Raw genomic sequence first — 218,269 nt, 5'->3', positions numbered from 1 at the left:
CCTAGCGTCTGGCCGGTGGTTGTGTGGCGACGCTTATTTTAGCAACGGGACGATTTGTGCCAGCATGGCGCTGGCCGGGTCTAAGCCCAGGCAATCGATGACGATACGTTCCGGCATCGAGCGCAGCCAGGTCAGCTGGCGTTTGGCCAGCTGGCGCGTGGCGATGATGCCCGTCTCGCGCAAGGCGGCGCGGTCGATGCGGCCATCGAGGTACTCCCAGGCCTGGCGGTAGCCCACGCAGCGCATGGATGGCAAGCCGGGATGCAGGTCGCCGCGCCGGCGCAACCCTTCCACTTCGTCGAGCAGGGCATCGTTTTTCAGCATGATGTCGAAGCGCGTGGCGATGCGCGCATGCAGCACGGCGCGGTCCGATGGCTCCAACGCAAACGACTGTAATTGAAATGGCAGCACGGTCTTTTCGCGCAGGGCCAGCAGGGCCGACATGGGCTGTCCGGACAGGGCGATGATTTCCAGCGCGCGGCCGATGCGCTGCGCGTCCTGCGGCGCCAGGCGCGCGGCCGTGACGGGGTCTTGCTGCGCCAGACGCGCATGCATGGCGGGCCAGCCGATGGCGGCCGCGTCCTCTTCCAGCTGGGCGCGCAGAACAGGATCGGCACCGGGCAAGTCGTCGAGGCCATCGGCCAGACCCTTGAAGTACAGCATGGTGCCGCCGACCAGCAGTGGCAGCTTGCCGCGCGCCGTGATTTCACTCACCAGACGCAGGGTATCGTTGCGAAACTGCGCCACCGAATAGGCGTCCAGCGGGTCGATGATGTCGATCAAATGATGTGGGACCTGGGCCAGTTCTTCTTTCGACGGCTTGGCCGTGCCGATATCCATGCCCCGGTAGACGAGGGCGGAATCGACGGAAATGATTTCGGACGGGATGGCTTGCGCGATGGCCAGCGCACTGGCCGTTTTGCCGCTGGCCGTGGGGCCCATGATGGCGACGGCCAGGGGGAGGTGTGGGGTGTTTTTCATGGTGCTTTGTGATGTGTTTGCGGTGGGAGCCCCAAGGCAAAGGCTGGGGTCAGTCTCTTCGAGATCGGGATACGTCCCATTGGGCCGCTTCCCCCCGGCGGGTCTGACCCCGGAAGTTTATTGCCCGCGCAGGAATAATTTGTCTAGCGCGTTAATCTCGACCTGCACCCATGTGGGCCGGCCATGGTTGCACTGGTCGGCGCGTTCCGTGCTCTCCATCTGGCGCAAGAGGGCGTTCATTTCCTGTACCGACAAGATCCGGTTGGCGCGCACGGCCGTGTGGCAGGCCAGGGTGCCCAGCAATTCGTTCTGGCGCTCGATCAGCACGCGCGAGCCGCCATATTCGCGCACGTCGCGCAGCACGTCGCGCGCCAGCGTTTGCGCGTCGGCGTTTTTCAGCAGGGTCGGTACGGAACGCACGGCCAGGGTGGTGGGTGACAGGGCGGCGATATCGAAGCCCAGCGCCTTGAGCGTCTCCTGGTTTTCATTCGCCGTCGACACTTCAATGGCATCTGCGTAAAACGTCACGGGGATCAAGAGCGATTGCACCTGCATGTCCTGGCCCGAGACTTGCGCCTGCAGCGCGTTTTTCAGCTGTTCGTACAGAATGCGCTCGTGCGCGGCGTGCATGTCGACCAGCACCAGGCCCTTGGTATTTTGCGCCAGGATGTAGATGCCATGCAGCTGGGCCAGGGCAAAGCCCAGCGGGTATTCTTCGCGCGCCATCGCTTCAGGCGAGGCGATGTAGGGCTCGACCTGCGCGATGGGAGAGCTGGCGGTGCCGCCGCCGAACAGGGTGCCGTAGGCCGCCGTGTCCTGCGCCACGCCTGGCGCATCGGCAAAGAAGGGGCGGGCCGCGCCGGGCGAGGCGGGCGCAAAGGTGTTCGTGAATTGCGTGCCGAACGAGGTCTGTGTCTGCTCGCGACGCCAGATGCCGGGGCCACCCGCACCCGCGCCGTTGTCTCCACCGCTCAGGCTGGAGGCGGCCGGCAGCGGCGCCGGCACGCTGCCGAAGGCTGTCGCCGAGGTCTGCGCCAGCGCGCGTTGCACCGCATGGAAGACAAACTGGTGCACGGAGCGGCTGTCGCGGAAGCGCACTTCGATCTTCGACGGGTGCACGTTGACGTCGACCAGGGCCGGATCGAGGTCGAGCGCCAGCACGTACGAGGGAAAACGGTCGCCATGCAGCACGTCCTGGTAGGCCATGCGCACGGCATGCACCAGCAGCTTGTCGCGCACGAAGCGGCCATTGACATAAAAGAACTGGCCGTCGGCGCGCGCCTTGGACGCCGTCGGCAATCCGGCAAAGCCATGAATGCGCAGGGTGCCGGCCGATTCGTCCAGCGCCAGGCGCGCCTCGGCAAAATCATTGCCGAGGATGTGGGCGCTGCGCTTGGCCAGTTCGCTGATATTCCACTGGTCGATGGTGCGCCCGTTGTGCGACAGCGAGAACGCCACGTCGGGCCGCGCCAGGGCGATGCGGCGCACCACTTCGGCGCAGTGGCCGTACTCCGTCTGTTCCGATTTGAGGAATTTGCGCCGCGCGGGCGTGTTGAAATACAGGTCTTGCACGTCCACCGTGGTGCCGTGCGCACCGGACGACGGCGAGACGCTGCCATTGTGCGAGCCGATGATTTCCCACGCATGGGCAGCGTCCGCCGTGCGCGAGGTCAGGGTGACGGCGGCCACCGAGGCGATGGATGCCAGCGCCTCGCCGCGAAAGCCCAGGGTGCCCACGTTTTCCAGGTCGTGCAGGGAGGCGATTTTCGAAGTGGCGTGGCGCGCCAGGGCCAGCGGCAGCTGTTCCTTGTCGATGCCGCGGCCATTGTCGGTAATCGCGATGCGTTTCACGCCGCCTTCTTCCAGCCGTACCGTGATCTGCGTGGCACCCGAGTCGAGCGCGTTTTCCAGCAATTCCTTGACGACGGCGGATGGCCGCTCGACCACCTCGCCGGCGGCGATTTGCGAAATCAACTGGTCAGGCAAGGCCTGGATCGGGCGGTGGGGCGTGATGGGAGCGTTCATGCTGCGATTATACCGGCGTCAGACCCGTCGGGGGGATACGCCCCAATGGGACGTATCCCGATCTCGAAGAGACTGACCCCAGCCCTTGTTCTTGGGCTCAAGGTTGGCCTACTTCGCCACTTCCCGCACCGGTATCGGCGCATTGCACAGGTCGACGTGGCCGGCCGTGACCTTGCTCCAGGGGCCGCCGCGATGGCGCTGGGCTTCCAGCACGGCCTGGTAGGCGGCGCTGTCGGTGCGCATCACTTCCAGGTTCGCGCGCTGCTCTGGCGGTACGCTGGCGGCCAGGCGGATGGCCTTGATCGTCACGTTTTTCTCGGGGCTGTCATAAAAGCCCATGGGTCCCGCGCCCCGTGGCAGGGTCGACAGCAGCGGCATGCCGGCCACCACGCGTCCGACCACCGTGATGTCGCGGTCCAGGTGGCGCGGCGACTGGCCGATGACGGCGTACAGCTCCGTGCCGCCGCCGCTGTCGCTGGCACTGTCGCGGCCCACACCCACGGTGGCATAGCAATGCGTGAGCCAGGCCGTGCCGGTTTTCGGATCGCGCGCGGACGGGAAGCCGTTCGAATGGCCCACCTGCGGCGCATAGCCATCGACGTCCGGCAGGCGCGTGAAGCTCTTGATGTTTTTCAAGGGCACGGTGAATTCGCCGGGAAGGGTGCGCTGGGCATGCAAAATGGGCTTGGGATTTTTCTCGTTCGGATCGCCCCACTGCGCTACCCAGTTGTCCTGCGCGCGCGTGATGGCCAGGCCGTCGTAATACTGTTCGGCCACCAGGGCCTTGATATTGGCCACGTGCCTGGGAGCGAAGTCGGGCGCCAGCTCGATCACCACGCGGCCGGCGGGAATCTCCAGGTACAGGGTGTTGTCCGGGTCCAGTGGACGCCAGTCGGACGGTTTCGAGGCCTTGATCACGTCGGCGAGCGTCGCCTTGGCGGGCAGTTCGGCGGGCGCCTTGATCTGGACGGGCGCCGCGTGGGCGGACAACTGGGCAAGGCCCAGCACGGCGGCCATGGTCAGGCCGCTCAGTGGATGCAGATACATATTCTCTCCTGGTCGGTGCGGATTGCACCGGTCAGAAAGTGTATACCGGAATGGCAATATTTCGCTCAAAAAACATTGTACGGCCGAACATGGCATGCGCGCAGGAAGACTGGCCTGAGCAAGTTGACGCGGCTATTTCCTTAACCTTTACTTAAATTGCCACTCGCGCAAGGGCGCCACATAATTAATCCTGAAATATCGGCCCGGGGACTGCCGTTGCGCTGGCCGGGTGGTGTATGATTCCGCCGCTACCTTTAGGGAAAAATATATGGATTTTGTGCAATTCCTCGACATGATCGTACATGTCGACAAGACGCTGGGTCTCTTGATCGAGCAGTACGGTACCCTCGTGTATGCAGTGCTGTTTGCCATTATTTTTTGTGAGACAGGCCTCGTGGTGCTGTTCTTCTTCCCTGGGGATACCTTATTGTTTATCGCCGGCGCGTTTTGCGCGACGGGACAGATGCACCTGGGCTTGCTGATTGCCTTGCTGGTGACGGCGGCCGTCACGGGGAACACGCTCAATTACTGGATAGGCGAGGCCATCGGGCAAAGGGTGTTTACCCACGATTACCGCTGGATCAACAAGGATGCCATGCGCCGTACGCATGAGTTCTTTGAAAAGCACGGCGGCAAGACCATCATCCTGGCCCGTTTCGTGCCGGTGGTGCGCACCTTCGCTCCCTTCGTGGCCGGTATTTCCGACATGACGCATGCGCGCTTCCAGATGTATAACGTAACGGGCGCCCTGTTGTGGGTGGTCGGTCTGGTGACGGCAGGCTACTTCTTCGGCAATATCCCGTGGATCCGCGACCACCTGACCTTGATCGTGCTGATCGGTGTCGGCGCCGCCGTCGTGCCGGTGGTACTGGGCGGCATGTGGAAACTCTACAAGCGCATGGTCGGCAAGTCGGCGTAAGGCCGCATGGATCCGGGGCAAGCGCGCTGCGGCACAGCCCGCAGCAGGCCCCGGATCCCGTTTTTCTCTTCGTTGTTTTTGTTTTACTCGCACGCTGATTCAAGTTTTGTTGCTTTCCAGCCGTAAACCAGAAGGTATTCTCACTTTCTGGATTTCCATGCGACATTTGAGCGCCCTGTTAGCTTGCAGCCTTGCCGCGATGGCGTTTACGGCTAGCGCCAAAGATGCCCCCGCTTCGTCGACCGCCGCCGCATCCGCGCCCATATCGGCGTCGGCGCGCGCGGCCGCCATGAAAACCCTGACCGAATCGGTCAAGGGCAAGGAGCTCAAGGGTAAGGAGGTCAAGGCGCCAGTCGTCGTCGCGCCCACGGCGCGCGAGCAGGAAGAAGCGGCCGAAGTCGACCTGTCCGAACGTATCGCGACGCGCCTTGCGGAAATGCGCGCGACCCAGGCGGCCCGCGCCGCCGCCCGCGCCAAGCGCGCCGCCGTGGTGAAAGCGGCGCCACCGCCACCACCTCCCGTGCCGCGCGGCACGCACTGGTCGTACGAGGGCGACAGCGGCCCGGCCAACTGGAGCAAGATCAATGTCGACTGGGCCAAGTGCGGCAATGGCAGCCGCCAGTCGCCGATCGATCTCCGCGATGGCATGAAGGTGGACCTCGAACAGATCAGCTTTGACTACCACCCGTCGTCATTCAATGTGGTCGACAATGGTCACACGGTGCAGGTGGGGGTGAGTGGCGGCAATTACATCACGGTGCAGAACCGCATGTTCGAGCTGCAGCAGTTCCATTTCCACCGCCCGTCCGAAGAGCGCATCAATGGCAAGGCCTTTGAAATGGTGGTGCACCTGGTGCACCGCGACGCGGAAGGCCGGCAAGCCGTGCTGGCGCTGCTGCTGGAGCGCGGCGCGCCGCAAGCGACCATCCAGACGGTGTGGAACAACCTGCCGCTGGAAAAATTCGAGACCATGCAGCCCACCATCCTGCTCGACCCGGCCGAGATGCTGCCGGCGCGGCGCGATTACTACACCTACATGGGATCGATGACGGAGCCGCCTTGCAGCGAAGGCGTGCTGTGGCTGGTGATGAAGCAGCCGGTCCAGGCCTCGCCGGCGCAGATGGCGCTGTTCAGCCGCTTGTACCCCTTGAATGCACGTCCCATCCAACCGGGGAATGGCCGCATCATCAAAGAGTCGAATTAAATAAATGCGAGGCGCTGGCGGCCGGTCCACGCGGCGCCGGCAGCCAGCGTATCGGGCTGGATCAGGGCCGGCTCAATGCAGATAAAGCGCTGGTATTCGTCGTCGGCCAGGTCGGGCAGGGCGGCTGCGTCTTGCGCACCGGGGTTCCACACGACGGCATCCGTAAAGCCCTGCTGCTCCAGGCGCAGGGTGTGGCTGCCAGACTGCAGGCTCAAGGCGCCCGGTAGCTGGTAGTAGATGCGGTCCAACTTGTCTGCAAACTGCAGCAGCTCTTCCGCCTGCAAGGCATCCTGCGGCGTCTCGTCCGAATAGCGCACGCGCTGCAAGCCGCCAACGCGCGCCTCGCTCAATTGATCAATCGCAAAATAGCTGTGCAGGGCGGCCGAAAACGGGAACGCCTGCTCGCCCGTGTTGTGCACGGACAGACTCAGCTCCAGCGATTGGCCTTGCACTGCCACGCGCAGGCGCAGGGTGAAGGCGCAGGGCCAGGTGGCGCTGATCGCCGCCGGCAGATCCGTGTGCTGCAAGGTAAATTCCGCATGGGCGGCGCCATCGGCTTCGCCGGTCGATTCCAGCTGCCAGGTCGCCACGCGCGCAAAGCCGTGGCGCATGCCCGTGCCGCGCGCGCCGAACTGGGGAAAGATCACGGGTACGCCGCCACGGATGGCGCGGCTGCCATCGAGGCTGGATGCACGGCTGCAGAACAGGCGCTCCTGGCCATCGCTGGTCTGCCACGCGACCAGGTGGCCGCCGTACAGGGTGACGGTGGCCTGCGCGCCATCGGCGGCGCGGATGGTCACGGCCGGCAACTGGCCAAAAAAGCTCTTGCTCATGCGGGTGTCCATGTCAGGTCAAACGGCTTTTCGCCAGCGGCGGATTCTTGGCAAAGTAATTCTTGATGCCCGTGACGATGGCGTCGGCCATCTGGTCCTGGTAGCCGTTGTCGGTCAGCTTGGCTTCTTCCTCCGGATTCGAGATGAAAGCCGTCTCGATCAGGATGGAGGGGATGTCGGGTGCTTTGAGTACGGCGAAGCCGGCCTGCTCGACGGAGCCCTTGTGCAGGCGGTTGATGCCGCCGATTTCGCGCAGCACGGCCTTGCCCAGCTTCATGCTGTCATTGATCTGCGCCGTCGTCGACAGGTCGAGCAGCACGCTGGCCAGCTGCTTGTCGTGGTTCTTCACGTTCACGCCGCCGATCAGGTCGGCCTGGTTTTCCTTGTTGGCCAGCCAGCGCGCGGCCGTCGAGGTGGCGCCTTTCTCGGACAGTACGAAGACGGACGAGCCGCGCGCCGTCGGCTGGATGAACGCATCGGCGTGGATGGAGACGAACAGGTCGGCCTGCACCTTGCGCGCTTTTTCCACGCGCATGCCCAGCGGGACGAAGAAATCGGCGTCGCGCGTGAGCATGACGCGCATGTTCGGTTGCAGTTCCAGCTTGGTTTTCAGGCGCTTGGCGATGGCCAGCACCACGTCTTTTTCACGGCTGCCCCGGCTGCCCATGGCGCCAGGGTCTTCGCCGCCGTGGCCGGGGTCGAGCGCGATGGTAATCATGCGCACCACTTTCTGGCCTGGCAGGGGGCGTGCTTCAGGGCGCTGTTCCGGGCGGATATCGGGCACGGGCGGCACGATGGTCGCCACCGGCGGCACGACGGCCACGGGCGGCTTGCCGCTGTCGGGCAGGGGCAGCGCGGGGGGCGGCGTATGCGTGCCGGCCATCGGTGGCTTGGCCGGGTCGCTCGACCAGTCGCCCTTTTCGATCATCTGCGCGATCAGGTCCGGCTCGCGCACGGGATACAGGTCGAAGATCAGGCGGTGGTTGTAAGAGCCGGCCGGCGGCAGGGTAAACAGCTGCGGCGTGACTTCTTCCTTCAGGTCGAACACCAGGCGCACCACGTTGGGCCGGTTCTGGCCCACGCGCACCTGCTTGATGTACGGATCGTTCGACTGGATCTTCGCCACCAGGCCCTTCAAGGTGGGATTGAGCTCCAGTCCTTCGATGTCGACCACCAGCCGTTCCGGGTCCTTGACGATGAAGTGGGTCGCCTTCAGGATGCTGTCGTTTTCCAGGGTGACGCGCGTGTAGTCCTCGGCCGGCCAGACGCGCACGGCGAGAATTTGCGCCGCCATCGCCGACATGGGCGCGAACACGGACAACAGCAGGGTGCCGCCGGCCTTGAGTACCGTGCGCCGGGTGATGGGCGAGGAGATCAAAGGTTCGGGGCGAATTTGAGACGGTGAAGGCATGACAGACCCAATTCAGAAGACGCTTGCAATTCTACATCACGTCCTGACCCCGCAACGTTCAAATAAATATTCAGGTCGGCCGGCGGCAGCACCGGTTCGGCTTTCTCCGGCCATTCGACGATGCAGATATTGCGGCCGTCGAAGTCTTCGCGAAAACCGGCATCGAGAAACTCCTCGGCGCTGCCCATGCGGTAAAGGTCGAAGTGGATGACGTTGACGCTCTGGCCATCGAGCTGCACCGTGTACGGTTCGGACAGCGTATAGGTGGGGCTTTTGACGTGGCCCGCATGGCCGGCCGCGTGCAGTAGCGCGCGTGTGAGGGCGGTCTTGCCGGCACCCAGGTCGCCGTGCAGGTAGATCGCCAGGCCCGGTGCCAGCGCGCGCGCCAGTGCGGCGCCCAGCGCGGCGGTGCCGGCTTCGTCGTGGAGGTGGGCTGTGAAGTGTTCGGTCATTATCTTCTGTATCGCATAAAATGGAGGCTGCTGTCATTGTAACCGCCCGCGCGCCTGCCGTTTTCCGTAAAGTCCCCTATGTCTGCCACCGTCACCGATCTCGCCGTCCTGGCGCGCACCATTAAAGAATGGGGGCGCGAGCTGGGTTTTGCCGAGGTGCGCATTGCCGACGTGGACCTGTCGCACATGGAAGCGCCCTTGCAAGCCTGGCTCGATGCAGGGTACCACGGCGAAATGGACTACATGGCGAGCCATGGCATGAAGCGTGCGCGCCCGGCCGAACTGGTGCCGGGCACGGTGCGCGCCATCAGTGCGCGCATGAATTATCTGCCGCCGGCGCTGGGCCCGGACTGGCGCGCGCACGAGGCGGCGCGTGACGCCGATCCTGCGGCGGCCGTGATCTCCGTGTATGCGCGGGGCCGCGACTATCACAAGGTAATGCGTTCACGCCTGCAGCAGCTGGCCGAGCGCATCAAGGGAGAGATCGGCGACTTCGGCTACCGCGTCTTCAGCGACTCGGCGCCCGTGATGGAAGTCGAGCTGGCGCAAAAGGGAGGGCTGGGCTGGCGCGGCAAGCACACCTTGCTGATCAATCGCCAGGGCGGTTCCTTCTTCTTCCTCGGCGAAATCCTGGTCGACGTGCCGTTGCCGGTGGACCCGCCGGAGACGCCGCGCTGCGGCCAGTGCTCGGCGTGCATCACGGTATGCCCGACGCAAGCCATCCTGGGGCCGTACCAGCTCGACGCGCGCCGTTGCATCTCCTACCTGACCATCGAATTGAAGGGCGCCATTCCCGTCGAGATGCGCCCCCTGATCGGCAACAAGGTGTATGGCTGCGACGATTGCCAGACGGTCTGCCCGTGGAACAAGTTCGCCCAGCGCGCCGTGGTGCCCGATTTCGACGAGCGCCACAGCCTGGGCAGCGCCGGCATGGTGGAATTGTTCGCCTGGACGGAAGAGGAATTCAACCGCCGCATGGAAGGCAGCGCCATCCGCCGCATCGGCCATGAGCGCTGGCTGCGCAACCTGGCCGTCGGCATGGGCAATGCGGCCGCCAAGGCCCGTGGCCAGGACGACATCGTCGCGGCCCTGCTGTCGCGCCGCGACCACCCGTCGGCCATCGTGCGCGAGCACGTCGAGTGGGCGCTGACACTGCACGGTATCGTTTGATTTTCGTTTAAACCTGCTTCAGGCGCAGCGCCGACCACTCACTATCGATGGCGATCATCGCCACGCTGTCGAGCCCCACGGTTTGCGCAAAGTGGCGGATATCGTCGCGGTGGATGTCGCTGCCCGCCTTCGCGCCGCCCTTGCGGTACGCCACCCAGACCGCGCCGCCAGGCGCCAGGCGCGCCTGCGCCACCGGCAGGTACCGGTCCAGTTCCGCGCGGCTGCGCGCAAACAGCACGATCCAGTCGGCGCTTTCTGCTTCCCGTACCAGTCGCTCCGGCGGCAACTGCGCCAGCAGGGCATCGTGCTCGCCGCCGTCATTCAGCACGGCCAGCGCCTGCGCATTTTTCACGAGCATTTTTTCCGCGACGGATTTGTCGGGCATGGCTGGCCTCCTGAGGATGAAAAGTCCAGCATAACAAATTCTTCCTTGACTTATCGATATATCGTTATAAAATAGAGATACCTACTAACGATATATCTTTAAAGAGAAAACATGAGAAACTCACACCACGCAGAACACGGTCATTGCGGCCAACATCACCACCACCATCACGGCGAGCATCGCCACGAACACAACCCTGATCACTTCATGCACGGCCGCGGTCCGCGCGGCTTCGACGAGCGCGGCGACGGCATGGGCCATGGCGGTCCCGGTGGCCGCGGCGGTCGCGGCGAACGGGCCGAGCGCGTCTTCGGCCGTGGCGACCTGCCGCTGATCGTGCTGGCGCTGATCGAAATCAGCCCGCGCCACGGCTATGAAATCATCAAGGCCATCGAAGAGCGTTGCGGCGGCGCGTATGCCCCCAGCCCGGGTGCCGTGTATCCGACATTGACCCTGCTGGAAGAGCAGGATCACGTCACGTCGGGCGAAAGCGCCAGCGGCAAGAAGCTTTACACGATCACGGACCTGGGGCGCGCGTATCTCGACGAGAACCGCGCCCAGGTGGACGGCATCCTGGCCCGCCTCGACATGTTCGCCCGCGTCCAGGCGCGCAAGGCTTTGCCCGAGCGCGTGCACCAGGCCATGCACACCCTCAAGCATGCGCTGCTGCTGAACAAGACCAACTGGAGTGAAGCGGAAGCCGAGCGCGTGTCCGCCGTGCTCGAACAGGCGGCGAACGCCATCGTCGACGGCCACTGAGCCTACTTTACAAGGATAAGCGATGACTACTGCATCACCAGCAGCACCACGCCCGCATGCCATCGAGCGCGTGCGCCACGACTTGAAACTGCGCGCGCTGACCGTCGTGCGCACCGAGCAGCTGACGCCGCACATGCGCCGCATCACGCTGGCCGGCGACGACCTGGAAGGCTTTGTCTCGCCGGCGCACGACGATCACGTCAAACTGTTCTTCCCCGCCCCGGGCGAGACTACCCCCGTGCTTCCTGTTCTGGGCAACGGCGCTAACCCGATCCAGTACGCGCAAGGGACGCGTCCCATCGCCCGCAACTACACGCCGCGCCACTACGACGCAGAACGGCGCGAGCTGGAAATCGACTTTGTGCTGCATGGCGACGGGCCTGCATCACTGTGGGCGGCGCAAGCCGTGCCCGGCCAGACCCTGGGCGTGGGCGGTCCGCGCGGCTCGATGCTGGTGCCGCTCGATTTCGACTGGTATGTGCTGGTGGGCGACCAGACGGCCCTGCCGGCCATCGCCCGCCGCCTGGAGCAGCTGCCGGCCACGGCGCGGGCGATTGCCGTGATCGAGATCGTAGAAGACGGCGAACAGATCGCGTTGAACAGCGCGGCGCAGCTGGACTTGCGCTGGGTGGCGCGCAATGGCCGCAAGGGGCCGCTGCTACTGGAAGCGTTGGCGCAAGTCGCCTGGCCGCAGGATGGCGACGGCTATGTGTGGGTCGCGTGCGAGCATGCACAGGTGCAGGGTTTGCGCGGGCACTTTATCGACGCCGGCGTGCCGAAGCAGCATCTGCATGTGGCAAGTTACTGGAAGCATGGAGTGGAAGAGCACCATGAGCACCATGACGACTGATTAAAGCCGGGGTCAGCCCCCTCATGCGTCGACGTATGATATTACGTCAACGCGTTTGAGGGTCTGACCCCAGATTTCAACTTACTTCAACAACCCCGCCAGCTCCACCGCCGTCTTGACCTGCATCTTGTCGAAGATATGTGCGCGGTGCACTTCCACGGTGCGCATGCTGATGCCCAGTTTGTCGGCCACCACCTTGTTCATCTTGCCCGCCAAAATCAGGTCCAGCACTTCGCGTTCGCGCGTCGACAGGGTGGCCAGGCGCGCATGCACGGCGGCCAGCTCGCCCGCCTGGCGCGAGTTGGCCAGACCCTGCTGCACGCGGTCCATCAGGTCGTTGTCGTTGAACGGCTTTTCAAAGAAATCGAAGGCGCCCCGTTTCAGGCTGTCGACGGCCATCGGCACGTCGCCGTGGCCGGTGAGGAAAATCACGGGCAGGCGCGCCGTCAGGTCGCGCTTGACCAGCTGGTCGAACAGGGCGATGCCGTTCATGTCGGGCATGCGCACGTCAAGCAGCACGCAGTCGCCGGCGGCGTCGAAGCTGCCGTCGAGGCTATCGAGGAATTGCTGGGCGCTGGCGTAGATGCGTGCGTCGATGCTGCGCGAGGCGGCCAGCCAGGACAGCGAGTCGCGTACGACCTCTTCGTCGTCAATGATGTGTAGCATGGTGTCTCCGGCTTGTCGTTGTTGTCGCTTAGTGCGGCGCGCGCGGCGCAGCCGGCACGCTGAATGTAAAGATAGTACCGCCAGCGGGGTTGGCGCTGAAGGTCAGCGCGCCGCCGTGAAATTCGATGGCGGTGCGGCAGATGTTCAGGCCCATGCCCATGCCTTCGGACTTGGTCGAGAAAAACGGCGAGAACAGTCGCTCGGCCACGTCTTGCGCAATGCCGTGGCCATGGTCGATCACGTCCACCGTCACCATGCCTTGCTGCGCATCGTGGCTGGCCCGCAGGCGCATGATACGCCGTCCGGGCGCCGCATCCTGCATGGCCTCGATGGCGTTGCGCGTCAGGTTCAGCAGTACTTGCTCGATCATCACGGGATCGGCGCGCAGCAGCGGCAGGTCGGCAGGGATTTCTTCCTGGATGGTGACATAGTATTTGCGTGCCTGCAGGTCGATCAGCGCACGGATGCCGTCGATCAGCGTGCGGATGGCGATATCCTGGCGCTGCGGTTCGCTCTTGCGCACGAAATCATGCACGCTGCGGATGATCTGGCCGGCCCGCTGCGCTTGTGCGCCGGCCTGCTCCAGCGCCGGCTTCAGCGTGTTCGGATCGACGGGCGCGCCATGCTCGATCGCGCGGCGGATCAGGTTCAGCGCGCCCGTGGTGTAGCTGGAGATGGCCGCCAGCGGCTGGTTCAGTTCATGCGCCAGCATCGATGCCAGCTCGCCCATGGTGGCCAGGCGCGAACTCGTTTGCAGCTTTTCCTGCTGCTGGCGATTCAGTTCTTCGACCCGCTTGCGGTCCGAGATGTCGAGCACGGAGCCCATCCAGCCTGTCTGCTGGCCGTTCTTGTCCACCAGCGGCGCTTCGAAGATCAGCACCGGCACGCGCGTGCCGTCGGGGCGCTGGAAATAGGTTTCAAACTGCGGCGTGGGATTGCCGGCCAGCGCCTTGACGAAGCGCTGCTGGTATTCCTCCAGTGCTTCCGGCACCCAGTAGGGCATGGGCGGCAGGCGTCCCAGGATTTCCTCGGCAGGATAACCGACGATCTGGCAGAACGCGGGATTCACATACGTGACGCGGCCTTCCAGGTCGCGCGCGCGCATGCCTGTCACCAGCGAGTTTTCCATCGCCGTGCGAAACAGCATCTGCTGGCGCAGCGCCCCTTCGGCCACCAGGCGGCGCGAAATGTGCCGCCACAGTGCCAGCAAGCTCCACAGCAAACCCAGCGACAGGGCGATGACGGAGCCGACCAGCAAATTGGGCAGCAGCTTGGGCTGGCTTTTCACGCTGTCGGTAAACAGTATGATGGTGGCGCCGGGCACGTCGAGCGCGCGCTTGTGCGTGTACACGCCGTGGCCGGGACCGGCGGCGGCGCGCCGCGCCAGCACCTTGTCGTCGCGGTCGATCAGCGAAATCTGGTTATCCTGGGCGAACCACCACGGCACCATTTCATCGAGCAGGCTGCTGATCTGGTAGGTTGCCACCAGGCTGCCCACGTAGCGCTGGCCATCGAACAAGGGCTGGTGGTAATCCATCAGCATGGCGCCCGGCGGCGCGTCGGGAAAGCCCGTCTGCTGCGAAGGTTGGGCGTACTGGCCCCGGTGCAGTCGGCGCGCATTGTCGGCCGCCGTCAGCGAGGCCGGCGAAAACGACAGGGCATGCGGCAGGCTGTTGTCGCTGCTGGCCAGCACCTTGCCGCTGGTGTCGAGCCACAGCACGCGCTGCAATTCGCGGCCATTGCGCAACATCTGCTGCAGCCGTTCATGTACTTTTTCCGCCGACAGGGAGCTGCTGGCGATGTCCACGCCCAGGTTGAACAAGCTTTCCTCGTTGCGCGCCAGCTGGAAGCGGATGGTTTGCTCGACCCACAGGGTGTCGGCGATCAGCTGCTCCTGGCGCTCGTTGCTCTCCATCTGGCGCGCCTGCCAGGGCAGCCAGAACAGGATGGAGAGGAACAGCAGCAGCAGGATGACGGGCAGCAGCCAGCGCATCGGGCTCGATAGCTTGAAGCGGCGCGCAAGGGTTGGGGGAGTCGGCATGGCTGGCAGGGTAGCGGCTTATCGGGGGCCGGCTATTGTGGTTAACCACAATAGCCGGGGCGGTTTCTTTGGCACAATATTCAAGTAGACAAATAATAAAGTTTTTTAAAAAAACCACTCAGGAGACAAAAATGCAACTGCCGCAAATGAAAACCCTGTTCGTCGCGCTGTGCGCAGCCATCGGCGCCACCGCCGGCGTCCACGCTTACGCGCAAGCCCCCATCGTCATCAAGTTCAGCCACGTCGTGGCGACCGACACGCCGAAAGGCCAGGCCGCCGAGCGCTTCAAGCAACTGGCTGAAAAAGCCACGAATGGCAAGGTCAAGGTCGAACTGTACCCGAACAGCCAGCTGTACAAAGACAAGGAAGAACTCGAAGCCCTGCAGCTGGGCGCCGTGCAGATGCTGGCGCCATCGCTGGCCAAGTTCGGCCCGCTGGGCGTGAAGGAATTCGAAGCGTTCGACTTGCCTTACATCTTCCCCACCAAGACGGCGCTGTACAACGTCACCGAAGGTGAAATCGGCAAGAGCCTGCTGAAGAAGCTGGAGCCCAAGGGTATCACGGGCCTGGCCTACTGGGACAATGGCTTCAAGGTGATGTCGGCCAACAAGCCGCTGCACAATCCGGCCGACTTCAAGGGCCTGAAAATGCGCATTCAGTCGTCCAAGGTACTCGACGCGCAAATGCGCGCGCTGGGCGCCAATCCGCAGGTGCTGGCCTTCTCGGAAGTGTATCAGGCGCTGCAGACGGGCGTGGTCGACGGCACGGAAAATCCGCCATCGAATATGTACACGCAAAAGATGCATGAAGTGCAAAAGCATGTAACTGTGTCGAACCACGGCTACCTGGGCTATGCCGTCATCGTCAACAAGAAATTCTGGGATGGCTTGCCGCCCGATATCCGCACGCAGCTGGAAAAAGCCATGCGCGAGGCCACCACGTTTGAAAAAGCCATCGCCCAGCGCGACAACGACCAGGCCCTCGACGCCATCAAGAAAGCGGGCAAGACGCAGATCTATACCTTGACGGTGCAGGAACAGGCCGAGTGGCGCCGCGCGCTGGCGCCCGTGCAGAAGGCCATGGAAGCGCGCATCGGCAAGGATCTGATCTCGGCCATCAACAAGGAAAGCGCGAAGTAAGCGTTTGCTGCGCCTCTTGGCGCGGCTGGCAGGGCATCCCCTGTCGTTCCGTATCACCGGCACCTGCGCGTCCTGCGCGGGTGCCTGCGTACCCGCATTCTTTGAAAGTCCACCATGAAATTTCTGGATCACCTGGAAGAGTGGCTGATCGCGTCCCTGATGGGCGCAGCCACCTTCATCATTTTCGTCGCGGTCGTGCACCGCTACCTGGCAGGCTTGCCGATTCCCGGCCTGCAAGACTTCCTGATTCAAATCAATACCAGCTGGGCCCAGGAACTGTGCATCTACATGTTCGTCTGGATGGCCAAGTTCGGCGCCGCCTATGGCGTGCGCACGGGCATCCACGTGGGCGTCGATGTGCTGATCAACCGCATGAACCCGCGCTGGCGCGACCGCTTCATCGTCTTTGGCCTGGCCGCCGGCGCCCTGTTTACGGGCATCGTGGGGACCCTGGGCGCCAGCTTCGTATGGTCGATTGGCCACACTGACCAGACCTCGGCCGACATGGAAGTGCCGATGTGGCTGGTCTACCTGGCCGTGCCGCTGGGTTCCTACCTGATGTGCTTCCGCTTCCTGCAAGTGATGGTGCATTTCATCAAGACGGGCGCCTTGCCGAAACACGACCACTCGCACGTCGAGGGGCTGGAAGAGGAATTGACGGCTGAAGAAAAAGGAGCCAAGGCATGAACGCGCTGATCATTTTTGTACTGCTGCTGGCGCTGATGCTGACCGGCATGCCGATTTCCATTTCGCTGGGCCTGACGGTGCTCACGTTCCTGTTTACCATGACCAGCGTGCCCATCGAATCGGTGGCCCTGAAGATTTTCACGGGTATCGAGAAATTCGAGATCATGGCCATCCCGTTCTTCATCCTGGCGGGTAACTTCCTCACGCATGGCGGGGTGGCGCGGCGCATGATCAACTTCGCCAGCTCCATGGTGGGGCACTGGCATGGCGGCCTGGCGCTGGCTGGCGTGATGGCGTGCGCGCTGTTTGCCGCCGTCTCCGGCTCCAGCCCCGCCACCGTGGTGGCGATCGGCTCCATCATCCTGCCGGCCATGGTCAAGCAGGGCTATCCACGGGGCTTCGGCGCCGGTGTCATCACCACCTCGGGCGCCCTGGGCATCTTGATACCGCCATCGATCGTGATGGTGATGTATTCCGTCAGCACCAACACCTCTGTGGGCAAGCTGTTCATGGCGGGCGTGATTCCCGGCATGATGCTGGCCATGCTGCTGGGCCTGACCACGTGGTTTTTGGCGCGCAAGCACAACTATCCGCGCATGAAGAAGGCCAGCTGGGGCGAACGCTTCGTCACCTTCAAGAAGAGCGCCTGGGGCCTGCTGCTGATCGTCATCGTCATGGGCGGCATCTATTCGGGCGCCTTCACGCCGACGGAAGCGGCCGCCATGGCTGCCGTGTATGCCTTCATCATCGCCGTCTTCGTCTACAAGGACTTGAAGATCAAGCAAGTGGGCAAGGTCTTGCTCGATTCGGCCGCCATGTCGGCGATGCTGTTGTACATCATCACGAATGCCGTGCTGTTCTCGTTCCTGATGACCAGCGAAAACATCCCGCAGGCGATGGCCGAATGGATCACGGGCAAGGGCCTGGGCGTGATCAGCTTCCTGCTGGTCGTCAACGTACTGCTGTTATTGGCTGGTAACGTCATGGAACCGTCGTCCATCGTGCTGATCATGGCACCGATTCTGTTCCCCGTCGCCATGAAGCTGGGTATCGATCCTGTGCACTTCGGCATCCTGATCGTGGTCAACATGGAGGTGGGCATGTGCCATCCGCCCGTGGGTTTGAATCTGTATGTGGCTTCCGGCATCACCAAGATGGGCATTTCCGAGCTGACCGTGGCCGTGATGCCATGGCTGCTGACGATGCTCGCCTTCCTGGGCTTGATTACCTACGTACCACAAATCTCGCTGTGGCTGCCAAATTTAATTTACAATTAAAATAGTTGTCCCCGTCATGGTGCAAAAAAAGTCGATCCGGCCGAATAAATGCGCTATGATGGGCAGCCTTAAGGGGAAATACGTAGTTGCATATACGCTCCGGTAGCAAGGCTGAAATACAGAATTGGTAACAAAGTTGGTGGGGGAGTGGTCTATAAAAACGGTATTGATACCGGGGATATATTGAGGAGACACACGTTTCACAGAAGTTGTTGAGTCATAGCTGTCTGCGGCCACAAGCCGGCACCGGCGGACCCAAACGACCGGGAACGTGAAGCAATATTTGAAGCGCACCGACTGGTGCGCTTTTTTTTCGTGCGCGGGAAACGTCCGCCCACCTGCCTGAAGACGGTGCATAATCGCCAGAGCGCACCATCGTGTGCCTGAGGGTTGTATATTTGCCACACTTGAACTTTGATTAGCAGATGAAAAAACAACAGGGGAGTGAGCTGTTCAGTGCCATCGTGGCCGCGCCATTCGGCGCCATGGGCGTGCGTGCGCAGGACGGCCAGTTGCGCGAACTGGTCTACCTGCCGCCCCACTTCGCCGAAAAGGCGGCGCAGGATGCCGTCTCCGAGCGCGCGTGCGTGCAGCTGGCGCGCTATTTCGTCGACCCCGATGATGTCTTTGACCTGCCGCTGGCCGTGCTGGGCAGCGCCTTCCAGCAACGCGTATGGGCGGCGATCGCGGGCATCCCGCGCGGCCAGGTGCGCACGTATGGCGATGTGGCGCGCCTGATCGGTTCGGCGCCGCGCGCCGTCGGCCAGGCCTGCGGTGCCAACTGGTATCCCGTGCTCATTCCGTGTCACCGCGTCACGGCCGCTGGTGGCCTGGGCGGCTTTGCCCACCAAGACGATGCCAGCGGTTTTCATCTGGGCGTGAAGCGCTGGCTGCTGGCGCATGAAGGCGTGGCGGCTTACTTATGATGAACAGCCTGCTGGCGCTGGACAACGCCACCCTGATCGATGAATTCTGCGACAGCCTGTGGCTGGAAGACGGCCTGTCGAAAAACTCGCTGGACGCCTACCGGCGCGACATGCGCTTGTTTGCGCGCTGGCTGGAAGTGGCGCGGCCCGGGCGCGACAACCTGTACGAGGTGTCCACGGCTGACATTGAAGCGTATTTTGCCGCGCGCCACGACGAGAGCAAGGCGACGTCGTCGAACCGGCGCCTGTCGGTGCTCAAGCGCTTTTACCAGCTGGCCTTGCGGCAGAAGCATATCGCAGCTGACCCGTGCCTGAAGATGGTCTCGGCCAAGCAGCCGGCGCGCTTCGTGCATACCTTGAGCGAAGCGCAGGTGGAAGCGTTGCTGGCGGCACCCGACGTGAGCACGCCGCTGGGCCTGCGCGAGCGCACCATGCTGGAACTCATGTACGCGAGCGGCTTGCGCGTGTCGGAACTGGTGGACTTGAAATCGGTCGAGCTGAGCCTGAACGATGGCGTGCTGCGCATCACGGGCAAGGGCAGCAAGACGCGGCTGGTGCCGTTTGGCGAGCAGGCGCGGCTGTGGATCGAGCGCTACCTGAAGGAGGCGCGCGGCGTCATCCTCGACGGCCAGATGGACGATGCGCTGTTCGTCACGCGGCGCGGCGGTGCCATGACGCGGCAAATGTTCTGGGTCATCATCAAGAAGCATGCGCTGAGCGCCGGCATCACGGCGCCGCTGTCGCCGCATACCCTGCGCCACGCGTTCGCCACCCATTTGCTGAACCATGGCGCGGACTTGCGTGTTGTGCAATTGTTACTGGGGCACTCCGATATCTCCACCACGCAGATTTATACGCATGTGGCCCGTGAACGGCTGAAACTGCTGCATGCGCGGCACCATCCGCGAGGCTAAACATTTGGTGTTTGGTTCAATTACGTCATAATGTGCCTTATGTGCTTATCTGTAACATCTAAAAACTAAAGAGGTAGTAAATGGCCAAGACAAATTTCCAATACGAAAAACGGCAAAAAGAGCTGGAAAAGAAGAAGAAAGCCGAGGAAAAAGCCAGACGCAAGCTGGAAGCGAAAAACAATCCGAAGGCGGCCGACGGCAGAGAGGGTGAAGAGCCGGAAGCGGACGACGCCGATGACGCTACCGACGTGCCAGCCCAGCCGCAGTAATTCCCCGTTCCCGATGACCGGTGCGGCATTGCCGCGCCGGTATCTTCTCGTTCTACTTTCTACCCGCTATAAGCTCGGCCGCTGGCCGATCGCCAGTTGCAGCTGCGTGCTGGCGATGGCTGCATCGGCGCGCGCCTGCACATAGCCCTGGTAAGCGTCATCGGCCGAACGCTGCGCTGCCAGCCATTCCAGCAGCGAGGCATTGCCTTTGACGTAAGACAGGCGCATGCCGTCCACCACCTTTTGCGCATCGACCAGCACGCCGTCACGGTAGCGCGCCAGCCGGTCCTGCGCCGCACGCAGCTGCCGCTGCGCCGTGCGCACTTGCGTTTCCGCTGCCAGTTCCGCCTGGCGCAAGGCCAGCATCGCCTGCGTGACGCCCGCTTCGGCCTGTACCACGTCGCCCTTGTCGCGCCGCGACAGGGGGATGGGGATGGCCAGCGAGAGGGTGAGGGCGCGCGAGCGCGGTGACCCGTCGACGGGATTGCCGCTGCCGTCGATGCCGTCATGGTAGCCGCGCGCGGCGGCAAGGCCCAGCGTGACGGTGGGATCGACGGCGCGGTTGGCGCGCACCAGCGCCGCGCCATCGCGCAGATTGTCCAGGGTGGCGCGGGCGATGCGCACGTCGCTGCGCGCGTCGAGCGCCTGTGGCACCAGCACGCTGGCATCCTTGTTCTCATACGCGGCGAAGTCGCAGGCCAGCTGCGCGTCCGGAAACAGCGCATCAAACTGGCGCCCCAGCGGCGGCGACAGGGCCAACATGGCACTGTCCGCCTCGCTGCGCGCCTGCGCCAGCTCGGCCTGGAACTGGTCGCGTTCCACGCGCGACTGCAGCAGCTCGATGCCGCCCACGTCGCCCGCCATGCGCCGCACGGCGTTCGCGTCCACCACCGTCGACAGGGCCGCCATGGTCTGCTGCTTGCGCGCGGCCACTTCACGTGTGCGGCACGCTTCCGTGAACGCGGCGGCGGCCGTGCCATACAGTTCGCTTTTGAAGCCGGCCACCGTCTCCTCGGCCAGCGCGACATTGCTGTGCGCCGCCTTTAACCGCGCGGCGCGCTTGCCGCCCGTCTCGATGGCCATGCTGATGGCCGGGTTCCATGTGATGGGGCGGTGCGCGACGCTGCGCACCGTCTCGCGCGTGGCGCCCAGGGTAAATTCGGGATCGGGGCGCAGGCCGGCGATGCCGATGCCGGCCTTGGCCGAGGTGATGCTTTCGCGTTGTGCCTGCAGTTCCAGGCTATTTTTTTCCACGGCGGCCAGATAGGTCTCGAAGCTCAAGGGGGCGGCAATGGCGCCTGGCGCGATCAGCCAGGCCGCCAGCAGTACATTAAAACGTGTCATGGTTCACTCCTTTGTCGGTCAGGCGTTTTTGCAGGTGCGCCTCGATCAGGTAATACAGGGCCGGCAGCAGCAGCAGGGTCAGTGCCGTCGCCGTCACCAGCCCGCCCACCACCACGGTGGCCAGCGGGCGCTGCACGTCGCTGCCCAGGCCCGTCGCCAGCATGGCGGGCGTCAGGCCCAGGGCGGCCACGGTGGCCGTCATCAACACGGGGCGCATGCGGTCGCGCGCGCCTTCCAGCACGGCGTCGCGCAAGCTCTTGCCTTCGTCGGCGCGCAAGCGGTTGATCTGCGCCAGCATCAGGACGGCATTCAATACGGCCACGCCGAACAGGGCGATGAAGCCTACCGCGCTCGAGACATTCAAGGTCATGCCGCGCAGGTGCAGCGCGGCCAGGCCACCGAGCATGGCCAGCGGCACTGCCAGCAAGACCAGCGCGGGCTGTCGCAGGTTGCGGAACTGGCCAAACAGCAGCAAGAACATGGCGCCCAGGGTCATCGGCAGGATCAGGGCCAATCGGCTTTGCGCGCGCTGCAGGTTTTCGAACTGGCCGCCCCATTCGACGCTGATGCGCTGGTGCTCGCCTGCCACGGCTTGCGCCACCAGGGGACGCGCTTCGGCCAGGAAGCCGGCCAGATCGCGCCCACGGGCATTCAGGCGCACGATGATGTGGCGCCGTCCCATTTCGCGCACGATCACGCTTTCGCCCGAGGTGGTGCTGATGCTTGCCACCTGCGCCAGCGGAATCCTGGCGCCGTTGGCGGCGGTGAGCATCAGTTTGGCGATGGCATCCGGGTCGGAGCGGGCGGCGGGCGGGAAGCGCACGGCGATGTCGTAGCTTTTCTCGCCCACGTAGACCTGGCCGATGGGCGCGCCGCCGATGCCGGTGGAAATCAGGTCGGCCACGTCGGCTGCATTGATGCCGTAGCGGGCCGCCTTTGCCCTGTCCAGTTCCACTTTCAGGTTGGGCAGCGGCGGCTCCACGTCCACCGCCACGTCGGAGGCGCCCGGGACGCCTTTCAATACCTTGGCCACCTTGCCGGCGATGCGGCGCACTTCGTCGAGGTCGTTGCCGAAGATTTTCACCGTCAGGTCGCTGTGCGCGCCCGACAATTTATCTTGCACGCCATCGATCATCGGTTGCATGAAGGCCACCGTATAGCCGGGCATGCGCGCGAAGCGCTCGTTCATTTTGGCGATCAGCTGCTGCTTGCTCAGGCCCGATTTCCAGCTCTTGTACGGATGCAGGCCCACGCTGGCCTCGATGTGCGACGGCGTCCAGTAATCGGTGCCGTCGTCGTTGCGCCCCGTCTGCGTGACGATGGTCGATACTTCAGGGAACTCCAGCGCGGCGCGGCGCAGTTCACTGGCCATCTCGGATGCCTTGTCCAGGGTGATCCCAGGCGGCATCTGCACCTGCAGCCAAAGCGAACCCTCATCGAGATAGGGCAGGAAGTCGCGCCCGATGCTCCCGCCCAGCAGGGCCAGGCCCGCCAGCGAGGCGGCGCACACCATCGCCACCCAGCGCTTCTTGCCCACCATGCGCTCGAGGAAGCGCCCGTACGCGGCCGCCAGCTTTTCCAGCGCGCGGTGATGGAAGGTGCGGCGCGGCTTGCGCAAGGCCAGCCAGGCCAGGCCTGGAATCAGCACCAGCGCCACCACCAGCGCGCCCACCAGCGCCGCGCCTACCGCATACGCCATCGGAGAAAACAGCTTGTATTCGATGCGCTGGAAGGCGAACAGGGGCAGATAGGCGGCGATGATGACGGCCATGCCGAACATGATGGGACGCGCCACCTGCAGGGTCGCCTCGATGGCGTCCTGCAGGGTGAGGGGGCGTTCCTGTTCGCGTTCGCGGCGGCGCAGCATGTTTTCCAGCACCACCACGGAACCGTCGACGAGGATGCCGAAGTCGATCGCCCCCAGCGACAGCAAATTGGCGGGAATTTTAAAATGGTGCATGAAGATGAAGGCGATCAGCAGGGCCAGCGGAATCGTCAGCGCGACGATGGCGGCCGCGCGCGGGCTTCCCAAAAACAGTAGCAGCACCAGGGCGACCAGCAGCATGCCTTCACCCAGGGTAAACCCGACTGTATGCAGGGTGGCGTCGATCAGCGAACTGCGGTCCAGGTAAGGCACGACCTTGACGTCCTTCGGCAGCAGGTTGTTATTCAAATCGTCCACGGCCGCATGGATGCCGGCCAGCGCCTCGGACGGGTTGAAATCCTTCAGCAGCAGGGTGATGCCTTCGATGGTATCGGGATTGTCATCCTTGCCAAGGATGCCGCGCCGCTCCACGTTGCCGTAGGCGAGCTTGCCCAGATCTTTTACCAGCACGGGCACGCCGTTCTTGCTGCTGACGACAACGTTGCCCATGTCGTCGAGCGAGTGCAGCAAGCCGACGCCGCGCACCACGTACGATTGCTGGCCGCGGTCGATGACGCTGCCGCCGCCACTGATGTTGTTGGCGTTGATGGCGTCCTTGACCTGCGCCAGCGAGAAGCCATAGCTGTCCAGTTTTGCGGGGTCGAGTTCCAGCATGAACTGCGTGGTGAGACCGCCGAAATTGCTGACGTCCGCCACGCCGCGCACCTGCTGCAGGCGCGGGATCACGCTCCAGAACTGCAGCTCGGACAGTTCGCGCAGGGACCGCGTTTTCGATTCCAGGGTGTAGCGGTAGATCTCGCCCGTGGGCGAAGTGTAGGGATCGAGCCCCGGCTTGGCGTCGTATGGCAGGTTCACGCTGGCGAGGCGTTCCTGCAGCCGTTCGCGCGTGAAGTAGCCATCGCTGCCATCCTCGAACACCACCGTGATCAGCGACAGCGCGAACAGGCTGCGCGTGCGCAGTACATGCATGCCCGGTGTGCCCAGCAGGGCGCGCTCCAGCGGTATCGTGATCTGCTGCTCGATTTCCTCGGCGCCCAGGCCCGGCACCTGCGTGACGATTTGCGAGGTGACGTCGGCGATGTCTGGATAGGCTTCGATGGGCAGCTGCTTCCAGCAGTAGACGCCGTAGGCGGCGACAAACAGCAGTACCAGCCAGACGATGCCGCGCCGCTGGCAGCAGGTGGCGATGAAACGGTCAATCATTGAGCAGCACTCCTTCCTTGACGACGATGCGCTCGCCCGCCTTCAGGCCAGCGAGGATTTCCACCTGCCCGCCATGGCTGGTGCCTACTTCCACCGTGCGCGGCGCAAAGCGCAGCGGGCCGCGCTCGACCATCACGCGCGTCGACGGCCCGCTTTGCAGCAAGGCGGACGCGGGCACGAGGAGGGCGCGGCGGCTGGTGCCGGAAAACAGCGCGTGGGCGAACATGCCCGGCTTGAAGGTGCCGGCGCGGTTGTCGATCGCCACGCGCACTTTCACCGTGCGCGTCTCGGGATCGAGCACGGCGCCCACATACGCGACCCTGCCTTCGAAAGCCTTGCCGGGCCAGGCATCGACGGTGATGCGCGCCGTCTGGCCCACGGCCACCTGCGCCAGGTCTCTTTCGGCCACGTTGGCCGACAGCCACACGGTGGACAGGTCGGCCACCGTCATGACGGGTGCGTTGATATCGTTCCAGTAGCCGCCCTGGGCACCGTCCATGGCGATCACGCTGCCGCTAATGGGCGAACGCAGGACGTAGTCGCGGCGCGAACCGCGTGCGCCGGCGCCGTACTGGGCAAGCTTGTCGGCGCTGGCCTGCGCGTCGCTGGCGGCCTGGTCGTAGGTCGCCTGGGCCGATTCGTACTCCTTGCGCGCGGTGATCTCCGCCTCGAACAGGGTTTTCTGGCGTTCCAATTCCTGGCGCGCCTGCTGCAGGGCGGAACGGGCCTTGCTGTCGTCCGCGTAGGCGGCGCTCAGTTCCGCAGAATCGAGCGTGAACAGCGGGTCGCCCGCCTTGACGCTGTCGCCCAGGGCGCGTTGCAGCCGCGTGATGCGGCCGGCCAATGGCGGCGTGATCTTCACCATTTTTTCCGGCATGGCTTCGATGCTGCCCGGCGCATCCGTCTGCGTGGCGATATCCTGTTCCAGCACGGGCGCGATCTGCAGGCGCTGGCGCAGCGGCGACATCTTGTCGACGGCGATGCTGCCATCGTCCAGATGCGTCGCCTGGGTCTGCGGTATGGCCGCTGGCGTCGGTTTGGCGCAGCCGGCGAGGGCCGAGCAGGCGAGAGCGAGCGCGTAGCTGGCGCCCAGGGCGTTGCGGGTGGTCGTGTTCATCCCGTGTTTCCTTGTTATTGATGGTGATGGAGCATGCGTGGATGCCGTGCCCAGACGGGCAGTCAGAAGGGGAGCGCTGGCAGTATCACTACAGCGCCGGGAAAGCATAGCAATGTGCCCCTGAAGAAGCGCCCAAGAATGCCTGAATCATTCTTCAGGTTAGGCGTGTACGCCGTGGAGCGGGGTAAAATGCCAGCATGGAAAACAAGGCGCGACGCGAAAGGCAGGCATGAGAATCCTCCTGGTGGAAGATGACCGCAAGGCGGCGCGCCTGCTGGCGCGGGGCTTGCAGGAAGAAGGCTTTGTGGTCGACGTGGCGCACAGCGCCGAGGAAGGCGAGGACGAAAGCTACGCCGTCGATTACGACGTGATCGTGCTGGACTGGATGTTGCCGGGCAAGCAGGGCATCGATTTTTGCCGCGACTTGCGCATGCGCGGCATCCAGACTCCCGTGCTGATGCTGACCGCGCGCGATGCCACGGCAGACCGGGTGGCGGGCCTGAACACGGGCGCCGACGATTACCTGACCAAACCGTTCGAATTCGAGGAACTGCTGGCGCGCATCCGCGCGCTGCTACGCCGCTCCGACATCAGCCGCCCGCTGGTGCTGGCGCTGGCCGACCTGACGCTCGATCCTGTCAGCCACCAGGCGACGCGGGCAGGCGCGCCGCTGGTGCTCACGCCCAAGGAATATGCGATTCTATTGATCCTGCTGCGCCAGGCAGGCGAAGTGGTCAGCCGCGCGCGCCTGGCCGAGCAGATATGGCAGGCGGACCTGATCGGCATCGACAATCTGATCGATGTCCACGTGCGCAACCTGCGGGGGAAAGTGGATGCAGCGGGCTTGCCGCCCTTGATCCACACGGTGCGCGGACGCGGTTTCCGCCTGGCGGAAAACAGCGGTGGCTAGCTTTCGCAAGCGCCTGCTGCGGGTGCACCTGGCCGTCATCGTCGCCATCGTTGCCTGTACCGCACTGGCCGGCTACTGGGGCTTGTCGCGCGCCGTGCATGGCCAGCTCGACGCGGCCCTGCTGGCGCTGGCCGAGACGGAAATGGCCATGCTGCCGGCCGGGCCGCGCCAGCCCGTGCAGGTGCACGAGGTGGCGTCGGGCCTGGCGCCGCCGTCATTGATGCGGCTCGACCGCCTGGTGCAGATCATCGATGGCGAAGGCCGCGTGCTGGCGCGCAGCCGCAACCTGGAGGCGGCGCAGCTGCCGGCGCCACCGGCCCTGCTGGCGCGCCTGGCGGCTGGCGACACCGTCTTTGAAACCTTGCCCAAGTTTGGCGAGGAGCCGCTGCGCATGGTTTCCATCCCCGTACCCGCATCCGGTTTGCACCTGGCGGTGCAGGTGGCCGGTTCGCTCGACGACGTCAATCACGTGCTGGCCGCGGCCACCGTGCTGTTTGGCGCCATGGCGCTGGCCTTGCTGGCGGCCGTGGGCCTGGCAGGCGAAATGCTGACGCGCCGCGTGCTGGGTGCCATCGACGACTTGGTGCGGCAGGCGCATTCGATCGGCGAAGCCAGCCTGCACCAGCGCCTGCCCCATCCCGGCACGCAAGACGAGATCGGCCGCCTGGTCGATACCCTGAACGCCATGCTGGAGCGCCTGGAGCACGGCTACGATGCGCAGCGCCGCTTCACGGCCGACGCCTCGCATGAACTGCGCTCGCCCCTGTCGCGCCTGCGCACGGAAATCGAAATCACCCTGCGCCGCCCGCGCGAGGCGGCTGAATATGTCGACGCGCTGGCCTCTTGTCTCGATGAAGTGCAGCGCCTGACGACGCTGGTGGAAGAATTGCTGATGCTGACGCGCCTCGATGCTGGCCAGGAGCGCAATGCCGTGGAAACCATCGCACTCAATCCGCTCGTGCGCGCGGCGGCGCAGCGCCTGGAAAAACCGGCAGCGCAGCGCGGCATTCGCATTGTCTTCGATGAAGGTGTGGCCGTGCACGCGCGGGTGGCGGCCGGTCCCGTGGACCTGGTGCTGGCCAATCTGCTGGATAACGCCGTGAAGTTTTCGCCGCCCGACAGCGTCATCACCGTGCATGTATCGCGCGAGGGCGAGCATGCGCTGGTGGGCGTGAGCGACGCGGGAGCGGGCATCGGCGTGGAAGACTTGCCGCATCTGTTCGAGCGTTTTTACCGGGGCGCCCAGGCGCGCGCGGGCGAGGCGCCCGGCTTCGGCCTGGGCCTGGCCCTGTCGCAAGCCATCGTGCACGCGTATGGCGGCAGTATCGAGGCGCAGAACCGCCCCGGTGGCGGCGCGCTGTTCATCATGCGCCTGCCCGCTTCAAGCTGAGGGGGCCACGCCTTCCCAGCGCACCTGCCGCACTTGCGGCCAGGCGCCCGCGCGGTTGACGAAGCGCACCAGCACGGCGCGCTGCACGGCCTGGCACAGCACCGTGGCGATCAGCTGCACCACCTGCCTGGCCTCGTCCCAGCTGCGCAGCATTTGCGACGGCGCCAGGCCCGCGCCTTTCAGTTCGGCCAGCAGCAGGCGCACCACGTGGTCGGCTTGCGCCGCAGGGCAGGTGACGGTCAGGCGGTAGGTGGCCACGACAGGACCGCGCCTGGCAAACCAATGGAAGAATTTTTTCATCATCACACTCCCCGTTCGGCGACAAATTCCGCGTTATTCACCAGCGCCCAGCGCACGGCCGAGACGCTGCCTTCCAGGCTGACCTGGCTGACGATTTGCTCCAGCAATCCCAGGCTGGACAAGGGCGTGAGCAGGTCGGCGCGCACTTCGATGCGCCCGGCCTGCGCCGCGTCTTCGCTGTGCAAGGATTGCAGCATCAGCGCCGGCATGCCGCTGATTAAGCGCAGCATCAGCTTGCGCACCTGCACTTCCTGCTCCGCCTCGCACACGGCCGTGACGCGGTAGATGCTTTCCGTCTCGATGCCCGCTTCGCTGCCGTGGGCGTTGATGCGTTGCGCCAGGTGGCGCAGCACCAGGTTGGCGACCAGCACGAATCCCGTGCCGATGGCCGCTTCCAGGGCAAACCCCAGGCCGCACAGCACGCCGATGGCGGCCGAGCACCACAGGGTGGCGGCCGTGTTCAGGCCGCGCACCGTCATCCCTTCGCGCATGATGACGCCGGCGCCCAGAAAGCCGATGCCCGACACTACCTGCGCGGCGATGCGCAGGTGGCCATCGGGATCGCCTTCGAGTACGGAGACCATCACGAACAGCGAGGCGCCGACGGACACCAGCGCGTTTGTGCGCAAGCCTGCCATGCGCTGGCGCAGCTGGCGTTCGGCGCCGATCATGGCGCCCAGGGTCAATGCTGCGGCAACGCGCAGCGCAAAGTCAAATACCACCATCAGTTTCTCCCGGCTGGGGAGGAACACACGAGTGCAAGGGCGAAGTCAATTCGCCCCGAAAGGGGGCAGCAGACGATAACGGTGGAACGATGAGGAGGGAAGTGGCGGCGAATGTGCATCGCCGCTGGTAAAACCGCACCTTGCCGTGGGCAAGGCGGGCGGAATGCGCGCGTCTTGCCTAAGGCCGATCGCCGATGGTCAATCGACTACTGTCACTGGAACAAGCACCCACGAGTCACTCCATATCATTGATAACGGGGGATAGTCTAGCCAGTGGTGCCGCTTTGGTCAACTGAAGCTCTCTTCAGGAAGCCGCCGCGTCGTCCCCGCCAATGCGGGGACGGTGAAGGCGACCGGTCAATCAGTGGGCGTGCGCTTTGCCGTCGTCGGCGGATTCAGCATGCTCGCCGCCGCTGCCACCGAAAAAGCGCGCGGCGCGCTTGCCCAGGCTGTCGAGGTAGGTGTAGGCGACGGGCACCACCACCAGGGTCAGCAGGGTCGAGGTGATGACGCCGCCGATGACGGCACGGCCCATGGGTGCCTGCGATTCGCCGCCGTCGCCCATGCCGATGGCCATCGGCAGCATGCCGAAGACCATCGCCAGGGTCGTCATCAGGATGGGGCGCAAGCGCACCTGCCCCGCTTCCATCAGCGCCTCAAACTGCCCCAGTCCTTCACGCTGGCGCTGGTTGGTGAAGTCCACCAGCAGAATCGCATTCTTGGTGACTAAGCCCATCAGCATGATGAAGCCGATCACGGAGAAAATGTTCAGGGTGCTGCCCGTAATCAGGAGCGCGGCCAGCACGCCGATCAGGGACAGCGGCAGGGAGACCATGATGGCGATCGGCTGCAAAAAGCTGCCGAACTGCGAAGCGAGCACCAGGTAGATGAAGATCACGGCAATACCCAGCGCCATCATCGCGCCGCCCATGGTCTCAGCCATCTGCTGCGCATTGCCGGCCACGTCGAAGCGCACGCCCGGCGGCAGGTCGATGGACTTGATGGCTTTCTGCACATCGGCGTCGACGTCGCCGGCGGGGCGGCCCTGCACGCCCGCATAGATGGCGACGCGGCGCTGCAAGGCCTGGCGTTTCAGCACCTGCGGGCTGGACGACGGCACGAACTCGACCACCTGGCGCAGCGGAATCATGACGGGCTTGCCGCTGGCGTCAAGCTTGCTCGACGCCAGCGACAGGTCGGCCAGGTCTGCCACCTTTTGCCGGCCCGACTTGGGCAGCTGCACGTTGACGTCGTAGTTTTGCCCGTCGGACGCCAGCCAGTGGCTGACCGTGTCGCCCGCGACGAACGGCCGCAGGGCATTGCCGATCTGCTGCACCGACAAGCCCAGGTCGCTGGCCAGCTCGTTGTTGATCTTCACGGTGGTCGACGGATTGGCGCCTTCCTGGCTGTACTCCATGTCGGCCAGGCCCTTGATGGTGCGCATCTTGTCCATCAGGCGGTGCGCCACTGCATCGAGCTTGCCTTCGTCCGTGCCCAGGATGGCGATGAAGATAGGGCGATTTCCGACCGACAGGGTAATGCCGGCAATCGGCGCCAGGCGTTCGCGGATCAGCTTTTCCAGTTCCTGCTGCGAGCGGCGCTTGTGCGTCTTGATATCTGTCAGCTTCAGGTTCACTTCGGCCGCGTTGCGTCCATCGGGCGTGCCGATATTGGCCACCAGGCTGTCGATCTCGGGAAATTCCTTCAGGGCCGTTTCGATCTGGCGCACCTTGGAATCCGTATATTCAAGGCTGGAGCCGACGGGCGTCTTGAAGCGCAGGTTGACCCAGCCCTGGTCCGTTTCCGGGAACATCTCGCCGCCGATCATCGGCACGAGCATCAGGCTGCCCACGAACAGCGCGACGGCCGTGGCCAGCGTCGTCTTGCGCCAGCGCAGGGCCACTTTCAACACCTTGCCGTACCAGACGTGCAGGCGGTCGATGCCCGTCTCTAACCAGGCCATGAAGCGGCCCAGCCATGGCGCATACTTGAAGCGGTCCTTGACGGGATCGCGCCAGACGGACGACAGCATGGGGTCAAGCGTGAAGCTGACGAACAGCGACACCAGCACGGCGACGGCGACGGTGATGCCGAACTGCAGGAAGAAGCGGCCGATGATGCCGTCCATGAAGGCAACGGGCACGAACACGGCGACGATGGCGAACGTGGTGGCCATCACGGCCAGGCCGATTTCATTGGTGCCGTCGTTGGCCGCCTTGTAGTGATTTTTCCCCATGCCCAGATGACGCACGATGTTTTCGCGCACCACGATGGCGTCATCGATCAACAGGCCGATGCACAAGGACAGCGCCATCAGGGTCAGGAAGTTCAGCGTGAAACCAAACGCTTTCATGGCGATGAAGCTGGCCAGCACGGAGATCGGCAGGGTCAAGCCCGTGATGATGGTCGAGCGCCACGAGTGCAGGAACAGGAAGACGATCACCATGGTCAGCACGGCGCCTTCGATGATGGTGCGCTTGACGTTATTGAGCTGGCTTTGCACGCGCTCCGATTCGTCGTCCAGCACGCGCAGCTTGATATCGGGCGGCAGGGTCTTTTGCAGGTCCGCCGCCACTTTCAGGATGCCGGTACCCACTTCCACTACGTTGGCATCCTGCACCTTGGTGATTTCCATGGTCACGGCTTGCTGGCCGTTCATGCGCGAGATCGACAGCTCTTCCTGCTCGCCGTCGACGACGGTGGCCACCTGGTCGAGGTAGACGGGGCCGATGGCGCGGCGCGCGACGATGATCTTGCCGAATTCGCGCGCATCCTTGATCTTGCCTTCCACGCGCACCAGTTGTTCGGCCGCGCCATGGCTGATGGAGCCGGCCGGCAGGTTGGTATTTGTCGCCTGGATGGCGCGGATGACTTCATCGACGCCGATGCCCTGGGCATTGAGTTCGATCGGCTTCATGCTGATGAGGATCTGGCGCGCGCGCAAGCCGCGCAGCTTGACTTGCCCCACGCCAGCCACGCTCTGGAAGCGTTTGCTGATGATCTGCTCCGTCATGGTCGACAGCGAGCGCAGGTCATGCCCGGTCGAGGTCAGCACGATGGTGGCAATGGGGCGCTCGTTGTCGCCTTCGGCGCGCGCGATGAACGGGTCCTTGGCTTCCTTCGGGAAGCGCGGGCGCACCAGGGCCACCTTGTCGCGCAAGTCCTGCATGGCCTTGTCCATGTTGGTCGACAACTCGAATTCCAGGTAGACGCCGGCGCGTCCTTCCCACGAGTTGGCGCGAATGGTCTTGATGCCGCTGACGGTGTTGACGGCATCCTCGATGGGGCGCGTGATGTCGTTTTCCACCGCTTCGGGCGAGGCGCCCGGGTAGTTCACTTCAATGGCGGCGAACGGGAACTGCACGCTGGGCATGCTTTCCACGCCCAGGCCCCGGTAGGAGAAGATGCCCAGCACCACCAGCGCCACCATGACCATGGTGGCGAAGACAGGGTTTTGAATACTGACTTTGGTCATCCACATGGCTTAATCCTTCCGTGCCAGCACGGCTGCCTGCGCTGCGGGCGCGGTGGCGGGGGCGGCGAAGGTCACGCCGTGGCCCGGCTTGACGCCATCGAGCCTGGCGACGATGACTTTGGCGCCAGGCACCAGGCCCGACCTGACCTCGGCGTAGCCTTCATCCTCGTTGCGCAAGCCCAGGGTGACGGGCTGCGCAACCACCTTGTTGTTCACCAGCGCGTACACCACGGGGCCCTGCTTTTCATTGCGCACGGCCGTCAACGGCACCAGCGGCGCCACAGGCGAGCGCTCGGTGACGATGCTGCCTTTGGCGAACATGCCGCCGCGCAACGCGCCATCGCCATTGTCGACGGCGATGTAGACCAGCATGGCGCGCGAGCCGCTCTCGGTGGTGGGATTGATACGCGTGACCTTGCCGGCGAAATCGCGCGCGCCGAAGCCGTCGACCTTGAAATGCACGTCCTGGCCCAGCTTGATACGCGGAATCTCTGCGCTGGGCACGGGCGCTTCCAGGGTCAGCCGGGCCAGGTTGACGATGGTGTAGACGGGCATGTCTGGCGACACTTTTTCGCCGGCCTGCAGATGGCGCTTGCTGACGATGCCGGCCATCGGCGCGCGGATTGCCGTATCGGCCAGCGCGATGCGGGCGATATCGAGCATGGCGGCGGCGGACTTGACGTTGGCGCGCGCCAGGTCGACCGAGTTTTGCGTGGTGTCGTAAGCTGTCTGCGAAATGTATTTCTGCTTGAGCAGCGCCTGGCTGTTCGCTTCATTCTTGGCCGCCATGGACAGGCGCGCCTGCGCTTCGTCCAGCATGGCTTGCTGCTGCGTCAGGCGGGCGCGCAGGTCGGCCGCATCCAGGCGCACGAGGATTTGACCATTCGCCACTTGCTGGCCTTCCTGCAAGGTCGTTTCCTCGATGACGCCGGAGACCTTGGCCTTGATGGTGGCCTGGGTCACGGGCGCCAGCGAACCGGACAGGGGCAGGCTGATGCTGAGTGCGCGCGCATCGATGGCGGCCACGTCGCCCTGCGCCAGTTCATGCACGGGCGTCTTGGCCTGTTCCTTCTTCTTGCTCGCTTGCAATTCGGCAGCCTTGGCGGCTTGCTGCTTCGATTGCATGACGCTCCATCCGCCGCCGGCCAGCCCCAGTATGACGAGGATCAGCACGGGGGTGCGCCAGCGCCGGCGGCGCGTGGCGGCAAGGGGAGAGGCGGGGGGCAGGGTCTCGTTTTTCATAGGTTTTTTAGTCAGGAGCGGCGCAGGGGCTCGGCGCCAGGTCTCGGTGGGCCGGCCTGTCGCTGGCCGGGGGGAATTCGGGTAGCGCATCACCGTGGCGGCCGCAGGCAGCACGCCTGCCGCTGCGGCCGTTCACGGCGATGCGCATGTTGGCACTTTAGGAAGATTCAAGTCCGGCCGCCATCGTCGTGCGACAGATTGCACAAAATCGGGGCTGGAATGCAAAAAACGGCGACCAAAGACCACTGCCAGCATGCATGCCGCGCACGTCACGATGCTTGCGCATCCTCAAGAAGCCGATTCGCCGGCGCGCAAGAATGGTCGGGATGGTTGCGCCACCGGACAGGCCATTCGCCCGCCGGTTGCCGCGCGGCCGCGTCACGGGGGGGCTGATGTCTGATCGGATTGTCGGAGCCACGCCGTCGCCGGGGCGCCTGCTCGCCGCGGCCGAACCGCAGGCCGGGCCGGCCAGCAAGGCACTGGACTTGCTGTCCATCATTGTTGCTGCCATCGAACAGGCGCCTGGCCTGGCTGTGCGCGGCATCGACCGCGACGGCATTGTGCGCTACTGGAGCACCGGCGCGGCGCGCCTGTATGGCGTGGCGGCCGAGCTGGCGCTGGGCCAGCCGTGGGCCACGGTGGCCGCCAGCCTGGCCGAGGATGTCTCCGGCGAACTGGCGGCCGTGTGGGAGAGCGGCAAGGCGCGCAGCACGCGCCTGTGGAAACTGGACGCCGATGGGGCCGCGCCGCGCTGCATCTGTTCCACCGTGTTCCCTGTCATGCAGTGCGGAAGAGTGCGGCAAGTGGTGTGCATCGATGTCGACATCACGGCCAGCAGCCAGGATGGCACCGCGCAGGGTGCCTTGCTGCAGATGGGCGACAATTTTCGCCAGTTGTACGACAAGTCCGCCGACGCCATCGTACTGCTGCGCGACGAGTACATCGCCGAGGCCAACCCGGCCGCCATCTCCCTGTTTCAATGCGAAGACCGGCCACGGCTGCTGGGACGCCGCCTCAGCGACTTTTCGCCCTTGCATCAGCCCGATGGAGCATTATCATCGTTGCGCGGCACGCAGCTGGCGGCGCAGGCTCATGCCGACGGCAACTGCCGCTATGACTGGCGCTATCAGACGTGCACGGGCCAGCTGTTCTGGAGCGAAGTGCTGCTCACCTCCGTCACGCTCGACCATACCTATCTGTTTTACGCCGTGATCCGCGATATTTCCTCGCGCAAACTGGCCGAGCGGGCCCTGTACCTGTCGGCACAGGTGGTCGAACATGCGCGCGAGGCCATCGTGGTGATGGATCCGCAGCAGCGCGTCGTCAGCATGAATCCTGCGTACAGCGAGATCAGCGGCTACAGTCCTGACGACATGCTGGGCAAGCCCTTGGTCCTGCACGGCGTGGAGCCGGAGGCGCCGGCGTTTTTCGACCACGTGTGGGACGAAGTCGATGCCAACGGTTATTGGCAAGGCGATATCGTGGGTCCGCGCAAGGAGGGCGGGCGCTATCCGGCCTGGCTGTCGCTGACGGCCATCCGCGACTCACAAGGGCAATTGAGCAATTACCTGGCGATACTCAGCGATATCAGCGAGCGCAAGAAAAACGAGGAGCACACGCGCCACCTGGCCGAGCACGATTTTCTCACCGACTTGCCGAACCGGGTGCTGCTGCTGGACCGGCTGTCGCTGGCGCTGGCGGCCGCTCGGCGCAAGCTGAGCATGCTGGCCATCCTGTACCTGGACCTCGACCATTTCAAGCACATCAATGACAGCATGGGCCACCACGTGGGTGACCTGTTGCTCAAGGAAGTGGCGCGGCGCCTGGTGCGCTGCGTGCGCGGCGTCGACACCGTCAGCCGGCATGGCGGCGACGAGTTCGTCGTCATCCTGGCCGAGGTGGGTGGCATCGACCAGGTGGCCCATGTGGCATCGAGCCTGCTGCATGCCGTCACGCAACCCTATCAACTGGGCGAATACGAACTGCATGTGTCGACCTCGATCGGCGTGGCCATCTTTCCCAGCGATGGCGACAGTATCGACACCCTGGTGCACAACGCCGATATCGCCATGTACCACGCCAAGGAAAGAGGGCGCAACAATTTCCAGTTTTTCAATGCCGAGATGAATGCGCACATCGTCGAGCGGGCCAGCCTGGAGCAAGGCTTGCGCGCCGCGCTGGGCCGCGATGAACTCGTGCTGGAGTTCCAGCCCGCGCTCGATATCGCCAGCGGGAAGATTCTCGGCGCAGAGGCCCTGTTGCGCTGGCGCCACCCGCAACTGGGCGTGCTGCCGCCCGAGCGCTTCATCGCCGTGGCCGAGGAGTGCGGCTTGATGGTGTCGATTGGCAACTGGGTGTTGCGCCATGCCTGCCTGCGCGCGCGCGCCTGGCACGATGCGGGCCAGGCCTGGCGCGTGGCCGTGAATCTGTCGCCGGCGCAATGCCTGCATAATAATTTATTGCTCAGCGTGCAAGATGCGCTCGCCGTGTCGGGTTTGCCTGCCGCCTGCCTGGAACTGGAAGTGACGGAAGCGCTGCTGATGAAGGGCGGCGCGCGCCTGGCCGGTGTGCTGGCGCAGCTGCGCGCGCTGGGCGCCAGGCTGGCCATCGACGACTTCGGCACCGGCTATTCGCGCCTGGCCACTCTGCGCCATTACCCGGTGGACAAGCTGAAAATCGACCCCTCGTTCTTGCCCGCTGCGGCGGATGGCGCGGCTGGCGGGTCTGACACGGCCGTCGCCGCCACCATCATCGCCATGGCGCGCGAGCTGCAATTGACGGTGATAGCCGAAGGCGTGGAAACGGCGCAGCAACTGGCCTATCTGCAGGCGCAGGGCTGCCAGCAATACCAGGGGCGCTATGCCAGCGCGCAAGTCGAGGGCAGTGCGCTGGCGACGTTGTTACATTAGTTGTTGCATTAATCAATGTTTCCCAGCAGCTTGATGCGCGCCAGCACCTGGCCATGGTCGGATGCGTGTGGCAGGCCCAGCAGCAAATGGTCGTTCAGGCAGCTCACTTCCTGCACCACGCCGATGGCGCGCGGCGAGGCGGCGTGGAAGTGTTCGGACACGAGAATGTGGTCGATCGTCATGTAGGCGCTGTCATGGATATTCGTGTAGCCCACATGGCGCAACGCATCCTGGCGCCGCTGGATGGCGTTGGCGTCATACAGGCGCGCGCGCATTTCCGGCATATCACCACGCGGTTCGCACGGCGCGCCCGCGCCCATGACGATGGACGTGGTGACGGCATTGGCGATGTCGTTGAAGTCGCCCAGCACGATGCGGGGACGGCCGCTGTGGCCCAGTTCGCTTGCCAGCACGCGCAGGGCCACCGCTTCCGCGCCGCGCCGCTGCAGCGAACGCAGGTTGGCCAGCGCGTGGGCGGCGTCGCTGCCTTCGCCATGGCGGTAGTCGGGCCGGCGCGACTTCAAGTGCACCACCACCACGTCGGTGAGTTGGCCTCCAGGCAAGTGCACCTGCACATGCAGCGGTGCGCGGGCGAAGCGGCAGGCGTTGTCATCGGCGGCATGGCTGTCGGCGGGCACGCTCACGCCGGCCGGGAAATTCGTCCATGCAACACCGGCGCCGGCCAGCGGCAGCCGCGACACCAGCGCCACCGTGGGCAGCATGCGTCCTGCCGCATCCATCGCATCGTAGCCGGCCAGGGTTGCGTCGCGGTAGTGGCGCGTGCGCGACAGCACGTCGCGCAGGGCCGCTTGCGAGAAAATTTCCTGGAAACCGATCACGTCGGCTCCGAGCAGGTCGATCTGCCGCGCTGTCCATTCCGCCTTGGCCTCGTATTGCGCCGGGCTCAACGGTTCGAGGTTGTCATACAATTTCACCCCGGCCGGGGCCAGGTTGCAGACATTGAATGTGGCAAAGCGGATTTCTTCCTGCATAATTAGTACTCCTCACTGAACGATCAGCGTATCACGCATGGCTAAAAAAGAGCATATTTCTGAAACCCAGGCGACGCAGATGCTGCGCAAGCATCAGGTTTCCTTTGAAGAACACCCGTATCCGTACGAGGAGCACGGCGGCACCAGCGTCTCGGCGCGCGAGTTGGGGGTGCCGGAACACGCGGTGATCAAGACCCTGGTGATGCAGGACGAGGCGGCGCGGCCGATGATCGTGCTCATGCATGGTGATTGCAAGGTATCGACCAAGAACCTGGCGCGTGGCATCGGCTGCAAGTCCGTCGAGCCGTGCAAGCCCGAGGTGGCGCAGCGCCATTCCGGCTACATGATCGGCGGCACCTCGCCGTTCGGCACCAAAAAAGCGATGCCCGTGTACGTGGAGCAATCCATCCTGGCGCTCGAACGCATCTATATCAATGGCGGGCGGCGCGGTTTTCTCGTCGCGCTGGCGCCGCAAGTGCTGCTCGATTTACTGAACGCCAAGCCGGTGCAGTGCGCGCTGCAGGATTAAGGAAATCGTCCAAAGCCTGTTGCGGAGCATAGAGCATGGTGTATATTCTGCTGCGCCAGCCTCGACGCTGGTGCAATAAACATAATAAAGGGAAGAAATGAATCCAGTAATCACAACCGTGGCAATGACAGTGGCCGCTTACTTGCTCGGCTCGATATCGTTTGCCGTGGTGATGAGCAAGGTCTACGGCATTGCCGATCCGCGCACCTATGGCTCGAAAAATCCGGGCGCCACCAACGTGCTGCGCAGCGGCAACAAGGGCGCCGCCATCATGACCCTGCTGGGCGATGGCGCCAAGGGCTGGCTGGCCGTGTTCCTGGCTGACCATTTTTCCACTGCGCTGGGCGTGGGCGACACGGCCGTGGCCCTGGTGGCCATCGCCGTTTTCCTCGGCCATTTGTGGCCCGTGCTTTTCCGCTTCGTCGGCGGCAAGGGCGTGGCCACGGCCCTCGGTGTGTTGCTGGGTATCAATCCATGGCTGGGCCTGGCGACCTTGGCCACCTGGCTGATCATCGCCTACGCTTTCCGTTATTCCTCGCTGGCGGCCCTGGTTGCAGCCCTGTTCGCGCCGTTTTACTATGGCTTGCTGTTCGGTGTCGATCCCATCTTGCTGTCCGTGATCGTCATGAGCGTGCTGCTGGCTTATCGCCATAGCCAGAACATCGCGAACTTGCTCTCCGGCAAAGAAAGCAAGATCGGCGGCAAGAAGGACGCGGCCAAGGCATCCGCCATGAAGAAGTAAGCGCTTGATTTCCCGCGGCCCGCACGCATATGCTGTGCTTGCGGCGCCGCGCGGTGCAGCCGCCACCGACTCGCGCAAAGGCTGCCCACCATGAGTTCCACTCCCGTCACACCCACTCCCATCCGTATCGACTTCGTTTCCGACGTTTCCTGCCCCTGGTGCGTGATCGGCCTGAAATCGCTGGAGCAGGCGCTGGACAAACTGCAGGGCACCGTCCAGGCCGACATCCACTTCCAGCCCTTCGAGTTGAATGCCAATATGCCGCCCGAAGGCGAGGATATCGGCGAACACATCGCCCGCAAATACGGTTCCACCCCGGAACAGATGGCGCAATCGCGCGAAGCGATCCGCGCGCGCGGCGAGCAGCTGGGCTTTACCTTTTCCATGGACAAGCGCGGCCGCATCTATAACACTTTCGATGCGCACCGTTTGCTGCACTGGGCCGGAATCGAAGGGCGCCAGAAGGCACTCAAGATGGCCTTGTTCGATGCGTATTTCACGCAGGGCCAGAACCCGTCCTCGCACGAGGTGCTGCTGAAAGTGGCCGGCGAGGTGGGCTTGGACACCGTCAAAGCGGCCGAGGTGCTGGCATCGAACGCCTACGCGGACGAGGTGCGCGCGCAGGAGCAGCTCTACCAGCAGAACGGCATCAACTCGGTGCCCGCCGTCATCATTAACGAGCGCCACCTGATTTCTGGCGGCCAGCCGCCCGAAGTGTTCGAGCAAGCCTTGCGCCAGATCATCGCCGGCGCTTGAGCCCGGCGCCAATGGCGCGCGCCATGGCGGGCATTTTCGGCTACACTCGGCGCAGGAGGATAGTCAAATGCCAACAGCCCGCTGGAATGGCGCCGTCATCGCGCAAGCCACCGACGATCAGGTGCAAATCGTTGAAAACAATGTGTATTTTCCTTTGGCGGCAGTGACGCAGGCCTACCTGCGCCCCAGCAGCCATACGACCATCTGCCCGTGGAAGGGCACGGCCAGCTATCACGACCTCGTCGTCGATGGCCAGACGAATGCCAACGCCGCCTGGTATTACCCCCAGCCCAAGGACGCCGCCAGGCAAATTGCCGGCTACGTCGCCTTCTGGCGCGGCGTGAGCGTCGAGCGCTGACGCTTTTCATCCTCAATAAAAATCAACAGAAAGCAGACGATGGATTTACGCCTCGCCGTGTACCAGCTCGCCTCGGCCAACGCGCTCGATGCCCAACAAACCCGGCAATTGCAGGAAGTGGCCGGCTTCCAGCGCGAACCCGCGCGCCTGGCCTACTGGCTGCCGCGCGGCGTGGCCGTGCTGGGCGCCGCGCTGCTGGGTATGGGACTGATCTGCTGGGTCGCCGCCAACTGGGAAGAGCTGGGCCGCATGGGCCGCTTTGCCCTGCTGCAAGGCGTGTTTGCCGCCGCCTGCGTGGGCGCGTTCGTCATGCCCAAGGCGCGCGTGCCCTTGCTGCTGCTGGCCTTGCTGGGCATCGGCGGCCTGTTCGCGTATTTCGGCCAGACGTACCAGACGGGCGCCGATCCGTGGCAGCTGTTCGCCCTGTGGGCCGTGCTGGCCTTGCCCCTGTGCCTGGTGGCGCGCAGCGACGTGCTGTGGACGCCGTGGATGCTGGTGCTGGCCACGGCCGCCGCCCTGTGGATGCAGGCGCATGCGCACCACAGCTGGCGCATCGATTCAAGCGATCTGTCCATTTTCGTCAGCGGCTGGCTGGTCGTGCTGGCCGCGTGCGTATTTGTCTCGCCCCTGCTGGCGCGCTGGACGGGCGCGGGCAGCTGGGCCTTGCGCCTGGGCCTGATACTCGCCACTATCCTTATCACGGGCACGGCTGTCAGCGCCCTGTTCGGCAGCAATATCGAATCTCCGTACTGGGCCGGGCTGGGCTTGCTGGCCGTCGCCGGCATCCTGCTGTCCACGCGCCGCTACTTTGACGTGTTTGGCCTCAGTGCCGTCTCGCTGGGCCTGAACACCTTGCTGGTGGGCGGCCTGGCGCGCGTGCTGCTCAATGGCGGCAATGGCGATGGCGTCGGCAGGCTGGCCATGCTGGGCTTGTTTGCCGCCGTGCTGCTGGCGCTGACCGTGCAAGGCATACTGTGGCGCACGCGCCAGGAGGTGGCATGAGCAAGATGAACAGTCAGCGGGCCGATGCGCTCGCCACCCTGATCGATGACGCCACGCGCGCTGGCCTGCTGCCGCCCGGCGCTAGCCGGCCGGTGCAGGATGTGCGGCCGTGGCCGCTGGTGCTGATGACGGCCTTCGGCGCATGGCTGGCCGCCATTCCCCTGATGATTGCGCTGGGCGTGGGCCTGGAAGACCTCGTGCGCCACGGTCCTGGCGCGTATGTCGTGGCCGCCATCGTGCTGGTGGTGTCCGTGTTGCTGATCCGCATGCGCGGCGTGGCCTTGTTTGTCGAACAGCTGGCCGTGCCCTGCCTGCTGGTGGGTGGTGGCTTGCTGGGCTACGCCCTGTTCCGTGACTATGCCACGCAGATTGCCTCGCTGCTGATGTGCCTGGCGTGTCTGCTGGTGGCTGCATCCCTGCCGCGCGACTGGCTGCGCGTACTGCTGGGACTGGTCGCCTGCGGCTTGCTGGGGCTGGGCATCGTCGATAGCACGCGCGACTGGATTTTCGAGAACGACCCCACGCAACTGTATCTGGCCTGGATGCTGGCCCTGGCATGCTGGCTTGGCGCGCACTGGCTGCAGAAGCAGGCCTTCAACGATGGCCGCGGCGCACCCATCGCCGCCTTCCTGGAATCGCTGTCGACGGGCTGGGTATTGGCCATCTTGCTGGGACTGGTTTTCTGGTCCGGCATGACCTTCATGCTGGGCGGTGCGCTGGGCGGTGGTGTTGCCGGCGAAGTGGCGCGCGAAGTGACCCGGCACCAGGCCGTTGCCTGGTATGCGCAGGTGTTGAATGGCGTGTCGCTCGTGCTGGCCGTGGCGGCCGCTGCCTGGACGGGATGGCGCTGGCCAGCGCTGTGCCAGTTGCCCGCCATCGGCGTGGCGCTGGTGCTGATCGTGCTGGCGTGGTTCATGCCGGCACTGGGCCCCGTGCTGCTGATCCTTGCGTATTGTTTGACGAGCGGGCGCTCGCGCGTGGCCGTGGCGGCCGCGCTGGCGGCGGCGTGGATACTTGGCAGCTTTTATTACCAGCTGGCGTGGCCACTGGCCAGCAAGGCGGCGCTGCTGGCCATGGCCGGCGCCGTGCTGTGCGCGCTGTCGTGGCTGGCCATGCGCGGCGCCGTTCTGCATCTGGTGGAAAGTAAACCATCGGCCGTGGCTGCCCAAGGCCGCAATGTCCGTCTCGGCGTGCTGGCGGGCTTGCTGCTGGTATTGCTGGTGGCAAATATCGGCATCTGGCAAAAAGAACAGCTGATTGCCAAGGGCGAGGCCATCTTCGTGGCGCTGGAACCCGTCGATCCCCGCTCGCTGATGCAGGGCGACTATATGCGCCTCAACTTCGTCAACCTCGGCGTCCTCAGCACGTTGGCCAGCGTGGACAGGGCGCCTGGCCGGCCACTCGTGGTGGCCACGCGCGATGCACGGGGCGTGGCCGAACTGCTGCGCCCATACACCAAAGAGGCGCTGGCGTCCGGGGAATTCCTGCTCGAACTGACGCCGAAGGATGGCAACTGGGTGCTGGTCAGCGATGCCTGGTTCTTCAAGGAAGGCGAGGCGGCGCGCTGGGAAAAGGCCCGTTACGGCGAGTTCCGCGTGCTGCCCGATGGCCGCGCCTTGCTGGTGGGCATGCGCGGGGAAGATTTACAGGCGCTGTAGACGCTTGATTTGAACAAACCCAATGGCAGAATCCGGGGTCGTACCCTGAGGGTACGACCCCGGCCTTTGCTCTTGGGGTGGCTGCATCCTGTAAAATTGCCCGATGGATAATATTACGCATTCGGTCATCGGCCTCGGGGTCGGCGAACTGGTACACCGCAGCCTGCCGCCCGAGCCGCAAGCCCCCGCCCAGCGCACCCGGCGCGCGCTGTTTCTGTTTACGGCCTGGTTTGCCAGCAACGCGCCCGACCTGGACCTGGTGCTCACCCGGTTGCTGCCGCGCCCGTTCGGCTACATGCTGCACCACCGTGGCCACACGCATACCTTGCTGCTGGCCTTGCCGCAGGCGCTGCTGTTGCTGGCCCTGCTATGGCTGCTGTGGCCCGGCGCGCGCCGCCTGCTGAAGGACAGCGTACCCGCCCGCCTGGGCCTGGCGGCTTGCTTGCTGCTGGGATTTTGCTTGCACATGGGCATGGATTTCCTCAATTCCTATGGCTTGCACCCGTTTTACCCGTTTGACAGCCGCTGGCTGTATGGCGACATGGTCTTCATTGTCGAACCCATGTTCTGGGTGCTGCTGGGCGTGCCCGTGATCATGTCCTTGCACTACGGCATCGTCAAAAGCGTGCTGCTGGCCGCGCTGGCGGCGGCCCTGTGTTTCTTCACCTATAAATCCTACTTGGCACCCGCCTCGCTGGCTGTCTTGCTGGGGCTGGGCGTGGTCCTGGCCGTGTTGCAAGCACGGGCCGGTGAGCGGGGAAGGGGAGCGCTGCTGCTGGCCTTTGCACTGGCCGCCACTTTTATTGGCACGCAGGGCGTGGCCTCGGCCATCGGCCGTACGCGCATCGAGGCGGCCGTGCAGCGGCTCGACCCCGGCACGCGCGTGTGGGATGTGGCCATGACGGCGTTTCCCAGCAATCCCCTGTGCTGGATCTATGTCTCGCTCGACAGCAAGACAGACGTGTACACCTTGCGGCGCGGCACCCTGAGCCTGCTGCCCGAGTCGCTGGCGCCCGCCGCCTGCCCGTCCGGGCTGGCCGAAACGGGTAAGCAAGGACAGCAACTGGCGCCCGGCATTGCCGTGTCCGCGCAGGCGGCGGGCAGCCTGGCCTCCTTGCGCGCCTTGCAGTCGGACAATTGCTTTGTTGACGCCTGGCTCCGCTTTGCCCGCATGCCCAGATTGAACGCGGACAAGCTGACGGATGTGCGTTTCAATCCCGGCATGCTGCCCAATTTTACGACCGTGGAGCTGCAGCAGTTCCGTAGCCGCCCTTGTCCCGCCTACGTGCCGGGCTGGGACCGCCCCCGAGCCGACATGCTGGCGCTGCCGAAATAGAGAACGGATGTGTTGCTCTTAGGCAAAAAATATCGTGTGTGTGCCTGCTTCGCCGTGACCCAGCATGCGACACTACCAATTCAGCAAGAATGATATTTAGTTAGGACTATTTTGGAAGAGCAACACGCCTTACCGTATCTGCGGGAAACCCTGCTGTTTCTCGCCCTGGCGGGGATTTTTATTCCGCTATTGCAACGCCTGAAGGTCAACCAGGTGCTCGGCTTCCTGGCCGTCGGCGCCCTGTTCGGCCCGTTTGGCTTCGGCCTGTGGGCCGGTCAATTCGCTTGGCTGACGTATTTCTCGTTTGTCCGCGCCGAGCAGGTCAGCGGCCTGGCCGAGCTGGGCGTGATGTTTTTGATGTTCATGATCGGCCTGGAACTGTCGACTGAACGGCTGTGGGCGCTGCGGCGCTGGGTGTTCGGCGCGGGCGTGGGGCAGGTGGTTGTCAGCGCCTGTCTGATCGGCAGTGTCGCGTACTATTTTGGCCTGTCGCTGGAAGCGTCCATCGTGCTGGGTCTGGTGCTGTCGCTGTCGTCCACGGCCGTGGTGATGCAGTTGCTGACCGACCAGCGCTCCCTGCAAACGCCTGCCGGCCAGGCGGGCTTTTCCATTTTGATGTTGCAGGATTTGATGGTGGTGCCGCTGTTCATCCTGATCGACGTGTTTGCCAGCGGGCGTAGCGATGATCTGGCGTATCTGCTCAGCTTTGCGGCCGTGAAATCGGCGGGCGCCATCCTGCTGATCTATCTGCTGGGACGCCGCGTAATCCGTCCGCTGTTCCAGTTCTTCGTCAAGAAACGCCAGCCGGACGTGTTCATGGCCCTGACCTTGCTCAGCACCCTGGGCATCGCGGGCCTGACGTATCTGGCAGGCCTGTCGATGGCGCTGGGCGCCTTGCTGGCGGGCTTGCTGCTGGCGGAGACGGAATTCCGCCATGAAGTGGAGGTGACGATCGAGCCCTTCAAGGGATTGTTGATGGGCTTGTTCTTCATGTCGGTGGGCATGCAGATCGACGTGCGCGAAATCCTCAAGTCGCCGATTTTGATTCCCCTGGCCGTGCTGAGCCTGTTTGCGGTGAAAACCCTGGTCATCAGCGTGATTTTCCGCATCGGCGGTTTTCACTGGGGGCGCGCCGTGGAAACGGGCGTGCTGCTGGGGCAGGGCGGCGAATTTGCTTTCATCGTCGTCGCGTATGCGCTGGGCACGAAGTTGATCGGCCCGCAGGTGGCGCAATTCGTCATGCTGGTGGTGGGCCTGAGCCTGTTTGCCACGCCGGCGCTGGCCAAGGCGGCGCGCGCTTTCGGCAACTGGTGGGAAAAGCGCCACCACCATCAGCTGGCCGACCTGTCGCACGGGGCGCTGCCGCCGCAGGGCAGCACCGTCATCATCGCCGGTTTCGGCCGGGTGGGGCAGTTGCTGGCGAAGGTGCTGACGGAGCAGGATATCGCGTATGTGGCGATTGAAAATGATGCGCGGCTGGTGACGACCCTGCATCCGCGCGGCTTTCCCGTGTATTTCGGCGATGCCTCGCGCGCGGAATTGTTGCAAAAAGTGAATGCGGACCGGGCTGCCGCCGTGGTGCTGACCATGGACCATGCGGCCTCCGTACTGCATGCCGTGAAATCGATCCGCCGCGAATATCCGCAGCTGCCCGTGTATGCGCGCGCCCGCGACGAGGCGCATGCGGTGGCTTTGATACAGGCGGGCGCCACCCTGGTCGTGCCCGAAGCGCTGGAATCGGCGCTGCAACTGACGGCCACCGTGCTGCACACGGTGGGCATCTCGGAAGCGCGCACGACGGACATCGTGCAAGCCGAGCGCGACCGGCGTAATGCCGTGCTGCTGGCGAAAAAATTGTCGTAGTGCTGTCGTAGTGAAACCTGTAGCGCAACCGTGCGTGTCGCCGTGCTTTGTCAATTATCTATACAATAATAGTATATGAGCACACTACCCACATGAAAGCCGCGACGAAGAGCGGGGCGGCACCCTTGACGCCGCAGCAGATCGCGGCGCAGGAAACGCAGCAAAAATTTGGCAAGCCCGAACGGGGCTGGCGCGAGCAGGTGTACACCGTCATTTTCGAGGCGGAAACGCGCACGGGCCGCGCCTTCGACCTGCTGCTGATCGCCGCCATCCTGATCAGCGTGACGGTGGTCGTGCTCAGCAGTGTCGCTTCCGTGGCCGAGCGCTATGGCACCTGGCTGACGGCGCTGGAATGGTTTTTCACCATTTTATTTACCATCGAATACCTTGCCCGCCTGGCGTGCCTGCGGCATCCGGTGCGCTATGCCAAGAGTTTTTTCGGCATCATCGACTTGCTGGCCATCGTGCCGACCTACATCGGCTTGCTGCTGCCGGGCGCGCACGTGCTGATCGACGTGCGTATTTTGCGCCTGCTGCGCATGTTCCGTATCCTCAAGCTCACGTCCTATGTGCATGAATACACGGTGCTGGGGCGGGCCTTGCTGGCCAGCCGCCGCAAGATCCTCATTTTCTTGTCTTTTGTCATGATGGTGGTCTTTCTGTTGGGTACTGTGATGTATGTCGTGGAAGGGCCGGATCACGGATACAGCAGCATCCCCACCTCGATATACTGGGCCATCAGCACCATGACCACGGTCGGGTTCGGCGATATCACGCCGCGCACCGATATCGGGCGCACCATCGCTTCCCTGATGATGTTGCTCGGCTGGGGCATCCTGGCAGTGCCTACCGGCATTATCAGCGCCGAAATGACGGTACAGCGCAGTTCCAAGCTGGTGACTACGCGTACCTGTCCCACGTGCCTGAAAGAAGGGCTCGATGACGATGCCAATTTCTGCAAGAACTGCGGTGTCGCATTGCCGCCGCTGGCACGCGATTAGCGCATAGACCATACATAGACCGTATTTACTTTACTTTGTTAAGGCCAACATGATTCCAGTTCGCCTGATCGCGACGGGCAAAGCCGTGCCGTCGCATAGCGTCACTTCCGCAAGCCTGGACCTGAAATTGGGCCATCCGGCTGGCTACACCCTGCGCAAGAGCGGGGTGCTGTCGCGCTTTGTCGCCGCGCCCGATGAGTCGCAAAGCCAGCTGGGCGCCGCCGCCCTGCTCGACGCGCTGAAGAACGCCAGCCTGCGTCCATCCGACATCGATCTGCTGATCTGCGCCTGCGGTGTGCCCGAGCAAGCCTTGCCGAACACGGCCTGCTTCGTTGCCGAACATGCGGGCTTGCCGCCAGGTACGCAAAGCTTCGACGTCAACGCCAGCTGTCTCAGTTTCATGGCCGCTTTCCGCGTGGCCGCGTCCATGCTGGCGGGCGGCGCCTACCGGCGCATCGCCATCGTCTCGTCCGACCTCGCATCGCGCGGGGTCGACTGGAGCGAGCCGGAAGCATCGATGATCTTTGGCGACGGCGCCGCCGCCGTCATCGTCGAGCGGGGCGACGGCAGCGCCGGCATCCGCGCCTACAAGATGGGCACATATCCGGAAGGGCGGCGCTACTGCGAAATCCGTGGCGGCGGCACCGAGCGCAACCCGCGCAACGGCTGCGAGCCGGGCGACTATCTGTTCCGCATGGATGGCAAGGCCGTTTTCCGCCTGGCCGTCAAGGTGATGCCGGATTTCCTCGCGGAATTAATGGCGGAATCGGGCGCCGGGCTGGAACGGGTCGACGTGGTCGTGCCGCACCAGGCCAGCCCGCTGGGCCTCGCGCATGCGGCGCGCATCCTCGACGTTCCCGATGCTAAAATCATCAAGATCTTTGAAACGCATGGCAACCAGGTGGCCGCGTCATTGCCTACCGCCCTGCACGAGGCGGTGATGACAGGGCGGGCCGTGGCCGGACAGCGTTTGCTGATGATGGGCACGGCTGCGGGCCTGACCATCGGCGGAATGATTCTTGATTTGTGAAGGTGGTGTGATGAGGCGGATACTGGTCACGGGAGCAACGGGCGGCTTGGGGCGCAATGCCGTGCGCACCCTGCTGGCGCAGGGCGTGGAAGTGCGCGCCACGGGCCGCAACGCCGCCGTCGGCCGCGAACTGGAACGCATGGGCGCCCAATTCGTCGCGCTTGATCTGGCGCAGGCATCGCCACGCCAGGTCGATGAGCTGGTGCGCGGCATGGACACCGTCTGGCACTGCGCCGCGCTATCCTCGCCATGGGGCCCGGAGCGCGACTTCATCGCCGCCAACGTCACGGCCACGGGCCAGCTGCTGCGCGCGGCCGCCAGCCTGCACGTGGCGCGCTTCGTGCACATTTCCACGCCAGCCATGTATTTTGATTACCGCAACCGCTACGAGGTGCCGGAAACCTTCCGCCCTGATGCCTTCGTCAACGCGTATGCGCGCAGCAAGGCGATGGCGGAAAAGCTGGTGCAAGAGTCGGTCGACCGCCATCGCGGCATGACCTGCGTGATTCTGCGCCCGCGCGCCATCTTCGGCCCGCACGACCAGGTGCTGATCCCGCGCCTGGCACGCGTGCTGCAGGAGCGCGGCGGCAAGCTGCCGCTGCCCAGGGGCGGCGCGGTCACCATCGATGTCACCTATGTCGATAATGTCGTGCATGCGATGTGGCTGGCCACCGTGCACAAGACCATCGCTTCCGGCGCCGCCTTCAACATCACGAATGGCGAGCCGGCGCGCCTGTGCGACATTTTGCGCAGCCTGTTCTGCGAGCATTTGCAGCAGCCGTTCCAGATCGTCAGCGTGCCGTACCGCGTGCTGGCGCTGGCCGCGCGCCTGATGCAGTTCGCTTCGCGTTTTACACGCCGCGAGCCTTCCCTCACGCCGTACAGCGTCGGCGCGCTCAGTTTCGACATGACGCTCGATAATGCCAAGGCGCGCAAGGTGCTCGGTTACCGTCCCATCGTCAGCCTGCAGGAAGGCATCGCCCGCACGGCGCAGTGGATGCGCCAGGAAGCGGCGGCGCACAAGGTGGGCAAGGAGCGCAATGGCTAGCATTACCGCGTTTCGCGTCGGTCACTGCACGCATCCGTCCTGCATGGTCCTGAAAGGCAGCGGGCTGGCCAGCCGCTGCTTCCCCTCGCGCGCCTACCTGATCGAGACGCGCGCGGGCCTGTACCTGTGGGACACCGGTTACGCTGAACACTTCCGCGCCGCCACGTCGAAAGGCGTGTACCGCATGTATGCGTGGGTGACGCCGATTTTCTTCGACGAGAATGAGTCGCTGCAGGGGCAGTTGCGCGCGCATGGCGTGTCGCCCGGCGACATCCACACCTTGCTGCTGTCGCACTTCCACGCCGACCATATCGCCGGCCTGCGCGACTTTCCCGGCGCGCGGCTGATGGCTTCAAAAACGGGCTGGGATGCCGTACGGCGCTTGTCCGGCGTGGCTGCCGTGCGCCAGGCCTTCGTGCCCGAGTTGCTGCCAAACGATATGTCGGATCGATTGAGCTTTGTCGAAAGCGTGCCCGAGACGGCCTTGCCGGCGGCCCTGCTGCCATTTACGCACGGGCGCGACGTCAGCGGCACGGGTGAGATTTACATCGTCGATCTGCCCGGCCATGCCATCGGCCATCTCGGCGCCTTCGTGTTGCAGGAGGGCGGCTGGACCCTGCTGGCGTCGGACGCGGCCTGGGTGCCGGAGAGTTTTCAGCAACTGCGCGGGCCGTCCGAACTGTCGTTCATCATCCAGCACAAGCGCGCGCCGTATTACGAAACCTTGAAGCGCCTGCATCAGTTGCACCAGTCGGGCAATGCGCAGATCCGCATCACGCATGAAGATACGCTCGATTATCGACCTGTGGCGGGCCGCCCGTGAAGCGTATTTTCTGGTTATTGCTGTCGTACTGGCGCACGCGCCGCCTGCGCTTTGCCGACCGCGCGCAGCTGGACGCCTACCAGCAGGAGCAACTGGCGCGCTTCATCGATGTGCTGTGCGCGCGCAGCCGCTACTTTGCGCCATACCGCAGCCTGCCCCTCGCGCAGTGGCCAACGATGAACAAGGCGCTGATGCTCGAACACTTCGATGCCATGAATACCGAGGGGGTGACGTTGGCGCAGGCCATGGCTTCTGCCATGGCGGCCGAGCATAGCCGCGACTTCACGCCCGCCGTGGGCGACATCACCGTAGGCCTGTCGTCGGGCACCTCGTCGCGGCGCGCCGTGTTTACCGTCAGCCCCCGCGAAAAGGCCCAATGGGCGGGCGTGATGCTGGCCAAGGCGCTGCCCGACGGCCTGTTTTCAGGAGAACGGGTCGCGCTGTTCCTGCGCGCGAACAGCAATCTGTACACGGCCGTGCGTTCACCGTGGCTCACCTTTGCCTTCTACGATCTGTTCGAACCGTTCGACAGCCTGTGCGCGCAGCTGGCGCAATATCAACCCTCCGTCATCGTCGCACCCGCGCAGGTGCTGCGCCAGCTGGCCTTGCGCGTCATCGATGGCAGCCTGGCGCTGGCGCCGAAAAAAGTCATCTCGGTGGCCGAAGTGCTGGAAGCGCAGGACCGCGCCCTGATCGTGCAGGCGTTTGGCGCCGTGCATGAAATCTACCAGGCCACCGAGGGTTTTCTTGCCAGTACCTGCGAGCACGGCGTGCTGCACCTGAACGAGGAATACGTACATATCGAGCCGCAATGGCTGGATGGGGAACAGCGGCGTTTCGTGCCCGTGATTACCGACTTTACGCGCATCACGCAGCCCATCGTGCGCTATCGTCTCGATGACATCCTGCTCGCGCGCGCCACGCCATGCCCGTGCGGCCGCGCCACGCGCGCCATCGATGGCATCGAAGGGCGCTGCGACGATATGCTGTTGTTGCCATCCCTACCATCCATGTTGTCCGCGCGCGGCGGCGAGCCCGTCGCCGTGTTTGCCGACGTATTGACGCGGGCCTTCGCGCAAGCCTTGCCGCCGGACGCCGATTACCGCCTGGTGCAGTCGGGCGAAGCTGGCTTGCAACTGCACGCGGCCCTGGACGATGCCGGCCTGGCCGCCCTGCGCGCGCACCTGGTAACGGTGCTGCAGGGCCTCGGCGTGGCCGTCGACGGCCTGGCCTGGACGACGAGCGCCGAATTGCCTCCCTTTGACCCCACCATGAAACGGCGCCGCATCCGGCGCCTTGCAAGCGCATGAACCCTTCTTCCATGACTGTACGCAGCCGCCTGCTGCATTTGCTGGCCGGCTGGGGCAGCGTCGGCCTCGTGTATTTTTCCAGCGATTTGCTGCAAGGGCAGGGGAAACTTTTGCCTGAAACAGCCATCGACCGCGCCATCCCCTACACGGATGCCGCCATCTGGCTGTACCTGTCCTTCTTCATCCTGATCCCGTACGCCTACCTGGTGGCCGATGCGGCGCGCGTGCGCTGGCTGGCGCGCGCCATGGCGCTCTCCGCGCTAGCTTGCGGCGTGGTCTTCCTGCTGTATCCGACCACCCTCGCATATCCGCCCGTGGGTGAAGGCAGCGCCTGGAGCACGCAGGCGCTGCGCATGCTGCAAGCGGCCGATTCCGCGCAAAACTGCCTGCCGTCGCTGCATGGCGCCCTGACCCTGCTGTGCGTGTGGGCCTTGTGCGACAGGCGTCACCTGGTGCGCTCCGCGCTGGCCGTGGTGCTGGGCCTGGCGATCTGCTACGCCATCATCGCGCTGCGCCGGCACGTCAGCATCGACCTGGCCGCCGGCCTGGCCGTGGGCATCGCTGGCGGCATGTTGGCGAAAATGCAGGTATCCTTGACTGCCCGCCGCGCCATTTCCATAAAAACCGCACCATGATGAATCCTTTTGCCCTGTCGTTTTTGATCATGCTGGCCTTTGTGCTGGCCGAACTGCTGATCCTGAAATGGGTGCGCAAGACACCCGTGCCGTGGAAAGACGTGATCTTCAACCTCAATTCCGGCCACATCCTGATGTGGGTATTCCGCGGCGTGGAAGTGGCGGCCTTCGCCCTGTTGCTGCGCCATGTGAACCTGCATATCGTCGACCAGTGGCCCGTGGTCGCGCAATGGGTGTTCGCCTTTTTTGCCTGGGACCTGTGCTTTTACTGGATGCACCGGCTGCACCATAAAATCCCTTTGCTGTGGGCCGTGCACGTGGTGCACCACCAGGGCGAGCATTTCAACCTGTCGCTGGGCGTGCGCAATTCCTGGTATTCATCGCTGACGAATTTCCCCTTCATCGCCATCCTGGCCGTGCTGGGCGTGCAGTTGGAAATCTTCCTCGTCGTCTCGTCCCTGCATTACACGGTGCAGTTCTATAACCACAATGCGCTGGTAAACAAGTCCGGTATCCTCGACAAATTCATGGTCACGCCCTCGCACCACCGCGTACACCACGGCACCGACAAACGCTACATCAACCGCAATTTCGGCGGCACCCTGCTGCTGTGGGACAGGCTGTTCGGCAGCTTCCAGCCCGAACTCGAGGGCGTGGAAATGCGCTATGGCGTGAAGGGCATGACACCCACGCACAACCCCCTGTTGGCCAGCAACGGCAAACTGTTCAAGTGGCTGCGCACGCGCTTCCCCCACTGGCAGTCGCGCGGCACCTTCGAGGTGCCCGAACTGTTCATCGGCAGCGGCGGCGTGATTTTGTTTGGCCTGGTGATCTATTACGTCAACCATGAAGCGGCGCTGGCCGGCGCGCAGCAGGCGATCCTGTTTGCGCTGATCTTCACCGGCACCCTAGCCCTGGGTGGCCTGTCCGATGCGCGCCGCTGGGGCGCCATCGCCTGGGTCGCCATCGCCGTGGCCATGCCGGCCCTGTATCTGGGCTGGTATGGCGCGCGCGATGTGTGGGGCATGGTCTTCCTGGTCGCGCTGCTGGCGCATGGCCTCGACGGTGCGCGCCGCCTGTGGTGGCCGGCCGCAGCGGGGACGCGCGCGTGACGCCTGTGCCTCCTTTGCCGCCGCTGCGCTTCCAGCCCGCGCGCGATTCCGCCTTCCGCCGCGAACTGCGCGCGCGCGCCGATGCCTACCTCGCCAGCGAAGGAAAGCACCGCTTTGGCGACGCGCGCATGCATGCAAAAGCTGTGTTTCTGGCCATGTTGACGGTGGGGCTGTATGTGCTGGCCTTGAACGCCCACAGCACCTGGCCATTTGTCGCCAGCTATGTGGCTTGCCTGGTCACGGCCATGGCGCTGGCCATGAACACCCTGCACGACGCGGCCCATAGCGCCGTCTTCCGCCAGGGACGCCTGAATCGCATCCTGATCCGGCTGGTGGGCTTGCCCGTGGGCGTGGACACGGATTTCTGGACCATCCGCCACGTGCATTTCCACCATACCTATGCCAACGTGGAAGGCTATGACCTCGACACGGAACCGAATCCTTTCCTGCGCCAGACGCCGTACCAACGCTGGTCGCCCCAGTACCGCTATCAATACCTGTACTGGCCCGTGGTGGCTGCCCTGTCGCTGCCTTATTTGAACTGGTATGGCGACTGGCTTGACCGCTTCGGCAAGACGCCCGTGGCCGCGCACAGCCGCTTGCAGGGTTGGCGCGGCTGGCTGTCGTTCCTGGGCTGGAAGCTGGGCCACGTGGCGCTGGTGCTGGCGCTGCCCATGTGGCTGCTGCAGCAGCACGGCATCGGCTGGGATGTGGTGCTGGGCGCGTATTTTGTGGGCCAGATAATCGCCTCGTGCGCACTGGTGGCGCTGATCCTCGGCACGCACTGGGCCGAAGTGGAGTTTTTCCAGCCGGGGCCCGATGGCACCTTGCCGCACGACTGGTACCAGCACACGTTTTACACGGCCTGCGACTGGACGCCGAAACCGCACCACCTGCGCTGGCTCGGCTACTGGCTCGGCGGATTGAATTTGCACCTCACGCATCATTTGTTCCCCACCTGGAACCACCGCCACTACCCGGCGCTGGCGCGCATCCTGGCCGAACTGGCGCCGCGTCACGGCCTCGTGTACCGCGAACTCGGATATGGCCAGCTGCACGCTTCGCAGCAAGCGTTCCTGCGCGCCATGGGCCAGCCGCCCGCACAGTCTTGACGAATCGTGCTTGACTGGGTTTTCGTTCTGTCTTACATTTCTGTAACGACAGAAATAAGAGAACATCATGGAATCAAGAGCGTCTGGCAGAACCGTAGCGAGCGGCAGCGAATTGTGGCCGAGAAGCGCAACTGTGCTTGAGCACAGTGAGCATCGCAGGCTGCAAGGCGCGACGCGGAGCAGGTTATGGTAGGTGTTCTGAGTCCGACCACGCAAAAGTACATCCTCCACTGGGGTGAAATGGGCACGCGCTGGGGCGTCAATCGTACGGTGGCGCAAATTCACGCGCTGCTGTTCCTGGCCAACGAACCGCTGACGGCGGAAGATATCGCGGCCAGCCTGAATGTGGCCCGCTCGAATGTCAGCAACAGCCTGAAGGAATTGCAAAGCTGGGGCCTGGCGCGCATCACGCACGTGATGGGGGATCGGCGCGACCACTTCGTCGCCCTGCAGGATGTGTGGGAAATCTTCAGGGTCATCATGGAAGAGCGCAAGCGGCGCGAGATCGACCCCACCCTGACGGTACTGCGCGAATGCGCGATCGAGGGCGAGTACGATGCGGCGATACCGCCAGAAACGCTGGCGCGCATGGGCGAAGTGCTGGCCTTCCTGGAAATGCTCAGCAGCACCTACAGCGACTATAAAAACCTGCCGCCGGCGACCCTGCAGCGCATGCTGTCCATGGGTGGCAAGGTGGCCAAGTTCCTCAGTCCGGAAGAAAAACCTGGCAAGCGGGGAAAGTCATGAACGGCCCCTCGGAAGGAGAACTGTTCAGGAAGGTGATGGGTGAGCAGTGGCTCACCCTGCACGCGGATATCCGTCGCCGCTTCGAAAAAAATCCCGCGCCGGGCCAGCCCCTGTATTACCGGGGCAAACTCAGTGAACTCACCAGCTCGCGCCTTGGCAAGATGCTGGGCTGGCTGACGCGTCCCTTCATCGGTGGCGCGCTGATTCCATATGACGATCACGACTTCCCCGTGGATATCGAGGTCTATTCGCGTCCTGGCTGCCCCTTCATCTTCAAGCAGCGCACTTACCGCCTGCACGGGCGCGCGCCCATCCGCTTCACGTCCTACATGGCGGAAAGCGCACACGGCGAAGTGCTCGAATACGTGGGCATGGGGCTGGGCATGAAGCTGCTGCTGCATGTCGAGGATGGCAACCTGCACTTCACCAGCGACGGCTATTTTTGGGATATTTTCGGCTGGCGCATGCCACTTCCCGGGGTGCTCACGCCCGGCAAGACCTATCTGTGCCACCGCAACGACACGCCGCAGCAATTCAATATCCGCATCGAGATCCGCCACGCCCTGTTCGGCACCACGTTCACCCAGGTCGGCGTGTTCCGCGAAAGCGCGGCGCCCACCCTTCACAAGGACACACCATGAATACGCATCTGCTGGCCCTGCAACTGATGGCGGCGCAAGGCTGCCTGGGCGCCTTCGACACCATCTACCACCATGAAATCACGGAAGCGCTGCCGCAAAAGGCTTCGGCGCGCCTGGAATTGACTATCCATGCCACCCGCGCGCTGATCTACAGCCTGCTGTTCGTGGGCCTGGCCGCCTGGGAATGGCATGGCGCCTGGGCCTGGGTATTGGTGATCGTGTTTGGCGTGGAAATCGTGCTGACCCTGTGGGACTTCGTCGTGGAAGACAAGACCCGCCTCTTGCCCGCCACGGAGCGGGTCACGCACACGGTGCTGGCGATCAATGCGGGCGCCTTCATCGCGCTGCTGGCGCTCAATAGCAGCGAGTGGGCCAGCTTGCCGACGGCCCTCGTGTGGCAGCCGTATGGCTGGCTAAGCGTCTTCCTGGCCCTGTGCGGCGTGGGCGTGGGCCTGTCTGGCCTGCGCGACGCGTATGCCGTGTGGCAGCTGGGCCGGCGCAAGGTGCAGGAGAAGCAAGAGCAAGAGGAACACCTGCGCTTTGCCGCCGTGCCGCAGTCCGTGCTGGTGACGGGCGCCACGGGTTTCATCGGCCAGCAGTTGGTCAGCGCCCTGCTGGCCGACGGCCATGCGGTGACGGTGCTGACGCGCCAGCCGAAACAGGCCGCGTGGACCTTTGACGGCCAGGTGCGCTGCATTCAGTCGCTGAACGAATTATCGGATGCGCAGCGCATCGACATGGTGGTCAACCTGGCCGGCGCGCGTATCGTCGGGAAGCGCTGGACGGACGCGCGCAAGGCTGCCCTGCGCCGCAGCCGCGTGGCGCTGACGCAGGAACTGGTGGCGTGGATCGCCCGCGCGCAGCACAAGCCGAGGGTGCTGCTGTCCGCGTCGGCCATCGGCTACTACGGCGTGCAGCCGCAGGGCGACGCGACGGAATTGGCTGAAGACAGCGCGCCGCAAGCCATCTTCATGTCGCAGCTGTGCCAGGAGTGGGAAGCGGCCGCGCGCCAGGCGGAGCGCTACGGCGTGCAAGTGGGCTGCATGCGCTTTGGCCTCGTGTTTGGCCACCAGGGTTCGCTGCCGCAGATGCTGCTGCCGATACGCTTCGGCGCGGGCGGCCCGCTGGGCAGCGGCAAGCAATGGATCTCGTGGGTGCATGTGCGCGATGTCATCCGTGGCATCGCCCACCTGGCGCGCCGCAGTGAAGAACAGGCAGTCAGCGGCGCGTATAACTTCTGCGCGCCGGAAGCCATCGCGCAGCGCCGCTTCGCCCAGGTGGCGGGCGCGGTGCTGCACCGCCCCAGCTTCATGCCCACGCCCGCCTTCCTCATGCGCGCCTTGCTGGGCGAGCAGGCCGACTTGCTGGTGGAAGGCCAAAGGGTGGCACCGCGCCGTTTGCTGGCCGACGGCTTTGCCTTCCGTTATCCGCAGCTGGAAGGCGCGCTGCGCAGCCTGTAGTCCGGCGTAGAATGGGGCATTGGATATGCCTTGGAGCACAATCTATGTCCCGCTTCAGCCATACGATAGACAGCCATGTTTACCAGTTCGCCAGCCTGAAAGAGCTGCTGGCGAAGGCCACGCCGCTGCGTTCGGGCGATGTGCTGGCGGGCGTGGCGGCGGCCAGCGCGCGGGAACGGGTGGCGGCGCAGCTGGCGCTGGCGGACGTGCCGCTATCGCTGTTCCTCAATGAGGCGCTGGTGCCGTATGAAGACGATGAAGTCACGCGCCTGATCATCGATAGCCACGAGCGCGCCGCGTTCGCGCCGATTTCCCACCTGTGCGTGGGCGACTTCCGCGACTGGCTGCTCGATGACGCGACGGATACGCAAACGCTGGCTCGGGTGGCCGCCGGCATCACGCCTGAAATGGCGGCGGCCGTCTCGAAACTGATGCGCTTGCAGGACCTGGTGCTGGTGGCCCGCAAGTGCAAGGTCGTCACGTCTTTCCGCAATACGCTGGGCCTGGAAGGGCGCCTGTCCACGCGGCTGCAACCGAACCACCCGACGGACGACGCCACCGGCATCGCTGCCTCCCTCCTCGATGGCCTGTTGCTAGGCAGCGGCGATGCCGTGATCGGCATCAATCCTGCGACCGACAATGTGGCGCAAGTGGTCTCGCTGCTGCACTTGCTCGATGCTGTCATCGACCAGTATCACATCCCCACCCAGTCCTGCGTACTCACGCACATTACCAATACCCTGGAAGCGATACGCCGCGGCGCGCCCGTCGACCTGGTGTTCCAGTCGGTGGCGGGCACGCAGGCGGCCAACCGCAGCTTCGGCATCGACTTGTCGCTACTGGCCGAGGGTCAGGCGGCGGCCCTGTCGCTGGGGCGCGGCACGGTGGGCAACAATGTCATGTATTTCGAGACGGGGCAGGGCAGCGCCCTGTCGGCCGGCGCCCACCACGGCATGGACCAGCAAACGTGCGAGGCGCGCGCGTATGCGGTGGCGCGTGCGTATCAACCGCTGCTGGTCAATTCGGTGGTGGGTTTCATTGGCCCCGAATACCTGTACGACGGCAAGCAGATCATGCGCGCGGGGCTGGAAGACCATTTCTGCGCCAAGCTGCTGGGACTGCCCATGGGCTGCGACGTGTGCTACACCAACCACGCGGAAGCGGACCAGGACGACATGGATGCCTTGCTGACCATGCTGGGCGTGGCCGGCTGCAATTTCATCATGGGCGTGCCGGGCGCGGACGACATCATGCTCGGTTACCAGAGCACCTCGTTCCACGACGCCCTGTATGCACGCCGGGTGCTGGGCCTGCGTCCTGCACCCGAATTTGCGGCCTGGCTGGCGCGCATGCACATCACGGATGAGCAGGGACGCCTGAACGCAGTACCGGCGCCAGTCTTCCAGGCGGCGCTGCTACGCCTGGACACCTAGGGAGGATGCATGGACGGGAACAATGCGTGGCAGGCGCTGCGCGCGCATACGGCGGCGCGCATCGCGCTGGGACGCTGCGGCGTGAGCGTGCCGACCGGTGCGCAGCTGGCGTTCCAGCTGGCCCACGCGCAGGCGCGCGACGCCGTGCACCTGGCGCTCGATGGCGAGGCCCTGGCACACGCCTTGGCCGCGCAGGGGCAAGACTGCGTGCAGCTGCACAGCGCCGCCGCCACGCGCGCCGAGTATCTTCAACGCCCGGACCTGGGGCGCCGGCTCGATGAGGCTTCGCGTGCGCGCCTGGAGGCCGGTGCTACGGGAGTGGACCTGGCGCTGGTGGCGGCCGATGGCCTGTCGGCGCTGGCCGTGCAGCGCCACGCGGCGCCGTTTCTGGCGGCCTTGCGTGAACGGTTGGCGGCAGAAGCGTTGATGCTGTCGCCGCTGCATATCGTGGCGCAGGGGCGGGTGGCCATCGGTGACGAGGTGGGGCAATTGCTGCAAGCGAAGGCCGTGCTGGTGCTGATCGGCGAGCGGCCGGGCCTGAGTTCCCCGGACAGCCTGGGCCTGTACCTGACGTGGGCGCCCAGGGTGGGCTTGCTGGACGAGCGCCGCAACTGCATCTCGAACGTGCGCCCGGAGGGCCTGGCGTATGCGCCGGCCGCGTACCGGCTGCACTACCTGCTGTCGCAGGCATTCAGCCGGCAGCTGTCGGGCGTGGGATTGAAGGATGAAACGGTGGAAGAGGGCGCGGCCCTGGCGGGCGCGCGCAACTTCCTGCTGGAGTGATCAGACTTCGCGGATCTCGTCCAGCGGCCAGCGCGGGCGCACATTGAACGAATAATCGTGCTTGGCGGCCTGCGGGTTTATCTGCAGGCGCATGGCGCCGGCGAAGGCGATCATGGCGCCGTTATCGGTACAGAATTCCAGCTCCGGGTAATACACCTTGAAACGCTTCTTGGCGGCGGCCGCGTTGAGCGAAGCGCGCAGTTGCGTGTTGGCGCCCACGCCACCGGCGATCACCAGGCGTTTCAAACCTGTGTGCTTGAGGGCTGATACGCATTTGGCTGTCAGCACGTCGACGATGGCGTCGACGAAGCCGCGCGCGATATTCGCCTTGTCCTGCTCGCAGATATTGGCGATGACTTTTTCTTCATGGTTTTTCACCACCGTCAGCACGGCCGTTTTCAGGCCGGAAAAGCTGAAGTTGAAATCCTTCGAGTGCAGCATCGGGCGCGGCAGCTTGTAGGCCAGCGGGTCGCCGAATTCGGCCAGGCGCGAAATGGCGGGGCCGCCCGGATAACCGAGGCCCAGCAGCTTGGCCGACTTGTCGAACGCCTCGCCGGCCGCATCGTCGAGCGTTTCGCCCAGCATCGTGTACTGGCCCACGCCATCGACGCGCATCAGTTGCGTGTGGCCGCCCGACACCAGCAGGGCGATGAAGGGGAATTCCGGCGGCTCGGACGCTAGCAGCGGCGACAGCAGATGGCCTTCCAGGTGGTGGATGCCCAGCACCGGCTTGTTGATGGCCAGGCCCAGGCTGCAGGCGACGGAGGAACCCACCAGCAGCGCGCCGGCGAGGCCCGGGCCTTGCGTGTAGGCGATGGCGTCGATTTCGGGCAGGGTGATGCCGGCCTTGGCCAGCGTCTCTTCCAGCAGCGGGATGGCGCGGCGGATATGGTCGCGCGACGCCAGTTCCGGCACCACGCCGCCGTATTGCTCGTGCATGGCTACTTGCGAATAGAGGGCGTGAGACAGCAGGCCGCGTTGCGTGTCGTACAAGGCCAGGCCGGTTTCGTCACAGGAGGATTCGACGCCAAGAACAATCATGAAGGTGCTAAATAGGGAGGAGTAATCCGCCATTGTAAAGGAAAGCCGGGCACTCCACCGTGCGGCCAGCGCACCATTTCGGCGGCAGTGTGCACTTGCGCAGTGCGCCGCGGTGCCATTTTGCCGCGTATTTTGGCCATTTTTACCTGTGCCGACACTGGCACCGCTCTTGCTTAGGCAAGCGTGTGCCTTTTCACGGGAGTTCGCGATGCCAGAACAATGGAAAATGATTTGCCGCCTGAAGGACATGCCGCTGGCGGGCGCGCGCATGGTGCAGCGGGGACTGGCGTGGCAGGACTTGCCGGGCGTGGCGCTGTTCCGCGCGGCTGACGATACGGTGTACGCGCTGCTTGACACGGTGCCCTGCCTGGGCGGTCCGCTGGCGCATGGGGTGCTGATGGAGAAAAACCTGATGGGGCCGAAGAACAGCTGGATCATCGAGCTCGATTCGGGCCGCCTGGTGGCACCCGTGCAGGGCATGGCGCGCCTGTACGCCGTGCGCATCATGGACGGGCGCATCTACCTGGACGTCAATGAACTCACTATCCCGGCCAGCAAGGCCGAGCAGGCGCTGGCCGGGTCGTACGCCGTGTTGCCGCATGTGCAGATGGCATAGGTTATGGGGTCAGACCCTCAATGCCGCTAGCGCAAGGGTCAGCGCCAACGTGGTCGGGGGTCTGACCCCGGCACTTTGCTGCTTACTTGGGACGGTTCAGCAGATGCGCATGCGCATCGCGCAGCATGGTAGCCGTCGTGTCCCAGTCGATGCAGCCGTCGGTGACGGAGCAGCCGTAGGTCAGTTGCGACAGGTCTTGCGGAATCTTCTGGTTGCCGCTGACGATGTTCGATTCGATCATCACGCCCACCAGCGAGTGGTTGCCCTGGCGGATCTGATTGACCACGTCGGCCATCACCAGTGGCTGCAGTTCCGGCTTCTTGTAGCTGTTCGCGTGCGAGCAGTCGACTACCAGGTTGGCCGGCAACTTGGCCTTGGCCAGCGCCTGTTCGGCGATGGCGATCGAGACCGAATCGTAGTTCGGGCGGCCGTCGCCGCCGCGCAACACCACGTGGCCGTACGCATTGCCGCGCGTGCGCACGATGGCGACATTGCCTTCGGCGTTAATGCCCAGGAAGGAGTGCGGGTGCGCCGACGACAGGATCGCGTTCACTGCGATGCTGATGTCGCCATCGGTGCCGTTCTTGAAGCCCACAGGCGTCGACAGGCCCGACGACATTTCGCGGTGCGTCTGCGATTCGGTGGTGCGCGCGCCGATGGCCGTCCAGGCGATCAGGTCGCCCAGGTACTGTGGCGAGATCGGGTCCAGCGCTTCGGTGGCGGTGGGCAAGCCCAGTTCGCACACGTCGAGCAGGAACTGGCGCGCCTTTTCCATGCCTTCGTTGACCTTGAATGAGTCGTCCATGTACGGGTCGTTGATATAACCCTTCCAGCCCGTGGTGGTACGCGGTTTTTCGAAATACACGCGCATCACCAGCAGCATCGTGTCCTTGACTTCCTCTTGCAGCGCTTTCAGGCGGCGCGCGTAATCGAGGCCGGCGACGGGGTCGTGGATGGAGCACGGGCCGACGACGACGAACAGGCGCTGGTCCTTGCGGTCGATGATGTTGCGCAGCGCTTCGCGGCCGCGGCTGACGGTGTCGAAGGCGCTCTCCGACAGGGGCAGCTTGGCGTGCAGTTCGGCCGGCGTGGGCATGGGCGCGAAGGAGGTGACGTTGATATTTTCGATGTCTGGCGTATTCATGATTCTGGCTCGGCTTTCGCTATTGCGTTCTTTAAGAGGCAATAGTGTAGCGGAAATGCGGCCTGGCGGCGGGGATGGGGGCAAAACGGGAATACATGAGTTGTTTTTATGGCAGGGCCGGCACGCTGCCGGCCCCGAGCTCCCGGGCGCTTATTGGTCGCTATTGGCCGCCGGCCAGGTTGGCGCCAAAGCTGTAGCGGGCGATGCGCTGGTAGTTGCCGGCCAGTTCGGGCGGCCGGGGCAGGCCGGGATGGCGTCGCACGTGCTCCAGGATGGCCGTTTCGTGCTGGCGTATCTGCGCGTCCAGGCAGGCTATCTGCTGGCGCAACAGGGCGTACAGCGCCTGCTGGCCGGCCTGCAGATGGGCATTGAGGCGCGCCGACTCCTGCTTGCGCACGCCTTCGATGGCATGCAGGCGGCGCAGCCACAGGCGCAGTTCCACGTAGGCGGGCGAGGGCGGCGTCCAGCGTGCGGGGCGTTTGTGCTCGCAGTAGTTGGCCAGCACCACGGCGCCGTGCGCCGCGTCGTCGGGCAAGCCCTGGCCGCGCAGATAGTCTGTCAGCTGCGCGGGCTGGGCATCGCACACCAGCATGCCCATGTCCGCCAGTGCGCGGGCTGGCGCCTCGCTGTACGGGGCATCGAGGCGCAGGCAGACGCGCAAGCCGATGACGGGCACGTCGTTCCTTTGCAGCCAGCTGCGTAGCCAGCGGTAGCCAGCCACGTCGTTTTCCAGCACCTTGCACAGCACCTCTCCACCCGAGAGCAGCACGGCTTTCAGCAGCAGCTTGCTCGTTTCGATGCCGACGAAGGCAGTTTCCAGTTTGATCGCGTGTTCCATGATGAGTCCTCCCCTGCAAAGATATACGCAGGGGTGGCATGGCTGGATTCAGCGTGGATGCATATTCTTGGATGAAATATTTTTCACCGGGACTGTTGCATTGGCGCCCAAGCCGTCTTCCAGCCCCTCTGCACGGGAAAAAATCCGTGTAAGCTGGCGCCATGACGACTGTATCCATCCCCCATACCGATGTGGCCGGTGAGCCATTCCCCGCTGCACGTTTCATCAAAGAAATAGGACGCGGCAAGAACGGCGCGCGCAGCATGACGCGTGACGACGCCCGTGCCCTGTACCGCGCCATGCTCGAGGGCCGCGTGTCGGACCTGGAACTGGGCGGCATTTTGTTATCCATGCGCATCAAGGGCGAGTCCGTGGATGAGATCGCCGGCTTCCTCGACGCGGCCGAAGCGTCGTTCGCCCCGCTGGTCGCGTCGGCAGGCGAGTTCGCCCCGATCATCATTCCCAGCTACAACGGCGCGCGCAAGATGGCCAATCTGACGGCCTTGCTGGCGCTGCTGCTGGCGCGCGCGGGCGCACCCGTGCTCGTGCATGGCGTCACCAGCGATCCGGGCCGCATCACCACGGCCGAAGTGCTGGCCGCGCTGGGCGTGCCTGCCTCGCCAGACCATGCGCAAGCCGAGGCCGCCATGGCGCGCGGGCAAGTCGCCTTCCTGCCCATAGCATCACTGGCGCCGCGCCTGGCACACATGCTGTCGCTGCGGCGCGTGCTGGGCGTGCGCAATTCCACGCATACCCTGGTGAAAATCATGCAGCCGTTCGCCGGGCCCGCCCTGCGCCTGGTGTCGTACACGCATCCCGAATACCTGGAAATGCTCGGTGAATATTTCCTGACAGCCTCTCCGTCGGTGCGCGGTGACGCTTTCCTGATGCGCGGCACGGAAGGCGAGACGGTGGCCAACGCCAACAAGGCGCAGCAGATCGACTGGTTTCACGGGAGCGAACGCACGGTGCTGGTGGAAAAGCAGTTGCAGGTGGAAGAGTTGCCGCATTTGCCGGCCGAGCGCGATGCGGCCACCACCGCCGCCTGGATCGCTGCCGTGCTGCGCGGCGAGGTGCCAGTGCCGCCGTCGATTGCCGGGCAGGTGGAGCAATGCCTGATGGCATCGCGGCAGATTGCAGCACGGCTGCGCTAGCCGCGTCGCCGCAGTTTACAATGGCGGCTTTGTAATCAGCGGTGAGCGGAATTCTTATGGCAAAACAATTTGATGTGGCAGTGATCGGCGCAGGCGCAGCCGGCATGATGTGTGCGGCTGTTGCCGCCCAGCAGGGCAAGCGCGTGGTGTTGATCGATCACGCGGCCAAGCTGGCCGAAAAGATCCGCATCTCGGGTGGTGGACGGTGCAATTTCACCAATATTAACGCCACCCCACAAAATTTCCTTTCGGAAAACCCGCATTTCTGCAAGAGCGCGCTGTCGCGCTACACGCCGCAGGATTTTCTCGCGCTGGTGAAAAAATACCGGATCGGCTACCACGAAAAGCACAAGGGCCAGCTGTTTTGCAACGAATCGGCCGAGCTGATCATCGACATGCTCAAGGACGAGTGCGCCGCTGGCGGCGTGCATTGGCGCATGCCATGCAAGATCGACAATGTTGTTCAGCAAGCTGACGGCGGCTTCGTGCTGCAGACCGATAGCGGCGACATCGAGACGGCCAGCATTGTCATCGCCACGGGCGGCTTGTCGATCCCGAAGATCGGCGCCACGGATTTTGCCTACCGCATCGCCAGGCAGTTCGACCTGGCGATGGTTGAGCCGCGTCCGGCCCTGGTGCCGCTGACGTTCGATGCGGCCAGCTGGGCGCCATTTGCGGAACTGTCCGGCATCGCGCTGGAGGTGGATGTGGAGACGGGCAGCCTGAAAGGCCGCAAGGCAACAGGCGCGCGTTTCCGCGAAGATTTGCTGTTCACCCACCGCGGCCTGTCGGGCCCGGCGATCCTGCAGATTTCCAGCTACTGGTTGCCGGGCACGCCCATCGTCATCAATCTGTTGCCGGAAGTGGACGTGGCGCAAACCTTGATTGAAGGCAAGGGCACCTTGAAGAAGCAGCTGGGCAATATCGTCGCGCAATGGCTGCCGGAGCGCCTGGCCGACTGCCTGCTGGCCGTCAACGGCCTGGCGCCGGACGCGCGCATCGCCGACATGCCCGACGCCCAGCTGCGCAAGCTGGGGCTGGCCATCAATGCCTGGTCCATCGTGCCGAACGGCTCCGAAGGCTACCGCAAGGCGGAAGTGACGCGCGGAGGTATCGATACGCGCGAGCTGTCGCAGCAGACCATGATGGTCAATAAAGTGCCGGGCCTGTACTTCATCGGCGAATCGGTCGACGTGACGGGCTGGCTGGGCGGCTACAACTTCCAGTGGGCCTGGGCTTCCGGCGTGGCGGCAGGTATTGCCTTGCAGTAAGCAAGTCTGTAGGATGGGGTTCTGGCGCCCTGTGCGCCGTCCCCGGTGCGTGGTTTACGCCACATTCCGGCAGTGATCGCAGGCTGCATGCCGCACGCAAGTGGGGGAGGGGCTTCCCTTTCCGAATAAAAGCTGCTACTATCTATCTCTTCCTATACACCACCTCAACGGTTTGAATTTTACATGACCACTATTCGCCTTAAAGAAAACGAGCCGTTCGAAGTCGCAATGCGTCGCTTCAAACGCACCATCGAAAAAACGGGTCTGCTGACCGAATTGCGCGCACGCGAATTCTACGAAAAGCCAACAGCTGAGCGCAAGCGCAAGCTGGCAGCTGCTGTAAAGCGTCATTACAAACGCATCCGCAGCCAACAACTGCCGAAAAAATTATTCTAAGACTGTTCAGTCAGAACCAACCCGGGTAGTTCGGCGCATTGTTCGCCACGGGTTTTGTTTTGATTCGCCTGGAGTGATACTTCAGATGAGTCGCATACCCGCTCCGGTTCGCCGCAGCGGGTTTTCGCTTTTGTGGCTGCCTGCTTAGTCTGCACACGCGAGCACCTGGCCACACGAGCATCGAGCCCCACTTACCAACACGAGGATTGCCATGAGCTTGAAAGAACAAATTACCGAAGACATGAAAAACGCCATGCGCGCCAAGGAAGCGGGCAAGCTGGGCACGATTCGCCTGTTGCTGGCGGAAATCAAGCGCAAGGAAGTCGATGAGCGCATCGAATTGACGGATGCCCACGTGACGGCCATCGTGGAAAAGATGATCAAGCAGCGCAAGGATTCGATCACCCAGTTCGAAGCCGGTGGCCGTGCCGACCTGGCCGACATTGAAAAAGCCGAACTGGTGCATCTGACGGGCTACATGCCTGCCGGCCTGTCGGACGAAGAAGTGGCGGCCGAAGTGGCTGCCGCCGTGGCTGCCTCGGGCGCCGCCGGTCCGCAAGACATGGGCAAGGTCATGGCCATCGTCAAGCCGAAGCTGGCGGGCCGCGCCGACATGACCGTGGTGTCGGCCCTGGTCAAGAAAGCCTTGACGCCGGCAGCGTAAGCATACAATAGTAGTCATCGGCTGCCGGCCCATGCTGGCAGCCGCTCAATCGCCCACACGTTGACCTGGCTCAACCTCAGGCCACGTGCGGTAGTATAGTCTGACCTATAACAAGACCCGCCCTAGCCAGTGATACCTCAATCCTTCATTTCCGATTTGCTCAACCGCGTCGATATCGTCGATGTCGTGGGCCGCTATGTGCAACTGAAAAAAGGTGGCGCCAATTTCATGGGCTTGTGCCCATTCCACAGTGAAAAATCGCCCAGCTTTACCGTCAGCCCCACCAAGCAGTTCTATCACTGTTTCGGCTGCGGCGCGCATGGCACTTCGATCGGCTTCCTGATCGAGTACTCGGGCATGGGCTTTGTCGATGCCGTCAAGGACCTGGCGCAGAACGTGGGCATGGTCGTACCGGAAGCGGATGACAAGATCCCGCCGGCCCAGCGTGCGCAGATTCAGGCGCAAAGCATGGCCCTGTCCGACGCCATGACGCAGGCCTGCGATTACTATCGGGGGCAATTGCGCCACGCGCCGGAAGCCATCGCCTACCTCAAGAATCGGGGCTTGACGGGCGAAGTGGCCGCTCGCTTCGGCATGGGTTTCGCACCCGGCGGCTGGGATAATCTGCGTTCCGTCTTCCCCGACTACGATGTGGTAGCCCTGGCCGAAGCGGGCCTGGTGATCGACAAGGTCGATGAAGAGGGCAATAATCGCAAGCGCTATGACCGTTTCCGCGAGCGCATCATGTTTCCGATTCGCAATACCAAGGGCCAGGTCATCGCCTTTGGCGGCCGTGTGCTCGACCATGGCGAGCCGAAATACCTGAACTCGCCGGAAACCCCCTTGTTTTCCAAGGGTTTCGAACTATATGGCTTGTTCGAGGCGCGCCAGGCCATCCGCGACGCTGGCTATGTGCTGGTGACGGAAGGTTACATGGATGTGGTGGCGCTGGCGCAGATGGGCTTCCCGCAGGCGGTAGCGACCCTGGGCACGGCGTGCACGCCCACCCACGTGCAAAAACTGCTGCGCCAGACCGATAATGTGATTTTCAGCTTCGATGGCGACAAGGCTGGCCGCCGCGCCGCCCGCCGCGCGCTGGAAGCGAGCCTGGCCCACGTGTCGGACAATAAAACCATCAAATTCCTGTTCTTGCCGTCGGAACATGATCCGGACAGTTATATCCGCGAATTCGGCACCGAAGGTTTTGAGCAGCAAGTGCATGAAGCCATGCCGCTGTCGCAATTTTTGCTGAAAGAAGTGTCTGGCGAGCATGATTTGTCCGAGCCGGAAGGGCGCGCCCGCGTGCAGTTCGACGCCAAGCCCCTGCTGCAGCTGATGGCGCCATCGTCCCTGCGCCTGCAAATCGTGCGCGGACTGGCGCAACTGACGCAGTCCACGCCGGCCGAGATCGAAGCCCTGTTCGAGCTGGCCAAGCCCGTTGCCGTGGCGCGCCGCGCGCCGCCGAAATCGGGCCGCCCCGTGCCCGTGGGCCTGGAATTGAAGATCATGCGCATGCTGGTGGCGCATCCGCCCCTGACCATGCGTATCGATGAGGCCGCCCTGACCGCCTTCCAGCACCTGGGACCGGATGCGGCCCACAGCCTGGGGCAACTGGTGGCCGTGGGCCAGGCGCTGGGCGAGCATGGCAGTTTTGCTGCGCTGGCGCAGCAATTGAAGGAGCTGGGCAGCGAATACGACGAGATCATCGGCGAGATCGCGGCCGGCACGGAATCCGATTACGACAGCGAATTGTCGTGGCTGGTCAGCACCATCCGCGAGATCAAATTGAATGCCTTGAAGGCGGAATTGCAGCAATTGTTTGCGTCGGGTTTGCCATCGGAGAAAATTGGTGTACGCTACCGCGAAATCATGCAGGAGCAAGGCGAGTTGGAGCGCGAACGCGATGCCGAGTTGGTGAATCGATAATCTTGCTCTGTGGGTATGGCGCGCACTGGAAAAACATTTTTCGCGTGCTATAATTAAATGCTAAGTATTGTGTGCTTTGGCAAGCTAGTTCTGTTTCGTAAATAGTATTTGTTTTCAGTAAGTTAGGCTCTTGATCGGCGCGGTGGATCGTGTCGGCAGCCAGGGCCAACTGGCGCTTTCGGCGTTGCGGGCAAGGCTCGCAGACGCTGGCAAGCCGCGCCAGGCTCTCGCTCCCAACGCGGTCGATGCAGGAATTTCTGCCGAGGCGGCTGGCAACAGCTGGTGGACAGGAATTGCTGCGCTTCCCGCGGATCGTGGCCGATGAGGTGTAAGTAACGTAACAGTGTCGAATTTGCGTTGTCGGCAGGTTCGAAGATGGTGGTTCCCGCAGGTAGACAGGGAACTGGCAGCAAACTTTATCCTAATCCACCGTAAAGCAAGTCGTTGTGTAATCGAAAGCGCCTGTGCCAATCAAGAAACCCGAATCCAAAGCGGCTGCAAAGCCTACTAAAGTTACCACGAAAGCCGAAAAGGCGCTCGACCGGCCAGAAGCGCGCGTGACCAGCGCGCCCGTGGTCAGCCAGACTACCGATGCTGCCACCCTGGCGGCCATCGATACGTCCGGCTATGTCTTGCCGTCGGTAAAAGTGCCGGGCCGCCGCGGCCGCAAGCCAAAAGAATTCCAGCCAGAAAATGATGAGGTCGCCGCCCTGAACGCCGTCGAGCGGGCTGAACTGAAGGCCGTCGACAAGGCCAAGGCCAAGGACCGCAAGGCGAAGGAGCGCGCGCTGTTGAAGGACGCGTTCTCGTCCGACACGGAAGCGAGCGAGGAAGAACTCGAGCGCCGGCGCCAGAAACTCAAGACCCTGATCAAGTTCGGCAAGGAACGCGGTTTCCTGACCTATGCGGAAATCAACGATCACTTGCCCGAAAATATCGTCGATCCGGAAGCCATCGAAGGCATCATCGGTACCTTCAATGACATGGGTATCGCCGTCTACGAACACGCACCCGATGCGGAAACGTTGTTGCTATCCGATAACGTTGCCGTTGTCACCAGCGATGACGAGGCGGAAGCGGCGGCCGAGGCCGCATTGTCGACCGTCGATTCCGATTTCGGCCGCACTACCGATCCCGTGCGCATGTATATGCGCGAGATGGGCTCGGTTGAACTGCTGACGCGCGAAGGCGAGATCGAGATTGCCAAGCGCATCGAAGATGGCTTGAAAGACATGATCCAGGCCATTTCGGCCTGTCCCGTGACGATCGCCGAGATCATCGCCGCCGCCGACCGCATCGCCAACGAAGAGATCAAGATCGACGAAATCGTCGACGGCCTCGTCGATGAAAGCGAACCAGTCGCCGCCGCTCCTGTCGTGGTCGCTCCCGTCGAAGAAGACGAGGAAGAAGGCGAAGCGGAAGAAGAGGAAGTCGAAGAAGAGGAAGAGGCGAACGCTTCCGGCGCGGCCGGCTTCTCGGCCGAGCAGCTGGAAACCCTGAAGCGCACGGCGCTGGAAAAATTTGCCGTCATTTCGCAGCAGTTCGACAAGATGCGCCGCGCTTTCGAGAAGGAAGGCTACAACTCCAAACCCTACGCCAAGGCGCAGGAAGCCATTTCGCAAGAGTTGCTGGGCATCCGCTTCACGGCCAAGGTGGTGGAAAAGCTGTGCGACACCCTGCGCGGCCAGGTCGATGAAGTGCGTCATATCGAGAAGCAGATTCTCGACGTGGCCGTAAACCGCTGCGGCATGCCGCGCGCCCACTTCATCAAGGTTTTCCCGGGCAATGAAACCAACCTCGACTGGGTCGACGGCGAAGTCAACGCAGGACACGCCTACAGCGCCATCCTGGGCCGCAACATTCCGACCGTCAAGGAACTGCAGCAACGCCTGATCGACCTGCAAGCGCGCGTCGTGCTGCCGCTGCCGGACTTGCGCAACATCAACCGCCAGATGGCGGCCGGTGAAATGAAGGCGCGCAAGGCCAAGCGTGAAATGACCGAGGCCAACTTGCGCCTGGTCATTTCGATCGCCAAGAAATACACGAACCGCGGCCTGCAATTCCTCGATCTGATCCAGGAAGGCAATATAGGCCTGATGAAGGCCGTCGACAAGTTCGAGTATCGCCGCGGCTACAAGTTCTCGACCTATGCGACCTGGTGGATCCGCCAGGCCATCACGCGCTCGATCGCCGACCAGGCGCGCACGATCCGCATTCCCGTGCACATGATCGAGACGATCAACAAGATGAACCGCATCTCGCGCCAGATCCTGCAGGAAACGGGCGCGGAACCCGATCCGGCCACCCTGGCGATCAAGATGGAAATGCCCGAGGACAAGATCCGCAAGATCATGAAAATCGCCAAGGAACCGATCTCGATGGAAACGCCGATCGGCGACGACGACGATTCCCACCTGGGGGACTTCATCGAGGACAACAACACCCTGGCGCCGGCCGACGCGGCGTTGCACGCGTCCATGCGCGGCGTCGTCAAGGACGTGCTCGATTCCCTGACGCCACGCGAAGCGAAAGTGCTGCGCATGCGTTTCGGTATCGAGATGTCCACCGACCATACGCTGGAAGAAGTAGGCAAGCAATTTGACGTGACGCGCGAGCGCATCCGCCAGATCGAAGCCAAGGCGCTGCGCAAGCTGCGCCACCCATCGCGCTCCGACAAGCTGAAAAGCTTCTTGGAAGGCAACTAGAAGCCAATAGGGCTTGACGTGCGCCCCTGATACCCCTATCCTCGCGTGTCCGTTTCCAAAACGGCCGCGTTAAGCGGGTTTCAACAGCGCCGCCACGCCGCAGTCCCCCGGGCCTCTAGCTCATGCCTGGTTAGAGCAGCGGACTCATAATCCGTTGGTGCCGTGTTCGACTCACGGGAGGCCCACCAATAAAATCAAGGACTTAGGTGAAAACCTAAGTCCTTTTCCATTTCTACTGTCAACAAAGTGTCAACGAGCTGTAAAGGACGTGTTATCGTGTGATTCCTTATCGCAACGCTGATTGATACTGAATATATGACATCCAATTTAGATAGATTCAAATCGGACCTTGCCTCTTTGATTTCAAAAGGTGGGCAGCTTGAGTTGGCGATGAGGTATGATTTCGATCCTGATGGGATGCGTGCTCAGTTCAATACGGTATTAAAAGAAAAAGCAGATCAATATATTAAAGATCTTCCAAATTTTAAGCAGGAATATCAAGGGTGGTATTCCGAAGCTTTATCACTGCTTCGACAGCTTTTACCTCATCGTGTAAACGACTTCATTCGACACTACGAGAAACCAAAACCTCGCAAAGACATAAGTTTTGAAAATTATCGTATTGAGGACTATCTTCAGGGGTTGCGAACCACTCGGTTCGGGGAGGTTGTGGTAGATGGAACGGGAGCCTTCCCACATTTTCAGCAACAATTAGCGATGGTGAAGGCCGCACAAGCACGGTTTGAGTCCTCGCTATTTGATATCAAGCAGATGCTGCAGGCAGATATGTTTGACTCTGAGCTGGAGGCGGCTGAGCACTTGGCAAAATATAAGTTTGGTAGGGCGGCTGGTGCTGTTGCAGGAGTTGTACTTGAACGACATCTTGCCCAAGTTGCATCTAACCACAGCATTGTGATATCTAAGAAAAATCCGACAATTGCTGATTTCAATGAAGCCCTGAAGGCTGCCGATGTGACTGATCTTCCGCAGTGGAGATTTATTCAACACCTCGCGGATATACGTAATTTATGTGATCATGCCAAGACTCCTGATCCGACAACAGAGCAGGTCGCTGATTTACTTGCAGGTGTAAAAAAGCTCACGAAAACATTGTTTTAAATTTTTGTACTGAAAGTCGATGGGAGGCAATGCATTTTGAGCTTTTCTTCTTCCGTATCCATTGGCTTTTCAAGCAGCTTTACGAAACGTTAGTGGATTTAATCGTTTCGCTTCTTGCAAGTGCTCTGGTGCGAGGTGGGCATATCGCATAGTCATTGTGAGACTTGCATGTCCCAGTATGCGTTGAAGAACCAAAATGTTTCCACCATTCATCATAAAATGACTGGCAAAAGTGTGACGGAGACTGTGCGTAAGCTGTCCCTCCGGAAGTTCTATACCCGTCCTGTCAAGTCCTTCTCGGAACGCTGAGTAGGCGTGGCCAAAAATCCGTGCACCATTTCCTTGTTCTTGATAGTGATGTTGAAGTGCGCTTTGCAGTTCTTCGGAAATTGGGACAGAACGCACCTTCCCAGATTTTGTTTTTGCGAACTGAATTTGCCCATCTCGAACCTGACTGGCACGCAACTCTTCTGCTTCGCTCCAACGAGCACCTGTACTCAAACACACCTGAGTTATCAGGTGTACATGAGGATTTTGTGCCGTTTTAAGACTCTTCAGTAGCTCTTCTATTTGAGGAGGGGTTAGGTATGAAAGCTCAGTCTGTTGAATCTTGAATTGTCGAAGTTTCGCGAGAGGGTTTTCTTCGGTCCAATAGCCTAGTCGTTCAAGTTCGTTAAAAACAGCTCTAAGGTAGGCGTGCTCTCTATTCATATTGTTGGCGGAAACACCGGCCTCAAGTCTGCGCGTTCTGTATTCAGCAAACATGCTTGCCGTGAAGGAACTTGCATTAGGGTTCCCCATCGCCGCAGCCATGGCAAGTAAGCGTTGGTTGGTATCTTTGCCAGAACTTAACCCTATGCCATGATGCTCAAACCATAGGCCAATGAGGTCTGACAGTTTGCGCAGGTCTTTCTTTTTCGGTGCCCATCCAGCATTTTGAATCACCTGCGACTTGAGCCACGTCTCATGTGCTTTTGCCTCTGCCTGTGTCTTAACCGTTTTACGGAATCTTTTACCTCCTCGTCCCGCAGGCTGGACGTCAACTAACCAGCCGCTATCTGTACGTTTAATCGTCATACAATTTCCAGCAGCTCTTTTGCCGCAGTCAGTGCCTGTAATTCTTCGGATGTTGCTTTTTCACTAGCTATCAGCGAGAAGGCGTCTGCAAGGCTGCACTTCTCCTGGAACGATTTGATACCGACTAATAGCGCTTGAATCATGGGGGAGACTCGCTTCTCTCCTAATGCATGCAGGCATACAAACTGTGCGCGTAAGCTATCGTGAAAGGTCCACCCTCCACGACATTGTTTGATCAGATTTAGTATGGCAGCATCGTCCATTGCATACTGGCCAATTGGCTCAGGTAGCGTCGCTGTGTTGTTGCTGGCCACTGACGTCAACCGTCGCTCAAGCTCCTTTTTCCTAACCCCTTCTAACGCTCCCAGTTCATCCACTTCGTACTCCCAAAAGTCATATCCAACTTCGGCATTCTTCAGATCCATAATTTCGCACAGACGGCGCAGGTAGCGTGTGGCTGTCGGCTGACTTCTTTCAACCGGAGTTGATGGCGAGATTTGTCCACCAAGCGGGTCAGTGGCACCAGTCATAAGCCAAAGACTCATTTCCGGCCATTTTATGCAGAGCGCCATAAGCATTTCTGAGGAGGGGCGTGCTCTTCCGGCCCACCAGTTTGACCATAAAGCAGCAGGTATATCTGACAGTTCCTGCAATTCGAGATTTCTTCTCGCTTTGTGAGTATTTGCCTCTACCAGCTCGCGTAGCCGAAGGTCGAGTTTGAGCATTTTGGTCTCTTTGGTAGTCATTTTGCATGCGCTCCATGGCTTTCGTTCAGGGACCTTAATCATATCTCATTTTGCACTGAGTACAGAAAGTCATTGACAAAATGCGATGAGGTGAAGCACACTCCAAAGCATCCTTAGTCAAACATATTTTGTAGTGAGTGCGAAATGAGTCATAGTGTGGAGCCTAAACCGTTACTGTCGATGCCATTACTTACCCGGGAAGCATTTGCTCTTGCAATTGGGCTGCCTATCGGCGTGCTCATCGGGCAGTGTGAGCGTGGTTATTGGCCGCAGGTGACCATCGGCAAAAGAGTGTTTGTGAACGTAGAGGCTGTCCGTGTACAAGCCGCACAACGTGCCCAGGAGTTTTCGCTTTGAGTATCTGCTTTTTGGCCAAAAAGGCTTACCCCATTACGTCAGATTTGGGTTTGACTGCGCGAGCCGTTGTTGTTTTTTTTACAACTTCGCACCAAGGGGCTAGCGTATGAGACCGCCACGTCACTCTTTGATGAAGCGTGTATCTGATCGCACGTACAACCCTTACGCGGAGGCTTCTGGGTGTTCAACGCGAACTCGTGTCGTTGAGCCACAAATGCATGGCGTCGGCGAACCTTCGCCAGGTCGCGCTGACCGTGCCGACAGCGCGCCAGCGCTGCCGGTGCGGAGCAGCGCGATTGCCGGAAACGCCGGGTTAGTGCCGAATATCGCGCATGTAAGCGCCACCGAATGTTCCCCCCAAAATAACATGGGGAAAAACCTAGAGGGCGCCCAATCGGAGCACTGGGAAAGTGTTTGTGAGGAAGACTTTGGTGAGGTGGAACTGGTGCTCACTGGGAAGGGTGAAACCAAGACCCTGCTGGTTCGTCTTCCGTCATCTGCTCAGTGCTGCGTGATTGACTGGTTGAATTTCACAGTATCGGAAGACACGTGGTCGAAGACAGCAGGACGAACACTAATTACCGATGACGAGTATATCGAGGAGGCTAGCCGACAACTTGAGAAAATTTTTGGTTTCGGCATCACTACGCATCGAAGTCTGAAACTGAACTGGTATGCCGATTCATGGGTACTCGGGGACGGCATGGGCCTTATCGGATTCGGGAAGCAAAATCGGACCATGTTGGTCATGTTATCCGGCCAAGGTTGTATGAGCGCTCTTGGGGACTGGGAAAAGCGTCTTTATGACTTCTTAACTCAAGTGGCCATCCGGCCCTCGATTTCTCGAATCGACCTCGCACATGATGACTTTGACGGCTCGTACTTATCGGTGGATTGGGCATACCAGCAGTGGAAAGATGGTGGTTGTAGCTTCAAAAAAGGTGGTCGCCCGCCTGAAATTCAGAAGCATGGGAACTGGGATTACCTTAGTGGAAAAGGGCGGACGATCACCTTTGGTCAACGGGTGTCATCTAAGTTTTGTCGCACCTATGAAAAAGGTAAAAAAGAAGGCGATAAGGAGTCGAATTGGTGTCGATGTGAAGTGGAGTTCAAGAACACCAATACCATTATTGATCCGCTGATTTTGCTAAATCCTAGCAAGTTCTTTGTGGGGGCATATCCATTCTTTAGTGCTTTCAGCACCACAGAGACGCCGGCACGTATGGCGGTAAAAGCTCGTGCACAGCACATCACTGTTGATGACTCGATTGCGATCACAAAACGCCAATTTGGCAAATACATTCGCGTGTTTCGTGCCTTATTTGGTGATCAGGAAACACTTGACCTGATCACTAACACTGACGAAAACGCATTTCCTAAGCGTATGAAACCGTTCCTCAGTTTTCACGATTCAGGGCCTGTCCCGATCCATAAACAGGCAAAACCTGTGGTTTCAGATTTCGTTCATTTTCCAATTAGCCCCCCATTTTTTGGCCTCAATGGGGAACGGGCTCGTCTGTAGGTCGTCTCAAATATATCTAGGATAAAAAATGAAATTTAGCTCAACACTCAAAGTAACCGGCATGAAGTTCAGCAAGGGCACCATGGAGAACGGCCAGTCTTACGACAGCACCAAAGTGTATGTCGAGACAGCCTTGGACAACAGCAAGGACTCTGCCATGGGAACTGCTTGCGCAGAGTATGGCCTCGGTAAAGCAGATGAGTACCAGAAATACAAGCACCTCGCCGATGCGTTTCCTTTCATGGCGTTGGCCGAAATGGAAATCGTCACGAACGGCAAGCTCCAAAAAACTGTAATTCATTCGCTGCGTCCGGTTGAGGCAGCCAAGGCTGCTACGCCGGGTGCCAAACATGTTGCCGCATGATGTTGCGGTTAAGTTCGTAGTCCAAGATGAAGAGTCGGGATGTTTTTTGCTTCCTGTCCAGGGCGACGTAGGCTTTACCCGTTGGCTTCATGAAGCCGGACAGTTTGACGGGTATGACGAGGCTTGCGATACCGCCTCTGTGAACTGTCACGAAGGATATTTTGTATCGCAGGTTTTATGCACGGAGGTGTGTAAGTGGATTCAGTAACGCCTGAATTTGTCTTGGCTATTGCAGTAGTCGTCATCTTCTCCTTGGGCTGGATTGCCGGGGGGCAACGATGACGATAAGCACCGTTGAACTTGAAGCCTTGTATAGCTTAATGGGCATCAATATATTGTGGTCGGGATTTGCTGGATTTTTTGGCGCATTCAATTTTAGTCATTTAAAAATTGTATTTCAACAGGAGCGTATTGATTCTCTTCCAGTACAGGAAAGGAAATTGGCTCAGGAAATACATGACAAGAAATGTTGTCAAATGTATTCGCCGAAATTTATGCCGGTGATTTGTGCAATTTCTCTCCTATTTTTTATTTCGATTGGAGAATTGATGTGATGACGATGATTACCACTGATGTTGATTGGTTCAACAGCTTTATTGTTGCTCAGATCACATTTTCTTGGATTGCTGGCTTTCTTGGTGTGATTCTTTACAAATTTACATTTTTCATTTTTTGTTATGAGCGCAAGTTGGCGTCTAAAGTGCGGTGCAGAGAGGGGGGCAAGTGAACATTCTTCTTGAATCTATTTGGCCGGTTCTGCTATTGACCTCACTTTTCGTCGCCTTTGTGTACCTCGCTAAGTACGTTATTCATCGGATCGTTGATCACAAATGACCATTTATCAAGCTGTTGGCTACTGTCTTACCGCATTCGGCTTGGGATACGCGGGTGGCGCGATTAGACGTATTGCACGTCAAGCTATTGAGGCGCTTGATTGAACCCTTGTTTTACTACAGTAAATTTATCGTAGCACTCCCCGGTGTTGCCAAACCGGGGTTTTATTAACGGCATTTTTTTAGAGAGTCACACATGAACGTAATCATCAAACAGGCAATGGTAGCCGCTTCCGCAATGGCCGCTACCGGTGCAGCCTTCGCAGCTGGCGACCCGGGCGTCGAGGCTATTACTGCGCTGTCCGCGCAAGCCCAGACCTACATCACTGCGGCTTTCGCAGTCGCCGTGCTGGTCGCTGGTGGCTTCTGGGGTATCAAGATGATGAAGAAGGCTTTCGGTAAAGCTGGCTAATCCTATTCTGGGATTCTACCTTCGGCCAGCGTTTAGCGACTCTGGCCGTTTTTTATGCGCCTCACACCATGACATCTATCAAGAAAATCATCGCTGTCACTCTTGTTTCCGCCGCGCTTGTGGTCGTTCCTATGCGCTCGCAGGCTATCGTCCCCATCATTGCGGCTTGGCTGCTTGAGCTGACTGGTGGTTCTATCCTTATCGGCGACTTGATTGCTGGGCAGACCGGCATCATTAGTGCGATTCTTTGGTGGGACTGCAATAAGTTCGCATTGAGCGCGCCTTGCACCAGTAAGACGCCTATTGCTTCAACCCAGCAGCCGAAACCGGCGATTACGGTGAGTCTCAAGCCCGATAGCAAGCGTCAGAATCCTGATCCGAAAAAGTTCAATGATCCGGCAGCCGGTAGTGCCAAGCGCGATGTGACGCCTAAGCCCGTCATCGCTGCTTCTGGCAAAGGGCCTCCAGCTACTGCCCAAGATGTTCCTGGTGTTCCAGTTGGACCTTCCGATATCGGAGTGCTTAAGCAGGCGAATATCGGTGTCGCAGGTACGGATGCTGAAGTGCAGCGTGCTCAATACAACGGCTCATATTCCGCTGGCGGTCTTGTGACCGGGATTTTGGTCGTTCCCCAAAAGTTACCGGCATCGCCGCTAGCCATTCCGTTCATTGCATTGCAAACCACGTGTGTGACTAAGAAGGATCAGGATTATCCGGATTGTGTCGGTCCGATACGTGCAACAGAGGATTATCTTCAGCAGTTCAACGGTGGCAAGTCTATCAGCCGGGCTGTGATCGAGTGCTGCACCGGTAATGTCCATCGCTACGTCAGTGTCGCCTACTTGTTCGATCAGTCTACCGATGTGACTTTGGCGTGTGATCCTGGCTATGTTGATAGTGGTCAGGATCGTAGTGGTAATTATCAGTGCAGTTTGACCGACATTAGCAAGGTAAAAAAGCCGATTGATACCACTTGTGAAGTGTTATTTGATCCGGCTACAAAGCTATTTATGACTGACCGGGCTAATCCAGCCTGTGACGGCATTGACGATACGTCCAAGCTGACGCTCTCATCTGCTGACGGCTCTAAGTCGGTTGAGGTCGGAGCAAACGTTGGTAATGGTTTCGATATTGGGATTACAAAGCAGGACGGTAGTAAGACTGGCCTAGATACTGGAGTATACGACCCTGGGACCGGGGGCTATGTCATCGTTCACGTCAATATTACGCCTCCCGAGAAACCCGACAACGGCTTGGGTTGTGGCGGTCCCGGTCAAAGCGCGTGCAGCGTTGAGTTCGCGCGTGACGATGCCACTAATATTAAGTCCAGTGACACAAACGCCGCCAACCGTACTGCGGACACGGGCATGAAAGGCAAGCTCGACGCTATTAGCTCAAGTCAGTTCAACTGGTCTTTCATTCCCTCAATTCCTACGGCTGTCTGTAAGAATCCATCGCTCAAGAGTCCCATAGGTAATGTTACCGTCAGCATGGATATTTGCGTCTGGTTCGAGCGGCTCTCGTTCTTTATCAACGCTGTGCTTGGTGTGCTGTGTGTTTACGGCTGTGTTAACCAAATTCAGTCTGCCATTCGAGACTGATCATGAGACGATTCCCTTTCCTAATGCTGGGTTTATCTGTAGTAGGCCTTGCAGTTACAGCCTCGGCCAATGCGCAGACCACTAGCACGGCATGTGGTGGCTCTTCGCAGCCTCGTTGTCAAGTCACTGCACCTGCCGATCAAGCCACAACCGGTTACACGAAATCAAACACGGACAATATCGGCTCTTGGAATACTTATTCTCAGTCGCAGGTCAATGTCGCATCGAACCGTTTCACTTGGTCGTTTGTACCAAAAATTCCGACTGCGGCCTGCGTCAATCCCATGATCGACGGTCCCAATGGTAGTGGTGCGGTGATGATGGATATTTGCTCCCCACTTGCCACTTTTCAGACGTTCATTAATGGCGTCTTGGCTTTCTTCTGTCTACTGGGCTGTGTCCAGCAAATTCGGGCCGCACTGGCCGTCAACTAGGAGCATCATCATGTGGGCAACTCTTATTGGTTATCTTGGCTTCGAGAATACCGCCAAAGTCGGGATGCGCGTTTGGGCCGTCACCACGCTAACGGCAATGGTCGCAGCGTTATGGGCCGCTGGCCAGGTCTGCGCAAACGTTGTTTGCGGTCCCGTCATTCAAGGCATTAGCCAGTCTCACCCTAACTTCGCTGTGGGCTTGTCGCTTGCATTCAACCCGGTCACGTACACGCTCGCCAGCGTGTATTGCAGCGTGTGGGCAGCATGCGCCCTATACACGTATAAGAAGACCATCCTCGACAAGCTGATCTGACATGGCCGTTTACGCTATCACCGGCAAGCTCGGAAGCGGTAAAGGCAAGGGCGCGATGAAGCGGTTGCGCGACTACCTGCGCGCTGGCAAGCGCGTTGCGACTAACTGTGACGTGTTCATGGAGCATATGATGCCGGGGCAGTCGAAGCAGACCGTTATTCGTGTGCCGGACAAACCCACGGCAGCGGACCTGTACGCCATTGGATCAGGCAACCGCTTCATCGACTTCGAGCCTGTGCTCAAATACACCGCCAAGGGGATCGAGTACACGCCGCCCGCGCCGCAGCTTCTCCCCGGTTTCGATGAGTCGCACAATGGGGCGCTGTTCCTCGACGAATGCGCGTCCTGGTTGAATACCCGGGACTTTCAAGCTGGCGGACGTAAGGAGCTGCTGGAATGGGCGATCCATGCACGTAAGTACGGATGGGATGTGTACTTCATCTGCCAGAACATCAGCCAGATTGACAAGCAGTTGCGCGACAGCCTGTTCGAGTACGTGGTGCGCATGAACCGCCTCGATCGGATGAAAGTGCCGTTTGTTTCGGCCGCCTTCAAGCTGATCACGGCTGGCTTCAGCGACGGCTCACTGCCCCGCATGCATATCGGGGTGGTGCGCCTCGGTTGCTCTCCGGATGGCGTCGTAGCCGACCGCTGGCACTTCCGGGGTGATGACCTGAACCGGGCCTATAACACCACACAAGTGTTCTCGGACAGCTACCCGCACGCTATCCACTGCTTGCTGCCTAGCTGGCACTTGCAGTCACGCACTGGCATCCGTCCTAGCTTCGTTGGCCCTTTACGTATTCCCCAGGACTACGAACTGCTCGCAGTCCGCCCGATTCCTCCCAAACCACCGCACAAGCACATGACCAAGTTTCTCGCAATCGCTCTAATATTTGGCCTCGTACTCGGGGGCGTAGGCTCCCATGTACTTAGACCGATGTTTTTCACCCCCTCTGTCGCCGTGGCCGATGCTGCCAAGCCGGTCAAGTTCTCCGAGACCGTTACTGGCAAAGGGTTTCTCACCAATTCCGGTTCGGTGAGCGTGGTTCTTTCCGATGGCCGTGTTGTATCGCCGCTGCGCTTCAAGTCTGGTGCCAGCGGCTGGGAGGCCGAAATCGAGACAGGTCTGTGGGTCAGAGGAGGTGCGCAATGAGACGCTTCCTGTCTTCCCTTCTCCTCGCCCCGGTCTTTGCGTTTGCCGCACCTGCTCCGGCTCCGGTTTCATTGAGCTTTGATGCTACGCCGCTGATGGCGTTCGGCGAAGCCATGTTTAAGGCGATCATGCATCGGGACTTCGTGGTATCACCCGACGTTATCGGAATCGACAAAAGAATTACGATCAAAGTAAAGAACATCGACCTCACCGAGCTGCCACGCTTCGTTGAAGACCTGCTGCTTCGCGAAGGAATTGCGACAACGCTCAAGGGCGGTATCTACTACTTGTCGCTGAATCGTGAGAGCGGCCCTCAGGATGTCATTGCAAGCCAGCAGCTACCTGCGCACTCGGCTAGTCAGGCAATGAGCCTCGGTAGCCCGCAAATCGCGCCGATGGGCATCGATGGTCACGTGATGCAAGATGCCGCAGGTTTTCAAACGCGGAAAGAAGACGAAGAATCGGAACTCTTTGCTCCCATTCACCGGACCAGCGAATTTGTGAGCGCAGTTGTCGCCGCTGGTTTCGGTGCTAAGGCGGCCACCGTCGCTGGCGAATTGGTAGTGCTTACTGGCTCTAAAGCAGCTGTGTCCAAGATGCTTTCGTTGTGCCGTAGTCTCGACACGCACGCCAAGATGGTCGACGTCTCGGCATCGTGGATTGAAGTCACTAACAGCAGCGGCTCTGGCCGAGGAATTTCATTGGCGGCTTCCTTTCTGGGGGCCAAGCTGGGAGCCTCGCTCGGTACAACTAATTCAGGTTCGGTCATCAGTCTGAAGAACACACGCTTTGAGCTGGTTATCGATGCGCTGAACAGCGATACCCGTTTCAAGCAGGTTACGAACAGCCGTCTTGTTGGCTATGACAGGACCAAGCTTAAATTGACGGTGGGTGACAAGACGGCCACTGTTTCCAGTAGTGGCAACGACAATGCAGGCAATCGGGTTCAAAACATCGTGTATACGCCGTCCGGGGTCATTATTGACGCCTTGCCTCGCGTATTGGGGAGCGGAGAAATTAGCCTGGACGTGGACGCGCAGATCAGTAGCTTCAAGGCAAATAGTAGCGGGCTTGTCGGGTCTCCGACACTCATCCTGCGCCAGTTGACTACCACCGTAGGTCTCAAAGACGGTGACGTAATACTGTTGGGCGGCTTGCAGGATACCCAGTCGTCGGAATCGAAATCCGGGTTGAGTTTCCTGCCTGCATCATGGTCCGCTGGGTCGGACAGCAAGACTCAGACCGATCTAGTGCTCGTGGTATCTGCAAAGGTCTTAGAGGACTAGGGTAAATTGTATTGCTATTTGCAACAGCTGCAACTGGCTGATGAACGAACGTTTCATCGTCGTATGTTGTTGCGATTCTGGGATTATCATGGAATGGTTGGACGGGGTAAAGGCTCAGCTAAATGAGGATGGCAACTCGGCTCAATCACGACGCGCACTCGACTTCTGAGTGTTTATGCGTACATATTTTGGGCTTCGTCCGTCAGGAAACTTTGAAGGCCTTGACCGGTTTTATCAACGAGAATTTACCGTGAAAAGTCGCTAATACCTAGCTGTCGGTACTGACACCGACGCGATCAAGGCGATGGGAAATCGTTACCCCGTACCAATGATCAAAGGAAAAATAATGAAAACATATGTTCGCCTGACTGATGCCGGTTTCGCCGCCAAGATGGAAGATGGGCGTTGGATAGAGCGCTCCGATTTGCTTGACCTGGCTCATGAGCTACACGCCGCTGGTGTAAGTGCTGACGATGTGTCTTGTGGCGATTGGCGCGAAGGAGAGCATGTTTTGATGTCAGGCCAGCAGGTCGCCTTGAAGTTTGAGCTGCGCCGCCTTGGGTTGAGCGGATGATTATATTCTTGCATGTTGGTGCTGAAGTCTAGTTGCCCTTCAGGGGCAAACCCGAGCGGCTCTAGCAATCTGAGTGTTTATGCGTGAAAATTCCTCGGTATGCCAGTCAATGGAGCGTTGAACGTCATAAGCCGTTTCAACGACGAGGATAGCCTCTACGTTTACATGGCTAGTTTGAGAGATGCATCCATGGAAATTTTTCTTAATTTGCATGTGCGGCTGTTTGGTGTAAGGTCCATTTTTCTATACTTCTTGTTTTTTTACCTCAGTTGAGGTTAAAATTCAGGAAGTAACTACTTTGGGGAACCCTATGAGCGCGCATCAACAGCAGCAAAATAGTACTGAAGTCTCACGTCTTGAAGAACTCTTTGGCTTGACGGTTGGTCTGTTTCAGGATGTTGTTATGGAAGGGGTACACGCTCGTACTGCCGGCACATCACATCATCCAAAAACTTATCCTGGATATGCCCAGTGGGGTGAGACTGTACGTGCGTTGCGAGACAAGTGCGTGCCGTTAGGTTGGTTCCCTACGGACGAGAATAATTTTCCATTGTGTGTTCATGATGAACGGAAAATTTCGATAGCTGTGCAGACTGGCGATCGGGAAACTGGTACGAGCGCTACTCCTTCTAATCGTGCTCCTAAGGGGGCAAGTACAGAGGAGGCGATTGCTGTGAATCAACGCCAGCTATCGCTGTTTGATGGAATTCCCATGTTACCTGGCCGAGATGATGAATCCCTTCACAGTATGTGGATTCTGCTCTATCACGTCGCTCAAAATGAGGTGCGTTTTGAACTTTCTCTGCCGATGCAGATGGTAGGCGGAAAAATTCGCTCTTGGAAGGAACGTATTATTTTTCCAGCGATTCCGCTGGATGGTATTGAGATTAACTTTGGAGATGACGATGGCCCCCAATTTGACGTATCTGTCGAGAGGAAAGGGTGATCAGGGCTCTGTAACTTTCAACCCTGCACGGTTGACCTTTGCCCGTACTAGACGTGGCTTAAAGAAGACTGATCTCGCAAAGCAAGCAGGGATAACGCCGCGATCAATTACGGCATATGAAACAGGAGAGTTCCCCCCGGATGCTGAACGTTTGAGATCTCTTGCTCAGTTGCTCAAATTTCCAGAAACTTTTTTCTTTCAAGATGAGGCAGTTGAAGAGCTTGAGGCGGATGCTGTAAGTTTTAGAGCAATGACGAAGATGAGTGCGACGCTGAGGAATGTCGCTCTCGGGGCAGGGGCGATTGCTGTTCAATTGAATGAGTGGATCGAGAAGCGTTTTAACTTGCCGTCACCTGATTTACCTGAGTTAGGACGCCACAGCAGCCCTGAGGCTGCAGCAGAGGCGTTACGTAGTCATTGGTCATTGGGTGAGCAATCGGTCAAAAATCTAGTTCATCTTTTGGAGGCAAAAGGTATTCGTGTTTTTTCTTTGGCAATTGATGCCAAAGAAGTTGATGCATTTTCAATGTGGTGGAATGGAACACCTTTCGTGTTTCTTAATACGTTGAAAACAGCGGAGCATAGTAGGTTTGATGCTGCGCATGAGCTGGGGCATTTGGTAATGCATCGACATGGCCAGCCACATGGACTTGAGGCAGAGAAGGAGGCAAATGCTTTTGCTTCGGCTTTCTTGATGCCTGCCAAAAGCGTACTTGCAACTGGTTTGCGATTTCCTACGTTGGAAACTTTAATACGTGTAAAAAAACATTGGGCTGTGTCGGTTGCTGCATTGAATTATCGTTTGCGTTCAGTTGGCCTCACTACCGAATGGATCAATCGGAATCTATGCATTCAGATCGCCCAGGCTGGTTATCGCACAAGCGAGCCACAGTCTGTACCGAGGGAGACGTCGCAGCTTTTGGAGAAGGTTTTTGATGTACTTCGTGACGAGGGGGTGGGGCGTGCCGATATTGCGCGAGATCTTCACGTTACGACGTATGAGATAGATGAACTTACCTATGGATTATTGAAAGTGGGAGCTGTGCCGGATAAAAAGGATGTTGTGCTGTCGTCTGCGTCTGCGCCAGCGAAGGTTCGACCTCAGTTAACTATAATTAAATAGGTTTTGCACTGCTTGTAAGTGGTGTCCTGAGATGGGAGCACATAGCGCATTTTGTGAGCTAAGTTGATGCCCTGCCATTAATAATGGGCATTTATCTATGCGCGTTGGTGCCGATGTCTTTGGTGAGGATGATGATTGTTGATATCGAAATGTTGCAATTTGCACATTTAAATCCTCGCCACTTGATTTTCCTGCCTAAACTATGGGCAGATAAAGTAGTTGTCAAATATTCAAAATTGCATTAATGTCTATCTTTTGTCACTTGGAAGTACTGTCAGTAACATCTTTCATGAGCGTTTGTGACATAGTCGTTGACAAATGTCGAATTTTTCCAGCTGTCCGGTGTGTTGTGTGGCACCTGATGAATTGATTATGCTATGATGTAGTTCTGGTGGTGGAGCTAACAGGTACGGCTCGCAGGAGTGATGCGATCGATCCATATTTCTTTGTTAAAGAAAACCTTGGTGGCCGTAACCTATAGCTTTAGGGGAAATATTTTGTTGGTATAGTCGGTTTTATTTCGATGCGCTGGCAAGGTATTCATTGTGGTGCAGAACGGACCTCTCTGACTCTGCTGATAGTGCTCAATTTCTAGGTTCTTGGGTACTTCGAGTGCGCCTTAATTAAGCGCTACTAACCAAACATTGCGGCTAGAATCCATAGATACTCTCGCCGATAAAAAATTCCCTGAATGAGAAATCCTTCAGGGTTTTTTTTTAATATAAATTCTAAAAGGCTGATGCTAATGTTTAGTCCCGAAAATATCGCAATATTAAATCAATTATTTCTTGATGAATCTAAAAAATCACCTACAATATTGGGGGCTAAGATTGGCGATATAGTAAAGAAGCAGTTTCCTGATAGTAACATAAGAAGTAATTATGGTTCAGTTAGAAGTTTTGTTGAGAAAAATTTCTCTGGAATTTTGAGAATTTCTGGGCGCCAAGGAATTGACAATGTTTACGCATTCAATGCTGGAGAGTTTCCAATTGTTGCCGATGGTGTTGCATCCGCAAGAATTAATGATGCGCCAGTCGATAAGTCTTTAGTTAAACCTAGCTTTGAAAAGCAGGTGATGTCCCAGAAAGTGCCAATTTCTGATGATTTCTTAAGGGTGGCAATTAAAAATTCAATTGATTCGATGACGTCGGAACAAATCAGACAATTAGCAATTCCTGCAGGAATTCTCTTAGATGCAATTAATAAAACGAATGGCCGCTAAGGAGGGGATAGTTCTCGCTTTGGTCTTTCCAAAAAAACGTTTTGCATCGCTTGAGAAAATACTCGATAAATTTGCGATAAACGATTGGCGGATCAGCGACTCCCTGTTTCTTATTGAGGTTGAGGATCAATACGTTAATAGCTTAGGTCACGCCAAAGCTGCCGTTAGGCGGCGTTCTCATGAGTTTGGCTTAGTAGATAAATCAGATAATATTCGCTATATAGTGATTGATGATTTTGGTAGTGATCTAAAACGGCAAATAACGTGGGTGAAGCATACAGAATTTGTGAGTTGTTCTACTTTCAAACATCTCAATGATGGCTTGCTTGAACTTCGATTGAAGGAGTGGAAGCTAGACTGGAAGTCTTCTGTCGTTAGGGAAGTGAACAAGTGGCAACATGATGCCCTTGCTGAGAAAGAAATCGAGCAATGGCTTGATCAGTTTGACAAAATTAGTGATGGTCGTTACCGTTGGGTCGGGGAGCGATTGTTGAGGAATTTTAAAGTTATTTCTTCCCAAGATATGACACGCTCTTTTGAGCGGAATTACTCGGAAAACAAAGAATTTAAACAGATTTGCATTATTAGGTATGAAAATGGGAAAAGTGCTGACTCAATTTCTGTAATGATAAGAAAGCAGCTTTCTCATTTAATAGCTGATAATAAGGTTTTGGAATATCGCGAGTTTCTAGAAAGTGATGTTGTTGTCGATAGTTATGTTTTCGAGGATGGAGCTTTTACAGGAATTGAAATTAGTGATTTTTTTTATAGCCTAATGGGAATTAGCGGATATACGAAATGTGCGCGGCTTACTGAAATTGGAAGATTAAACTCTTTGGTTACTAACGTCTTCTTTTCATTGGCGACTGATGTTGGTATTTATAAAATTCAGCAAGCAATAAAAAAATTAGATATCTCAGTTAATGTGGTTTTTGATAGTTTGATTGAGGTTTTATCGGATTCTGGGCGTGCAAATTTAGAGGCAGGTTCTTTGTATGAATTGGACGATCATGGAAAAGAAGTACTTCGCTTTCCAGACTTAGATATTGTTCCACAAGCTTTCCTGGATACTAGATGGGGGAGCCGTCGTGAGGAGGCAATTAATTTTTGCCGAAAAGTTGGTGTCCAGCTTTTTAGAAGTTATCAAGAAGGCAAGGGCAAGGCTTGGACAGAACGTAGGATTCATGATTGCGCATTGGGTGCAGGAAATATGGCATTATTAATTGCATTTTCTCATTCTTTGCCAAAATCCACGATTCCATTTTTTTGGTGCCATGGAAAAGGTGAAGATACGAGAGGGCGGGAATTTTCATGGAAGCCACTTTTTGCAAGTGCTCATTCGCTTTGATATGAGTATTGCGAGAATTTTTTCTAAAGAATATATTTTTGTTATGTAAGATACCTTACTTCGGTCAAGGGTCGCACGGAAGCCGCAGCGGATTTTTTGAGGTTTTTTCTCAAAAAAACGAACGGGTGAGTACGAAGCGTAGCGGTCCCTTGACTGGCCACCTTAAAATACGCTTGTCGTTAGGGGGGGAGGGTATCCCCGCCCTGACGACCGAGGGCGCTCGGCGGGGTTTGGGGCCGAGCCCCAAGGTGTTCGATTTCATCATGCTTGTCTATTCACCATTGCTCGAATGCTGTCAACAAACTGTCAACAGCATTGCTGGATACTGCAGGTGCAATGTTGTTCAGATTCCAGTAACTTGTTGATTTTATGCTTAATGCATGGATATAGCTGGGATGTGCTAGCGACTCATAATCCGTTGGTGCCGTGTTCGACTCACGGGAGGCCCACCAGAATTTAGCAATAATAGAATGAGCCCCGGCGGGTGACTGCCGGGGCTTTTTTCGTGCTGTCGTACAATCGCGGCTTGGTGCTTTGATGAAGGATGAAACAAGATGACGGCTGAAGTGAAGATTGACGATATCGTGGTGGGTGACGGCAAGGCGGCGGCGCGCGGTGCGCTGATCACTGCGCACTACCGGGGCTGGCTGGAAGATGGCACGGAGTTTGACTCGTCGCATCAGCGGGGTGAACCTTTCCGCAGTGTGTTGAGCAATAACAAGGTGATCCAGGGCTGGATTGTGGGTTTGCACGGCATGCAGGTCGGCGGCACGCGCAAGCTGTGGGTGCCGGCGGCGTTGGGGTATGGCGAACGTCAGGTAGGGTTGATTCCGCCGAATTCCAATTTGATCTTCGAGATTGAGTTGCTGGAAGTGCTGACGCGCGACTGATCTCTGGAGGCGCAATCAGGCGGGCAGGGGACTTGCCTTGACTCCAACTTTTTGCGTGAGCAGTTTTTCGATGTCGGCGCGCAGCGCCTGCTGGGTGGGGAAGTTTGCATAGCGCAAGGTCACGTAGCCGGCCAGCCTGAGCATGGCGTCGCGCTCCTTGTCGTGGCGTTCGCGGCCAGCGTGGCTGCGGTCGTCTAGCTCGATGATGGCGATGACGTTCAGTTGCTGGCTGCACAGGACAAAATCGGCCACCTTGCGGTCGAAACGGTTTCTGTTTGCCCATCCCTTCGCCGTCACCAGCGCGGAAAACGCCACTTGCGCCAGCACCGTGCATTCTGGCAAGGCCGTCTGCAGCAGCTGGGACATCTGTTGTTCGCGCGCCGTCATGACGGGTTTTCTTTGCAGCCTCAGCGGCCTGCGGGGCTTGGCAGCCTGGCGCGTGGCCAGCATGGCAAGGAACAGGATCAAGGCCGCTGTGGCGAGCAGGACGATGAAGGGAGGCATGGGCTGGCACCAGGGATGGTCAAGTCCTGATGGTACGCGAGTAGCGGCATGTTTTCGTGCCGCTGGCAGCGTATTTCAAGTAGCGCGCTTGTTACCGATCAAGCTTGTTTCAAGTTGATCGGCACCACGTCCAGCGCCGGCACGATGTCATGCAGGCTGGCCACTTCATAGGTGGGGATGGCGGCCGAGGCATTGGCCATGCTGTCCGGGTTGAACCAGCAGCTGTCGATGCCGTAGCGGTTCGCGCCGAGGATGTCGGCGTCCAGCCGGTCGCCGATGATGATCGTTGTCTCCTTGCGGAATGTGCGCGCCATGTTGGCCGCGTATTCGAAGAAGCGCACGTCCGGCTTGGCGTGGCCGCACGCTTCAGAGGTGGCGACGAAGGAAATGTAGTCGCTCAGGCCGGATGCGGCGATACGGCGGTTCTGGATGGATTCGACGCCGTTGGTGATGATGCCCACCTCACCGATGCGCGATAGCGTGTCGCACACTTGCTTGGCGCCATCGATGAGTACGACCGTGTCCGGCAGGGACTCCAGATACAAACGGCTGGCCAGTTCCGGGTCGATGGCGATACCGTTCAGTGCAAACGTCTTGCGGAAGCGCTCCACTTTCAGGAAATCCTTGCTCACGTCACCCGTCTCGAAACGTTTCCACAAGTCGACGTTAATCGCCTGGTATTGAGTGAATAGCGCGTCGATGCTGTCGCGCAAGTCCAGTTCGTGCATGGTGTGCAGGAACGAGCGTTTTTCAGACGCCCTGAAATCGAGGAGGGTATCGTCCAGGTCAAACAGGAATAATTTGTATTTCATGGCATGTTGTTGAAAGCGTGGAAATCTATCTTGCATCGTAGCACGTAGCGCTGAGTTCGGTTGGCCGTGCCCTGTGCGGGCGATCCGCTACAATCGCTGCCAGACCCGTTACCTTCACTCCATTCCCTTTCATGACCCAGCTCTCTGTCAACGTCAATAAAATCGCCCTGCTGCGCAATTCGCGCGGCCGCAACTTCCCGGACCTGCTGGCGTTTTCCGCGCGCTTTCTCGACTTGGGCGCCGCCGGCATCACCTTGCATCCGCGCCCGGACCAGCGCCATGCGCGCTACGACGATGTTGCGCCATTGCAGCGCCTGTGCGCGGAGCGGGGACGCGAGCTGAATGTGGAGGGCTATTCGTTCGCTGTGTAACGGCTGCGACGCACTGTTTGACGCCTGGCAAAGCCATGCGCAGGTAGCGCTCGGTACCGGCATACAGGCAGTCCACCTGGAACAGATATTGGGGGTATCAAAATTGATGTCCCAGCGTTGATACAAGGTGCCGGCGCGTGTCCATTCCCTGACCGGGGCCAGGATAGGCAGGGCTTCACCGTCTGCCGGCGGCTGATCCGCCGGATAGGACAGCACGCGCACGCCGTCGAGCTTGGCGGCTGGCAGGTTCCCGGTTGATGGCGCTGCTTGTGGGCAAGAAACGGACGCAAAGGGAGCTGCGGCAGCTGGCCACATCGCTGCCGCACCGATGAGCAATGCCAGCAGTGCGAGCGGCTTCATTCCACCACCGAATAGAGTTCGGGGCGATTCGATGCCCCTGCCGCCGAACGGCCAAAGTAAATCACGCGGGCCTGTGGTTGCGCCACTGGTCGAAAATTTCAATGCCGCCAGGCACCTGGCGGATGAACAGCGCCGCATGGTTGCCTTGCCGCAGATTCTGATAGCGGCCGTTGACGAAGGTGGCAAGCACCGTGCCTTTCGACATGCCGCCTTTTTCCAGCAGGTCCGGCAGGTTGTTTCCTTCGCGCCAAAGCGAAGCGGCGCGGGCGCCAGCGAGGTGTCTGACCAGGGTAACGCACTCGCCATTTCCCACGATTGGCTTTGCATCGTCGGCGCGCGCAATGTAGGGCTTATCGTTTCTCTCTGTGGTTGACGATAGAGAGCGCGTACGCAGGGCGCGGGCAAGCAGCTTGATGTGTGTCAGAGCCGTGCGGAGCATTGACATGTGTCATGGCCCTGCCTGGCGCACGGGCATGCTTACATATCCACCCACCAGTTGAGCAAGGTTTCATCATCGTCGTTATCGAGGTTGACGTAGATATTGGCGAAGTACCATTCCACGCCCGTCGCCGTGCGGAAGGCATCGAAGGGACCGTTGACGTTGTAGATGCCGTGGTGTCCCGGCACGCTGAAGGTAAGATTGCCCTTGTACTGGCCGTCCAGGGTGCCGCCCAGCTGGCTTTGCACGTCGCGTTCGAGCTGGTCCACTGCTTCTTGCGGTACGTCGTCGGCGTAGATCTGGATGCAGAAGTTGCCACCGCGCTTTAATACTTCGGCGGGGGCCAGCGGGTCGGCAATGTTGACGATGTCGCCGCGCGCCAGGTTCAGGGTCAGGCCGGGCGAGGCCAGCAGTTCGTAGACGTGCTCGTCAATCTGGCGTGCCGGCAGGGTTTCATACACGGGACCGTCTGTGTTTTCGCCTGCCAGTACGCGGATATGCGGCAAGCCTTCGCAATTGATGTCTTCCATTCATTCTTTCATAGTGCAGGCGCCTTGCGCTGCGCGCCGCGCCAGGGAGGGGTTTATGGCAATATTGTACCGGGTACGTGCCAGCTGGCGGGGTACGCAACCGTGCAAACGAGGAGAGGCAATGGAGAAAGTGGTGCAGACAGGCGGCTGTTTATGTGGCGCCGTGCGGTTCCAGGTGACCGGTAAGGGCAGCAATCCGCACAGCTGCTCGTGCCGCAATTGGCAGCTGGGCACGGCCAATGCACCTGCCACTTACCGTTCTTCCGGGTATTCCAGCCGGGGCTTTTGCGCCGCTTGCGGCAGTTCCATCGGCGCCATCGACGATGCGCCGACGGTAGCCTTGCTGGTGGGCAGTTTTGATGATGCTGCCCATGCAGCCTTTGCGCCCGAGTACCACTCGTTTGAAGATGCCAGGCCGGGCTGGTGGCCGGTCGCCAGCGTTGCCGCCCGTTAGGCGCGCCGTGCTACAGTGCCTGGCCTGCAGCGCTTTTCAAGTGCCCGGGATACAAAAAAGGCACGCCGTAGCGTGCCTCGATAGGGTGCCTGGCGGGTTGGCGCCAGGCTGCAGGAAGCTGTTTAGAAGCGGTAGCTGGCGCTGATGCGCAGCACCGGATACGCCTTGAAATCCTTGACCTTGTCGGACAGTTTGTCGTTTTCAGCGGCCACGTCCGTTTTCAGGGCGGCGCACACCAATGGGTCGCAGCCGCTGTTGCGCAGCGCGGTTTTCGGCGCTCCCTGGAACAATACACCGATGTCGGTGGAAATGCCCCAGCCAGCTTCTTTCACCGGATTGCCCCAGCCGATGCCAATGTAGGGCGCGACTTTGCGGAAATCGATGGTGCCGTCCAGTTGGCCCGCACTGGCTGCCGTGTAGGTATTACCGTTCAGTGTGTAGCTGCCAGCCTTGTTCGGCTTGCCTTTGGCATCGATTTTATTGCCGTTATACACCACGCCACCGCTCACGCGGAAGGCCCCGTCCATGGGAAAGTAGTCGAGCAGGGCATCGAAGGTGCGTAGCTTGAGTTTCAGCTTGTAGTCGACATCGTCGGTGCTGGAGTCGTAGGAGTAGTTCAGGAAGCCTACGCCGAAACGGGCATTCAGGTTCGATTGCAGTGGCACGCTCAGGTGCGCCCCAACGCCAGTCGTGCCCAGGTCGGCCGCGATGGCTATTTCTGCCTGGGCTTGGCTTGCGCAGAACATGCCAGCCAGCAAGGCGGCGATTAGATGGTGCTGTTTCATGCTTACGGACTCCAGTTGTTAGTCAAACCACGCGTCATATACGCCAATGGAAACTAAAGTTTCCATGTGGTAATTTCTACGAGGATGATAGAGGCTGGAATGGCGCAAGGCAATACTGGCGCTACAAGGTGTTGCTTTCCTGTCGCAACACCCTGTACTGGTTTACTTCTGGCTACTTAGTTATGTGCGCTGATGCCGCTGCGAAACTGCTCGAAACCGGCACGGGCAGCCTTGTAGCAATTGCCGGCGGCCACTTCCAGGCCTTCGCGGTCAAGCACTTCGACCGTGCCGCGGCGGTACTGGATCAAGCCTTCGTCCTGCAGCTTGCGGGCCGTAACGGTGACGCTTTCACGGCGCACGCCCAGCATGTTGGCCATGGTGTCTTGCGTGACCTTCAGTTCGTTCGACAGGGAACGGTCAAGGCGGTCCAACAGCCAGCGGCACAGTTTCTGTTCGATGCTGCAATGACGGCCGCCCACCACGTTCTGTGCCATTTGCGCAAACATGGCGCTGGTGTAGCGCATCAGTAATTGCGCCAGCGCACCACCCTCATTGAACACTTCACGCAGGAAGGCAGTTTTCAAGCGGTAGCCGTAGCCAGCCGTCTGTACGATGGCGGTGCAGGTAGCGCGCTCGGCTTCGTACAGCACCACGCCAGCGACACCTTCGCGGCCGATGACGGCGATCTCGGTGGTGGCGCCGTCTTCCATCACATACAGCAGGGAAACGATGGCATTGGTGGGGAAATACGTGTATTCAATCTTGCCGCCGCAATCGTACAGGTGCTTGCCGGCAGGTAAAGCGACCAGTTCCAACTGGCAAAAAAGGCGCTCCAGATCGGCGCGCGACAAGGCGCGCAGCAATTCGTTCTGTTGCGCACCGGTGATGCTGATCATGGGCGTGGCTGGTGCGGCTTGCCAGTTGTGCTGGGCGGCGTGGCTATGCGTGACTGGGGTCAGGTTGCTATAAGCTTTGTACATGGTAGGGCCTCGTCTTCTGATTTTGTTGGATGGCGCTGCTTTTCTGGCTTGCTAGCGTTGTGCTGAATCTTGTATCCACTATAGGACCAGGGGACGCTGCTGGGCATCGGATGAGTCGACGTGCTTATGTAGGCTAGGAACATTGCCTCGTGTCATCCAACTCCTACGCCTGCTTCTGCATTCTTCCCTGTGGACGCAACGGTGTCTGGGCAAAAATGCGACACGCTGCCCGCTACACGCGAACTTTGGCCACAAGCAGCGGTCAAACCACTCTGCGTGGTAGTGCAACGGCGATGAAATATTGCCTTGTGGAAATTAGACCCGCGTTTCGATAGGAGCTGCTGCGCTTGCTCTTCAACCCTGGTCAGTTCCGCTTAATCTTCCCTCACTGCCCTCACTGCCCGCGTCGTGCAGGTGGCGGTGCGCGCGCCTGTCTTGTCTCGCTTACCCGTTTAATGAAGGAAAGCAACGCATGAAATGGTTTGTTGATCTGAACATTGCCACCAAGCTGATCTTGACGTTTGGCGCCGTGCTGTTGTTGACGGCAGCGCTGGGCGTGTCGGCGAGCTTTTGCATGGCGCGCACCAATACCGCGTCGACGGACCTGTCCACCAACTGGATGGCCAGCGTGCTGGCAGCCATGTCCATGCGCAGCGATGTCAGCGATTTCCGCCGCTGGGAACTGGCGCACGTGCTGGCCGCGCAGGATGCCGACATGGCGCAGAACGAAACGCGCATGACGGAAACGCAGACCAAGCTGAAGGCCGATGGGGACAACTACCGTCGCCTGATTTCCGAACCGGGCGAACAAGAGGTCTTCGAGCGCTCCATGTTGAGCCTGTCGCTTGAAATGAAGAAGGAAGAGGCGCGCGCGCTGGCCGTGGGGCCGTCGGCCAAGGTCATGGCGGACAGGATGGTGACTCTCGATAAGCTGGTGTCGATTCACACGGACGGCGGCGTGCGCTCGAGTGCCAGCGCCAACGCAACGTATGCGGCCGCGCGCGCCAGCCTGATCGGCATGCTGCTGGCACTGTGCGTGGCGCGCAGCGTGGCGAGCCAGGTGGCGGCCGGCGACTTGGCGGCGCATATCGTTGTGCAATCGCAAGATGAAACAGGGCAATTGATGCAGGCCCTGAATACCGCCGTCCAGGCCGCGCGTGCGGGCGAGCGGGGGGACGGCTTTGCCCTCATGGCCTCCGAAGTGCGCAATCTGGCGCAGCGCTCGGCTGCGGCGGCCAAGGTATCGAGGTCCTGATCGGTGATTCGGTCGAGAAAGTCGAGGCGGGATCCGTGCTGGTGGACCAGGTCACGCAGCAAAATGCGGCCCTGTTGGAAGAGGCGGCCGCGGCGGCCGAATCTAAGAAATTAAGCGCGCTTGCGCGGTGTCATGATGCCTTGGGGGGGGGGGGGCGCGGCAGCGGCTTGCTGGCGCTGTTGCCATGCCCTCAGTGCCTCTTCGTAGGCGGCCAGGTCTTCCTGGTACATTTCCAGTACGCAAAAGGTGCAACCGCTGTGGCAGCACTCGTCATTGCCAGGCTTGCTGGGCGCTTGTGGTTGCGGATCGTGGGGTGAAGGCGGGGTGGGCATGGTGAGGGCAGGCGACGGCGGAGCTCGCATCATACGGCATTCCGGCGTGCCATTGCTGGAACGCTTTTTGCTCAAAAATCACGGTTTCCGTGTACAGTTGCGGTGAATTAGGGTATCGTTTATAGTACTGATATTGTATCTTCTGCGCGCGATGTTCCGCCGGCGCGATCTCCGCCGCCATCGCAGCACATCTCTTCGACGCTCCCGCATACGCCATACAGCATGTCCCGGAGCACAGAGGTGCCGCAAGAACGATGATCCATGGCTTGCAAGACGGAGCTGCCTGTGCCCCGAAATGTTGTTTATTGAGAAAGCATGGCTTCCGCAGTGCGGAGGCACACCAGAAAATTTATGTCTGAAACCGAATCGACTCCTACGCCCAGCCCGGCGATTGCCCCTGAAGCGGCGCCCGTCGCTGCTGCACCTGTACCTGCACCTGCCGCATCCGCTGCTCCCAGCCTGACTTTTGCCGACTTTGGTCTCGCGCCTGAAATCCAGCGCGCACTGACCGATCAGGGTTACACCCATCCGACACCGATCCAGGAACAGGCGATCCCCGTGGTGCTGCAAGGCCGCGATGTGATGGGCGCCGCGCAAACGGGCACCGGCAAGACGGCCGGTTTTTCCTTGCCGATCATCCAGTTGCTGTTGGCGCATGCCAGCAGCAGCATGTCGCCAGCCCGCCACCCGGTGCGCGCGCTGATCCTGACGCCGACGCGTGAACTGGCGGTGCAGGTGGCCGAAAACGTCAAGGCCTACGCCAAGCATACGCCGTTGCGCTCGACTGTCGTTTTCGGCGGCATGGACATGAAACCGCAAACCGTCCTCCTGCGCGGGGGCGTGGAAATCGTCATCGCCACGCCGGGCCGCTTGCTTGATCATATCGAGCAAAAGAACATTAGCCTGAGCCAGGTGCAGATGCTGGTCATGGATGAAGCCGACCGCATGCTGGACATGGGCTTCCTGCCGGACTTGCAGCGCATCATTAACTTGCTGCCGAAACAGCGCCAGAACCTGATGTTCTCGGCCACGTTCTCGCCAGAAATCAAGAAGCTGGCTGCAACCTTCCTCAACGATCCGCTGACGATCGAAGTGGCGCGCAGCAACCAGACGGCCGACAAGGTCACGCAAGTGATCTACAAGGTGACAGAAGACCAGAAACACGCCGTGGTGGCCCATCTGCTGCGCCAGCGCGACCTGAAGCAGGTCATCATATTTTCGAATACCAAGATCGGCGCTTCGCGCCTGGCCCGCGTGCTGGAGCAGGAAGGCATGAGCGCCACGGCGATCCACGGCGACAAGAGCCAGCAGGAACGCATGGCGGCGCTGGAAGCGTTCAAGAAGGGCGAGATCGATGTACTGGTCGCCACCGACGTGGCGGCGCGCGGCCTGGATATTTCTGACTTGCCTTGCGTTATCAATTTCGACTTGCCGTACAACGCGGAAGACTATGTGCACCGCATCGGCCGTACGGGCCGCGCCGGCGCCTCGGGCGACGCCATTTCGATCTATTCGGATAAAGACGAGCGCTTGCTGGCCGATATCGAGAAACTCATCAAGCAAAGCATCAAGCGCGGCGAATTGACGGGCTTCAATCCGGCTCCCGCCCGCAGCAGCGACAGCGAACGCCGTCCGCCGCGCCGCAGCGAAGGTGGCGAGGCGCGTCCCGCACGTGCACCCGAGAGCCGCCATGCTGGCGACAGCAGCCGCGACAGCCGCTCCGCCGAGCGCGGTGCGCGTCCCGCCTTTGGTCCTGGCGCCCGCCGCGAAAAGGCTGATCCCTGGTTCCTGAAGCCGTATGAACCGGCCAAGGCGGCCGCTCCGGCTGCTGCCAGCATGGCGCCTGTCGCGGCCAAGCCGAAGCAAAAGGTGGCGGCGTTGCTGGGTGGGTTGTTGAAGCAATAAGAGCTACTGTCAGAATACAGCGTCTGCTCTCGCGCGCCATCGCACCAGGCATTTTCATGTCGATGCGATGGCGCGTTTTACATTTTGGCACGCACCGAATGGTACAGATTGGCGGGAGGGGGGCATTACACCACCGGCTTTCAACATCAAGCAGCGATTGACGGCGCCTGTTTGCCAGTCCGGCAGGCCGGACTGGGTAATCTTGCGGCAGATGAATACCATGCTGCCGACATCACATCTTTAGTCAGCCAACTGCTCGCGATTTGCTATCCACCATTGCCGGCCCAGTGCAATCAGGCAGCCGAGGAAGAGTCCAAGCAGGGCGCTCGCCATCACGGCTGTGGATAGGCGAGTGGTGCGGTTTTCGGGCAAACTCGGGCCGGCGATGAAGCGGCTTTTTTCCAGATACAGATTGATAGAGTTTTGATTGTCGACCGTAATTTTGTTGTACACCTCTTTAACCAGTTCGTCATTCAAGTCTTTGGTTTTGAATGCGCGTTCCTTGCAGGCTTCCAGTGCGCGTAGCACGGCCTCGCCTGACTTGTTGGCGTCGAGTGTCGCTTTGGCGATATCGTAGTAATCACGTAACAACAGATATTGTTGCTGTTCCCGCTTAGCCTGGTAAATGGCTTCTTCCGCAGTACTGGCCTCGACCTCGGCACTCATCAGTTGCGTCACTGGCGACAGGTAACGCGCGTTTTCATCCGTCACGGTGACGACTTGTGATGTATTTTGCGCTTCAGCCTTCGGGTAGCGGGCAACAATCTGTTTGAGGTCCTTGATGCGCCTGCCGTACTCGGCCAATTTTTCCTTGCTGCCAATGATGTCATTGTCCAGCTTGGTGATTTTGGCGGTAATTTCCAGGTGCTTGAAGCGCAGCGAATCCGTATAGATCAGGTAAACAATCGTGTCCATGGTGTAACGGCCCAGCAGGGCGACCATGCGTTGCGCCTCCTCCGGGGTCGTTGCGTCGTAGCTGATGCGCAAACCGATCACATTATTGCTGTTCTCCTTGGGCTGCTCCATCAAGTCCTTGGCGTCGAGTTTGGTGAAAGGGAAAATTGGCACAAGGATTGCATTCAAGTTTTTCTCACTGGTGATGTTCTTGCGCAGACCAGCGATTCCGTGAGTATTGTCGAGTTTGACGGCTTGCACAAAGTCATCGAAGCGGCCGCGACTACCAATGGACTCCGAGTAGCGCTTGTAATCGCTGAGTTGGATGCCGGCAGCGGTTTCCTTGAAGTCTCTTGTTTTTGACATTTTTTCTGCCGACAAGGGGATGGCGCCGCCAAATTGCAGAAACCCCTCACTCTTGTACTTGGCTAAATACAGTGTGCTGCCCAGTCCCAGGGCGATAAAGGCCACGGTGATTCCAGCAATTATGCGACGCGCATGCCACAGTGTACTCAGGAGATCGGTTAGGGAAATCAAACCATCGTTGTATTCTGTGCTGTGTTGGGCGAACTCTTCCTGCTTTTTCATGTGATTTCTCAAATTATGTATAGATGAATAGTATGTCCACGGGAAGGCATGCAAGCTCTTGCTCTTCCGCTGCTAGATGCAGTTCCCAGGCTTGCGGCGAAATTAGCGCAATGCCCGTGCTTTGTTTTTTTCGGACCAGATCAAGTCCTCAATGCCGCATTGCGGCGTATATTCCTTCACCGCTTTCAGCAATACGGTTCGCACATCCTCATAGGCAAAGCGCTTGCAGGCGTCATCGAGCTCAGCCAGCAGTAGTTGCAACTCAGCGTGCGGTATTTCAGATTCCTGCGCGCGCATGATCAGCGGGTGTTCAGTCCCCTCGACATTGTCTCCGATGAGCAGTTCTTCGTATAGCTTCTCGCCGGGGCGCAGCCCGACATGTTCGATTTCGATGCCTTCTGGAGCCGACTTGCTCTTCACTTCCAGCCCGCTCAGATGCACCATGCGTTCGGCCAGATCCATAATCTTCACTGGAGCCCCCATGTCAAGCACGAAGACATCGCCGCCTTCGCCCATTGCGCCGGCCTGCAGCACCAGTTGCGCCGCCTCGGGAATGGTCATGAAATAGCGCGTAATTTCGGGGTGAGTCAGGGTGATGGGACCACCGGCCATGATCTGTTTGCGAAAGAGCGGGACGACCGAACCTGACGAACCCAGCACGTTGCCAAAGCGTACCATGCAAAAGCGCGTCTTGCCGCGTTCCTGTGCGAATGCCTGAAGTATCAGTTCAGCCAGGCGTTTTGTCGAGCCCATCACATTGGTCGGGCGCACGGCCTTGTCTGTGGAAATCAGCACAAAGCACTTGACCCCCGTATCCATCGCCGCTTGCGCAATACTGAGCGTGCCGAAGACGTTGTTGCGCACCCCTTCGACGGGGTTATACTCCACCAGTGGTACATGCTTATAGGCGGCGGCGTGATATACCGTTTCCACCGTAAAGGTACGCATGATCATCGTGCATTTTTCCGTGTCCAGCACAGAGCCCAGGAAGGGGACCAGTTCGAGCTCCTGCCCATGCGCTTGCTTCAGTCCCTTCAGCTCCTGCTTGATCGAGTACAGCGCGAACTCGGACATTTCCAGCAGAATGAGTCTGGACGGTTGCAGGCGGATGATCTGGCGGCATAATTCGGAGCCGATGGAACCTCCAGCGCCCGTCACCATCACCGACTTGCCGGTGATGCAGCTGGCAACCAGATTCAAGTCCGGCGCTACCTGGTCACGGCCCAGCAAGTCTTCGATTTCAATGTCGCGGACATCTTGCAGGCGCTGTTCGCCGCTGACCAGGCTTTCGACAGGAGGAGTTACCTTGATCTTCACCTTGAACACTTCGAGCTTGTCAAGAATGCGTTTTTTCTGACTTTTCGTTAACGACGGCATGGCGAGCAGGACTTCACTGATATTTCGCTTGGCAATCAGTTCCGCCAAGTCCGACGGGGCGTGGACCTTGATCCCGGCCATGGTCGTGCCTCTGAGTTCCTTCATGTCGTCGATAAAGGCCAACGGCTGATATTCGTGTCCGGCGCGTAAGGCTGTGGCTAGCTGTGTTCCCGCCTTGCCTGCGCCATAGATGGCAACCCGGACTGCCTTGTGCTCGGCATTCGCTTGCAGCAGGAAGCCGCGCGCCAGAAATCTGCTTGCCACCACGTAGGTGATTGCACTGACCCAGTAAATACCAAAGACACCGCGGGAAAGCCCTTGCATATGTGTCAGGAATGCACCCAAGGCTACCAGCAGCGCCACCGAAATCGTCACGCCCAATAAAATGACGTAAACGATTTTCTGGTCAATGAAGCGTATGACGGCGCGATACAAACCAAGGCGAATAAAAAGGGGAATCGAAATGAGTGGAGTTGCCAGAATAATCCACAAATATTGACGGAATAAATTGTAATCGACGACGTCATACCGCAGAAGAATGGCAAGGGCGAATGTCAACGGCAAAAGAAATAAATCAGCCGTTGCCGCGATCATTTGTTTATGGAAACGCGATATATCAAGAAAGGATTTCATTTCACTATTGTAGCGTGATGGTGTTGTTAAGCAGTGGTATTGTTATGATGCCTGCTCAACAATACGACGGCAGGAACCACATCAAGGTAAAGTCGGTATCTAGTGCGTTACGCCATCTCTGCGCACGACCTTCAGGAAGGTCAGGAAAATAATCTTGATGTCGAAGAAAAGAGATTGCCGCTGCATATACTCGGCATCCAGCCGTACTTTTTCAGGTATTGCCAATTCATCACGTCCGCTGACCTGGGCCAGGCCGGTCAAACCCGGCAAGATTGTGCTGACACCCTGCTGTGTGCGCAGTTCAATCAGATCTTGCTGATTGAATAAGGCCGGACGGGGTCCCACGAAACTCATGTCGCCGCAGAGGATGCTCCATAGCTGGGGTAACTCGTCAAGACTGGATTTACGCAGAAATGAACCTGCCGGGGTCAGAAATTGCTTCGGGTCGGTCAGCAAATGGGTCGCTACGGCCGGGGTTCCTGTGCGCATTGTACGGAATTTTGGCATCCGAAAAATACGATTGTGCCGCCCAACGCGGTCTGACCAGTACAGAACTGGGCCGGGTGAGGTCACTTTGACCAGTAGCGCAACCAGGACAATCGGTGGTAGCAGTATGATGAGTGCGATCAGCGACAGAGTGAAATCGAAAAACTTTTTCATGTTAGAACCGTTAATGGAGGGATAGAAAAGCGGAGGCAGTTTTGCGAACCGCCTCGGGCAGACTCACCACCGGCAACCAGTCCAGAGTTTGCTTAGTATGCGAAATATCCACTTGCAGTGATTCCAGCAAGCGCCGTGCTTGCATCGATTGACCCAGCATTGTGGCGACGAAGGTCAGGCATGACGCAGGTACAGGAAGCAGGCAGGCACGCTTGCCCATCGCCGCAGATAGCATCTTGAGCAATTGTCCGATGCTGACATCGCAGTCGTCCGAGACCATGAAGGTCTCACCGGCCGCTCTGGGGTGGGAGCTGCAGAGTATGAGTAGGTCGACGAGATTGTCCAGGGCCACCATGCTGCGGCGATTATGTACTGCGCCCAATGGTAGCGGCAGCCCGGTTTTGGCCAGCCGCATCAGGCGATGAAAATTGGCGCGTACGCCAGGACCGTACACCAGAGGTGGTCTCACGATCACCACTTCCATGCCGCTTTGTCGGGAGAATTCTCTCAGCGCACATTCGGCTTCATGCTTGGACTGTCCATAAGGGTCTTGTGGTGCTGCGATATCTGACGCAGTGAAGGGCTTCGTCGAGGTCGACTCCCCGTTCACCTTCACGCTGCTGACGAAGACAAATCGCTTCACACCGTGTTGTGCGGCCTGTCGTGCGAGGTTCATTGTTGCCGCAACGTTGATTTCCCGGTAAGCACCCAATGCATCCGCAGCGTTTTCCTGCATGACGTGTACTCGGGCTGCCAAATGAATGACAACGGAACAAGATTCCAGTGCTTCAGTCCATTTTGTTGTCGCGCTCAAATCACCGATTGGAAACATGGATGGCGTCAGTTTTGTTCGCGCGGCTGCGGAAAACCGGAGTTGGCGCCGCACCAGTTCTTCGCACAGCGCGGTGCCGACAAAGCCATTGGCGCCAGTAATCAGTATTTTTTGCATTGTTATAAGATAAGATTCTTGCGGTATTTTATGACGGCGGTACAGTTGATTCTGTAAGATAAAGTAAGTTTTGTATCTGTTTGCAACGGCATCTCATAAAGCACCGGCCATGCGCGGTGATCTATTTCATGCCCATGCGCAGGCATGTCTGTTTGATCGCTGCTGCTGAAAGAGCATGAACGCAAGTTATAAATCCGGCCAATGGCTTAATTGCGTCAGAAAAGGACTCGCAGCATACCATGCAAAGATGGCCGCCACTTCTGTTTCCATGGCGCGCCACCTTTTTCTGATACGTCGTTGCTATCGATGCAACGCTTCTGGGGACGGGGAACTTCGACCTACTTTTCTCTCGCAGGGTGCCAATGGATTGCGCTTGTCAGCGTCGCTCCCGTCAACCGCACCACCAGGCAGCTTGTCGGCTGGGATTGTCCGAAACGCGGGTGCCAGGTGCTTTCCACTATATTGAGCGTTCCCCCCCCCGTGACCCCGAAGTCGACTAGTTGGCCTTCCGGTAACTTCAACAGGCATTGTCGCTGCGAGCCCCCATCCATGATGCAGACATCGGGATGCAAGTGGAAGTGTGCTTCTGCCTTTCCGAAGGCGCCGCTTACCGTGTCGCACAGTTCCAGGGAGCCAGGCGCGATGCGCCAGGTACGGCTATGCAGGTTTTTGCCGGGAAGGCGATGATAGCCGTCGTGCGCGCAAGAAACCGAGATCGCATCCTGGCTGGGGTTGATCTGCAACGCTGTGGTGCGGGCGCGGCGTGCAACACGAAATCCGCTCCATACTTCGGAGGAATCTTGCTGGTCGACGCAGACAGTGTTGTGGGCGCTGGTCCCGCGCTGGCGCAGACGCTCAGTTCCAAGGCCGTATTCCGAGGTGCCGGAATTGACGAAGACGCGCTGCCCAAATAAAGACAGTTCGAATGACAGAGTATCGGCGTGGGCATGGCCAGGCAGGTAGTCCGGTCCAATCGGCCCTATATCGAGCAAGGCCACTGCCTGGTCTTGCTGAATGCGCAAGAAGCCGCTATCGGCCAGGTGGTGGACACCGTCCGGCAGTGTGAGCACACAGGCATGGCCCAGCCGTGACGCGTACTTTTCCAGTTCCGGCGTCGGCACGGCAATGTCGAAAGCGGCGTCATTGAAGAAGCTGATCAGCCTGTCAGGGTGGCTCATCGCCAGCAGCCAGGCGTGCATGGGGCCTGCCAGGGCACGCCAGCTATCGGTCAGTGCGCGTGCACGTGCGTCGAGAGCCGCACCGAACGCCTGCGTCACATTGTCCAGGTCAAGGATGTCTTCCAGCGCGAGCGCATGGTACATCGTGCTGCGTTCGAACTGGCCCCCGTCCGGCAGGATTTGCTCGGGAATCTCCCTGGCAAGGATTTGCATGCCCGTCGCCAGCCATTTCGCCGCCTCGGGACCCGAAAAAAAGAGCCCGGCAAAAATCAATGCCTTTGCGTTTGCAAACAGGTGGTTGCCTAGTAGGTGTATCTCCAGTCGCTTCGATAACCAGCGCACCTGGATTGCCAGACTGTCAAGTTCTTCTGGCGACAGCGGCGTGCCGTTCAGTGCCCATTTGATCCAGTTGATGACGCGCAGCGAAGTAGGGTAAGGCTCCCAGCCACTACCTTGCCCTGGCGGGTTTTCACGCATCCAGCGGAGCAGCAAACGGTGATGTTGCGCCCCGTGCCTGGTCGCGTCGCCGCTGTGCAGCATGTCGAAATAGTGCAGATTGTAACGCCACAGCTTGCTCACTGCGGTATCGTCCCACCCCTGCAGCGTATCCAGGTCATGTGTTTCATTCAGGAAGCAAAAAACCGCCTCTCCCGAAAGGCTGGCCGCGCGCGGCGCCGGCACCACCCATATGCCTGACAGTGGCCGCAGCGGAGGCGCCGGACGCAGGTCTGCACTTACCGGCCTGTACTTGAACCAGATCCGGCCGTAGAACTGAATGGGTTTCAGGTGTCGCAAGGTGTGCCAGTACCTGAGCGCCACGCCGTTCATCGGAGCACCCGCACGCAGGAAGCAAATTTTTTGCCTGTTCCGCCGTACTGGTTCAGCATTGTGCGGCGGCGGCGAGCGCGATCGTCACCCGGCTCACTTCCATGACTTCATCGTAAGGAATGGGGGGGGGGCCGCTATCTTGCATCGCCGCGACGAATGCTGCCGCGCATTGCTTTTGTCCCTTATCCTGCCGCCAAAGGTTCATTTTGGAAAAACCAGGCCAGCCGAATGCCGTCAGTTTGCGGAAGTTGTCTAACTGCAATACTCGGCCACTGGCGAAAATTTCCAGTCGTTCTTTCGGGAAGGCTTTGCTGCCATTGGCCAGATAGTGAATGGTGCCGATCGAGCCATCAGCGAAACCGAGCTGAAGTGCTACTGTGTCAGCGGTGGCTGCTTGCATCTTGTGTACGCGGTACTCGGTAATCTGTGAGCCGGCAAGAAAGCGTAGCAGATCAATGAAATGGCAGCCTTCACCCACGATACGGCCTCCGCCCACTTCATTGTCCTGTGTCCAATGCTGTGCGGGAATGGCGCCAGCATTGACCGTCATGACGAAGGTTTTCGGCTCGTGCATACTGTTCAGCAAGGATTTGATTTTTTGAACATGCGGCGCGAAACGGCGATTGAAACCGACCATGATCATGGCTGGATGGCCTGCCAGAGCTGCGGCGCGGTAGGCCATGTCGATCTTGTCCAGCTCTTCCGCGTGCAAGGCCAAAGGTTTCTCAACAAATACATGTTTGCCGGCAGCTAGCGCCTGGCAGACGAGCTTGGCATGGCTATCATGGCGGGTGCTGATGACGACACCGTGAACTTGCGGATCGGTGAATACAGAATCGGTATCGGTAGTGGTGGCGTGGAAACCGAATTTGCGTCCCGCATGGACGCCTGACACGCCATTATTTGACACCACCGTCTTCAGCGTCGCCGCCGCGCTCTTGAAGGCGGGAATCAAGACCGCCGTAGCATAGTTGCCCGATCCGATGAAGGCCAAACCTGCCCCGCGAGGCCCTGCGTCCGCCAGTTCAACCGTACGCTGGCGCAATACCGTGTCTGGAATGACCTCGTCGGATGGATATTCCAGCACAATACCGAGCGCTGGTGTGGTGCCCGACAGCAGGGCATAGGCACTTTCCGCCTGGTCGATAGTGAAGCGATGCGAGATCAGGGCGTCAACGTTTAGTCGACCGTCGGCCATCATGTCGAGTACGGCCTCGAAATTGCGCTGCTCGGTCCAGCGTACCAGGCCGACCGGATAGTCCTGGCCTTTTTCCTCGTAATTCGGGTCATAGCGGCCCGGTCCGTAAGAGCAGGAGACCTGGAAGCTGAGCTCCTTTTCATAGAAATCGGCGCGTGACAGTTCCAGCCCGGTGACACCGACCAGTACGATGCGTCCGCGCTTGCGCGACATCAATGCCGCTTGATGCACCGGTTCATTGCTGGTCGTCGAAGCGGTAATGAGTACGGCGTCGACGCCGCGCCCGCGCGAGAAGGCATTGGCCGCCGCCAGGGGGTCTTCGCCAGCGCTGAGATTGACGACCTCGGCACCATATTGTTTGGCTAACTGCAGCTTGGCGGGATCGTAATCTATGCCCAGTACGCGGCAGCCGTGTGCGCGCAGCAATTGCACTGTCATCAGCCCGATCAAACCCAGACCTGTCACCACGACCGCTTCACCGAGCGTTGGTTGTACCAGGCGGATGCCTTGCAGGCCGATTGACGCCAGCACGGTGAATGCGGCCTGGTCGTCGGAGACACCTGGCGGAATCGTCGCGCACAGATTCATCGGCACGCTGACCACTGCCGCGTGCTTGCCGTTCGATATTACGCGGTCGCCCAGCGTGATGCCGTTGACGCCCTGTCCTGTTTGCAGCACCGTGCCGACATTGCAATAACCCAGAGGCAATGGCTGATCTAGTTTGTTGAATACCGCTTCGAGGGTCGGCGCCAGGCCGTCCGTTTTAATTTTGTCGAGTACCATGCGCACCTTGTCGGGTTGCTGGCGGGCTTTCTCGATCCAGCCTGCCTTGCCGAACTCGACCAACATGCGCTCGGTGCCGACGGATACCAGCGTGCGCGATGAACGTATCAATACCCCGCCTTTGCCCACATTAGGACAGGGCACTTCGGCCACGGTGGTAGCGCCTGTTTTCAGGCTTTGCAAAATTTGTTTCACTTGTTACTCCATACCTCTGAGAGGATTAAATAGCGCTGTCGCTCCGTTGGCCCGCTTTCAGGACCAGCGCGTCCTTGTCTTGACGGTTGGGATAGTTGATCAGGACGGCGCGATACGTGCCCTTAAAAACAAACAGGCTGCCGGCAGCGGCACCAATGATGTCGAAGCGGCGAATCAGGTCGCTCACGTCTTGCAGGCTGCCGGCGCCGCCCAGGGCGGTCATGGGCAGCGTGATTGCCGCCCGCACGGTGTCGATCAGGTCGACATCGTAGCCCTTCATCTGGCCGTCGCGCTCGATCGAATTGATGACAATTTCGCCGGCACCAAGCGCCTGCATTTTCTTTGCGAGTTCGGCCGGGCCGAAGCCGCTGCCACGGCTGCCATTGTGGGTGAATACCTCGTACTTGCGAAACAGGCCGCTTTTTTTGACGTCCAATACGACGACAACGCTTTGGCTTCCAACCTTTTCGGCGGCCCGGGAAACGAGTTCCGGGTCAGCCAACGCCGCCGAGCTCAGGGCGACTTTCTCGACGCCAAGGCCAATGATTGTTTGTATCTGTTCGACCGTTTTTACGCCGCCTCCATAGCACAAGGGCATGCGGCATTCGGCCGCCAGCGACTTAATCAATGCATAGTCGGGTTCGCGCTTGTGTGCGGTGGCGTCGATATCGATGACGATCAACTCGTCAACTTCCTTCTCATTGAAAATGCGCACGGCGTTCAGTGGGTCGCCGACATACTTTGGGCTGCCGAAGTTGACGGTCTTGACCAACCCGCCATTCTGGATCAGTAGGCAGGGAATGATTCGTGGTCGTAACATCTTACAGCTCCGCAAAATTCTGTAACAACTGGATGCCCCATTGATGGCTCTTTTCGGGGTGGAATTGCACGCCAAAGACGTTGCCGGCGTTGACGCTGCAAGTGAATGGACCGTTATAGTCAGCCACCGCCAGCACGTCTTCCTGCTTGTGTGGGGAAAAATAATACGAATGCAAGAAATAGAAGCGCGCGCCCGCGTCCAGGTTTTTGAACAGGCTGTGGGGGCGCTGCGGCATGACGTCATTCCAGCCCATGTGCGGCAGATGGGTCTGTTGCAGCATGTGTGAGTCGTCAAAGCGCTTGACATCGGCGTCAATCCAGCCCAGCCCGGGCAAGCTACCCTCGTCGCTGCGTGTGGCCAGCATCTGCATGCCGACACAGATGCCGATTACGTGGCTGTATTCGCCCTGCACCAGCTGGTCCAGACACTCGCGCATACCCGATTCTTGCAGGCGCGTCATCGCCCAATCGAAGGCGCCCACGCCTGGCAGAACGATTTTTTTTGCGCCGCGCAGCTCCGCTGCATTGGTGGCGATAGTAACCGGAATGCCGAGACGTTTGTAGATGTTGGCGACGGCGAGTACGTTGCCCAGGCCATAGTCGATGATGGTAATCATCGTTTGCCGCCCAGCTCCAGACCCAGGAATTTCATGACCTTGGCGCCAAACAGGTAAAAACTTTCCTGCGACTTATAGTCTTTATAGCTTTTGTTGGGGGCATCCATATAGCTTTGCAGCTCGGCAACGGTAATGCCCAGCTTCGTCGCCACGTATTCGAACTCCTGGCGTGCCACGTCCTCGCTCAAGGCCGGCTGCTTCAGGTTTTCCAGCGCTTGGGCCCGGGTCATCTGATTGGTTACGATCAGGCTTGCATACTGAACGCGGCGTGTATCGTAGCCGAATTTCTTTGGCAGCCAGTAGCCCTCGTAGAAGCGCGTGAAGCGCGATTCGAAGTGTTTTTGCGGATACGGTTGCCAGTCGAATTTCTGCTTGAGCAGTTCAACAGCCTCTTCCTTGATATATGGTCCGAAGTTAAGCGGACGCACGATTTTGATCCCTTTGATGTAGGGCAAGTAAATCTTGTGACGCAAAATGGAGGTTGTCGGGAAATTCTTCAGGGCCTTCTTGCCGAAGCGGCGATGAATGTCGTGCAACTGGATGGAATCGGACTGGTAGTACATCCATTCGATGGGATTGCGAATGCACTCGGTCGACAGGTTGGCTCCGGTCAGAATGTACTTGATACCATGTTTTTCGGCGAACTTGTACATCGTCGCGAAGAAGGCGTAGTCTTGCGGGGTATCAATGTGCGAGACGCCCGACTTGAAGAAGGCGAGCTGCAGGTCGCGCATTTCCTGCCAGTCGATTACTTCGGTGTACAGGTCGAGCTTGAGGCAATCGACAATGCGTTCGATATTGTTAACTGCTTCTTGCGAGTTCCAGCCGGCATCGACGTGGAAGACGAGCGGGCGCAAACCCAGCTTTTCCTTCGCGATATACGTCAGGTAGGAACTGTCGATGCCACCGCTCATGCCAATGATGCAATCGAAATCCTTGCCTTCACCGGCAACTTTGATGGCGGCGGCCAGCTTGTCCAGTTCCTGCTGGCCACGGGCGTCCGTGTGCCAGTTTGGGGCGATTTTTTCCTTGAAAGTGGTGCAGTGATCACAGACACCGTTCGCGTCAAAGGTAATCTTTGAGTCGGACGTGTCCATTACGCAATTGGTACAAATTTGATAGTTTGACGTGGCAGCGGACGACATAATCGTTCTTATTCCCAGAAGTTGATGTTGCAATTATATTGGCTTAGTACTTATGTTTCAAAGCGGGGCGCTCGATGACATACCAGGAAAACATCGCGGCCACGATACTGATGATGATCGTGGCGAGGACGTTGATACCTGCAGAAAACACCCCGGTGAACAACAGCACATTAATTACCGGCATATGGTAGAGATAGAGCCCGTAGGAAAAGTCCGTTTTACGGATGACGGCGGTTATTTTAGCAGGCAGCGCCAGTTGTGCCGTGCCAAACTTGAGTAGTAGTGCAACGAGCAACACGACGGCGACCGGATTGATGCCGTTTTCTGCATTCCTCTCATAACTGCCGATGAAGTTCATCGCCAGCAAGTAGGCTGGAAGCAGATATTTGTAATCGAGACGTTTGATCCTGGCAATCCAGTCTTCGTTGAGCGCGATGAAGCAACCGAGCAGGAAGATATAGATCCAGGGCGCGAATGAAACATACAGCAATTTCATGTACATGATGCTCCAGTCCAAGTGCTGCCCAAGATAAACGTTGAGAGCCATCGACAACAAGAATAACAGTATCAGGAGCGCCTTGGCTCGGTGCGCAAGATAATAGATGACAGGCATCAGCAGGTAAAACTGCAGTTCAATCGATATAGTCCACAGAGCGCCATTCAAGACACCGACGCCGAAGCTGCGCATGAACTCCGGGTTGTAGAACTGCAATATCGTCATTTGGCCGGCCAGCCACATGAAGAACGACGACAAGCTCAGGCCAGAAGTCGGCAGATAGCCCAGGATGAACACTGTGGCGGTCGACAGCAGGATACAAACCCATAGCGCTGGATAGATGCGCAGTACGCGGTTCTTGAAGAAGGCCAGCAGGCCCTTTCCTTCCATGCGCTGGTAGGAGGAGCAGATCAGATAGCCGCTGAGGAAAAAAAACGTTGGTACGCCGGGAAAAACTTTTAAGACCTCGACGGCATACCCACTAATGCCGAAATGGTTCAGCGCATGCACGCTCATGACCTGTAACGCGGCAAGCAAGCGGATCAGATTGAAATTATTGTGGTGACGTGGCGGCGTGTTCATGAACTAGCGATCCTGTTTCTGAGCGGATGTGGCAGAAATTTTCCGCTGAGAGCGAAAAAGAAGGCGAAAAAATAGAAATCAAAAATCGTCGGGAAAAGTACGGGCTCCGTGGCAGAGCGAAACAGCATGATCAACAGCATGCTTCCGGCAAATGCCTTCACAGGCAATGGCAGCCTTCTTCGCAGCAGCGCCAGGGGAAAGGCTGCCAGCGAAAGCAAGTACAGCGCACCGAAAATATGATGCGCGCGCACGAAGGAGTTATGGGGATTGCCATTGAAGTCGGACTCGATACTGGTGCCCTCGTAGTCGGCACCAGTCAGTGCGCTCGCCCAGTCGATCTTGTTCATGTAATCGGTCAGGATGCGCTGGCGCGGCTCGTCGATCAGCCCCGAACCAATTTTGGTATTGGCTTCGATGAAATCGACGATGTTGTCGGCAAAGTAAATCGAGACCAGGAATACGGCGCCAAGGCCAAGCGCGATACTGCGCAGGCCGCGCAGGTTGGGTTGCCAGGAACCATACGACAATAAATTGATTGCCACGATGGCCGCCGAAGCGAGGATGGAGCCGCGGCCGTAGCCGATGATGCAAATAAATAAGGTTAGCGAAGCAGTGATCAGACTTGCCTGGCGGTGGCGCAGGAATTTTAGCGCGGAATAGGTCGCTTGCAGTACGATGAGATAAGACGTAATGCCATTACTGCTGGAATCGGGAATCAGGTTTTCCAGTGGGAAGTCACTGAGCCCGGTGACAAGCAGTGCGGCAAACAGTGCTGCCAAGGCCGTCAAAAGTGAATATTTGCAAGCTGCCAGCAGTGCATCTATATCACGGCTCAGTACGAATGCGGCACCCATGGACAGCAGGGATACTCCGTAGTGCATCGGGGCTGTCCAACTGCGCATTGTGCTTAACGGTAGCATCAATGTGAGAGTGCAGAGGAGCAAGAGCATTACGCCGCGCTCGACGTTGTTAGCCATGCGAAGCATATGGGCGTTGCGCAGCACGACGCACAAAGCGACGCCGATATAGAGGCCAACCAGCCACTCCATGCGCAAGGCGAAGGCGGCGACCAGCAGTACAAGGAATGCGGTGTACGCGAGGTGTTTCGCGTGCGCGGTGGTGAAGATCATCGCTGCCCTATTTCGCCAGAAAATCCAGTAACTGCACGTACCGCTCGTCAAAGGCATCAAAGGATTCTGCTGGCCGCTTGCTATCGATATTGTGCGCGAGCCAGGCGGTCAGGCTGGCTTCCGATTCCGAGATGAGCTCGACCAGACCGGCCTTTTTGTAGTAAGAGTAATAGTCGCCCTTGGATTCATCCGCCCGCAAGTTCGGGTCGAGCAGCGCTGACTTAATGCCTACCTGTGCCGCCTCTATGCAGACAGAGCTATTCCATGATACGTGCAAGTCGATATCGCGCAGAACGACTGGTAGTGGTGCCCGGGTTGCCAGTTCCCATTCCGCATAGCCGCGCAACGATTGGTCGAAATATTTGATGAAGTTAGGGCCTTCATGCGTGGCGAAGCCCTGAATCTGATTCGGGTGCAGGCGTAGAAGCCAGCGATATTTCGATGCGGTCTTGCGGATGACTTGTTCCAGTTCCTCGCCAATGAAGCCGTTCGGAATATTCGTGCAGCCCCATGAAAGACTCATCATGACTGTTTTGCGGTTATCCCGTACTGTGCGCAACTGATAATCGGCGGAGAGCTCCTGTACCAGGGCATCGTTAACGGCTGGACGGGTAAAGCGCGCCAGCCAGCGGTTGCCGATGACATTGGTGATTACACCTTTCGGCGTGGCCCATTCGCGGATGACCTCGGCGCTTCCTTCGTCCCAGCACAGGAAGGCGTTTGGCAGGTATTCGACTGGATCGGCGGCACGGAACGAGGCGCCGTACCAAGGGTGGGTTTCTGCAATGACGCCATGCTGAACGTCGGCGACCCATACCCCGCGTTTGTGGCAAGCCACGCACAGTTCGCGCGACGGCTGGATGCCAAAAACTTTCTTTGCCTTGGTCTGGTCGAGAATGTCACCCCAGATCCGCTCTTCCATCGCCGAATAGGGGTAGGCTGCGCGTGTTAACTTTGCCAACAGGCGCTTTACCACCAGAGCGCGGGCAAAAGCGCCTTCCGGCGAATACACGCGTGCATAGCTCAACTCGCCCTTCACGGTAGAGATGATACGCGCCACGCTGATGCAGGCGACGCCGCGTTGTGCCAGATCGTCCTCCATGGTATCGATCAATGGAGAATAATATTTTCCCTTGTGCAAGAGGCTGCGGTCGTTATCATGGGCGACAGTCAGTACTGGTACCTCGTCATAGCGAATTTTCTCGATCTTGAAACAATCGAGCATAATTTTTTTAATAATTGCGTAGTCCATGCTTAATCAATCTAAAGTGGCTGGTTCAGGGGGCGTGGACGAGTCGGCTGGCAAGAAGCGTACAGCCGCCTAGCATTAACGTCGCCAATGCTGGTCCTTGCCATAACAGGCGAATCTGCCACCACTGGCGGGCGTGGAAAAATACGCCGATCGAGCGTAGCAGCATCATCGCGAAAAATCCGGCGTAGACGCCGAGCACGCCAAGTGCAAACATCAAGGCGGCCCAGGCGATCAGGCCCGCGATACTGGTTGCCAGTGTTATATGCATCAGTTGATGCCCCTTGCCGTGCACCAGATAATAGTTCTGGATGTGCCACCACGGGATGGACACGGCGTAGGCAGAGAAGAGGAAAAACATTTCCAGTTCGAGGTGCTGGTAGGGGCGCAAGGAAGGGCCGACTGCCTGGATCACCAGTGGCAGGATTACTAGCACTAAGCCGCCGAACAGGCCGAGCGCCAGACCTTGTAAGCGGTAAAAATGATGATTCTTGGCTTCAACTTCGATAATCGTCAATTTATGCACCAATTGGAAGAAGCGCGGGCTCCACACTTGATTGAGCGAGGTGGCCACCAATTGCATGATAGACGAGATTGAATAAGCGAAGGTAAAGCGGGCAACGTCATTGGGGTTGAAAAAGTATTGAACGAGATAGGTGTTGCCATAGCCGCTCAGCCATCCGAGCAGGACAATCAGAATGAAGGGCGAAATGCGCGCCAGTATCAGTCTGACATCGCTGCCCTGCCGTGCAAAACCATACGAGGGCACTTTTTTCCACGCCAGCGCAAGCAGTGACAATAGCAGGCCCAGCGCGGTGCCTGCAAAAAAAGCGGGTACGGTGCGTATGGCGGCGAAGGCGAGAAAGCCGGCCAGCAGGCCGGCCAGTGCCGGCAGCGAATTCAGGCACAGGGACGCCAGATGTTTTTCTTCAAGACGTGTGAGCAGGGCTTGCAGGGTGAAAAATGCGGTGATGACGCCTGTTGCGGCGACCAGAAGCAGCTCCGCCCATGATGCAGGAGTGCTGGAAACTATGAGGCGGTAGCTGAGCACGGTCAACATGGTCGACAGGACGGCCAGCAGCAGGAATACCGTATTGGCGGCACTGAACAGACTGCTTCGTGCCTCTCCCGCGGGACGGTCCTTCAGCATGCCCACTACCGACTCGATGATGCCTGCGATTGCGAACGCGGTAATACCCGTTTGTAGTGCATAAAACAGGCCAAATTGCGCATACGCGTCTACCGGCAGCGAGTGAGCCAGCCACAGGAATAGAAGCAGTCCCAAGCCTTTTTGCACGCCAGCACTGCCCGCGTAAGCGATGGCAAATACGGCGCGCGAATTGCGGGCGGGCAGGGACTGTAGTAAGGTGCGTGCCCGCGCCTTGAGCTGGGCTTGCGAACCGGTGCGCGGTTCACTCATGTGCGGAAGACGTACCGATGGCGGATGGTTCTGTAGATGCCAATGGCAAGGGCGCGTACAATTTTCAGATTTGCGCTCAAGGTGGTCCCAAAACGCGGTTGGCCAAGGCGCTCCCTGGTCTTCAATGGAAACTGGACGACAGGCGTGCCGGTCAGGACGCTATGAATCGCCAATTGCGTGCCAACTGAACGGTAGGTGTCGAATGCGCCCAGCTTTCGATACAGATCGATGTGGTAACCTTTAACGCCGCATAATGGATCATCCATTCCCCACATGCGCTTGCCGACCAGGCAGAACAGGGTTTCGCCGAGCCGCTGCTGCACGTCGCGCACACCTACGGTGAGCCGGGCGCCAGCCTGCAATATGCCAACTGCTGCGATCAGGGCGGCCGTATCATGCTGACCATCGGCATCGATAGTAATCACGAACTCACAACCGAGACGCGCCGCTTCGGCGAAGCCGCTGTCAATGGCCGCGTCGTAACCCCGGTTGACGCCGTGGCGTACGACCACGGCGCCGCCTTGCAGCGCCAGCGCGGCGGTGTCATCGGATGAGCCGTCATCGACAACGATAGGCAAGGCGATACCTTGCAGACCGCTGACGACCTGGGCGATCGTTGCGGCCTCGTTCCATGCTGGAATGACGGCCGCGATTTTCCCACCGTGTTGCTGCGTCACGCCAGGGATCCGATGCTGATATGCTGGCCGGCGACTCCATTGACTGACAAGGTTTTTCCAATTACCTGTGTGATGCAATATGGTGGCAATGCGTCTGCTGGGCAAGGTCGCAGAAAATTCAGGTGCTCGGCGCTTAGCACCGTGCCTGCTGGCAAGTCAGTGGCCAAGCGAATGGCGCGGCGTTGCAGAACCACGGTTTTGCTTTCATTGTCTTCCACGCGCTTGATGCCCGTTCCCAGAGCAAATTCCAGTTCACGCGTGCGCTCGACCATGTCGCGCCAGGATGCAGGATCCATGGAAAAGGCATGATCAGGTCCGACCCGCTTGGTGTCGTCGGTGAAATGTTTCTCGATCATGCGAGCACCCAGAGCAACTGCGCCAAGCACGGTTGCGTGGCCTGGCGTGTGATCACTGAGGCCTAACACCATGTGGGGGAACATTTCCCGATAGCATTTCAGCACATTGAGCTGGATGTACTTGAAATTTTCGAGTTCTGCGGTGTAATTGGTGTTGCATTGCATTAAAGCGAGGTTCGGATTGATCGCCAGGCCTGCAGTAACGGCACGTAGCACATCGTCCATTGTCGAGGCACCTGTCGCCAGGATATAGGGCTTCTGCTTGGCAGCGATGTACTCAATGATTTCCACCCAGGTGATATCCCCGGAGCCCACCTTGTACGCGGGAACGAACGGATCGATAGCATCAACCAGATCGAGCGCATAGGGACTGGTGAAGAAGGTAATACCCGCTTTTTTGCAGGTTTCGACCAGCGTTGGCGTCCAGCCCAGGCCGACGGAAGCATCCTGGTAGACATCGAACACGGACTTCTTCCATTTAGACTGGTGCGACTGGTCACCGCTGAGGGCCTTGAAGCCATGGTCGCTGACGATGGTGTCCGCCTTGAAATGCTGGAACTTGGCGGCATCGGCGCCGGCTTCAGCAGCCATGTAAATAAGGTCTTTGGCGCGTTCCAGGTCGCCATCATGGTTAGCGGCAATATCGGCGATGAAATACGTCGGGCCATCATTGCTGATGGTCTTGTTATCAATCTTTAATTCAGAGTTAACGCGCAGCATTTTCATATTCCTTACAAACGCTATAAATTTCTTTTTGTAAAATAGGCATTGGCATACCAATGGCTGCTTCAAACTTTGCCACGTCAAGCCGCATATCTTTAGGGCGGTAGGCTGTCAGGGGGCTGCTACTGGAGTTTCCGCGGCGCATGTTTGCGCTGGACAGATTCAACTGCTGCGCCAACGTGAAGGCGAAATCGGCTTTTGAGAGACCCTCTCTGCTGCCAACGTTGAAGACGCCCTGAATTGAGCGCGCGAGCACCTGCTCGATAAGAGACACCAGCGTCCCGAGAGACAAGGGGCTGAATAAGACATCATCAAATACAGTAATTGATTCGCCTTGGCGCAGGGCACGTACGAGCCAGTCGCTAAAGCTGGTGCGACCCGGGCACTGGCTGACACCGAAGAAATTCGTGCGCAGAATCGTATGTGGCACGGTTGCAGCGGCCAGTTCGCCTGCATATTTTGAAAAGCCGTAGTAGTTCGACAGCGCAACCTGATCTTCCCGGTGCGGGCCTGGCGCATTGTACACTTGATCGCTGGAAATATGGATCAGATGGACATGCCGGCCAGTGTCGCGCATCCACGCGGCAATATTCTCGACGATCCTGGTATTCACGCGGTAGGCTTGCTGCGGCGACCTCTCGCATTCGTCTACATTGGTCAGGGCGATCAGATTGACGATGGCATCCGGCATGGCCTGGTCCAGACAGGCGCGCATGGCATCGTCTTGCGTCAGATCAGCCCGCGCGCCCGAAGCGGTTGCGTTGGCGAAGACCGTATGACCGCACTGGCGCAGGTATGGCACGAGCGTGCTGCCCATTAAGCCTGTTGCCCCCAGAACCATTACACGCATCGGTATCATTTCTCGAAACTTTGCAGCGTGGCGCGCAGGATTTCGGCCTGGCGTTCTGCATCTGCCAGATTCCAGTAATTCGTCTTGAATTGCAGCAGACGCGGTGCGATACGTTCGGCAACCGGGCACAGGCCAGGTTTGTATTGCGCGCGGTTCTCTGCAGAGATGAAATCTTCACGGCCCAGCAGATTCATGCTTTCGAACATCGGTTCCAGATACGTCAGTTTCCATGCCGCGTACACGCCGTCGCCACCCAATTCCACGAAACGATCGCGGAACTCATGCCAGGTAATATCCGTGTGGTCGAGGCGTGCCACCCAAGTCCAGTAGGTGTTGACGTATTCAGGGCCGACGAATTGCGGTTTGAACCAGTCAAAACCCTTGGCTGCCTTTGTAAACAGTGCCGCAGCATCTACCCGTGTTTGCACCAGTGGTTCGATATTTTCGACCTGAGCCAGCGCCACTGCTGCGCACAGTTCGGGGATGCGGTAATTCCAGCCCATCGTCACGTGGCGCGAGTAGTATGGGTCTTGAATATCTTTCTTGGTAATCTTTGCCTTAGTTGCGCCGACGCCAGCGTAGCCGAGCGACTGGACCTTGCGGATCTTTTCGGCCAGTTCAATGTCGTCGGTGATAATCATGCCGCCTTCGCCACTGCTCAGATGCTTCGAGCTCTGGAAGCTGAAGCTGGCGCAATGGCCGAGCGTACCGACGATTTTTCCTTTGTACTTGCCAAGGAAGCACTGTGCATTGTCTTCAATGACGAACAGGTTGTGCTGCTTGGCCAGTGCCATGATCGCATCCATGTCCGGCGACATGCCATACAGGGCCACGGTGATGATGGCGCGGGTTTTTGGCGTGATGCGCGCGGCGATAGACTCGGCGCTGATCTGGAAGGTATCTGCATCGACATCGGCGAATACGGGCGTGGCGTTTGCCTGCAGTACGGCAAAGGTCGTCGCCGACATCGTCAGCGGCGGTACGATGACCTCATCGCCTGGGCCGATGCCATATGCCTCCAGTGCGGCGTGCATGGTCGCCGTACCATTGACGAAGGATATTGCATACTTTGCGTCGAAACGTTCGGCAAAGGCTTCCTCCAGGCGGCGCATCATGCCCGAACCTTTCGAGCTTCTGAATTCTGAATCTATCACCTCGGTGACATATTTCAGTTCGTTGCCATACAGTCTGGCGGCGGTCGCGGATGCTTGCTTGGTGGTCGTCATTTTTCCTCTGATTTCAAAGATTTAAAGTATCCCTCGTTGCGGATGGTGTCGGCATTGAGAAGACGAATGTGCGGGTTCGATTCAAGCCACTTGATCACGGCCTGATATGGAACCAGCGGCTGGTCCTGAAACTGCGTATAGACATGCTGCATGAATTCGAGATCCTGTGGCTTGTCCACAGTCCAGCGCCAATCCTGCAGTTCTGTATCATGGGTAAAATTCATCGCCTTGAACAGCGCGCTGTTTTTCCAGATATAGGGAGTCACGTGCTCGCGCTCGGAAGGCAGTTGTGCCTCGCGGTGTGCTGTCTCCAGCGCCGCAAAGGTGAAGGCCTCGACATCGAGACCTTCGGGGAAGGTCGGCGCTATCGTATTCGAACAGTAAGCAAGGCTGGCGTCGTCGAGCAGCAGGCGCACTGCACGGTCGATAATCTGCGGGTCCTTCAGCGGGTCATCGGCAGTGATGCGGACAATGTGCGTTGCGCCGTGCAGGCGCGCGCATTCATAATAGCGCGACAAAACATCGTCCATGGAGCCGCGGAACACGCCTGCCGCACTGCCTGCCAGCACATGCCCGGCCAGGACGTCATCGTCCTTGCTGAGCGTCGTCGCCACGACGATTTCGTCGATCAGGCTGGCAGCTGAGACGCGTTCGATAATGCGATCGATCATGGTGCGGCCGGCAATGTCCGACAAGACCTTGCGCGGCAAGCGGCTCGATCCCATTCTCGCTTGAATAATTGCAACAATTTTCATTTTTACTGTGTTCCTTGCCTCAAACGTTGCACTGGTTTTCTCGCGGTATGCTTATGCGTTCCATAATACGGGATTCAGGATGCGGACATCGTTGCAACCGAAGTCGGCGAAATGAATCGGAGGAGGAGGGGGGAAATTGCCGAACAATTCATTTAATTGTTCAATAGACTCGACCCCGACAATAATACGTGCAATTTCCGGTATTCCCAGCAAGTGGTGCAGCGCCGCATGCGCAGGACTGACGCCCGCCTGAGTACAATTGTCGCGAAACGCCGTCAGCACTGGCCGAACACTGTCGAAGTTAGGGGCCAGGGTGGCAGGGTCGGCCAGTAACAATCCTTGTAGAAACGCTGATCTGGCATGGATTTCGATCCCTTTTTCGTTAAGGCGGCGTAGAGTGCCCGACTCGATGAGCCGTCGGTCCAGCCAGTTTATTGGCAACTGCACAAGATCAATGGGGAATCGGTCCGCGATCTTTTCTGCCACTTCTCCCGTATAGGCGGAGACGCCGATTTTTCGCACCAGCCCGGCATCTTTCAGCGCCAACAGCTGTTCATAGACGTAGCCCCCGCCAGGTGCCAGCAGTTCATCGGAGTTGTGAACCATCAAGCCATCAACTGAGGCGCGTCGCAGCGTCCCTAGCGAAGCGTGCAGTGTCGCGCCCAGAGTTTGCGCATCAACTGCCGTGAAGTCGGCTGGCAGGCGCGGTGTCTTGGTGATCATGGCGAAATGCCGGGCTTCCTCGGCGCACTCTCCGAGCACACTTTGCGAGGCGCCGTACTCATGCGCGGTGTCGATAACCGAGAGGCCAAAGTTGCGGGCCGCAATCAGTATGTTGCGGACAGCATCCTGTGAAGGCATGCCATGGGTATTGAACCGGCCATAGGACATCCCAAACTGGGCCGCACCTATGCCAAAACGCGCCAGCACTCCGGCGTTGGAAGGGAGGGGGGGCTCGATCTTTCCTGGCGGGACTGGATTCAAATTTAACTCCTTACTTGCTTGCACAGTACCCGGCATTATGTGCCGGGGTGTTTCGTTCGACAGTATGACGGGTGCAGTGTGACAATTAAACCTTGTCGATCTCGTTCTTATGCTGCTCGATCCACGAGCGCAATTCAGGAATGCTCATCCATTCGCGGTTGTTGTCGCTGGAATAAACGAAGTTTTCTGGTACTTTGACGCCATCCTTGATGCGGAACGGATCTTCGCTCCAATTATGAATCGCGGGCAGGATCTTGAAATGTTCCGCATATTCGTAGGTCAGCAAAGCATCTTCGGCACTAATCATCTGCTCATGCAGTTTTTCGCCGGCGCGAATGCCGATAGTTTCTTGCGTGCAGGTGTCGTCGACGGCATTGGCAACATCGGTCACTTTCATTGACGGGATTTTCTTGACATAGATTTCGCCGCCCTGCATATCTTCAAAGGCGTGCCAGACCAGTTCGACGCCTTGCTCGAGCGTAATCATGAAGCGGGTCATGCGTGGGTCGGTAATTGGCAGTACGCCCTTATCTTTAATCGACAGGAAGAATGGAATGACCGAACCGCGTGAACCCATCACGTTGCCATAGCGGACAACACCGAAGCGACAGCCATCCGCACCAGCATAAGAGTTTCCTGCCACAAACAATTTATCCGATGCCAGTTTCGTCGCACCATACAGATTCACTGGGCTACTTGCTTTATCTGTCGATAAGGCGACCACGCGGCGCACCTTCTTGTCTATGCATGCATCGATAAGATTCATCGCGCCGTTGATATTCGTTTTCACACATTCGAATGGATTATATTCGGCGGTCGGAACAATTTTGGTGGCCGCAGCATGCACCACATAATCGACGCCGTCCAGCGCCCGGTACAAGCGTTCACGATCGCGTACATCACCAATGAAGAAGCGGATACGCGGATCGCCTTGAAAACGCTTTGCCATTTCCCATTGTTTCATTTCATCACGGGAATAAATAATGATCTTTTTCGGATTATATTTGGCGAGTGTCATTGGCACAAATTTATTGCCAAAGGAGCCAGTCCCGCCAGTCACCAGAATGGTGGAATTTGTAAACATGTTCGTTATGCCCTTAAGTTATTAAAATCCGATAATATCGCAGCCGACTTTTTGGCACGACGATTGCAGGGTAATATTGAGCCTGCGGCCATTCTTCTAGCATTGAGGAAGTCATATCCGCATGATTGAGAGAAGGCAACTGTCTGCATTGCCCGGTCGCGCAGTCCAATGTCGCTGGCCTTCTGTAGATGGCAATCAGGGAAATGGCGTGTCGTGAACAGGGCGGATGTCAAGAGCGACGTTGCTGAAGCAACAGCACGGCCAGCAATAGCGGTGTGCGCCATGGCAAGATTGTTGCACACTTCAGTGCGTATTGCATGTCCATGCCGCGCAACACAGTCTGCAAGCTTGCAGACAGGATGATGCACACGATCTTATTGTATAAGCTATAATAATTTCATGCTGGCAAGTTTCCTTTGCTTGTAGTGTCGGGACATAGCGTTAGTACTGCCAACTTAGTTCGAATATGCTATAGAAATGTGTATTTCAATACTAGTGCTCACAGGAATGACGGCTATCTTTACTTCATATGTTACTCGAAATTGTAGCAAGAACGAAGTACTTTTCGTGTTTCCCTTTCGTGTAAAGTCAACCTTTGCTTGGTATTCTTTCACTCTGCGGTCTATTGTCTTTAATGCATTGTATTGAAATTGTGCAAGTCCAAATGCCTTCCTTCGAGGCAGTATGTGTCAGCCAGTTGACTTCCGGCATCAAAGAATCGGGGACCAAGTTTCAAATCTCAATTGATTATTCGCGAAGTAAACGGTTATCATCCTAGACTCATGATTGTGGGCGCGCCAATTGGTGTATCTCGCACGTAGCTGATTCGGGCGCGTACACTTGCCCGCCGCAGACCGGACAACCTGTCCCCGGAACGTATATATATGGCATGCGGTGTCCCGCTCTTGCAGGGCGTGGGCCGAGAGGTCGCCCAGGTGCGGCGGCGTCGATAGTTAATTTTCCTGCATCGTATCGTTCCATCCGCCGGTATACGGTATACCTGCGGTTGTTTGCGCTGCATTTTTTAGACGGTTTGACAAGGCTGAGGCTGATATAGCCCGGCCGGGAGATGCAATGAAGAAACAATTGAAAGTACTGACGGTATTCGGCACCCGTCCTGAAGCGATTAAAATGTCGCCTTTGGTGCGCCAACTGGCCCTGCATCCGGACATCGATAGCAAGGTTTGCGTCACGGCGCAGCACCGGCAAATGCTCGATCAAGTACTTGATCTGTTCGATATCACGCCTGATTTTGACCTAGATATCATGCGCCCGGACCAGAATCTGTATACCGTCACCACTGATATTTTGCAGAATATCGCTGAGGTATTCGCTGAATTTCGTCCTGACTACGTGCTGGTGCATGGCGATACGTCAACGACATTCTGCGCCTCGCTGGCCGCGTTTTACCAGCGCATTCCAGTCGGCCATGTCGAAGCTGGCTTGCGCACAGGAAATTTGTATTCACCTTGGCCAGAGGAGGCCAACCGACGGTTGACCAGCGTGCTCGCCGAGATGCATTTTGCTCCGACCGCCGAGTCGAGTGCCAACCTGCTGAAGGAAAACGTAGATGCTGCTCGCATCGTCGTCACCGGCAACACGGTCATCGATGCTCTTGTGATGGTCTGTGACAAATTGCGAGCGTCGCCCCAACTGTACCAAGAGCAGGCAGAACGATTTCCTTTTCTGCGCGAAGACGCGCGCGTCGTGCTTGTTACTGGCCACCGTCGGGAAAATTTCGGCGGCGGTTTCGAACGCATCTGTGTGGCGCTGCAACGTCTTGCAAAGAAATTTCCGGCAGTTGATTTCGTCTATCCTGTACATTTGAACCCGAATGTTCAGGAGCCTGTCAATCGATTGCTGAGCGGTGTTCCGAATGTGCATTTGGTTGCTCCGCAGGAATACTTGCCGTTCGTTTTTCTGATGATGCGCTGCTATCTGATATTGACCGATTCTGGTGGTATTCAGGAGGAGGCGCCATCGCTGGGCAAGCCGGTGCTTGTCATGCGTGACACCACCGAGCGGCCCGAGGCGCTGGCCGCAGGAACGGTGCGCCTGGTTGGCACCGATGTTGAGCGTATCGTCGCCAATGTCACAGAGTTGCTCAGTGACGATGAGGCATATGGGACGATGAGTTTCGCCCATAATCCTTACGGTGATGGAGCGGCGAGTGTGCGTATCATTGACGCGCTTCTAGCACATCATGTGCAGCAGGCGGACAAGCCGGCGGCACTTTAAATTCAACAGGAGCTTTCAAGTGAATCAAAAATTCAATGTAATTTCAGTCATCGGTTTGGGGTATATAGGTCTGCCTACGGCAGCCATGTTTGCGTCGCGAGGTGTCAAGGTGATTGGCGTTGATATTAGCCAGCACGCAGTCGATACCATCAATGCAGGTAAGATTCATATTGTTGAACCTGAGCTGGACATGCTGGTGCATGCCGCTGTCACCGAGGGCTGCTTGCGTGCAACTACACGCCCGGAAGCCGCTGATGCTTTTCTTATCGCGGTGCCGACACCGTTCAAGGGTGTGCATGAGCCTGACCTGAGTTACGTGCGGGCAGCGGCCGAGTCGATCGCGCCGGTGTTGAAAAAGGGCAACATTATTATTCTCGAGTCGACCTCGCCGGTTGGCACGACCGAACAGATGCTGCAATGGATGCAGGTTGCGCGTCCCGACCTGCGCTTCCCGCTCAGTGCGGCGGACGCAGACGTCGATGTACACGTGGCATACTGTCCTGAACGCGTACTTCCGGGTAACGTGGTGCATGAACTGGTGGCCAACGACCGCATCATCGGCGGTGTGACAGCGCACTGTGCGGCGCTGGCCGCTGATGTGTATCGCATCTTTGTGCGGGGTGAGTTACTGCATACCAATGTCCGCACGGCGGAAATGAGTAAATTGGCTGAAAATGCGTTCCGTGATGTGAATATTGCTTTTGCCAATGAACTCTCTTTGATCAGCGACAAGCTTGATATTAATGTTTGGGAATTGATATCTCTCGCGAATCGCCATCCACGCGTCAATATTCTGCAGCCTGGCTGTGGCGTGGGAGGGCATTGTATCGCCGTCGATCCATGGTTCATCGTTGATAAAACGCCGGAGCAGGCGCGTTTAATCCGCACTGCCCGAGAGGTCAACGATCACAAGCCGGAATGGGTACTGACTCAGGTGCAAGAGGCTGTTGACGCACGGGTTGCGGCAGGTCGGGCCGAATCGACGCTGACGGTAGCCATGCTTGGTTTGGCATTCAAGCCCAACATTGATGACTTGCGAGAAAGTCCGGCTCTGAGCATTGCAGAAAAATTTGCTGCAAGCACCTGCGCCCGCCTGTTATTGGTGGAGCCAAATATTGAAGCCTTGGCTGGTCCGCTTGCGCAGCATGCGCTCGTCTCCGTCGAAGACGCCGTTGCCCAGGCTGATATTCTTGTGTTGTTGGTTCGCCACAGCGATTTCAAGGGTCTTGACGCCAAACTGGCGCCAGGTGCGACTCTCTTGGATATCGTCGGCAACTCCTACTCCTGAGTATGGTTGGGGTGGGCAGGGTGTCAGGCGCTATTGCAGTAGAACAGAAGGAAAATGAATGAGAGTTTTGCTGTTAAGTTTTTATTACACGCCTGATCTGTGTCCAGGTTCGTTTCGCGCCGCGTCCCTGGCCGACGCCCTGCTGGCAACCTTGCCGGCAGGCTCCCATGTCGATGTAATCACCACCATGCCCAATCGTTACAGCAAATTTTCGGCTGTGGCACCGGAAGTTGAGGAGCACGCTGGCTTGACGATTCGACGTATTGCTTTGCCTGCGCATCAAAGTGGTATGGTCGATCAGTCGAAGGCGTTCCTTGCCTTTGCTCGCAGCGCAATTAAGCTGGCTAAATCAGCCGAATACGATCTGGTCTGCGCAACTTCTTCGCGCCTGATGACTGCCGTACTGGGCGCGTGGATTGCGAGGAGCCGTTGCACTGGACTGTATCTTGACATCCGCGACATCTTTGTCGACACGATCAAGGACGTATTGCCCAAATATATGGCCACGATCTTCAAGCCGGTATTTTCCTTATTGGAAAGATGGACAATTCGCCGAGCCGACAAGGTCAACCTCATTTCTGCGGGATTTGCTGACTATTTCTCAAGCCGCTATCCAGATCAGAAATTTTCGTATTTCACCAATGGGATTGACGACGAGTTCCTGTATATCGGAGCGGCCGACAGGCCCGCTTCTGCCCCGGCGGAGTCACTTATTTCGATCGTCTACGCTGGAAATGTCGGTGAAGGACAAGGTTTGCATCTGATTCTTCCTGCGCTGGCCAGGCGTTTGTGTGGACGTGCACGATTTACCGTGATCGGCGATGGCGGGCGGCGTGTGGCGCTGGAAAATGCGCTGAAGGAGGCTGGTAGCGACAATGTCGCTTTCCTGCCACCGATGAAGCGACATGAATTGATCGCGGCATACCAGGCTGCGGATGTGCTGTTTGTGCATTTGAATGATTATGATGCATTCAAGAAAGTGCTACCCTCGAAATTATTCGAGTATGGGGCCAGCGGGAAACCGATACTGGCGGGAGTAGATGGCTATGCGGCGAAATTTGTCGCTGAGGAAATACCGAATGCGGCGGTCTTTTATCCCTGCGATGCAGACGCTGCAGTCAACGCTTTCGACCGTCTTTCGATCAAAGACACGCGCCGTGAGCAATTCGTGGCCAAGTTTTCCCGCGTCAACATAGCCAAGGAAATGGCCCGCGATATCATCGCTTCCTGCCGGCAGCCTTGAATCATTCTGGAGCTTGTAATGCGGAGCCGCTTCCTGCCCCGCGCACGGTACGCCCGGAGGCTTACTTGCCGCTCTTGCCGTAGCAATGCGGGCAAGACACTTCATACACATATTCCGGCGCCAGTTGCTGGCGCGGCGTGACGACGGCGCGGCACACAAAACACTGCACGGTTTCCGTCGGTTCCAGTTTCGGGTTCAGGGCCGTGCGGTAGTCGAAGACGAAGCAGTCGCCCGTGTAGTGCTCGCCGCCCACTTCCTCGAAATATTTCAAGATGCCGCCGTCGAGCTGGTACACGCTGTCGTAGCCGATTTCCTTCATGTGGATGGCGGCCTTTTCGCAGCGGATGCCGCCCGTGCAGAAGGTGACGACGGTCTTGCCTTCCAGTTCGTCCTTGTGCGCGGCGGCCACGGCCGGAAATTCCGTAAACTTGTCGATACGATAATCAAGCGTGTTGTTGAACGTACCCACGTCCACTTCAAAGGCATTGCGGGTTTCCATCATGACCACGGGTTTTCCCGCATCATCGACGCCGGCATCGAGCCAGCGCTTGAGCGTATGCGCGTCGACGGATGGCGCGCGGCCCAGTTCCGGTTTGATCAACGGCATGCGCATGGTGATGATTTCTTTTTTCAGCTTGACCAGCATGCGCTTGTGCGATTGCTCATTCGATAAGCTTTCTTTCCACTCCAGATCGGCCAGGCGCTCGTCGCTGCGCACCCAGGCGAGGAAGGTATCGATATGCTCGCGCGTGCCGGACAGGAACATATTGATGCCTTCCGGCGTCAGCAGGATCGTGCCCTTCAGTTCCAGCGCCAGGCATTGCTCCTGATACAAGGGGCGCATGGCTTCCGTATCGGCTAGCGTAATGAATTTATACGCGGCGATGTTGACAAACGTGGCGGCCAGCGGGCTGACGGCGGCGGAAATGGCGGGTGTTGCTGGGGTGATGGCTTGCATGATGGCGATCGGCTTAGACTGAACAGCCGATATTATAAGCCCGACGGGCCAGCCAGGATACCCGGTGCGCACCCGCGACGCGGTAGAATAGACCCCATTGAATTTTGCACGAAACGGTACACAGGATGGAAATGGTAATGCAAGAGGCCGGTGCTCCGGCAGGTTCACCGCAAGCCCCGCAAGGTCCTGCCTTCGTCCACTTGCGCGTGCACTCGGAGTATTCGATCGTCGATGGCCTGGTGCGCATCGACGACGTGGTCAAGGCGGCGGCGAAGGACAAGCAGGTGGCGCTGGCCGTCACGGACTTGTCGAACCTGTTTGGCATGGTCAAGTTCTACAAGGAAGCGCGCGGCAAGGGCATCAAGCCCATCGTCGGCGTCGACGTGTGGATCACGAATGACGACAACCGCGAAAAGCCGTCGCGTTTGCTGTTGCTGGCGAAGAACCGCATGGGCTATCTGCAACTGTGCGAGCTGCTGTCGATGGCCTGGCTGACCAACCAGTACAAGGGACGCGCCGAGCTGCGCATCGAGTGGTTGCAGGCGCTGGCGACGAATACCTATGATCTGTACCCGGGCGAAAGCGGGGCGAATGGCTTGATCGTCCTGTCCGGCGCGCATTTCGGCGATGTTGGCATCGCTATCGAGAATGGCAACCTGGCCCTGGCCGAACGCAACGCGCAGCGCTGGGCCGAGATTTTCCCCGGGCATTTTTATGTCGAAATCCAGCGCGGCGGCCAGGCCAATCAGGAAGCGCAGGTACGCCATGCGGTGGCCCTGGCGGCCAAGCTGGGTTTGCCTGTTGTTGCCACGCATCCCGTGCAATTCATTTCCCCTGAGGAATTTATTGCCCACGAAGCCCGCACCTGTATCGCCGAAGGCGAAATGCTGGCCAACGCCAAGCGGGTGAAACGTTTCAATGACAGCCAGCGCTTCCTGTCGCAGGCAGACATGGCGGCACTGTTCGCCGACTTGCCCGCCGCGCTGGCCAATTCCGTGGAAATCGCCAAGCGCTGTAATTTGACGTTAGTCCTGGGCAAGCCGCAACTGCCGAACTTCCCCACGCCGCCCGGCATGACGATCGACCAGTTCCTCGTCGCCGAATCGCAGGCCGGCCTGGAAAAGCGTTTGATCCAGCTGTATCCGGACCCGGAACGGCGCGAAAAGGAGCGTCCGCGCTACGAATCGCGGCTGAAGTTTGAGACAGATACGATTTGCAACATGAAATTTCCCGGCTACTTCCTCATAGTGGCCGAGTTTATCCAGTGGGCCAAGGAAAACGGCGTGCCCGTCGGGCCTGGCCGCGGTTCGGGTGCCGGTTCGCTGGTAGCGTATTCGCTGCTGATTACCGATCTGGACCCATTGCAATACAACCTGCTGTTCGAGCGTTTTCTGAATCCCGAACGCGTCTCGATGCCCGACTTCGATATTGACTTTTGCCAGGAAGGGCGCGACCGCGTCATTCAGCACGTCAAGGATCTGTATGGCAAGGAGGCGGTCTCGCAGATCGCCACCTTCGGTACCATGGCGGCCAAGGGCGCGATCCGCGACGTGGGCCGTGTGATGGACTTCGGCTACAACTTCTGCGACGGTATTTCCAAGCTGATCCCGTTCAAGCCGGGCAAACCCGTGTCGATCGCCGACGCCATCGAGGAAGAGCCGTTGCTCAAGGAGCGCCTGGAAAACGAGGAAGAGGTCAAGCAGCTGCTGGATCTGGCGCAACAGGTCGAAGGCATCACGCGCAATATCGGCATGCACGCGGGGGGCGTGCTGATCGCCCCGGGCAAGCTGACGGATTTCTGCCCGCTGTACACGCAGGGCGGCGACTCGGGCGTCGTCTCGCAGTACGACAAGGATGACGTGGAAGCTGTCGGCCTGGTGAAGTTCGACTTTTTGGGCTTGACCACGCTGACGATTCTCGACCGCGCCGTGCGCTACATCAAGCAGCTCGATCCCGCGCAGGCGAATTTTGACCTGGCCACCTTGCCGCTGAACGACAAGCCGTCCTACGACCTGTTGACCAAGGCCAAGACCGTGGCCGTGTTCCAGCTTGAGTCGCGCGGCATGCAGGGCATGCTGAAAGACGCGCGTCCCGACCGTTTCGAAGACATTATCGCGCTCGTGGCCCTGTACCGTCCGGGCCCGATGGACCTGATTCCCGACTTTTGCAAGCGCAAGCACGGTGAACGTTTCGATTATCCCGATCCGCGCACGGAATCGATTCTGTCCGAAACCTACGGCATCATGGTGTATCAGGAGCAGGTGATGCAGATGGCGCAGATCGTCGGCGGCTACTCGCTGGGCGGCGCCGACATGCTGCGCCGCGCCATGGGTAAAAAGAAGGCCGAAGAAATGGCCGAGCACCGCGAGATCTTCCGCGCGGGGGCGGCGAAAGACGGCTTGACGGCGGAAAAGGCCGACGAGATCTTCGACTTGATGGAAAAGTTCGCCGGTTACGGTTTCAATAAATCGCACGCCGCCGCCTACGCCTTGCTGTCGTACCACACGGCGTATTTGAAAGCGCACCACACGGCCGCCTTCATGGCTGCCAACTTGTCGCTGGCCATGGACGACACGGACAAGATCAAGATCCTGGTGGAAGACTCGCTGGAAATCTGCAAGCTGACCTTGTTGCCGCCGGATATCAACGAATCCGATTACCGCTTCACGCCGAGCGGCGCAGCGCCGTCCGTGAGCGGCAAGAAAGTCACGCAGATCCGCTATGGCCTGGGCGCCGTCAAGGGCTCGGGCCAGAACGCCATCGAAGCGATCATTGCCGCGCGCGAAGCCGGTGGACCCTTCACCAGCCTGTTCGACTTCTGCAAGCGCGTGGATAAAAAGCAAATCAACCGCCGCACCATCGAGTCCCTGATACGCAGCGGTGCCTTCGACTGCCTGAAGGTCGACCGCGCCATCCTGCTCGCGTCCGTGGCGTTCGCCATGGAATGCGCGGACCAGGCCGCCAAGGCGGCCAACCAGGTGAGCCTGTTCGGTGGCGACGACAGCGACATGGTGGCGCCGCCCGAGTACGTCAAGGTGCCCGTGTGGACCGATAAGCAGCGCCTGACGGAAGAAAAGATTGCGCTGGGCTTCTATCTGTCCGGCCATTTGTTCGATTCGTATGCGCCCGAGGCGCGCCGTTTCGCGCGCACAAAATTGTCTGAATTGTCGCCGTCGCGCGAACCGCGCATGATGGCCGGCGTTATCACGGGTTTGCGCACGCAGATGACGCAGCGCGGCAAGATCCTCATCGTCACCCTGGACGACAAGAGCGGTACGGTGGAAGTGACGGTGTATGGCGAACTGTTCGACGCCAACCGGAAAATCTTCAAGGAAGATGAATTCCTCGCCGTCGTGGGCAAGGTGTCGGAAGACCGTTTTTCGGGCGGCTTGCGCATCACGGCCGAGAGCGCCTTCGACATCATCGCCGCGCGCGTGCAGTATGGCCGCCAGCTGGGCCTGACCTTGCCGGCCACCCTGGACGCCAAGCGCATCCGTGACGTGATCATGCCGCACCGGGCCGAGACGGGCTTGCCGATCGCTGCGCGGGTCAGCCCGCAAGGCGTCAGTTGCGTGCTGCAGTTTGGGGACGAGTGGAAAGTGGCACCATCGGATGAATTGCAGATGGCACTGGAGCAAATGCTGGGTGCGCAAGAGGTGGCAGTCGAATACTGACCGGTACTGCCCGGCGCATACAACAAAGCCAAACCGCAGACATGCTGGTTTGGCTTTTTTCGTTTACATGTCTTTCAGGCCCGTGATCGCGTAACCCTTGGCGGCGATCTGCTGGTGCGGCTGTTCGATATGGTAGTCGGGCAAGATCTCGGCATCGTCGGCCACTTCGCTGGCGCGTACTTCGAGTTGCCAGTCGGTATTGGTCACTTCTTCAGGAATGAGCTTTCCTTCCGGCACGGCGAGGTAGGAAAAAATGCCGTCGTGCTCGGCCCGGCGGTAGATGTCTACGCGCATGAATGCCTCCTAGTAAACGTTGGGGGAACCGGCGCACCGCAGTGCATACCGATAGCGCTAGCGTAACAGGATTGTGCCGCGCATGGGTTGTAGCGTGTGGCGCAAGAGGGAAGGCGGTGTGGCAAGTGACGGCGAGCAACGACGCGGGGGTGGGGCGTCTTGCGGTGGTCGGGATTGCTCAGGCGGTTGCGGATATGTAGTCGTCGTCGTCGTCGTCGAGGCCGGCTGATTGTCGTACATCGTTGGCGGCTGCCGCAGCGCTTGTCGTGGCGACCTGCACCGTGCTGCGATGGGCGTCGAGACCGCTACGCAGGCTGGCGATCATGGCCAGTGTCAGTTCGTGGCGTTTGCGTGCTTCCGAGCGCTTTTTCGATGGAATGTCTTCCAGTGCCGGCAAGGGCAGATTTTCGCAGGCCAACTCAAAATCACCATCCTGGCGCGCTTGCGCTCCCAGTTCTTGCCATAACGCATTGTAGTCTGCGAACAAACGGCCTTTCTTGGCGGAGTGGTGCACGGCGCGGTTGATATTGCCGACAAGTAGCATCTTGCGGCAGCCGTGTTCGTGTCCCAACTGCCGTATCAGGCGCACCATCAGCGTCTTGGGACGCATGCCGTGCAGGTCGCGCGTTGCTTCACGCACGCGGTGTGCGCTATCCTGGCCCTTCGGGCCTTGCACGCAGCCAACGCTCACGCCCAGGGTGGCGCGCAGGGGGCAACCGAAGAAAGAGAAGGCGATCGAATAGAGTACATCGTCGTCATGCATCAGTTGCAGCACCATCTCGCCTTCGCGATCCATGGGGTGCAGCGAACACAGTTGCAGATGGTAGGGCGTGCCCGATTTTCCCTGCACCGTGCCGAGGCGCACGGGGCCGCGGGCCGCTTGGCTCATCAGCTTGCCCCAGCCTTGCTGCAAGATGAAGTGGTAGTGCTCGATCAGCAATTCCACGCGCTGGCGGCAATTCAGCGTAAGGGTTACATACGGCCGATAGACCTTGTGGATCATGTGCGGATAGGCTTGTACCAGATCATGAAAGACCGGATGCGAGTTCAGCAGTTGTAGCCATAGCCGGGTTTGGCGCTGTTGCACGCGGGCGCGCAGATGCAGCTTGAACATTTCGCGCCATCGGCGCATGCCGTTCGGCATCGCCATCAAGCCGTCAGACAGGGTAATAGTTGGCATCATCGTGCGCATGTCCATGATAAAGAGAGAACGTCCAAGCCGTATTGGCTCAGACGGGTACCGGGCTGCTGACGCCCTCGTGGTTTGCCAGCAAGATGGTGGTGCTGCGGGTGCCGCGCGCCAGTCTGGCGGCCAGTCCGCCCGAAAAATGGCGGGGCCAGCTGCTGTGCCTGTGCGCGGGCAAGATAACTTCGTGGCAACCCAGCAGTTCAGCCGTGTCGAGTATCGTGAAAAGCAGCTCGCCGGCAAAAATATGGGTGCTGAAGGCGAGATGAGAACGGCTCAGGTAAAGTCCCGCCTCGTGCATCATCTGCTGCGTAGCCAGGTCCAGCGCATGCCAGTCGCTGGCGCTGTGCCGGGGCAAGCCATCGGCCTGGTACGGCAGCGCCGGCGTCACGTGCAGCAGGCTGACGCGAACCTTGATGCCCCATTCCTGCAAGCGCCTGGCGTAGCGCGCACCGTAGATGATGTCGCTGGCGCGTTTGACGGGCAAGAGCAGCAGCAGGGTATCCTGGCTCGGCTTGCCGCCCGCACCTTCGCCCTCGGCGCTATCCTGGGCGCGCTGGGGTTGCGGGGCAAGGCGCGATGCATGCATGTAAGCGATGGTCTAGTCAGAAAACCATGTCATCTTATCCATGCCATCCCGCCCTGTAAATTGGCGAAACAGCGTACGGCTTCCCCTTATGTCACCCCTGTTTTAATAGCGGTAGGTGACATACACGGCGCCGATCGGGGATGTCTTGCGCTGCACGATGGGGCTCTTGGCTGCGTCGCCCATGCGGTGCTCGACGCCGACCAGGGTATTCATACCCCAGCGTGCATCGAATCGGTGCTCCCAGTTGACGGTGGCCTGCGCTTCATAGAAACCGCCCTTGGGCGTGTATTGTTTGAACGAAGTATTCGCGGCCTGGGTGGCCGTCACGCCATACATGGCCTGCACGTACTTGCGTTCGCCCCAGCCCAGCTGGCCGCCGATGCTCACGCTGTCTTGCTGCATTCCCTTGGCATCGGCGCGGCCGTAGATCTGGCCTGTCGCGCCGAAATGCACCTTCGCGCCATTTTCGCGATTCGACAGGGGAATGTCGCTCGACACGCTCAGCGACAGGCCCGGCAATGGAGAATAACCCGCGCTCAGCAGGGCGCTGGCGTTGCCCTTGACTTCACCCATGCCCTTCAGGTAATCGCTGCCGCCAAAACCGTTGGCACCCGTGCGCTTGTGGTCTTCGCGATTGCCGCGGTAGCCCAGTGCGGCGCTATAGCTGAGTGGGCCAGCCTGGCCGCCATAGCCGATACCGCGCGACGTGCTGATGAACAGGCCATTGGCCATGGCGTAATCGAGGATGATCAGCGGCGAGGCCGACAGCTTGTCGGCACCGGAATAGCTGGACACGGCGGCGACACCGCCGCCTATGGTGAAGACATTTTCCGCTGGCGGTTCGGCTGCTGCAGCGGCCAGCGGGTTGAGGATCATGCCGCTGGCGAGTGCCAGCGAGGTCAGCAGGGTTGTGGGTGCGTGCATAGAGTGTTCCGTCAGGTGGAGAACCGAGTCCGGAGTGGCTCGATTGACTGCGGCTAGTATCGGCTTGTGCCATGAAGGAAAAATGAGCCTTTTATTAAGATTGCATGAAGAGCGCGTCTTTACCCATTCTTCAGCTTGTGATGGTTTAATACTCACCATGAAGATACTGCTGATTGAAGACGATATGGACCTGGGCAATGGCGTGCGGATCGCCTTGCGCGACCAGGGCATGCAAGTGGTCTGGGTGCGCAGCCTGGAGGATGCGGCGCGCAGCATCGAGCACGACAGTTGCGAGCTGGTGCTGCTGGACCTGGGCTTGCCGGACGGCGATGGCCTCGATTTGCTGGCGCGGCTGCGCGCGGCCCGCTTGCCGGTGCTGATCCTCAGTGCCCGCGACACGCTGGAACAGCGCTTGCGGGGCCTGGACGGCGGCGCCGACGATTACCTGGTGAAGCCCTTCGTGCTGGCCGAGCTGCTGTCGCGCGTGCGTGCCCTGGCGCGCCGCAGCTATGGCTTCGATGGCGATACCATCGAGTTGCGCGGCCTGCTGCTGCAGGTGCCCACGCGCCGTGTCAGCGTGCACGGCCGTCCGGTGGAGCTCACCGCCAGTGAATATGCCTTGCTGAAGACCTTGCTGATGCGCGCCAACCGCGTCATCACGCGCCGCGTGCTGGAGGAACATATCCTGCCCGGCGGGTTGGCCAATGCCAGCAATACCCTGGATGTGCATATGGGGAACCTGCGCCGCAAGATAGGCGAAGGCTATATCCGTACCGTGCGCGGCGTTGGCTATGTCATCGACCAGCAAGGCGAAACATCCACCGCGCCGGGTGCCGGCGCATGATGGGGCGTTTCTGGACCATGCTGCGCCGGCCTACCCTGGTGCGCCGCCTGATGCTGGCACAAATGCTGATGCTGACCGTGCTGTGGAGCCTGGCGGTCGCGTATGTGCTGATCGAGGGCACGGGCGAAGCGAGCAATGTGGGCCGTGGCGTCTTGCACGCCATTATCAGCGTGGCCGATAACCTGGCCGAGCAGCCACAGCGACAGGAGCAAAGCTTGCGCGCGATCGACGAAGCCTTGCGCGAAGAGTTTGAAATGGGGAAAGTGCCGGAGCTGGCGCCACGCATCCTGGTCTGGCGCGAGGGCACGCTGGTCTACAAGTCTCCCGCAGCGCCCAGCGGTATCCGCAGCGCTGGCCCCGAGCAGATGGAAGTGATCTATATCAAGGGACAGGCCTGGCGCAGCCGCAGCCTGACCGAGGGGTCCACGCGCGTGACGGTGCTGGAAGTGGGCGGCCCCTGGCAGTTTTTCATCACGATCAATTCACATGGCTATTACCTGCTGCCGCTGCTGATCAGCCTGCCGTTCTTGCTGGTGCCGGCCTGGCTGTCGATCCGCCTTGCGATGCGTCCGTGGCGCAAGGTGGCGCAGGAGGTCGCGGCGCGCGGGCCGCAGGATTTGCGTCCGCTGGCGTTCAAGCCGCCGCATGGCGAACTGGCGGGACTGGTCGACAATATCAACGCCCTGCTGCAGCGAGTCGATGCCAGTGCCGCGCGTGAACGCAGCTTCATCGCCGACGCCACGCATGAGCTGCGCACGCCGCTGGCGGCCATGCGCGTGAATGTCGAGGCCTTGCAGGGGCAGGCGCATGACGCACGCCAGCAAGAGCTGCTGGACGGTATCTTGAACAGTGGCAACCGTGCCGCGCGCCTGGTGGGCCAACTGCTGCAGCTGACACGCAGCGAAGTGCAGGCCGGTGCTGGCGAGCTGCCGCGGCGCCAGGCGCTCGATACCTTGCTGCAAGACCGGCTGGCGGCCCTGTCCGGCCTGGCCCAGGCGGGCGATATCGAGCTCGAGTTGCAAGCCAGCGTCTCGCTTAGCGTGCCCGGGCAGCGCGAGAGCCTGGTGTCGCTGATCGACAACCTGGTGGAAAACGCCATCAAGTACAGCCCGCGCGGCAGCAGCGTGACGGTGTCGCTGCATGCGGAGCGGGGCCAGGCCGTGTTGCATGTGGCCGATCAGGGACCGGGCATCGCGCCGGCGCTGTATGCGCGCGTGTTCGACCGCTTTTTCCGCGCGCCGCAGCAGGCGCAGCCGGGCAGTGGCCTGGGTTTGTCCATCGTCGCTTCCGTCGTGCGCCAGCATGGCGGCACGATTCAGTTGCACAGCGGCAACGGCGGCCTGGGCTTGCTGGTGGAGGTGCGCTTGCCGTTGGCCGAGGCCTGACTGCGCAGGTGTGGTTTGCGATATTGCATGGAAATTATTTCATGTGCATATAACGCAAGATAGCATGGCGTGGCGCACGCTTGCGATGCATAATGCGGTACAGTTAAAAAACACCGTTATGCGCCAACTCCTGTCCCGCTACCTGCCGTATCCCGCCTTTGTCTGCCTGTATCTGCTGTTTGACTGGGCGACCTATATCGACCCGATGTACGGGCTGAACATCACCCCCTGGAATCCCGATCCCGCGCTGGGCCTGGTATTTTGGTTGATCCACGGCCGCAAGGCGGCGCTGCCGTGGTTCATCGCCTTGCTGGCTGGCGAGGTGCTGGTGCGCGGCATGCCGGCAGGTTTGCCCCTGACCTTGCTCTGTTCGGCCTGGCTGGTGCTCGGTTATGGTGCTATCGGCGCAGTCTTGCGTCGCAGTTTCAGCAGCAGCGATATCTTCGATAACCGGCGTCGCCTGGGCACCTGGGTCGCCGTCGTGCTGTTGGGCACCGTGCTCAATGCGCTCGGCTATATTTCTTTGCTGTCGCTGACGGGTCGCATCCCGGCCGGCGAATGGGGGACGGCAGTATGGCGTTTCGGCATCGGTGACACGGTAGGCATGCTGGTGTCGATGCCGCTGATCTGGGTGCTGTTCAGCGAGCGTGGGCGGGAGCGCCTGCGTGCTGCCGTCTGGCGCTGGGAAACCCTGGCGTATCTGGTCCTGGCCAGCTTCGTGCTGTGGAGCCTCTTCGGCTCTATCGTGCGTTCCGAATACAAACATTTCTATTTCCTGTTTCTCCCCGTGATCTGGGCCGCCTCGCGCCAGGGTTTGCATGGTGCCATGCTGGCCGTGTTTGTATTGCAGTTGTGCATCATTGCCCTGGTGAAATGGACGCATGCGGTCGATATCCAGTTTTATGAATTGCAACTACTCGATGCCGTGCTGGCGTTGGTGGGATTTTTTATCGGCATCGTCGTCGATGAAATGCGCCAGGTGACCGACGAACTGAAGCACACGATGCGCCTGGCGGCCGCCGGCGAGATGGCGGCCGCGCTTGCCCATGAGCTGAACCAGCCGCTGACAGCCTTGTCGACCTATGGCAAGGCGTGTCAATACCTGCTGGAACGGGGAGAGACGGGGGCTTTGCTACAGTGCGCAGTGGGGCATATGATCGTCGAATCGGGACGCGCCGCGGATGTGGTGCGGCGCTTGCGCGACTTTTTCCGCACGGGCGCGATGCAGCTCGAAGCGGTGGAAGCGAGCGCCTTGATCGAAGGCATGGCACGCCAGTTCACGCCGCTGTTCCACGAGCATGGTATCGAGCTGGTGCTGACGCCACCGTCGCCGCTGGCCGTCAACGCCGATCGCCTGCAAATCGAGCTGGTACTGCGTAACTTGCTGGCCAATGCGCAGGATGCGGTGATGGGCCAGCCGCGTGGCCAGCGCCGCATCACGCTGTCGGCCGAGCGGCTCGAGGGCGGGCGGCTGCGCCTGTCCGTGGAAGATAGCGGCCCCGGCATTTCCAATAGCCTGGCGGCACGCCTGTTCGAACCGTTTGTCTCGACCAAGGCCAGCGGCCTGGGGCTGGGGCTGGTGCTCAGCCGCAGCATAGTCGAAGCGCATGGCGGCCAGCTATGGGCCGAAGTGGGCAGGCATGGTATTTTTCGTTTTATCCTGCCCCTGGCGCGCGCCAGTGCGGCCGCTACAGGAGAGCATGGTGACAAGTAATTTGACGGTGTTTATCGTGGACGACGATCCCGCCGTGCGCGATGCGCTGGGTTTGCTGTTGGGCATACGCGGCTATCGCACGGCCCTGTTTTCCTGCGGTGAGGATTTCCTGCACAGCTGGCGGCCCGAGTGGGCCGGCTGTCTGCTGATCGATATCCGCATGTCGGGCATGGATGGCCTGAGCCTGCAGCGCCGCTTGCTCGAGCTTGAGTGCATGTTGCCCGTCATTATTATCACGGGGCACGGCGATGTCGCTCTGGCACGCCAGGCGTTCAAGGCACAGGCCAGCGATTTCCTGGAAAAACCATTTGACCACGACAAGTTGCTGGCGGCCATCGATGAAGCGTTTTCGCGCGAGGCGCATGCGCGCGGCCAGTTGCTGCGCCAGGTGGAGGGGCAAGTCTTGCTGCGCGCCTTGACGCCGCGCGAGCGGGAAGTGATGCATCTGGTGGTGACGGGCCAGCACAACCGCGATATCGCACCGCTGCTGGGTATTTCCGTGCGCACGGTGGAAGTGCATAAGGCGCGTCTGATGGACAAGCTTGGGGTCGATAATGTGGCCGACCTGGTGCGCATCAGCATGCTGGGCACCGGCTAACCGTTAACGATTCTCTAGACGATGGTTTTCAATACCTGATCGACTGAAATCGCCTTGACCCAGTCGCTGCGCCGCGCCACCGTGATGACGGTGCTGTTGGCGCTGTCGAACGGGGCCCATTCGGGATTTTTCTTGCGCATCAATGCAAGCACGGGCACATGCACGGCGTTCGCCAGGTGCATGATCGACGTTTCCACCGAGATAATCAGGTCGCATTGCGCCAGCATGGCCGGCAGCTGGAAAAAGTTGTCGATGGCACTGAAGGCCTGCGTGCGCGGCAAGTTGTGCGCCTGCACCACGGCATTCACTTTGGCCAGTTCCTGCGGCATGGCATTGATCAGGAAGCAGGCGTTCTGCCATTCGGGCATCGTCTGCATGCGTGCAATCAGCTCGGCAATTCGCTCCAGCGGCCAGCTGCGCTTGTGCGATTTGGCAAACGGGTTCAGAAGTACGAGCGGACCCTGGCGCGGGGCAAAGCCCCAGGCGCTCAGCTGTTCCTGCGCCTGTTGCAACGCGAGCTCGGGAATGTGCACGAAGGGATAGCGTTCTGCCACGGGAATATTGAGTCCCGTCAATTGATGGAACCAGTCTGCATACACGCTGCTGATATGGTGCTCGCCCGCATCCTGACCCGCATACGACGCCAGTACGGCATCGATCTTGCGGTAGGCCAGGTAATGCCAGGGGCGTAAGGGGCTGAATGGCTTGCGCGTACCGATCACCAGCCCGTTCGGGCTGATCGCGCGGGCAAGGTCGGCGTACTGCTGTGGCCGTACATGGGCCAGTGACACGACGACAGGATAGTGTTCCGCTTTGGCTTCGCGCAGTGACTCTTCGTACAGCACCGGGCTGTAAGTCTTGCGGTACACCTTGGCGAACAGGCCCGACTCCTCTACCCAGTCGTACAGCGAATAGGTGCGCAAGCCTTCCCATTGCCTGGCGTCGGACGTGCGCCGCACCTCATCGACCCACAGGTGGATCTGGATGTGGGGATAGGCCGCGGCAAAAGCGCGGAAACCGTTTTGCAGGTAGGTAAAGTCTCCCAGCGCCAGATGGGCGATGAACAGAATTTTGTCCGACTTTTGTAGAAGTTCGGCGGGAATCAAAGGCGTCATGTATCAGTACGATTTCAGGTATTCATTCGATGGTGTCAAACCACTTGCTGGGAAAATTGCAGGCGATGCAGATTGGCATACGCGCCGTTGGCATCCAATAATTGCTGGTGATTGCCGGTTTCCATTATTTTCCCATGTGACAATACCACGATACGGTCCGCACGTTCAATTGTTGATAGCCTATGAGCAATAACCAAGGTAGTTTTACCTTGCATCAGGTGCTCCAGTGCCGCTTGTACGGCCCGTTCCGCTTCCGTATCCAGTGCCGAGGTGGCTTCATCGAGAATCAGGATGGGCGCATCCTTGTAAATCGCGCGGGCGATAGCCACGCGCTGGCGCTGGCCACCGGACAGGCGCGAGCCGTTGTCGCCCAGGCGCGTTTCCAGGCCGTCGGGCAAGCCATCGATGACGTCAGACAGGAAGGCGGCGGCGGCGGCCGCTTCGACGCGCTGCCGGTCAGGGGATGCATCGCCATACGCGATATTGGCGGCCAGGGTATCGTCGAACAACACCACCTGCTGACTGACCATGGCGATCTGGCTGCGCAGGCTCGTCAGGGCGATGGCATCGATATTCTGCCCATCGAGCAAGATTTCGCCACTGCTGGCCGAGTAAAAGCCGGGCAGCAGGCTGACCAGGGTCGATTTGCCGCCACCGGACATGCCGACAAAGGCGACCGTTTGTCCTGGCGCGATGCTCAGATCGATGTGTCGCAATGCCGGTTCCTGGTGCCCGGGGTAGGCAAAGCGCACGTCCTTGAATTCGATGCGGCCTTTGCTGCGGCCGGCGAGCGGCTTGCCGCCCGTGCGTTCCGGTGTCTTGTCGATCAGCTGGAAGACTTCCTCGGCGGCGGCCATGCCGCGCTGCAGGGGACCGTTGACTTCGGCCAGTTGCTTCAAGGGCGTCAGCAGCATCAGCATGGCCGTGATGAAGGAAACAAAACCACCGACCGTGATTTGCCCCTGTTCCGACTGAAGCAGGGCCATCACGATGACCAGGGCCACGGCGGCGGCCGTGATCACCTGTGTGATGGGTACGGTGGCGGAAAAGGTCGTCGTCATGCGCATGCTGTAGCGGCGCAATTGTTCGGCGCGCTCTTCGAAGCGCGCCTTTTCGTAGTCCTGGCCGCCGAAGATCTTGATCACTTGTTGCGCGCGCGTGGTTTCCTCGATGACCTGGGTCAGCTCGGCATTGACGGCCAGCGAGTCGCGGTTGAGTTTTTTCAGGCGCTTGCCCGTGGTGCGCACGACGATGGTCAGCAAAGGCAGTAGCACCAGGGTGACCAGGGTCAGTACCCAGTTCAGGTACAGCAGCCAGGCCAGCAGTCCCAGCACGGTCAGCGAGGAGCGCACGATCGAGGTAAACACCTTGGTCACCATTTCAATGATCTGCTGCACTTCGAACATGATGGAGTTGATGACTTTGCCCACCGTATGCGTGTTGTAGAAGTCGATGGGCAAGTTCAGCATGCTGGCAAACATCCTGCGCCGCAATTCGTTGAGGATGCGCGTGGAGACATAGCTCATCAGGTAGCTGCTGGCAAAGGTCGATGCGCCGCGCATGGCAAAGATGCCGATGACGATCAGCGGCACCAGCCAGAATGAAAAATTCACCTTGCCACCAAAACCATTGTCGAGCAGCAGCTTGAGCGCATACGGCAGCAGCGGTTCCGTGGCGGCCGTGACGACCATCGCCAGCAGGGCCAGGGCCAGATGTTTCTTATAGGGCGCGTGCAGTGCGGTCAGGCGCTTCAGGTCGGGCGTGAGCATCGGTATGGTTCCTTGCAGGGACAGCAAAAACGGTCAGGCGAAAAACAAGCTCAGGCAATGCGTTCTTGCTGGCGCAGCATGGCCCACAGTATCACCATCGGGAAGACCAGCATGATGATGCCGATGTTCAAGGTGAGCGAGCTTGTCGTCAGGCCAAAAATCATATAACAGGTGCACAGTACCACGCCTGCCAGCGCATATGGCTGGGCTGCAGGGGCACTGTGGCGCAGGGCGCGGGCAAACAGGAAAAATGGAACGAGGAAGAGTGCCAGCAAGGCCAGGACACCGATAATGCCGCGCTTGACCAGCGCATCGAGGTAGTCGTTGTGGGCATTGGTATAGTTTTTAACAACCGCATTCAATTTGCCTTCGTCAGCTAACTGTTGCTTTGCTGTCAGATAACCGCTGCGCCCCATGCCTAACCAGATATTGTCATCCGCCATGGCCCATGCGGTGCGCCACATTTCCATACGTTGGCCGATGGATGTGGTCACCGTGTCGCTGTTTTGGTACTGTTCTATTTCATTGACCGCTATTGCTATGCGTTCAGATACGCGGGAGTTCGGAAGTATATAGGCCAGTGCAGACACCACCAGGAGTGTACTTAGCAAGGCGGCCACGTAGCGTGCTCCGCGGCCTTTTGAGTAGTGGTACAGGAAAAGACAGCTACAGACGGGAAGTACTAGCCAACCGCCACGGCTGACGCTGATGATGGATCCCACGATGCCAGCCAGTCCGCCGGCTAACAATAGAATGCTCCATGCCAGGCGATGGCTCTGCGTGCGTACCCAGTCCAGGCCGCACAGGGATAGCATGCCGAGCAGTACGCTGACATTGCCATAGTGAATGGCATTGCTGGTCGCCGCTTGCGGGCGGTACATTTCCAGTACGAGGATTTGCCATGAAGCTAGAGCGGCACCGCTGATGGCACCGATGGCAACGCCACCCCACCACGCTGCGGCGCGAGGTGGATAGGTGAGTAGTAAGAGTAGTACCGGTGTGGCCAGCAGCGCGCGCAATGGCATATCGAGTTCGCGGGTAGGATCTGCGTGGTACAGCATGTTGGCAGTGAAAACACAGAAATATAACAACAGGGTGCACAGCAGCAGATAATCCCGGCGTTGCAGGTTCAGGCGCGGACGTTTCCATAGCAGCCAGCTGCTGGCAAGCAGAAGGGTCAGGGCTCCGAATGAATATCCGCTGGTGACAGCCAACGCCAATGCCAAAAAAAGAAAAACACAAACAGAAGTCAGGCCGAGCATGAAAATCCTTGGTAACGCACGTCGTCGCCATTCTGGCAACTGTAGCAACATAAAGTAGGCGCCATTGTAATCGAAGGCAGTGGCAAAAACGCCCCTGAGAAATGTGATTTTTTATCACTAAATAGGCTGCCTCAAGGGCAGAAATGAAAAAACCATGGTTTTCATCCATGGTTTTTTTGTAAGCAATGGTAACTTGCTGTTATTTTGCTAATACAAGGAAGTCCTTGCCAAGTGCATCAGGCAGTTGCTGGCACGCGGGTGGCCACGCCGGTGGCGATGGCCGCTTGCGACACCGCGGGCGCGACCCAGCTGCGCAGACGTTCGTCGAACGGCGACGGAATCAGTTGCAGCGGCGTCAGCGCGCTGGTGGTGTGGCCCGGCAATGGTTCCTTGGCCAGTGCGGCGATGGCGCGCACGCAGGCCAGCTTCATCTCTTCGTTGATGGTAGTGGCGCCCACGTCGAGCGCGCCACGGAAGATGTACGGGAAGCACAGCACGTTGTTGATCTGGTTCGGGTAGTCCGAGCGGCCCGTGGCGACGATGGCGTCGTCGCGCACGGCATGGACTTTTTCCGGGGCGATTTCCGGATGCGGATTGGCCAGGGCGAAGATCAGGGGCTTGGCGGCCATCGATTCGACCATCTGCGCGCTGACCACGCCGCCCTTCGAAACGCCGATGAAAATGTCGGCGCCGACCATGGCGTCGGCCAGGTCGCGGTCGCTCGTGTCATTCGCGTAGCGCGCCTTGTTCTCTTCCATGCTGGCATCGCGGCCCGGGTAGATCACGCCCTGGCTATCGCATACTTTCAGCAGCGACTTGTTCAGGCCCAGCGAGACGAGCAGGTCGAGGCAGGCGATCGACGCCGCGCCGGCGCCCGAGACGGCCACTTTCACATTGCCGATATCCTTGCCCACCAGTTCCAGGCCGTTCAGGATGCCGGCTGCGACGATGATGGCCGTGCCATGCTGGTCGTCGTGGAAGACGGGAATGTTCATGCGCTTGCGCAATTGCTGTTCGATGTAGAAGCAGTCCGGCGCCTTGATGTCTTCCAGGTTGATGCCGCCGAAGGTCGGCTCCATGCGCACCACGGTATCGATGAACAGGTCGGGATCGTTCTCGGCCAGTTCGATGTCGAACACATCGACGTCGGCAAATTGCTTGAACAGGCAAGCTTTGCCTTCCATAACCGGTTTGCTGGCCAGCGGGCCGATGTCGCCCAGGCCCAGCACGGCCGTGCCATTCGTGATCACGGCCACCAGGTTGCTGCGCGACGTGTAGGTGCCGGCCGTGCGGGGATCTTCCACGATCGCTTCGCAGGCGAAGGCCACGCCCGGCGAGTACGCCAGGGTCAGGGCGCGGGCGTCGCCCAGCGGTTTGGTTGGCGTGACGGAAATCTTGCCTGCGCGGGGTTCGGCGTGATAGGCGAGGGCGGCTTCTTTCAGGTTGAAAGTTTCGCCATTCTGGTCGGCGTGCTTGCTGTGGGAAGTAGACATATGAATTCTGGGAAGGGCAGACAGGGCCCGAGTGGTCAATCCGGGCCATGTTATGCAAGCGCTTGCACGCTGTCAAGGCTGGATTGTACTTAAGCGTATCAAAACCGCTTTGGACAACGGCAATATTTCAATGCAAGCGTTTGCTCGGTTTTTGACGGCAGGGGCATTTTTTGCGATAAAATCACCGTATTGCGATCCGGGAAGCCCATGACAAACAAGAACCCCACTTTAAGCGACGTTGCGCGGGCCAGCGGCGTGCACTTTTCCACCGTCTCGCGCGTGATGAATCCGGCAACGCGGCAAATGGTCAGCGCCGAGGTGGCCGCGCGCGTGCTGGCCGAAGCGGGCCGGCTCGGCTACCGGCCCAACCGCGCCGCCTCCACCCTGGTCACGCGCAAGTCGCGCATCATCGGCGTGGTCTTGCCCGACATCACCAATGCCGTGTTTCCCCCGATACTGCTGGGTATCGAAGAAGGCTTGCGCAAGCATGGCTACCTGGCCATCGTCGCCAACGTGGGCGCCGACGAGGAAGAGCAGCTGTTCGTCATCAACCGGCTGCTGGGGCAGCAAGTCGATGGCCTGATTTTGGCTACCGCACGGCGCCACGATCCCGTCATCAAGATGTGTATCGATCAGAATGTGCCTGTCGTCACCGTCAACCGCAGCGACGAGACGGGCGTCGCTTCCTGCGTCGTCAGCGATGACGTGGTGGGCATGCGCCTCGCCGTCGAGCACTTGCTGGCGCTGGGTCACCGCCATATCGCGCACATTGCGGGACCGGAAAATCTCTCCACGGGCCATGTGCGCCGCCTCGGTTTCCTGGCCGCCATCCAGGCCAGCGAACTCGATCCTTCGCAGGCGTTTGTCTTTGAAAGCAGCGGCTATTCGCGCGAATGCGGCAAGGCCGCCCTGCTGGCGCTGCTGCGCCAGTCGCCGCAGACGACAGCCGTGGTGACCGGCAGCGACCTGGTGGCCATCGGCTGCTACGATGCCATCCGCGAACTGGGCTTGAACTGCCCCGAGGATATCTCCGTGGTGGGCCACAACGACATGCCGTACATGGACATGATCCGTCCGCCCCTGACCACCATCCGCATCCGCCACCACGGCATCGGCACGGAAGCGGCCCGGCTGATCCTGCAAACCATCGCCTCGCCCGATTCCGCGGTGCTCGACGTGCGCCTGAAACCGGAGCTGGTGGTGCGCGAATCGACGGCAGCGCCCAGAGTTTGAGGTGGCGGCAGAGCCGCAAGGTGGTACACTGGCGGCCCTCCTTGATTTCCTTGCCCTCATCGCCATGACCAAAACCAACACGCCTTCCCCCAAACGCCGCGAAGAGGGCGTCGCCAAGCTGACCGTCAATCCTTTCCTCGATGCCGAGTTTTACGCGCGCATGCGCGATTACACGGAGCGCGATGCAGCCATCATCAAGGAGTTGAAAGCGATCGCCGAGATCCGCGCCGGCAACAAGCAGCCTGATCCACGCCTGGCACCGTCGCTGGCTGCCCTGCGCAGTACCGTCAAGAAGGGCCTGAGCTTCGGCGACATGCTCGACCGCATGGCCGCCGGCAAGGAAAAAGGCTTGTGGGAACCCTGGATGACGACTTTCGGCATCGAGATCCGTGCCGTCAACTACGGCGCCGGCCCTCGCAACGCCTGCCTGGTACTCGACCTGGCCGCGAATGCTCCCGCGCACGCCATGTTCGCCAAGGCCGGCATCCAGAACTGGCGCAGCCTGGCCGCCGACGATTGCTCCGTCGTGCGCTCGGAAAAGGCGACGGAAACGTCACCGCTGAAAGTGTATGCCGTGTTTTACCTGGACCCGCTGCCAGCCTGAACCAGCAGCACCAGTGCCAGCACGATCAGCATCGCGCCCGACAGCCGTTCCAGCGACGGCAGCGCGCGCGCAAAGCGCTGCCGCAGGGCGCTGCTGCCGATAGCCAGCGCCACCGCCATATCCCACGCCAGCACGGCAAATACCATCCATGCGCCATACGCCACCATCGCAGCGGGACTCGTCTGCCTGCCGGCCAGCACGGTGGCCAGACTGACATAGAACAGCGCATTCTTCGGGTTCAGGATGGCGGAGACAAATCCCATCACGACACCGCCGCGCCAGCGCGCCTTGCCTGCGGCGGGCTTTGCATCCAGGCTGCTCTTGCCCGCATGGCGCAAGAACAGCCAGCCCAGGTACAGCAGATAGGCGCATCCTGCCAGGCGCACCACCATGAATGCCGTACTGCCCGCCTGCAGCACCGATAGACCCCCAAACGCCGCCGCGATAAATACCGCATTTGCCGCAGTAATGCCCACGCACGTGCCGGCGGCGCCGCGCCAGCCGTGGGCCAGCGAAGTGCGCGCGATCAGGAAAAAATCGGGACCGGGCGACAGCAGGGAAAGAAAGTGGGCGGCGGCGATGAAGAAGAAATCGTGCATGGAGTTCGGCTCCGGCAATGGCGATGCGCGAGTATGCAGGCGCCGGCGAGAGCCTGTATTGAAGAAAATTGCAGGCGCTTCAGCTGTCCTGGCGGCGATAGCGCCCCGGCGTGATGCCCGCATGCGCCTTGAAGACACGCTGCAGATGGCTCTGGTCGGCAAAACCCAGTTCATGCGCCAGCTGCGCCAAAGCCGTCCCTGCCTGCAAGCGGCTGCGCGCGCGGTTGACGTGCATATTTAGCTGGTAGGCATGCGGCGTCATGCCCGTGGCGGCGCGAAAAGCGCGGATCAATTGATAAGGGCTCAGGCCCGCCGCTTGCGCCAACTGCGGCAGGCTGGCCGAAGGCCGCGCCTGCAGCGTTTCGAGCACGGGCGCCAGCTGCAGCGGCACCGGCTTGCGTTCCGATGGCAGCAGGTCTGCACGGGTATCGGCGCAAGCGCCCAGGAACGCCAGCAGCGCCGCATCCTTCTCCGCCGCGCCGGCGCTTGAAAACAGCAGCGTATTCATGGCGCAAAACTGGGCGTACAGCCGCGGGCAGTGTAACACCGTCGCCGTGTCGCCATCGAGCGCCGGCGCGTGTGCTTGCAGCCATTGCGCATCGAGGTGCAGCATCTGGTAGCTCCAGAAGGCGTCAGGCAGGGGATTGCAGGCATGCACGCAGCCGGCCGGCACCAGCACCAGGCTGCCATTGCCGAGGGCGACCTTGCCGTCTTTGCTGCCCGTAAAGATGCTGCCGCCAGCGTCGACGGCGCCAATCGAAAACGTGGGATGGCTGTGCGGCTTGTAGCACGCCCGGCTGTGGCAGGCGTGCCGGCTCTCCACGTGGGGCAGAAACGGGTCGCGCCAGAAGGCGGTGCTGCTGTTGTGTGCGGACATAGGCGTCAAGCAGCAGGCGCGGGCGGGCGCAAATACAGCATTTGATGCTGCAGGTCGAACAGCACCGGCATTTGCTGGAAGAAATCCGTGCCTAATATGCCATCTGCCTTGAATTCATCTGGCAATGCCATCAACAGGGGCGAGATACTCTTGCCGCCCGGCAGCGACAGTGTGATCGTGCGGCAGGGGCGACCTGGACCCAGCTTGAATGCGCATTTTTCCACGTGCGAAGCTGCTTCAGCTGCCGAACTCTTGATGATAGAGACGGAGGCAGCCGTATCGAGTACCAGGCGATAGGTTTTCTTGCCGTCGGCCAGATGCAGCAGCAGGCCTTCATCGATGCGCTCATATGGCATGGCCAGCCATCCGGCAGGTGGCGCGGCGCCATTGCCGGCGCTGATCTGCAGGGTGCCGGCGGGCAGATCGAGCACGACCCGCTTGTCAGCAAAGAAATTCAATCCCAGCACGGACATATTTGCCGGCAAGCCCTTTTGCTTGCCCAGCAACAGGCCCCAGGGCGTCAGAATGACGCCTTGCATGGCCGCGAATGGCAAGCCGTTGACGGTCAGCGCAGGAACGAGGAATTCGTCCGATGCATGAATCTTGCCCGCCAGGTCGATGCTTTTGCGCTGCCGGCCCGTGTAGGCAAGCCCCGGCAGCGATTCTGCGACCTCCGGCGTCAGGTGCAGGCTGGTGCTTGCACCCGTGTCGAGCACGAAGGGCAGCGTCTTGCCATTCAGGTCCATTTGCACCACAGGCGTGCCATTGGCCAGGGTAACGGGGAGCGCAGCGTGCGTAGCGGCCAGGGCCGTCGATGCACACAGCAGCAACAGGCACAGGGTGGCGTTTGTTTTCATGGTCAGCGCGGGCAATCGGCTACATTAAAATGACGTCGTACTGCTCCTGATGGTAGGCGTTTTCCACCTGCAGCGAAATTTTCTTGCCGATGAAATCACCGAGCATGGCCAGGTGCTGTGATTCTTCTTCCAGGAACAAATCGACGACTTCCTGCGAGGCGAGGATGCGGAACTCGCGCGGGTTGAACTGTTTTGCCTCGCGCAGCAGTTCGCGCAGGATTTCATAGCAGATGGTGCGCGAGGTCTTGACTTGTCCCTTGCCGGCGCAGGCGGGGCATGGTTCGCACAGGATGTGGGCCAGCGATTCGCGCGTGCGTTTGCGCGTCATTTCCACCAGGCCCAGTGGCGAGAAATTGCTCACCGACACCTTGGTGCGGTCGCGCGACAAGGTGCGTTTCAGTTCGGCCAGCACGGCGTTGCGGTGCTCGGCGTTATCCATGTCGATGAAGTCGAGGATGATGATGCCGCCCAGGTTGCGCAGGCGCAGCTGGCGCGCGATGGCGTGCGCCGCTTCCAGGTTGGTCTTGAAGATGGTGTCGGCGAAATTGCGTCCGCCCACAAAGCCGCCCGTGTTGACGTCGATGGTGGTCATCGCTTCCGTCTGGTCGACGATCAGGTAGCCGCCCGATTTCAGGTCGACGCGGCGCCCCAGCGCACGCAGAATTTCTTCTTCCACGCCATATAAATCGAACAGGGGGCGCTCGCCCGTGTAGTGCTGCAGACGCGTCAGTTCGCTGGGCGTGTAGATTTCCGCGAATTCGCGCAATTTCACATAATTTTCGCGCGAGTCGACCTGGATGGTCGCCGTTTCATCGCCGACGAAGTCGCGCAGCACGCGCTGCGCCAGGCTCAAGTCCTGGTGCAGCAGGCTGGTGGCGGGACGCGTGCGTGCGCCGTGCGTGATGGTGCTCCAGGTCTTGCGCAGGTAATCGACGTCCGCCTTCAGGTCCGCGTCGGACGCATCCTCCGCCATGGTGCGCACGATGTAACCACCCTTTTCGTCGGGCGGCAGCAGGCTTTGCAGCCGCACGCGCAACTGTTCGCGTTCCGCTTCCTTTTCGATTTTCTGCGAGATGCCGATATGCTTGTCTTGCGGCAGGTACACCAGCATGCGTCCGGCGATGGAAATCTGCGTCGACAGGCGCGCTCCCTTGGTGCCGATCGGGTCCTTGATCACCTGCACCGTCAGCACCTGGCCGTCAAACAGGATTTTTTCGATCGGTGCCGGTGTCGCGTTCTGGCCATCGTGGCCGCGCGCTTCCCAGATGTCGGCCACGTGCAAAAACGCGGCGCGCTCTAGGCCGATGTCGATGAAAGCCGATTGCATGCCCGGTAACACCCGCACCACTTTGCCGGAATACACATTGCCAGCCAGGCCGCGCGTGAGCGTGCGCTCGATGTGCAATTCCTGCACGGCGCCCTGCAGGATGAGGGCGACGCGCGTTTCTTGCGGCGTGATATTGATCAGGATGTCTTCGTTCATGGAGGCGGGAGAGTGGAGGCAACGAATGACATCATACCCGGGATCAGGGCAGGGGCAAACCTGCCAGCCTTAGCAACTGTGCAGTTTCGTACAGGGGCAGGCCCATGATGCCGGAATGGCTACCTTCGATATGTTCGACGAACAGCGCGGCGCTGCCCTGGATGCCGTAGCCGCCGGCCTTATCGTAGGGCTCGGGCGTGGCGCAGTAGGCGGCGATGGCGGCGGGCGAGAGTACGCCGAAGCGCACTTGCGACACCTGTGTGCGCTGCTCGGCGAAGTTCTTGTAGTGCACGGCGATCGAGGTGAGCACCTGGTGCGTGCGGCCCGACAGCTGCTGCAGCATGGCCACGGCCTCAAAGCGGTCGGCTGGTTTGCCAAGGATGATGCCATCGATGGTGACGGTGGTGTCGGCCGCCAGCACGGGGCGCGGGGTCAGGTGGCGGCGGCGCACCAGGTCCCAGGCAAAGGCGGCTTTTTCATTCGACACGCGGGCGACATAGTCGAGCGCCGACTCGCCGGGGAGGACTTCCTCGGTGACGTCGGCGCCGCGCGGGCCGTCGCTGCGCAGCAGCAGCAATTCGAAATCGATGCCGATCTGGCGCAGCAGTTCGCGCCGGCGCGGACTTTTGGAAGCAAGGTAGATCTTGTGATCAGCCGTTTTCATGGGGAGTTCAGACGCGGTGATAGGGGTGGTTTTGGGTGATCGACCAGGCGCGGTACAGCTGCTCGGCAAGGATCACGCGCACCACGCCGTGCGGCAGGGTCATGCTGGAGATGCGCAGCATGCCTTCGGCACGCGCCTTGAGTTGCGGATCGAGGCCGTCGGCGCCGCCGATCAGGAAGGCCGTGTCGCGGCCATCCTGCTGCCACGCCATCAATTGCTGCGACAGGCCGACGCTTGTCAGGTCCTTGCCGCGTTCGTCGAGGGCGATGATGCGCACGCCCTTGGGCAGGACGGCTTCGATGCGTTCGCGTTCCAGTGCCATCGCCGTGGCGGCGGTCTTGCTGCCGGAACGCTCCACCGGCTTGATTTCTTTCAGCACGATGCGCAATTCCGGTGGCATGCGCTTCGCGTATTCCGCGAAGCCCGTCTCTATCCAGGCCGGCATTTTATGGCCGACCGCAGCGATGATGAGCTGCATCGAGGCTTACGCTTCGACTTTTTTGATACGCTTGATCACGGTTTTTGCCGGAGCAGCATCGGCTGCCGGCTTGGCCGCGCGTGGGGCGCGCACTTTTTTCTCTGGCAGTGCTTTCAAGGCTTTCACGGCGGCCGCTTCGGTCTTGGTCGGCGCAACTTTGACGGTCTTGCCGACAGCTTTCGAGGCGGCTTTTTTCGCCGGGGCTTTCTTGGCGGCGGTGGTTGCCGTGGCTTTCTTGGCCGGTGTCTTTTTCTCGATCACGGGCGAAGCTTCCACATTGGCCTTGCTCGCTGCCAGATGGCCGCTGACCTTTTTCGGCTCGTCGCCGGCGGCTTTTTTCGGCGCGCGCTTGGCGGCACCCAGCTTGACCGGGGTGTCGCCCCAGATTTCTTCCAGGCGGTAGTAGGCGCGGATAGGCGCTTGCATGATGTGGACGATCATGTCGCCCAGATCGACCAGTACCCATTCACCCGTTTCCTCGCCTTCCATGCCGATGATCTGGCCGCCGGCGTCCTTGACCTTGTCGCGCACCGAGGCGGCCAGCGCCTTGGTTTGACGGTTCGAGGTACCGGAGACGATCGCGATGCGGTCGAACAGGCTGGTCAGGTGACTCGTTTCGAAGACGGCGATGTCTTGGCCTTTGACGTCTTCAAGGGCGTCAACGACGAGGGTTTGCAGTTTTTTGATGTCCATTTAGCTTTTGTATAAATTATGTTGTTCAATATAGTCTAGCACTAGCGGGGAAACAAGCGAGTTTGCCCGATTCCCCCGTTGTAATGCCGCACGTATTTCGGTGGCGGAGATATCCACCGCGAAGTCCTGTGCCAGATAAGTCAGACCGTGCGGCGTGTTGCGGATGCTTTCCAGAGACCCCAGGCGGCGCGAAAATTCGTCGGCGACCACTTGCGGCACTGCGGTGTCATTCAGCGCGAAGCCGGGGCGGGCCGCGACGCAGATATGCGCGTATTCAAATAATTGCTGCCATTCGCGCCATGTCGCGAGGCGCTGCAGCTGGTCGGCACCCATCAGGAAAACGATGGAAGCGCGCGGCCCCAGTTCTGCGCGTACCTGGCGCAAGGTATCGATGGTGTAGCTGGCCTGGCCATGTTCGCTGCGCTCGATTTCCTGGCGGTCAATCAGCACGGGCAGTGGCAGGCCGGCAAACGCCAGGCTGGCCATCTCGGCGCGCTGCTGGCCGCTGGCGCCCAGGTTGCCCTTTTGCCAGGGTGCACCGGCCGGAATCACGCGCAGCTCATCGGCGTGCAGCAGGCTGGAAAAATGCGTGCCCAGCGCGACATGGCCCATGTGCACCGGATCGTAGCTGCCACCGAGTAGCGTCACGCATGCCGTGCTACCCGCCGTGCCAACTTCCGTCACGCCTGCAGCCAGTCGCGATGCACGAGGAAGTCAGTATACAACGCCGCTTCGGGACTGCCCGCTTCCGGGTGCCAGTCGTAGCGCCACTTGACCACGGGCGGCATCGACATCAGGATCGCCTCGGTGCGTCCGCCCGACTGCAGCCCGAACAGGGTGCCGCGGTCGAACACCAGGTTGAACTCGACATAGCGTCCGCGCCGATAGCACTGGAAATCGCGTTCGCGTTCGCCGTAGGGCGTATCCTTGCGCCGCGCCAGGATCGGCACATAGGCGTCAGTGAAGGCGTCGCCGGCGCTGCGCATCATCGCGAAACTGTCTTCAAAGCCCAGGGCATTGAAGTCGTCGAAGAAGATGCCACCGGCGCCGCGTGCTTCGCGCCGGTGCTTCAGGTAGAAATAATCGTCGCACCACTGCTTGAACTTCGGATGCAGTTCCGCGCCAAACGGCGCCAGCGCATCATGGCACACCTGGTGAAAGTGCTTGACGTCGCCCGTGTCGCCGTAATACGGCGTCAAGTCCATGCCGCCGCCGAACCACCATACGGGTTCGCCATCGGCATTCACGGTGCTGAAAAAGCGCACGTTCATGTGCACCGTTGGTGCGTATGGATTGCGCGGATGCAGCACCAGCGACACGCCCATCGCTTCCCATGCCTTGCCGCCCAGTTCAGGGCGCGCGGCCGCTGCCGATGGTGGCAGTGCGGCGCCGGTGACGTGCGAAAAATTCACGCCGCCACGCTCGAACACATTGCCTTCCTCTATCAGCCGCGTAATACCGCCACCGCCCTCGGGGCGCTGCCAGGTATCGGTCAGGAAGGGCTTGCCGTCCTGCGCTTCGAGCGCCTGCACGATACGACTTTGCAAATCGAGCAAATAAGCCTTGACGGCCGAAGGAGAGGGAGTTGACGACATCGCGTGGGCCGACGAGGCCGAAATAAAAAAGTAAGGACGGATTGTACCCTGTTACGCGTTTTTGTGATAGGGCGGCGCTGGCGCTGTGCGTTTGTGCTGTAATTCAGCGCGCCGGTGGCGTGGCGCCGTCCTGCACTACGGTGATGGACAGCTCCTGCCCGGCGCCGGGCAGGGGCGCACTCTTCACGGCGTGCGCTGCCCGCTGCTGCAGGTCAGGCCGTTCGACGCCCTGCTCAGCGACTGCGGCGACGGGGGCTGCGTCGGGAGCGGACGCCTGCCTGGAGACGATGGCGCGGGCCGCGAAGGCCAGTACCAGCAGTATCAGCGCGGCCCTTACCCACGTTGCCGGGCGCGCATAAGCGGGGCGTTCCAGGCGGGCCTGGCGCGCGGCGGCGTCGACGATGATGCGCGCCAGTTCCGAGCCGCGCTGGCGGGTGCGCAGGCGCAGGGCCTCGAATTGGGGTGCCGACAGGGTACCCTGCCGGAGCATGTCGCGCAGGGCGGCGATGGGCGAGGCGAGGAGACGGTTCCCGGGCAAGCTGGCGTGGGCGGCGTCGCGCTGCCACTGGTCGATCACATCCTCGTCATACAGGGTGTCGATGGCCAGGCGGTTGACCTGGCGCAGCGCGTCGGCGGTCAGTTGCTGGCGTTCGAGCAGGGCCGCGCCGCCATGCTGGCGCGGCAGATACTGTACGCGCCGCAGGAAGTCGTCCTGCGGCAGCAGGTCCGTGAGCAGCAGCCATGCCAGGGTATCGACGAGCCCCGCGTCAGCGGCCAGCTCCGGCACGTCGATATCTTCTTCTGCGTTATGGTTGCGCTGCAGCTCGATGATATCCAGTTCCGCGATGGCGTCGTCGAGTTCATTGTCCGTGATCAGGCCGAGTTGGCGCACCTGGGCGAGGGCGGGATGGGAGTGGGGTGTCATTGGCTGCAACTTTATCAGGAAGGAAAAATCTTGGCGCAAGCCTTGTTTTCCCGGCGTGCCGATGCAAACGGGGCCGGCGCGGATGCATTCCGCGCCGGCCCCGCCGTTTGCCGCCAAGGGGCGTGCTTGGTGCCTGGTACTTAGTGTTTCAGGCCGCGCCAGCCGATGTCGCGGCGGTATTGCGCGCCGTCGAAATGGATTTTTTCCACGGTTTCATACGCCTGCTTTTGCGCCATCTTGATGCTGTCGCCCAGACCCACCACGCACAGCACGCGCCCGCCGTTGGTGACCAGGCGCTCGCCCTCGATGCGGGTGCCAGCATGGAAGGTGACGGAGTCGACCGTTTCGGCCGGGATGTCGCCGATCGGCGTGCCCTTGACGGGATCGTCCGGGTAGCCGGCGGCAGCCATGACGACGCCGACGGCCGTGCGGCGGTCCCATTCCAGTTCCACCGCGTCGAGCGTGCCGTTGACGGCATGTTCCATGACGGTGACCAGGTCGGTTTTCAGGCGCGCCATGATTGGTTGCGTTTCCGGGTCGCCCATGCGGCAGTTGAATTCCAGGGTTTTTGGCGTGCCCTTGTCGTCGATCATCAGGCCCGCGTACAGGAAGCCCGTAAACGTGATGCCATCCTTGGCCATGCCCTGGATGGTCGGCACGATGATTTCGCGCATGACGCGCGCATGCATGGCCGGCGTGACGATCGGTGCCGGCGAGTATGCGCCCATGCCGCCCGTGTTCGGGCCCTGGTCGTGGTCTTTCAGGCGTTTATGGTCCTGGCTGGTGGCCAGTGGCAGGATGTTCTTGCCGTCGCACATGACGATGAAGCTGGCTTCTTCGCCAGCGAGGAATTCCTCGATGACGATGCGCGCGCCGGCGTCGCCGAACTGGTTGTCAGACAGCATCATGTCGACCGCCTGGTGCGCTTCTTCCAGGGTCATGGCAACGACCACGCCCTTGCCAGCGGCCAGGCCATCAGCTTTGATGACGATGGGTGCACCCATGGCGTCGATGTAGGCATGCGCGGGAGCGACGTCGGAAAACGTCTGGTAAGCAGCAGTCGGAATGCCGTGGCGCTGCATGAAGGCCTTGGCGAAGTCCTTCGACGATTCCAGCTGCGCCGCCTCTTTCGTCGGGCCGAAGATTTTCAGGCCGCGCGAGCGGAACAGGTTGACGATGCCCGCTGCCAGCGGCACTTCCGGACCGACGACCGTCAGGCTGATGTGCTCCTGCTGAACGAAGTCGGCCAGCAATTGAGGGTCGCTGATGTCGAGATTGACCAGGCGCGCATCGCGCGCGGTGCCGCCGTTGCCCGGCGCGACATACACCATCTGTATGCGTTCGGACTGGGCCAGTTTCCAGGCCAGGGCGTGTTCGCGGCCGCCAGAGCCGACTACCAGAATTTTCATAAGGACCGTTCGTTCAGTGTGGGTTGCAGGGCGGCGGTGCCGCCCTTGTGTTCGAATTGATTAATTCTCTATCAATGCATTGGTGAAGACTTCCTGGACGTCGTCCAGCAGTTCCAGCGCATCGATCAGTTTTTGCATCTTGATGGCGTCGTCGCCTGCGTACACGGTTTCCGTCGCCGGCTTCATGATGACTTCGGCCACTTCGGCCTTGAATCCGGCCGCCTCCAGCGCTTCCTTGACGGTGGCGAAATCGTGCACGGGGGTCAGCACTTCGAAGCCGCCTTCCTCGTCGGTGATGACGTCGTCGGCGCCCGCTTCCAGCGCCGCTTCCATCAGCTTGTCTTCGTCGGTGCCCGGCGCGAACAGCAATTGGCCGCAGTGCTGGAACATGAAGGCAACCGAGCCTTCGTTGCCCATGTTGCCGCCGTTCTTGTTGAAGGCGTTGCGTACTTCGGCCACCGTGCGCACCTTGTTGTCAGTCATGCATTCGACGATGACGGCCGCGCCGCCCACGCCGTAGCCTTCGTAGCGCACTTCTTCGTAGTTGGCGCCATCGACGCCGCCGCTGCCGCGGTTGATCGCGCGCTGGACGTTGTCTTTCGGCATGTTCGCGTCAGCCGCCTTGTCGACGGCCAGGCGCAGGCGCGGATTGGTGATGGCGTCGGCGCCGCCCATGCGGGCTGCAACCGTGATTTCCTTGATCAGGCGCGTCCAGATTTTGCCGCGCTTGGCATCGGTGGCAGCCTTTTTATGCTTGATATTGGCCCATTTGCTATGTCCTGCCATGTCGAATCTTCCTTAGACGAGGTGTTCAATTGTGGCCGACATTTTAGCATATCGCCCCCTCGCCAAGCGCCGTGGTCACGTCATCAAGATGACACAATCTGTTGCTAAAGTGACGCGCTTTCACCATATCGAGAGCGCGACATCATGGCAAGTCAAATGGATAGACGGCAATTTCTTAAGTTGGGCGGTTTCATCACTGTCTCTGTTGCCACTGTCGGCCTCGCCGCCTGCGGCAGCACCGATTACAGCGATCCTGGCGTGCCGCTGGCATCCGGCAGCGACTGGAAATTCCCGCAAAGCGTGGCTTCGGGCGATCCGCGCGCCGACAGCGCCATGCTGTGGACGCGCGTCGTGCCTGCCAGTTTCGATGCCGTCGCTCCCGCCGTGGCAGGCAAGTCGGACGTGGCCGTGCGCCTGATCGTCAGCGCCACCGACAATACAGCCGCACTGGGCAGCAACACGGCCCTTGCCGGCGCCACCATCGTCGATGCGACATTGCCGCTGAAAGCTGATTTCGACAATACCTTGCGCCACAAGGTGACGGGCTTGCAGCCTGGCCAGGTGTATTTTTACCAGTTCATCGCCGGCGACGTGCGCTCCAATGTGGGCCGCTTCAAGACGGCGCCCGCCGCCACGGCCGACGTATCGCAGCTGCAGTTCGCCTACCTGACGTGCCAGGACTGGAGCATCAATCACTGGGGCGCGCTGTCGCATATCGCCGCCAACGAGTCGCTCGACTTCATCGTCCATCTGGGCGACTACATCTATGAAACGGTGGGTGAGGGCTTCCAGAGCGGCGCCGTGGAAAGCCGCCACGACCAGCTGAAATTGCCCGATGGCACGTTCAAAAGCGGCAACGCGGGCGCCAAGTACGCCACCACGGTGGCCGATTACCGCTACCTGTACAAGAAATACCGCACCGATACGCGCCTGCAAGCCGTGCACGAGCGCTTTGCCTTCATCGCCATCTGGGACGATCACGAATTCACGGACGACGCCTGGCAGGACGCCTCTACTTATGAAGGCATCGTGGCCGCTGATGGCAGCGACCTGCACCAGCCAACTCGCCGTCGCAGCGCCAATCAGGCGTGGTTCGAATTCATGCCGGCCGACGTCACCTTCGATGCTGCCGCGACGACGTTCCAGAATATCCAGATTTACCGCGATTTCCAGTTCGGCAAGCTGATGCAACTGGTCATGACGGACGAGCGCCTGTACCGTGCCGACCACGCGATCGCCGAAGCGACGATCAACCCGGCCACGGGCAAGCCCTTGGGCAGCGTCGGCAGCCGCTACCTGGTGCCGCAAGCGCTGTTCGACAGCGTGGAAGGGCAGAAAATGGCCGCCGCCACGAAGGCTGGCACCGACCCGCTGGCCGCCGTCGGCATGCTGGGCAGCACGCAGCGCGACTGGTGGAAAGGCAAGATGAAGGCGGCGACCTCCACCTGGAAGCTGTGGGGCAATGAAGTGTCGCTACTGCGCATGGGCTTGAATGGCACGGATGCGATCGCCACCTTGCTGGCCCTGAGCGCCATGTCGAAAGTGGGTCAGGCCATTGCCAGCACCCTGCCTTTGGTGGGCGGCAGCGTGCCGCTGGCCTGCGCCATCGTGGCTGCCTCGACGGCGGGCGCGTCATCGAGCGTGGCGCAGGCAGCGGCCATGGCGATTGCCGGTGCCGCCGCGAACGCCAGCGCGCAGGGCGCCGCAGCCGTGGGCGCCGGCTTGAGCGCGGCCCAGGCCGGCATCACGGTAGCCGCCTACAATAGCGGCTCGCCGGCCGCTGCCGCGCAAGTGATCGCCTTCGGCTGGATCAAGCCTGATGTGCAGGCCAAGGGCGCCGCATCGAGCTTTGTCGCCGCATCGGGCCAGCAAGCGGCACTGGCGCCATTCTTCACGCGCTTCCTGCTCAATTGCGACCAGTGGGATGGCTATAACAGCGAGCGCAAGCATCTGATGGCGCACCTGAAGACGAATGCTATCGGCAATGTGGTGGCGATTACCGGCGATATCCATTCCTTCTTTGCCGGCACGGTCAGCGACGACTTCGACGCTGCCGGCGGCGGTACGCCCGTCATGGTGGACCTGGTGTCGGCCGGCGTCAGCTCCGATTCCTTCTTCAGCTACCTGAAGTCGGCAGCCGGCACGATGGGCGACATCGGCACCCTCGTCAGCTATCCGCTGGCCATTCCCGTCACGGGCCTGGGCACGCTCAATCTCGACGTCAACCTGCTCGACTACACCATGGGCAAGGCGGCGCCCACCGTCGACAGCCTGCTGGAGCAATTGCGCGTGCAGCTGCGCGGCGCGCTGGCAGCCAAGGGCGTGCCGGAAGTGCAGCTCGATGCCACAGTGGCGGCCGTGCAGGCGGGCTTGAAAGCGAGCGCTGACTTCAACACTACCCTGCTGGGCCTGGCGCAGCAATTGTCCGGCCTGGGTAACAATCCGTGGATCAAGCATCTGAATACGGATGCGCAGGGCTACACGGTGGTCACTTTGACGCCGGGCAAGCTGGTGGCGCAGTTCAAGCAGGTCAACAAGCTGATCGGCACGGCGGCGCCGACGAACGTGATTGCGCGCGTGACGACGGCCACGGTGGCGGCGGGCGCGGTGGCGGTGGTGGTGGCGTAACTGATGGGGTCAGACCCTCAATGCCGCTAACTCAGAGGCTTGTGCTGTCGCTTGCGGGGGTCTGACCCCAGCTTTTGCCTTACAATCCGGGCATGAGCTCCAGTTCCCCGCAAGCATCCCCATCTTCGATTCCCCGTTCCGTCTACCTCGGTGGCCTGGCCATCGCCGTGGGCGGGGCGGTGCTGTTTTCCACCAAGGCCATCGTCGCCAAGCTGCTGTACCGCTACCAGATCGATGCCGTCACCCTGATCGCCTTCAGGATGATCTTTTCGCTACCTGTGTTCGCCGTCATCGCCTGGTGGAAGATGCGCACGGAGCCGCCGCTGTCGACCAGCGACCGCCGGCGCCTGGTCGGGCTGGGCCTCGTCGGCTATTACCTGTCCAGCTATCTGGACTTCCTGGGACTGCAATATATTTCCGTGGGACTGGAACGCCTGATTTTGTTCCTCACGCCCACTTTCGTGCTCTTGATCACCACCGTCTACTTCAAGCAGCGCATCAGCCGAATCCAATGGCTGGCCCTGCTCACTTCGTATTGCGGCATCGTACTGGTCTTCGTGCATGACTTGCAGGGCGGTGCCAGCAATGTAGCGCTGGGTTCCACGCTGGTGCTGGGCTCGGCCTGTGCATATGCCGTGTATCTGCTGGGCTCGGGCGAACTGGTGAAGCGCATCGGCTCGATGCGGCTCGTTTCCTACGCGATGTGCGTGGCCAGCTTTGCCTGCATCGCCCAATTCTTCATCCTGCGCCCCGTCGAGTTGCTGATTCAGCCCATGCCCGTGTATGGCTTGTCTTTGCTGAATGGCATCTTTTGCACGGTGATGCCCGTCTTCATGACGATGATCGCCGTCGAGCGCATCGGCGCACCCGTCGCCTCGCAGGCGGGCATGATCGGTCCCGTGTCGACCCTGTTCCTGGGCGCCATGATCCTCGATGAACCGATCACCAACTGGCAACTGGCTGGCACCAGCCTGGTATTGGCCGGTATTTACTTGCTGTCGAAAAAGAAATAATTCCTCCACCAACTGAAATGGTCCTCACCATGAAAACACGCATCGCCCTGATTGCCCACGATAAGAAAAAAGATGACATGATTACCCTGGCGGGCGAATACCTGGACTTTCTCAAGGGCTGCGAACTGTCGGCTACAGGCACTACGGGCGGCCGCCTGATCAACGAGCTGGGTTTGCAAGTGGAGCGCAAGCATTCGGGCCCGTTCGGCGGCGACTTGCAGATCGGCTCCCTGCTGGTGGAAGGCTTGATCGATTGCGTGATTTTCCTGCGCGACCCGATGACACCGCAGCCGCACGAGCCGGACATCAACGCGCTGGTGCGCGCCTGCGACGTGCACAACGTGGCGTGCGCGACGAATCTGTCGTCGGCGCACCTGGTGCTGTCGCAGCTGCAGGCACTGGCCAGCGCGGCTGCCTGACGTTTTTCCCGACTCTTCTTCAAGGAGCATATTGTGAGCGCAACGATTACCACCAAAGCCATCCGCGTACAGCGCGTGGGCGGCCCGGACGTGATGGAATATGTGGATGTGGAGCTGCCGCCACCCGGTCCAGGCGAAGCGCGCGTGAAACACGAGGCGATCGGGCTCAATTTCATCGATGTGTATTTCCGCACGGGGCTGTATCCGCAGCCGCTGCCCAATGGCCTCGGCGTCGAGGGCGCGGGCATCGTCGAGGCGGTGGGTGAAGGTGTCACGGAAGTCAAGGTGGGCGATCGCGTGGCCTACGCGGCGCGCATCAATGGCGCGTATGCGCAGCAGCGCAACTTGCCGGCGGCCCTGTTGCTGGCGCTGCCCGAGCGCATCGGTTTCGATACGGCCGCCGCCATGATGCTGCAGGGCTTGACGGTGCAATACCTGTTCCACCGCACCGTGGCGCTGAAGGCGGGCGATACCATCCTGTTTCACGCGGCGGCGGGCGGCGTGGGCCTGATCGCCTGCCAGTGGGCGAAGGTGCTGGGCGTGAACCTGATCGGCACGGCCGGCTCCGATGAAAAGGTGGCGCTGGCCAAGGCGCATGGCGCGGCCCACGTCATCAACTACAACACGGAAAACTTCGTCGAGCGCGTGCGCGAGATCACGGGTGGCAAGGGCGTCTCCGTGGTCTACGATTCCATCGGCAAGGATACGTTTACGGGCTCGCTCGACTGCCTGGCGCCGCTGGGCATGATGGTCAGCTTCGGCAATGCCTCCGGCCCCGTGCCGGCGTTTACCCTGTCCGAGCTGGCCTCGCGCGGTTCGCTCTTCATCACGCGCCCCGCCCTGTTCAGCTATGCCTCGAACCGCGTGAACCTGGAAGAGATGGCTGCCTCGCTGTTTGGCGTCGTCAGCAGCGGCGAAGTGCAGATTGAGATCAACCAGCGCTACGGCCTGGCCAATATTGCCCAGGCGCACACGGACCTGGAAGGGCGCAAGACCACCGGCTCGACCATCATCGTGCCATGAGCGGCGGCAACGAAACAGACGGCACGCCGAAATTTGGCCGCCTGCTGATCGTGTTGGTATTGGCCGTGGCCCTGATCGGCGTGCTCACTTTTGCCGCCGAGGCATATTACTCATAGGTATAAAACGCAGACATGAAAAAGCCGGCTGGCGCATTGCTGCACCAGCCGGCTTTTTTTGTATTGCCACGTAATTACTCTATTTTGACTTCGACTTTACGGGGCACGCCGCTCTGGCCGGGGAAGTCGGCAAAGGCGCTGGCCACCATGGCCGGCATCACTTGCGAGGTGGCGCGTTTATTGCTGGTCGATTGCACGGTCACGTCGTACAGTTTCTTGCCGCTGCGGTCATTGATCGTCACGCGCAGTTCGCGTTCGTATTTATGGCGCACGCTTTCTTCCACGTCCATCGGACCATACCAGTAAGGGTTGTAACCGAAGCGGCCATAGCCAGGCCATGCGCCGTAGCGATAGCCATAGCGGCCAGGCCAGTAGCCGGCGCCATACCAGAATGGATCGGTGGCTTGCAGCACGCGCTCAGGATAGTCGACTGTCGAAAAATGCATCGCCACGCGCAAATTGGCAGCCGCAGGGCCGGAAGCTTCGCCGAAGCCGTGTTTTGCCAGTTCCGCGCGCATCAGGTTCTGGTAGCTGCGGTATTCCAGCGTATCGTTTTCCGCCGCTGGCGCTTCAAATGCATAGGATTTGTCCTGCAATTGCGCAGGCCATTCATGGAAGACGGTCACGTCGCTGCGTACGGTGGTGGCGCATCCGGTCAACAACACGGTCAATGCGGCCATCATGATGGTGAGATATCGTTTCATTGCATGATCTCCTGATAGTAGACGCAATTCATCGCTTAGTATTATAAGAATAGTTCCATTTGTTTCCATGCATTATTACAGAATGTTACCTGGTATGTCGGCGTGGAAGGGAATCCAACATTCCTGAGTTGAATCGCGACTATCGGGGGGCTGGTGTTGGTAAAATAGGCTTTTGCCTCCGCTCCCACCCATTCCCTATGCGCACAGACAGCCCTCAGACGATTTACCGCAAAGATTACACGCCGCCCAGCTTCCTGGTTGACAGCGTCGAACTTGGTTTCGATCTTGATCCCGCGCGCACAGTGGTGGCGAGCCGGATCCGCATGCGCCATAACCCGGCCAGCAGCAGCCGCAGTATCGAATTGCATGGCGAACACATCGAGCTGGTGGCGGTACGCCTGAATGGCAAGCTGCTGAAGCCGTCGCAGTACAAGCTGACGGCCGGCATGCTGACCATCCCCAAGGCGCCGGACGAGGTGCTGCTCGATATCGAGACCGTGCTGGCGCCGCAGGACAATACCTCGCTGTCCGGCCTGTATGTGTCGAACCATAATTTCTTCACGCAGTGCGAAGCGGAAGGCTTCCGTCGCATCACCTTCTTCCCGGACCGCCCGGACGTGATGGCCAGATACACCGTCATGCTGCGCGCCGACAAGGACAGGTATCCGGTGCTGTTGTCGAACGGCAACCTGATCGAAGAGGGCGACCTGGGCGACGGCCGCCATTACGCCAAGTGGGAAGACCCGTTCAAGAAGCCGTCCTACCTGTTCGCGCTGGTGGCGGCGCGCCTCGTGTGCCAGGAGGAGCGCTACACCCTGAAGTCGGGACGCGAAGTGCTGCTGCAAGTGTGGGTGGAAGAGGGCAACCTGGATAAAACCGACTATGCCATGCAGTCGCTCAAAAACTCGATCCGCTGGGACGAGGAACGCTTCGGCCTGGAGCTGGACCTGGACCGCTTCATGATCGTCGCCGTGGGCGACTTCAACATGGGCGCCATGGAAAACAAGGGTTTAAATATTTTCAATACCAAGTATGTGCTGGCCAATTCGCGCGTGGCGACCGACGTCGATTACGCGGGCATCGAAGCGGTGGTTGGCCATGAATACTTCCATAACTGGACTGGCAACCGCGTGACGTGCCGCGACTGGTTCCAGCTGTCACTGAAGGAAGGCTTGACGGTGTTCCGCGACCAGGAATTCTCGGCCGACATGATCGGCACGGACACGGGCCGCGCCGTCACGCGCATCGACCAGGTGCGCACCCTGCGCCAGGCGCAGTTCCCCGAAGATGCGGGTCCGATGGCGCATCCCGTGCGTCCCGATTCCTTCGTCGAGATCAATAACTTTTACACGGTCACGATCTACGAAAAAGGCGCCGAAGTGGTGCGTATGTACCAGACCCTGGTGGGCCGCGACGGTTTCCGCAAGGGCATGGACCTGTACTTCGAGCGCCATGATGGCCAGGCCGTGCAGTGCGACGACTTCCGTGCCGCCATGGCGGACGCCAATGGCCGCGATTTCAATCAGTTCGAGCGCTGGTACAGCCAGGCCGGCACGCCCGTCGTCACCGCTTCTACGTGCTACGACGCGGCCAGCCAGACGTTCGAGCTGACCCTGGCGCAAAGCTGTCCCGCCACGCCGGGCCAGCCGAAAAAACTGCCATTCCACATTCCCGTCACCGTCGGCTTGCTGGGCGCGGATGGACGCGACCTGCCGCTGCAGATCGATGGCGTGGCATCGAACGGCGCCACCAGCGTCGTGCTGGAGCTGACCGAAGCGTCGCAAACCTTCCGCTTCACGCAGGTGGGGGAAGTCCCCGTGCCATCGCTGCTGCGCGACTTTTCCGCCCCCGTGGTGCTGGAATACGACTATACCGATGCGCAACTGCTGCACCTGTTCCGTCACGACAGCGACCCGGTGAATCGCTGGGAAGCGGGCCAGCGCCTGGCCATGGAGCGCCTGCTGAAGCTGACCGGCGCCGTCTCCGCCGGAGAGGCCTTGGCGCTGGACGACACCTTCATCGAAGCGCAGCGCGCCCTGCTGGCGGACGAAACGCTCGATCCTGCGTTCCGCGAGCTGGCCCTGATCCTGCCATCGGAAACCATCATCGCCGAGCGCATGGCGCAAGTCGACCCGCAGGCGATCCATGCGGCGCGCCAGTTCATGCGCCGCACCATCGCGGCCGCGCTGAAACCTGAATTGCTGGCGCAATACCACGCCAACCAGACGCCGGGCGAATACAGTCCCGACGCCCTGTCGGCCGGCAAGCGGGCGTTGAAAAACCTGGCCCTGTCCTATTTGCTGATCGTACCGGATGCGCAAGAACTGGCGCTGGCGCAGCAGCAGTTCGATAGCGCCGGCAACATGACGGACCGCGCGGCAGCCCTGGGTGCTCTGATACATTCGGGTTCGCAATCGCACGCGCAGGCGGCCCTGGCCAGTTTTTATCGCGACTTCGAGAACGAGGCGCTGGTGGTCGACAAGTGGTTCGCCATGCAGGCCGCCGCGCCAACGACCGATGTGCAAGCCGTGCGCCAGCTGATGACGCACCCGGCGTTCACCTTGAAAAATCCGAACCGCGCGCGCAGCCTGATCTTCAATTTCACCAACGCCAATCCATCGCAGTTCCACGCGGCAGATGGCAGCGGCTACGCATTCTGGGCCGAGCAAGTCATCGCGCTCGACGCCCTGAACCCGCAAGTGGCCGCCCGCCTGGCGCGGTCCATGGACCGCTGGCGCCGTTACGTGCCTGCGCTGCAAAGCCACATGCGCGAAGCGCTGGAACAAGTCGCCGCCCAGGCCAGCCTGTCGAATGACGTGATGGAAGTGGTCAGCAAGGCGCTGGCGAATTAACACCGTAATAATCATTAAAACAGAGGGATTTCATGAAACGCATCAGTCTTACGCAATACCTGGTTGAAGAGCAGCGCTCGAACAACAGCATCCCGGCCGAACTGCGCCTGCTGATCGAAGTCGTCGCGCGCGCCTGCAAGACCATCAGCCACGCTGTCGGCAAGGGCGCCCTCGGTGAAGTGCTGGGCACGGCCGACACGGAAAACGTGCAGGGCGAAGTACAGAAAAAACTCGACATCATCTCCAACGAGATCCTGCTCGAAGCGAACGAATGGGGCGGCCACCTGGCGGCCATGGCGTCGGAAGAAATGGAATCGATCCACCCGATCCCGAACCGCTATCCGAAGGGCGAATACATGCTGCTGTTCGACCCACTCGATGGCTCGTCGAACATCGACGTCAACGTCTCGATCGGCACCATCTTCTCGGTGCTCAAAGCCCCGGAAGGCATGGGGCAGCCGACCGAACAGGATTTCATGCAGGCCGGCTCTAAGCAAGTTGCAGCCGGATACGCCGTGTATGGTCCGCAAACCATGCTGGTGCTGACCTTCGGCAATGGCGTGAACTGCTTCACCCTGGACCGCGAAATGGGTTCGTGGGTACTCACGCAAAGCAATATGCAGATTCCGCCGACGACGAAGGAGTTCGCCATCAATATGTCGAACGCGCGCCACTGGCATGCGCCGGTAAAGCGCTATGTCGACGAGCTGCTGGCTGGTGACACGGGTCCGCGCGGCAGCAACTTCAACATGCGCTGGATCGCCTCGATGGTGGCCGACGTGCACCGCATCCTGAACCGCGGCGGCATCTTCATGTACCCGGCCGATCTGCGCGACACCTCGATGCCCGGCAAGCTGCGCCTGATGTACGAAGCGAACCCGATGGCCTTCATCGTCGAGCAAGCCGGCGGCGCCGCCACAGATGGCCAGCAGCGCATCATGGACATCGCCCCGCACAAGCTGCACCAGCGCGTGCCCGTCTTCCTTGGCTCGAAAGACGAAGTGGCCCGCGTCACGGCCTACCACGCGGAGTAAACAGCCACACTTTTCAGCGATTTTTAGCGGCCCGCAGCCGGGACGCTAAAAAAATGCAAAAAAGTTCGCGTTGACACTAGCAAATTTTGTGCATTGTTTGTAGAATGTGGGTCTTCGCCGTTGTAGCTCAGTTGGTAGAGCAGCACATTCGTAATGTGAAGGTCGCCAGTTCGATTCCGGCCAACGGCACCAAGTATTCGCAGTAAATCAAAGGGTTACAAGCTTCGGCTTGTAGCCCTTTGTCATTTCCGGCTTGTACTTCGCTTGCATGCATGGCCTGTGCAGGATTTGCGTGGAGGGGGATTCAGTCGCATAGCCGCGACGGTCGCCGAAAAGAGGCGGCCTTCCATTGCGTGCGCGTCCTGTACCTGCCGGAATTCTGCACGCCCGGCACCAAGCGTAACCCCGTGTGCGTGCGCGTATACGTTACGTCCGTGCCCCACACCTGATTCGGCCGCGCCACGGGTACGCCCTCGCAGAAGGTAGGGATATACCTTCTGCTCAGGATGCGCCTTGCTCATGTTCGGCCCTGGCGCCATTCGCGCCAGCCCGGTGCTACGCATCAATCGCTGCATGCGCTTGCGGTTGATCGTGGCCGTTTCCAGTATTCTTTGCGGCGCTTATAGGGCGACAAAGAAGGGATGAGGCAACGTTGATCACATCCTTCCGGCCGATTTAAACGTCTTCTCGTCGAACTTGAAGCGCAGCCGCATAAACGTGCCGTGTGCCGTGTAATCGGTGCTCGCCAGGTCCTTGTCGGTGAAGCCGGACAGGTTATGTCCGACCGACAGGTACAGATTGCGCGCCAGTTGGTAACCCACCTCGGCGCCGTAGGCGTACTGGCGGCTCTTGCCCTGCGGACTGTACAGCACTGACGCCAGCACCCCCACATCCCATTTCGGCGCCACGTCCAGCACCGCCCGCCCGCCCAGCAGCCAAGCGCTGTACTTTTGCTCGCCGGCGGGCAGGGTATGGTCGGTGTTGAGCTTGCCCGCCAGGCGCGACGTGATCCACCAGGGCCGGCTCGGGTGGTAGTCGACATGGGTCGAGACGATGTGGGCGCGGTAATCCTCGCCGTCGGGCCGCGCATGGTCGCGCACTGTCTTGTATTCGTAGCGCGCCAGCGCGTTGACGTCGTTGCGCTCGCGCGGACGCCAGGCAAATCCCAGTTGCGCGCGGTCCTGCAAGGTATTCCCCAGCGGCGCGCCGAGGGCGTCGGCGCGGTTGCGCTGGTAGAGCAGGTAATTGCGCGCCAGCAGAGTCCAATCGTCGCTGATCTTGCGCGCCAGCGCCACCGTATTGAGCCATTGGTCCTGGCCCTGGTCGGCGGCCTGGTCGGCGCGGTCGAACAGCTTGCGGTATTCGAGCTTGGCGGAGGCACTCCACAGCGGATCGATGCGGTAATCGATGGCGCCGCTCAAGGCCGCCGCCTCCTGCGCACTGCCGTTGAGTACCTTGACGTATTCGACACCGGTGCTGACGTTCACGCCGGGGCGCAATTGCCAGCTGTTGCGCAGGCCGGAAGCCAGTTGTGCGTTGTGTCCGTCATTCAAGTCCAGGCCGGCGCGATCGCCGGCATTGTCGCGTAGCCGGTACTCGCTGAACACGTTGCCGCCCGCCATGTACGAAGTGTCGATCCCGGCCACTACGCTGGTGCCGCGCTCGGCCGGGTTGATCGAGTACGACGACGCCAGCCCGCTCTGGGTTTCGGCGCGCGCGTACAGGCGGCCGTTCGACTCGGTCGCGTATTGCACGCCGACGCCGTAGCGGTGCTGCCGTTCGCCGTCGACGCTGTGCTCGGCGTCGGCGCTGACGGTCAGCTTGTGGCTGGCCTTGAATTGCACGCCGACCCGCGCGGTGGTGGCATCGACCCCACGGTAGGGGGCGGGCGCTGCACCGCCCTGGGTGGCCTGGGTGTTCAGGGGCAGGCCGCTCAGGGTATCTAGTCCTGCCCCGTCCAGGCTGCCGAAGAAACCGCCGCTTGGGGTTTGCGCGCTGCCCGGCGGCGCCGTGTTGGGAGCGATGCCGGCGTTGGGCGTCAACTGGCCGTTTTCCTGCACATGGCGCAGCGAGAGGTCGAGGTTCAGGCGCTCGCTCAGCGCGTATAGCACGCCCGCGCGCTGGCCCTGGCGGGCGGCGTCGGCGTAGTCGTTATCGCTGCGCACTGCTTCCGCATATAGGCGGGTGCGCTCGTCCATGCGCCACTTGGCGCTGGCGCCGGCGTCGCTTTGTCCGGCACCCAGGCCGGCCGCCGTATTGTTGAAGTAGCGCCCGGCCTGGTGCCACCAGGCGCGCGCTTCCAGCCGCTCGTCCTGGTGGCGTAGTTCGATGCGGCCGGCGTTGCCGTCGCGCTCGTCCATTTGCTCGCCGGCCTGGCGGGTCGGAGTAGCCGACACGCTCTGGCCTGCCGCGCCCTGGCCTATCGTATAAGTGGTCGAATTGCTGCGCGCCACTTCGGCCACCAGTTCGGTGCCCGCGCCCAGGCGGATCTGTGCGGCCACGCTTTGCAACTGGTAGGGCGAGTCGGGATTACGGTCCTCGACGATGGAGGCGCCTACTTTGACGTTCCCGCCCAGCGCCACGTTGGCATCGGCGCCGGCCACCCAGAATTTTTCGCCGCCTTGGTCCACCTCGTACGTGATGCGGATCGATTGCGGGTCGCCGTCCGGCGTCAGGGTGGCGATGGCCTGGTTGAACAGGATGCGCCCGCTGAACGGTTCGAAGCTATAGTCGACATAGCGCTGCAGCGCCACCACTTGCTTGACCAGGTTGGCCTGGTTCTTGTCGCGCACCAGCAGTTCGACCTTGTCCGAATTCTGGATCGCGCTGTTGCTGCGCACTGCGAACGGGCCGGAGGTGCCGTTGGCCTGGTACTCCTCGGTCACTTGCCTGAGGCTGTCGTGGATGGCGAAGGCGTTGCCGCTGATTGCGCCTTCTTCGTAATGAGCGCGCAATCCGGTGGCAGTGCGGTTGTACTGGCCCAGCTTGTGCAGGGAAGCGTCGCTTCCGGCGCCGCCGCCCGCCAATTGGCTGAATTCGGCACCGGTGGCGAAGTCGCCGTACAGCAGGTAGTTCTTGCGCTGGTCCAGGCGCAGGTACAGGCGCTCGGCGGAACGCGCGTCGAAGGCGGTCACCGCCTCGTCGCCGTAGACGGGATAGAAACGGTTCGGATCGAGGTCGCGCAACAGGCGACTATTGTTCGCCTTTTCGGAATCGTAGGCGGCCGTCACGGTGCTGTCGGCGCCGACGTCGCCCTTCATGAAGAAGGCCAGGCGCGCCGCGACATCGTCCTTGCCGCCATTGAACTGGCGGCTCCAGTGGGTCAGCGATTGTTCGAAGCCATCGTTGAAGCGTTGCGGGCTGCCCGAAGAACCCTGGCGGCGGCCGATCACGCCCTCGGCCACGCCGGCGACGAACAAGGGACGGCGTTCGGCCACGAAGCTGAGCTGGCCCTGAGCCTGCAGCGCGCCGCTGGCGACCGACAAGGTTACGTCTTGGGCGTGTGGCGGCGCGACCACGATGAAGCGGGCGATCCCGTCCTCGACTTGGATGCGGGTACCGCGCAGCAGGCGGTCGACCGGCGCACCCAGGCGCAGCCCGGGGGCCGCGCCGGGATCGACGATGCGGCCGCCATTGCTGTCGGCGCTGATCCAGGTGGTGCCGCGCAGCGGCTGGCCATTGGCGTCGAGCAGGTGCACCGTGACGGCGACCTGGGAACGGCCGTCGCCGGGCAGCATGTTGGTGTCGGTCTCTACCACGATGTCGGCCAGTGCCGGATCGCTGCGCAAGGCCATCTGGCCAGGCCGGGCCGGTGTCGCCTGCGGTGCCATCGTCTGGGCATGCAGCGGATAAGCGGCCGCAATCGCCAGTACGCCAATCAGCAGGCGGGCGCGCGGGCCCGTGGGCAGGGAAGGCAGGGATTTATTGCGCATGTTGTTCCCCTTGTGCCGGCTCTGTCACTGGCGGCTTGCCCGCGCTATTGTTGTTCACCTTGTTTTTTACCTTACTTGAGAATGTGACGCCGGAACCGCCAACGGACGGCGGTGCTTGCCCCGATTGGGGCGAGCGGGGTAGCCTGATGCGTTCGAGCACGGGCGCGGCGCACGAGGTTTCGGCGAAGTCCGCGCGAATCAGCTCGCCATTGCGCACGTCCAGCAGCAGGCTTTCCGGATCGCCCAGGTTGCGGTTGCTGGTTTCGCCCAGCACGCTGCCGGCCGGCAGGGTGACGGGCTCGACCTTGATCACGTGCGTGGTCGGGCTCAGGCCGCAGTAACTGTACTTGCCGTCGGCGTCTGTGGTGATACTGGTGCCGTCCTCGAGGTACAGGCGCACCGCCGGGATGCCCGCTTCGCCAGCATCCTGCACGCCGTTGCGGTTGCAGTCGGTGAAGACCTTGCCGGCCACGCAGGCCTCGTTGGTAAACACGCCGCCGCTGACCTGCACCTTGAAGCTCGCTTCGTTGGAGGTGGTGGCGCCGGCGCGCGGTGCCAGCGTGGTCGCGTCGAGGCAGCCGTCGGCGCTGTTGCAGACGTAGGCGCGGGCGCGGTTGACGCCGTCGCCCTGCATGCTGCCGACGCCGACCCGCACACGGTAGCCCAGCACCAGTTCACGGCCGGCCGTCGCGCCGCCCAATTGGAAGCCGAGTACAGCGCCGGGGCCCACCACCGGATCGGCGGCGCGCACGCCGTTCAGCGTGACGCTGCCCGGAATGAAGCGGAAGCCGGACGGCAGTACGTCGCGCACACTGGCCTGGCGGATGGTGGAAGCGGCGCTTTGGCGCAGCACGATGGTATAGCGCACCGTGTCGCCCAGTTCGACACTCTGACGGTCGCCGATTTTGCTCAGCGACAGGCCCGCGGCCACGGCCGCGTCCAGTGGAATGTGGTCGTTCAAGATCGGCGCCGACACCCCGTTGGTGATGTACAGCTTTAGATAGTACTGGGTACTGGCGGAGCCGCCCTGAACCAGGCCGTCGCAGGCGGCCGGATTATGTCGCGCCACGCCGGTGCCCGGGGCCACGTCGCTGTTCTGGATAAATGCCGGATCGGGCACTGCGCCCACGTTCAGCGTGCCGGCGCAGGGTGGCAGCAGGGCCGAGACGGTGCCGTAGCCGGCTGGCGCCGTGAGCACGGCCAGCGTGTAGACGCCGCTCGGAAAGCCATTCTGCAGCAGGTACTGGTAAGCGCCGTCGGCGCCGGTCAACTGGTTCTGGATGGCCGCACCGCCGACCAGGTGGGTGGCCGGATCGAAGCCGGGCGGCCCGTCGATGGTGACCGTGACGCCGGCCAGCGGCTGGCGCGAGACGGAGTCATACACGATGCCGGCCGGGTCGAGCGGCAGGTTTTGCTGGCTGATCTCGTCGCTGGCCGACAGGCTCAGGTTGCGAATAGCGCGCGGCGACTCCAGGCCGGCCTCGCCGCCCGACTCCGGCTTGCCGCCCAGGTTGCTGCCGGATTTATTGAACCGGATGGTAAAGCCGCTGCCGGTAGGCAAGCCGCTCTGTTCGTAGCCGGGGCATACCAGATTGTTGAATTGATACTGGCCCTGCGCATCGCTGCTCACGCCGCATATTTGCTTGTCGTTTTGCGACAAGGTCACATTCCAGCCGGCCACCAGCGCGCCGCCGCTGTGTCCCGGCGTCGGTTTGCTGCTCAGTTGCACCGCGCCGCTGACGATCGGCAGCTTGATGCCGTTGGCGACGCGCTTGCGCAGGCCGAACAGATATCCGTCCAGCTTGCCGCCCGAAGCGGCCAGTTTGGCGTCATCGACGTCGATCGCGCTAATGCTGGTCTGATAAGGCAGGGTGCCGAAGCCGGTGTCGTTGACCTTTCCACCCGCTGCGCCGGCGCGTTCGCGTCCGTCGGTGTACTGGGCGCCGTCGAGGTCGGCCACGTTGCGGCTCAGCGAATAACTACCGGCGGCGAGGGCGGGAAAGCTGAAGCTGCCGTCGGCGCCGCTGGTGGCAACGCCGGTGGCGCTGCCGGACAGATTGATGCGTACGCCCGCCAGCGGCGTTTCTCCCGCATCCTTGATGCCGTTGTCGTTGCTATCGACATACACGAAGCCTTGCAGGGTGCCGCTGCTCTGTTCGCCGAACAAGTAACCGCTGCCGGCCTGGCCGGGGGCGATCACGATGTTGCTGATCTGGTTGTGCGCGGTGCTGTCGTCGAAGCCGCTGTTATCAACGGTGCCGCCGAGGTTGCCGGCCGTTTCCTTGCCGTCGCGCTTGTCGGATGGCTGCAGTTCGGTCAGGGTGTAAGTGCCGCCCTTGATGGTGTTGAAAGCGAAGCCGCCGTCGGCGCCGGTCACTGTGCTCAGGGCCACCTTCGCGCCGTCGAAGTCGGTGCCGTCCAGCTTGACGGTGACCCCGGCCAGGCCGGTTTCGCCGCTGTCGCGTACGCCATCGTGGTTGTTGTCGGAGTAGACCAGGCCAGCCAGGGAGGCCGTGGCCGGCGCCGCGCGGGTGACCTTGACGGTGGTGGTGACTGCGGTGCCGTTCTGTGCCGTGACCACGATGGTCACGGTGTTGCTGCCCACGACCAGCGCGACCGGTGCCGAGGCGCTGCCGCTGGCGACGGGCGCGCCGTTGACGCTGACCGTAGCTGTGCTGTCGGCCACGGTCGGGGTCACGCTCAGCGCGGTGGCGCTGTTCGGCAGGTCGATCGCATAGGCCGTGGTGGCGCTGGCGAACGCCGGGCTCAGGCTGCCGACCGAGGGGACCAGGGCGTTCAGGGTCGCGTTGGCCGAGGCCGCGCGCGTCACGCTGATCGTGTAGGTCTTGGTCGTGCTGTTCTGCGCGGTGACCACGACCGTGACGGTGCTGGCGCCCGTGTTCACGGCGATCGCGCCCGAGGCGTTGCCGCTGGTGGTGACCACGCCGTTGACGGTGACGGTCGCGGTTGGATCGGCCACGGTCGGGGTGACAGTGAGCGAAGTGGTGGCATTGCTCACGCTGGCGGTGTAGCTGGTGGTACCGGCGGCGAAGGTCGGGCTCAGGTTACCGCTCGACAGTGTCAGCGCCGACAGGTTGTTGTTGCTCGAGACCGCGCGCGTCACGGTGACCGTGTAGGTCTTGGGCGTGCCGTTCTGCGCGGTGACGACGACCGTGACGGTGTTTGAGCCGGTGTTCATGGCGATCGCGCCCGAGGCGTTGCCGCTGGCCACGGCCACGCCATTGACGGTGATGCTGGCGGTGGCGTCGGCAACGGTCGGCGTCACCGTGATGGTGGTGGTCGCGGCCGTGATCGATGCGGTGTAGGAGGTGGTGCCGGACGCGAACGCGGGGTTCAGGCTGCCGCTCGACAAGCCGAGGGCCGACAGGTTGGCGTCGCCCGAGGCGGCGCGGGTCACGGTCACGGTGGTGGTCCTGGTGGTGCCGTCCTGGGCCGTGACGATGGTGGTGACGGTGTTGGCGCCCACGTTCAGGGCGATTGCACCCGAAGCATTGCCGCTGGTGGTGACCACGCCGTTGACGGTGACACTGGCGCTGGCGTCGGCCACGGTCGGCGTGACGGTGAGCGAGGCGGTGGCGTTGCTCACGCTGGCCGTGTAGCTGGTGGTGCCGGCGGCGAAGGCCGGGCTCAGGCTGCCGCTCGACAGTGCCAGCGCCGACAGGTCGGCGTTGGCCGAGACCGCGCGGGTCACGGTTAAGGTATAGCTCTTGGTCGCGCCGTTCTGCGCGGTGACGACGACGGTGATAGTGTTGGCGCCGAGCGCCAGCGTGATCGCGCCCGAGGCGTTGCCGCTGCTGGTGGCTACGCCGTTGACGGTGATGCTGGCGTTGGCGTCGGCCACGGTCGGGTTGACGGTGAGCGAGGCGGTGGCGTTGCTCACGCTGGCCGTGTAGCTGGTGGTGCCGGCGGCGAAGGCCGGGCTCAGGCTACCGCTCGACAGCGCCAGCGCCGACAGGTTGGCATTGCTCGCGGCGGCGCGCGTCACGGTCACGGTATAGGTCTTGGTGGTGGTGCCGTCCTGGGCGGTGACGACGGTGGTGATAGTGTTGGCGCCGACCGCCAGCGCGATCGCGCCCGAGGCGTTGCCGCTGCTGGTGGCTACGCCGTTGACGGTGATGCTGGCGTTGGCGTCGGCCACGGTCGGGTTGACGGTGAGCGAGGTGGTGGCGTTGCTCACGCTGGCAGTGTAGCTGGTGGTGCCGGCGGCGAAGGCCGGACTCAGGGTGGCGCTCGACAGTGCCAGCGCCGACAGGTCGGCGTTGGCCGAGACCGCGCGGGTCACGGTCACGGTATAGCTCTTGGTCGCGCCGTTCTGGGCGGTGACGACGGTGGTGATAGTGTTGGCGCCCACGGCCAGCGCGATCGCGCCCGAGGCGTTGCCGCTGCTGGTGGCTAAGCCGTTGACGGTGATGCTGGCGTTGGCGTCGGCCACGATCGGGGTGACGGTGAGCGAAGTGGTGGCGTTGCTTACGCTGGCGGTGTAGCTGGTGGTGCCGGCGGCGAACGCCGGACTCAGGGTGGCGCTCGACAGCGACAGCGCCGACAGGTTGGCGTTGCTCGAGCCGGCGCGGGTCACGGTTACGGTATAGCTCTTGGTCGCGCCGTTCTGCGCGGTGACGACGGTGGTGATAGTGTTGGCGCCGACCGCCAGCGCGATCGCGCCCGAGGCGTTGCCGCTGCTGGTGGCTACGCCGTTGACGGTGATGCTGGCGTTGGCGTCGGCCACGGTCGGGGTGACGGTGAGCGAGGTGGTAGCGTTGCTCACGCTGGCGGTGTAGCTGGTGGTGCCGGCGGCGAACGCCGGACTCAGGGTGGCGCTCGAGAGCGACAGCGCCGACAGGTTGGCGTTGCTCGAGGCGGCGCGCGTCACGGTCACGGTATAGGTCTTGGTGGTGGTGCCGTCGAGCGCCGTGACGATGGTGGTGATGGTGTTGGCGCCCACATTCAGGGCGATGCTGCCGGAGGCGGCGCCGCTGGCGACGCTCACGCCGTTGACGGTGACGGTCGTGCCCGGGGTGTCGACGGTGGGCGTGATGGTGGTGCTGGCCGTCGCATTGGGCACGGCGATAGTGTAGGCGGTGGTGGCGGTGGCGAACGCTGGGCTGAGCGCACCGGCCGTGGCACTCAGGCCGGACAGGGCGGCATTCGCGGTCGGTTCGGTGAACACAAAGCTGTTGAAGCCTTCCCGGAACAACTTGGCGCCGATGCCGGCGGTGCCGCCGTTGCTGGTGATGCGCAGCTCGTCGACGTTGGTGAACTGGGCCGGCGGCGAAATCGGGACCGGGTTGATGTTGCCTCCCGTGGTGAAGTTCCAGCCGGCCACGGCCAGCGCGCCGTTGCGATAGCCGGTGAGGGTGTAGGTGGCGGAGTTGGATTGCGTATCCTGGATGCGGAAGCTCGAGATGCCGAAGGTCCGGTTCGACTGGGCCTTGACGATCAGGGAGCCGACCGCGTCGAAGTCCATGGTGTTGGGGTTGTAGAAAAGAAACATTGATCCGGTGCCGCCCGCCAGGTCGGCATTGCCGACCTCACCGAAGCGGGTATCGGCCGTGTTGGCGAAATAGAATTCGTAGACGACGTTGGGAATATCCATCGATCCCGTGCCGGCCTGCCCGTCGACGATGGAGGGAAACGAGAAGGAGAAGTCGGGCTGGCTGATGGGAATGGTCATCGTGCCGGCGACCGACGGCAGGACGTGGCGGTAGGCGGGGAAGGCCAGCGCGGTGCTGCGCAGGGGAGCGGTGCGCGCCTCCAGCTGCCAGTCGCCACCCTGGGCGGCGGCGCCGGTCCGGTTGTTCGAGGCGGCCACGCGTGCGCCGGTGCGTCCGGCCAGCGCGCCAATAAAGTCCTGGCCCGCTTTGCCTTCGGCCACGTTACAGCCGTACAGCAGAATGTCTGCGTCACGGCGCAGGGCGGCACGGATGATACCGAGGTCGGCGCTGCGCTCGTTCAATTGCTGGCGGCCCAGTTGCAGCGAGCCGAGCTGCAAGCTGCCCGGTCTGCCGTGCGAAATGAGATGCAGGCCGGCGATGTCGCGCCGGGTTTCCAGCGCCTGAGCGATCTGGCGCAAGCCGTCGCGCTCGCCGTCGAGCACCACCACGTCCATGTGATCGGGGCCGCTGCCGATGAGTTCCCGATAATCTGCGACATTATCTTCGACAAACAGGATTTGTTTTCCCGGTTGGATTGATGTGGCTGCGGTTGGCGGCGCGCCGGACGACCAGGCGGGCGCGGGAAAAAGAAGATTGGCGCATATGCATGCCATCAAGAAGAGACGCCACCACATCGGTGTGGTGGGGAACGTTGATACGACAAATTTGCTCATTTTTTCGTCTTTCATTGTCTAACAAGCCTGCCCGTCCGCAGCAGGGCAGGCGGCGGCGTCAGGCCTTTGGTGTTCGGGATGCTGGTGAATAAGATGCGGCGGGCTTTCATGACGGCACCGGCGGGTCCGTTTTCCTGCGCTTGTTGAAACACTACACATGCGAATTGGATATTGCGCATCCCGCAGGAATAGCGGGAAAAAACTTATTGTTGCTGCAAAGTTAATTATGTGAAGAAATTTTAATTTCTCATAGTTATTTATGGCGGATTGCCATGCAGTTTGTTCGCTGTTGTCGAAATGCCACAAAATGACTGTTGTCAAGCGGCCCAGGCCTAGCGTTTCCAATCTGCGGTAGCGCTGCGCAAGCTGCAAAGACAGTCCGGCGCCGTCACCAGCTCCTGCGGAAAATTGTGCGCCTCGATGAAACATCTGCGTGAAAGGCTGCTTAGCCTTCTGAATGAGGAACGGCCCGATCGAAAATGCGACCGGGCCGTCGAGGAAAAACCACACCGTTGTTGCACGCGCGTGCTACGAAAATCTGCTCAACTGAACGGCATTACCGCATAAACGGTGCTTATTTCGTCTGAAGCTTGGTTCCCCGCCAGCCTGCGCCGACGCGCTCATCTACCGCCTAAATGACGAACTCCTGGTGCACCACCGGCTTGTGCGCCAGCAGCAGCGACAGCTTTTTCAAGGCGTTGGCCAGGCGCGCGCGGTCGCGGATGCTGCCCAGGGAGATGTGGATGGCGTTCGGTGGTTTGCTGGCGTGGAATGCGTCCTAGGCCGTGACGGCCACGCCCTGGGCGCGGGCGGTGGCGGCCAGTTCGCGCGAGGTTCCCGCCCGCCTCCTCACCAGGCCTGCGACGATTATTATTTCTGGCAGGCATTTAAGTCTGAGTCACAAGGTGTGGCAGCGCACGGTGGCGCACAGCAGGTGCAGTTAAGGTAGTACCAACAGCTTGCTGCTGATCCAGTCGTTGATATGGCTCAGCCCGGCAGCGTTTAGCCGCTTCTTTTTCCCCGAAGCGAGGAGAATCATGATTCGGTCACGGCATCGAGCATGGTTGGATTTATTCACTTTTAAAGGAAACCATCATGAACGCGATTGAAAAAACCAGCTCCGATATGAACGGCAGCGTCCAGGATACCCGCCAGGATTTGCACCGCACCATCGACAAGGTGGCAAGCCAGGCCCAGCCCCTGGCCGACAAGGTGGCCACGCGCGCACACGACGGCGTGGACCAGGTGGGCGAGCGCATCGAACAGGTGAGCGACACCGTCAGCAAAGCCTCCGAAACGCTGATGGCGCGCGGCAAGCAATTAGGCGCCGCCTGCCAGCGCGCCGGCGAGACGGGGCGCGGCTATGTGCGCGAGCGCCCTGCCGTGTCGCTGCTGATTGCGGCGGCGGCCGGTTATGGCCTGTCGAAACTGCTGGGTTCGCGTAAATAAGTTTTACGCCTTGCTGGAAGGTGCTGTCGTGGGCGCTGTTCCCTTCGCCGTCATGGCGGGGCGGGCCAGCGCCCACGCGCACAGTAGCAGGCAGTATACGAGAGTGATGCTGCGCTCCGTTTTGTTATGCTTGATCGGCATACCTATTCCCATCATTATTTTGATTGCCCTGTTCGTGCGCTGAATGAGGGAGTTGTAGCGTTACTTCCCGGGGCAAACTATTCACAGGAGATGACATGGCTAGCAAGAAGAAAACGCCGTCCACGGACGGTGCGGGTTCCGTCTTGAGCAGCATGTCCGGCCCATCCGATAGCAAGGCGCCGTACAGCCTGGGCGCGGACAATGATATGACCCGTTCGCTGCTGCAAAAAACGGCCGCCGGCCAGCAGCTGGCTGCGGCCATGGCTGTCAATCCCAAGGAAGGCGGCCAGTATGGCGACGCGGCGCGCACGCCGGCCGAAGGCGTGCATGTGGCAGCGGGCGAAGCGCTCGCCACGGCCAGCACCACGGGTGAAACGACAGCGTCACCGAAGACCGGCGATGGCAAGCCCGCGCTTGGCGAGAGTGCCGCGAATGCCTCGCTGGACCGCGCCAGGTCCGATGACAGTGGCTGCGTGCTGACGACGAACCAGGGCGTGCCCGTGGGCGACAACCAGAATTCGCTGAAGGCGGGCTTGCGCGGTCCCACCCTGATGGAAGATTTTATTCTGCGTGAAAAGCTCACGCACTTCGACCACGAGCGCATCCCCGAGCGCGTCGTGCATGCGCGCGGCTCGGCCGCCCATGGTTACTTCGAATGCTACAAGGATCAAAGCAAGCATACGCGCGCGACGCTGTTTGCCAAGGCGGGCAAGCGCACGCCCGTCTTCGTGCGTTTTTCCACCGTGGCCGGCGAACGGGGCTCCACCGATACGGCGCGCGACGTGCGCGGCTTCGCCGTGAAGTTTTATACGGAAGAGGGAAACTGGGATTTGGTGGGCAATAACATGCCCGTCTTCTTCATCCAGGATGCGATGAAATTTCCCGACCTGGTCCACGCCGTCAAACCCGAGCCGCACAATGGCATGCCGCAGGCGGCCAGCGCGCATGACACCTTCTGGGATTTCGCCTCGCTGTCGCCGGAAATCACGCACATGCTGATGTGGGCCATGTCCGACCGCGCCATTCCGCGCAGCTACCGCATGATGCAGGGCTTCGGCGTGCACACCTTCCGTCTCGTGAATGCCAAGGGACAGTCCGTCTTCTGCAAATTCCACTGGTCGCCGATGGCTGGCACGCATTCGCTCGTGTGGGACGAAGCCGTCAAGATCAGCGGCGCCGATTCTGATTTCCACCGGCGCGATCTGTGGGAAGCCATCGAATGCGGCGAGTATCCCGAATACGAGTTGTCCTTCCAGGTCTTCACGGAAGCGCAGGCCGAAGCGTTTCCCTTCGACGTACTCGATCCCACCAAGCTGATTCCCGAAGAGCTGGTGCCGCTTGTCCCCGTCGGGAAAATGGTCTTGAACCGCAACCCGGACAATTTTTTCGCCGAGACGGAGCAGGTGGCCTTTTGCACGGCGCACATCGTGCCCGGCATCGATTTTTCCAACGACCCGCTGCTGCAGGGCCGCATCCACTCGTACATGGACACGCAGATCACGCGCCTGGGTGGCGCCAACTTCCATGAAATTCCCATCAATGCTCCGCTGGCACCCGTGCACAACAACCAGCGCGACGGCATCCACCGCCAGGCCATCAACCGTGGCCGGGTCGCCTACGAACCCAATTCGCTGGCGGGCGGCTGCCCGTTCCAGGCGGGCGCGAAGGGTTTCAACAGTTTTCCCGCGCCCGCCGAGGGCGACAAGGTGCGCGGCAAGCCCGAGAAATTCGCCGAGCACTATGGCCAGGCGCGTTTATTCTGGATCAGCCAGACGCCGGTCGAACAGGACCATATCGTGCATGCGTTCCGCTTTGAGCTGAGCAAGGTGCAGACGGTGGTGATTCGCCAGCGCATCGTCGCCATGCTGCGCAATGTCGACGAAACCCTGGCGCAGCGCCTGGCCGATGCCTTGGGCCTTGCGCTGCCGCCCGTCATGCCGCGCGCTTCCCAGCAGCCACTGCCCGTGTATGCGCCGTCGCCAGCGCTGTCGCTCTTTTTCCGTCCCGGCAAGACGGGCATCCATACCCTGCGCGTGGGCATCCTGGTGGGGCCGGGCAGCGATGGCGCGCAGGTGCGCAACATCTATGCCGCGCTGCTGGCCGACGGCGCCGTGCCGCGCCTGGTGGGCAGCCAGCTTGGCCGGGTCGACACCAGCGGCGGCGCGCCGCTCGACGTGGAAATCTCGCTCGAAGCGGGACCGTCCGTGCTGTTCGACGCCGTCGTGCTTGCCGACGGCCAGGGCGCCGTGCAGCAACTGGGCGACGACGCCAACGCGCTCGACTTCCTGCGCCTGCAATACCGCCACTGCAAGCCGATGCTGGCTATCGGCGCGGGCAAGGGCTTGCTGGACAAAGCAGGCGTGCCGGCGGCCCTGCCCGATGGCAAGCCTGATCCCGCCATCATCGTTGCGCCGTCCGGCGACGTGGTGAAAGCCTTAGCCGCCTTCAAGAAGGCGCTGGCGGCGCACCGTGCATTCGCACGCGAAACGGACCCGCCGAGGGTGTGAGCGGCTGCCTCAGCAACGGAGCCGGCCTCGCCGGTCCCGTTCCTACCCTGTTTGCCCTGCCTGCGCAACGCCCTGCAACAATGTAAACAATAAAAACGTCTTGCGGTGATATGCTGCTGACTAGAACTGTTCATTTGCAACTATTTATATAACACCAGCAACGAACGGCTTCAGCAAACCGGATCGCGACTACTGCATGGACAAGTACACACCGCGCACCTGGGGGCCTGGCGAACGCCCGACCTTGCCCGGGTCGCCATCGATGCCCGAACATTCGACGCCCAAGCGTGTCGCGTATTTCATCGTCGGCCTGATCGTCGCGCTGACGGGGGGACTGGGCAACGGCCTGGTGACGGCCAATCTGCTGAACCTGCAAGGTTCGCTGGCCGCCTATGCCTACCAGATGCAGTGGCTGCCGGCCGCCTATGTGATGACCATCGTGTCCATGAATCTGCTGCTGGTGAAGTTCCGCCAGCAGTTCGGCCTGCGCCTGTTTACGGAAGCGTTCCTGGTGCTGTATGCGCTGGTGACGTTCGCCCACCTGTATGCCAATACCTTGCCGTCGGCGATCGCCGTGCGCGCCGCGCATGGCATGGTGGGCGGCGCGCTGGGGGTGCTGGGCCTGTACTACACCCTGCAGGCGTTTCCCGCGCGGCACCGCCTGAAGGGTGTGGTGCTGGGCCTGGGCTTTGCCCAGCTGGCCTTGCCGCTGGCGCGCATCTTCACCTCTGAACTGCTGCAGATCGGCGAATGGCATGGCCTGTACCTGTTCGAACTGGGACTGGCGCTGCTGGCGCTGGGCTGCGTGCTGGCCCTCAAATTGCCGCCCGGCGACCGCGTGCAAACCTTCGAGCCGCTCGACTTCCTCACCTTCATCCTGTTCGCGCCGGGCGTGGCCCTGCTGTGCGCGGTGCTGGCGCAGGGGCGCACGGCGTGGTGGATGGAATCCGAGTGGGTGGGCGTGTGCCTGGCGTGCTCCATCGTGCTGATCGCCGCCTCGCTGGCCATCGAGCATAACCGCGCGCGCCCGCTGCTCAATACGCGCTGGCTCACCACGGGCAAGATCGCCAAGCTGTTTTTATCCGTGCTGCTGTTTCGCATCGTGCTGTCCGAATCGACGGGGGCCGTGGGCTTCCTGCAGGCGCTGGGTTTGAGCACGGACCAGATGCAGAACCTGTTCATCGTGGTGCTCCTGGGCAGCGTGGCGGGCCTGGTGGTCAGCGCGCTGACGATCAATCCGGCGACGCTGAACCGCTCGCTGATGTTCGCGCTGCTGCTGATCGCCGCCGGGGCGCTCATCGACGCGCACGCCACCAGCCAGACGCGCCCCGTCAACATGTATGTGAGCCAGTTCCTGCTGGCCTTTGGCGGCACGTATTTCCTTGGTCCCACCATGGTGGCCGGCATGGGCGCCGTGATCGCCGAACCGCGCAACCTGGTGAGCTTTTCCGTGATGTTTACCATGACGCAGAACCTCGGTGGCTTGCTCGGTTCGGCCATCGTCGGCAGCATCCAGACGGCGCGCGAAAAATACCATTCCAGCTATCTGGTCGAGCACCTGACCATGCTCGACCCGCAGGTGGCCGCGCGCGTGCAATCCGGTGCCGCAAGCTACGGCGGCGTGCTGATGGACCCCACCCAGCGCAGCGCCCAGGGCGTGGCGCGCCTGGGCGCCATCGCCACGCGTGAAGCCAATGTCCTCGCCTACAACGATGTTTTTTTGATGATCGCCGGCGTCGCCCTCGCTACTTTGCTGTGGATGCTGGTCAGCCAGTCCTGGACCCGCATTACCACCGGCGCGCGTCGCCTGGTCGGCCCCGTGCGCGATGCGCAGACGGCCATGGCCATCGTCCCCATTACCAATTCGGAACCGAACAATGACAGAAAATAACACCACGCCGCCAGTACCTCCCACCGCACCCGCACCCGCCGCCTCCACAGCGCAGCCGGATCGCCGCCACCAGTGGCTGTCCGCGCTGGCCTTTGCCGCCGTGGCCCTGGTGGGCGTGCTGATCGTGCTGTATGCATGGCGTTTGCCGCCGTTCACCAGTCCCATCGTGACGACGGAAAACGCCACCGTGCGGGGACAGGTGACGATCATCGGCACGCAGCTGTCCGGCTATGTGGTGGAAGTGACGGTGCAGGATTTCATGGATGTGAAGGAGGGCCAGCTGCTGGTGCGCATCGATGACCGCATCTACCAGCAGCGCTACGAGCAGGCGCAGGCGCAGCTGGCAGCGCAGCAGGCGGCGCTGTCGAACTGGGCGCAGCAGAAGGCCAGTGCGCAGGCGGGAATTTCCGTCAGCGAGGCGGCCCTGGCCAACGCGCAAGCGCAGGCGCGCAAGGCCAGCGCCGACTTGAATCGCGTGGAGCAGCTGGTGGCCGACGGTTCGCTGTCGCAGCGCGAACACGACCAGTCGCGCGCCACGCAGGCGCAGATGGCGGCCGCGCTGGCGCAGGCCCGTGCCAATCTCGACATTGCCCAGCAAAGCGTGCATAGCGTGGTGGTCAACAAGCAGGCTTTGGAGGCGGCCGTGGCAAACGCGCAGGCGGCCGTCAAGGCGGCGAAGATCGACCTCGATAACACGCGCATCGTCGCGCCATCCGACGGCCAGCTGGGCCAGGTGACGGTGCGCCAGGGCGCGTACGTGAATTCGGGCGCGCAGCTGATGGCGCTGGTGCCGCGCCAGATGTGGGTGATTGCCAATTTCAAGGAAACGCAGATGAACGGCGTGCAGGAAGGGCAGAGCGCCACCTTCCACGTCGACGCGCTTGATGGCGCCGTGCTGACGGGGCAGGTGGAGCGCATCTCGCCGGCCACGGGCTCCGAATTTTCCGTGCTGCCGGCCGATAACGCGACGGGCAACTACCTGAAGATCGCCCAGCGCATTCCCGTGCGCATCCGCATCGATGCGGGGCAGGCGAATGCGCGCCGGCTCGTGCCGGGCATGTCGGTGGTGGTCAGCGTCGACACCTCCGCCGTATTGAACGACTCGGCGGATAATCCCGCTCCACCGCCTGCACCGAAAAAGGCGATCGCGAAGGCCAAGCCATGAAGCGCTGTGTATGGCTGATGGCCGGCGTGCTGGCGCTGGCTGGCTGCGCCGCGAACGCGCCGCCGCAGCCCGCATCGGCCCTGCAACTGCCATCCGGCTGGCGCGCGCAAGGCGAGGGCGGCGCGGCGTTCGCGCATGGCACGCAGGTGGAACAGCTGTGGTGGCAGGCGTTCGGCGATCCTGTGTTAAGTGATCTGGTGGGCGAGGCGCTGGCGCACAATGGCGACTTGCGCGTGGCGCGCGCCCGGGTGCAGGAATACCGTGCGCGCCTGGCACAGGCCGATGCGAACCGCGCGCCCAATCTGGCCTTTGACGGCTCGCCCACGCGCACGCGCACTTTGGCGTCCAGCGGCAAACCGTATGTGACGAATGTCTTCCAGGCCGAACTGCAGGCCAGCTATGAAATCGATGTGTGGGGCCGGCTGGCCAGTTTGAGCGACGCCTCCGCCGAGAGCTACCGCGCCGAGCAGGCCAGCCTCGATGCGGCGGCCCTGTCGATCGCCGCCAGCGTGGCCACGGCCTATCTGAATCTGCGCGGACTCGACGCACAGCTGGCGCTGACGCAATCGACCCTGCAGCTGCGCGAACAGTCGCGCGAGCTGGCGCGCAAGCAGTTCGAAGTGGGCTACAGCTCGCGGCTGGAATGGCTGCAGGCGCAATCGGAGTACCATGCGGCGGCCGAACAGGTGCCACAGTTGCAGCGGCAGATTTTTGAACAGGAAAACGCGCTGGCCGTCCTCGTCGGTGGCAATCCCGGCCCCATCGCGCGCGGCTTGCCGCTGGCCGACCTGGCGGCGCCTGGCGTGCCGGCAGGCCTGCCCTCCGAACTGCTGCGCCGGCGGCCCGACATCGCGCGCGCGGAACACAATCTGGCGGCCGCCAATGCCAGCCTGGCCGCCACGCGCGACCAGCTGCTGCCCTCGTTCAAGCTGACGGCCGTGGGCGGCGGGCAAGCCACGACGCTTACCGATTTCCTGCATGCGCCGACGGCCCTGTGGCGGCTGACGGCGCTGGCGGCCGGTCCCCTGTTCGACGGCGGGCGGGTGCAGTCGCAGACGGATGCGGCTGGTGCGCAGCGCGACCAGCTCGTGTACACCTATGAGAACGTGGTGAGGAATGCTTTCGCCGAAACGGAAAACAGCCTGGGTGCCATCTACCGGCTCAAGCAGCAAGCCGTGGAAAACGACGCGCGCCGCGCCACGGCGGCTGACACCCTTCGCATCGCGCACAACCGCTACCGCAATGGCTACGCTTCGTACCTGGAAGAACTCGATGCGCAGCGTACCCTGTACAGCGCCGACGTGGGCTTGCTGCAGCTGAAAACGCGCATCCTCGTCGCCTCGGTCGACCTGTACCGGGCCATGGGCGGCGGCTGGTCCGCTGGTGGACAATAGCGCCCGCGTGTCCGGCGCAGCCTGTGCCACCGACCGGTGTAATATCTGGCCTGGAAAGGCGGAGGCATGGTGCCAGCCGCTTCCATCACGAACGAACGAGGTCGCAGCATGACGATTTTTGGCATAGGCATCCACATCCTGATCGCGGTATTTTTTGCGATTCACGTGGTGCGCAACGGGCAGCAGCTGTACTGGCTGCTCATTTTATTCATGTTCCCGCTGCTGGGCAGCGTGGTGTATTTCTTCGCCATCTACCTGCCCAATTCGCGCCTGCCGCAAGGCGCGCGCAAGGTCGCTTCGGTGGCCGTGCAGGTGCTTGATCCCAACCGCGAACTGCGCGATGCGAAGGCCGCCTTCGAGTACACGCCGACGGCGCAAAACCAGATGCGCCTGGCTAGCGCGCTTCTCGAAGCGGGCGATGCGCAGGCTGCGGCATCGACATATGAAGCCTGCCTGCAGGGGGCGTTTTCATCGGACCTGGAAATTCGCCTGGGCGCGGCACGTGCGTACCTGGAATGCGCGCGCGGCGCCGAGGCCTTGATGCACCTGGAATTCATTCGCCGTACGGATATGCATTTCCGTCCCGAGATGGTGTCCCTGCTGACGGCGCGCGCGCTGGCGCAAAGCGGGCGCCAGACGGAAGCGAAGGCTGAGTTCGATGACGCGCTGACGCGCTACAACAGCTTCGAGTGCCGCGCCGAGTGCGCGATCTGGGCGCTGCAGCAGGGCGACAAAGTGTTGTCTGAGCGCCTGCTGCTCGATATCGACAGCGCCATGGCCCGCTGGAGCAGCCATACGCGTGCCATGTATGCGCCGCTGCTGGTGCGCCTGGAGGCGGCGCGCAGGTAGCGGCATGACGGTGCGGTGCCTGGTGCGTATTCGCTTACACGCCAGGCACCGTATTCTTGCCTTCAACCAGTTTGTATCCCTTGCCATCGAACGCGTAGCGCGCACGGCCATTCAGGGGCGTGGCGACGCGCGGCGGGTCTGCGTCCGGCTTGAGCGTGACGCCGGGCTTGATCTTTTCGGACGCGCCCGTGAAATCGAGCAGCAAGTCGTCGTAGGCGCCGCCGTTGCGCGCGGGGGCGAAGCGCCACTTTCCGTCGACCATCCAGCACTCGTCCATGTCCGGCGTGCAGGCGCCCATATTGTCCGAGTAAAGGTCGATGCTGCCATCGAGCGCGGTCACCTTGCCGTCGCCGATTTCAAACAGGGCCAGTTGCGTGATGGTGTAGCCCTGGCCCGTATAGCCGTGGCGGATCGCCAGTCCCGGCTTGTTCGCGCCCAGCATGACCCAGTGGACTTCACCCAGCTGCCCTGAAGAACCCAGGGCGGCGATGTTTTCCAGCCGCTTCACGACTTGCCATTGGCCGTCTTCCGGCTGGCCCTTGGGCGCCAGGAAAAAGACATTCAACAGCCCCGGCGAGGCGTGGGCCGATTCTGCCGTGCCTTCCGTGTTGGCCGTTTCCGCATTCGCCACCAGGATGGCGCGGCCATCGGGCAGCAGCTTGTGGCTGACGGCACTGACCACATAACTGAGTTTGTCGACATGCTTGTCCGGATCGGACAGGTCGGCCAGCGCATCGTCGCTGTCGCCACGGTAGTCCTTGCCAAAGACGGCGTGCATCATGCCCGCCTCGCGCTTGCGCGCCTGCGGCGTGTTCACCTCTTCCGTCCTGGGCGCGGTGGCGGCCGGCGGCGGCACGTGCTCTGCCGATGTCGTATCGGCGGCGGGGACATCGGCTACTACGTCAGCTGCCACGTCGGCACTGGCGGGGGCGGTCTTGTCCGAGCAGGCGCCGAGCAGCGCGGATAGCAGTAGCAGGACGAGCGGGGTGCGGTAATTCATAGGCAGGGCAGATTGCGTTCATGGAGAATGGGCGCAGTATGCCAGATAGATGGAAGCGAGGGAGCGCGGCCTGGCAGCCGGTCCTTCGCTTCCTTGCCCGCAGGGGGCGATTTTGCAAACAATGGCGGCGCTTATTTTTCCAGCGCCACCTGGTCATCGCGCCGCAGCGGCGCCTTCTGGCGGCGCAGCTTCGCCATGCCGCGCTTGAGCAGGTGCTCCAGGTCGTCGATATAGGTGAACACGGCCGGCACCACCAGCAGGCTCAATAAAGTCGAGGTGATCAGGCCGCCGATGACGGTGATGGCCATCGGCGAACGGAAGCTCGGGTCGGCGCCCCAGCCCAGTGCCAGCGGCATCATGCCCGCGCCCATGGCGATCGTCGTCATCAGGATGGGGCGGCTGCGCTTGTGGCAGGCGTCGACCAGCGCATCGAAACGGTTCATGCCCGCCTGGCGCGCCAGGATCGCATAATCGACCAGCAGGATCGAGTTCTTGGTGACGATCCCCATCAGCATGATCAGGCCGATCATCGACGGCATCGACAAAGCGCTGCCCGTAATCAGCAGCGCCACGAAGGCGCCGCCGATGGATAGCGGCAGCGCCGCCAGGATGGTCACCGGCTGCATGAAGTCCTTGAACAGCAGCACCAGCACGCAATAGATGCACAGCACGCCGATCAGCATGGCCAGGCCGAAGCTGGCAAACAGCGAAGCCATTTCCTGCGCGTCGCCCAGTTCGGCGATCTTCACGGACGGCGGCAAATTTTTCATCGACGGCAGCGCGCGCGCTTCTTCATTCAATTCGCCAAGGCTACGCGAACCGAGTTCCACGTCGAGCGTCACGTTGCGGCTGCGGTTCAGGCGGTCGATCTGCGCCGGGCCGCTTTCCATCGTCACACTGGCAACGTTCGCCAGGCGCACGGGGCCGTTCTTGCCGGGCACGCTCAGGCGCTCGATGGCTGCCAGGTCGGCGCGCACGCTATTGGGCAGCTTGACGCGGATTGGCACTTGCCGTTCGGGCAGGTTCATTTTGGTCAGGTCCGTGTCGTAATCGCCGGCCGTGGCCACGCGCACCGTCTCGCCGATGGCTGCCGCCGTCACGCCCAGGTCTGCCGCCTTGGCAAAATCGGGACGCACGATGATTTCCGGGCGCACCAGCGAAGCGCTCGAATTGACGTTGCCGATGCCTTTCAAACCGCGCAGTTCGCGCTCGACCTTTTGCGCCGCCGTCGTCAAAGCCACCGGGTCTTCCGAACGCAGCACCAGTTGCATCTTGACACCCGTGTCGGGCGGCCCCACCGTGAAGCGGGCACCGGGTATCGTATCGAGCTTGTTGCGCAGCTGCGTTTCCAGGCCCGCCATCGATTCCTTGCGCTCCGTGCGGTGCACGGTGGTCAGGGTCAGCACGGCGCGGCGCGCCTCGGCCGCCGCGCCGGGGGCGAAGGCATCGCCGCTGGAGCCGCCGCCAATCGAACTGAAGACGCCCTTGATGCCCGGCGTGCGCATGGCCGCATCGCGTGCCATGGCCGCCACGGCCTGCGTTTCGCCCAGGGTGGAGCCGGGCGGCAGTTCCAGGTTGATTTGCGTCTGCGCGCGGTCGGCGGCCGGCACGAAACCCGTCGGCAGCAGCGGCACGAGCGCGATGGCGCCGATAAAGAACAGTGCCGCAGCGATGGCCGTGATGCCGCGGTGGTTCAGGCACCAGCGCATGACCGTCAGGTAGCGCGTCATCAGCCAGCCATCCTGTTCTTCCTTGTGCGGCAAGGGTTTCAGGATGTAGGCCGCCATCATCGGCGTGAGCAGTCGTGCCACTACCAGTGAGGCGAGCACGGCCAGTACGGCCGTCCAGCCGAACTGCTTGAAGAACAGGCCGGGAATGCCGCTCATGAAGGCCGTCGGCAGGAACACGGCCACCAGCGCGAAGGTAGTGGCGATGACCGCCATGCCGATTTCATCGGCCGCTTCCATGGCCGCTTCCATGGGCGACTTGCCCATGCGCAGATGGCGTTCGATATTTTCGATTTCGACGATGGCGTCGTCGACCAGCACGCCGACGACCAGGGCCAGCGACAGCAGTGTGACGGTATTGAGCGTGTAGCCGAACCAGTAGATACCGAGGAATGCCGGCATCACGGACAGGGGCAGGGCGGCGGCGGCCACCAGGGTAGCGCGCCAGTCGCGCAAGAACCACCACACTACCAGCACGGCCAGCAGCGCGCCTTCGTACAGCAGCTCCATCGAGCCGTCGAAGTTTTCCTCGACGGGGAAGGCATTGTCGATCGACTGCTGCAGCACCACGTTGGGGTTTTCCTTTTGCAGATCGGCGATGGCCGCGCGTGCGCCCTTGGCGACGGCCACTTCGCTGGTGCCCTTGGTGCGGAACACTTCAAAGGCGACGACGGTCTTGCCATCCTGCTCGGCCAGCGCGCGCGGTTCGGCGATCGTGTCGCGCACGGTGGCCACCTGGTCGAGGCGCACATGGCGGCCGTCTGGTAGCGGCACTTCCACGCGTGACAATTCATCGGCCGTCTTGACGGTGGCAATGGTGCGCACCGACTGCTCGGCGCCGCTGATGTCGCCCCGGCCACCAGGCGCTTCTCGCTGCACCAGGCGCAGCTGGCGCGAGACGTCGAGGGCCGACACTTTCAATGCGGCCATGCGCGCCTCGTCGAGCTCCACCTGGATTTCGCGGTAGACGCCGCCCACGCGGTTGACGGCGCCCACGCCGGGCACGGTCAGCAGGCGCTTGGCCACCGTGTTGTCGACGAACCAGGATAGGTCGGGCGCGTCGAGCGGGTTATCCACGCCCCCTTTCGCCGTGGCGATAAAGGTCAGCACCACGCGCCCGGCGGTGGACGCCTTGGTGACGGTGGGGTCGCGCAGCTCGGCCGGCATGTCCGCCTTGACGCGGGCGACGGCGTCGCGCACATCGTTGACGGCTTCGGCGATCTGCTTTTCCAGGATGAATTCGACGGTCACCGTGACGACGCCGTCGAGCACCTTGGTGTAGATGTTTTTCACGCCTTGCAGGGTAGCGACGGAGTCTTCGATCTTGCGCGCCACCTCCGTTTCCAGCTGGGCCGGCGCAGCGCCCGGCAGCACCGCGCTGACGGTGACGATGGGCAGTTCGATGTCGGGGAAATCCTGCACCGGATTGGCCTTGTAGGCCAGCAGACCGGCCAGGGTCAGCAGCGCGAACAGCATGATGGCCGGGATCGGGTTCTTGATCGAGAGGGAGGAAAAGTTCATGGCTTCTCCTTACTTTTTCGCTGCCGGTGCAGCCACCGGCGTCGGAGCCGGGTTTTTCACATTACGGACCAAATCTCCGTCATTGAGGAAGCCGGCGCCGCTGACAACGATGGTGGTGTCGGCCGCGATGCCTTTTATGATCTCGATGCGGTCGCTCAGGCGCCGCCCGGCCTGCACCTTGATCTGGCTGACCCGCTGGTCGGCATTCAGGCGGAAGACGTAGCTGAAGCCATCGCGCACGGCGATGGCCTGCTGCGGCACCGTCAGCGCGCCCGAGTTGCCCAGTTCAAATTCGCCGCTGGCGTACATGCCGGCCTTGAATGGCGCATTGTTGCCGGTGCTGGCGGGCAAGTCCACATACACAAGGGCGGAGCGCGTCTGCGGATCGACGGTAGGGGCGATCATGCGTACCTTGCCTGTCAAAACGCTGCCATTGGCGGCCTTGACCTGCGCCAGGGTGCCCGCTTTTACATTCAGCAGTTCGGTGGCCGTCACTTCGGCGCGCCATTCGAGGCGGCCCTGGCGGATCATGCGGAACAGTTCCGTGCCGGTGCCCACGACCGAACCGACGGTGGCCGAGCGCGAGGAGATGATGCCGCTGTCGGGCGCCACCACCTGCGTGTATTTCAGGCGCAGTTGCTGCGACGCCAGCTGCGCCTTGGCCGACGCGATGCGCGCGTTGGCCGTTTGTTCGGCCGTCAGGTACTGGCTGATCTGCTGGGCGCTGATGGCACCCGTGCTTTGCAGCGAGCGGGCGCGTTGTGCGTTGGCGGCCGCCTCAAGCGCATTTGCTTCCGCTTCCAGTACCGCCGCTTTCGCCTGTGCCACGTCGGCGTTCACCGTGTCGTTCGAGAAGACGGCCAGCACCTGGCCGGCGCGCACGACGTCGCCGACATTCACGCGCACGTCGGTCAGGCGCAAGCCGTTCGATTCGCTGCCGATGACGGCTTCCTGCCAGGCGGCCACGTTGCCGTTGGCGCTCAGCTTGATGGGCAGGCTGGCCGTTTGCGGCCTGGCCGTGGTGACGGTGAGGGCCGGTTTTTGTGCCGCGTTTTTATCCTTGGCGTCGTCTGCCGCGGTGGAAGCCGAGGGGTACAGGGCCACGCCCGCGCCCAGTATCACGCAAAGGGCTGCAAGGGCGAGTGCCATGGGTTTCAAGGTCATTTTTTTCATATTGTCGTATCCGTCAGGGGGCTTTGTTGGCGAGGGCATTGGGGCTGCTGCTGTTCCAGCCGCCGCCGGCGGCGCGGTACAGCGCTACCCAGGCGGCGCTGCGTTCGCGCTCCAGGTTGACCACAGTGTTTTCGGCTGCCAGGCGCGTGCGGCGCGCGTCTTCCAGTTCGATCAGGCTGGCCAGGCCATTCTTGTAACGGTCCTCGGTGGCGACGAACGACACGCGGTAGCCTTCCAGTGCCGTTTTCGCATGGCTATTGCGCTCGTCCGTGCTGGCCAGGTTGACCAAGGCTTCTTCCACTTCGCGCACGGCCTGGCGCACGCCGGCGCGGTATTTCACCACCGCTTCGTCGTAGCGCGCCGTGGCTGCATCGATCTGGGCGCGGCGGGTGCCGCCATCGAAGATGGGCAGGCTGACGGCCAGCGGGCCGATGCTCCAGGTACTGGCCGTGATGCTGGTGCCGCCGCTGCGGATATTGCCCTTGCCGATGGAGCCGGCCAGGCTCAGACGAGGATAGCGTTGCGCTTGCGCGCCGCGTACTTCGAAGCTGGCTGCCGCCACTTCGCGTTCGGCGCTGTAAATGTCGGGACGCTGGCTCAGGGTTTGCGCCGGCAGTTGCGCAATCGCCACGGGCGAGGGCGCAACAAAGGGGCTGGCCGCCAGCTTCTGGCGCAGCGACGTTTCCGGCATGGCCGACAGGGCCACCAGCGCCTTGACATTCACATCGCAGGCGGCGCGCTGTTCGATGGCGCGGCTGGCGCCTTCGGCGGCACTGGCACGGGCCAGGGCGGCGTTGGCGGGCGGCTGGAAACCGGCGCCGGCGCTCAGTTCCGTCAGGCGTGCCGAATCGCGGCGCGAGACGGCATCCTGGTCGGACACTGCCTGCAATTGCTGGCAGGTGCGCAAGGCATAGTACTGGTTTGCCACTTCGGCGGCGACCGAGACGCGGGCCTCATGCCAGAGCGCGCGTGCGCTGTCGTAGCGCTCCTGCGCCGCATCGCGCGTGGCCCGCCTGGCGCCGAACACATCGATTTCCCACGACGCTTGCAGCGCTGCCTGCGAGGTGGTGCCGCCCGGTTGCGCCGATTGCTGGCTGGTGCGCACCACGCTGCCTGTCGCGTCGAGCGTGGGCGCCAGCGCGGCGCCGCTGGCGACCCTGTCCGCGCGCGCCTGCACGATGCGCGTACTGGCGGCGGCGATCGTGGGGCTGACCTGTTGCGCATCGGTGATCAATTCCACCAGCAGGCTGTCGCCCTGGCCCTGCCACCAGCTGGCCAGGTCCGTCAGCTTGCCGTTATGCGGCAGCGGCGCCTGCCACTGCGCTGGTGCGCCGGGTGCCACCGCTGCGGGCGGCCCTTGCAGGGCGCAACCGCCCAGTGCCAGCACGATGCTGGCGGCCAGGACGCGTTGAGCGGTGCATTGAATAGTCGTCATGCTGGTCCTTCTGCTTGTCATTGAGCGGTAGGGTTAGAGGGAGGAATGGCCAGGCGCCGGCGCTCCACGTCGGCCATGGCCAGCGCGTAATCGGTCATGCGCGCCAGCCAGGTGTCGATGGCGTGCGGCGTTTCCAGCAGTTGCGGACGCAGGGTTTGCAGCACCTCGGCGCCCACCATGTGCTGCAGGGCCAGCGAAGCGATGGAAAACGCCAGGCGGTGCATGTCGTCGCTGTTGTCGGGCGCGCCCAGGTGGCGTGCCAGCACGCGCGTCAGCGCTTCGTGTTCGGGACGGATGTTCTGGTCGATCTCGCGTGCCCACAGGCCTGTCGGTTCGAGCATTTCGCGGCACCACAGGCGCATGCAGTCGCGCGCGATCTCGCCTTGCTGCATGGGCGCGAGCAATTGTGCATAAAAGCCTTCCAGGCTTTGGCGCAAGGTGAAATGGGGCTGCTCGTACAGGGCGATATTGTCTTGCGGATCCGACGATTGCTGTGAAAAGGCGGCGCGGTACAGTCCCGCCTTGTCGCCAAAATAGTAGCTGATGGCGGCTGCGTTCGTGCCGGCCGCCTGCGCCAGTTCGCGCGTGGACGTCTTGGCGTAGCCCTGTTCGGCAAACAGGCGGATAGCGCTATGCAGCAGCCGCTCGCGCGACTGCTCGCCGTCGGAACGGGGCTTGCGTCCGTCGTCGGCAGTGGAAGTGGGGATGGCGTTTTTTTCAATCATGCCGGAGATTTAATCATATATCTCAAACGATTGATATAACTAAATCGGTTGATTTAGTTAAGGAAAGATGAAGATGTAAAACGCAGGCAAAAAAAAGCCCGCGTACTAGCGCGGGCTGAATCCAATGTTCAGGGAACGAATTGGAGGAGACAGTTCCACTATAGCGCTGAAAATGGTGCGGTGCAATACCGTAAAACTACTGTATGAACCTGTCTTGGATGGCAAGAAATAGAACTTTATGTTGCGGCGCACAGGGCGTCAGGCCTTGCTGCGCAGGGCCAGTGTAAAGGTGCTGCCCGAGCCGTAGTCGCTATTGAAGAACAGGGCGCCGCCGATGGCGTTGGCCAGGTTCTGGCACAGGTACAGGCCCAGTCCCGCGCCTTCCACGTGGCGCGTGGAGGTGGAATCGAGCTGCGAGAAGGCCTGGAACAGCTTGGCCTGGTCTTCTTCCTTGATGCCGGCGCCACTGTCGGCGATGCTCATTTCCGTCACCAGCACGCCGTCTTCCTCGCGCTGGGCCAGGCTGATGCGCACCGTGCCCTGTTCCGTGAACTTGATGGCGTTGTTGAGCAGGTTGATGAGGATTTGCGTCAGCGCGCGGCGGTCCGTGTCGATGATGGCGGGCGGCTTGCCCGCTTCGCCCAGTGCCATTTCCAAGGTCAGACCTTTTTGCTGGGCCAGGGGGCGCAAGGTGTCGGCCACTTCGGCCATCAGCTCCTGGCAGTGCACGGGTTCGATCGACAGGGTCAGCTTGCCCGCTTCGATCTTGGCCACGTCGAGGATATCGTTGATCAGCGAGAGCAGATGGCGCGCGCTGGCGCGGATGGTGTTCAGTTGCTTGTCCTGGTCGGACGTCAGGGGGCCGGGAAGTTTCATCAGTAGCGCGCCCGTGAAGCCGATGATGGCATTGAGCGGCGTGCGCAGTTCATGCGACATATTGGCGATGAAGGCGGATTTCATGCGGCTCGCTTCGGCCAGCTCCAGGTTTTTCAGGGCGATTTCGCGGTTGATGGTTTCCAGTTCGGCCGCATGGTGCGCCAGGCGCATGTTCAGTTCGATCACCTGGCGTTCGCGCGCCTGCAGTTCGCCGTTGACCTGCACCGCCTGTTCATACGTGGAAATGAGCAAATCGAGGATTTGCTGGCGCTCCGCATTGATGAAGTGCTTCTGGTCGCCCAGGTACAGGGCGATGCCGATTTCCACGTTCTGGTTCTTGCGCAGCTTCTGGTTCATCAGCATGTGGCTGATGCGGTTGAGCAGGTAATCTTCCGCGTAGGGCTTGCGGATGAAATTGTCGGCGCCGCACTCGATGCCGCGGATGATGTCCTTCGGGTCGTTGAGCGAGGTGACGAGGATCACGGGAATGTCGCGCAGGGTCGGATCGGACTTGATGGCGCGGCACAGGTCGTAGCCATTCATTTCAGGCATGACGATATCGGACAGCACCAGGTGCGGCTTGCGCTCGCGGATGGCGGCCAGGGCCAGCTGGCCATTCGCCGCCACGCGCGCGTTGTAGTGCAGCGACTGGATCAGGCGGCGCAAGCGCTCCGCCTGGGTCGGGCTGTCCTCGACGATCAGGATCTCGATTTCGTCAGGCTTGATTTGGTTGTTGGAGTCCACAGACCTCTCCTAGAATTTCAGTGTGGTGATGCTGGGCGCGGTGAGCGCGCAATATCGACATCCTGTGACTATATCGGATTTAGGTCTGCAAAAGTAACTTACAAGTAACTATTTTGGCCACAGGCAATGCTGTGGCCAACGCTTAATTCTCGCCCTGGAACTGGCCTGCGCGATATGTCAGCACCAGCGTATCGCGGTGGCCATGCTCGCCGATGGGCTGGATCGGCGTCGATTCGTGGATGACAGACGCATCGTCGAGCAACAGCAGCGACCACGGCTCCGTCAGGGTAAAGCGCTTGCCGTTGGGACCATTGGCTTCGAAGATGCGTGTCTCGCCGCCCTTCACCTGTTCGCGCCCGATCAGCAGCACGGCGACGAAATCGACGCCGTCGCGGTGCGCGCCTTCCGGCGTGGGGCGGCCGATACCATCGGTCGTATCGATGCGGAACTGGTGCGCCTCGATGAACCACGGCTGGCTGCCCTTGACCTGCGAGCAGGCGTCACCCAGCGCGCGGATCAGCTGCTGCCAGGCTGGCTGCGCGACGATGGCCGGCTCGACCGGCTCGAACAGTCGGTGCATGCCGCCGTGCAGGGCGTTGTATTCGACCGGTTGCCAGTGCGGGCGGTGCGCCGTCTGCGTCAGGCGCGCGCCATCCTGCACGAAGCACGAGTGGCGCCGGCGGCGATAGCGGCCACCATCTTTCAGGTAATTGTCCAGCGCCAGCGCGTTCCAGCTGGGTTCAAGCGCACGCAGCGCGGCCAGCGGGCAGCCAGCCAGCGCCGCCACGTCCTGCGGGCGCAGGACGGCATAGCCGTCATCGCGCAAGGCGTCCTTGATGTGGGACGGGTCGGTAAAGATCGGTGCGGAAGTGCTCATGGCGGTGCGGACCGGAACGCGGCCTGTATCAGTTTATCCAGCCTGGCATTCTACGACTTCGTAGCGTTTCCTGTGCAGTGCGATAAGAATTATTCTTGTTTACTTAAAAATTCTTTACCAGGGTCAGGCGCAGCGAGCGCGATTCCACCGGATGGAAGTGGATATCGTCGACCGGCTGCGCCTCGCCGGGCAGGCGCGAGGCATAGTAGTAATCGATGGCCGAGTCGCGCCGGTTGGCCAGGTTGTATCCCTCCAGCTCCACGCGCAAGGTCTTGTCGATCTGGTAGGCGATGCGCCCGTTCAAGCCCACGCTGGCTGCGGAGCGCACGCTGTTATCTTCGATCAGGGGCCGCGGGCCGAAGTAGCGCAGGCGCAAAGAGCCCGACCATGGCCCGCGCGGCGTCAGCGTCATGGCCAGCTGGGCCACGCCTTCGATGGCGCCCGGGATGAAGTCGCCCGTCGGGTCGCTGCCGCGCGAGCGTGCCCGCGCATATGCCAGGTCCAGGTCCAGCGACAGCCAGCTGGCCGCCTTGTAGTAGCTGGAAAACTCGATGCCGTAGCGCCGGCTGGGGCGGCCCGCCTCGGTGGCGCCCGCGTCGCCGATGAACAGCAGTTCGGAATCGAAGTCCAGGCGGTACAGCGACAGCGACGTTTGCAGGCCGGCGATGGCGGCACTGCGCAAGCCCAGTTCCAGAGCGCGCGAGCGCACCAAAGGCGTGACCTTGTCGGCCGCTGCACCCGTCTTCGGGTCGACCGTGATCGTCGTGCCGCGCGCGTCGTTGCTGTGAAAACCATTGCCGATGTTGATATACGCCTCCGTGTCGCGCCACGGGCCGGCGATCACGCTCAGGCTGGGGCTGAACAAATGGTCGCTGGCCGTGCCCGAATTGGCGGCGTGGTCGCTGCGCACGTCGAAGCGGTAGGCGTCCGCGCGCAGGCCGGCCACGCTGCGCAGCCAGCGCGACCAGCGCGTACTGTTTTCACCATACACGCCGATGCTGGTTTCGACGATATGGTCTTGCCGCGTGGTCGACACGATCTGGCGCTGGCGCGTGTTGTACAGGCCATTGTGGATATTGTCGTTCTGTAGCTGCAGGCCGATGGTGGTGTCGCTGCTGCCGCTGTCCGTGTGGCGGTGCCAGGTATGGCTGGCATCGAGGCCGGATGTCAAGCGCCGGTCCGGCTGGGCGAACTGGTCACCGTTGTCGGGGTCATCCATCGCATACGTGAAATTTGAGAACAGGGCCAGGCGGTTGGCGATCATATACGCGCTGACCTTGGACGACACGTCGTCTCTGGTCTGGCGCCAGGTGCCCGACAGGCTGTAGCGCTGCGCCTTGCCGCCGTCGCTGGCATCGATGGCGTCGAAGCGGCCCAAGCTACCCTCCTGCACGGCGCGCAGCGGAATCTGGTCGGTGGCATGCCAGCTGGCGTCGTACGCCATGGCCGTGACGTTGTAGCCGTTGTTGGCATAGCCTTCGCTGTAGCGCAGCACGCCATTGAGCTTGCGGTAGCGGTCCGGCTGCGTGAACGGTCCATCGTTATGCTGTGCTTCGAGCGCGTACAGCAGGCTGCCGTCGCCCGCATCGAGGGAGTCGGCCAGCAGGGCGCGGCGAAAGCCGTTTTGACCGATGCCCGCGCTGGCGATGCCCTGCGTCAGGCGGTTCGCGTAGACGATCGAGGCCGCGCCCGCCGATGAAAAATCGCCTTGCGCCGCCGAATACGGGCCCTTTTTGTAATCGAGGCGCATGGCCAGTTCGGGGATCAGGAAGTTCAGGTCCGTCCAGCCCTGTCCGTGGCCATGGCTGCGCTGGTTGACGGGCATCTCGTCGACGGTGGTGCGCAAGTCCGTGCCGTGGTCGAGGTTGAAGCCGCGCAGGTAGAACTGGTTGGCCTTGCCTTCGCCGCTATGCTGGCTGACGATCAGCCCCGGCACGGCTTCGAGCAATTCGCCGGGCCGGTAGCTGGTGCGCGCGTCGAGCTGCTGTTGCGTGACGCTGCCCGCGTTGGCCGAATCGGCCACGCCCAGCTGGTTCATGCGCGAACCGTCGACCAGTACGCGCTGGAAGATGTCGTCGGGGTGGGCGGCGCCTGAAAACAGGGCGGCGAGGAGGAGGGGAAGAAAGCGTGGCGTCATGAGTGTCTGGGTGTAGCGGCGAAGGGTAGTAGCCCGCCAGTGCTTACCTGATCGGCAATTCCGTATTCTGGCGGTCGAAAAACAGCGTCTGGATGGTGCCGCTGTCCTGCACGTTGAGGGTATTTCTCTGGCTGGGCAGGAAATCGATCAGCAGCTGGTTGTGGATGCGCGTGGCGGGAGCCAGGCGTGTGCGTTCGATCTCCTGGAAGATCACCACGTTGTCGGCATTGACCTTCATGCCGACCCAGTTCAGGCGCAGGCGCTTGCCGTCCGGCCCCACGAGGTAAAACTGTTTCTCGACATAGCGGCGCAGGGCCGCTTCGCTATCTTCCTGGCCAAGGTCGAACTGGCGCTGGTACAACTGCGTCAGCAGCGCCTCGACGTCATGGCCCGTGAAGGTATGCACCACTTCGGTGCTGCCGCTGGCCGCGTTATAGCTGATGTCGGCGATACCCATATGAAAATTGTGCGCGCCGGCCGCCATGCTGGCACCGGCCAGCAGGCTTGCCGCGAACGTGCGCCAGCGCTTCACGCCTCGTCGCCTTTGTCGGAGCCGCCGTTCTTGCCTTTCAGCGGCGTATTAAAATCGCGCATCAGGTTATCCTTGGGTGACTTTTCGCTCTTGAACAGTTCCAGGCGCGATGGCGTGATTTTCCGCGGCCAGGCGTTGTTGCTGGTGTCGATATCGGCCGTTTCCCAGTACGGGTCCTGCACCAGGCCCACCATCGGTTCATCGGTGATGACGACCTTGGTGATCTTTTTCGGCGAGTAGCGCCACACTTCGGCCGGCACGCGCTCGATGTACTTCTTGCCGCTTTTCAGTTCAATCTCCAGGATCAGGGGCATGACCATGCCGCCCAGGTTCGACAGGTCGACCAGGTACAGGTGCTTGCCCTGTTTCAGCAAGTCCTTTTCCCATGGTTCCAGGCCAGCCAGCGCTTCGGCATAGCTGTTGCGATCCTTGTTGGTCACCGTGAAGTCGTCGTGCTGGTTGTAGAAATCCTTCAGCTCCGGATGCGCGTCGACGCGGCGCGGCATGCCCTTGTTGGCGCGGCTCGTCACCGATTCCGGCTGGGCGTCCTTCTGCGCCTTTTTCCAGGCTTTTTCCGTTGCAGGATCTTTTGAGCTCACGCCGTATTCGCTGATGCCGTCAATGCTGATGTCGACCGGGTCGGTGGTATAAAACCAGCCGCGCCAGAACCAGTCCAGGTCGGTGCCGGAGGCGTCTTCCATGGTGCGGAAAAAGTCGGCGGGGGTGGGGCGCTTGAACTTCCAGCGCTGCGCATATTCCTTGAACGCGTAGTCGAACAGCTCGCGCCCGAGGATGGTTTCGCGCAGGATGTTCAGGCCCGCCGCCGGCTTCGCATAGGCGTTGTTGCCGAACTGTAGCAACGATTCGGAGTTCGTCATGATGGGTACCTGGTCGCGGCTACGCATGTAGTCGACGATCTCACGCGGCTCGCCGCGCGAGGCCGGGTAGTTCTCTTCCCACGCCTGCTGCGCCAGGTATTGCACGAAGGTGTTCAAGCCTTCATCCATCCACGTCCACTGGCGCTCGTCCGAGTTGATGATCATCGGATAGTAGTTGTGGCCAACCTCGTGGATGATGACGCCGATCAGCCCATATTTGGTGCGCTTGGAGTAGCTCAGCTCGCCTGTCTTCTTATCCTTGACGGGGCGCGGGCCGTTGAACGAGATCATCGGATACTCCATGCCGCCCACGGGGCCGTTGACGGAGATGGCCGTCGGGTACGGGTAGGCTATGCTGTACTTGTTGTACTGTTCTATCGTATGCACGATGGCCTGTGTGCTGTACTTTTCCCACAGCGGATTGCCCTCTTTCGGATAGTAGGACATGGCCATCACATCGCTGCCGCCCTTCTTGTAGCCCTGCGCATCCCAGATGAACTTGCGGCTCGAGGCCCAGGCGAAGTCGCGCACGTTGGATGCCTTGAAGTGCCACGTCTTTTGCGCGCGGCTGACGGATTTTTCGGCCGCTTCGGCCTCTTTTTGCGTGACGATGATGACGGGCTTGTCGCTGCTGCGGGCCTTTTCCAGGCGCTCGCGCTGCGCGGAAGACAGCACGTCCTGCGGATTTTGCAGCTCGCCCGTGGAGGCGACGATATGGTCGGCAGGGACGGTCAGCTGCACGTCGTAGTCACCAAATTCCAGCGTGAATTCGCCCGATCCCAGGAACTGCTTGTGCTGCCAGCCGGCCGCGTCGTAGTAGGCCGCCATGCGGGGGAACCACTGCGCCACTTCGAACAGGGCGTTCTTGTCGTCGAAGACTTCATAGCCGGCGCGACCACCCAGCACCTTCTGTTCATTGATGCGGTAATCCCAGTCGATCTGAAAGACGAAGTCCTGGCCCGGCTTCAGGGGCTGGGGCAGGTCGATGCGCATCATCGTGCGGTTCACTACATATTTCAAGGGCTGGCCATCGGCGCCCTTCAGGGCGCGGATATTGAAGCCGCCCTGGAAGTCGCCGCGCGCCAGCATGCCGCGCAAGCCTTCGAATTTCATCGTCTCTTCGCCCGCCGTTTTGGCCCACGCCTGGCGCGATGGCGCCGTGGTCATGCGGCGCGCGTCGGAATCGGGCTTGTAGATATTCTGGTCCAGCTGCACCCACAGGTAGCCGAGGGTGTCGGGCGACTGGTTGTGGTAGGTGATGGTGCCGCTGCCGGCGATCTCGCGTTTGGCTTCGTCCAGGGTGGCGCGGATCGTGTAGTCGGCGCGCTGCTGCCAATAGGCGTGGCCCGGCGCGCCGGACGCGGTGCGGTAGGTATTCGGGGTGGGCAGTACTTCTTCGAGCTGGCGGAACTTGTCGTCGAATGGTTCGGCGGCGAAAGCCGACACGGTAATGCAGAGAGCCAACGAGGCTACGGAGCCGAAAAGTATGCGCATAGTCACCCTGATGTTGTTGTAAGGAAATAGTGGCAACTATTCTATACGCAGGGTGGGGCCATCCTTGTATCTATTTGTAATAAAGAAAGGCAGATTTTGCGCCAGCTTTTGCCTGGCGCTGTCAGGGAAATGCTTTACCTTATTTTGCTCGGTAAAGCAGGGCTTTTACTCACTTTTCATCAGGCTGTCGCGCAACTGGTTCAGTTGTTGTTTCATGTCCACAACTTGTTCCACGCTGCAGTGGCTGGCCGTCAGGATGGCTTCGGGCAGCAGGGCCGCTTCGTGGCGCAGCTGGTTGCCTTGTTCCGTGAGGGAAATGATGACCTGGCGCTCGTCGCTGGCGGCACGCGCACGCGTCAACAGGCCCGCTTGCTCCATGCGCTTGAGCAGGGGCGTCAGGGTGGCCGAGTCGAGGAACAGGCGCTCGCCCACTTCCGATACCGTCAGGCCGTCGCGTTCCCACAGCACCATCATCACCAGGTATTGCGAATACGTGAGGCCGAGTTTACGCAGCAGCTTGCGGTACAGCTTGTTCATGGCGAGCGAGGTCGAGTACAGCGCAAAGCACAGCTGGCTGTCCAGGCGCGGTACCTGGTGCAGGGGATTGGGGGAGGTATTTTCCATCTGCACAGTATATATAGCGCGCTATTTAATTGCAATGCGCGGCGCCTACCCGGCGTAGCGCGCGCGCAGCAGTTCGAGCATGGCGACGTTCTGTTCCCATGCATCCGTCACGGGTTGCTGCGTCCAGGGCAGGGTTTGCGTGTACGGTGCGGGGCCGAATTCCGGCGTGAACGTCATGCGTTCGGCGCCGGCGGCGCGGCGCAGGGCGACGATGGCATCCCACCACGCCAGGTGGGCGTCGAGCGCCTGCTTCGCTTCCGGCGCGCGGAAGTCGGCCACTTGCGGACCCTGTGCATGGCCCACGCGCGCATGCACGTGGCGCACCAGCGGGAGCACCTGCGCCAGGGTCTGCGGCTGGTCTTCCAGCAGGGATTCGCAGGCGCAGCACCAGTGCGACAGGTCGGCCGTCAATGGCAGGTCTGGATACTGCGCCAGGTAGGGCAGCAGCAGCATCGGGTGGCCGCTGAAGCGGCTGCGGTGGAGCTCATGCACGATGGGCACGCCGTGCTTTGCCGAGATGGCGGCGGCCAGGTCGAGCAGTTGCGCGTTCTGCGCCTGGCTATAGTAATCCTTGCCCGTGTGCGTGTTGACCAGCACGGGGCGCGCCAGGCAGGCGTTTTCCAGCAATTCCGCCAGGGCGGCGCGGTGCAGTTCGAAGTCGCTGTGGAAGACGGTTTCCCACTGCGCGGCGATCAGTTGCAGACCCGCCTTGGCGATGCGGTCCGTCCATTCCTCGCGCAGGGCGGCGTCCAGCGGCAGCGACATTTCGATGCCGTCGAAGCCGGCCGCCAGTACCTTGTCAATGAAGACCTCGGGCGGCAGCTCGTTATTGCCCCAGTGGGCGGCGTAGATGTCGATACGCATCAGACGAAGCCCCGCACGGGGAACGCTGCATCGCGCTGTATCCAGTTGTGGGCCGCGTACTCGGTCTGCCCATCGGTGGCGTGCAAGGTGTAGGCGTGGCGCGAGACGGGTGAGCGGTTCGGCGCGCTGTAATGGGGCAGCAAGCCGTGGAAGCAGACGAGGGCACCCGCCTTGACTTCCAGTGGCACGGCCGTGCTGTCGTCGGGCCAGGGCATCGGATCGAGTTTTTCCACGCGCACGGCGTCGCCGTTGCGGATGAAGCGTTCGCGCAGGGGGCCGCGGTGGCCGCCCGGTTCCGCCCACAGGCAACCGTTGTCCAGGGTCGCGTCTTCCAGCGCGAACCAGAAGGTGGTCACGCTGATGGGCGTGGTCTCGAAATACGTGGCGTCCTGGTGCCAGCGCACTTCGCCGCCGATGCCAGGCTGCTTGAAAATGTACATCGATTGCCATACCTGGGCATCTGCCAGGCCCAGGTCGCGCGCCACTTCGGCCAGTTTCGGGTCGGCCGAAAAGCTGCGGAAGACAGGGTCCAGGTCATGCATGGCGTGGCCGATCTTGTTGATCGACAGCGATTTGGCCTGCTTTAACTGGCCGTCCGGGCCGAAGGCCTCTTCTTCGAAGAAGCAGCGGATGGTGTTGTCGGAGGCGAGAAAATAGTCGTTGGTGTTCTTGGCCTGGTCGCGCGTGGTGAAGATGGACTGGCTGGCGCTGGGATCGAATTCGTTGACAATCTGCTCGGCGCGCGCGCGCAAGGCGGCGATTTCGTCCGCACCCTTGAAATCGGGCAGGATGAGGTAGCCGTCGCGTTGGTATTGTTCTTGTTGCGGGATTGTCAGCATGGCGGCGGCTCCGGAGGTCAATGGAAAGCGCCATTGTAGGATGGGCGAGGGCGGCAAACAATCGCCCAGCGGTTGACAGATTGTCGCCAAAGCGAAGACAATCTTTGACATGGATCAACTAAAAGCGATGGAAATCTTTGTCGAAGTGGCGCGCCAGCGCAGCTTCACGCTGGCCGGGCAGCGCCTGGGCCTGACGCGGGCCATGGTCAGCAAGACCATCATGCAGCTGGAAGAGCGCCTGCATGCGCGCCTGCTGCACCGCTCCACGCGCGAAGTGAGCTTGACGGACGCGGGCCGCGCCTATCTGGCGCCGTGCATGGCCACCGTCAGCCAGGCGCAGGAAGCGGCGCGCATGGTGGCGCACGTGGCGCAGGCGGGAGCGGGGGCGGAGCTGGCCGGGCCGCTGCGCATCCAGGCGCCATCGAGTTTTGGCAGCGTATGGCTGGCCGACGCTGTCGCCCGTTTCAGCCTGCTGCACCCGCAGGTGCAAGCCGAGTTGTTTGTCGACGATGCGCTGCTCGATCCGATACGCCACGGTTTTGACTTGACCATCCGCGTGGGTGGCATCCCGGACAGCAGCGCGCTGGCCATGCGTCCGCTGGCGCCCTGCCGCGCCGTGCTGTGCGCCAGCCCCGCCTATCTGGCGCAATGGGGCGTGCCGCAGACGCCGCAAGACTTGCTGCAGCATCAGTGCCTGCATTTCAGCCACCTGACCGATGGCACGAACTGGCATTTTCAGCGGGGAGCAGGGGAGCAGCGCGAGGAGGTGAGCGTGCGCGTGCAGGCGGGTTTTACGGCGAATAACGGGCTGGTGCTGCAGCAGGCGGCGCAGCGGGGGCTGGGCATCGTCTACAGCACTACCTTCCTCGCCTGGCGCAATCTGCTCGATGGCAGCCTGCTGCCCGTGCTGTCCGGCTGGGAGCTGCCGCTGAATTACTTGAGCGCGCTGTACCCGGCCAGCCGCCAGCCGTCGCCCAAGGTGCGCGCACTGATCGATTTCCTGGTGGCCGAATACCAGCCCGTGCCGCCGTGGGACCGCGAGCTGCAAGCGGCCGGGTTTTTCAGCTGAGGTTCAGTTGAAAGCGACCGGTTCCAGCGTCCACGCGCCATCCGCATACACGCGCTCGTCGTCGAGGTAGACGGCTTCGGTCACGGCGAAAATATCGACGTGATAGCGCGCATCCTTGCGCTTGAACTGGGGTTTGGTGTAGACGCCATGCTTGGCGCCCAGCGACAGATGGATGCCGCACATGCGTTCATACGTGCCGATGTCGTTGACCAGCTGTTCGCGCGAAAACGCGCGGTTCATGCCGAAGCCCAGTTCGCGCACCCACACTTCGCCTTCATGGGCGCGGATGATTTCCAGCATGGCGGTAAATTCGGGCGTGGCGTGCTCGGTGCCCGTCACGCGGCCCTTGTCGATGATCAGGGTGATCGGCGTGTCGGGGCGGTTGACCATGAAGTGCGTATCGCCAAAGACGAAGATGCGCACGCGCCCGTTCACCGCTTCCAGATCCTGTGCTTCCGTAAATACTTCGCCCAGAGGGAACTGGCCGCCGATATTGTTCATGCCGGCGTAGTCGCCGATATTCAGCTTGGCCGATTCGAACGGCGAAGCGAACACCAGCTGCTCGCCGCCGCTGTCGACCATGCCGTGGCGGGCGCGGTCGATGCGCGCCTTGAGCGCATGGCCCACGCCCCGGTAGTAGGCGGGGTCGTAGGCCAGCGAAGCGATGTAGTGCAGTCCCTGCACGCCGGGCATGCGCGATAAATGCACGTGTTCGATCACTTTCAAGCCCCGCTTGAACAGCTCGATGCGGATGCGGAACGCTTCCAGGCGGAAGCTGGTCGACTGGATCAGCACGACGAGGCTGCCGGCGGGCAGTTCGGCAAACGCGGCCAGCACGGCGTCGGGCGTGACGTCGTCGAAATCAATGAAGCTCGCGTCCGGCAAGGCCTGGCGATACGCTTCCGTCAACACGACGTTGAGCCAGCTGCGCTTGTCGCAGACGATCAGGGCTGGTTCGTCCGGGCGGTGACAGATGGCCATGGCCAGCAGGTCGGCCACGTTTTGCGCGGCCACTTCGGTAGCGGCGGCGCTGATGGCATCGAGCCGGCTGGTGTCATTCTCGGGAAGCGTCATGGTGCGGAGGTGTCTGGCGTGAAGTAATCGCAGCATTATAAAGTGATTGCCGCAGGGCATACCATTCCCCATCCGGCGGAGGCGCTGTGGCTGCCGTGCCTCTGATTATCTTGTGTAGTGCTTTCCGGCAATGTATTATTTGATAAACAGCCTGGGAGTGGTCCGTCGCAGCGGCAAAGGCACGCATGTGCAGGCCATGCTTTCAGTGATGCAGGGACAACAAGCCAACAGGCGATGACTAAGAGTGTGATGTAATGAGTTTAATAGGACAAGATATTCCCATGGAGCGGCCGGATACGGATGGGCGCGCTGCCGTGTTCGTTCCCGTCACGGGCGTCAAGGAAGATGTCTTGCTGACCATACGCAAGGGTGCGGCGATCGTCGGCTTTGCGAATCACGACCGCACTATCACCGTGTATTTTGAAAGCAACCGCTTTGACGACCCTGTGCTGGCCAAGTGGGAGCACAAGGCGCGCAAGGCCTACGACCGCCTGGTCGATAATGCGCCCACCGTCTCGAAGCTGACCACCAGCCCCGCCAATTTCGAGCAGATCGGCTACATCAATGGCAAGGGCATCACCATCCGCCGCATGGAAAGCCTGCAGCGCTGGCTTGCTTATTCGGACGCGATGGAGACTTGTCCGGCAACGGATATCATTGCGCGCACGGTGATTGCAAAAGTTGATGCGGTCAAGGTGTAAGCGCTCCTGATCAAACTGCATCCCTGATAAAGCGCCCATGGCGTTGTTGCCTGCCCTTGGACATTTGCTCTGCCGTTTCTGCTACTTCTCTGATATCACGATAATATTGGCTCTGTCCCCTGCTTGCCGGAGACGGAGCTTTTTTTTGATCGGTATCAAGGCAGTGGGACTCGCTGCGGGTGCGACGTTGCGGTACGCGCCTAAGGTAATATTGCGGCTGAACGCAGTGGAATGACTCCAGGAAAAGGTTGGAATGTGCTTGAAACAGTGAATGATGTTTGCATCAATGCCGCTTGCGGCCGGAGCTTGCCGCTGCGCGTAGTGCATTGCCCGTTTTGCGGCGCGCGCCAGGTGGCTGCAGCGCCTGTTCTGGAGAAAGTGCCAGCGCCGCCGCCCGTTGCTGCGCCCATTCCCGCACCGCAACCCGCGCCCAAGCCAGCTCCAGCTCCAGCTTCAGCTCCAGTTCCAGCTCCCAAGCCCGTCCCGCCAGCGGCCCCCGCTCCAGCCAAGGCGCCGCCCGCGAAACCGGCCGCCAGGGGCTCGGTGCCGCCACCGCGCCCGCCCGTGCGCTTGCGCACGTGGATCGCGGCGGCTGTGGTGCTGACAGGCATCTGGTTTTTCAACAAGCCCGCCGACAAGCCGGCCAGCGTGGCGGAACAGGTCGAGGTTGCTACCGCGCTGGCGGCGCAGTGCGACCTGGACGGGGCGCGCAGCGCGCTGGCCGTGCTCAAAAGCGCCAAGGCGCCCGCCGCGCACATCAAACGCTTGCAGGCGAACATCACCAAGTCCGCTGCCGCATGCGACCGGCAACAGCAGCGGGCACAGGCGTGGACGGCGCTGCAAGACAGCGTCAACCAGGCGCTCGATGCGGGCAAGCCGGATCTGTCCGCCACGCGCCTGGCCGTCTACGTGAAACGCTGGGGCGACGATCCCGACAGCCTGGAACTCGACGCCAAGGTGAAAGTGGCGCAAGCCAGCGCCCAGCTCGACGCGGCCGACGCCTGCCTGGCCAGGTCGGACAGGGTCTGCCTGGAAAGCAGCCTGATCGCCGCCGAGCGCTACAAGCGGCCGGAACTGGCGGCGCGCACGCAGGCGCTACGCGCGGCGTTGTCGCAACTGCTCGAGCGTTCGCTGCTCGATGCTGCCCCGGTCACGGGCCAGTAGCGCCAACATGTAAAATGCCCGCCGCGGCCATGCCGGGCGGGCGTCGCGTTGCCGTTTGAACCGACGCTTACTCTTGCGGCACCAGGGCCAGCGCCGCGCTGAAGTCGCCCATCGGCTTGCCGCCGTTGGCCACCAGCGCCTTGTCGCGTAGCGTCAAACCGTCGAGCACGGGCAGCGCAAAGCGGTGCGTGATGGCGCGCAGGATAGAGGCCGAATCATATTGCGTATGGTCAACCAATCCCTTTTTCACGTACGGCGAGACGAGGATGGCCGGCACGCGCGTGCCCGGACCCCAGCGGTCGCCCTTCGGAGGTGCGGCGTGGTCATAAAAGCCGCCGTTTTCATCGTAGGTGACGATGACCAGCATGTTTTTCCACTGCGGACTCTTTTTCAGCTGGGCGATGACGCTGGCGATATGCGCGTCGCCGTCGGCCACGCTGGCGTAGCCCGCATGCTGGTTCAAATTGCCCTGCGGCTTGTAGAAGGCCACGGGCGGCAGCTTGCCGGCGCTGGCGTCGCTGAAGAACTGACTGTCGAAGTCGCGCAGGTGGGCGGCGCGGTAGGCGGGTGCCTTCACCGGATCCATGTTGGCAAAGTAATTGAACGGCTGGTGATGGAACTGGAAGTTCGGCGGATTCGGCAAGCTGCCGGCGCGCGCGCTGGCCGTGGCCAGGGCCGTCGTATCCGTCCAGGCGCCCGCATACCAGGCCCAGTCGATGTTTTTGCCTGAGAGCAAGTCGCCGATATTCGTCTGCGTCTGCTGCGGCAGGGTGTTGGCCTTGCCCGTGTCCGCATACAGCTTGCTGCTGTCGCCGGATGCGGGGGCGTTGCTGCTGGGCTGGAACGGCGGCTGCATGGTATTGACGGCGTAGAACATACCCGTGCTATCGGCCGGCGTCAGCGCGCCGTCGTTGGCATAGGCGGGCGCGCCGTTCAGGACCGTGCCTGGGGCCGTGGCGGACGGCGTCAGGCGCACGAAGTTACCGCTGGCGTCGACGTCGATCTTCGCAATCGACCCTTTTGCCACCGAGGTGTCGGCGTTCGGGTAGGTCGGCGCGCAGGCGCAGATCAGGTACTGGTGCGTGAGGAAGGAGCCGCCAAACGCGCCGATGAACAGATTGTCGGCCAGCGCATATTGTTTGGCGATGTCCCACAGCTGCATCTTGCTGCCGTCGTAATAACCCATGGACAGGCCGCCCGCATCGGAATACGCGGCGAACTTGTCGTTGGCGCCGCCGTTGATCTGCATCTGGTTATTGTAGAAGCGGTGCACCAGGTCGCGCGTGATCACCGATTGCGGCAGGTACAGGGGGCTGCTGGCATCGTCGATCTGGAACGGTTTGTTGGGCAGGTTGGCCGATTGCGCCTGGGTGATGACGGTGCTCTGGCCGGCCGCCGTCATGCCGCCCCAGGTGGGAGGCAGCACGGGCAGCGTGCTGCCGTCGTAATCCTTCTGCGGCACGTAGGCGGCGGTGGAAGTGGGATTGACGCCCGGCACGCCGTTGGCGCCCGGGAACAGGCCGTACAGATTGTCGAAGCCGCGGTTTTCCGCGTAGATGACGACGATGGTCTGGATGTTGTTCAGCGCCAGTGCGCCATTCAGGGCGGCCAGTGCGTCGGCGGGCGCCGCCTGAGTGCTGGCGCTGGCGATCAAGGCCGTCACGCTGGCGTTTTCCGCCTTCAGTTTCGCCAGCTCGTCGCCGCTGGCCTTGTTGAAGTCGGACGCCAGGCCCGCTTCCGATACGCCCAGGCGCGCGGCCAGCTTGCTGCTGGCGGCCGTAAAGTCGCCGCCGTTGCCATCCATGATTTGCGCCAGTTCCGTCGACAGGGCGCTGACAAAGGCGCTGTGCCCGCTGGGTGCGCGCAGCAGCAGTTTTTGCGTCACCTTGCTGCCTGCGTCGCCGATGGTTTCATGGCGGATGGCGTCCGTGCCGATAGTTACCAGCACGGCGCCCTGGCCATCGAGCGTGTAGCTGCCGTCGGCGGCCGTGCGCACGGCCGCCGAGCCGCTGTCGCACGTCAGCTTGGCTGTGCTGCTTTCCAGGCACACCTGGGCGTTTTCATAGTAGCTGCCGATCACCTGGCCCGTGGTGCTGGGCGTGATCGCGTAGTCGCTGCCGCAGGCGGCCAGGCCCAGCGACAGTAACAACGGCAGGGGCCGTAAAGCGGGATGTAAAGCGATTTTGGCGTGCAAGTTCATGTTCATGCCTTCTGGGTGGAAAACGTCGCATGCTAGGCAGGCAATATGTCAGCTCTGTGACATGTCAGCGCCTGTTACATGACGTAATGTACGGACTTGATACATGACTTTTTGCAGGGACTTGTCACGCAGTTGTCACATGCCGTTGCTACGCTGCCAGCCCATGACGAAACCGATGCCCTCCCTGCTGCTTGCCGCCGCTGCCTGCCTGCTGGCCGCTTGCCAGCCCGCGCCGCAGAAAGACGCGGCCGCCGTGCCCGCCGCCCAGCTGGCGGGCGCGTATGCGCCCACCCTGAAACGCCAGCCTTCGGTGGCGGCAATGACGGCCATGGGCCGCGCCATGTTTTTTGAACCCAGCCTGTCTGTGTCGGGCAAGCTGGCCTGCGCCAGCTGCCACAGTCCGGAACACGCGTACGGCCCGCCGAACGCGCTGGCGGTGCAGCTGGGCGGCCCGGAATTGAAGGACGCGGGCACGCGCGCCGCGCCTTCGCTGCGCTACCTCCAGAACGCGCCGCCGTTCAGCGAGCATTACCACGACGACGATGGCGACGACAGCGTCGACGCGGGTCCTACGGGCGGGCGCAACTGGGACGGCCGCGCCCAGTCCGGCCACGAACAGGCGCTGGCGCCCCTGTTATCCAAGCGCGAGATGGGCAACCGCGATGCGGCCGCCGTGGTCGCCAAATTGCGGGCCGGCCCCCTGGCGGCGCAGTTCCGCCAGACGTATGGCGCGGATATCTTTGAGCAGCCGGGTCAGGCGCTGCGCTGGGCGCTGATGTCGCTGGAAGTGTTCCAGGAAAGCCCTGCCGATTTCTATCCGTACACCAGCAAGTACGACGCCTTCCTGCGCAAGCAGGCCAGCTTGAGCCCGCAGGAAGCGCGCGGCCTGGCCCTGTTCAACGATGAACGCAAGGGCAATTGCGCGTCCTGCCACATCAGCCAGGTGAGCGCTGGCGGCGCCTTTCCCCAATTTACCGACTACGGCTTGATCAATATCGGCGTGCCGCGCAACGGCAAGTTGCCGGCGAATGCAGACCCGGCGTTCTTTGACCTGGGCTTGTGCGGCCCGGACCGCACCGATTTGACGGAGCACAAGGAATACTGCGGCAGTTTCAAGACACCGTCCCTGCGCAACGTCGCCCTGCGCAAGGTGTTTTTTCACAACGGCAGCTTTACCAGCCTGGAGCAGGTGTTGCGTTTTTACGTGCAGCGCGACACGGCGCCGCAAAAATGGTATCCGAAAGACAAAAGCGGCAAGGTGCACAAATACAACGATCTGCCGCCTGGCCTGGATGCCAACGTGAACGTGGAAGCGCCGTTCGACCGCCAGCCGGGCCAGGCGCCCGCCCTGAACGAAGCGGAGATCGCCGACGTCATCGTTTTTCTGCATACCTTGACGGATGGTTATCAGGCCGCCCGTCCGGCACAGGGAAAGGGGGGCTGAAAAAATATCAAGATACCATTGCTTACAACCACGCCACAAAAGCCTGTTCTTATGTGCGTTAGCGCACGCTAGAAAATTTTAGGCAGGTGTATATTGCGAACTGATCTGTGTCTTTTGATAACAATGAAAGGGAATATCATGAAAGTAAGCAAAAATTGGATGACCGTGTGCGCCGCCGGGATGATGGTTGTGGCACTGGCTGCCTGCCAGAAGAAGAGCGATGTCGCTGCCGGTCCTGCGGAACAAGCGGGCCAGAAGATCGATGCGGCCGCTGCCAAGGCTGAAGCCGACATCAAGGCCGCCGCGACCAAAGCTGACGCCGCCGTGAGCCAGGCGGCTTCCGATACGGGCGCCAAGATGGACCAGGTCGCTGCTGACGCCGACAAGAAAATGAGCGAAGCGGCCGATGCCGTCGGCAAGAAAGTGGAAAAAGCCGGCGAAAAGATGCAGGACGCCGCGCACAAGTAATCATTGTAATCAGCGCGCCAGGGCCGGCCGCTGCCGGCCCGGTTCCCGCAGCTGCCGTCAGGTGATGGCAGCTGCAGCGACGCCATCGCTGCCGTGGCCGCGTGGCCCCGCCGTTTCCGTCCCCGTCTTGTCCATCCCGTCCGTTCCCCCCAGCACCACGCTCAAATCGACAAAGCCGTCGCGCCACGCGCGTTCCAGGTCTTGCTCCACCGCTTCCAGGGTTGTTCTTTCCACCTGATGAAAACCGCGCAAGCCATATGCCCGGTTGCGCCCGTGCGCCTTGGCCAGGTAGAGCGCCATGTCGATCAGGTTGACGCTGCGTTCCCACGTGAGCGGCTGTCCCAGCCGCGCCAGAGGATAGGGCGCAAAGCCCACGGACACGTGCACCTGGATGGCCTGCCTCTGGTAGTGGATGACCTGTGCCGCCATGCCGTTGAGGATGCGCCGCGCGATATCGTCGAGTCCGTCGCGCGCGACGGCAGGCAGGAAGGCGAGGAATTCCTCGCCGCCCCAGCGCACGATCATGTCCGTTTCACGCAGTACGTCGTGCAGCGTTTCGGCGATCGTCGTCAGCACCAGGTCGCCCGCCGCATGGCCGTAACGGTCGTTGATGTGCTTGAAATGGTCGACATCGAGCAGGAACAGCGCACCCACGACATCGCCGCCGCCGTAGGCCGATAGCGGCTTGCCGGCATGGCTGCGCATGAATTCCTGGAAGTGGCGGCGGTTATACAGGGCCGTCAGCGGGTCGCGCGAGCTCTGGCGCTTGAGTTCCTGGTTCTTGACTTTCAGCTGCACGTTTGCGTGGCACACCTTGCGGTACAGCAAGCCGACGATAACGGACGCCATGGCAAGCACCAGCGCCAGCAACCACCATACGCGCTGCTGCAGGCGGCGGTTGTCGATTTCCGTGCTCTTCAGCTGATTCTCGCGGCTCAGCAGCTCGATCTGGCGCTGTTTCTTCTCCGCTTCATATTTTTCCTGTAATTCATACACGGCCTTTTGCCGCTGCTTCTCGAACAGCTGGTTGGAAATGCTCCGCTCGCGGTGGTACGCCGCGACGGCGCCGCGCATGTCACCGGCCTTTTCCAGCGCCATGCCGTATTCCAGCAGCACGGCCTGCATGTCCGGCTGGTTGGCCGTGCGCTCGTAGTAGGCCAGGCCCGTGGCCACGCTTTGCTTGCCTTCCTGCAAGCGTCCCTGGCCGATCAGCGCCTGACCGATGTTCAGGCGCGCCGTCGCCTCCACGTGTTCATTGTTGACCAGGCGCCCCGCCGTGATGGCTTCATTCGCATAGCGCAGGGCGCGCGCGTAGTCGTTTTCCTTCAGATAGCTGTCCGATAGATTGACGAGGGTAACGGCCACCATGCCGCGGGCACCCAGCTGGCGTTCCAGTGCCAGGGCCGCCAGCAGGGCGCGCTGGCCCCGTTGCGGCTGTTGCGCATCGAGCGCCAGCCCGTATTCCGTATTCTTCGCCTGTGCCATGCGACCCGGTGATGCCAGGGTAGCGGAGACGGCTAGCAGCTCGTCGAGCACTTCGAAGCCCTTCTCGTACTCGCGCATCTGCGTGTACAGCCGGGTGAGGGCATTCAGGGCGGCGGCCAGGCAGGAAGGGGAATTGCTCTGGCGCGCCAGGTCCACGGCCGCCTGCAGTTTGGCCAGCGCAAACGGGAAATTACCTTCCTCGGCCCACGATTGCCCCGCGCTGATGGTGGCCTGCACGCGTACGGGCAGGTCGTGCGTGCGGTTGGCGATCTTTTCCGCTTCGAAGGCCAGCAGATGTGAAGCGCGGCGTTCGTTCATGGCAAACATGATGTAAGCCTTGCTGAGTATGCCCTTGGCCAGCGCCACGTCGTCCTTGTTCTGGCGGGCGTAGGCGATCAGCTCCTCGGCCAACTGCATGGCGAGATCGTTCTGCCCCAGGCGCATGCGCACGGTGCTCAGTTGGGTGAGGAATTCCGCGCGCACTGGCAGGGGTGCGCTGCGCGCCTGCGTTTCCACTTCTTGCAGGCGCTGCAGGGCGCGTGCGGGCACGAAGCGGCCATCTTCGCGCACGGCGAAGAGGTGCCGCTCCAGGTCATCCTGGGCGCAGGCGAGCGCGGGCAGCAGGCAGGCCAAAGCCAGCAGCCAGTGTGCCCCCCGTCGTGATGCTAGTTTCTCTTTACCTGCCAACGTGCTGCCCCCGCAATGATCGACTTGATCTGCAAAGATTATATTCTGTTGCAATCAAGAAATATCATGGCGTGCGCAGATTTTTGTGAAAGTACACAATAAAGGTGCCGGGCCAGGCCGTTACAGCACAGGGCAAGGGCCGTCCAGTCCGACGGCGCATCCTTCAGACGGCAGATGGCGACAGCCTCGATCAAGGCCTGGGCCTGCTCTTGCAGGCTCTCGGCGGCGGCCGCCTGCTCGACCAGGGCGGCGTTCTGTTGCGTGATGCCGTCCATCTGCGTGACGGCCTGGTTGACTTCGCTGATGCCGGCGCTTTGCTCGTGGCTGGCGCTGGTGATCTCACCCATGATGTGGGCGATCTTGCTCGAACTTTCCTTGATGGGGCCCATCGTGCTGGCCACCTGGGCGACGACGGCACCGCCCTGCACGGCGACGTAACAGGCGGTGGCGGCCAGCAGGTTCGCTTCGCCGGCGTTGCTGGCGTTTTGCGGCAGCGTTTCCGTCAGCGTTTCCATGGTGCTGGCCGTCTGTTCGAGCGAACTGGCTTGCGCCTCGGTGCGCGCCGACAGGTTGGCGTTGATGGTGTTCATCGCCAGCAACAGCACGCCGAAGCAGAAAGATGGCGGCAAAGATCGTCCTGATCGACAGTTTGCTGCGCATGGCGTCCCCCTGAAGTATGGTTGGGACCCTCGGCGCTGCCCGGCAGATGAATATACTCCCGTCCGTACGGCATTTTTTTAATGCCGTACAGAAAAAAGCTGCGGCGCGCAACGGCGCCCGTGCCTATCAAACGGCCAGTTGCTGCAGCAGGTACAGGCGCTGGTACAAACCGCCCTCGATCTGCATCAGTTCCTCGTGCGGTCCCGCCTCCGTGATGCGGCCATGGTTGAGCACGATGATCCGCTCGGCGTCGCGGATGGTCGACAAGCGGTGGGCGATGGCGATGATGGTGACTTTGCCGCGCAATTCGTTGAGGGCCAGCTGCACGATCTGCTCGGTCTGGCTATCGATGCGCGAGGTGGCTTCGTCCAGCAGCAAAATGCGCGGCTGGCCGGCCAGCGCGCGGGCAATCGCGATCAGCTGCTTCTGCCCCGATGACAGGCGTGAGCCGCCTTCGCCCAGCGGCGTGTCGTAGCCGTGTTCCAGCGCGGCGATGAAGTCGTGCGCATGCGCGGCGCGCGCCGCCGTCTCGATCTGCGCCTGCGTGTAGCCGCGGCCCATGTCGATGTTTTCGCGCGCCGAGGCGGCCAGCAGGAAGGGGTCTTGCGGTACCAGGCCCACATCGGCGCGGAAATGCTCGTTGTCGATGCTGTCGAGGGCGACGCCGTTGATGGCGATGCGGCCCTGCGTGACGGGATAAAAGCGCAGCAGCAGCGAGAGCAAAGTCGACTTGCCGCTGCCCGTGTGGCCGACGATGCCAAAAAAAGCGCCTTGCGGTATGCTCAGCGACAGGTCGTGCAGCACGGGCTGGTTTTCCACGTAGGCGAACGTCAGGTGCGCAATGTCCACGGCGGGCACGTCGATGTCCGCTTTCGCCTGCCGCAGGGCCGGTGTTTCCCTTCCCTGCGCGTGTTCCAGCGCCTGCGTTTCATCCAGCAGGGCAGAGACGCGCGCCGTCGCCACCACCGACTGCTGCAACTGGCTGAATTGCATGGTGATCTGGATCAAGGGTTCGATCACGCGCGCGATATAGCTGATGAACGCATACAGCACGCCCACTTCCACGGCGCCCATGTCGCGCCGGCCGAAGCTGAAGATGACCACGGCCAGCAGCACGATGTTGAGCATGTCGAGCGCGGGGCGCAGCAGCCAGGCGTTGGCGCGCAATTCCTGCATGCGCGCCGTGTAGTGGTCCTGGTTGATGCCCGTGAAGCGCGCGCCGAAGCGGCGCTCCGCGTTATTCGCCTGCAGCACGCTCATGCCGCCGATCGATTCGGCGATCTGCCCGTTGATCTCGCTGCGCAGGGCGCGCGCGCGCGTGACGGCCGGTGCGCTCCAGCGCTGGTACAGGAAGACGATGAGCAGCACGGCCGGCAGCAGGGCCAGCACGATCAGCATCAGGCGCCAGTCGAGGAAGGCCATGGCGGCCATGGTGCCGACCAGGACGATGGAGCTGTCGAGGATGACGAACAGCACCTGCACGTACAGCGATTTCACCGCTTCCGTGTCATTCGTGACGCGGCTGACCAGTTGCCCCGTGATGGCGCGGTCAAAAAAGGCCATGGGAAGGCGCAGCACGTGCTGGTAGACGGTTTCGCGCAAGCGCTGCACCGAGCGCATGGCCAGGCCGGACAGGCGCACCAGCTGCAGGTAGCGCAGGCCGGAAGCGACCCAGCCCGTCAGCAGGCATCCGCCCAGCAGCAGCGACATGCGCGTCCAGTCCAGGTGGCGCGGCAGCAGATGCTGGTCGATCAGGGCCTTGCCCAATATCGGCCCCGTCACTTCGAGCGCGGCGGCGAGGATCAGCCAGAACGTGGCCCAGTATAAATGGCGCAGGTCGGGCGCGGCGGCGCGGCGCAGCAGGCCGATGGCTTGCGCGGCCTGGCGGCGCACGGATTGCGTGGCGGTGGTGGCTTGGTCGGTCTTAGATGGCATCGAGGCTGGCCTCCAGTTGTTGATAGCGCCACTGGCTGGCGTACCAGCCATCGCGCTGCATCAGCGCGTCGTGGCTGCCCGTTTCCGTCACATGGCCATCGCGCAGCACCAGGATCAGGTCCGCGTTCACGACGGCGCTCAGGCGGTGGCTGGCGATGATGGCGCTGCGCTCGGGGCGGCGCGCGCGCAGTTCTTCCAGGTGTTGCAGGATGCGCGTTTCCGTGCCCGTGTCGACGGCGGATAAGGCATCGTCGAGCAGCAGCAAGTCGTTGTCGGCCAGCAGGGCCCGGGCAATCGCCACGCGCTGGCGCTGGCCGCCGGACAGGGTGATGCCCTTTTCGCCCACCTGGGTGGCATAGCCGTCGGGGAATTGCAAAATATCGGCATGGATGTCGGCCAGCTGCGCCGCCCGTTCCACTTCCTCGCGCGTGGCGCCGGGGCGGGCCAGGGCGATATTGTCGGCGATGGTGGCGGAGAACAGGAACGATTCCTGCGGCACCCAGCTGATGGCCGCGCGCAACGCATGCAAGGTGTAGGCGTCGAGCGGCTGGCCATTCCACGTGGCCGTGCCCGCTTGCGGCGTCACCTGGCGCAGCAGCACGCGCAGCAGGGTCGACTTGCCGCTGCCCGTGGGGCCGACCAGGCCCAGGGTCTGGCCCGGCTGCAAGCGCAGCGAGATGCCGGAGAGCGCAGGCGCCGTCTGGCCCGCGTAGGCGAAGCCGATGTCCGTCAGCTGCAGTGGGCCGGGCGTCAGGGTGGCGATGCTGCCATGGTCGTCGATGGCCAGCGGCGCGTCCAGCATCGGTTGCAAGCGCTGCCAGGCGGCGCGCCCCCGTTCTATCAGCGAGAGTACCCAGCCGGCGGCGAACATGGGCCAGATCAGCTGGCCCAGGTACATGGAAAAGCTGGTCAGTGCGCCGATGGTCAATTGACCGTGCCACACGAGGTAGCCGCCCAGGCCCAGGGTCAGCGCCGTGGCGGCCGTCAGGGTCAGGCCGACGGCCGGCTCATATGCCGCTTCCCAGCGCTGCGCCGTCAGGCTGGCGTTGGCTGCATGGCCTGCCAGGGTGGAGAACTGCTGGCTGCTGCGCTCTTCCAGGCCCAGCGCGCGTAGGGTGCGCACGCCCGACAGCGATTCCTGCACATGGTCGTTCAGCGCGGAAAAGCGCGTTAATGAATCCGTCGACGCGGTGTGGATATGGCTGGAAATGCGCCAGAAGGCCAAACCCATCAGCGGGAAGGGCAAGAGGGCGATGCAGGCCAGGCGCCAGTCCACGCCCAGCAGCATGATGCCCAGCACCATCAGCAAGGTCAAGGTGCCGTCGAAGCCGGCCAGCATGGCTTCGCCGGCGGCCATTTCGATGGCGTCGATGTCGTTCGTCGCCAGCGCCATCAGGTCGCCCGTGCGCTGGTTCTGGTAAAACGCTGCGCCCTGCTGCGACATGCGCGTGTAGAAGCGCGTGCGCAGCATCACGCCCAGTTGGTAGGCGGCCTTGAACAGGGTGATGCGCCAGCCCACGCGCAGGAAGTAGATGACGACGCCCACGGCGAGCAGGGTCAGCAGCTCAAGCCACAGTTCGGCAGCCGTCATGCGGTGCGCGGCCAGCGCGTCGATGATGGCGCCCACGCGGCGGGGGATCCAGACGGTCAGTGTTGCCACGCCTGTCAGCATGACGGCGGCGGCGGCATACGCCGGCCAATGCTGACGCACGAAGCCGGCGATGAGCCTCGATAAACTCATGGTTACCTTTTGTTTTTAGTAATGGGGTGTCGCGGGGCGGAAGGACGGGCACGCGGACGGAAAGTACGCGTAGGATACAACAAGGCGGAAAACTGCGCTGTGGGCGGGCATGCAAAAAACGGGCCGTAGCCCGTTGTGTTGTGTATTGCGGCGCTGCTGCCGCCTTAAGCTGCCGCCTTACTTGCGGCCGCTGCCTTTGCCGCCGCCCAGCATGTCGAGCTGTTTCGATGGCGCGCCCTTGGGCGCTACCTTGGCTGCCGGCTTGGCGGCTGGCGCGTGCTTCACCGCAACCTTGGCAACGGTCTTGCCGGCGGCGCTGGCCGGCTTGGCGAGCGGTTTGCTGGAAGGAAATGGCTTGGCGGCTGGCTTGGCGGGTGCTGGCGCGGCGGTTTTCGCTGGCGCTGGCTTGACCGCTTCAGGCTTGGCTGCGACTGCTTTCACGGCGGGCTTGTCGGCAACCTTATCAGCAACCTTGGCAGGCGCTGCCGCTGGCTTGGCCGCTGGCGCAGCAACAGTGGCGGGGGCAGGTGCTGCCTTGGCTGCAGGCTTGGCCACTTCGACCGGTTTGGCTGGCACAGGTGCAGCTGCCACTGGCGACGGTGCCGGTGCGGCGGCCGGCTTGGACGCAGGCGCCGCAATAGCAGGTACAGCGGCCAGCACCGGCTTGGCCACTGCCGGGGCGGGGACGACGGCAGGTGCGGCGGCAGCGAGGCGGGCCTTGGCCGAGGCCAGCAATTCAGCCTGGGTGCTCGAGGCGATGCCGAACAGCTGGCGGCTGTACGCCAGCACGCTTTCGATATTCGGCTGCGCCTGGCTGGTGCTGTAGGTGAAGAAGTCGCGCGGGTCCTGCGTTGCCAGCAGGTGCTGCGCCGTTTCCGCCGTGTGCGACAGGGCAGCCTTGCCTGCATTCAGGTTCAGGGCGATGATTTTCTCGGCGCTTTCGAAGACTTTGCTGGTCACGGTGCTGAAGATTTGCAGCTGGCTTTCCAGTTGCGACTTGGCGGCGCCGGAAAGGTGTTCTGGAAGCGGAAACATATTTACTCCTTTGTACGGATTAAAATGCTGGCAAAACGCTCTGCAAAATCCCGAAAACCAGAGTTGGCCGCGTTTTGTAAAGTGGGTAGCGTGCTGAGTAACTGATCAGAGCCTGATTATGATGCAACGCAATATGAATATTCTAGCGGTGATTCGAGTTAGTTGAAAGATATTTTATTCAGCCCGTGTGGCGTGTCCTTGACCAATTCATGCGCCCGGCAGCATTTGTGGGAAGTTTGCGCACGCGCAAGGTGTTGTCAGCGAATCTATGGCTATGCTTTTGCCAGCGACTGCATTCGTGCACTGCAGCATCCCACGCAGGTATATAAAATGGCCATTAACTGGACGCACCAGGCACCGTAGTCAACCGAAGGAGTGTCCGCATGGACTTAGTCATCCGCAATGCCAGCCTGCCCGATGGGCGCCGCGCCATCGATATCGCCATCGAGGATGGCCGCATCGCCGCCGTCGGCCCCGCCTTGCCCGTACAGGGCGCGCAAGAGATCGACGCCGCCGGCGACCTCGTTACGCCGCCGTTTGTCGATGCGCACTTCCACATGGACGCCACGCTCAGCTATGGCTTGCCGCGCGTGAACGCGTCCGGCACTTTGCTGGAAGGCATCGCCTTGTGGGGCGAACTGAAACCGCAACTGACGCAGGACGCGCTGGTGCAACGCGCCCTGCAGTATTGCGACTGGGCCGTGGCACGGGGATTGCTGGCCATCCGCTCGCACGTCGATATCTGCGACCCGCGCCTGCTGGCCGTGGAAGCGCTGCTCGACGTCAAGCGCCAGGTGGCGCCGTACCTCGACCTGCAACTGGTGGCCTTTCCGCAAGATGGCATCCTGCGCAGTCCCGGCGCCTTCGACAATCTGAAGCGGGCGATTGCCATG

Annotated in this window: 181 protein-coding genes, 2 tRNA genes and 5 pseudogenes (1 of these 188 cut by a window edge); 93 read left to right on the top strand and 95 right to left on the bottom strand. The window is 61.2% G+C overall.

Translation table 11 applies throughout. The features are described from left to right. Window positions 1–33 precede the first annotated feature (33 nt). The 3 genes from miaA to ACQ4WN_RS01185 all read right to left on the bottom strand — a co-directional run bounded on the left by miaA (window position 34) and on the right by ACQ4WN_RS01185 (window position 4,053). Entirely contained in the window at window positions 34–981 is a 948-nt protein-coding gene (miaA, locus tag ACQ4WN_RS01195; protein WP_436549902.1) for a tRNA (adenosine(37)-N6)-dimethylallyltransferase MiaA, read from the bottom strand. A gap of 117 nt (window positions 982–1,098) precedes the next feature. Then, the gene (mutL, locus tag ACQ4WN_RS01190) at window positions 1,099–3,006 is read right to left on the bottom strand and encodes a DNA mismatch repair endonuclease MutL (RefSeq protein ID WP_436549901.1); all 1,908 of its coding nucleotides are present in this window, start codon (window positions 3,004–3,006) and stop codon (window positions 1,099–1,101) included. Between the two features lie 108 nt (window positions 3,007–3,114). Beyond that, complete coding sequence (locus tag ACQ4WN_RS01185; protein ID WP_436549900.1) at window positions 3,115–4,053, bottom strand: peptidylprolyl isomerase; 939 nt, start codon at window positions 4,051–4,053, stop codon at window positions 3,115–3,117. A gap of 268 nt (window positions 4,054–4,321) precedes the next feature. Between ACQ4WN_RS01185 and ACQ4WN_RS01180 the strand changes: the two genes are divergently transcribed. Together ACQ4WN_RS01180 and ACQ4WN_RS01175 are read left to right on the top strand one after the other, a co-directional pair. Then, entirely contained in the window at window positions 4,322–4,972 is a 651-nt protein-coding gene (locus tag ACQ4WN_RS01180; protein ID WP_071075583.1) for a VTT domain-containing protein, read from the top strand. Between the two features lie 157 nt (window positions 4,973–5,129). Beyond that, window positions 5,130–6,176: a carbonic anhydrase gene (locus ACQ4WN_RS01175; RefSeq protein ID WP_436549899.1), complete on the top strand. Its 1,047-nt coding sequence runs from the start codon at window positions 5,130–5,132 to the stop codon at window positions 6,174–6,176. Here ACQ4WN_RS01175 and ACQ4WN_RS01170 read toward each other — a convergent pair. The 3 genes from ACQ4WN_RS01170 to tsaE are packed head-to-tail and all read right to left on the bottom strand — an operon-like array spanning window position 6,173 to window position 8,872. Further along, on the bottom strand, window positions 6,173–7,009 hold the full coding sequence (locus ACQ4WN_RS01170) for a D-hexose-6-phosphate mutarotase (protein ID WP_436549898.1): 837 nt from the start codon (window positions 7,007–7,009) through the stop codon (window positions 6,173–6,175). The two genes, ACQ4WN_RS01175 and ACQ4WN_RS01170, sit on opposite strands and share 4 nt — an antisense overlap. Window positions 7,010–7,022: 13 nt before the next feature. Continuing rightward, complete coding sequence (locus ACQ4WN_RS01165) at window positions 7,023–8,420, bottom strand: N-acetylmuramoyl-L-alanine amidase (RefSeq protein WP_436549897.1); 1,398 nt, start codon at window positions 8,418–8,420, stop codon at window positions 7,023–7,025. After that, the gene (tsaE, locus tag ACQ4WN_RS01160; protein ID WP_436549896.1) at window positions 8,384–8,872 is read right to left on the bottom strand and encodes a tRNA (adenosine(37)-N6)-threonylcarbamoyltransferase complex ATPase subunit type 1 TsaE; all 489 of its coding nucleotides are present in this window, start codon (window positions 8,870–8,872) and stop codon (window positions 8,384–8,386) included. Before tsaE ends, ACQ4WN_RS01165 begins: the two co-directional genes overlap by 37 nt. A gap of 78 nt (window positions 8,873–8,950) precedes the next feature. On the opposite strand from tsaE, the gene queG reads away from it, so the two are divergent. After that, window positions 8,951–10,042 carry a tRNA epoxyqueuosine(34) reductase QueG gene (gene queG / locus ACQ4WN_RS01155; protein ID WP_436549895.1) on the top strand — a complete coding sequence of 364 codons (1,092 nt, stop codon included), beginning with the start codon at window positions 8,951–8,953 and terminating at the stop codon, window positions 10,040–10,042. A gap of 7 nt (window positions 10,043–10,049) precedes the next feature. Here queG and ACQ4WN_RS01150 read toward each other — a convergent pair whose 3' ends face one another. Further along, window positions 10,050–10,427: a DUF3052 family protein gene (locus ACQ4WN_RS01150; protein WP_436549894.1), complete on the bottom strand. Its 378-nt coding sequence runs from the start codon at window positions 10,425–10,427 to the stop codon at window positions 10,050–10,052. Window positions 10,428–10,538: 111 nt separating this feature from the next. On the opposite strand from ACQ4WN_RS01150, the gene ACQ4WN_RS01145 reads away from it, so the two are divergent. Then, the gene (locus ACQ4WN_RS01145; RefSeq protein ID WP_436549893.1) at window positions 10,539–11,186 is read left to right on the top strand and encodes a PadR family transcriptional regulator; all 648 of its coding nucleotides are present in this window, start codon (window positions 10,539–10,541) and stop codon (window positions 11,184–11,186) included. A 22-nt stretch (window positions 11,187–11,208) separates the two neighbouring features. After that, window positions 11,209–12,036, top strand: coding sequence for a siderophore-interacting protein (locus tag ACQ4WN_RS01140; protein WP_436549892.1), 828 nt, complete (start codon window positions 11,209–11,211; stop codon window positions 12,034–12,036). An 81-nt stretch (window positions 12,037–12,117) separates the two neighbouring features. On the opposite strand, the gene ACQ4WN_RS01135 is transcribed toward ACQ4WN_RS01140, so the two are convergent. Together ACQ4WN_RS01135 and ACQ4WN_RS01130 are read right to left on the bottom strand one after the other, a co-directional pair. Continuing rightward, a complete protein-coding gene (locus ACQ4WN_RS01135; RefSeq protein ID WP_289945880.1) occupies window positions 12,118–12,702 on the bottom strand; it encodes a response regulator transcription factor in 585 nt (194 codons plus the stop codon). Window positions 12,703–12,730: 28 nt separating this feature from the next. Beyond that, the gene (locus ACQ4WN_RS01130; protein WP_436549891.1) at window positions 12,731–14,743 is read right to left on the bottom strand and encodes a sensor histidine kinase; all 2,013 of its coding nucleotides are present in this window, start codon (window positions 14,741–14,743) and stop codon (window positions 12,731–12,733) included. Between the two features lie 146 nt (window positions 14,744–14,889). On the opposite strand from ACQ4WN_RS01130, the gene ACQ4WN_RS01125 reads away from it, so the two are divergent. From ACQ4WN_RS01125 to ACQ4WN_RS01100, 6 genes are all read left to right on the top strand, one after another. Continuing rightward, on the top strand, window positions 14,890–15,882 hold the full coding sequence (locus ACQ4WN_RS01125) for a TRAP transporter substrate-binding protein (protein ID WP_436550087.1): 993 nt from the start codon (window positions 14,890–14,892) through the stop codon (window positions 15,880–15,882). Between the two features lie 114 nt (window positions 15,883–15,996). Next, window positions 15,997–16,569: a TRAP transporter small permease gene (locus ACQ4WN_RS01120; protein WP_436549890.1), complete on the top strand. Its 573-nt coding sequence runs from the start codon at window positions 15,997–15,999 to the stop codon at window positions 16,567–16,569. Further along, window positions 16,566–17,846: a TRAP transporter large permease gene (locus ACQ4WN_RS01115; protein ID WP_034746868.1), complete on the top strand. Its 1,281-nt coding sequence runs from the start codon at window positions 16,566–16,568 to the stop codon at window positions 17,844–17,846. The genes ACQ4WN_RS01120 and ACQ4WN_RS01115 overlap by 4 nt, the downstream gene beginning before the upstream one ends. 425 nt (window positions 17,847–18,271) lie before the next feature. Next, a complete protein-coding gene (locus tag ACQ4WN_RS01110; RefSeq protein WP_436549889.1) occupies window positions 18,272–18,772 on the top strand; it encodes a methylated-DNA--[protein]-cysteine S-methyltransferase in 501 nt (166 codons plus the stop codon). Further along, the gene (gene xerD / locus ACQ4WN_RS01105) at window positions 18,769–19,686 is read left to right on the top strand and encodes a site-specific tyrosine recombinase XerD (protein WP_436549888.1); all 918 of its coding nucleotides are present in this window, start codon (window positions 18,769–18,771) and stop codon (window positions 19,684–19,686) included. The genes ACQ4WN_RS01110 and xerD overlap by 4 nt, the downstream gene beginning before the upstream one ends. An 80-nt stretch (window positions 19,687–19,766) precedes the next feature. Then, window positions 19,767–19,955: a hypothetical protein gene (locus ACQ4WN_RS01100; RefSeq protein ID WP_436549887.1), complete on the top strand. Its 189-nt coding sequence runs from the start codon at window positions 19,767–19,769 to the stop codon at window positions 19,953–19,955. A gap of 66 nt (window positions 19,956–20,021) precedes the next feature. Here the strand turns inward: ACQ4WN_RS01100 and ACQ4WN_RS01095 are convergent, their stop codons facing one another. From ACQ4WN_RS01095 to ACQ4WN_RS01085, 3 genes are read right to left on the bottom strand one after another with little or no spacing between them, the layout of a single operon-like run. After that, window positions 20,022–21,299 (bottom strand): TolC family protein, encoded by a 1,278-nt coding sequence (locus ACQ4WN_RS01095; protein ID WP_436549886.1) that lies wholly within the window; start codon window positions 21,297–21,299, stop codon window positions 20,022–20,024. After that, on the bottom strand, window positions 21,286–24,387 hold the full coding sequence (locus tag ACQ4WN_RS01090; protein ID WP_436549885.1) for an efflux RND transporter permease subunit: 3,102 nt from the start codon (window positions 24,385–24,387) through the stop codon (window positions 21,286–21,288). Before ACQ4WN_RS01090 ends, ACQ4WN_RS01095 begins: the two co-directional genes overlap by 14 nt. Beyond that, window positions 24,380–25,504, bottom strand: a complete 1,125-nt coding sequence (locus ACQ4WN_RS01085; protein ID WP_436549884.1) for an efflux RND transporter periplasmic adaptor subunit — start codon at window positions 25,502–25,504, stop codon at window positions 24,380–24,382. The genes ACQ4WN_RS01090 and ACQ4WN_RS01085 overlap by 8 nt, the downstream gene beginning before the upstream one ends. Before the next feature lie 229 nt (window positions 25,505–25,733). On the opposite strand from ACQ4WN_RS01085, the gene ACQ4WN_RS01080 reads away from it, so the two are divergent. Then, window positions 25,734–26,414: a response regulator transcription factor gene (locus ACQ4WN_RS01080; RefSeq protein WP_436549883.1), complete on the top strand. Its 681-nt coding sequence runs from the start codon at window positions 25,734–25,736 to the stop codon at window positions 26,412–26,414. Beyond that, entirely contained in the window at window positions 26,407–27,804 is a 1,398-nt protein-coding gene (locus ACQ4WN_RS01075) for a HAMP domain-containing sensor histidine kinase (protein WP_436549882.1), read from the top strand. The genes ACQ4WN_RS01080 and ACQ4WN_RS01075 overlap by 8 nt, the downstream gene beginning before the upstream one ends. Here the strand turns inward: ACQ4WN_RS01075 and ACQ4WN_RS01070 are convergent. The 4 genes from ACQ4WN_RS01070 to ACQ4WN_RS01055 all read right to left on the bottom strand — a co-directional run bounded on the left by ACQ4WN_RS01070 (window position 27,796) and on the right by ACQ4WN_RS01055 (window position 33,546). Then, entirely contained in the window at window positions 27,796–28,107 is a 312-nt protein-coding gene (locus tag ACQ4WN_RS01070; RefSeq protein WP_436549881.1) for a hypothetical protein, read from the bottom strand. The two genes, ACQ4WN_RS01075 and ACQ4WN_RS01070, sit on opposite strands and share 9 nt — an antisense overlap. Beyond that, window positions 28,107–28,826, bottom strand: a complete 720-nt coding sequence (locus ACQ4WN_RS01065; protein WP_207781108.1) for an MgtC/SapB family protein — start codon at window positions 28,824–28,826, stop codon at window positions 28,107–28,109. The genes ACQ4WN_RS01070 and ACQ4WN_RS01065 overlap by 1 nt, the downstream gene beginning before the upstream one ends. A 364-nt stretch (window positions 28,827–29,190) precedes the next feature. Continuing rightward, complete coding sequence (locus ACQ4WN_RS01060) at window positions 29,191–32,310, bottom strand: efflux RND transporter permease subunit (RefSeq protein ID WP_436549880.1); 3,120 nt, start codon at window positions 32,308–32,310, stop codon at window positions 29,191–29,193. Window positions 32,311–32,313: 3 nt separating this feature from the next. After that, window positions 32,314–33,546, bottom strand: a complete 1,233-nt coding sequence (locus ACQ4WN_RS01055) for an efflux RND transporter periplasmic adaptor subunit (RefSeq protein WP_436549879.1) — start codon at window positions 33,544–33,546, stop codon at window positions 32,314–32,316. A gap of 392 nt (window positions 33,547–33,938) precedes the next feature. On the opposite strand from ACQ4WN_RS01055, the gene ACQ4WN_RS01050 reads away from it, so the two are divergent. Further along, window positions 33,939–36,455, top strand: coding sequence for a sensor domain-containing protein (locus ACQ4WN_RS01050; protein WP_436549878.1), 2,517 nt, complete (start codon window positions 33,939–33,941; stop codon window positions 36,453–36,455). Window positions 36,456–36,463: 8 nt separating this feature from the next. On the opposite strand, the gene ACQ4WN_RS01045 is transcribed toward ACQ4WN_RS01050, so the two are convergent. Continuing rightward, entirely contained in the window at window positions 36,464–37,447 is a 984-nt protein-coding gene (locus ACQ4WN_RS01045; RefSeq protein WP_436549877.1) for an endonuclease/exonuclease/phosphatase family protein, read from the bottom strand. Window positions 37,448–37,484: 37 nt separating this feature from the next. Between ACQ4WN_RS01045 and ybaK the strand changes: the two genes are divergently transcribed. From ybaK to eutC, 21 genes are all read left to right on the top strand, one after another. Next, window positions 37,485–37,976, top strand: a complete 492-nt coding sequence (gene ybaK, locus ACQ4WN_RS01040; RefSeq protein WP_436549876.1) for a Cys-tRNA(Pro) deacylase — start codon at window positions 37,485–37,487, stop codon at window positions 37,974–37,976. 97 nt (window positions 37,977–38,073) lie between these two features. Further along, window positions 38,074–38,718: a glycerol-3-phosphate 1-O-acyltransferase PlsY gene (gene plsY, locus ACQ4WN_RS01035; protein ID WP_436549875.1), complete on the top strand. Its 645-nt coding sequence runs from the start codon at window positions 38,074–38,076 to the stop codon at window positions 38,716–38,718. Window positions 38,719–38,808: 90 nt separating this feature from the next. Next, on the top strand, window positions 38,809–39,474 hold the full coding sequence (locus ACQ4WN_RS01030) for a DsbA family oxidoreductase (protein ID WP_436549874.1): 666 nt from the start codon (window positions 38,809–38,811) through the stop codon (window positions 39,472–39,474). A 67-nt stretch (window positions 39,475–39,541) separates the two neighbouring features. Further along, entirely contained in the window at window positions 39,542–39,832 is a 291-nt protein-coding gene (locus tag ACQ4WN_RS01025; protein ID WP_436549873.1) for a DUF427 domain-containing protein, read from the top strand. A 39-nt stretch (window positions 39,833–39,871) separates the two neighbouring features. Then, window positions 39,872–40,834, top strand: a complete 963-nt coding sequence (locus ACQ4WN_RS01020) for a DUF2157 domain-containing protein (RefSeq protein ID WP_436549872.1) — start codon at window positions 39,872–39,874, stop codon at window positions 40,832–40,834. Continuing rightward, the gene (locus ACQ4WN_RS01015; protein ID WP_436549871.1) at window positions 40,831–42,492 is read left to right on the top strand and encodes a GDYXXLXY domain-containing protein; all 1,662 of its coding nucleotides are present in this window, start codon (window positions 40,831–40,833) and stop codon (window positions 42,490–42,492) included. The genes ACQ4WN_RS01020 and ACQ4WN_RS01015 overlap by 4 nt, the downstream gene beginning before the upstream one ends. 103 nt (window positions 42,493–42,595) lie before the next feature. Further along, window positions 42,596–43,828 carry a metal-dependent hydrolase gene (locus ACQ4WN_RS01010; protein ID WP_436549870.1) on the top strand — a complete coding sequence of 411 codons (1,233 nt, stop codon included), beginning with the start codon at window positions 42,596–42,598 and terminating at the stop codon, window positions 43,826–43,828. A 111-nt stretch (window positions 43,829–43,939) separates the two neighbouring features. After that, the gene (locus ACQ4WN_RS01005) at window positions 43,940–45,691 is read left to right on the top strand and encodes a cation:proton antiporter domain-containing protein (RefSeq protein WP_436549869.1); all 1,752 of its coding nucleotides are present in this window, start codon (window positions 43,940–43,942) and stop codon (window positions 45,689–45,691) included. A gap of 92 nt (window positions 45,692–45,783) precedes the next feature. After that, entirely contained in the window at window positions 45,784–46,692 is a 909-nt protein-coding gene (locus tag ACQ4WN_RS01000; protein WP_436549868.1) for an ion transporter, read from the top strand. 49 nt (window positions 46,693–46,741) lie between these two features. Beyond that, window positions 46,742–47,722, top strand: a complete 981-nt coding sequence (locus ACQ4WN_RS00995; protein ID WP_436549867.1) for a 3-oxoacyl-[acyl-carrier-protein] synthase III C-terminal domain-containing protein — start codon at window positions 46,742–46,744, stop codon at window positions 47,720–47,722. 10 nt (window positions 47,723–47,732) lie between these two features. After that, window positions 47,733–48,770 (top strand): NAD-dependent epimerase/dehydratase family protein, encoded by a 1,038-nt coding sequence (locus ACQ4WN_RS00990; protein WP_436549866.1) that lies wholly within the window; start codon window positions 47,733–47,735, stop codon window positions 48,768–48,770. Then, entirely contained in the window at window positions 48,763–49,593 is an 831-nt protein-coding gene (locus tag ACQ4WN_RS00985; protein ID WP_436549865.1) for an MBL fold metallo-hydrolase, read from the top strand. The genes ACQ4WN_RS00990 and ACQ4WN_RS00985 overlap by 8 nt, the downstream gene beginning before the upstream one ends. Continuing rightward, window positions 49,590–50,903, top strand: a complete 1,314-nt coding sequence (locus tag ACQ4WN_RS00980; RefSeq protein WP_436549864.1) for a F390 synthetase-related protein — start codon at window positions 49,590–49,592, stop codon at window positions 50,901–50,903. Before ACQ4WN_RS00985 ends, ACQ4WN_RS00980 begins: the two co-directional genes overlap by 4 nt. Before the next feature lie 11 nt (window positions 50,904–50,914). Then, on the top strand, window positions 50,915–51,538 hold the full coding sequence (locus tag ACQ4WN_RS00975; protein ID WP_436549863.1) for a phosphatase PAP2 family protein: 624 nt from the start codon (window positions 50,915–50,917) through the stop codon (window positions 51,536–51,538). Next, window positions 51,535–52,650: a sterol desaturase family protein gene (locus ACQ4WN_RS00970; RefSeq protein WP_436549862.1), complete on the top strand. Its 1,116-nt coding sequence runs from the start codon at window positions 51,535–51,537 to the stop codon at window positions 52,648–52,650. Before ACQ4WN_RS00975 ends, ACQ4WN_RS00970 begins: the two co-directional genes overlap by 4 nt. Beyond that, on the top strand, window positions 52,647–53,762 hold the full coding sequence (locus tag ACQ4WN_RS00965) for a fatty acid desaturase family protein (protein ID WP_436549861.1): 1,116 nt from the start codon (window positions 52,647–52,649) through the stop codon (window positions 53,760–53,762). Before ACQ4WN_RS00970 ends, ACQ4WN_RS00965 begins: the two co-directional genes overlap by 4 nt. Before the next feature lie 186 nt (window positions 53,763–53,948). After that, window positions 53,949–54,509, top strand: coding sequence for a GbsR/MarR family transcriptional regulator (locus ACQ4WN_RS00960; RefSeq protein ID WP_436549860.1), 561 nt, complete (start codon window positions 53,949–53,951; stop codon window positions 54,507–54,509). Continuing rightward, window positions 54,506–55,150, top strand: a complete 645-nt coding sequence (locus ACQ4WN_RS00955) for a DUF4166 domain-containing protein (protein WP_436549859.1) — start codon at window positions 54,506–54,508, stop codon at window positions 55,148–55,150. Before ACQ4WN_RS00960 ends, ACQ4WN_RS00955 begins: the two co-directional genes overlap by 4 nt. Continuing rightward, the gene (locus tag ACQ4WN_RS00950) at window positions 55,147–56,610 is read left to right on the top strand and encodes a TIGR01777 family oxidoreductase (protein ID WP_436549858.1); all 1,464 of its coding nucleotides are present in this window, start codon (window positions 55,147–55,149) and stop codon (window positions 56,608–56,610) included. The genes ACQ4WN_RS00955 and ACQ4WN_RS00950 overlap by 4 nt, the downstream gene beginning before the upstream one ends. 44 nt (window positions 56,611–56,654) lie before the next feature. Next, entirely contained in the window at window positions 56,655–58,043 is a 1,389-nt protein-coding gene (locus tag ACQ4WN_RS00945; RefSeq protein ID WP_436549857.1) for an ethanolamine ammonia-lyase subunit EutB, read from the top strand. 9 nt (window positions 58,044–58,052) lie between these two features. Further along, the gene (eutC, locus tag ACQ4WN_RS00940; RefSeq protein WP_436549856.1) at window positions 58,053–58,826 is read left to right on the top strand and encodes an ethanolamine ammonia-lyase subunit EutC; all 774 of its coding nucleotides are present in this window, start codon (window positions 58,053–58,055) and stop codon (window positions 58,824–58,826) included. On the opposite strand, the gene tsaD is transcribed toward eutC, so the two are convergent. Further along, a complete protein-coding gene (gene tsaD, locus ACQ4WN_RS00935; protein ID WP_436549855.1) occupies window positions 58,827–59,867 on the bottom strand; it encodes a tRNA (adenosine(37)-N6)-threonylcarbamoyltransferase complex transferase subunit TsaD in 1,041 nt (346 codons plus the stop codon). 208 nt (window positions 59,868–60,075) lie between these two features. On the opposite strand from tsaD, the gene ACQ4WN_RS00930 reads away from it, so the two are divergent. Then, entirely contained in the window at window positions 60,076–60,483 is a 408-nt protein-coding gene (locus tag ACQ4WN_RS00930; RefSeq protein WP_436549854.1) for a nitrite reductase (NAD(P)H) small subunit, read from the top strand. An 82-nt stretch (window positions 60,484–60,565) separates the two neighbouring features. Here ACQ4WN_RS00930 and ACQ4WN_RS00925 read toward each other — a convergent pair whose 3' ends face one another. Together ACQ4WN_RS00925 and ACQ4WN_RS00920 are read right to left on the bottom strand one after the other, a co-directional pair. After that, window positions 60,566–61,627 carry a 3-deoxy-7-phosphoheptulonate synthase gene (locus tag ACQ4WN_RS00925; protein WP_101482663.1) on the bottom strand — a complete coding sequence of 354 codons (1,062 nt, stop codon included), beginning with the start codon at window positions 61,625–61,627 and terminating at the stop codon, window positions 60,566–60,568. Window positions 61,628–61,787: 160 nt separating this feature from the next. Then, a complete protein-coding gene (locus ACQ4WN_RS00920; protein WP_436549853.1) occupies window positions 61,788–62,465 on the bottom strand; it encodes a hypothetical protein in 678 nt (225 codons plus the stop codon). Window positions 62,466–62,626: 161 nt separating this feature from the next. On the opposite strand from ACQ4WN_RS00920, the gene ybiB reads away from it, so the two are divergent. From ybiB to ACQ4WN_RS00880, 8 genes are all read left to right on the top strand, one after another. Next, complete coding sequence (ybiB, locus tag ACQ4WN_RS00915; RefSeq protein ID WP_436549852.1) at window positions 62,627–63,619, top strand: DNA-binding protein YbiB; 993 nt, start codon at window positions 62,627–62,629, stop codon at window positions 63,617–63,619. Between the two features lie 56 nt (window positions 63,620–63,675). Further along, the gene (locus ACQ4WN_RS00910; protein ID WP_436549851.1) at window positions 63,676–64,890 is read left to right on the top strand and encodes a BaiN/RdsA family NAD(P)/FAD-dependent oxidoreductase; all 1,215 of its coding nucleotides are present in this window, start codon (window positions 63,676–63,678) and stop codon (window positions 64,888–64,890) included. Between the two features lie 183 nt (window positions 64,891–65,073). Beyond that, a complete protein-coding gene (gene rpsU / locus ACQ4WN_RS00905) occupies window positions 65,074–65,286 on the top strand; it encodes a 30S ribosomal protein S21 (RefSeq protein WP_008451879.1) in 213 nt (70 codons plus the stop codon). A gap of 211 nt (window positions 65,287–65,497) precedes the next feature. Then, the gene (locus ACQ4WN_RS00900) at window positions 65,498–65,950 is read left to right on the top strand and encodes a GatB/YqeY domain-containing protein (RefSeq protein ID WP_034746974.1); all 453 of its coding nucleotides are present in this window, start codon (window positions 65,498–65,500) and stop codon (window positions 65,948–65,950) included. Between the two features lie 129 nt (window positions 65,951–66,079). Then, window positions 66,080–67,876, top strand: coding sequence for a DNA primase (gene dnaG / locus ACQ4WN_RS00895; protein WP_436549850.1), 1,797 nt, complete (start codon window positions 66,080–66,082; stop codon window positions 67,874–67,876). 464 nt (window positions 67,877–68,340) lie between these two features. After that, window positions 68,341–70,581: an RNA polymerase sigma factor RpoD gene (rpoD, locus tag ACQ4WN_RS00890; protein WP_219888312.1), complete on the top strand. Its 2,241-nt coding sequence runs from the start codon at window positions 68,341–68,343 to the stop codon at window positions 70,579–70,581. A 109-nt stretch (window positions 70,582–70,690) separates the two neighbouring features. Beyond that, window positions 70,691–70,769 (top strand) — tRNA-Ile (locus ACQ4WN_RS00885). Between the two features lie 127 nt (window positions 70,770–70,896). After that, window positions 70,897–71,700 carry a hypothetical protein gene (locus tag ACQ4WN_RS00880; RefSeq protein WP_436549849.1) on the top strand — a complete coding sequence of 268 codons (804 nt, stop codon included), beginning with the start codon at window positions 70,897–70,899 and terminating at the stop codon, window positions 71,698–71,700. 69 nt (window positions 71,701–71,769) lie between these two features. Here the strand turns inward: ACQ4WN_RS00880 and ACQ4WN_RS00875 are convergent, their stop codons facing one another. Continuing rightward, window positions 71,770–72,777 carry a phage integrase gene (locus tag ACQ4WN_RS00875; RefSeq protein ID WP_436549848.1) on the bottom strand — a complete coding sequence of 336 codons (1,008 nt, stop codon included), beginning with the start codon at window positions 72,775–72,777 and terminating at the stop codon, window positions 71,770–71,772. Beyond that, complete coding sequence (locus ACQ4WN_RS00870; protein ID WP_436549847.1) at window positions 72,774–73,502, bottom strand: hypothetical protein; 729 nt, start codon at window positions 73,500–73,502, stop codon at window positions 72,774–72,776. The genes ACQ4WN_RS00875 and ACQ4WN_RS00870 overlap by 4 nt, the downstream gene beginning before the upstream one ends. 592 nt (window positions 73,503–74,094) lie before the next feature. Here ACQ4WN_RS00870 and ACQ4WN_RS00865 point away from each other — a divergent pair. From ACQ4WN_RS00865 to ACQ4WN_RS00795, 15 genes are all read left to right on the top strand, one after another. Continuing rightward, window positions 74,095–75,402, top strand: a complete 1,308-nt coding sequence (locus tag ACQ4WN_RS00865) for a replication initiation factor domain-containing protein (protein WP_436549846.1) — start codon at window positions 74,095–74,097, stop codon at window positions 75,400–75,402. A gap of 28 nt (window positions 75,403–75,430) precedes the next feature. Further along, window positions 75,431–75,766: a hypothetical protein gene (locus ACQ4WN_RS00860; protein ID WP_102294180.1), complete on the top strand. Its 336-nt coding sequence runs from the start codon at window positions 75,431–75,433 to the stop codon at window positions 75,764–75,766. Between the two features lie 278 nt (window positions 75,767–76,044). Next, window positions 76,045–76,320, top strand: coding sequence for a hypothetical protein (locus ACQ4WN_RS00855; RefSeq protein ID WP_436549845.1), 276 nt, complete (start codon window positions 76,045–76,047; stop codon window positions 76,318–76,320). Between the two features lie 475 nt (window positions 76,321–76,795). Beyond that, window positions 76,796–77,011, top strand: coding sequence for a major coat protein (locus tag ACQ4WN_RS00850; protein ID WP_436549844.1), 216 nt, complete (start codon window positions 76,796–76,798; stop codon window positions 77,009–77,011). A gap of 68 nt (window positions 77,012–77,079) precedes the next feature. Further along, window positions 77,080–78,612 carry a hypothetical protein gene (locus ACQ4WN_RS00845; protein ID WP_436549843.1) on the top strand — a complete coding sequence of 511 codons (1,533 nt, stop codon included), beginning with the start codon at window positions 77,080–77,082 and terminating at the stop codon, window positions 78,610–78,612. Window positions 78,613–78,614: 2 nt separating this feature from the next. Then, a complete protein-coding gene (locus ACQ4WN_RS00840; RefSeq protein ID WP_436549842.1) occupies window positions 78,615–79,046 on the top strand; it encodes a hypothetical protein in 432 nt (143 codons plus the stop codon). Window positions 79,047–79,056: 10 nt separating this feature from the next. Continuing rightward, a complete protein-coding gene (locus ACQ4WN_RS00835; protein WP_070345888.1) occupies window positions 79,057–79,359 on the top strand; it encodes a hypothetical protein in 303 nt (100 codons plus the stop codon). Between the two features lies 1 nt (window position 79,360). Beyond that, window positions 79,361–80,515, top strand: a complete 1,155-nt coding sequence (locus ACQ4WN_RS00830; protein ID WP_436549841.1) for a zonular occludens toxin domain-containing protein — start codon at window positions 79,361–79,363, stop codon at window positions 80,513–80,515. Beyond that, a complete protein-coding gene (locus tag ACQ4WN_RS00825) occupies window positions 80,512–81,801 on the top strand; it encodes a type II secretion system protein GspD (protein ID WP_436549840.1) in 1,290 nt (429 codons plus the stop codon). Before ACQ4WN_RS00830 ends, ACQ4WN_RS00825 begins: the two co-directional genes overlap by 4 nt. A 346-nt stretch (window positions 81,802–82,147) precedes the next feature. Next, window positions 82,148–82,375, top strand: coding sequence for a hypothetical protein (locus ACQ4WN_RS00820; protein ID WP_436549839.1), 228 nt, complete (start codon window positions 82,148–82,150; stop codon window positions 82,373–82,375). A gap of 310 nt (window positions 82,376–82,685) precedes the next feature. Then, window positions 82,686–83,321: a hypothetical protein gene (locus ACQ4WN_RS00815; protein WP_436549838.1), complete on the top strand. Its 636-nt coding sequence runs from the start codon at window positions 82,686–82,688 to the stop codon at window positions 83,319–83,321. Beyond that, window positions 83,281–84,444 carry an XRE family transcriptional regulator gene (locus ACQ4WN_RS00810; RefSeq protein ID WP_436549837.1) on the top strand — a complete coding sequence of 388 codons (1,164 nt, stop codon included), beginning with the start codon at window positions 83,281–83,283 and terminating at the stop codon, window positions 84,442–84,444. Before ACQ4WN_RS00815 ends, ACQ4WN_RS00810 begins: the two co-directional genes overlap by 41 nt. Before the next feature lie 691 nt (window positions 84,445–85,135). After that, a complete protein-coding gene (locus ACQ4WN_RS00805) occupies window positions 85,136–85,666 on the top strand; it encodes a hypothetical protein (RefSeq protein WP_436549836.1) in 531 nt (176 codons plus the stop codon). Beyond that, a complete protein-coding gene (locus tag ACQ4WN_RS00800) occupies window positions 85,638–87,014 on the top strand; it encodes a phosphoribosyltransferase-like protein (protein WP_436549835.1) in 1,377 nt (458 codons plus the stop codon). Before ACQ4WN_RS00805 ends, ACQ4WN_RS00800 begins: the two co-directional genes overlap by 29 nt. Before the next feature lie 554 nt (window positions 87,015–87,568). Continuing rightward, entirely contained in the window at window positions 87,569–87,904 is a 336-nt protein-coding gene (locus tag ACQ4WN_RS00795; protein ID WP_436549834.1) for an FKBP-type peptidyl-prolyl cis-trans isomerase, read from the top strand. Window positions 87,905–87,919: 15 nt separating this feature from the next. On the opposite strand, the gene ACQ4WN_RS00790 is transcribed toward ACQ4WN_RS00795, so the two are convergent. Further along, complete coding sequence (locus ACQ4WN_RS00790; RefSeq protein ID WP_436549833.1) at window positions 87,920–88,408, bottom strand: DUF2726 domain-containing protein; 489 nt, start codon at window positions 88,406–88,408, stop codon at window positions 87,920–87,922. Between the two features lie 98 nt (window positions 88,409–88,506). Next, window positions 88,507–89,220, bottom strand: coding sequence for a YjjG family noncanonical pyrimidine nucleotidase (locus ACQ4WN_RS00785; RefSeq protein ID WP_436549832.1), 714 nt, complete (start codon window positions 89,218–89,220; stop codon window positions 88,507–88,509). A 131-nt stretch (window positions 89,221–89,351) separates the two neighbouring features. Between ACQ4WN_RS00785 and ACQ4WN_RS00780 the strand changes: the two genes are divergently transcribed. Then, on the top strand, window positions 89,352–89,591 hold the full coding sequence (locus ACQ4WN_RS00780; protein WP_436549831.1) for a pyridoxine 5'-phosphate synthase: 240 nt from the start codon (window positions 89,352–89,354) through the stop codon (window positions 89,589–89,591). Between the two features lie 421 nt (window positions 89,592–90,012). Here ACQ4WN_RS00780 and ACQ4WN_RS00775 read toward each other — a convergent pair whose 3' ends face one another. Continuing rightward, complete coding sequence (locus ACQ4WN_RS00775) at window positions 90,013–90,396, bottom strand: BPSL0067 family protein (protein WP_436549830.1); 384 nt, start codon at window positions 90,394–90,396, stop codon at window positions 90,013–90,015. A gap of 32 nt (window positions 90,397–90,428) precedes the next feature. Then, complete coding sequence (locus ACQ4WN_RS00770; protein ID WP_436549829.1) at window positions 90,429–90,920, bottom strand: DUF4265 domain-containing protein; 492 nt, start codon at window positions 90,918–90,920, stop codon at window positions 90,429–90,431. A 121-nt stretch (window positions 90,921–91,041) separates the two neighbouring features. Here ACQ4WN_RS00770 and ACQ4WN_RS00765 point away from each other — a divergent pair, with 121 nt between their 5' ends. Then, window positions 91,042–91,374, top strand: a complete 333-nt coding sequence (locus ACQ4WN_RS00765; RefSeq protein ID WP_436549828.1) for a GFA family protein — start codon at window positions 91,042–91,044, stop codon at window positions 91,372–91,374. Window positions 91,375–91,496: 122 nt separating this feature from the next. Here ACQ4WN_RS00765 and ACQ4WN_RS00760 read toward each other — a convergent pair whose 3' ends face one another. Together ACQ4WN_RS00760 and ACQ4WN_RS00755 are read right to left on the bottom strand one after the other, a co-directional pair. Continuing rightward, window positions 91,497–92,159 (bottom strand): hypothetical protein, encoded by a 663-nt coding sequence (locus ACQ4WN_RS00760; RefSeq protein WP_436549827.1) that lies wholly within the window; start codon window positions 92,157–92,159, stop codon window positions 91,497–91,499. 176 nt (window positions 92,160–92,335) lie between these two features. Beyond that, complete coding sequence (locus ACQ4WN_RS00755; protein WP_436550086.1) at window positions 92,336–93,055, bottom strand: Crp/Fnr family transcriptional regulator; 720 nt, start codon at window positions 93,053–93,055, stop codon at window positions 92,336–92,338. A 556-nt stretch (window positions 93,056–93,611) separates the two neighbouring features. Between ACQ4WN_RS00755 and ACQ4WN_RS00750 the strand changes: the two are divergent. Both ACQ4WN_RS00750 and ACQ4WN_RS00745 read left to right on the top strand, forming a co-directional pair. Next, window positions 93,612–94,244 (top strand): annotated as a pseudogene (locus ACQ4WN_RS00750) (MCP four helix bundle domain-containing protein); the annotation flags it as partial. Window positions 94,245–94,268: 24 nt separating this feature from the next. Then, window positions 94,269–94,498: pseudogene (locus tag ACQ4WN_RS00745) on the top strand (methyl-accepting chemotaxis protein); the annotation flags it as partial. A 6-nt stretch (window positions 94,499–94,504) separates the two neighbouring features. On the opposite strand, the gene ACQ4WN_RS00740 reads toward ACQ4WN_RS00745, so the two are convergent. Beyond that, the gene (locus ACQ4WN_RS00740; RefSeq protein ID WP_436549826.1) at window positions 94,505–94,759 is read right to left on the bottom strand and encodes an oxidoreductase-like domain-containing protein; all 255 of its coding nucleotides are present in this window, start codon (window positions 94,757–94,759) and stop codon (window positions 94,505–94,507) included. A gap of 318 nt (window positions 94,760–95,077) precedes the next feature. On the opposite strand from ACQ4WN_RS00740, the gene ACQ4WN_RS00735 reads away from it, so the two are divergent. Next, complete coding sequence (locus ACQ4WN_RS00735) at window positions 95,078–96,631, top strand: DEAD/DEAH box helicase (protein WP_436549825.1); 1,554 nt, start codon at window positions 95,078–95,080, stop codon at window positions 96,629–96,631. 240 nt (window positions 96,632–96,871) lie between these two features. On the opposite strand, the gene ACQ4WN_RS00730 is transcribed toward ACQ4WN_RS00735, so the two are convergent. The 20 genes from ACQ4WN_RS00730 to pseB all read right to left on the bottom strand — a co-directional run bounded on the left by ACQ4WN_RS00730 (window position 96,872) and on the right by pseB (window position 120,027). Beyond that, window positions 96,872–98,113 carry a GumC domain-containing protein gene (locus ACQ4WN_RS00730; protein WP_436549824.1) on the bottom strand — a complete coding sequence of 414 codons (1,242 nt, stop codon included), beginning with the start codon at window positions 98,111–98,113 and terminating at the stop codon, window positions 96,872–96,874. A gap of 102 nt (window positions 98,114–98,215) precedes the next feature. After that, entirely contained in the window at window positions 98,216–100,123 is a 1,908-nt protein-coding gene (locus tag ACQ4WN_RS00725; protein ID WP_436549823.1) for a polysaccharide biosynthesis protein, read from the bottom strand. 99 nt (window positions 100,124–100,222) lie between these two features. After that, window positions 100,223–100,783 carry a sugar transferase gene (locus tag ACQ4WN_RS00720; RefSeq protein ID WP_436549822.1) on the bottom strand — a complete coding sequence of 187 codons (561 nt, stop codon included), beginning with the start codon at window positions 100,781–100,783 and terminating at the stop codon, window positions 100,223–100,225. A gap of 10 nt (window positions 100,784–100,793) precedes the next feature. After that, on the bottom strand, window positions 100,794–101,732 hold the full coding sequence (locus tag ACQ4WN_RS00715; protein WP_436549821.1) for a UDP-glucose 4-epimerase family protein: 939 nt from the start codon (window positions 101,730–101,732) through the stop codon (window positions 100,794–100,796). Between the two features lie 338 nt (window positions 101,733–102,070). Beyond that, window positions 102,071–103,738, bottom strand: a complete 1,668-nt coding sequence (locus tag ACQ4WN_RS00710; RefSeq protein WP_436549820.1) for a heparinase II/III family protein — start codon at window positions 103,736–103,738, stop codon at window positions 102,071–102,073. A gap of 52 nt (window positions 103,739–103,790) precedes the next feature. Then, entirely contained in the window at window positions 103,791–105,914 is a 2,124-nt protein-coding gene (locus tag ACQ4WN_RS00705) for a bi-domain-containing oxidoreductase (RefSeq protein ID WP_436549819.1), read from the bottom strand. Window positions 105,915–105,939: 25 nt separating this feature from the next. Next, window positions 105,940–106,734, bottom strand: a complete 795-nt coding sequence (locus ACQ4WN_RS00700; RefSeq protein WP_436549818.1) for an AglZ/HisF2 family acetamidino modification protein — start codon at window positions 106,732–106,734, stop codon at window positions 105,940–105,942. A 1-nt stretch (window position 106,735) separates the two neighbouring features. After that, window positions 106,736–107,350 carry an imidazole glycerol phosphate synthase subunit HisH gene (hisH, locus tag ACQ4WN_RS00695; protein WP_436549817.1) on the bottom strand — a complete coding sequence of 205 codons (615 nt, stop codon included), beginning with the start codon at window positions 107,348–107,350 and terminating at the stop codon, window positions 106,736–106,738. Beyond that, window positions 107,347–108,495 carry an N-acetyl sugar amidotransferase gene (locus ACQ4WN_RS00690; protein ID WP_436549816.1) on the bottom strand — a complete coding sequence of 383 codons (1,149 nt, stop codon included), beginning with the start codon at window positions 108,493–108,495 and terminating at the stop codon, window positions 107,347–107,349. The genes hisH and ACQ4WN_RS00690 overlap by 4 nt, the downstream gene beginning before the upstream one ends. Window positions 108,496–108,538: 43 nt before the next feature. After that, entirely contained in the window at window positions 108,539–109,573 is a 1,035-nt protein-coding gene (locus ACQ4WN_RS00685) for an acyltransferase family protein (protein WP_436549815.1), read from the bottom strand. Beyond that, window positions 109,570–110,703 carry a hypothetical protein gene (locus ACQ4WN_RS00680; protein ID WP_436549814.1) on the bottom strand — a complete coding sequence of 378 codons (1,134 nt, stop codon included), beginning with the start codon at window positions 110,701–110,703 and terminating at the stop codon, window positions 109,570–109,572. The genes ACQ4WN_RS00685 and ACQ4WN_RS00680 overlap by 4 nt, the downstream gene beginning before the upstream one ends. A 7-nt stretch (window positions 110,704–110,710) precedes the next feature. Beyond that, entirely contained in the window at window positions 110,711–111,955 is a 1,245-nt protein-coding gene (locus tag ACQ4WN_RS00675; protein ID WP_436549813.1) for a hypothetical protein, read from the bottom strand. A 25-nt stretch (window positions 111,956–111,980) separates the two neighbouring features. Further along, window positions 111,981–113,372: a lipopolysaccharide biosynthesis protein gene (locus ACQ4WN_RS00670; RefSeq protein WP_436549812.1), complete on the bottom strand. Its 1,392-nt coding sequence runs from the start codon at window positions 113,370–113,372 to the stop codon at window positions 111,981–111,983. After that, window positions 113,369–114,049: a glycosyltransferase family 2 protein gene (locus ACQ4WN_RS00665; protein ID WP_436549811.1), complete on the bottom strand. Its 681-nt coding sequence runs from the start codon at window positions 114,047–114,049 to the stop codon at window positions 113,369–113,371. Before ACQ4WN_RS00665 ends, ACQ4WN_RS00670 begins: the two co-directional genes overlap by 4 nt. Then, entirely contained in the window at window positions 114,046–115,125 is a 1,080-nt protein-coding gene (locus ACQ4WN_RS00660; RefSeq protein ID WP_436549810.1) for an N-acetylneuraminate synthase family protein, read from the bottom strand. Before ACQ4WN_RS00660 ends, ACQ4WN_RS00665 begins: the two co-directional genes overlap by 4 nt. Then, the gene (locus ACQ4WN_RS00655; protein ID WP_436550085.1) at window positions 115,112–115,969 is read right to left on the bottom strand and encodes an SDR family oxidoreductase; all 858 of its coding nucleotides are present in this window, start codon (window positions 115,967–115,969) and stop codon (window positions 115,112–115,114) included. Before ACQ4WN_RS00655 ends, ACQ4WN_RS00660 begins: the two co-directional genes overlap by 14 nt. A 14-nt stretch (window positions 115,970–115,983) precedes the next feature. Then, window positions 115,984–117,204 (bottom strand): DegT/DnrJ/EryC1/StrS family aminotransferase, encoded by a 1,221-nt coding sequence (locus tag ACQ4WN_RS00650; protein WP_436549809.1) that lies wholly within the window; start codon window positions 117,202–117,204, stop codon window positions 115,984–115,986. Next, window positions 117,201–117,959 carry a cytidylyltransferase domain-containing protein gene (locus ACQ4WN_RS00645; RefSeq protein WP_436549808.1) on the bottom strand — a complete coding sequence of 253 codons (759 nt, stop codon included), beginning with the start codon at window positions 117,957–117,959 and terminating at the stop codon, window positions 117,201–117,203. The genes ACQ4WN_RS00650 and ACQ4WN_RS00645 overlap by 4 nt, the downstream gene beginning before the upstream one ends. A gap of 51 nt (window positions 117,960–118,010) precedes the next feature. Next, entirely contained in the window at window positions 118,011–118,943 is a 933-nt protein-coding gene (locus ACQ4WN_RS00640; RefSeq protein WP_436549807.1) for an aldo/keto reductase, read from the bottom strand. Window positions 118,944–119,028: 85 nt separating this feature from the next. Then, window positions 119,029–120,027: a UDP-N-acetylglucosamine 4,6-dehydratase (inverting) gene (gene pseB / locus ACQ4WN_RS00635; RefSeq protein WP_099374226.1), complete on the bottom strand. Its 999-nt coding sequence runs from the start codon at window positions 120,025–120,027 to the stop codon at window positions 119,029–119,031. A gap of 1,074 nt (window positions 120,028–121,101) precedes the next feature. On the opposite strand from pseB, the gene wecB reads away from it, so the two are divergent. Genes wecB through ACQ4WN_RS00620 form a run of 3 tightly spaced genes read left to right on the top strand, consistent with a single transcriptional unit; the run spans window position 121,102 to window position 124,796 of the window. Continuing rightward, on the top strand, window positions 121,102–122,265 hold the full coding sequence (wecB, locus tag ACQ4WN_RS00630; protein WP_436549806.1) for a non-hydrolyzing UDP-N-acetylglucosamine 2-epimerase: 1,164 nt from the start codon (window positions 121,102–121,104) through the stop codon (window positions 122,263–122,265). Between the two features lie 19 nt (window positions 122,266–122,284). Then, complete coding sequence (gene wecC / locus ACQ4WN_RS00625; protein WP_436549805.1) at window positions 122,285–123,553, top strand: UDP-N-acetyl-D-mannosamine dehydrogenase; 1,269 nt, start codon at window positions 122,285–122,287, stop codon at window positions 123,551–123,553. 58 nt (window positions 123,554–123,611) lie between these two features. After that, window positions 123,612–124,796: a glycosyltransferase family 4 protein gene (locus ACQ4WN_RS00620; protein ID WP_436549804.1), complete on the top strand. Its 1,185-nt coding sequence runs from the start codon at window positions 123,612–123,614 to the stop codon at window positions 124,794–124,796. 61 nt (window positions 124,797–124,857) lie between these two features. Here the strand turns inward: ACQ4WN_RS00620 and ACQ4WN_RS00615 are convergent, their stop codons facing one another. Then, window positions 124,858–125,754, bottom strand: coding sequence for a sulfurtransferase (locus ACQ4WN_RS00615; RefSeq protein ID WP_436549803.1), 897 nt, complete (start codon window positions 125,752–125,754; stop codon window positions 124,858–124,860). Between the two features lie 125 nt (window positions 125,755–125,879). Between ACQ4WN_RS00615 and dnaE the strand changes: the two genes are divergently transcribed. Continuing rightward, on the top strand, window positions 125,880–129,428 hold the full coding sequence (gene dnaE / locus ACQ4WN_RS00610) for a DNA polymerase III subunit alpha (protein ID WP_436549802.1): 3,549 nt from the start codon (window positions 125,880–125,882) through the stop codon (window positions 129,426–129,428). Between the two features lie 63 nt (window positions 129,429–129,491). Here dnaE and ACQ4WN_RS00605 read toward each other — a convergent pair whose 3' ends face one another. The 4 genes from ACQ4WN_RS00605 to ACQ4WN_RS00590 all read right to left on the bottom strand — a co-directional run bounded on the left by ACQ4WN_RS00605 (window position 129,492) and on the right by ACQ4WN_RS00590 (window position 132,421). Continuing rightward, the gene (locus ACQ4WN_RS00605; RefSeq protein WP_131685369.1) at window positions 129,492–129,722 is read right to left on the bottom strand and encodes a DUF6139 family protein; all 231 of its coding nucleotides are present in this window, start codon (window positions 129,720–129,722) and stop codon (window positions 129,492–129,494) included. A 178-nt stretch (window positions 129,723–129,900) separates the two neighbouring features. Next, window positions 129,901–130,905: a VirK/YbjX family protein gene (locus ACQ4WN_RS00600; protein WP_436549801.1), complete on the bottom strand. Its 1,005-nt coding sequence runs from the start codon at window positions 130,903–130,905 to the stop codon at window positions 129,901–129,903. A gap of 46 nt (window positions 130,906–130,951) precedes the next feature. After that, the gene (locus tag ACQ4WN_RS00595) at window positions 130,952–131,497 is read right to left on the bottom strand and encodes a universal stress protein (protein WP_436549800.1); all 546 of its coding nucleotides are present in this window, start codon (window positions 131,495–131,497) and stop codon (window positions 130,952–130,954) included. A 102-nt stretch (window positions 131,498–131,599) separates the two neighbouring features. Then, window positions 131,600–132,421 (bottom strand): MipA/OmpV family protein, encoded by an 822-nt coding sequence (locus ACQ4WN_RS00590; protein WP_436549799.1) that lies wholly within the window; start codon window positions 132,419–132,421, stop codon window positions 131,600–131,602. A gap of 157 nt (window positions 132,422–132,578) precedes the next feature. Between ACQ4WN_RS00590 and ACQ4WN_RS00585 the strand changes: the two genes are divergently transcribed. The 4 genes from ACQ4WN_RS00585 (at window position 132,579) to ACQ4WN_RS00570 (ending at window position 136,962) form a co-directional block, all read left to right on the top strand. Then, window positions 132,579–133,265: a response regulator gene (locus ACQ4WN_RS00585; RefSeq protein WP_436549798.1), complete on the top strand. Its 687-nt coding sequence runs from the start codon at window positions 132,579–132,581 to the stop codon at window positions 133,263–133,265. After that, complete coding sequence (locus tag ACQ4WN_RS00580) at window positions 133,262–134,650, top strand: ATP-binding protein (protein ID WP_436549797.1); 1,389 nt, start codon at window positions 133,262–133,264, stop codon at window positions 134,648–134,650. The genes ACQ4WN_RS00585 and ACQ4WN_RS00580 overlap by 4 nt, the downstream gene beginning before the upstream one ends. A 118-nt stretch (window positions 134,651–134,768) precedes the next feature. Beyond that, a complete protein-coding gene (locus tag ACQ4WN_RS00575; protein WP_436549796.1) occupies window positions 134,769–136,364 on the top strand; it encodes an ATP-binding protein in 1,596 nt (531 codons plus the stop codon). After that, the gene (locus tag ACQ4WN_RS00570; RefSeq protein WP_436549795.1) at window positions 136,351–136,962 is read left to right on the top strand and encodes a response regulator transcription factor; all 612 of its coding nucleotides are present in this window, start codon (window positions 136,351–136,353) and stop codon (window positions 136,960–136,962) included. Before ACQ4WN_RS00575 ends, ACQ4WN_RS00570 begins: the two co-directional genes overlap by 14 nt. Window positions 136,963–136,976: 14 nt before the next feature. Here the strand turns inward: ACQ4WN_RS00570 and ACQ4WN_RS00565 are convergent, their stop codons facing one another. The 4 genes and pseudogenes from ACQ4WN_RS00565 to ACQ4WN_RS00550 all read right to left on the bottom strand — a co-directional run. After that, window positions 136,977–138,077 carry a glycosyltransferase family 9 protein gene (locus tag ACQ4WN_RS00565; RefSeq protein ID WP_436549794.1) on the bottom strand — a complete coding sequence of 367 codons (1,101 nt, stop codon included), beginning with the start codon at window positions 138,075–138,077 and terminating at the stop codon, window positions 136,977–136,979. Window positions 138,078–138,112: 35 nt separating this feature from the next. Beyond that, window positions 138,113–139,846 carry a lipid A export permease/ATP-binding protein MsbA gene (gene msbA, locus ACQ4WN_RS00560; protein ID WP_436549793.1) on the bottom strand — a complete coding sequence of 578 codons (1,734 nt, stop codon included), beginning with the start codon at window positions 139,844–139,846 and terminating at the stop codon, window positions 138,113–138,115. A 50-nt stretch (window positions 139,847–139,896) separates the two neighbouring features. Next, window positions 139,897–141,108 (bottom strand): O-antigen ligase family protein, encoded by a 1,212-nt coding sequence (locus ACQ4WN_RS00555; RefSeq protein ID WP_436549792.1) that lies wholly within the window; start codon window positions 141,106–141,108, stop codon window positions 139,897–139,899. A 254-nt stretch (window positions 141,109–141,362) separates the two neighbouring features. Next, window positions 141,363–142,601: pseudogene (locus ACQ4WN_RS00550) on the bottom strand (malic enzyme-like NAD(P)-binding protein); the annotation flags it as partial. Between the two features lie 207 nt (window positions 142,602–142,808). Here ACQ4WN_RS00550 and ACQ4WN_RS00545 point away from each other — a divergent pair. After that, window positions 142,809–143,834: a LacI family DNA-binding transcriptional regulator gene (locus tag ACQ4WN_RS00545; protein WP_436549791.1), complete on the top strand. Its 1,026-nt coding sequence runs from the start codon at window positions 142,809–142,811 to the stop codon at window positions 143,832–143,834. A 64-nt stretch (window positions 143,835–143,898) separates the two neighbouring features. Then, window positions 143,899–144,438 (top strand): hypothetical protein, encoded by a 540-nt coding sequence (locus ACQ4WN_RS00540; RefSeq protein WP_436549790.1) that lies wholly within the window; start codon window positions 143,899–143,901, stop codon window positions 144,436–144,438. On the opposite strand, the gene ACQ4WN_RS00535 is transcribed toward ACQ4WN_RS00540, so the two are convergent. From ACQ4WN_RS00535 to ACQ4WN_RS00480, 12 genes are all read right to left on the bottom strand, one after another. Beyond that, window positions 144,414–145,037 (bottom strand): LysE family translocator, encoded by a 624-nt coding sequence (locus ACQ4WN_RS00535; protein ID WP_436549789.1) that lies wholly within the window; start codon window positions 145,035–145,037, stop codon window positions 144,414–144,416. The genes ACQ4WN_RS00540 and ACQ4WN_RS00535 overlap by 25 nt on opposite strands. Before the next feature lie 79 nt (window positions 145,038–145,116). Beyond that, the gene (locus tag ACQ4WN_RS00530) at window positions 145,117–145,914 is read right to left on the bottom strand and encodes an AraC family transcriptional regulator (protein WP_436549788.1); all 798 of its coding nucleotides are present in this window, start codon (window positions 145,912–145,914) and stop codon (window positions 145,117–145,119) included. A 5-nt stretch (window positions 145,915–145,919) separates the two neighbouring features. Then, complete coding sequence (locus tag ACQ4WN_RS00525; protein ID WP_436549787.1) at window positions 145,920–146,771, bottom strand: pepsin/retropepsin-like aspartic protease family protein; 852 nt, start codon at window positions 146,769–146,771, stop codon at window positions 145,920–145,922. 19 nt (window positions 146,772–146,790) lie between these two features. Continuing rightward, window positions 146,791–148,254, bottom strand: coding sequence for a ribonuclease G (gene rng / locus ACQ4WN_RS00520; protein ID WP_034747098.1), 1,464 nt, complete (start codon window positions 148,252–148,254; stop codon window positions 146,791–146,793). Between the two features lie 43 nt (window positions 148,255–148,297). After that, on the bottom strand, window positions 148,298–148,918 hold the full coding sequence (locus tag ACQ4WN_RS00515) for a Maf family protein (protein ID WP_436549786.1): 621 nt from the start codon (window positions 148,916–148,918) through the stop codon (window positions 148,298–148,300). Window positions 148,919–148,925: 7 nt separating this feature from the next. Next, window positions 148,926–149,396 (bottom strand): 23S rRNA (pseudouridine(1915)-N(3))-methyltransferase RlmH, encoded by a 471-nt coding sequence (gene rlmH / locus ACQ4WN_RS00510; RefSeq protein ID WP_034747108.1) that lies wholly within the window; start codon window positions 149,394–149,396, stop codon window positions 148,926–148,928. 6 nt (window positions 149,397–149,402) lie between these two features. Then, window positions 149,403–150,089, bottom strand: a complete 687-nt coding sequence (gene rsfS, locus ACQ4WN_RS00505; protein ID WP_436549785.1) for a ribosome silencing factor — start codon at window positions 150,087–150,089, stop codon at window positions 149,403–149,405. After that, window positions 150,090–150,773 (bottom strand): nicotinate (nicotinamide) nucleotide adenylyltransferase, encoded by a 684-nt coding sequence (gene nadD, locus ACQ4WN_RS00500; protein WP_436549784.1) that lies wholly within the window; start codon window positions 150,771–150,773, stop codon window positions 150,090–150,092. After that, entirely contained in the window at window positions 150,770–151,684 is a 915-nt protein-coding gene (gene hemF, locus ACQ4WN_RS00495; protein WP_436549783.1) for an oxygen-dependent coproporphyrinogen oxidase, read from the bottom strand. Before hemF ends, nadD begins: the two co-directional genes overlap by 4 nt. Before the next feature lie 103 nt (window positions 151,685–151,787). Further along, window positions 151,788–152,609, bottom strand: coding sequence for a hypothetical protein (locus ACQ4WN_RS00490; protein WP_436549782.1), 822 nt, complete (start codon window positions 152,607–152,609; stop codon window positions 151,788–151,790). Between the two features lie 140 nt (window positions 152,610–152,749). Beyond that, the gene (gene purD, locus ACQ4WN_RS00485; protein ID WP_099762331.1) at window positions 152,750–154,018 is read right to left on the bottom strand and encodes a phosphoribosylamine--glycine ligase; all 1,269 of its coding nucleotides are present in this window, start codon (window positions 154,016–154,018) and stop codon (window positions 152,750–152,752) included. Window positions 154,019–154,078: 60 nt separating this feature from the next. Further along, window positions 154,079–154,804 carry a YebC/PmpR family DNA-binding transcriptional regulator gene (locus ACQ4WN_RS00480; protein WP_436549781.1) on the bottom strand — a complete coding sequence of 242 codons (726 nt, stop codon included), beginning with the start codon at window positions 154,802–154,804 and terminating at the stop codon, window positions 154,079–154,081. A 156-nt stretch (window positions 154,805–154,960) separates the two neighbouring features. On the opposite strand from ACQ4WN_RS00480, the gene ACQ4WN_RS00475 reads away from it, so the two are divergent. The 4 genes from ACQ4WN_RS00475 (at window position 154,961) to ACQ4WN_RS00460 (ending at window position 159,887) form a co-directional block, all read left to right on the top strand. Beyond that, complete coding sequence (locus tag ACQ4WN_RS00475; RefSeq protein ID WP_436549780.1) at window positions 154,961–157,432, top strand: alkaline phosphatase D family protein; 2,472 nt, start codon at window positions 154,961–154,963, stop codon at window positions 157,430–157,432. A gap of 92 nt (window positions 157,433–157,524) precedes the next feature. Next, window positions 157,525–158,445 (top strand): DMT family transporter, encoded by a 921-nt coding sequence (locus ACQ4WN_RS00470; protein ID WP_436549779.1) that lies wholly within the window; start codon window positions 157,525–157,527, stop codon window positions 158,443–158,445. Between the two features lie 29 nt (window positions 158,446–158,474). Next, window positions 158,475–158,864 carry a methylglyoxal synthase gene (locus ACQ4WN_RS00465; protein ID WP_436549778.1) on the top strand — a complete coding sequence of 130 codons (390 nt, stop codon included), beginning with the start codon at window positions 158,475–158,477 and terminating at the stop codon, window positions 158,862–158,864. Window positions 158,865–158,957: 93 nt separating this feature from the next. Then, window positions 158,958–159,887: a quinone oxidoreductase family protein gene (locus ACQ4WN_RS00460; RefSeq protein ID WP_436550084.1), complete on the top strand. Its 930-nt coding sequence runs from the start codon at window positions 158,958–158,960 to the stop codon at window positions 159,885–159,887. A gap of 190 nt (window positions 159,888–160,077) precedes the next feature. Here ACQ4WN_RS00460 and ACQ4WN_RS00455 read toward each other — a convergent pair whose 3' ends face one another. Next, window positions 160,078–160,707, bottom strand: a complete 630-nt coding sequence (locus ACQ4WN_RS00455) for a DUF4136 domain-containing protein (protein ID WP_436549777.1) — start codon at window positions 160,705–160,707, stop codon at window positions 160,078–160,080. A 197-nt stretch (window positions 160,708–160,904) separates the two neighbouring features. On the opposite strand from ACQ4WN_RS00455, the gene pepN reads away from it, so the two are divergent. From pepN to ACQ4WN_RS00440, 3 genes are all read left to right on the top strand, one after another. After that, complete coding sequence (gene pepN, locus ACQ4WN_RS00450; RefSeq protein ID WP_436549776.1) at window positions 160,905–163,559, top strand: aminopeptidase N; 2,655 nt, start codon at window positions 160,905–160,907, stop codon at window positions 163,557–163,559. Window positions 163,560–163,591: 32 nt separating this feature from the next. After that, window positions 163,592–164,593, top strand: coding sequence for a class 1 fructose-bisphosphatase (locus tag ACQ4WN_RS00445; protein WP_436549775.1), 1,002 nt, complete (start codon window positions 163,592–163,594; stop codon window positions 164,591–164,593). A gap of 116 nt (window positions 164,594–164,709) precedes the next feature. Continuing rightward, window positions 164,710–164,785, top strand: a tRNA-Thr gene (locus ACQ4WN_RS00440). A 211-nt stretch (window positions 164,786–164,996) separates the two neighbouring features. Here ACQ4WN_RS00440 and ACQ4WN_RS00435 read toward each other — a convergent pair. The 4 genes and pseudogenes from ACQ4WN_RS00435 to ACQ4WN_RS00420 form a co-directional block, all read right to left on the bottom strand. Beyond that, window positions 164,997–165,183, bottom strand: a pseudogene (locus tag ACQ4WN_RS00435) (hypothetical protein); the annotation flags it as partial. Between the two features lie 66 nt (window positions 165,184–165,249). Further along, a complete protein-coding gene (locus ACQ4WN_RS00430; protein WP_436549774.1) occupies window positions 165,250–168,525 on the bottom strand; it encodes a hypothetical protein in 3,276 nt (1,091 codons plus the stop codon). Then, window positions 168,515–174,811, bottom strand: a complete 6,297-nt coding sequence (locus tag ACQ4WN_RS00425; RefSeq protein WP_436550083.1) for a cadherin-like beta sandwich domain-containing protein — start codon at window positions 174,809–174,811, stop codon at window positions 168,515–168,517. Before ACQ4WN_RS00425 ends, ACQ4WN_RS00430 begins: the two co-directional genes overlap by 11 nt. 78 nt (window positions 174,812–174,889) lie before the next feature. Further along, window positions 174,890–175,381, bottom strand: coding sequence for a hypothetical protein (locus ACQ4WN_RS00420; protein ID WP_436549773.1), 492 nt, complete (start codon window positions 175,379–175,381; stop codon window positions 174,890–174,892). Window positions 175,382–175,966: 585 nt separating this feature from the next. Between ACQ4WN_RS00420 and ACQ4WN_RS00415 the strand changes: the two genes are divergently transcribed. From ACQ4WN_RS00415 to ACQ4WN_RS00390, 6 genes are all read left to right on the top strand, one after another. Next, window positions 175,967–176,320: an ElaB/YgaM/YqjD family protein gene (locus ACQ4WN_RS00415; protein WP_436549772.1), complete on the top strand. Its 354-nt coding sequence runs from the start codon at window positions 175,967–175,969 to the stop codon at window positions 176,318–176,320. Window positions 176,321–176,556: 236 nt separating this feature from the next. Beyond that, window positions 176,557–178,968, top strand: coding sequence for a catalase (locus tag ACQ4WN_RS00410; protein ID WP_436549771.1), 2,412 nt, complete (start codon window positions 176,557–176,559; stop codon window positions 178,966–178,968). Window positions 178,969–179,164: 196 nt separating this feature from the next. Then, the gene (locus tag ACQ4WN_RS00405; RefSeq protein ID WP_436549770.1) at window positions 179,165–180,859 is read left to right on the top strand and encodes an MFS transporter; all 1,695 of its coding nucleotides are present in this window, start codon (window positions 179,165–179,167) and stop codon (window positions 180,857–180,859) included. Beyond that, on the top strand, window positions 180,846–182,024 hold the full coding sequence (locus ACQ4WN_RS00400; RefSeq protein WP_436549769.1) for an HlyD family secretion protein: 1,179 nt from the start codon (window positions 180,846–180,848) through the stop codon (window positions 182,022–182,024). Before ACQ4WN_RS00405 ends, ACQ4WN_RS00400 begins: the two co-directional genes overlap by 14 nt. Then, window positions 182,021–183,418 (top strand): efflux transporter outer membrane subunit, encoded by a 1,398-nt coding sequence (locus ACQ4WN_RS00395; protein WP_436549768.1) that lies wholly within the window; start codon window positions 182,021–182,023, stop codon window positions 183,416–183,418. Before ACQ4WN_RS00400 ends, ACQ4WN_RS00395 begins: the two co-directional genes overlap by 4 nt. A 66-nt stretch (window positions 183,419–183,484) precedes the next feature. Then, window positions 183,485–184,267 carry a hypothetical protein gene (locus tag ACQ4WN_RS00390; RefSeq protein WP_436549767.1) on the top strand — a complete coding sequence of 261 codons (783 nt, stop codon included), beginning with the start codon at window positions 183,485–183,487 and terminating at the stop codon, window positions 184,265–184,267. 34 nt (window positions 184,268–184,301) lie between these two features. On the opposite strand, the gene ACQ4WN_RS00385 is transcribed toward ACQ4WN_RS00390, so the two are convergent. From ACQ4WN_RS00385 to ACQ4WN_RS00325, 13 genes are all read right to left on the bottom strand, one after another. Beyond that, complete coding sequence (locus tag ACQ4WN_RS00385; protein ID WP_436549766.1) at window positions 184,302–185,267, bottom strand: hypothetical protein; 966 nt, start codon at window positions 185,265–185,267, stop codon at window positions 184,302–184,304. Between the two features lie 131 nt (window positions 185,268–185,398). Beyond that, complete coding sequence (locus tag ACQ4WN_RS00380; RefSeq protein WP_436549765.1) at window positions 185,399–188,515, bottom strand: efflux RND transporter permease subunit; 3,117 nt, start codon at window positions 188,513–188,515, stop codon at window positions 185,399–185,401. Window positions 188,516–188,524: 9 nt separating this feature from the next. Continuing rightward, on the bottom strand, window positions 188,525–189,688 hold the full coding sequence (locus tag ACQ4WN_RS00375) for an efflux RND transporter periplasmic adaptor subunit (protein WP_436549764.1): 1,164 nt from the start codon (window positions 189,686–189,688) through the stop codon (window positions 188,525–188,527). A gap of 13 nt (window positions 189,689–189,701) precedes the next feature. Next, window positions 189,702–191,123 carry an efflux transporter outer membrane subunit gene (locus tag ACQ4WN_RS00370; protein WP_436549763.1) on the bottom strand — a complete coding sequence of 474 codons (1,422 nt, stop codon included), beginning with the start codon at window positions 191,121–191,123 and terminating at the stop codon, window positions 189,702–189,704. A 17-nt stretch (window positions 191,124–191,140) separates the two neighbouring features. Continuing rightward, complete coding sequence (locus ACQ4WN_RS00365; RefSeq protein ID WP_436549762.1) at window positions 191,141–191,848, bottom strand: CerR family C-terminal domain-containing protein; 708 nt, start codon at window positions 191,846–191,848, stop codon at window positions 191,141–191,143. 258 nt (window positions 191,849–192,106) lie between these two features. Then, window positions 192,107–193,468 carry a hybrid sensor histidine kinase/response regulator gene (locus ACQ4WN_RS00360; RefSeq protein ID WP_436549761.1) on the bottom strand — a complete coding sequence of 454 codons (1,362 nt, stop codon included), beginning with the start codon at window positions 193,466–193,468 and terminating at the stop codon, window positions 192,107–192,109. Window positions 193,469–193,610: 142 nt separating this feature from the next. Next, entirely contained in the window at window positions 193,611–194,345 is a 735-nt protein-coding gene (locus ACQ4WN_RS00355; RefSeq protein ID WP_436549760.1) for a 2OG-Fe dioxygenase family protein, read from the bottom strand. A gap of 103 nt (window positions 194,346–194,448) precedes the next feature. Further along, window positions 194,449–196,482 carry a TonB-dependent receptor gene (locus ACQ4WN_RS00350; RefSeq protein ID WP_436549759.1) on the bottom strand — a complete coding sequence of 678 codons (2,034 nt, stop codon included), beginning with the start codon at window positions 196,480–196,482 and terminating at the stop codon, window positions 194,449–194,451. 43 nt (window positions 196,483–196,525) lie between these two features. Then, on the bottom strand, window positions 196,526–197,014 hold the full coding sequence (locus ACQ4WN_RS00345; protein ID WP_436549758.1) for a DUF6702 family protein: 489 nt from the start codon (window positions 197,012–197,014) through the stop codon (window positions 196,526–196,528). Further along, a complete protein-coding gene (locus ACQ4WN_RS00340; protein WP_436549757.1) occupies window positions 197,011–199,386 on the bottom strand; it encodes a M1 family metallopeptidase in 2,376 nt (791 codons plus the stop codon). The genes ACQ4WN_RS00345 and ACQ4WN_RS00340 overlap by 4 nt, the downstream gene beginning before the upstream one ends. Window positions 199,387–199,551: 165 nt before the next feature. Further along, entirely contained in the window at window positions 199,552–200,010 is a 459-nt protein-coding gene (locus ACQ4WN_RS00335; RefSeq protein ID WP_436549756.1) for a MarR family winged helix-turn-helix transcriptional regulator, read from the bottom strand. Between the two features lie 45 nt (window positions 200,011–200,055). Continuing rightward, window positions 200,056–200,874 (bottom strand): sugar phosphate isomerase/epimerase family protein, encoded by an 819-nt coding sequence (locus ACQ4WN_RS00330; protein ID WP_436549755.1) that lies wholly within the window; start codon window positions 200,872–200,874, stop codon window positions 200,056–200,058. Further along, on the bottom strand, window positions 200,874–201,713 hold the full coding sequence (locus ACQ4WN_RS00325) for a phytanoyl-CoA dioxygenase family protein (RefSeq protein WP_436549754.1): 840 nt from the start codon (window positions 201,711–201,713) through the stop codon (window positions 200,874–200,876). The genes ACQ4WN_RS00330 and ACQ4WN_RS00325 overlap by 1 nt, the downstream gene beginning before the upstream one ends. A gap of 109 nt (window positions 201,714–201,822) precedes the next feature. Here ACQ4WN_RS00325 and ACQ4WN_RS00320 point away from each other — a divergent pair, with 109 nt between their 5' ends. Continuing rightward, the gene (locus ACQ4WN_RS00320; RefSeq protein WP_436549753.1) at window positions 201,823–202,782 is read left to right on the top strand and encodes a LysR family transcriptional regulator; all 960 of its coding nucleotides are present in this window, start codon (window positions 201,823–201,825) and stop codon (window positions 202,780–202,782) included. Between the two features lie 3 nt (window positions 202,783–202,785). On the opposite strand, the gene ACQ4WN_RS00315 is transcribed toward ACQ4WN_RS00320, so the two are convergent. Then, complete coding sequence (locus tag ACQ4WN_RS00315; RefSeq protein WP_436549752.1) at window positions 202,786–203,856, bottom strand: M29 family metallopeptidase; 1,071 nt, start codon at window positions 203,854–203,856, stop codon at window positions 202,786–202,788. A 281-nt stretch (window positions 203,857–204,137) separates the two neighbouring features. Here ACQ4WN_RS00315 and ACQ4WN_RS00310 point away from each other — a divergent pair, with 281 nt between their 5' ends. Together ACQ4WN_RS00310 and ACQ4WN_RS00305 are read left to right on the top strand one after the other, a co-directional pair. Beyond that, window positions 204,138–204,557, top strand: coding sequence for a hypothetical protein (locus ACQ4WN_RS00310; protein WP_101482553.1), 420 nt, complete (start codon window positions 204,138–204,140; stop codon window positions 204,555–204,557). 543 nt (window positions 204,558–205,100) lie between these two features. Next, window positions 205,101–205,721 carry a hypothetical protein gene (locus ACQ4WN_RS00305; protein WP_436549751.1) on the top strand — a complete coding sequence of 207 codons (621 nt, stop codon included), beginning with the start codon at window positions 205,101–205,103 and terminating at the stop codon, window positions 205,719–205,721. A gap of 67 nt (window positions 205,722–205,788) precedes the next feature. On the opposite strand, the gene acpA is transcribed toward ACQ4WN_RS00305, so the two are convergent. Next, window positions 205,789–207,921 carry an acid phosphatase gene (acpA, locus tag ACQ4WN_RS00300; RefSeq protein WP_436549750.1) on the bottom strand — a complete coding sequence of 711 codons (2,133 nt, stop codon included), beginning with the start codon at window positions 207,919–207,921 and terminating at the stop codon, window positions 205,789–205,791. A gap of 139 nt (window positions 207,922–208,060) precedes the next feature. Between acpA and ACQ4WN_RS00295 the strand changes: the two genes are divergently transcribed. After that, complete coding sequence (locus ACQ4WN_RS00295; protein WP_436549749.1) at window positions 208,061–209,365, top strand: cytochrome-c peroxidase; 1,305 nt, start codon at window positions 208,061–208,063, stop codon at window positions 209,363–209,365. A 138-nt stretch (window positions 209,366–209,503) separates the two neighbouring features. Beyond that, complete coding sequence (locus ACQ4WN_RS00290) at window positions 209,504–209,833, top strand: hypothetical protein (protein ID WP_070312834.1); 330 nt, start codon at window positions 209,504–209,506, stop codon at window positions 209,831–209,833. A 57-nt stretch (window positions 209,834–209,890) separates the two neighbouring features. Here ACQ4WN_RS00290 and ACQ4WN_RS00285 read toward each other — a convergent pair whose 3' ends face one another. The 5 genes and pseudogenes from ACQ4WN_RS00285 to ACQ4WN_RS00265 all read right to left on the bottom strand — a co-directional run bounded on the left by ACQ4WN_RS00285 (window position 209,891) and on the right by ACQ4WN_RS00265 (window position 217,376). Next, on the bottom strand, window positions 209,891–211,951 hold the full coding sequence (locus ACQ4WN_RS00285) for a tetratricopeptide repeat-containing diguanylate cyclase (protein ID WP_436549748.1): 2,061 nt from the start codon (window positions 211,949–211,951) through the stop codon (window positions 209,891–209,893). A 92-nt stretch (window positions 211,952–212,043) separates the two neighbouring features. Further along, a pseudogene (locus tag ACQ4WN_RS00280) lies at window positions 212,044–212,583 on the bottom strand (hypothetical protein); the annotation flags it as partial. A gap of 208 nt (window positions 212,584–212,791) precedes the next feature. Continuing rightward, a complete protein-coding gene (locus tag ACQ4WN_RS00275) occupies window positions 212,792–214,600 on the bottom strand; it encodes an ABC transporter ATP-binding protein (RefSeq protein WP_436549747.1) in 1,809 nt (602 codons plus the stop codon). Next, window positions 214,590–216,341 (bottom strand): ATP-binding cassette domain-containing protein, encoded by a 1,752-nt coding sequence (locus ACQ4WN_RS00270; protein ID WP_436549746.1) that lies wholly within the window; start codon window positions 216,339–216,341, stop codon window positions 214,590–214,592. Before ACQ4WN_RS00270 ends, ACQ4WN_RS00275 begins: the two co-directional genes overlap by 11 nt. 177 nt (window positions 216,342–216,518) lie before the next feature. Next, entirely contained in the window at window positions 216,519–217,376 is an 858-nt protein-coding gene (locus tag ACQ4WN_RS00265; protein ID WP_436549745.1) for a phasin family protein, read from the bottom strand. 383 nt (window positions 217,377–217,759) lie between these two features. Here ACQ4WN_RS00265 and ACQ4WN_RS00260 point away from each other — a divergent pair, with 383 nt between their 5' ends. Continuing rightward, window positions 217,760–218,269 carry the start of an amidohydrolase family protein gene (locus tag ACQ4WN_RS00260; RefSeq protein WP_436549744.1) on the top strand. Its footprint extends 765 nt past the window's final position, so 510 of the gene's 1,275 nt are visible here — the first part of the coding sequence; it begins with the start codon at window positions 217,760–217,762; the stop codon falls past the right edge of the window.

Origin of the sequence: Janthinobacterium pasteuri (assembly GCF_051380775.1) — a bacterium.
Taxonomy (GTDB): Bacteria; Pseudomonadota; Gammaproteobacteria; order Burkholderiales; family Burkholderiaceae_D; genus Janthinobacterium.
The sequence above is the reverse complement of the archived record's forward strand: the minus strand, read 5'-3'. Positions and strand labels throughout refer to the sequence as shown.

Coding starts and splice junctions, on each gene's coding strand:
- miaA (WP_436549902.1), bottom strand. CDS start 981: ATGAAAAACACCCCACACCTCCCCCTGGCCGTCGCCATCATGGGCCCC.
- mutL (WP_436549901.1), bottom strand. CDS start 3,006: ATGAACGCTCCCATCACGCCCCACCGCCCGATCCAGGCCTTGCCTGAC.
- ACQ4WN_RS01185 (WP_436549900.1), bottom strand. CDS start 4,053: ATGTATCTGCATCCACTGAGCGGCCTGACCATGGCCGCCGTGCTGGGC.
- ACQ4WN_RS01180 (WP_071075583.1), top strand. CDS start 4,322: ATGGATTTTGTGCAATTCCTCGACATGATCGTACATGTCGACAAGACG.
- ACQ4WN_RS01175 (WP_436549899.1), top strand. CDS start 5,130: ATGCGACATTTGAGCGCCCTGTTAGCTTGCAGCCTTGCCGCGATGGCG.
- ACQ4WN_RS01170 (WP_436549898.1), bottom strand. CDS start 7,009: ATGAGCAAGAGCTTTTTTGGCCAGTTGCCGGCCGTGACCATCCGCGCC.
- ACQ4WN_RS01165 (WP_436549897.1), bottom strand. CDS start 8,420: ATGCCTTCACCGTCTCAAATTCGCCCCGAACCTTTGATCTCCTCGCCC.
- tsaE (WP_436549896.1), bottom strand. CDS start 8,872: ATGACCGAACACTTCACAGCCCACCTCCACGACGAAGCCGGCACCGCC.
- queG (WP_436549895.1), top strand. CDS start 8,951: ATGTCTGCCACCGTCACCGATCTCGCCGTCCTGGCGCGCACCATTAAA.
- ACQ4WN_RS01150 (WP_436549894.1), bottom strand. CDS start 10,427: ATGCCCGACAAATCCGTCGCGGAAAAAATGCTCGTGAAAAATGCGCAG.
- ACQ4WN_RS01145 (WP_436549893.1), top strand. CDS start 10,539: ATGAGAAACTCACACCACGCAGAACACGGTCATTGCGGCCAACATCAC.
- ACQ4WN_RS01140 (WP_436549892.1), top strand. CDS start 11,209: ATGACTACTGCATCACCAGCAGCACCACGCCCGCATGCCATCGAGCGC.
- ACQ4WN_RS01135 (WP_289945880.1), bottom strand. CDS start 12,702: ATGCTACACATCATTGACGACGAAGAGGTCGTACGCGACTCGCTGTCC.
- ACQ4WN_RS01130 (WP_436549891.1), bottom strand. CDS start 14,743: ATGCCGACTCCCCCAACCCTTGCGCGCCGCTTCAAGCTATCGAGCCCG.
- ACQ4WN_RS01125 (WP_436550087.1), top strand. CDS start 14,890: ATGAAAACCCTGTTCGTCGCGCTGTGCGCAGCCATCGGCGCCACCGCC.
- ACQ4WN_RS01120 (WP_436549890.1), top strand. CDS start 15,997: ATGAAATTTCTGGATCACCTGGAAGAGTGGCTGATCGCGTCCCTGATG.
- ACQ4WN_RS01115 (WP_034746868.1), top strand. CDS start 16,566: ATGAACGCGCTGATCATTTTTGTACTGCTGCTGGCGCTGATGCTGACC.
- ACQ4WN_RS01110 (WP_436549889.1), top strand. CDS start 18,272: ATGAAAAAACAACAGGGGAGTGAGCTGTTCAGTGCCATCGTGGCCGCG.
- xerD (WP_436549888.1), top strand. CDS start 18,769: ATGATGAACAGCCTGCTGGCGCTGGACAACGCCACCCTGATCGATGAA.
- ACQ4WN_RS01100 (WP_436549887.1), top strand. CDS start 19,767: ATGGCCAAGACAAATTTCCAATACGAAAAACGGCAAAAAGAGCTGGAA.
- ACQ4WN_RS01095 (WP_436549886.1), bottom strand. CDS start 21,299: ATGACACGTTTTAATGTACTGCTGGCGGCCTGGCTGATCGCGCCAGGC.
- ACQ4WN_RS01090 (WP_436549885.1), bottom strand. CDS start 24,387: ATGATTGACCGTTTCATCGCCACCTGCTGCCAGCGGCGCGGCATCGTC.
- ACQ4WN_RS01085 (WP_436549884.1), bottom strand. CDS start 25,504: ATGAACACGACCACCCGCAACGCCCTGGGCGCCAGCTACGCGCTCGCT.
- ACQ4WN_RS01080 (WP_436549883.1), top strand. CDS start 25,734: ATGAGAATCCTCCTGGTGGAAGATGACCGCAAGGCGGCGCGCCTGCTG.
- ACQ4WN_RS01070 (WP_436549881.1), bottom strand. CDS start 28,107: ATGATGAAAAAATTCTTCCATTGGTTTGCCAGGCGCGGTCCTGTCGTG.
- ACQ4WN_RS01060 (WP_436549880.1), bottom strand. CDS start 32,310: ATGTGGATGACCAAAGTCAGTATTCAAAACCCTGTCTTCGCCACCATG.
- ACQ4WN_RS01055 (WP_436549879.1), bottom strand. CDS start 33,546: ATGAAAAACGAGACCCTGCCCCCCGCCTCTCCCCTTGCCGCCACGCGC.
- ACQ4WN_RS01050 (WP_436549878.1), top strand. CDS start 33,939: ATGTCTGATCGGATTGTCGGAGCCACGCCGTCGCCGGGGCGCCTGCTC.
- ACQ4WN_RS01045 (WP_436549877.1), bottom strand. CDS start 37,447: ATGCAGGAAGAAATCCGCTTTGCCACATTCAATGTCTGCAACCTGGCC.
- ybaK (WP_436549876.1), top strand. CDS start 37,485: ATGGCTAAAAAAGAGCATATTTCTGAAACCCAGGCGACGCAGATGCTG.
- plsY (WP_436549875.1), top strand. CDS start 38,074: ATGAATCCAGTAATCACAACCGTGGCAATGACAGTGGCCGCTTACTTG.
- ACQ4WN_RS01030 (WP_436549874.1), top strand. CDS start 38,809: ATGAGTTCCACTCCCGTCACACCCACTCCCATCCGTATCGACTTCGTT.
- ACQ4WN_RS01025 (WP_436549873.1), top strand. CDS start 39,542: ATGCCAACAGCCCGCTGGAATGGCGCCGTCATCGCGCAAGCCACCGAC.
- ACQ4WN_RS01020 (WP_436549872.1), top strand. CDS start 39,872: ATGGATTTACGCCTCGCCGTGTACCAGCTCGCCTCGGCCAACGCGCTC.
- ACQ4WN_RS01015 (WP_436549871.1), top strand. CDS start 40,831: ATGAGCAAGATGAACAGTCAGCGGGCCGATGCGCTCGCCACCCTGATC.
- ACQ4WN_RS01010 (WP_436549870.1), top strand. CDS start 42,596: ATGGATAATATTACGCATTCGGTCATCGGCCTCGGGGTCGGCGAACTG.
- ACQ4WN_RS01000 (WP_436549868.1), top strand. CDS start 45,784: ATGAAAGCCGCGACGAAGAGCGGGGCGGCACCCTTGACGCCGCAGCAG.
- ACQ4WN_RS00995 (WP_436549867.1), top strand. CDS start 46,742: ATGATTCCAGTTCGCCTGATCGCGACGGGCAAAGCCGTGCCGTCGCAT.
- ACQ4WN_RS00990 (WP_436549866.1), top strand. CDS start 47,733: ATGAGGCGGATACTGGTCACGGGAGCAACGGGCGGCTTGGGGCGCAAT.
- ACQ4WN_RS00985 (WP_436549865.1), top strand. CDS start 48,763: ATGGCTAGCATTACCGCGTTTCGCGTCGGTCACTGCACGCATCCGTCC.
- ACQ4WN_RS00975 (WP_436549863.1), top strand. CDS start 50,915: ATGACTGTACGCAGCCGCCTGCTGCATTTGCTGGCCGGCTGGGGCAGC.
- ACQ4WN_RS00970 (WP_436549862.1), top strand. CDS start 51,535: ATGATGAATCCTTTTGCCCTGTCGTTTTTGATCATGCTGGCCTTTGTG.
- ACQ4WN_RS00960 (WP_436549860.1), top strand. CDS start 53,949: ATGGTAGGTGTTCTGAGTCCGACCACGCAAAAGTACATCCTCCACTGG.
- ACQ4WN_RS00955 (WP_436549859.1), top strand. CDS start 54,506: ATGAACGGCCCCTCGGAAGGAGAACTGTTCAGGAAGGTGATGGGTGAG.
- ACQ4WN_RS00950 (WP_436549858.1), top strand. CDS start 55,147: ATGAATACGCATCTGCTGGCCCTGCAACTGATGGCGGCGCAAGGCTGC.
- ACQ4WN_RS00945 (WP_436549857.1), top strand. CDS start 56,655: ATGTCCCGCTTCAGCCATACGATAGACAGCCATGTTTACCAGTTCGCC.
- eutC (WP_436549856.1), top strand. CDS start 58,053: ATGGACGGGAACAATGCGTGGCAGGCGCTGCGCGCGCATACGGCGGCG.
- tsaD (WP_436549855.1), bottom strand. CDS start 59,867: ATGATTGTTCTTGGCGTCGAATCCTCCTGTGACGAAACCGGCCTGGCC.
- ACQ4WN_RS00930 (WP_436549854.1), top strand. CDS start 60,076: ATGCCAGAACAATGGAAAATGATTTGCCGCCTGAAGGACATGCCGCTG.
- ACQ4WN_RS00925 (WP_101482663.1), bottom strand. CDS start 61,627: ATGAATACGCCAGACATCGAAAATATCAACGTCACCTCCTTCGCGCCC.
- ACQ4WN_RS00920 (WP_436549853.1), bottom strand. CDS start 62,465: ATGGAACACGCGATCAAACTGGAAACTGCCTTCGTCGGCATCGAAACG.
- ybiB (WP_436549852.1), top strand. CDS start 62,627: ATGACGACTGTATCCATCCCCCATACCGATGTGGCCGGTGAGCCATTC.
- ACQ4WN_RS00910 (WP_436549851.1), top strand. CDS start 63,676: ATGGCAAAACAATTTGATGTGGCAGTGATCGGCGCAGGCGCAGCCGGC.
- rpsU (WP_008451879.1), top strand. CDS start 65,074: ATGACCACTATTCGCCTTAAAGAAAACGAGCCGTTCGAAGTCGCAATG.
- ACQ4WN_RS00900 (WP_034746974.1), top strand. CDS start 65,498: ATGAGCTTGAAAGAACAAATTACCGAAGACATGAAAAACGCCATGCGC.
- ACQ4WN_RS00880 (WP_436549849.1), top strand. CDS start 70,897: ATGACATCCAATTTAGATAGATTCAAATCGGACCTTGCCTCTTTGATT.
- ACQ4WN_RS00875 (WP_436549848.1), bottom strand. CDS start 72,777: ATGACGATTAAACGTACAGATAGCGGCTGGTTAGTTGACGTCCAGCCT.
- ACQ4WN_RS00870 (WP_436549847.1), bottom strand. CDS start 73,502: ATGCTCAAACTCGACCTTCGGCTACGCGAGCTGGTAGAGGCAAATACT.
- ACQ4WN_RS00865 (WP_436549846.1), top strand. CDS start 74,095: ATGCATGGCGTCGGCGAACCTTCGCCAGGTCGCGCTGACCGTGCCGAC.
- ACQ4WN_RS00860 (WP_102294180.1), top strand. CDS start 75,431: ATGAAATTTAGCTCAACACTCAAAGTAACCGGCATGAAGTTCAGCAAG.
- ACQ4WN_RS00855 (WP_436549845.1), top strand. CDS start 76,045: ATGACGATAAGCACCGTTGAACTTGAAGCCTTGTATAGCTTAATGGGC.
- ACQ4WN_RS00850 (WP_436549844.1), top strand. CDS start 76,796: ATGAACGTAATCATCAAACAGGCAATGGTAGCCGCTTCCGCAATGGCC.
- ACQ4WN_RS00845 (WP_436549843.1), top strand. CDS start 77,080: ATGACATCTATCAAGAAAATCATCGCTGTCACTCTTGTTTCCGCCGCG.
- ACQ4WN_RS00840 (WP_436549842.1), top strand. CDS start 78,615: ATGAGACGATTCCCTTTCCTAATGCTGGGTTTATCTGTAGTAGGCCTT.
- ACQ4WN_RS00835 (WP_070345888.1), top strand. CDS start 79,057: ATGTGGGCAACTCTTATTGGTTATCTTGGCTTCGAGAATACCGCCAAA.
- ACQ4WN_RS00830 (WP_436549841.1), top strand. CDS start 79,361: ATGGCCGTTTACGCTATCACCGGCAAGCTCGGAAGCGGTAAAGGCAAG.
- ACQ4WN_RS00825 (WP_436549840.1), top strand. CDS start 80,512: ATGAGACGCTTCCTGTCTTCCCTTCTCCTCGCCCCGGTCTTTGCGTTT.
- ACQ4WN_RS00820 (WP_436549839.1), top strand. CDS start 82,148: ATGAAAACATATGTTCGCCTGACTGATGCCGGTTTCGCCGCCAAGATG.
- ACQ4WN_RS00815 (WP_436549838.1), top strand. CDS start 82,686: ATGAGCGCGCATCAACAGCAGCAAAATAGTACTGAAGTCTCACGTCTT.
- ACQ4WN_RS00810 (WP_436549837.1), top strand. CDS start 83,281: ATGGCCCCCAATTTGACGTATCTGTCGAGAGGAAAGGGTGATCAGGGC.
- ACQ4WN_RS00805 (WP_436549836.1), top strand. CDS start 85,136: ATGAGAAATCCTTCAGGGTTTTTTTTTAATATAAATTCTAAAAGGCTG.
- ACQ4WN_RS00800 (WP_436549835.1), top strand. CDS start 85,638: ATGCAATTAATAAAACGAATGGCCGCTAAGGAGGGGATAGTTCTCGCT.
- ACQ4WN_RS00795 (WP_436549834.1), top strand. CDS start 87,569: ATGACGGCTGAAGTGAAGATTGACGATATCGTGGTGGGTGACGGCAAG.
- ACQ4WN_RS00790 (WP_436549833.1), bottom strand. CDS start 88,408: ATGCCTCCCTTCATCGTCCTGCTCGCCACAGCGGCCTTGATCCTGTTC.
- ACQ4WN_RS00785 (WP_436549832.1), bottom strand. CDS start 89,220: ATGAAATACAAATTATTCCTGTTTGACCTGGACGATACCCTCCTCGAT.
- ACQ4WN_RS00780 (WP_436549831.1), top strand. CDS start 89,352: ATGACCCAGCTCTCTGTCAACGTCAATAAAATCGCCCTGCTGCGCAAT.
- ACQ4WN_RS00775 (WP_436549830.1), bottom strand. CDS start 90,396: ATGTCAATGCTCCGCACGGCTCTGACACACATCAAGCTGCTTGCCCGC.
- ACQ4WN_RS00770 (WP_436549829.1), bottom strand. CDS start 90,920: ATGGAAGACATCAATTGCGAAGGCTTGCCGCATATCCGCGTACTGGCA.
- ACQ4WN_RS00765 (WP_436549828.1), top strand. CDS start 91,042: ATGGAGAAAGTGGTGCAGACAGGCGGCTGTTTATGTGGCGCCGTGCGG.
- ACQ4WN_RS00760 (WP_436549827.1), bottom strand. CDS start 92,159: ATGAAACAGCACCATCTAATCGCCGCCTTGCTGGCTGGCATGTTCTGC.
- ACQ4WN_RS00755 (WP_436550086.1), bottom strand. CDS start 93,055: ATGATCAGCATCACCGGTGCGCAACAGAACGAATTGCTGCGCGCCTTG.
- ACQ4WN_RS00740 (WP_436549826.1), bottom strand. CDS start 94,759: ATGATGCGAGCTCCGCCGTCGCCTGCCCTCACCATGCCCACCCCGCCT.
- ACQ4WN_RS00735 (WP_436549825.1), top strand. CDS start 95,078: ATGTCTGAAACCGAATCGACTCCTACGCCCAGCCCGGCGATTGCCCCT.
- ACQ4WN_RS00730 (WP_436549824.1), bottom strand. CDS start 98,113: ATGAAAAAGCAGGAAGAGTTCGCCCAACACAGCACAGAATACAACGAT.
- ACQ4WN_RS00725 (WP_436549823.1), bottom strand. CDS start 100,123: ATGAAATCCTTTCTTGATATATCGCGTTTCCATAAACAAATGATCGCG.
- ACQ4WN_RS00720 (WP_436549822.1), bottom strand. CDS start 100,783: ATGAAAAAGTTTTTCGATTTCACTCTGTCGCTGATCGCACTCATCATA.
- ACQ4WN_RS00715 (WP_436549821.1), bottom strand. CDS start 101,732: ATGCAAAAAATACTGATTACTGGCGCCAATGGCTTTGTCGGCACCGCG.
- ACQ4WN_RS00710 (WP_436549820.1), bottom strand. CDS start 103,738: ATGAACGGCGTGGCGCTCAGGTACTGGCACACCTTGCGACACCTGAAA.
- ACQ4WN_RS00700 (WP_436549818.1), bottom strand. CDS start 106,734: ATGTTACGACCACGAATCATTCCCTGCCTACTGATCCAGAATGGCGGG.
- hisH (WP_436549817.1), bottom strand. CDS start 107,350: ATGATTACCATCATCGACTATGGCCTGGGCAACGTACTCGCCGTCGCC.
- ACQ4WN_RS00690 (WP_436549816.1), bottom strand. CDS start 108,495: ATGTCGTCCGCTGCCACGTCAAACTATCAAATTTGTACCAATTGCGTA.
- ACQ4WN_RS00685 (WP_436549815.1), bottom strand. CDS start 109,573: ATGAACACGCCGCCACGTCACCACAATAATTTCAATCTGATCCGCTTG.
- ACQ4WN_RS00680 (WP_436549814.1), bottom strand. CDS start 110,703: ATGATCTTCACCACCGCGCACGCGAAACACCTCGCGTACACCGCATTC.
- ACQ4WN_RS00675 (WP_436549813.1), bottom strand. CDS start 111,955: ATGGACTACGCAATTATTAAAAAAATTATGCTCGATTGTTTCAAGATC.
- ACQ4WN_RS00670 (WP_436549812.1), bottom strand. CDS start 113,372: ATGAGTGAACCGCGCACCGGTTCGCAAGCCCAGCTCAAGGCGCGGGCA.
- ACQ4WN_RS00660 (WP_436549810.1), bottom strand. CDS start 115,125: ATGCTGCGCGTTAACTCTGAATTAAAGATTGATAACAAGACCATCAGC.
- ACQ4WN_RS00655 (WP_436550085.1), bottom strand. CDS start 115,969: ATGGTTCTGGGGGCAACAGGCTTAATGGGCAGCACGCTCGTGCCATAC.
- ACQ4WN_RS00650 (WP_436549809.1), bottom strand. CDS start 117,204: ATGACGACCACCAAGCAAGCATCCGCGACCGCCGCCAGACTGTATGGC.
- ACQ4WN_RS00645 (WP_436549808.1), bottom strand. CDS start 117,959: ATGAAAATTGTTGCAATTATTCAAGCGAGAATGGGATCGAGCCGCTTG.
- pseB (WP_099374226.1), bottom strand. CDS start 120,027: ATGTTTACAAATTCCACCATTCTGGTGACTGGCGGGACTGGCTCCTTT.
- wecB (WP_436549806.1), top strand. CDS start 121,102: ATGAAGAAACAATTGAAAGTACTGACGGTATTCGGCACCCGTCCTGAA.
- ACQ4WN_RS00620 (WP_436549804.1), top strand. CDS start 123,612: ATGAGAGTTTTGCTGTTAAGTTTTTATTACACGCCTGATCTGTGTCCA.
- ACQ4WN_RS00615 (WP_436549803.1), bottom strand. CDS start 125,754: ATGCAAGCCATCACCCCAGCAACACCCGCCATTTCCGCCGCCGTCAGC.
- dnaE (WP_436549802.1), top strand. CDS start 125,880: ATGGAAATGGTAATGCAAGAGGCCGGTGCTCCGGCAGGTTCACCGCAA.
- ACQ4WN_RS00605 (WP_131685369.1), bottom strand. CDS start 129,722: ATGCGCGTAGACATCTACCGCCGGGCCGAGCACGACGGCATTTTTTCC.
- ACQ4WN_RS00600 (WP_436549801.1), bottom strand. CDS start 130,905: ATGATGCCAACTATTACCCTGTCTGACGGCTTGATGGCGATGCCGAAC.
- ACQ4WN_RS00595 (WP_436549800.1), bottom strand. CDS start 131,497: ATGCATGCATCGCGCCTTGCCCCGCAACCCCAGCGCGCCCAGGATAGC.
- ACQ4WN_RS00590 (WP_436549799.1), bottom strand. CDS start 132,421: ATGCACGCACCCACAACCCTGCTGACCTCGCTGGCACTCGCCAGCGGC.
- ACQ4WN_RS00585 (WP_436549798.1), top strand. CDS start 132,579: ATGAAGATACTGCTGATTGAAGACGATATGGACCTGGGCAATGGCGTG.
- ACQ4WN_RS00580 (WP_436549797.1), top strand. CDS start 133,262: ATGATGGGGCGTTTCTGGACCATGCTGCGCCGGCCTACCCTGGTGCGC.
- ACQ4WN_RS00575 (WP_436549796.1), top strand. CDS start 134,769: ATGCGCCAACTCCTGTCCCGCTACCTGCCGTATCCCGCCTTTGTCTGC.
- ACQ4WN_RS00570 (WP_436549795.1), top strand. CDS start 136,351: ATGGTGACAAGTAATTTGACGGTGTTTATCGTGGACGACGATCCCGCC.
- ACQ4WN_RS00565 (WP_436549794.1), bottom strand. CDS start 138,077: ATGACGCCTTTGATTCCCGCCGAACTTCTACAAAAGTCGGACAAAATT.
- msbA (WP_436549793.1), bottom strand. CDS start 139,846: ATGCTCACGCCCGACCTGAAGCGCCTGACCGCACTGCACGCGCCCTAT.
- ACQ4WN_RS00555 (WP_436549792.1), bottom strand. CDS start 141,108: ATGCTCGGCCTGACTTCTGTTTGTGTTTTTCTTTTTTTGGCATTGGCG.
- ACQ4WN_RS00545 (WP_436549791.1), top strand. CDS start 142,809: ATGACAAACAAGAACCCCACTTTAAGCGACGTTGCGCGGGCCAGCGGC.
- ACQ4WN_RS00540 (WP_436549790.1), top strand. CDS start 143,899: ATGACCAAAACCAACACGCCTTCCCCCAAACGCCGCGAAGAGGGCGTC.
- ACQ4WN_RS00535 (WP_436549789.1), bottom strand. CDS start 145,037: ATGCACGATTTCTTCTTCATCGCCGCCGCCCACTTTCTTTCCCTGCTG.
- ACQ4WN_RS00530 (WP_436549788.1), bottom strand. CDS start 145,914: ATGTCCGCACACAACAGCAGCACCGCCTTCTGGCGCGACCCGTTTCTG.
- ACQ4WN_RS00525 (WP_436549787.1), bottom strand. CDS start 146,771: ATGAAAACAAACGCCACCCTGTGCCTGTTGCTGCTGTGTGCATCGACG.
- rng (WP_034747098.1), bottom strand. CDS start 148,254: ATGAACGAAGACATCCTGATCAATATCACGCCGCAAGAAACGCGCGTC.
- ACQ4WN_RS00515 (WP_436549786.1), bottom strand. CDS start 148,918: ATGAAAACGGCTGATCACAAGATCTACCTTGCTTCCAAAAGTCCGCGC.
- rlmH (WP_034747108.1), bottom strand. CDS start 149,396: ATGCAGCTCATCATCGCTGCGGTCGGCCATAAAATGCCGGCCTGGATA.
- rsfS (WP_436549785.1), bottom strand. CDS start 150,089: ATGGACATCAAAAAACTGCAAACCCTCGTCGTTGACGCCCTTGAAGAC.
- hemF (WP_436549783.1), bottom strand. CDS start 151,684: ATGTCGTCAACTCCCTCTCCTTCGGCCGTCAAGGCTTATTTGCTCGAT.
- ACQ4WN_RS00490 (WP_436549782.1), bottom strand. CDS start 152,609: ATGACACCCCACTCCCATCCCGCCCTCGCCCAGGTGCGCCAACTCGGC.
- purD (WP_099762331.1), bottom strand. CDS start 154,018: ATGAAAATTCTGGTAGTCGGCTCTGGCGGCCGCGAACACGCCCTGGCC.
- ACQ4WN_RS00480 (WP_436549781.1), bottom strand. CDS start 154,804: ATGGCAGGACATAGCAAATGGGCCAATATCAAGCATAAAAAGGCTGCC.
- ACQ4WN_RS00475 (WP_436549780.1), top strand. CDS start 154,961: ATGGATAGACGGCAATTTCTTAAGTTGGGCGGTTTCATCACTGTCTCT.
- ACQ4WN_RS00470 (WP_436549779.1), top strand. CDS start 157,525: ATGAGCTCCAGTTCCCCGCAAGCATCCCCATCTTCGATTCCCCGTTCC.
- ACQ4WN_RS00465 (WP_436549778.1), top strand. CDS start 158,475: ATGAAAACACGCATCGCCCTGATTGCCCACGATAAGAAAAAAGATGAC.
- ACQ4WN_RS00460 (WP_436550084.1), top strand. CDS start 158,958: ATGGAATATGTGGATGTGGAGCTGCCGCCACCCGGTCCAGGCGAAGCG.
- ACQ4WN_RS00455 (WP_436549777.1), bottom strand. CDS start 160,707: ATGAAACGATATCTCACCATCATGATGGCCGCATTGACCGTGTTGTTG.
- pepN (WP_436549776.1), top strand. CDS start 160,905: ATGCGCACAGACAGCCCTCAGACGATTTACCGCAAAGATTACACGCCG.
- ACQ4WN_RS00445 (WP_436549775.1), top strand. CDS start 163,592: ATGAAACGCATCAGTCTTACGCAATACCTGGTTGAAGAGCAGCGCTCG.
- ACQ4WN_RS00430 (WP_436549774.1), bottom strand. CDS start 168,525: ATGCGCAATAAATCCCTGCCTTCCCTGCCCACGGGCCCGCGCGCCCGC.
- ACQ4WN_RS00425 (WP_436550083.1), bottom strand. CDS start 174,811: ATGGCATGCATATGCGCCAATCTTCTTTTTCCCGCGCCCGCCTGGTCG.
- ACQ4WN_RS00415 (WP_436549772.1), top strand. CDS start 175,967: ATGAACGCGATTGAAAAAACCAGCTCCGATATGAACGGCAGCGTCCAG.
- ACQ4WN_RS00410 (WP_436549771.1), top strand. CDS start 176,557: ATGGCTAGCAAGAAGAAAACGCCGTCCACGGACGGTGCGGGTTCCGTC.
- ACQ4WN_RS00405 (WP_436549770.1), top strand. CDS start 179,165: ATGGACAAGTACACACCGCGCACCTGGGGGCCTGGCGAACGCCCGACC.
- ACQ4WN_RS00400 (WP_436549769.1), top strand. CDS start 180,846: ATGACAGAAAATAACACCACGCCGCCAGTACCTCCCACCGCACCCGCA.
- ACQ4WN_RS00395 (WP_436549768.1), top strand. CDS start 182,021: ATGAAGCGCTGTGTATGGCTGATGGCCGGCGTGCTGGCGCTGGCTGGC.
- ACQ4WN_RS00390 (WP_436549767.1), top strand. CDS start 183,485: ATGGTGCCAGCCGCTTCCATCACGAACGAACGAGGTCGCAGCATGACG.
- ACQ4WN_RS00385 (WP_436549766.1), bottom strand. CDS start 185,267: ATGAATTACCGCACCCCGCTCGTCCTGCTACTGCTATCCGCGCTGCTC.
- ACQ4WN_RS00380 (WP_436549765.1), bottom strand. CDS start 188,515: ATGAACTTTTCCTCCCTCTCGATCAAGAACCCGATCCCGGCCATCATG.
- ACQ4WN_RS00375 (WP_436549764.1), bottom strand. CDS start 189,688: ATGAAAAAAATGACCTTGAAACCCATGGCACTCGCCCTTGCAGCCCTT.
- ACQ4WN_RS00370 (WP_436549763.1), bottom strand. CDS start 191,123: ATGACGACTATTCAATGCACCGCTCAACGCGTCCTGGCCGCCAGCATC.
- ACQ4WN_RS00365 (WP_436549762.1), bottom strand. CDS start 191,848: ATGATTGAAAAAAACGCCATCCCCACTTCCACTGCCGACGACGGACGC.
- ACQ4WN_RS00355 (WP_436549760.1), bottom strand. CDS start 194,345: ATGAGCACTTCCGCACCGATCTTTACCGACCCGTCCCACATCAAGGAC.
- ACQ4WN_RS00350 (WP_436549759.1), bottom strand. CDS start 196,482: ATGACGCCACGCTTTCTTCCCCTCCTCCTCGCCGCCCTGTTTTCAGGC.
- ACQ4WN_RS00340 (WP_436549757.1), bottom strand. CDS start 199,386: ATGCGCATACTTTTCGGCTCCGTAGCCTCGTTGGCTCTCTGCATTACC.
- ACQ4WN_RS00335 (WP_436549756.1), bottom strand. CDS start 200,010: ATGGAAAATACCTCCCCCAATCCCCTGCACCAGGTACCGCGCCTGGAC.
- ACQ4WN_RS00330 (WP_436549755.1), bottom strand. CDS start 200,874: ATGCGTATCGACATCTACGCCGCCCACTGGGGCAATAACGAGCTGCCG.
- ACQ4WN_RS00325 (WP_436549754.1), bottom strand. CDS start 201,713: ATGCTGACAATCCCGCAACAAGAACAATACCAACGCGACGGCTACCTC.
- ACQ4WN_RS00320 (WP_436549753.1), top strand. CDS start 201,823: ATGGATCAACTAAAAGCGATGGAAATCTTTGTCGAAGTGGCGCGCCAG.
- ACQ4WN_RS00315 (WP_436549752.1), bottom strand. CDS start 203,856: ATGACGCTTCCCGAGAATGACACCAGCCGGCTCGATGCCATCAGCGCC.
- ACQ4WN_RS00310 (WP_101482553.1), top strand. CDS start 204,138: ATGGAGCGGCCGGATACGGATGGGCGCGCTGCCGTGTTCGTTCCCGTC.
- acpA (WP_436549750.1), bottom strand. CDS start 207,921: ATGAACTTGCACGCCAAAATCGCTTTACATCCCGCTTTACGGCCCCTG.
- ACQ4WN_RS00295 (WP_436549749.1), top strand. CDS start 208,061: ATGCCGTTGCTACGCTGCCAGCCCATGACGAAACCGATGCCCTCCCTG.
- ACQ4WN_RS00290 (WP_070312834.1), top strand. CDS start 209,504: ATGAAAGTAAGCAAAAATTGGATGACCGTGTGCGCCGCCGGGATGATG.
- ACQ4WN_RS00275 (WP_436549747.1), bottom strand. CDS start 214,600: ATGCCATCTAAGACCGACCAAGCCACCACCGCCACGCAATCCGTGCGC.
- ACQ4WN_RS00270 (WP_436549746.1), bottom strand. CDS start 216,341: ATGAGTTTATCGAGGCTCATCGCCGGCTTCGTGCGTCAGCATTGGCCG.
- ACQ4WN_RS00265 (WP_436549745.1), bottom strand. CDS start 217,376: ATGTTTCCGCTTCCAGAACACCTTTCCGGCGCCGCCAAGTCGCAACTG.